183 protein-coding genes, 4 tRNA genes and 1 riboswitch are annotated in these 206,899 nt (G+C 74.9%); of the genes, 118 read left to right on the forward strand and 69 right to left on the reverse strand.

Features of this window, described 5'->3' with window-relative positions; genetic code table 11:
* Nucleotides 1-35: 35 nt before the first annotated feature.
* Nucleotides 36-1,547, reverse strand: a complete 1,512-nt coding sequence (gene arfA, locus AB2L27_RS07245) for an arabinosylfuranosidase ArfA (RefSeq protein WP_370440810.1) — start codon at nucleotides 1,545-1,547, stop codon at nucleotides 36-38.
* Nucleotides 1,548-1,678: 131 nt separating this feature from the next.
* On the opposite strand from arfA, the gene AB2L27_RS07250 reads away from it, so the two are divergent.
* A complete protein-coding gene (locus AB2L27_RS07250) occupies nucleotides 1,679-2,725 on the forward strand; it encodes a LacI family DNA-binding transcriptional regulator (protein WP_370440811.1) in 1,047 nt (348 codons plus the stop codon).
* Between the two features lie 28 nt (nucleotides 2,726-2,753).
* Nucleotides 2,754-3,716 (forward strand): quinone oxidoreductase family protein, encoded by a 963-nt coding sequence (locus AB2L27_RS07255; protein WP_370440812.1) that lies wholly within the window; start codon nucleotides 2,754-2,756, stop codon nucleotides 3,714-3,716.
* A 9-nt stretch (nucleotides 3,717-3,725) separates the two neighbouring features.
* On the opposite strand, the gene AB2L27_RS07260 is transcribed toward AB2L27_RS07255, so the two are convergent.
* Both AB2L27_RS07260 and AB2L27_RS07265 read right to left on the reverse strand, forming a co-directional pair.
* On the reverse strand, nucleotides 3,726-4,481 hold the full coding sequence (locus AB2L27_RS07260) for a VOC family protein (protein WP_370440813.1): 756 nt from the start codon (nucleotides 4,479-4,481) through the stop codon (nucleotides 3,726-3,728).
* A gap of 26 nt (nucleotides 4,482-4,507) precedes the next feature.
* Nucleotides 4,508-4,735, reverse strand: a complete 228-nt coding sequence (locus AB2L27_RS07265) for a DUF3072 domain-containing protein (RefSeq protein WP_370440814.1) — start codon at nucleotides 4,733-4,735, stop codon at nucleotides 4,508-4,510.
* Nucleotides 4,736-4,824: 89 nt separating this feature from the next.
* Here AB2L27_RS07265 and metG point away from each other — a divergent pair, with 89 nt between their 5' ends.
* The 5 genes from metG to AB2L27_RS07290 all read left to right on the forward strand — a co-directional run bounded on the left by metG (nucleotide 4,825) and on the right by AB2L27_RS07290 (nucleotide 10,723).
* Nucleotides 4,825-6,639 (forward strand): methionine--tRNA ligase, encoded by a 1,815-nt coding sequence (metG, locus tag AB2L27_RS07270; protein ID WP_370440815.1) that lies wholly within the window; start codon nucleotides 4,825-4,827, stop codon nucleotides 6,637-6,639.
* Nucleotides 6,636-7,466 (forward strand): TatD family hydrolase, encoded by an 831-nt coding sequence (locus AB2L27_RS07275; protein ID WP_370440816.1) that lies wholly within the window; start codon nucleotides 6,636-6,638, stop codon nucleotides 7,464-7,466. Before metG ends, AB2L27_RS07275 begins: the two co-directional genes overlap by 4 nt.
* 273 nt (nucleotides 7,467-7,739) lie before the next feature.
* A complete protein-coding gene (locus tag AB2L27_RS07280) occupies nucleotides 7,740-8,918 on the forward strand; it encodes a ubiquitin-like domain-containing protein (RefSeq protein ID WP_370440817.1) in 1,179 nt (392 codons plus the stop codon).
* Nucleotides 8,891-9,763 carry a 16S rRNA (adenine(1518)-N(6)/adenine(1519)-N(6))-dimethyltransferase RsmA gene (rsmA, locus tag AB2L27_RS07285; protein WP_370440818.1) on the forward strand — a complete coding sequence of 291 codons (873 nt, stop codon included), beginning with the start codon at nucleotides 8,891-8,893 and terminating at the stop codon, nucleotides 9,761-9,763. The genes AB2L27_RS07280 and rsmA overlap by 28 nt, the downstream gene beginning before the upstream one ends.
* A gap of 24 nt (nucleotides 9,764-9,787) precedes the next feature.
* Complete coding sequence (locus AB2L27_RS07290; RefSeq protein ID WP_370440819.1) at nucleotides 9,788-10,723, forward strand: 4-(cytidine 5'-diphospho)-2-C-methyl-D-erythritol kinase; 936 nt, start codon at nucleotides 9,788-9,790, stop codon at nucleotides 10,721-10,723.
* A gap of 297 nt (nucleotides 10,724-11,020) precedes the next feature.
* Here AB2L27_RS07290 and AB2L27_RS07295 read toward each other — a convergent pair whose 3' ends face one another.
* On the reverse strand, nucleotides 11,021-12,805 hold the full coding sequence (locus AB2L27_RS07295; RefSeq protein WP_370440820.1) for an ABC-F family ATP-binding cassette domain-containing protein: 1,785 nt from the start codon (nucleotides 12,803-12,805) through the stop codon (nucleotides 11,021-11,023).
* Nucleotides 12,806-13,142: 337 nt separating this feature from the next.
* Between AB2L27_RS07295 and AB2L27_RS07300 the strand changes: the two genes are divergently transcribed.
* Complete coding sequence (locus tag AB2L27_RS07300) at nucleotides 13,143-14,630, forward strand: sugar transferase (RefSeq protein ID WP_370440976.1); 1,488 nt, start codon at nucleotides 13,143-13,145, stop codon at nucleotides 14,628-14,630.
* A 28-nt stretch (nucleotides 14,631-14,658) separates the two neighbouring features.
* On the opposite strand, the gene AB2L27_RS07305 is transcribed toward AB2L27_RS07300, so the two are convergent.
* Together AB2L27_RS07305 and AB2L27_RS07310 are read right to left on the reverse strand one after the other, a co-directional pair.
* Nucleotides 14,659-15,183: a MarR family winged helix-turn-helix transcriptional regulator gene (locus AB2L27_RS07305; RefSeq protein ID WP_370440821.1), complete on the reverse strand. Its 525-nt coding sequence runs from the start codon at nucleotides 15,181-15,183 to the stop codon at nucleotides 14,659-14,661.
* Entirely contained in the window at nucleotides 15,180-15,818 is a 639-nt protein-coding gene (locus AB2L27_RS07310) for a TetR family transcriptional regulator (RefSeq protein WP_370440977.1), read from the reverse strand. The genes AB2L27_RS07305 and AB2L27_RS07310 overlap by 4 nt, the downstream gene beginning before the upstream one ends.
* A gap of 97 nt (nucleotides 15,819-15,915) precedes the next feature.
* On the opposite strand from AB2L27_RS07310, the gene AB2L27_RS07315 reads away from it, so the two are divergent.
* The 5 genes from AB2L27_RS07315 (at nucleotide 15,916) to pth (ending at nucleotide 20,050) form a co-directional block, all read left to right on the forward strand.
* A tRNA-Gln gene (locus tag AB2L27_RS07315) sits at nucleotides 15,916-15,987 on the forward strand.
* Between the two features lie 133 nt (nucleotides 15,988-16,120).
* Nucleotides 16,121-17,641, forward strand: coding sequence for a bifunctional UDP-N-acetylglucosamine diphosphorylase/glucosamine-1-phosphate N-acetyltransferase GlmU (glmU, locus tag AB2L27_RS07320; protein ID WP_370440822.1), 1,521 nt, complete (start codon nucleotides 16,121-16,123; stop codon nucleotides 17,639-17,641).
* Nucleotides 17,638-18,615, forward strand: a complete 978-nt coding sequence (locus AB2L27_RS07325; protein WP_370440823.1) for a ribose-phosphate diphosphokinase — start codon at nucleotides 17,638-17,640, stop codon at nucleotides 18,613-18,615. Before glmU ends, AB2L27_RS07325 begins: the two co-directional genes overlap by 4 nt.
* A gap of 165 nt (nucleotides 18,616-18,780) precedes the next feature.
* Nucleotides 18,781-19,425 (forward strand): 50S ribosomal protein L25/general stress protein Ctc, encoded by a 645-nt coding sequence (locus AB2L27_RS07330; RefSeq protein ID WP_370440824.1) that lies wholly within the window; start codon nucleotides 18,781-18,783, stop codon nucleotides 19,423-19,425.
* Between the two features lie 28 nt (nucleotides 19,426-19,453).
* Nucleotides 19,454-20,050, forward strand: a complete 597-nt coding sequence (gene pth, locus AB2L27_RS07335) for an aminoacyl-tRNA hydrolase (protein ID WP_370440825.1) — start codon at nucleotides 19,454-19,456, stop codon at nucleotides 20,048-20,050.
* Between the two features lie 89 nt (nucleotides 20,051-20,139).
* On the opposite strand, the gene AB2L27_RS07340 is transcribed toward pth, so the two are convergent.
* Both AB2L27_RS07340 and AB2L27_RS07345 read right to left on the reverse strand, forming a co-directional pair.
* Nucleotides 20,140-20,484 carry a hypothetical protein gene (locus AB2L27_RS07340; protein WP_370440826.1) on the reverse strand — a complete coding sequence of 115 codons (345 nt, stop codon included), beginning with the start codon at nucleotides 20,482-20,484 and terminating at the stop codon, nucleotides 20,140-20,142.
* Nucleotides 20,485-20,639: 155 nt separating this feature from the next.
* The gene (locus tag AB2L27_RS07345; RefSeq protein WP_370440827.1) at nucleotides 20,640-22,421 is read right to left on the reverse strand and encodes a DUF4012 domain-containing protein; all 1,782 of its coding nucleotides are present in this window, start codon (nucleotides 22,419-22,421) and stop codon (nucleotides 20,640-20,642) included.
* A 148-nt stretch (nucleotides 22,422-22,569) separates the two neighbouring features.
* Here AB2L27_RS07345 and mfd point away from each other — a divergent pair, with 148 nt between their 5' ends.
* A complete protein-coding gene (gene mfd / locus AB2L27_RS07350; protein ID WP_370440828.1) occupies nucleotides 22,570-26,157 on the forward strand; it encodes a transcription-repair coupling factor in 3,588 nt (1,195 codons plus the stop codon).
* Between the two features lie 3 nt (nucleotides 26,158-26,160).
* On the opposite strand, the gene AB2L27_RS07355 is transcribed toward mfd, so the two are convergent.
* The gene (locus AB2L27_RS07355; protein ID WP_370440829.1) at nucleotides 26,161-26,709 is read right to left on the reverse strand and encodes a Uma2 family endonuclease; all 549 of its coding nucleotides are present in this window, start codon (nucleotides 26,707-26,709) and stop codon (nucleotides 26,161-26,163) included.
* Between the two features lie 75 nt (nucleotides 26,710-26,784).
* Between AB2L27_RS07355 and AB2L27_RS07360 the strand changes: the two genes are divergently transcribed.
* The gene (locus AB2L27_RS07360; RefSeq protein ID WP_370440830.1) at nucleotides 26,785-27,432 is read left to right on the forward strand and encodes a nucleoside triphosphate pyrophosphohydrolase; all 648 of its coding nucleotides are present in this window, start codon (nucleotides 26,785-26,787) and stop codon (nucleotides 27,430-27,432) included.
* 11 nt (nucleotides 27,433-27,443) lie between these two features.
* Entirely contained in the window at nucleotides 27,444-28,391 is a 948-nt protein-coding gene (locus tag AB2L27_RS07365; RefSeq protein WP_370440831.1) for an ROK family protein, read from the forward strand.
* A gap of 29 nt (nucleotides 28,392-28,420) precedes the next feature.
* Here AB2L27_RS07365 and AB2L27_RS07370 read toward each other — a convergent pair whose 3' ends face one another.
* Nucleotides 28,421-28,690, reverse strand: coding sequence for a hypothetical protein (locus AB2L27_RS07370; RefSeq protein ID WP_370440832.1), 270 nt, complete (start codon nucleotides 28,688-28,690; stop codon nucleotides 28,421-28,423).
* 159 nt (nucleotides 28,691-28,849) lie between these two features.
* Here AB2L27_RS07370 and eno point away from each other — a divergent pair, with 159 nt between their 5' ends.
* From eno to AB2L27_RS07425, 11 genes are all read left to right on the forward strand, one after another.
* Entirely contained in the window at nucleotides 28,850-30,145 is a 1,296-nt protein-coding gene (eno, locus tag AB2L27_RS07375; protein ID WP_370440833.1) for a phosphopyruvate hydratase, read from the forward strand.
* Between the two features lie 207 nt (nucleotides 30,146-30,352).
* Nucleotides 30,353-30,808 (forward strand): FtsB family cell division protein, encoded by a 456-nt coding sequence (locus tag AB2L27_RS07380; protein WP_370440834.1) that lies wholly within the window; start codon nucleotides 30,353-30,355, stop codon nucleotides 30,806-30,808.
* Nucleotides 30,809-30,835: 27 nt separating this feature from the next.
* Nucleotides 30,836-31,354: a DUF501 domain-containing protein gene (locus tag AB2L27_RS07385; RefSeq protein WP_370440835.1), complete on the forward strand. Its 519-nt coding sequence runs from the start codon at nucleotides 30,836-30,838 to the stop codon at nucleotides 31,352-31,354.
* Nucleotides 31,351-32,289: a Ppx/GppA phosphatase family protein gene (locus tag AB2L27_RS07390; protein WP_370440836.1), complete on the forward strand. Its 939-nt coding sequence runs from the start codon at nucleotides 31,351-31,353 to the stop codon at nucleotides 32,287-32,289. Before AB2L27_RS07385 ends, AB2L27_RS07390 begins: the two co-directional genes overlap by 4 nt.
* 110 nt (nucleotides 32,290-32,399) lie before the next feature.
* Nucleotides 32,400-32,843 (forward strand): SRPBCC family protein, encoded by a 444-nt coding sequence (locus AB2L27_RS07395; RefSeq protein WP_370440837.1) that lies wholly within the window; start codon nucleotides 32,400-32,402, stop codon nucleotides 32,841-32,843.
* Nucleotides 32,844-32,856: 13 nt separating this feature from the next.
* Nucleotides 32,857-33,693 (forward strand): uracil-DNA glycosylase, encoded by an 837-nt coding sequence (locus AB2L27_RS07400; protein ID WP_370440978.1) that lies wholly within the window; start codon nucleotides 32,857-32,859, stop codon nucleotides 33,691-33,693.
* A gap of 47 nt (nucleotides 33,694-33,740) precedes the next feature.
* A tRNA-Leu gene (locus AB2L27_RS07405) sits at nucleotides 33,741-33,824 on the forward strand.
* A 92-nt stretch (nucleotides 33,825-33,916) separates the two neighbouring features.
* Nucleotides 33,917-34,753 carry a Bax inhibitor-1/YccA family protein gene (locus AB2L27_RS07410; protein ID WP_370440838.1) on the forward strand — a complete coding sequence of 279 codons (837 nt, stop codon included), beginning with the start codon at nucleotides 33,917-33,919 and terminating at the stop codon, nucleotides 34,751-34,753.
* Nucleotides 34,754-34,764: 11 nt separating this feature from the next.
* Nucleotides 34,765-35,112, forward strand: coding sequence for a hypothetical protein (locus AB2L27_RS07415; protein ID WP_370440839.1), 348 nt, complete (start codon nucleotides 34,765-34,767; stop codon nucleotides 35,110-35,112).
* A 48-nt stretch (nucleotides 35,113-35,160) separates the two neighbouring features.
* Nucleotides 35,161-35,595, forward strand: a complete 435-nt coding sequence (locus AB2L27_RS07420) for a Uma2 family endonuclease (protein ID WP_370440840.1) — start codon at nucleotides 35,161-35,163, stop codon at nucleotides 35,593-35,595.
* Between the two features lie 39 nt (nucleotides 35,596-35,634).
* Nucleotides 35,635-36,999, forward strand: a complete 1,365-nt coding sequence (locus AB2L27_RS07425) for a cystathionine beta-synthase (RefSeq protein WP_370440841.1) — start codon at nucleotides 35,635-35,637, stop codon at nucleotides 36,997-36,999.
* A 24-nt stretch (nucleotides 37,000-37,023) separates the two neighbouring features.
* Here AB2L27_RS07425 and AB2L27_RS07430 read toward each other — a convergent pair whose 3' ends face one another.
* The gene (locus AB2L27_RS07430; RefSeq protein ID WP_370440842.1) at nucleotides 37,024-38,055 is read right to left on the reverse strand and encodes a LacI family DNA-binding transcriptional regulator; all 1,032 of its coding nucleotides are present in this window, start codon (nucleotides 38,053-38,055) and stop codon (nucleotides 37,024-37,026) included.
* A 130-nt stretch (nucleotides 38,056-38,185) separates the two neighbouring features.
* On the opposite strand from AB2L27_RS07430, the gene AB2L27_RS07435 reads away from it, so the two are divergent.
* The 6 genes from AB2L27_RS07435 (at nucleotide 38,186) to manD (ending at nucleotide 45,082) form a co-directional block, all read left to right on the forward strand.
* Nucleotides 38,186-39,247 carry a Gfo/Idh/MocA family protein gene (locus tag AB2L27_RS07435; protein WP_370440843.1) on the forward strand — a complete coding sequence of 354 codons (1,062 nt, stop codon included), beginning with the start codon at nucleotides 38,186-38,188 and terminating at the stop codon, nucleotides 39,245-39,247.
* Nucleotides 39,244-40,425, forward strand: coding sequence for a Gfo/Idh/MocA family protein (locus AB2L27_RS07440; protein ID WP_370440844.1), 1,182 nt, complete (start codon nucleotides 39,244-39,246; stop codon nucleotides 40,423-40,425). Before AB2L27_RS07435 ends, AB2L27_RS07440 begins: the two co-directional genes overlap by 4 nt.
* Nucleotides 40,426-40,585: 160 nt before the next feature.
* Nucleotides 40,586-41,548: a carbohydrate ABC transporter permease gene (locus AB2L27_RS07445; RefSeq protein ID WP_370440845.1), complete on the forward strand. Its 963-nt coding sequence runs from the start codon at nucleotides 40,586-40,588 to the stop codon at nucleotides 41,546-41,548.
* Nucleotides 41,541-42,446 carry a carbohydrate ABC transporter permease gene (locus AB2L27_RS07450; protein ID WP_370440846.1) on the forward strand — a complete coding sequence of 302 codons (906 nt, stop codon included), beginning with the start codon at nucleotides 41,541-41,543 and terminating at the stop codon, nucleotides 42,444-42,446. The genes AB2L27_RS07445 and AB2L27_RS07450 overlap by 8 nt, the downstream gene beginning before the upstream one ends.
* Nucleotides 42,447-42,504: 58 nt before the next feature.
* Nucleotides 42,505-43,860: an ABC transporter substrate-binding protein gene (locus AB2L27_RS07455; protein WP_370440847.1), complete on the forward strand. Its 1,356-nt coding sequence runs from the start codon at nucleotides 42,505-42,507 to the stop codon at nucleotides 43,858-43,860.
* Nucleotides 43,861-43,867: 7 nt separating this feature from the next.
* Nucleotides 43,868-45,082, forward strand: a complete 1,215-nt coding sequence (manD, locus tag AB2L27_RS07460; RefSeq protein WP_370440848.1) for a D-mannonate dehydratase ManD — start codon at nucleotides 43,868-43,870, stop codon at nucleotides 45,080-45,082.
* Nucleotides 45,083-45,097: 15 nt separating this feature from the next.
* On the opposite strand, the gene AB2L27_RS07465 is transcribed toward manD, so the two are convergent.
* The 4 genes from AB2L27_RS07465 to AB2L27_RS07480 all read right to left on the reverse strand — a co-directional run bounded on the left by AB2L27_RS07465 (nucleotide 45,098) and on the right by AB2L27_RS07480 (nucleotide 49,059).
* Entirely contained in the window at nucleotides 45,098-46,342 is a 1,245-nt protein-coding gene (locus AB2L27_RS07465; protein WP_370440849.1) for an ABC transporter permease, read from the reverse strand.
* Entirely contained in the window at nucleotides 46,339-47,091 is a 753-nt protein-coding gene (locus tag AB2L27_RS07470) for an ABC transporter ATP-binding protein (protein WP_370440850.1), read from the reverse strand. Before AB2L27_RS07470 ends, AB2L27_RS07465 begins: the two co-directional genes overlap by 4 nt.
* Nucleotides 47,091-48,146: an efflux RND transporter periplasmic adaptor subunit gene (locus AB2L27_RS07475; RefSeq protein ID WP_370440851.1), complete on the reverse strand. Its 1,056-nt coding sequence runs from the start codon at nucleotides 48,144-48,146 to the stop codon at nucleotides 47,091-47,093. Before AB2L27_RS07475 ends, AB2L27_RS07470 begins: the two co-directional genes overlap by 1 nt.
* 124 nt (nucleotides 48,147-48,270) lie before the next feature.
* Nucleotides 48,271-49,059 (reverse strand): sugar phosphate isomerase/epimerase family protein, encoded by a 789-nt coding sequence (locus tag AB2L27_RS07480; protein ID WP_370440852.1) that lies wholly within the window; start codon nucleotides 49,057-49,059, stop codon nucleotides 48,271-48,273.
* Nucleotides 49,060-49,140: 81 nt separating this feature from the next.
* Between AB2L27_RS07480 and AB2L27_RS07485 the strand changes: the two genes are divergently transcribed.
* The gene (locus AB2L27_RS07485; protein WP_370440853.1) at nucleotides 49,141-50,289 is read left to right on the forward strand and encodes a Gfo/Idh/MocA family protein; all 1,149 of its coding nucleotides are present in this window, start codon (nucleotides 49,141-49,143) and stop codon (nucleotides 50,287-50,289) included.
* Between the two features lie 77 nt (nucleotides 50,290-50,366).
* Nucleotides 50,367-51,539, forward strand: a complete 1,173-nt coding sequence (locus tag AB2L27_RS07490; RefSeq protein ID WP_370440979.1) for a dihydrodipicolinate synthase family protein — start codon at nucleotides 50,367-50,369, stop codon at nucleotides 51,537-51,539.
* A 26-nt stretch (nucleotides 51,540-51,565) separates the two neighbouring features.
* Here the strand turns inward: AB2L27_RS07490 and AB2L27_RS07495 are convergent, their stop codons facing one another.
* The 4 genes from AB2L27_RS07495 to msrA all read right to left on the reverse strand — a co-directional run bounded on the left by AB2L27_RS07495 (nucleotide 51,566) and on the right by msrA (nucleotide 55,593).
* Complete coding sequence (locus tag AB2L27_RS07495) at nucleotides 51,566-52,693, reverse strand: hypothetical protein (RefSeq protein ID WP_370440854.1); 1,128 nt, start codon at nucleotides 52,691-52,693, stop codon at nucleotides 51,566-51,568.
* Nucleotides 52,690-53,913, reverse strand: coding sequence for an ATP-binding protein (locus AB2L27_RS07500; protein ID WP_370440855.1), 1,224 nt, complete (start codon nucleotides 53,911-53,913; stop codon nucleotides 52,690-52,692). The genes AB2L27_RS07495 and AB2L27_RS07500 overlap by 4 nt, the downstream gene beginning before the upstream one ends.
* A gap of 25 nt (nucleotides 53,914-53,938) precedes the next feature.
* Nucleotides 53,939-54,682, reverse strand: a complete 744-nt coding sequence (locus AB2L27_RS07505; RefSeq protein WP_370440856.1) for a response regulator — start codon at nucleotides 54,680-54,682, stop codon at nucleotides 53,939-53,941.
* A gap of 239 nt (nucleotides 54,683-54,921) precedes the next feature.
* Complete coding sequence (gene msrA / locus AB2L27_RS07510) at nucleotides 54,922-55,593, reverse strand: peptide-methionine (S)-S-oxide reductase MsrA (protein ID WP_370440857.1); 672 nt, start codon at nucleotides 55,591-55,593, stop codon at nucleotides 54,922-54,924.
* Nucleotides 55,594-55,654: 61 nt separating this feature from the next.
* On the opposite strand from msrA, the gene AB2L27_RS07515 reads away from it, so the two are divergent.
* The gene (locus AB2L27_RS07515; RefSeq protein ID WP_370440858.1) at nucleotides 55,655-56,833 is read left to right on the forward strand and encodes a cystathionine gamma-synthase; all 1,179 of its coding nucleotides are present in this window, start codon (nucleotides 55,655-55,657) and stop codon (nucleotides 56,831-56,833) included.
* 91 nt (nucleotides 56,834-56,924) lie between these two features.
* On the opposite strand, the gene AB2L27_RS07520 is transcribed toward AB2L27_RS07515, so the two are convergent.
* Nucleotides 56,925-58,940: a vWA domain-containing protein gene (locus AB2L27_RS07520; protein WP_370440859.1), complete on the reverse strand. Its 2,016-nt coding sequence runs from the start codon at nucleotides 58,938-58,940 to the stop codon at nucleotides 56,925-56,927.
* Between the two features lie 257 nt (nucleotides 58,941-59,197).
* On the opposite strand from AB2L27_RS07520, the gene AB2L27_RS07525 reads away from it, so the two are divergent.
* Both AB2L27_RS07525 and AB2L27_RS07530 read left to right on the forward strand, forming a co-directional pair.
* Nucleotides 59,198-60,703 carry a CoA-acylating methylmalonate-semialdehyde dehydrogenase gene (locus tag AB2L27_RS07525; protein ID WP_370440980.1) on the forward strand — a complete coding sequence of 502 codons (1,506 nt, stop codon included), beginning with the start codon at nucleotides 59,198-59,200 and terminating at the stop codon, nucleotides 60,701-60,703.
* 51 nt (nucleotides 60,704-60,754) lie between these two features.
* Nucleotides 60,755-61,411: a rhomboid-like protein gene (locus AB2L27_RS07530; RefSeq protein ID WP_370440860.1), complete on the forward strand. Its 657-nt coding sequence runs from the start codon at nucleotides 60,755-60,757 to the stop codon at nucleotides 61,409-61,411.
* On the opposite strand, the gene AB2L27_RS07535 is transcribed toward AB2L27_RS07530, so the two are convergent.
* Nucleotides 61,399-62,826, reverse strand: coding sequence for a magnesium chelatase (locus tag AB2L27_RS07535; protein ID WP_370440861.1), 1,428 nt, complete (start codon nucleotides 62,824-62,826; stop codon nucleotides 61,399-61,401). The two genes, AB2L27_RS07530 and AB2L27_RS07535, sit on opposite strands and share 13 nt — an antisense overlap.
* Nucleotides 62,827-62,903: 77 nt before the next feature.
* Between AB2L27_RS07535 and AB2L27_RS07540 the strand changes: the two genes are divergently transcribed.
* Nucleotides 62,904-64,097, forward strand: coding sequence for an AI-2E family transporter (locus tag AB2L27_RS07540; RefSeq protein WP_370440862.1), 1,194 nt, complete (start codon nucleotides 62,904-62,906; stop codon nucleotides 64,095-64,097).
* 73 nt (nucleotides 64,098-64,170) lie between these two features.
* On the opposite strand, the gene greA is transcribed toward AB2L27_RS07540, so the two are convergent.
* The gene (greA, locus tag AB2L27_RS07545) at nucleotides 64,171-64,668 is read right to left on the reverse strand and encodes a transcription elongation factor GreA (protein WP_370440863.1); all 498 of its coding nucleotides are present in this window, start codon (nucleotides 64,666-64,668) and stop codon (nucleotides 64,171-64,173) included.
* A 123-nt stretch (nucleotides 64,669-64,791) separates the two neighbouring features.
* Complete coding sequence (locus tag AB2L27_RS07550; protein ID WP_370440864.1) at nucleotides 64,792-65,220, reverse strand: DUF4307 domain-containing protein; 429 nt, start codon at nucleotides 65,218-65,220, stop codon at nucleotides 64,792-64,794.
* 121 nt (nucleotides 65,221-65,341) lie between these two features.
* On the opposite strand from AB2L27_RS07550, the gene mca reads away from it, so the two are divergent.
* Both mca and AB2L27_RS07560 read left to right on the forward strand, forming a co-directional pair.
* Nucleotides 65,342-66,226: a mycothiol conjugate amidase Mca gene (mca, locus tag AB2L27_RS07555; RefSeq protein WP_370440865.1), complete on the forward strand. Its 885-nt coding sequence runs from the start codon at nucleotides 65,342-65,344 to the stop codon at nucleotides 66,224-66,226.
* Complete coding sequence (locus AB2L27_RS07560; protein ID WP_370440866.1) at nucleotides 66,223-66,534, forward strand: hypothetical protein; 312 nt, start codon at nucleotides 66,223-66,225, stop codon at nucleotides 66,532-66,534. Before mca ends, AB2L27_RS07560 begins: the two co-directional genes overlap by 4 nt.
* On the opposite strand, the gene AB2L27_RS07565 is transcribed toward AB2L27_RS07560, so the two are convergent.
* The gene (locus AB2L27_RS07565) at nucleotides 66,525-67,493 is read right to left on the reverse strand and encodes a Gfo/Idh/MocA family protein (RefSeq protein ID WP_370440867.1); all 969 of its coding nucleotides are present in this window, start codon (nucleotides 67,491-67,493) and stop codon (nucleotides 66,525-66,527) included. The two genes, AB2L27_RS07560 and AB2L27_RS07565, sit on opposite strands and share 10 nt — an antisense overlap.
* Nucleotides 67,494-67,557: 64 nt before the next feature.
* Here AB2L27_RS07565 and AB2L27_RS07570 point away from each other — a divergent pair, with 64 nt between their 5' ends.
* On the forward strand, nucleotides 67,558-69,618 hold the full coding sequence (locus tag AB2L27_RS07570) for a thioredoxin domain-containing protein (RefSeq protein ID WP_370440868.1): 2,061 nt from the start codon (nucleotides 67,558-67,560) through the stop codon (nucleotides 69,616-69,618).
* Nucleotides 69,619-69,622: 4 nt separating this feature from the next.
* On the opposite strand, the gene trhA is transcribed toward AB2L27_RS07570, so the two are convergent.
* Entirely contained in the window at nucleotides 69,623-70,318 is a 696-nt protein-coding gene (gene trhA, locus AB2L27_RS07575; protein ID WP_370440869.1) for a PAQR family membrane homeostasis protein TrhA, read from the reverse strand.
* Between the two features lie 173 nt (nucleotides 70,319-70,491).
* Between trhA and AB2L27_RS07580 the strand changes: the two genes are divergently transcribed.
* The 3 genes from AB2L27_RS07580 (at nucleotide 70,492) to AB2L27_RS07590 (ending at nucleotide 74,198) form a co-directional block, all read left to right on the forward strand.
* Entirely contained in the window at nucleotides 70,492-71,253 is a 762-nt protein-coding gene (locus AB2L27_RS07580) for an isoprenyl transferase (protein WP_370440870.1), read from the forward strand.
* A gap of 426 nt (nucleotides 71,254-71,679) precedes the next feature.
* Nucleotides 71,680-73,032 (forward strand): PhoH family protein, encoded by a 1,353-nt coding sequence (locus AB2L27_RS07585; protein WP_370440981.1) that lies wholly within the window; start codon nucleotides 71,680-71,682, stop codon nucleotides 73,030-73,032.
* Between the two features lie 437 nt (nucleotides 73,033-73,469).
* Nucleotides 73,470-74,198, forward strand: coding sequence for an aggregation-promoting factor C-terminal-like domain-containing protein (locus tag AB2L27_RS07590; RefSeq protein ID WP_370440871.1), 729 nt, complete (start codon nucleotides 73,470-73,472; stop codon nucleotides 74,196-74,198).
* Between the two features lie 33 nt (nucleotides 74,199-74,231).
* Here the strand turns inward: AB2L27_RS07590 and AB2L27_RS07595 are convergent, their stop codons facing one another.
* Complete coding sequence (locus AB2L27_RS07595) at nucleotides 74,232-75,107, reverse strand: DUF2470 domain-containing protein (RefSeq protein ID WP_370440872.1); 876 nt, start codon at nucleotides 75,105-75,107, stop codon at nucleotides 74,232-74,234.
* A 196-nt stretch (nucleotides 75,108-75,303) separates the two neighbouring features.
* Between AB2L27_RS07595 and rpsD the strand changes: the two genes are divergently transcribed.
* Nucleotides 75,304-75,912, forward strand: a complete 609-nt coding sequence (rpsD, locus tag AB2L27_RS07600) for a 30S ribosomal protein S4 (protein WP_370440873.1) — start codon at nucleotides 75,304-75,306, stop codon at nucleotides 75,910-75,912.
* Nucleotides 75,913-75,988: 76 nt separating this feature from the next.
* Here the strand turns inward: rpsD and AB2L27_RS07605 are convergent, their stop codons facing one another.
* Nucleotides 75,989-77,587, reverse strand: a complete 1,599-nt coding sequence (locus tag AB2L27_RS07605) for a cation:proton antiporter (RefSeq protein WP_370440874.1) — start codon at nucleotides 77,585-77,587, stop codon at nucleotides 75,989-75,991.
* Nucleotides 77,588-77,635: 48 nt separating this feature from the next.
* On the reverse strand, nucleotides 77,636-79,060 hold the full coding sequence (locus AB2L27_RS07610) for a class II fumarate hydratase (protein WP_370440875.1): 1,425 nt from the start codon (nucleotides 79,058-79,060) through the stop codon (nucleotides 77,636-77,638).
* A gap of 120 nt (nucleotides 79,061-79,180) precedes the next feature.
* Between AB2L27_RS07610 and AB2L27_RS07615 the strand changes: the two genes are divergently transcribed.
* The 5 genes from AB2L27_RS07615 to AB2L27_RS07635 all read left to right on the forward strand — a co-directional run bounded on the left by AB2L27_RS07615 (nucleotide 79,181) and on the right by AB2L27_RS07635 (nucleotide 85,200).
* Entirely contained in the window at nucleotides 79,181-80,521 is a 1,341-nt protein-coding gene (locus AB2L27_RS07615; RefSeq protein ID WP_370440876.1) for an extracellular solute-binding protein, read from the forward strand.
* Between the two features lie 8 nt (nucleotides 80,522-80,529).
* On the forward strand, nucleotides 80,530-81,474 hold the full coding sequence (locus tag AB2L27_RS07620; RefSeq protein ID WP_370440982.1) for a carbohydrate ABC transporter permease: 945 nt from the start codon (nucleotides 80,530-80,532) through the stop codon (nucleotides 81,472-81,474).
* 8 nt (nucleotides 81,475-81,482) lie between these two features.
* A complete protein-coding gene (locus tag AB2L27_RS07625) occupies nucleotides 81,483-82,316 on the forward strand; it encodes a carbohydrate ABC transporter permease (protein ID WP_370440983.1) in 834 nt (277 codons plus the stop codon).
* A gap of 20 nt (nucleotides 82,317-82,336) precedes the next feature.
* Nucleotides 82,337-83,596 carry an ABC transporter ATP-binding protein gene (locus AB2L27_RS07630; protein ID WP_370440877.1) on the forward strand — a complete coding sequence of 420 codons (1,260 nt, stop codon included), beginning with the start codon at nucleotides 82,337-82,339 and terminating at the stop codon, nucleotides 83,594-83,596.
* A gap of 248 nt (nucleotides 83,597-83,844) precedes the next feature.
* A complete protein-coding gene (locus AB2L27_RS07635; protein WP_370440878.1) occupies nucleotides 83,845-85,200 on the forward strand; it encodes a GNAT family N-acetyltransferase in 1,356 nt (451 codons plus the stop codon).
* A gap of 10 nt (nucleotides 85,201-85,210) precedes the next feature.
* Here AB2L27_RS07635 and AB2L27_RS07640 read toward each other — a convergent pair whose 3' ends face one another.
* Nucleotides 85,211-86,164, reverse strand: a complete 954-nt coding sequence (locus AB2L27_RS07640; protein WP_370440879.1) for a carbohydrate kinase family protein — start codon at nucleotides 86,162-86,164, stop codon at nucleotides 85,211-85,213.
* Entirely contained in the window at nucleotides 86,164-87,198 is a 1,035-nt protein-coding gene (gene glpX, locus AB2L27_RS07645) for a class II fructose-bisphosphatase (protein ID WP_370440984.1), read from the reverse strand. The genes AB2L27_RS07640 and glpX overlap by 1 nt, the downstream gene beginning before the upstream one ends.
* A 129-nt stretch (nucleotides 87,199-87,327) precedes the next feature.
* On the opposite strand from glpX, the gene AB2L27_RS07650 reads away from it, so the two are divergent.
* The gene (locus AB2L27_RS07650; protein ID WP_370440880.1) at nucleotides 87,328-87,951 is read left to right on the forward strand and encodes a DUF4245 domain-containing protein; all 624 of its coding nucleotides are present in this window, start codon (nucleotides 87,328-87,330) and stop codon (nucleotides 87,949-87,951) included.
* 1 nt (nucleotide 87,952) lies between these two features.
* On the opposite strand, the gene AB2L27_RS07655 is transcribed toward AB2L27_RS07650, so the two are convergent.
* Together AB2L27_RS07655 and xseA are read right to left on the reverse strand one after the other, a co-directional pair.
* On the reverse strand, nucleotides 87,953-88,180 hold the full coding sequence (locus tag AB2L27_RS07655) for an exodeoxyribonuclease VII small subunit (protein WP_370440881.1): 228 nt from the start codon (nucleotides 88,178-88,180) through the stop codon (nucleotides 87,953-87,955).
* Between the two features lie 34 nt (nucleotides 88,181-88,214).
* Nucleotides 88,215-89,474 carry an exodeoxyribonuclease VII large subunit gene (gene xseA, locus AB2L27_RS07660; protein ID WP_370440882.1) on the reverse strand — a complete coding sequence of 420 codons (1,260 nt, stop codon included), beginning with the start codon at nucleotides 89,472-89,474 and terminating at the stop codon, nucleotides 88,215-88,217.
* 68 nt (nucleotides 89,475-89,542) lie between these two features.
* Here xseA and AB2L27_RS07665 point away from each other — a divergent pair, with 68 nt between their 5' ends.
* Nucleotides 89,543-90,652 (forward strand): 4-hydroxy-3-methylbut-2-enyl diphosphate reductase, encoded by a 1,110-nt coding sequence (locus tag AB2L27_RS07665; protein ID WP_370440883.1) that lies wholly within the window; start codon nucleotides 89,543-89,545, stop codon nucleotides 90,650-90,652.
* Here AB2L27_RS07665 and AB2L27_RS07670 read toward each other — a convergent pair.
* The gene (locus AB2L27_RS07670) at nucleotides 90,639-91,811 is read right to left on the reverse strand and encodes a DNA recombination protein RmuC (protein ID WP_370440884.1); all 1,173 of its coding nucleotides are present in this window, start codon (nucleotides 91,809-91,811) and stop codon (nucleotides 90,639-90,641) included. The genes AB2L27_RS07665 and AB2L27_RS07670 overlap by 14 nt on opposite strands.
* A 66-nt stretch (nucleotides 91,812-91,877) precedes the next feature.
* Between AB2L27_RS07670 and ychF the strand changes: the two genes are divergently transcribed.
* The 10 genes from ychF to AB2L27_RS07720 all read left to right on the forward strand — a co-directional run bounded on the left by ychF (nucleotide 91,878) and on the right by AB2L27_RS07720 (nucleotide 101,549).
* Complete coding sequence (gene ychF / locus AB2L27_RS07675) at nucleotides 91,878-92,963, forward strand: redox-regulated ATPase YchF (RefSeq protein ID WP_370440885.1); 1,086 nt, start codon at nucleotides 91,878-91,880, stop codon at nucleotides 92,961-92,963.
* 224 nt (nucleotides 92,964-93,187) lie between these two features.
* Nucleotides 93,188-93,418 carry a hypothetical protein gene (locus AB2L27_RS07680; protein ID WP_370440886.1) on the forward strand — a complete coding sequence of 77 codons (231 nt, stop codon included), beginning with the start codon at nucleotides 93,188-93,190 and terminating at the stop codon, nucleotides 93,416-93,418.
* Between the two features lie 651 nt (nucleotides 93,419-94,069).
* Nucleotides 94,070-95,671 carry a peptide ABC transporter substrate-binding protein gene (locus tag AB2L27_RS07685; RefSeq protein ID WP_370440985.1) on the forward strand — a complete coding sequence of 534 codons (1,602 nt, stop codon included), beginning with the start codon at nucleotides 94,070-94,072 and terminating at the stop codon, nucleotides 95,669-95,671.
* Nucleotides 95,672-95,811: 140 nt separating this feature from the next.
* A complete protein-coding gene (locus AB2L27_RS07690) occupies nucleotides 95,812-96,738 on the forward strand; it encodes an ABC transporter permease (protein WP_370440887.1) in 927 nt (308 codons plus the stop codon).
* Nucleotides 96,731-97,705 (forward strand): ABC transporter permease, encoded by a 975-nt coding sequence (locus AB2L27_RS07695; protein WP_370440888.1) that lies wholly within the window; start codon nucleotides 96,731-96,733, stop codon nucleotides 97,703-97,705. Before AB2L27_RS07690 ends, AB2L27_RS07695 begins: the two co-directional genes overlap by 8 nt.
* On the forward strand, nucleotides 97,702-99,420 hold the full coding sequence (locus tag AB2L27_RS07700; protein WP_370440889.1) for a dipeptide ABC transporter ATP-binding protein: 1,719 nt from the start codon (nucleotides 97,702-97,704) through the stop codon (nucleotides 99,418-99,420). The genes AB2L27_RS07695 and AB2L27_RS07700 overlap by 4 nt, the downstream gene beginning before the upstream one ends.
* 133 nt (nucleotides 99,421-99,553) lie before the next feature.
* Nucleotides 99,554-99,712 (forward strand): hypothetical protein, encoded by a 159-nt coding sequence (locus AB2L27_RS07705; RefSeq protein ID WP_370440890.1) that lies wholly within the window; start codon nucleotides 99,554-99,556, stop codon nucleotides 99,710-99,712.
* A gap of 102 nt (nucleotides 99,713-99,814) precedes the next feature.
* Complete coding sequence (locus AB2L27_RS07710; RefSeq protein ID WP_370440891.1) at nucleotides 99,815-100,480, forward strand: DUF3105 domain-containing protein; 666 nt, start codon at nucleotides 99,815-99,817, stop codon at nucleotides 100,478-100,480.
* Nucleotides 100,480-101,121: a DUF305 domain-containing protein gene (locus tag AB2L27_RS07715; protein ID WP_370440986.1), complete on the forward strand. Its 642-nt coding sequence runs from the start codon at nucleotides 100,480-100,482 to the stop codon at nucleotides 101,119-101,121. Before AB2L27_RS07710 ends, AB2L27_RS07715 begins: the two co-directional genes overlap by 1 nt.
* Complete coding sequence (locus AB2L27_RS07720; RefSeq protein WP_370440892.1) at nucleotides 101,118-101,549, forward strand: (deoxy)nucleoside triphosphate pyrophosphohydrolase; 432 nt, start codon at nucleotides 101,118-101,120, stop codon at nucleotides 101,547-101,549. The genes AB2L27_RS07715 and AB2L27_RS07720 overlap by 4 nt, the downstream gene beginning before the upstream one ends.
* Before the next feature lie 29 nt (nucleotides 101,550-101,578).
* Here AB2L27_RS07720 and AB2L27_RS07725 read toward each other — a convergent pair whose 3' ends face one another.
* On the reverse strand, nucleotides 101,579-103,186 hold the full coding sequence (locus AB2L27_RS07725; protein WP_370440893.1) for a BCCT family transporter: 1,608 nt from the start codon (nucleotides 103,184-103,186) through the stop codon (nucleotides 101,579-101,581).
* 251 nt (nucleotides 103,187-103,437) lie between these two features.
* On the opposite strand from AB2L27_RS07725, the gene typA reads away from it, so the two are divergent.
* From typA to AB2L27_RS07745, 4 genes are all read left to right on the forward strand, one after another.
* Nucleotides 103,438-105,330 carry a translational GTPase TypA gene (gene typA / locus AB2L27_RS07730; protein WP_370440894.1) on the forward strand — a complete coding sequence of 631 codons (1,893 nt, stop codon included), beginning with the start codon at nucleotides 103,438-103,440 and terminating at the stop codon, nucleotides 105,328-105,330.
* Between the two features lie 270 nt (nucleotides 105,331-105,600).
* The gene (gene mshB, locus AB2L27_RS07735; protein ID WP_370440895.1) at nucleotides 105,601-106,668 is read left to right on the forward strand and encodes an N-acetyl-1-D-myo-inositol-2-amino-2-deoxy-alpha-D-glucopyranoside deacetylase; all 1,068 of its coding nucleotides are present in this window, start codon (nucleotides 105,601-105,603) and stop codon (nucleotides 106,666-106,668) included.
* A 168-nt stretch (nucleotides 106,669-106,836) separates the two neighbouring features.
* Nucleotides 106,837-108,825: an AAA family ATPase gene (locus tag AB2L27_RS07740; protein ID WP_370440896.1), complete on the forward strand. Its 1,989-nt coding sequence runs from the start codon at nucleotides 106,837-106,839 to the stop codon at nucleotides 108,823-108,825.
* A gap of 220 nt (nucleotides 108,826-109,045) precedes the next feature.
* Nucleotides 109,046-109,157: riboswitch (SAM riboswitch) on the forward strand.
* A 62-nt stretch (nucleotides 109,158-109,219) separates the two neighbouring features.
* Nucleotides 109,220-110,503 (forward strand): acyl-CoA dehydrogenase family protein, encoded by a 1,284-nt coding sequence (locus tag AB2L27_RS07745; protein ID WP_370440897.1) that lies wholly within the window; start codon nucleotides 109,220-109,222, stop codon nucleotides 110,501-110,503.
* Nucleotides 110,504-110,508: 5 nt separating this feature from the next.
* On the opposite strand, the gene AB2L27_RS07750 is transcribed toward AB2L27_RS07745, so the two are convergent.
* Nucleotides 110,509-111,513 (reverse strand): GNAT family N-acetyltransferase, encoded by a 1,005-nt coding sequence (locus AB2L27_RS07750; protein ID WP_370440898.1) that lies wholly within the window; start codon nucleotides 111,511-111,513, stop codon nucleotides 110,509-110,511.
* Nucleotides 111,514-111,621: 108 nt separating this feature from the next.
* On the opposite strand from AB2L27_RS07750, the gene fdxA reads away from it, so the two are divergent.
* The 3 genes from fdxA to AB2L27_RS07765 are packed head-to-tail and all read left to right on the forward strand — an operon-like array spanning nucleotide 111,622 to nucleotide 114,478.
* On the forward strand, nucleotides 111,622-111,948 hold the full coding sequence (gene fdxA / locus AB2L27_RS07755; protein ID WP_370440899.1) for a ferredoxin: 327 nt from the start codon (nucleotides 111,622-111,624) through the stop codon (nucleotides 111,946-111,948).
* A 1-nt stretch (nucleotide 111,949) separates the two neighbouring features.
* Nucleotides 111,950-113,131, forward strand: coding sequence for a succinyldiaminopimelate transaminase (gene dapC / locus AB2L27_RS07760; RefSeq protein ID WP_370440900.1), 1,182 nt, complete (start codon nucleotides 111,950-111,952; stop codon nucleotides 113,129-113,131).
* A 60-nt stretch (nucleotides 113,132-113,191) separates the two neighbouring features.
* Entirely contained in the window at nucleotides 113,192-114,478 is a 1,287-nt protein-coding gene (locus tag AB2L27_RS07765) for a citrate synthase (protein ID WP_370440901.1), read from the forward strand.
* 34 nt (nucleotides 114,479-114,512) lie between these two features.
* Here the strand turns inward: AB2L27_RS07765 and AB2L27_RS07770 are convergent, their stop codons facing one another.
* On the reverse strand, nucleotides 114,513-115,457 hold the full coding sequence (locus AB2L27_RS07770) for a hypothetical protein (protein WP_370440902.1): 945 nt from the start codon (nucleotides 115,455-115,457) through the stop codon (nucleotides 114,513-114,515).
* A gap of 1 nt (nucleotide 115,458) precedes the next feature.
* Nucleotides 115,459-116,448 carry a 2,3,4,5-tetrahydropyridine-2,6-dicarboxylate N-succinyltransferase gene (gene dapD, locus AB2L27_RS07775; protein ID WP_370440903.1) on the reverse strand — a complete coding sequence of 330 codons (990 nt, stop codon included), beginning with the start codon at nucleotides 116,446-116,448 and terminating at the stop codon, nucleotides 115,459-115,461.
* Nucleotides 116,449-116,491: 43 nt separating this feature from the next.
* On the opposite strand from dapD, the gene dapE reads away from it, so the two are divergent.
* The 7 genes from dapE to AB2L27_RS07810 all read left to right on the forward strand — a co-directional run bounded on the left by dapE (nucleotide 116,492) and on the right by AB2L27_RS07810 (nucleotide 122,311).
* Nucleotides 116,492-117,652, forward strand: coding sequence for a succinyl-diaminopimelate desuccinylase (dapE, locus tag AB2L27_RS07780; protein ID WP_370440904.1), 1,161 nt, complete (start codon nucleotides 116,492-116,494; stop codon nucleotides 117,650-117,652).
* Nucleotides 117,649-118,302, forward strand: a complete 654-nt coding sequence (locus AB2L27_RS07785) for an LOG family protein (RefSeq protein ID WP_370440905.1) — start codon at nucleotides 117,649-117,651, stop codon at nucleotides 118,300-118,302. Before dapE ends, AB2L27_RS07785 begins: the two co-directional genes overlap by 4 nt.
* Entirely contained in the window at nucleotides 118,299-118,580 is a 282-nt protein-coding gene (locus tag AB2L27_RS07790) for a DivIVA domain-containing protein (RefSeq protein WP_370440906.1), read from the forward strand. The genes AB2L27_RS07785 and AB2L27_RS07790 overlap by 4 nt, the downstream gene beginning before the upstream one ends.
* A complete protein-coding gene (locus AB2L27_RS07795; RefSeq protein WP_370440907.1) occupies nucleotides 118,559-119,086 on the forward strand; it encodes a hypothetical protein in 528 nt (175 codons plus the stop codon). The genes AB2L27_RS07790 and AB2L27_RS07795 overlap by 22 nt, the downstream gene beginning before the upstream one ends.
* The gene (locus AB2L27_RS07800; RefSeq protein ID WP_370440908.1) at nucleotides 119,083-120,324 is read left to right on the forward strand and encodes a hypothetical protein; all 1,242 of its coding nucleotides are present in this window, start codon (nucleotides 119,083-119,085) and stop codon (nucleotides 120,322-120,324) included. The genes AB2L27_RS07795 and AB2L27_RS07800 overlap by 4 nt, the downstream gene beginning before the upstream one ends.
* A 134-nt stretch (nucleotides 120,325-120,458) precedes the next feature.
* Entirely contained in the window at nucleotides 120,459-120,626 is a 168-nt protein-coding gene (locus AB2L27_RS07805) for a DUF3117 domain-containing protein (RefSeq protein WP_106210338.1), read from the forward strand.
* A 98-nt stretch (nucleotides 120,627-120,724) separates the two neighbouring features.
* Nucleotides 120,725-122,311, forward strand: coding sequence for a leucyl aminopeptidase family protein (locus AB2L27_RS07810; RefSeq protein ID WP_370440909.1), 1,587 nt, complete (start codon nucleotides 120,725-120,727; stop codon nucleotides 122,309-122,311).
* A 6-nt stretch (nucleotides 122,312-122,317) separates the two neighbouring features.
* Here the strand turns inward: AB2L27_RS07810 and AB2L27_RS07815 are convergent, their stop codons facing one another.
* Nucleotides 122,318-122,974: an O-methyltransferase gene (locus AB2L27_RS07815; protein ID WP_370440910.1), complete on the reverse strand. Its 657-nt coding sequence runs from the start codon at nucleotides 122,972-122,974 to the stop codon at nucleotides 122,318-122,320.
* A 281-nt stretch (nucleotides 122,975-123,255) separates the two neighbouring features.
* Between AB2L27_RS07815 and sigE the strand changes: the two genes are divergently transcribed.
* Genes sigE through AB2L27_RS07835 form a run of 4 tightly spaced genes read left to right on the forward strand, consistent with a single transcriptional unit; the run spans nucleotide 123,256 to nucleotide 126,337 of the window.
* A complete protein-coding gene (gene sigE / locus AB2L27_RS07820) occupies nucleotides 123,256-123,915 on the forward strand; it encodes an RNA polymerase sigma factor SigE (protein ID WP_370440911.1) in 660 nt (219 codons plus the stop codon).
* Nucleotides 123,912-124,514, forward strand: a complete 603-nt coding sequence (locus AB2L27_RS07825) for a zf-HC2 domain-containing protein (protein ID WP_370440912.1) — start codon at nucleotides 123,912-123,914, stop codon at nucleotides 124,512-124,514. Before sigE ends, AB2L27_RS07825 begins: the two co-directional genes overlap by 4 nt.
* The gene (locus AB2L27_RS07830; protein WP_370440913.1) at nucleotides 124,511-125,941 is read left to right on the forward strand and encodes a S1C family serine protease; all 1,431 of its coding nucleotides are present in this window, start codon (nucleotides 124,511-124,513) and stop codon (nucleotides 125,939-125,941) included. Before AB2L27_RS07825 ends, AB2L27_RS07830 begins: the two co-directional genes overlap by 4 nt.
* Nucleotides 125,942-125,950: 9 nt before the next feature.
* Nucleotides 125,951-126,337 carry a Sec-independent protein translocase family protein gene (locus AB2L27_RS07835; protein WP_370440914.1) on the forward strand — a complete coding sequence of 129 codons (387 nt, stop codon included), beginning with the start codon at nucleotides 125,951-125,953 and terminating at the stop codon, nucleotides 126,335-126,337.
* An 18-nt stretch (nucleotides 126,338-126,355) separates the two neighbouring features.
* Here AB2L27_RS07835 and AB2L27_RS07840 read toward each other — a convergent pair whose 3' ends face one another.
* Nucleotides 126,356-127,510: a P-loop NTPase gene (locus tag AB2L27_RS07840; protein WP_370440915.1), complete on the reverse strand. Its 1,155-nt coding sequence runs from the start codon at nucleotides 127,508-127,510 to the stop codon at nucleotides 126,356-126,358.
* A 102-nt stretch (nucleotides 127,511-127,612) separates the two neighbouring features.
* Between AB2L27_RS07840 and AB2L27_RS07845 the strand changes: the two genes are divergently transcribed.
* Nucleotides 127,613-128,974 carry a Gfo/Idh/MocA family protein gene (locus AB2L27_RS07845; protein WP_370440916.1) on the forward strand — a complete coding sequence of 454 codons (1,362 nt, stop codon included), beginning with the start codon at nucleotides 127,613-127,615 and terminating at the stop codon, nucleotides 128,972-128,974.
* 4 nt (nucleotides 128,975-128,978) lie between these two features.
* Here the strand turns inward: AB2L27_RS07845 and AB2L27_RS07850 are convergent, their stop codons facing one another.
* The 4 genes from AB2L27_RS07850 to AB2L27_RS07865 all read right to left on the reverse strand — a co-directional run bounded on the left by AB2L27_RS07850 (nucleotide 128,979) and on the right by AB2L27_RS07865 (nucleotide 133,815).
* Nucleotides 128,979-130,025 carry an NAD(P)-dependent alcohol dehydrogenase gene (locus AB2L27_RS07850; RefSeq protein WP_370440917.1) on the reverse strand — a complete coding sequence of 349 codons (1,047 nt, stop codon included), beginning with the start codon at nucleotides 130,023-130,025 and terminating at the stop codon, nucleotides 128,979-128,981.
* 67 nt (nucleotides 130,026-130,092) lie between these two features.
* The gene (locus tag AB2L27_RS07855) at nucleotides 130,093-131,874 is read right to left on the reverse strand and encodes a GspE/PulE family protein (RefSeq protein ID WP_370440918.1); all 1,782 of its coding nucleotides are present in this window, start codon (nucleotides 131,872-131,874) and stop codon (nucleotides 130,093-130,095) included.
* Nucleotides 131,871-132,515 carry a DUF1003 domain-containing protein gene (locus tag AB2L27_RS07860; protein WP_370440919.1) on the reverse strand — a complete coding sequence of 215 codons (645 nt, stop codon included), beginning with the start codon at nucleotides 132,513-132,515 and terminating at the stop codon, nucleotides 131,871-131,873. The genes AB2L27_RS07855 and AB2L27_RS07860 overlap by 4 nt, the downstream gene beginning before the upstream one ends.
* Nucleotides 132,508-133,815: a magnesium transporter MgtE N-terminal domain-containing protein gene (locus AB2L27_RS07865; RefSeq protein WP_370440920.1), complete on the reverse strand. Its 1,308-nt coding sequence runs from the start codon at nucleotides 133,813-133,815 to the stop codon at nucleotides 132,508-132,510. Before AB2L27_RS07865 ends, AB2L27_RS07860 begins: the two co-directional genes overlap by 8 nt.
* A gap of 64 nt (nucleotides 133,816-133,879) precedes the next feature.
* On the opposite strand from AB2L27_RS07865, the gene AB2L27_RS07870 reads away from it, so the two are divergent.
* Nucleotides 133,880-134,482 (forward strand): Dps family protein, encoded by a 603-nt coding sequence (locus tag AB2L27_RS07870; protein ID WP_370440921.1) that lies wholly within the window; start codon nucleotides 133,880-133,882, stop codon nucleotides 134,480-134,482.
* Between the two features lie 149 nt (nucleotides 134,483-134,631).
* Complete coding sequence (locus AB2L27_RS07875; RefSeq protein ID WP_370440922.1) at nucleotides 134,632-135,420, forward strand: YflT domain-containing protein; 789 nt, start codon at nucleotides 134,632-134,634, stop codon at nucleotides 135,418-135,420.
* 72 nt (nucleotides 135,421-135,492) lie between these two features.
* Here the strand turns inward: AB2L27_RS07875 and AB2L27_RS07880 are convergent, their stop codons facing one another.
* Nucleotides 135,493-137,055 carry an aminopeptidase P family protein gene (locus AB2L27_RS07880; protein WP_370440923.1) on the reverse strand — a complete coding sequence of 521 codons (1,563 nt, stop codon included), beginning with the start codon at nucleotides 137,053-137,055 and terminating at the stop codon, nucleotides 135,493-135,495.
* Nucleotides 137,056-137,175: 120 nt separating this feature from the next.
* Between AB2L27_RS07880 and AB2L27_RS07885 the strand changes: the two genes are divergently transcribed.
* The 3 genes from AB2L27_RS07885 to AB2L27_RS07895 all read left to right on the forward strand — a co-directional run bounded on the left by AB2L27_RS07885 (nucleotide 137,176) and on the right by AB2L27_RS07895 (nucleotide 139,412).
* A complete protein-coding gene (locus tag AB2L27_RS07885) occupies nucleotides 137,176-137,862 on the forward strand; it encodes a DUF6758 family protein (protein WP_370440924.1) in 687 nt (228 codons plus the stop codon).
* A gap of 99 nt (nucleotides 137,863-137,961) precedes the next feature.
* Nucleotides 137,962-138,810, forward strand: a complete 849-nt coding sequence (locus AB2L27_RS07890; protein ID WP_370440925.1) for a PHP domain-containing protein — start codon at nucleotides 137,962-137,964, stop codon at nucleotides 138,808-138,810.
* Nucleotides 138,811-138,854: 44 nt separating this feature from the next.
* The gene (locus AB2L27_RS07895; protein WP_370440987.1) at nucleotides 138,855-139,412 is read left to right on the forward strand and encodes a MarC family protein; all 558 of its coding nucleotides are present in this window, start codon (nucleotides 138,855-138,857) and stop codon (nucleotides 139,410-139,412) included.
* Between the two features lie 78 nt (nucleotides 139,413-139,490).
* Here AB2L27_RS07895 and AB2L27_RS07900 read toward each other — a convergent pair whose 3' ends face one another.
* On the reverse strand, nucleotides 139,491-141,158 hold the full coding sequence (locus AB2L27_RS07900) for a DEAD/DEAH box helicase (protein WP_370440926.1): 1,668 nt from the start codon (nucleotides 141,156-141,158) through the stop codon (nucleotides 139,491-139,493).
* Between the two features lie 281 nt (nucleotides 141,159-141,439).
* Complete coding sequence (locus AB2L27_RS07905; protein ID WP_370440927.1) at nucleotides 141,440-141,664, reverse strand: DUF3107 domain-containing protein; 225 nt, start codon at nucleotides 141,662-141,664, stop codon at nucleotides 141,440-141,442.
* Between the two features lie 167 nt (nucleotides 141,665-141,831).
* Here AB2L27_RS07905 and AB2L27_RS07910 point away from each other — a divergent pair, with 167 nt between their 5' ends.
* The 5 genes from AB2L27_RS07910 to AB2L27_RS07930 all read left to right on the forward strand — a co-directional run bounded on the left by AB2L27_RS07910 (nucleotide 141,832) and on the right by AB2L27_RS07930 (nucleotide 150,867).
* Nucleotides 141,832-142,641: a DUF3152 domain-containing protein gene (locus AB2L27_RS07910; protein ID WP_370440928.1), complete on the forward strand. Its 810-nt coding sequence runs from the start codon at nucleotides 141,832-141,834 to the stop codon at nucleotides 142,639-142,641.
* Between the two features lie 67 nt (nucleotides 142,642-142,708).
* Entirely contained in the window at nucleotides 142,709-143,065 is a 357-nt protein-coding gene (locus AB2L27_RS07915) for an MGMT family protein (protein WP_370440929.1), read from the forward strand.
* Nucleotides 143,062-144,000 carry a methylenetetrahydrofolate reductase gene (locus tag AB2L27_RS07920; RefSeq protein WP_370440930.1) on the forward strand — a complete coding sequence of 313 codons (939 nt, stop codon included), beginning with the start codon at nucleotides 143,062-143,064 and terminating at the stop codon, nucleotides 143,998-144,000. The genes AB2L27_RS07915 and AB2L27_RS07920 overlap by 4 nt, the downstream gene beginning before the upstream one ends.
* 76 nt (nucleotides 144,001-144,076) lie before the next feature.
* On the forward strand, nucleotides 144,077-147,487 hold the full coding sequence (locus AB2L27_RS07925; RefSeq protein ID WP_370440931.1) for an ATP-dependent helicase: 3,411 nt from the start codon (nucleotides 144,077-144,079) through the stop codon (nucleotides 147,485-147,487).
* A complete protein-coding gene (locus AB2L27_RS07930) occupies nucleotides 147,487-150,867 on the forward strand; it encodes an ATP-dependent helicase (RefSeq protein WP_370440932.1) in 3,381 nt (1,126 codons plus the stop codon). Before AB2L27_RS07925 ends, AB2L27_RS07930 begins: the two co-directional genes overlap by 1 nt.
* Before the next feature lie 21 nt (nucleotides 150,868-150,888).
* Here the strand turns inward: AB2L27_RS07930 and AB2L27_RS07935 are convergent, their stop codons facing one another.
* Genes AB2L27_RS07935 through AB2L27_RS07945 form a run of 3 tightly spaced genes read right to left on the reverse strand, consistent with a single transcriptional unit; the run spans nucleotide 150,889 to nucleotide 153,420 of the window.
* Nucleotides 150,889-151,671, reverse strand: a complete 783-nt coding sequence (locus AB2L27_RS07935; RefSeq protein ID WP_370440933.1) for an NAD-dependent epimerase/dehydratase family protein — start codon at nucleotides 151,669-151,671, stop codon at nucleotides 150,889-150,891.
* Nucleotides 151,672-151,711: 40 nt separating this feature from the next.
* Nucleotides 151,712-152,491, reverse strand: coding sequence for an endonuclease/exonuclease/phosphatase family protein (locus tag AB2L27_RS07940; protein ID WP_370440934.1), 780 nt, complete (start codon nucleotides 152,489-152,491; stop codon nucleotides 151,712-151,714).
* 5 nt (nucleotides 152,492-152,496) lie between these two features.
* Complete coding sequence (locus AB2L27_RS07945; RefSeq protein ID WP_370440935.1) at nucleotides 152,497-153,420, reverse strand: phosphotransferase; 924 nt, start codon at nucleotides 153,418-153,420, stop codon at nucleotides 152,497-152,499.
* 41 nt (nucleotides 153,421-153,461) lie between these two features.
* Between AB2L27_RS07945 and nudC the strand changes: the two genes are divergently transcribed.
* Entirely contained in the window at nucleotides 153,462-154,433 is a 972-nt protein-coding gene (nudC, locus tag AB2L27_RS07950) for an NAD(+) diphosphatase (RefSeq protein WP_370440936.1), read from the forward strand.
* A gap of 22 nt (nucleotides 154,434-154,455) precedes the next feature.
* On the opposite strand, the gene AB2L27_RS07955 is transcribed toward nudC, so the two are convergent.
* On the reverse strand, nucleotides 154,456-155,007 hold the full coding sequence (locus AB2L27_RS07955; protein WP_370440937.1) for a nucleoside/nucleotide kinase family protein: 552 nt from the start codon (nucleotides 155,005-155,007) through the stop codon (nucleotides 154,456-154,458).
* An 86-nt stretch (nucleotides 155,008-155,093) separates the two neighbouring features.
* Nucleotides 155,094-155,354 carry a mycoredoxin gene (locus AB2L27_RS07960; protein ID WP_367639428.1) on the reverse strand — a complete coding sequence of 87 codons (261 nt, stop codon included), beginning with the start codon at nucleotides 155,352-155,354 and terminating at the stop codon, nucleotides 155,094-155,096.
* 215 nt (nucleotides 155,355-155,569) lie between these two features.
* Here AB2L27_RS07960 and AB2L27_RS07965 point away from each other — a divergent pair, with 215 nt between their 5' ends.
* The 3 genes from AB2L27_RS07965 (at nucleotide 155,570) to AB2L27_RS07975 (ending at nucleotide 158,811) form a co-directional block, all read left to right on the forward strand.
* Nucleotides 155,570-157,681, forward strand: coding sequence for an ATP-dependent helicase (locus AB2L27_RS07965; protein ID WP_370440938.1), 2,112 nt, complete (start codon nucleotides 155,570-155,572; stop codon nucleotides 157,679-157,681).
* A 615-nt stretch (nucleotides 157,682-158,296) separates the two neighbouring features.
* Complete coding sequence (locus AB2L27_RS07970) at nucleotides 158,297-158,563, forward strand: WhiB family transcriptional regulator (RefSeq protein ID WP_370440939.1); 267 nt, start codon at nucleotides 158,297-158,299, stop codon at nucleotides 158,561-158,563.
* 38 nt (nucleotides 158,564-158,601) lie between these two features.
* Entirely contained in the window at nucleotides 158,602-158,811 is a 210-nt protein-coding gene (locus tag AB2L27_RS07975) for a hypothetical protein (protein ID WP_370440940.1), read from the forward strand.
* Nucleotides 158,812-158,819: 8 nt separating this feature from the next.
* On the opposite strand, the gene AB2L27_RS07980 is transcribed toward AB2L27_RS07975, so the two are convergent.
* Both AB2L27_RS07980 and AB2L27_RS07985 read right to left on the reverse strand, forming a co-directional pair.
* Complete coding sequence (locus tag AB2L27_RS07980) at nucleotides 158,820-159,620, reverse strand: hypothetical protein (protein ID WP_370440941.1); 801 nt, start codon at nucleotides 159,618-159,620, stop codon at nucleotides 158,820-158,822.
* 104 nt (nucleotides 159,621-159,724) lie between these two features.
* Nucleotides 159,725-159,883, reverse strand: coding sequence for a DUF5679 domain-containing protein (locus tag AB2L27_RS07985; protein ID WP_370440942.1), 159 nt, complete (start codon nucleotides 159,881-159,883; stop codon nucleotides 159,725-159,727).
* 320 nt (nucleotides 159,884-160,203) lie between these two features.
* Between AB2L27_RS07985 and AB2L27_RS07990 the strand changes: the two genes are divergently transcribed.
* A complete protein-coding gene (locus AB2L27_RS07990; protein WP_370440988.1) occupies nucleotides 160,204-160,863 on the forward strand; it encodes a M48 metallopeptidase family protein in 660 nt (219 codons plus the stop codon).
* Between the two features lie 10 nt (nucleotides 160,864-160,873).
* On the opposite strand, the gene AB2L27_RS07995 is transcribed toward AB2L27_RS07990, so the two are convergent.
* Nucleotides 160,874-162,496, reverse strand: a complete 1,623-nt coding sequence (locus AB2L27_RS07995; RefSeq protein WP_370440943.1) for a zinc-dependent metalloprotease — start codon at nucleotides 162,494-162,496, stop codon at nucleotides 160,874-160,876.
* Nucleotides 162,497-162,671: 175 nt separating this feature from the next.
* Here AB2L27_RS07995 and AB2L27_RS08000 point away from each other — a divergent pair, with 175 nt between their 5' ends.
* The gene (locus AB2L27_RS08000) at nucleotides 162,672-163,823 is read left to right on the forward strand and encodes a YlbL family protein (RefSeq protein ID WP_370440944.1); all 1,152 of its coding nucleotides are present in this window, start codon (nucleotides 162,672-162,674) and stop codon (nucleotides 163,821-163,823) included.
* Between the two features lie 10 nt (nucleotides 163,824-163,833).
* On the opposite strand, the gene AB2L27_RS08005 is transcribed toward AB2L27_RS08000, so the two are convergent.
* Nucleotides 163,834-164,421: a PPA1309 family protein gene (locus tag AB2L27_RS08005; protein ID WP_370440945.1), complete on the reverse strand. Its 588-nt coding sequence runs from the start codon at nucleotides 164,419-164,421 to the stop codon at nucleotides 163,834-163,836.
* 126 nt (nucleotides 164,422-164,547) lie between these two features.
* On the opposite strand from AB2L27_RS08005, the gene AB2L27_RS08010 reads away from it, so the two are divergent.
* From AB2L27_RS08010 to AB2L27_RS08030, 5 genes are all read left to right on the forward strand, one after another.
* Nucleotides 164,548-167,625 (forward strand): UPF0182 family membrane protein, encoded by a 3,078-nt coding sequence (locus AB2L27_RS08010; RefSeq protein WP_370440946.1) that lies wholly within the window; start codon nucleotides 164,548-164,550, stop codon nucleotides 167,623-167,625.
* A gap of 65 nt (nucleotides 167,626-167,690) precedes the next feature.
* Nucleotides 167,691-167,764, forward strand: a tRNA-Met gene (locus tag AB2L27_RS08015).
* Nucleotides 167,765-167,909: 145 nt separating this feature from the next.
* Nucleotides 167,910-167,983, forward strand: a tRNA-Met gene (locus AB2L27_RS08020).
* Nucleotides 167,984-168,088: 105 nt separating this feature from the next.
* Nucleotides 168,089-169,513 carry a 3' terminal RNA ribose 2'-O-methyltransferase Hen1 gene (locus AB2L27_RS08025; RefSeq protein ID WP_370440947.1) on the forward strand — a complete coding sequence of 475 codons (1,425 nt, stop codon included), beginning with the start codon at nucleotides 168,089-168,091 and terminating at the stop codon, nucleotides 169,511-169,513.
* Entirely contained in the window at nucleotides 169,510-172,080 is a 2,571-nt protein-coding gene (locus AB2L27_RS08030; protein ID WP_370440948.1) for a polynucleotide kinase-phosphatase, read from the forward strand. Before AB2L27_RS08025 ends, AB2L27_RS08030 begins: the two co-directional genes overlap by 4 nt.
* A gap of 52 nt (nucleotides 172,081-172,132) precedes the next feature.
* On the opposite strand, the gene AB2L27_RS08035 is transcribed toward AB2L27_RS08030, so the two are convergent.
* Entirely contained in the window at nucleotides 172,133-174,115 is a 1,983-nt protein-coding gene (locus AB2L27_RS08035) for an anthranilate synthase family protein (protein WP_370440949.1), read from the reverse strand.
* A gap of 406 nt (nucleotides 174,116-174,521) precedes the next feature.
* On the opposite strand from AB2L27_RS08035, the gene AB2L27_RS08040 reads away from it, so the two are divergent.
* The 4 genes from AB2L27_RS08040 (at nucleotide 174,522) to AB2L27_RS08055 (ending at nucleotide 180,741) form a co-directional block, all read left to right on the forward strand.
* Nucleotides 174,522-177,188, forward strand: a complete 2,667-nt coding sequence (locus AB2L27_RS08040; RefSeq protein ID WP_370440950.1) for a beta-glucosidase — start codon at nucleotides 174,522-174,524, stop codon at nucleotides 177,186-177,188.
* 89 nt (nucleotides 177,189-177,277) lie between these two features.
* Complete coding sequence (locus tag AB2L27_RS08045; RefSeq protein ID WP_370440951.1) at nucleotides 177,278-178,714, forward strand: glycosyl hydrolase; 1,437 nt, start codon at nucleotides 177,278-177,280, stop codon at nucleotides 178,712-178,714.
* Between the two features lie 84 nt (nucleotides 178,715-178,798).
* Entirely contained in the window at nucleotides 178,799-180,244 is a 1,446-nt protein-coding gene (locus tag AB2L27_RS08050) for a glucose-6-phosphate dehydrogenase (RefSeq protein WP_370440952.1), read from the forward strand.
* A gap of 20 nt (nucleotides 180,245-180,264) precedes the next feature.
* Nucleotides 180,265-180,741 carry a GNAT family N-acetyltransferase gene (locus AB2L27_RS08055; RefSeq protein ID WP_370440953.1) on the forward strand — a complete coding sequence of 159 codons (477 nt, stop codon included), beginning with the start codon at nucleotides 180,265-180,267 and terminating at the stop codon, nucleotides 180,739-180,741.
* Here the strand turns inward: AB2L27_RS08055 and AB2L27_RS08060 are convergent.
* The 4 genes from AB2L27_RS08060 to hisN form a co-directional block, all read right to left on the reverse strand.
* The gene (locus AB2L27_RS08060; RefSeq protein ID WP_370440954.1) at nucleotides 180,725-181,411 is read right to left on the reverse strand and encodes a hypothetical protein; all 687 of its coding nucleotides are present in this window, start codon (nucleotides 181,409-181,411) and stop codon (nucleotides 180,725-180,727) included. The two genes, AB2L27_RS08055 and AB2L27_RS08060, sit on opposite strands and share 17 nt — an antisense overlap.
* Before the next feature lie 104 nt (nucleotides 181,412-181,515).
* Complete coding sequence (locus AB2L27_RS08065; protein WP_370440955.1) at nucleotides 181,516-182,601, reverse strand: mechanosensitive ion channel family protein; 1,086 nt, start codon at nucleotides 182,599-182,601, stop codon at nucleotides 181,516-181,518.
* 136 nt (nucleotides 182,602-182,737) lie between these two features.
* Nucleotides 182,738-183,538, reverse strand: coding sequence for a CPBP family intramembrane glutamic endopeptidase (locus AB2L27_RS08070; protein ID WP_370440956.1), 801 nt, complete (start codon nucleotides 183,536-183,538; stop codon nucleotides 182,738-182,740).
* 8 nt (nucleotides 183,539-183,546) lie between these two features.
* Complete coding sequence (gene hisN / locus AB2L27_RS08075) at nucleotides 183,547-184,359, reverse strand: histidinol-phosphatase (protein ID WP_370440957.1); 813 nt, start codon at nucleotides 184,357-184,359, stop codon at nucleotides 183,547-183,549.
* 145 nt (nucleotides 184,360-184,504) lie between these two features.
* On the opposite strand from hisN, the gene AB2L27_RS08080 reads away from it, so the two are divergent.
* The 3 genes from AB2L27_RS08080 to AB2L27_RS08090 all read left to right on the forward strand — a co-directional run bounded on the left by AB2L27_RS08080 (nucleotide 184,505) and on the right by AB2L27_RS08090 (nucleotide 185,929).
* Complete coding sequence (locus AB2L27_RS08080; RefSeq protein ID WP_370440958.1) at nucleotides 184,505-185,221, forward strand: vitamin K epoxide reductase family protein; 717 nt, start codon at nucleotides 184,505-184,507, stop codon at nucleotides 185,219-185,221.
* 59 nt (nucleotides 185,222-185,280) lie between these two features.
* Nucleotides 185,281-185,577 (forward strand): antibiotic biosynthesis monooxygenase family protein, encoded by a 297-nt coding sequence (locus tag AB2L27_RS08085; RefSeq protein ID WP_370440959.1) that lies wholly within the window; start codon nucleotides 185,281-185,283, stop codon nucleotides 185,575-185,577.
* Between the two features lie 79 nt (nucleotides 185,578-185,656).
* On the forward strand, nucleotides 185,657-185,929 hold the full coding sequence (locus AB2L27_RS08090) for a hypothetical protein (RefSeq protein WP_370440960.1): 273 nt from the start codon (nucleotides 185,657-185,659) through the stop codon (nucleotides 185,927-185,929).
* Nucleotides 185,930-186,280: 351 nt separating this feature from the next.
* Here AB2L27_RS08090 and AB2L27_RS08095 read toward each other — a convergent pair whose 3' ends face one another.
* The 5 genes from AB2L27_RS08095 to AB2L27_RS08115 all read right to left on the reverse strand — a co-directional run bounded on the left by AB2L27_RS08095 (nucleotide 186,281) and on the right by AB2L27_RS08115 (nucleotide 196,499).
* Entirely contained in the window at nucleotides 186,281-187,336 is a 1,056-nt protein-coding gene (locus AB2L27_RS08095; protein WP_370440961.1) for a mechanosensitive ion channel family protein, read from the reverse strand.
* A 263-nt stretch (nucleotides 187,337-187,599) separates the two neighbouring features.
* Nucleotides 187,600-193,233: a diguanylate cyclase gene (locus tag AB2L27_RS08100; RefSeq protein ID WP_370440962.1), complete on the reverse strand. Its 5,634-nt coding sequence runs from the start codon at nucleotides 193,231-193,233 to the stop codon at nucleotides 187,600-187,602.
* A 162-nt stretch (nucleotides 193,234-193,395) separates the two neighbouring features.
* A complete protein-coding gene (gene rsgA / locus AB2L27_RS08105) occupies nucleotides 193,396-194,430 on the reverse strand; it encodes a ribosome small subunit-dependent GTPase A (protein ID WP_370440963.1) in 1,035 nt (344 codons plus the stop codon).
* Nucleotides 194,431-194,450: 20 nt separating this feature from the next.
* Nucleotides 194,451-195,854: a 3-phosphoshikimate 1-carboxyvinyltransferase gene (gene aroA / locus AB2L27_RS08110; protein ID WP_370440964.1), complete on the reverse strand. Its 1,404-nt coding sequence runs from the start codon at nucleotides 195,852-195,854 to the stop codon at nucleotides 194,451-194,453.
* Nucleotides 195,855-195,968: 114 nt separating this feature from the next.
* The gene (locus AB2L27_RS08115) at nucleotides 195,969-196,499 is read right to left on the reverse strand and encodes a DoxX family membrane protein (RefSeq protein WP_370440965.1); all 531 of its coding nucleotides are present in this window, start codon (nucleotides 196,497-196,499) and stop codon (nucleotides 195,969-195,971) included.
* Nucleotides 196,500-196,622: 123 nt separating this feature from the next.
* Here AB2L27_RS08115 and AB2L27_RS08120 point away from each other — a divergent pair, with 123 nt between their 5' ends.
* From AB2L27_RS08120 to rsrA, 3 genes are read left to right on the forward strand one after another with little or no spacing between them, the layout of a single operon-like run.
* A complete protein-coding gene (locus AB2L27_RS08120) occupies nucleotides 196,623-197,438 on the forward strand; it encodes an SOS response-associated peptidase (RefSeq protein WP_370440966.1) in 816 nt (271 codons plus the stop codon).
* A 56-nt stretch (nucleotides 197,439-197,494) separates the two neighbouring features.
* Complete coding sequence (locus tag AB2L27_RS08125; RefSeq protein ID WP_370440967.1) at nucleotides 197,495-198,301, forward strand: sigma-70 family RNA polymerase sigma factor; 807 nt, start codon at nucleotides 197,495-197,497, stop codon at nucleotides 198,299-198,301.
* Nucleotides 198,298-198,621 carry a mycothiol system anti-sigma-R factor gene (rsrA, locus tag AB2L27_RS08130; RefSeq protein WP_370440968.1) on the forward strand — a complete coding sequence of 108 codons (324 nt, stop codon included), beginning with the start codon at nucleotides 198,298-198,300 and terminating at the stop codon, nucleotides 198,619-198,621. Before AB2L27_RS08125 ends, rsrA begins: the two co-directional genes overlap by 4 nt.
* Before the next feature lie 84 nt (nucleotides 198,622-198,705).
* Here the strand turns inward: rsrA and AB2L27_RS08135 are convergent, their stop codons facing one another.
* On the reverse strand, nucleotides 198,706-198,780 hold the full coding sequence (locus tag AB2L27_RS08135; RefSeq protein ID WP_099052597.1) for a 50S ribosomal protein bL37: 75 nt from the start codon (nucleotides 198,778-198,780) through the stop codon (nucleotides 198,706-198,708).
* Nucleotides 198,781-198,980: 200 nt separating this feature from the next.
* On the opposite strand from AB2L27_RS08135, the gene AB2L27_RS08140 reads away from it, so the two are divergent.
* The 5 genes from AB2L27_RS08140 (at nucleotide 198,981) to AB2L27_RS08160 (ending at nucleotide 203,868) form a co-directional block, all read left to right on the forward strand.
* Nucleotides 198,981-200,075 carry a type IV pilus twitching motility protein PilT gene (locus AB2L27_RS08140; protein WP_370440989.1) on the forward strand — a complete coding sequence of 365 codons (1,095 nt, stop codon included), beginning with the start codon at nucleotides 198,981-198,983 and terminating at the stop codon, nucleotides 200,073-200,075.
* Nucleotides 200,076-200,182: 107 nt separating this feature from the next.
* Entirely contained in the window at nucleotides 200,183-201,031 is an 849-nt protein-coding gene (locus AB2L27_RS08145; protein WP_370440969.1) for a YhjD/YihY/BrkB family envelope integrity protein, read from the forward strand.
* A 259-nt stretch (nucleotides 201,032-201,290) separates the two neighbouring features.
* Nucleotides 201,291-202,076 (forward strand): MOSC domain-containing protein, encoded by a 786-nt coding sequence (locus tag AB2L27_RS08150; RefSeq protein ID WP_370440970.1) that lies wholly within the window; start codon nucleotides 201,291-201,293, stop codon nucleotides 202,074-202,076.
* Nucleotides 202,069-203,016 carry a PDR/VanB family oxidoreductase gene (locus tag AB2L27_RS08155; RefSeq protein WP_370440971.1) on the forward strand — a complete coding sequence of 316 codons (948 nt, stop codon included), beginning with the start codon at nucleotides 202,069-202,071 and terminating at the stop codon, nucleotides 203,014-203,016. Before AB2L27_RS08150 ends, AB2L27_RS08155 begins: the two co-directional genes overlap by 8 nt.
* 33 nt (nucleotides 203,017-203,049) lie before the next feature.
* The gene (locus tag AB2L27_RS08160) at nucleotides 203,050-203,868 is read left to right on the forward strand and encodes an alpha/beta fold hydrolase (protein WP_370440972.1); all 819 of its coding nucleotides are present in this window, start codon (nucleotides 203,050-203,052) and stop codon (nucleotides 203,866-203,868) included.
* On the opposite strand, the gene AB2L27_RS08165 is transcribed toward AB2L27_RS08160, so the two are convergent.
* From AB2L27_RS08165 to AB2L27_RS08175, 3 genes are read right to left on the reverse strand one after another with little or no spacing between them, the layout of a single operon-like run.
* Nucleotides 203,865-204,680 carry an amino acid ABC transporter ATP-binding protein gene (locus tag AB2L27_RS08165; RefSeq protein WP_370440973.1) on the reverse strand — a complete coding sequence of 272 codons (816 nt, stop codon included), beginning with the start codon at nucleotides 204,678-204,680 and terminating at the stop codon, nucleotides 203,865-203,867. The two genes, AB2L27_RS08160 and AB2L27_RS08165, sit on opposite strands and share 4 nt — an antisense overlap.
* Nucleotides 204,677-205,666 carry an amino acid ABC transporter permease gene (locus AB2L27_RS08170; protein WP_370440974.1) on the reverse strand — a complete coding sequence of 330 codons (990 nt, stop codon included), beginning with the start codon at nucleotides 205,664-205,666 and terminating at the stop codon, nucleotides 204,677-204,679. The genes AB2L27_RS08165 and AB2L27_RS08170 overlap by 4 nt, the downstream gene beginning before the upstream one ends.
* Nucleotides 205,663-206,595: an ABC transporter substrate-binding protein gene (locus AB2L27_RS08175; protein ID WP_370440975.1), complete on the reverse strand. Its 933-nt coding sequence runs from the start codon at nucleotides 206,593-206,595 to the stop codon at nucleotides 205,663-205,665. The genes AB2L27_RS08170 and AB2L27_RS08175 overlap by 4 nt, the downstream gene beginning before the upstream one ends.
* Nucleotides 206,596-206,899: the final 304 nt, after the last annotated feature.

Consider the following 206,899-nt stretch of genomic DNA (forward strand, 5'->3'; position numbering starts at 1 on the left):
GGACCCCGCGGGACCGCGCCCGCCGTCGGAGGGGATCAGCCCTTGCGGAACTGCACGACCGCCCAGGACAGCGGCGGCAGGACGACCGTGGCGAGCCCGTCGGTCACGGTGACGTCCTCCAGCGCGCGCAGGCCGACGGCCGAGTGGTCGCCCTCGAGGTTCGTCGTGTGCCGGTCCTGGCCCTCGGTGGCGGCCAGGACCTTCGCGGTGGCGACGCGGTCGACGTCGAACGCCCGCAGCGGAACCTCGACCGAGGCCGGCTGCTCCTGGTCGCGGTTGGCGAGGAACACCGTGAGGAACTCCTCGTCGTAGGTCGCCGAGGCGTCGACCACGTCGACGGCGTCGAACTTCGCCGTCTCGTACTTGTCCGACGTGGTGACGACCTGCAGGACGTCGCCCGTCGCGAGGCGGCGGACCTGCTCGAACGGGTGGGCGATGGTCTGCTTCCACGCCTCGCCGCCCGGTTCGCTGCGCAGCAGGCCGATGACGTTGACGAGCTGGGCCTGGGCGCCGATGTGGACGCGGTCGGCGTGGCGCAGCAGCGAGTTCAGCAGGGTGCCCACCACGACGGCGTCGGTGATGGAGTACTCGTCCTCGATGACGCGCGGGGCGACGTCCCACGGCTGCACGCCCGGGGCGTGGTGCGGCCGGGACTGGTACCAGACGTTCCACTCGTCGAAGCTGAGGTTGATCTTCTTGGTGTGCTTGCCCTTGGCGCGCACGGCGTCCGCGGTGGCCACGACCTGGTCGATGAACAGGTCCATGTCGACGGCGGAGGCCAGGAAGCTCGCCGCGTCCCCGTCGTGCTCCTGGTAGTAGGCGTGCAGGGAGACGTAGTCGACCGCGTGGTAGGACAGTTCCAGGACGGTCTGCTCCCAGTCGCCGAACGTCGGCATCGACCGGCTGGAGGATCCGACGGCGACGAGTTCGATGTCGGGGTCGATCGAGCGCATGGCCATGCCGGTCTCGGCGGCCAGGCGGCCGTACTCGGCGGCGGTCTTGTGCCCGGTCTGCCAGGGGCCGTCGAGCTCGTTGCCCAGGCACCAGAGCTTGATGTCGAACGGGTCCTTGGAGCCGTGGGCCTTGCGCAGGTCGGCGAACTTCGTCCCGGAGTCGAGGTTGCTGTACTCCAGCAGGTCGCAGGCCTCCTGCAGGCCGCGGGTGCCGAGGTTGACGGCCATCATGGTCTCGGTGCCGACCTTGCGGGCCCAGGAGTCGAACTCGGCCAGACCGAACTGGTTGGTCTCCACCGAGCGCCAGGCGCGGTCGATCCGGCGGGGGCGGTTCTCGCGCGGGCCGACGGAGTCCTCCCACTCGAACCCGGAGACGAAGTTGCCGCCGGGGTAGCGCACGACGGTCGGGCCGATCTCCTTGGTGAGTTCGAGGACGTCGGTGCGCAGACCGTCCTCGTCGGCGCTGGGGTGGTCCGGTTCGAAGATGCCGGTGTAGACGCAGCGGCCCATGTGCTCGACGAACGAGCCGAACAGCCGGCGAGGGACCGGACCCACGGTGAAGGCGGGGTCGAGAGCGAGACGGGCGGTGCGCACGGGGGGATCTCCTGGGGTCGCGTCACGTCGGTGTGCGGGGCGGGTCCTGCGGCGTCGCGTTCTTGCAACGTTGGAAGGCAGTCAACGCGAAAGCGGCACCGACGTCAAGGCGCCGGTGGCACAATGCGTCGATGCCCTCCTCACCCGTGCCGTCCCGCGCGACGCCGCGTCCCACGACGTTGCGGGACGTGGCCGAGGCCGCGGGGGTGTCGATCAAGACGGTCTCCAACGTCGTCAACGACCACCCGCACGTGCGGCCGGAGATGCGCGAGAAGGTCAAGGCCTTCATCGCCGAGCTCGACTACCGGCCCAACGGGATCGGCCGCCAGCTGCGGCAGGGCCGCACGGGCCTGGTGGCCCTGGCCCTGCCGGACCTGACCAGCCCGTACTACGGCGAGCTCGCCTCCACCCTGGTCGACGTGGCCCGCGAGCGGGGGCTGACGCTGCTGGTCGAGCAGACCGACGGCGACCTCGACCGCGAGCGCGAGGTCGCCACGGGCTTCCCGGTCCGGCTCGTCGACGGCCTGATCTTCGCCCCGCAGAGCCTGCCGGTGGACGAGTTCAAGCAGCGCCGGGACACCACGCCGGCCGTGCTCGTCGGGGAGTACGGCGAGGGGTCCGGCTTCGACCGGGTCACCATCGACTCCGTCGACCTCGGCGACCGCGCGGTGCGGCACCTGCTGGAGCGCGGGCGCCGGACGATCGCCTTCGTCGGGGACAAGCACCGGGACGCCGTCCGCCCGCCGGTCGTCGCCCAGCGGATCGAGGGGTACCGCCGGGCGCTGCGCCGGGCCCGGGTGCCGTTCGACCCCGAGCTCGTGCGGCCCCTGGCGGAGTGGACCCGCCGGGACGGGGCCGAGGGGGCCACCGCGCTGCTGCGGGACCGGCCCGACGTCGACGCGGTCTTCGCCGCCAACGACCTCATCGCCTTCGGCGTCGTGCACGCCCTGCGCGGCCTCGGCCTGCGCGTCCCGCAGGACGTCGCGGTCCTGGGCGTCGACGACGTCGAGCAGGCCCAGTACTCCGCGCCGACCCTGACCTCCGTCGCCCTGGACCGCTCGGAGATGGCCGAGATGGCGCTGCGGCTGCTCTCGGACCGCCTCGCCGGGTACGACGGCCCCGAACGGCTGCTGACGGTGACCGGGCGTCTCGTGGTCCGGGAGAGCACCGCGGGCTGACCGCGGGCGCCGGTGGCAGGCTGCCCCCGTGCGCGCAGTCCAGGTGGAACGGACCGGAGGGCCCGAGGTCCTCACCGTCGTCGACGTCCCCCCGCCCGTCCCCGGGCCCGGTGAGGTGCTCGTCGACGTGGTGGCCGCCGGGGTGAACTACATCGACACCTACCGGCGCAGCGGGGTGTACCCCCTGGACCTGCCGGCCGTCCTGGGCAGCGAGGGCGCCGGGCGCGTGGCCGCCCTGGGCCCCGGGGTCGAGGGGATCGCCCCCGGGCAGACCGTCGCGTGGAAGGAGGCGCCCGGCAGCTACGCCGAGCGGGTCCTCGTCCCGGCCGCCGAGGTCGTGCCCGTCCCCGACGGGGTGGACGCGCGCACCGCGGCGGCCGTCCTGCTGCAGGGGCTCACGGCGCACTACCTGGCCACCGACACCTACCCGGCGGGCCCGGGGACGTGGGCGCTCGTGCACGCCGGCGCCGGCGGGGTCGGCCTGCTGCTCACCCGGATCCTGAAGCTCAAGGGCGCCCACGTCCTGACCACCGTGTCCACCCCGGCCAAGGCCGAGCTGTCCCGGGCCGCCGGCGCCGAGGAGGTGGTCGGTTACGCCGAGGCGGCCGGGCGCGCCCGGGAGCTCACCGGCGGTCGCGGGGTCGACGTCGTCTACGACGGCGTCGGCGCGGACACCTTCGAGGCCGGTCTGACCGCCCTGCGCCCGCGCGGGCTCATGGCCCTGTTCGGCGGGTCCAGCGGCCAGGTCCCGCCCTTCGACGTCCAGCGCCTCAACGCGCTCGGGTCGTTGTTCCTGACCCGCCCGAGCCTGGGGGCCTACACGCGGACCCGGGCCGAGCTCCTGTCGCGGGCCGGGGAGCTGTTCGGGTGGATCGCGGCGGGCGAGCTCGACGTCCGGGTCGGCGGCACGTACCCGCTGGCGCAGGCGCGCCGGGCCCACGAGGACCTGCAGGGGCGCCGGACGACGGGCAAGCTCCTGCTGCTGCCCTGAACCCCCGGGTCAGTCGACGAGGCCGGACAGGACGCAGAACTCGTTGCCCTCGGGGTCGGCGAGCACCGTCCACGACACGTCCGGTCCCTGGCCGACGTCGGCGGGCCGGGCCCCGGCCCGCAGCGCGTTCGACAGCACCCGCTCGCGCCCCCGGCCGGACCGCGTCGCGCGCACGTCCAGGTGCCAGCGGTTCTTCCTCGCGTGCGGGGTGGGGGAGGCGACGAACTCCAGGAACGGGCCGCTCGCCCCCCGCAGCTGCGCCACTCGGGAGTCGCCGCGCTGCAACGTCATCCCCGCCAGCGGGGCCCAGAAACCCGCCAGGGCCCCGGGATCGGCTGCGAGGTGGACGACGGCGGCGACCCGCCCGGTCCCGTCGTACTCCGGCCGCGGGTCCAGGACGCAGAACTCGTTGCCCTCGGGGTCGGCCAGCACCACCCACGGCACCTCGCCCTGACCGACGTCGGCGTGCCGGGCACCGGCGTCCAGGAGGAACTCCACCGTCTCGCGCTGGTCGGCGGGGGAGGCGGAGTCCAGGTCCAGGTGCACCCGCTGGGGGTCGCGCCCGGGCTCCTTGCGCCGGCCCCCGGGGACGAACACCAGCTCGATGCCGGGTTCGCCCTCCGGGGGGACGACGTCGGTCTCGTGGGCGTCGGTGTAGCCCATCCGCCAGTCCAGCGCGCGCCGCCACCAGTGCGCCAGCGCCGTCGGGTCGGCGGCGTCGACCACGACGTTCACGAGGCGGCTGTCCACCGGTCGGCTGTCCACGGCCGGAGGCTACCGGGACGGGCGCGTCAGGAGTCCCCGCGACCGGTCTCGCGCTGCAGCTCGTCGATCAGCTCCGAGGCCCGGGCCTTGTCGAGGTCCTCGGGCAGCTCCCGGCCGGCCTCGCGCGCCAGCGTCTGCAGGTAGCTGCGCTGCGGACCGGTCATGGGCTCGTCCCCGGTGACCCAGGTCTCGGGGTCCTTCTCGGCGTTCTGGGTGGGGTCCTGCCGGTCCTGGTCGGGCGCCTGTTCGCTCATCCGGCGACCGTACGGCCCGTTCGAACGGAGCGCGCGTCGGCGCGACCGGCCCCGGCTCCCGGGGTGGGCGGCCCCCTAGACTCGCCCGCATGACCCACGTCCTGTCCGCGGTGGCCTGGCCCTACGCCAACGGCCCCCGCCACATCGGCCACGTCGCCGGCTTCGGCGTCCCCTCCGACGTGTTCAGCCGGTACATGCGGATGGCGGGTCACGACGTCCTCATGGTCTCGGGCACCGACGAGCACGGGACGCCGATCCTCGTGCAGGCCGAGCAGGAGGGGGTGAGCCCGCAGGCGCTGGCCGACCGGTACAACCGCGTCATCACCGAGGACCTGCAGGGCCTGGGGCTGTCCTACGACCTGTTCACCCGGACCACCACGGCGAACCACTACGCGGTGGTCCAGGAGATGTTCCGCACGGTCCACCGGAACGGGTACATGGTCGCGCGCAAGGGGATGGGCGCGATCTCCCCGTCCACCGGCCGCACCCTGCCCGACCGCTACGTCGAGGGCACCTGCCCGATCTGCGGGTACGACGGCGCCCGCGGGGACCAGTGCGACAACTGCGGCAACCAGCTCGACGCCATCGAGCTGAAGAACCCCCGCAGCCGCGTCAACGGCGAGACCCCGGCGTTCGTGGAGACCGAGCACTTCTACCTCGACCTGCCCGCCGTGGCCGACGCGCTCGGCTCCTGGTTGCAGGCGCGGGGGGAGACCGGCCGCTGGCGGCCGAACGTCCTGAACTTCTCCAAGAACCTCCTGGAGGACATGAAGCCGCGGGCCATGACGCGCGACATCGACTGGGGCATCCCCGTCCCGCTCGCGGGCTGGGAGGAGAACCCGGCCAAGCGGCTGTACGTGTGGTTCGACGCCGTCATCGGGTACCTGTCGGCCTCGGTGGAGTGGGCGCGGCGTTCCGGCGACGACGAGGCCTGGCGCGCGTGGTGGACCGACCCGTCCGCGGAGTCGTACTACTTCATGGGCAAGGACAACATCACGTTCCACTCCCAGATCTGGCCCGCCGAACTGCTCGCCCACGACGGCCTGGGCTCCCGCGGCGGGTCGCCGGGCGGGTTCGGGAACCTCAACCTGCCCACCGAGGTCGTGGCCAGCGAGTTCCTCACGATGGAGGGCAGGCAGTTCTCCTCCAGCCGCGGGGTCGTCATCTACGTGCGCGACGTCCTGGCGCGCTACCAGCCGGACGCGCTGCGGTACTTCATCTCCGCGGCCGGCCCGGAGAACAACGACTCCGACTTCACCTGGCAGGAGTTCGCCACCCGCACCACGAGCGAACTGGTCGCCGGCTGGGGCAACCTCGTCAACCGGACGGCCTCGCTCATCGCCAAGAACGTCGGCGAGATCCCGGCCGCCGGGGAGCTGACCGACGCCGACCGGGCGCTGCTGGGCACGACCCGGGCCGGGTTCGGTGCCGTGGGCGACCTCATCGAGCACCACCGTCAGCGCGCCGGGCTCGGGGAGGCCATGCGGGTCGTCGGGGAGGTCAACAAGTACCTCACCGGCCAGGAACCCTGGAAGATCAAGAACTCCGACCCCGAGCGGATGCGGACCGTCCTGCACGTGACGGCCCAGGCGGTCTCGGACTGCCGGACGCTGCTGTCGCCGTACCTGCCGCACTCGGCGCAGAAGGTCCACGAGGCCTTCGGCGGCACGGGCACCGTCTCGCCGCTGCCGGAGCTGCGGGAGGTCACCGACCTCGACGACGGCCGGCCGTACCCGATCCTCACGGGCGAGTACCGGCGCGGGTCGGGCGACGGCGCGACCCTGCCGGCCTGGGGATCGAGCCCGATCGTGCCGGGGACCCCCGTCGCCGCGCCGACGCCGATCTTCACCAAGCTCGACGTCGCCGCGGTCGTCGAGGAGGAACTCGCGCGGCTGCAGCAGTGACGGGGCGCGGCGGCGAGCGCCCGCCCGCACCCGAACCGCTGGCCGTCCCGGTCGCCGACAACCACACCCACCTCGACTCCGAGACCGAGGCGGACGTCGAGGCGCTGCTGGCGGCCGCGACGGCGGCGGGCGTGCCGCGCAGCGTGCAGATCGGCTGCGACCTGCCCGCCGCGCGGTGGACGGTCGCGGCCCTGGACCGGTACCCGCAACTGCTCGGCGGCGTCGCGCTGCACCCCAACGAGGTGCCCGACCTGGTGGCGGCGGGGGAGTACGAGGCCGCCCTGGCCGAGATCGCCGACCTCGCCCGGCACCCGCGGGTGCGGGTGGTGGGCGAGACCGGCCTGGACCACTTCCGCACCCCGCCGGAGCAGTGGCACCTGCAGGAGGAGTCCTTCCGCGCGCACATCGCGCTGGCCAAGGAGCTCGACCTCGCGCTGCAGATCCACGACCGGGACGCCCACGAGGACGTCCTGCGCGTGCTGGCGCAGGAGGGCGCCCCGGAGCGGACGGTCTTCCACTGCTTCTCCGGGGACGCGGCCATGGCCCGCGTGTGCGCCGACGCCGGCTACTTCCTGTCCTTCGCCGGCACGGTGACGTTCAAGAACGCCGCCGGCTTGCGCGAGGCGCTGCGCCTCACCCCGCGGGACCGGGTCATGGTCGAGACCGACGCGCCCTACCTGACCCCCGTGCCGCACCGGGGCCGGCCGAACGCCGGGTACCTCGTGCCCCTGACCGTCCGCGCGATGGCGGACGTGCTGGGGGCGGACCTGGACGAGCTGTGCGCGACGATCGCGGCGACGACGGAGCGCGTCTACGGCCCGTGGTGATGCCCGGGTGACCTTCGTCACGGCCCGGGCGGGCCGGTCCGCACCCGATCGGCGCAGCGGGTGCAGATCCGCCCGGGTGGTGCCTCGCCGGGCGTGGTCGCGGCGGTTCAGGGATCACAGCGGTTTGTCGAAGGGGTCTCGGAGCGGTTACGGTCCGCTCCAGTCGGCCGGATCGAGGTGGCCGGACCACACGCCGCGCCCGGGGACGGGGGTCCCTCCGAGGTGCGCTCGCGTCCAGACCTCGTGCCCGGGCCCATCGTCGAAGGACCTCTCGTGCCGTTCCCCCTGGTCTCCGCCGTCCGCTCCACCTCCCGCACGGTCCGGCTCGTCGCGGGCGGCACCTGCCTCGCGGCCGTGGTCGGCGGGACGGTCGCGTTCACCGCGCTGGACAAGGACGTCGTCATCGACGCCGACGGGCAGCGCACCCAGGCCAGCGCCTTCGGCGGCACCGTCGGCGACGTCCTCGCCGGAGAGGGCATCACCGTCGGCGAGCACGACATCGTGGCCCCCGCCCCGAGCACGGACCTGCAGGACGGGCAGACCATCGTCGTCCGCTACGGCCGCCAGCTCACCCTCACCGTCGACGGGGAGACCACGACCTACTGGACGACCGCGCAGACCGTCGACGCGGCCCTGGCCGACCTCGACGTGCGCGCCGACGGCGCCAAGCTGTCCGCCTCCCGCTCCGAACCCCTGGGCCGGCAGGGCCTGGCCCTGGACGTCACCACGCCCAAGGACGTGACCCTCGTCGCCGACGGCCAGACGCGCCAGCTCACCAGCACCGCCGCCGACGTGGACGGCCTGCTCGCCGAGGCCGGCGTCACGATGCGCCCGGGCGACGAGATGTCCACCGCCGGCGCCGACCGCCTCGCCCCGGGCCTGAGCGTCACCGTCGTGCGCGTCGACCGCTCCACCAGCACCGAGACCGTGGCGATCCCGCACGGCAGCCGCACCGAGAAGACCGACCAGCTCTTCACCGGGGAGCGGAAGGTCCTCACCGCCGGGGTCGACGGGTCCAAGACGGTCACGTACGCCGACCTGTTCCGCGACGGCGTGCGCGCCGAGCACACCGCGACCGGCGAGGTCGTCGACACCGCGCCCGTCGAGGAGGTCGTCCAGGTCGGGACCAAGGCCAAGCCCGCCCCCGCACCCGCCCCGGCACCCGCCCCCCGCAGCGGTGGCAGTGGTGGTGGCGGCGGGTCCGTCGGCGGTGGCGTGGACTCCCTGAACTGGGCGGCCCTGGCCCGCTGCGAGTCCGGCGGCAACCCCTCGATCGTCTCGGCCAGCGGCAAGTACCACGGCCTGTACCAGTTCTCCGTGCAGACCTGGCGCGCGGTCGGCGGCTCCGGCCTGCCGAGCCAGGCCTCGGCTTCCGAGCAGACCTACCGCGCCAAGCTGCTGTACCAGCGCGCCGGTGCCGGACAATGGCCCGTGTGCGGCAAGAACCTCTGACCAGTTCCCTCCTGTCGGCCCGCGACGTCCGGGAGCTGGCCGACAGGCTCGGCGTCCGCCCGACGAAGCAGCTCGGGCAGAACTTCGTCGTCGACGCCAACACGGTGCGCCGCATCGTCCGGGTCGCCGACCTCACCGCCACCGACGTGGTGGTCGAGGTCGGCCCCGGGCTCGGCTCGCTGACCCTGGCCCTGCTGGAGGTGGCCGACCGCGTCGTCGCCGTCGAGATCGACCCGGTGCTCGCCGCGGAGCTGCCCACCACCGTCCGCGAGCGGGCCCGGCCCGGCACCTCGTTCGACGTGGTGATCGCCGACGCGGTGCAGGTCGAGGAGCTGCCCGGCCCGGCGCCGACGGCGCTCGTGGCCAACCTGCCCTACAACGTCGCCGTCCCCGTCCTGCTGAGCATGTTCCAGCGGTTCGACTCGCTGCGGCACGGCGTCGTCATGGTGCAGTCGGAGGTCGCCGACCGGCTCGTGGCCGGGCCGGGCAGCCGCACCTACGGCGTCCCCAGCGTCAAGACCGCCTGGTACGCGCAGGCCCGCCGGGCCGGGGCCGTCCCCCCGCCGGTCTTCTGGCCGGTGCCGCGCGTGGACTCCGGTCTCGTCGCCTTCACCCGCCGCCCGGCACCGCCCACGACCGCGACGCGCGAGCAGGTCTTCGCCGTCGTCGACGCCGCCTTCGCCCAGCGCCGCAAGACGTTGCGGGCGGCCCTGGCGACGTGGGCGGGCTCCCCGGCCCGGGCCGAGGAGGTCCTGCGCGCCGCCGGCGTCGACCCGCAGGCGCGCGGGGAGCAGCTCACCGTGGCCGACTTCGCCCGGATCGCCGAGGCCGCTGCGGCCTCCTGAGGCGACCGCCTAGGGTCGGTCCCCGTGTCCGAGAACCGCCCCGCCGTCACCGCGCGCGCCCCCGCCAAGGTCAACCTGCTGCTGCAGGTCGGTCCCGTCCGCGACGACGGCTTCCACGACCTCGTGACGGTGTTCCAGGCCGTGTCCCTGCACGAGGACGTCACGGTCACCCCGGCGGCGGACTGGGGCGTCTCGGTGGAGGGCGCGGGCGGCACCGACGTCTCCGGCGTGCCCCTGGACGGCTCGAACCTGGCCCTGCGCGCCGCGCGCCTGCTCGCCGGGCGGGCCGGGGTGGACGAGCCCGTCCACCTGCACGTGCGCAAGGAGGTCCCCGTGGCGGGGGGCATGGCCGGGGGGTCGGCCGACGCCGCCGCCGCTCTCGTGGCCTGCGACGCGCTGTGGGGGCTGCACACCGGCCTGGACGGGCTGGCGGCCCTGGGCGCCGAACTCGGGTCCGACGTCCCCTTCGGCCTGCACGGGCGCACCGCCGTGGGCACCGGCCGCGGCGAGCAGCTCGTGCCCGTCCTGACCCGCGGGTCCTTCCACTGGGTCTTCGTCCTGGACCCCGCCGGGCTCTCCACGCCCCGCGTCTTCGCCGAGTGCGACCGCCGCCGCGGACCGGGCTGGACCGATCCGGGGGCCGACGGGCGGCTGGAGGCCGTCGAGGCGGCGCTGCGCGGGGGCAGCGCCGAGGCCCTCGCCGCGGCGCTGTCCAACGACCTCGCCGAGGCGGCCTGCGCCCTCGCTCCACACCTGACCCGCACGCTGGCCGCCGGCCGGGACGCGGGTGCCCTCGGCGCCGTGGTCTCGGGGTCCGGGCCGACCGTGGCGCTCCTCACCGACTCGGCCGCCGCCGCGCGCGACGTCGTCGCCGCGCTGACCCCGGAGGTGGGGGAGGGGCGGCTCCGGACGGCGTCGGGCCCCGTCGTCGGCGCGCGCGTCCTGGAGGCCGTCGCCTAGGTGTACCTGGCCATCACGTCGGTGACAGGCGGCTGATCGGGGGCAGGTCACCGAGTGCGGCGCCGGCCGCGGTGTCGCACCCACCGGTGTCACCACGTGGGGGGAGGCGTGGGTGTCCCGTCGCGGTCGCCCCGGCGACGTCCTGGGGACACCCACGGCTCGCTCCACGACCTCGCGGTGCTCGCGGACGACGTGGTGCCGGCCCCACCGCTGTTCCGGTCCCACCGCCACCCCGTTCCCGGCGCGCGGTCGACACCGTCCACACCCCGCAGGACTCGCCGCGGTGCGCGCGGTCCGTCAGGCGACGAGCTCGGACAGCTCCAGCCAGCGCTCCTCCAGGGTGGCGACCTCGGCCTCCAGCTCCTTCAGCCTCCCGTCGAGCTCCATCGTCCCGGCGTAGTCGGCCGGGTCGGCGGCGGCCATCCGCTCGTGCAGCGTCGCGATCTGGCCGCTCAGCTTCTCCAGGCGCCGCTCGGCGGAGGTCATCTCCTTCTGTGCCGCGCGCAGCTCGGCGCCGCTGAGGCCGGTCTCGGGCTCGGGGGCCGGCGCCGGGCGCGAGCCGGTCGTCGACGCACCCACCCCGTCCTGGCGCAGCCGCAGGTACTCCTCGAACCCGCCCGGCAGGTGCCGCAGCCGGCCCCCGAGCACGGCGTACTGCTGGTCGGTGACGCGGTCGACGAAGTACCGGTCGTGGGAGACCACGATCAGCGTCCCGGGCCAGGTGTCCAGGACGTCCTCCATCGCGGCGAGCATGTCGACGTCGAGGTCGTTGGTCGGCTCGTCGAGGATGAGGACGTTCGGCTCCGACAGCAGCACCAGCAGCAGGTGCAGGCGGCGGGCCTGGCCGCCGGACAGGTCCCCGACGCGGGCGGACAGGTGCTCGCGGGCGAAGCCGAGCCGTTCCAGGAGCTGGGCCGGGGTCATCTCCTTGCCGTCGACGGAGAACGTCGTCTGCGTGCGGGCCAGCACCTCCCGGACGCGGTCGCCGGCGATCTCGGCGAGCTCGCGGAACTGCTGGTCCAGGATGCCGATGCGCACGGTCGAGCCGGTCTTGACCCGCCCCGACGTCGGCTGGCGCAGCCCCGCGACCAGGGACAGCAGCGTGGACTTGCCCGAGCCGTTGGCCCCGAGGATCCCCGTGCGCTCGCCCGGGGCGATGCGCCACTCGACGTCGCGCAGGACGTCCTTCTCCCCGAAGGAGACCGACACGTCCAACAGGTCCACGACGTCCTTGCCCAGGCGCGCCGTGGCCAGCCGGGACAGCTGCACGCGGTCCCGGGGCGGGGGGACGTCGGCGATGAGGGCGTTGGCCGCCTCGATGCGGAACTTCGGCTTCGACGTGCGGGCCGGGGCGCCGCGGCGCAGCCAGGCCAGCTCCTTCGTCATGAGGTTCTGCCGCTTGGCCTCGGCCGAGGCGGCCTGCCGGTCGCGTTCGACGCGCTGCAGGACGTAGGCCGCGTACCCGCCCTCGAAGGGTTCGACGATCCGGTCGTGCACCTCCCACGTCGTCGTGCAGACCTCGTCGAGGAACCAGCGGTCGTGGGTGACGACGAGCAGCGCACCGTCGTTCGCCGCCCAGCGGGTCTTCAGGTGCCCGGCCAGCCAGGCGATGCCCTCGACGTCGAGGTGGTTGGTGGGCTCGTCCAGCAGCAGCACGTCCCAGTCCCCGACGAGGACGCCCGCCAGCGCCACCCGGCGGCGCTGCCCGCCGGACAGGTCGCCCACGCGCGCGTCCCAGGCGATGTCGGCGACCAAGCCGGCGATGACGTCGCGGACCTTGGGGTCGCCGGCCCAGACGTGCTCGTCGGTCTCCCCGACGACGCTGTGGCCCACGGTGGCCTGCGGGTCCAGGCCGTCGGCCTGGTCCAGCACCCCGACGCGGACCCCGCCGCGGCGCGTCACCCGTCCGGCGTCGGGGGTCTGGCGGCCCGACAGGAGACCGAGGAGGCTGGACTTGCCGTCGCCGTTGCGGCCAACGACGCCGATGCGGTCCCCCTCGTCGACGCCGAGGGTGAGGGAGTCGAAGACGACGCGGGTGGGGTGTTCGAGACGGAGCGCTTCGCCGCCGAGCAGGTGTGCCACGCCTCCAGGGTAGGCGTCTGAACGGTCCGATCACTCATCGTGATCTTGTATGAGCATTGCGTCGAACGGGTGACGCCATCCGGTGCATTCCTGCAGGGCGACCGTCACGGACGCTGCCACCCCTTGCGTCATTCGGGTGGCCTTCCCCTACTGTGTGCCACGCACCGCAGGTCCCGTGGGGGCGGGTACCGCGGTGTCGCCGCCGGTGACCGGTGGGCGACGCACGAGTCCAGGGGGGACTTTGAGCATCAGTGACGTGCCCGGGGCCAGAACGGCTCCCGGGGAGATCGACGACCAGTTGCTCGGCACCTCGCCAGCGGACGAGACCGCCGACGCCGTGCGCCGCGAACGTCTGCTCGTCCCCCGCCAGCGCGGCAGCCTCGGCCTGGCCGAGCGCACCCCGGCGTGGCAGCGCACCTACGTCCAGAAGATCGTCGCGACGGACGCCGTGTCCGCCGCCCTGGCCGCCTTCGTGGGCTTCTTCGCCCGCTTCAACGAGGCGCCCGCCGACCTGACCCTCACCTCCGGCCGCGCCGTCGTGGCCTGCGCCGTGCTGCTGCCCGTGCTGTGGGTCGTGGCGATGGGGGCGCTGCGGACCTACGAGCCGCGGTTCCTGGGGGTCGGCTCGGAGGAGTTCCACCGCGTCCTGACCGCCGGCCTGGCCGTGGTGGCCCTCGTGGGGACCAGTTCGTGGGCCTTCGGCCTGGAGATCGCCCGCGGCTACGTCGTGGTCGCCTTCCCGATCGCCATCCTGCTGACCCTCATCGGCCGGTACGCGCTGCGCCAGCAGCTGCACGCCCGCCGCACCCGGGGCGAGGCCGGGCAGACCGTCGTGGCCGTCGGGCACCGCGCGGCGGTCGCCGGCATGGCCCGCCAGCTGCACCGCGCCAGCTACCACGGCATGCGGATCGTCGGGGCCTGCGTCCCGGGCGGTCGCGGCAGCGAGGACGACGACGCCGAGCTGCGCGAGCTGGGCATCCCGGTCATCGGTAGCCTGGACGACGTCCGGCACGCCGTGACCAGCGTCGACGCCGACGTCGTGGCCGTCACCTCCTGCCCCGAGCTGGACGGGCCCGGCCTGCGCCGGCTCGGCTGGGAGCTGGAGGCCACCCGCGCCGACCTCGTCGTCGCCCCGGCCCTGACCGAGGTCATCGGCCCGCGCGTGGCCATCCGCCCGGTGTGCGGGCTGCCGCTGCTGCACGTGGAGCGCCCCGAGCTCGAAGGCGTCCGCCGCCTGGCCAAGACAACGGTCGACCGCGTCAGCGCCGGCCTGGCCCTGGTCCTGCTCAGCCCCCTGTTCCTCGCCCTGGCCGTGGCCATCAAGCTCGACAGCAAGGGCCCGGTGTTCTTCCAGCAGCAGCGCGTCGGCAAGGACGGCAAGACCTTCCCGATGATGAAGTTCCGCTCGATGGTCACCGACGCGGAGAAGCTGCTCATCGACCTGCGCCACTCCACCGACGGCAACGGCGTGCTGTTCAAGATGAAGGTCGACCCGCGCATCACGCGCATCGGCCGCGTCCTGCGCCGCTACTCCATCGACGAGCTGCCGCAGCTCATCAACGTCGTGCGCGGGGAGATGTCCCTCGTCGGCCCGCGGCCGCCGCTGCAGAAGGAGGTCGACGAGTACGGCTTCGACATGCGCCGGCGCCTGCTCGTCAAGCCCGGCCTGACCGGCCTGTGGCAGATCAACGGCCGCAGCGACCTCGACTGGGACGAGTCGGTCCGCCTCGACGTCCGCTACGTCGAGAACTGGTCCTTCACCTTCGACTTCATGATCCTGTGGAAGACCGCCGGGGCCGTGCTCCGCGGCCGCGGGGCCTACTGACCCCCCGCTGACCCCCGCACCCGCGGGGTCACCCCTCGAAGGGCGCCGACACCCGACGCAGCAGCGTCGCCAGTGCTCGGCGCTCTTCGCGTCCCAGGACGGCCAGCATCGCGTGCTCGGCCCGCACCAGGTCGGCCAGCGCCGCGTCGACGACGCCGGACCCGGCCGGGGTCAGGCGCACGCGCACGCTGCGCCGGTCCCCGCCGGGGTCGGGGCGGCGCTCGACGAACCCGCGCCCGACGAGCCGGTCGACCCGGTTCGTCATCGTCCCGCTCGTCACCAGCGTCTCCACCAGCAGCTGACCGGGGGACAGCTCGTGCGGCGCCCCGGCCCGCCGCAGCGCCGCCAGCACGTCGAACTCCCACGTCTCCAGGCCGTGCCCGCTGAAGGCGCCGCGGCGCAGCCGGTCCAGGTGCCGGGCCAGCCGGGCCACGCGGGACAGGACCTCCAGGGGCTCGACGTCGAGCTGCGGGGCCTCCCGGCGCCACGCCGCGACGATGAGGTCGACCTCGTCGGTGGGTGCGTCCGGCGCGGGCCCCTCGGGGGTGCTCACGCCGCCGGGCCCGCGGGGGGCGGCAGGTGCACGCGGGTGGACAGGCGCGGCTCCGGCTCCAGCCCGGTGAGCCCGTTCCAGGCCAGGTTCACCAGGTGCGCGGCGACCTCCTCCTTGGCCGGCTCGCGCGTGTCCAGCCACCACTGCCCGGTCATCGCGACCATGCCCACGAGCATCTGGGCGTACATGCCCGAGCGTTCGGGGGCGTACCCGCGGGCGGCGAAGGCGTCGACGAGCAGGTGCTCGACCTGCCGGGCGATGTCGGAGATGAGGCTGGCGAACGTGCCCGTCGTGGGGGCCACCGGGGCCACGGGGGAGTCGCGCACGAGGATGCGGAAACCCTCGGTGGAGGACTCGATGTAGTCCAGCAGGGCGGTCGTGGCCCGCTCCAGCAGCGTGCGCGGGGACCCGCGGCCGGACAGGGCACGGGTGATGGCCCCGAGCAGCGCGGCGATCTCGCGGTCGACGACGACCGCGTACAACCCCTCCTTGCCGCCGAAGTGCTGGTACACGACCGGCTTGGACACCCCCGCCGCGGCGGCGATCTCCTCGACCGTCGTGCCCTCCACGCCCTTGGACGCGAACAGCGACCGCCCCACGCCGATGAGCTGCTCGCGGCGTTCGCCGCCCGTCATGCGGGAGCGGGGGCGGGCGGGGGTCACGGGGCCATCCTGCCGGACGGGCGTCGGCCCCCTGCCCGGGGAGCTGGCAGGATGGTCCGGCACGACGTCGTCCCGGGTGGTGTAACGGCAGCACGGCGGGTTTTGGTCCCGTCCAGTAGGGGTTCGAATCCTCTCCCGGGAGCGGTGGTCCCGGCCGGGGTGCGCGGGCGGATATCCTCGCCCCTGTCCGTCCACGCCACCGGCCGGCGCAGGTCCGGGTTCCCACCAGGGAGCCGGACGAGCCGACCGGACGAGCCGCGAGGAGCGCGCCCCGCGTGACCACCGCACCGTCAACCACCCCCGTCCGAACCCCCGGGCCCGCCGCCGTCGTCGTGCTCGCGGCCGGTGAGGGCACCCGGATGAAGTCCGCGACGCCGAAGGTGCTGCACCCCCTGGGCGGCCGGCCCCTGCTCGCGCACGCGCTGCGCGCGGCCCGCGAGGTCGGCCCCGAGCACCTCGTCGTGGTCCTGCGCCACCGGGCCGAGGTCGTCGGCGCGGCCGTCCGCGAGAACGAGCCCACCGCCGAGCCCACCGCCGGGCCCGCCGTGACCGTGGCCCTGCAGGACGACGTCCCCGGCACGGGCCGCGCCGTCCAGTGCGGGCTGCAGGCCCTGCCGGCGGACCTGACCGGCACCGTCGTGGTGACCTACGGCGACGTCCCCCTGCTGTCCGGGGCCACGCTGGCCCGGCTCGTGCAGGCCCACACCGACGGCGCCAACGCCATGACCGTCCTGACCGCCGAGCTCGACGACCCCACCGGGTACGGCCGCGTCCTGCGCGACGCCGACGGGGTCTGCGCGATCGTGGAGCAGAAGGACGCCACCGAGGACCAGCGCGCGGTCCGGGAGGTGAACTCCGGCATCTACGCCTTCGAGGCCGCCGCCCTGCGCGGTGCGCTCGCCCGGGTGGGGCGCGACAACGCCGCCGGGGAGGTCTACCTCACCGACGTGCTGGCCCTGCTGCGCGCCGACGGCGGTCGCGTGCAGGCCCTCGCCCTGGACGACGAGTGGGAGATCCGCGGCGTCAACGACCGCGCCCAGCTCGCCGAGCTCGCCGCCGAGGCCAACCGCCGCACCCTGCGCCGCTGGATGCTCGCCGGCGTCACCGTGGTCGACCCGGCCACGACGTGGGTCGACGCCGACGTCGAGCTGGAACCCGACGTGACGCTGCGCCCCGGGGTGCAGCTGCACGGCACCACCCGCGTGGCGACCGGGGCCGTCGTCGGGCCCGACACCACCCTCACCGACGTCGAGGTCGGGCCCGGCGCGGTCGTCGAGCGCACCCACGGCAGCTCCGCCGTCCTCGGCGCCGGCGCCCACGTCGGCCCCTTCGCCTTCCTGCGGCCGGGCACCCGGCTGGGGGAGGAGGGCAAGATCGGCACCTTCGTGGAGACGAAGAACGCCCGCATCGGGCGCGGCTCGAAGGTGCCGCACCTGTCCTACGTCGGGGACGCGACGATCGGGGAGCACTCCAACATCGGGGCCGCCTCCGTGTTCGTGAACTACGACGGCGTGAACAAGTCGCACACCACCATCGGCGACCACGTCCGGATGGGCTCGGACAACATGTACGTCGCGCCGGTCACCGTCGGCGACGGCGCCTACTCGGGGGCCGGCACGGTGATCCGCAAGGACGTGCCCCCCGGGGCGCTCGCGATCAACGTAGCGCCCCAGCGCAACCTCGAGGGCTGGACCCTGGACAAGCGCGCAGGAACTCCCGCGGCCGAGGCGGCGCAGCGGGCCGTGAGCGAAGCCCCCACCCAGGGCGAGGCCGAAGGGCAGGAGACCGACCGATGACCGGCATCACCACCACGGGCGAGAAGCGGATGGTCCTCATCTCCGGGCGCGCGCACCCGGAGCTGGCCGAGGAGGTCTCCGGCGCGCTGGGGGCCGAGCTCGTCCCCACCAGCGCCTACGACTTCGCCAACTCCGAGATCTACGTGCGGTTCGAGGAGAGCGTGCGCGGCTCGGACGCGTTCGTCATCCAGAGCCACACGGCGAACGTCAACCAGTGGATCATGGAGCACCTGATCATGGTCGACGCCCTCAAGCGGGCCTCGGCCAAGCGCATCACGGTCGTCGCCCCGTTCTACGGCTACGCCCGCCAGGACAAGAAGGGCCGCGGCCGCGAGCCCATCTCCGCGCGCCTCATCGCGGACATGTTCAAGACCGCCGGCGCCGACCGCCTCATGTCGGTCGACCTGCACACCGCCCAGATCCAGGGCTTCTTCGACGGCCCCGTCGACCACCTGTGGGCGCTGCCGATCCTGGCCGACCACGTCGGCAAGCGCGTCGACCGCTCCAACATCACCATCGTCTCCCCGGACGCCGGGCGCGTGCGGGTGGCCGACCTGTGGTCCGACCGCCTCGGCGCCCCGCTGGCGATCATCCACAAGCGCCGCGACCCCAACGTGCCCAACCAGGTGAAGGTGCACGAGGTCGTCGGTGACGTCGAGGGCCGCACCTGCGTCCTCGTCGACGACCTCATCGACACCGCCGGCACCATCGTGCAGGCCGCCGAGGCGCTGAAGGCCAACGGCGCCGCCGACGTCATCGCCACCGCCACGCACGCCGTGCTGTCCGGCCCGGCCGTGGACCGGCTGAAGAACTCCCCGATCTCCGAGCTCGTCGTGACGAACACCCTGCCCATCGCGGAGTCGCAGCAGTTCCCGCAGCTGACGGTCCTCTCGATCGCCCCGCTGCTGGCCCGGGCCATCCGCGAGGTCTTCGACGACGGGTCGGTCACCTCGCTGTTCGACGGTCACAGCTGACGGTCCGGCTGACCGGACGGGGCGGCCGGCGGAGCGGGTAGACTCTCCGCCGGTTGCCTCGGCGAGGGTGGTGCGTGAGCACCACCGTGATCGACGCGGTGGATGAGTCGCTGTTCTCTCCCGGGGCCTTCGCACGTCCGTCCCGAGATCGAGGAGACCGCCACCATGGCCGAGACCAAGCTCACCGCCGAGAAGCGCACCAGCTTCGGCAAGGGCGCCGCCCGCACCATCCGCCGCGCCGACAAGATCCCCGCGGTCGTCTACGGCCACGGCGAGGCGCCCCTGCACGTCACCCTGCCCGGCCACGAGACGCTGCTGGCGCTGCGCGCCTCCAACGCGCTGCTCGACATCACCGTCGACGGCGAGTCGCACCTGACGATCCCCAAGGACGTCCAGCGCGACCCGATCAAGGGCTTCATCGAGCACGTCGACCTGCTCGTCGTGCGCCGCGGCGAGAAGGTCGTCGTCGACGTCCCCGTGCACGTCGAGGGCGAGGCCGGCCCGGAGACCATCGTGCAGCAGGAGCTGACCACGCTGTCCCTGGAGGCCGAGGCCACGCACATCCCCGCGTCGGTCACCGTGTCCGTCGAGGGCCTGGAGGCCGGCTCGCACGTCGCCGCCTCCGAGGTCCAGCTGCCCTCCGGTGTCTCCCTGGCCGGTGACGCCGAGCAGCTCGTCGTCGTCGTCAGCGCCGCCGCCACCGCCGCGCAGGCCGAGGCCGAGCTCGAGGCCGCCGAGGCCGAGGCCGGCATCGTGCGCGAGGAGTCCGAGGACGAGGCGGCCGCCCCGGCCGCGTCCGACGAGTCCTGAGCCACCCCCACCCGGAGGACAGCACCCCGTGAGCGAGGCCTGGCTCGTCGTCGGCCTGGGCAACCCCGGCGCCGAGTACGAACGCACCCGGCACAACGTCGGGCAGATGGTGCTCGACGAGCTGGCCTCGCGCACGGGCGGGTCCTTCAAGCGGCACCGCTCCGGGGCCAGGGTCGCCGAGGTCCGCCTCGGCGTCCTGCCCGGCGGTGCCCCCGGGCCGCGCGCCGTGCTCGCGGCCCCCACGTCGTACATGAACGTCTCCGGCGGCCCCGTCGCCGGCCTGGCGAACTACTTCGACGTCCCCCTGGAGCGGATCGTCGTCCTGCACGACGAGCTCGACATCGACTTCGGCGCCGTCCGCCTCAAACGCGGCGGCGGCGAGGGCGGCCACAACGGGCTGCGTTCCATCTCGAAGTCGCTGGGAGACAAGGACTACCACCGCGTCCGCCTCGGCATCGGCCGCCCGCCGGGCCGGCAGGACCCGGCCGACTTCGTGCTCAAGGAGTTCTCCGGCACGGAGAAGAAGGACCTGCCCTTCCTGCTCATGGACGGCGCCGACGCCGTCGAGAAGCTCGTGCTCGAAGGGCTCGAGGCGGCGCAGCAGAAGTTCCACGCGCCGGCCTGAGGCCCGGGACGCACACCCGCACGACGAAGGGCCGCCGGTCTCCCGGCGGCCCTTCGTCGTGCGGGACCTCAGTCCCGTGGACGATCAGCTCAGTGCGAGCGACCCGGCTTGCGCCGCCCGGCGACGACCATCGCGGCACCACCGAGGACGAGCACGGTGCCGGCGGCGGCCCAGGGCAGGACGTCGGCGCCGGTGTAGGCCAGCTCGTCGTTCGACCCGCCGACGGCGGCGGGGGTGGTGGTGCGGGAGACGGACACGTCGGGGGTGGACCCGCCGGTCGTCGGGCTGGCCGACGGGGTGACGACGTCGGAGACGGTCGGCGTCGGGGTCGACGGGACGTAGGCGGTGCTCGCGAGGGCCGCACCGGAGGTGGCGCCGAGAGCGGCGACGGTCAGAGCCCCGGCAGCAGCCAGACGGGCGGTGGTCTTGCGCACGGTGGTTTCCCCCCACTTCGAGTGCCCCGCGAACCCTGTGATCGCGTGGCGGTCCCCAGGATGACGGAACGTCACCCCCGCGTCCAGCCGATCGGCCCCCTCGGTGCGGCGTGGCGTCACGCAGCGGGACCGTTCCGCCCCGTCCGGGTGAACCCCTACGGAGTGCAGCCGCCGGTCGTCACCGTGGGTGCCGTGGCCGTCGTGGGGCCCTCGACGGAGCGGGGGAGGGCGCCGGCGGCCCCGCTGAACCGCCACTCGACCGTGACCGACGTGCCCGGCGGGACGGGCACGGTGACCCGCACCAGCCGCCAGCCCTCCTCGCCGTCCACGGCGGCCGCCGCCGGCTGCCCGTCGACGCTCACCCCCTCCAGCCCGACCCAGGGAGCCACCCACAGCGACACCGTCTGCACGGCGGTGCGCCGGTCGGCGGCGCGCGGCGCGGCGGCGTTGGACACGTAGGCGGGGACCTCGGCCGGCACCGAGTTCGCCAGCGTGAGCGACAGGGACCCCGTGCCCGTCCCGGCCCGCGCGCACGGCGGGGAGAGCGTGAACGTCGGGGCCACCCAGTAGTCCAGCTTCGAGGGCACCACCCCGGTCAGCCCGACGTGGGCGACCCCGTCACGGGGTTCCCCGAGCGCACCGGCGACCCCCGCGGCCACCAGCGCGGACTGCTCCTGCGGGCGGCTGGACCACCCGGCCAGGTGACCGCTGTCGACGGCCTCGCGCGCCCCGTCGAGCGCGGCCGTGGAGAGGCCGTCGGACAGGACGGCCTCGAACGCCGCGGCCGACGTCGCGGCCAGGAACGCCTTCCGGGCGTCCTGGTCGGTGCCGAAGCGCACGTACGCGTCGTACATGAGGATCCGGGCCAGGTCCGCCGTCGCGACGTCGCCGAAGGGCCCCAGCTCCAGCGGCGGGTGCTCGGGGCCGAGCAGCTGACCGAGGCCGACGGGGTCGACGAAGACCACGACGTCGGGTGTGGGCAGCCCGGCGTCGGTGACGAGGGAGGACGTCAGCACGCCCGCCTCCTCGGCGCTGCCGCCGAGGGTGACGTTCTGCACCCGCGCGGCGTCCTGCCCGTACAGGTCGGCGAACTCCCGTCCCACGAGGGAGACGTCGGCGCGGGCGGCGTACAGGTCGTTGTCCGTGCCCGTCCGCGTGAGCGTGATCCTCCCGCCCTCGACCGACAGGTAGGCGTAGGCCCCGACGATGCCCTGCACGGGCCGGACCTCGGCGGGGTTGGTGAAGGCGACGAGGTAGGTCCGGGGGCCGTCGGCGCCCAGCAGCGCCGGCAGCTGCGGCAGCACCTGCGTCGCCGTCCGCAACGGCTCGGAGACCTCGTCCAGCTGGGCGGTCACGGGGTCCAGCCGGGAGCTGATGACCGACAGCACCTGCGGGCACTCCCCGTCGTGCAGCGCGGTCCGCGCCTGCTCGATGCGGGACCGGTAGTCCACGACGATCGGCGTCAGCTCCTGCAGGCCGGTGACGTCGACGGTGCGGTCGGCCGAGACCAGGCCCCGGGACAGGACCTGGTCGACGGCCCCCAGCGCGCCCGGCAACGGCTCGGTGAGCAGGGCCGCCGCCTGAGCCCCGCCGGCCACGGCCCGCAGCTGGTCCCCGACCCACGGCACGGCGGTGGCCAGCCGGTAGGGCAGCTGCGACGTCGCCCGGTCGGCCGCGGCGGCGTCCTCGGCGACGCCCACCGCCCGCTCCCGGGCCCCCGTCCAGTCCTCGGCCCGCACCTGCTCCTCCAGCCGGGGCACCTGATCGGCCACGCGCTGCAGGGCCCGGCCCGCCTGGACCCCGGCCACGGCCACGGCCGCGGCCCAGGCCAGCAGGACCAGCAGCACCAGGCCCAGCACGATCCGCAGGACCGGCGGTCGCCGGCGGCGGGGGGCGGGCGCGGGCTCGGGGAGGTGCTGCTCTGCGGTGCCGGACACGCCGCGACAGTAGCGAGCGCGCTCGCCGTCCCCGGTGGCCTCGCCGCGACCGGGCCCGTGTCGCAGGGCGGTCGTAGGCTGGAGGCACCGCCCGGACCCCACCACCCGTGCGCCCGTTGCACCCGTTCGACCTCACCCCGGAGTGTTCGTGAGCCTCACCGGCCTGCTCGACGTCCTGCGCACCGAACCCGCCGTCCGCGCGGCCGTCCAGACCGCCCGCGAGGGCGGCAGCAGCGCCCTCGACGTCGTCGCCCCGCTGGGGGTGCGGCCCGCGCTCGTGGCCGCCTTCGCCGCCGAGCGCCCCCTCCTCGTCGTCACCGCGACCGGGCGCGAGTCCGAGGACATGGCCACCTGGCTGCGCTGCTACCTGCCGCACGACCAGGTCGCGGAGTTCCCGGCGTGGGAGACGCTCCCGCACGAACGCCTCTCCCCGCGCAGCGACACCGTCGCCCAGCGCCTGTCGGTGCTGCGGCGCCTGGCCCACCCCTCGCCCGATGACCCGGCGGCGGGGGAGGTGCGCGTCGTCGTCGCCCCCGTGCGGGCCGTCCTGCAGCCGCTGGTCAAGGGGCTGGCGGACCTGGAACCGGTGCGCCTGCGACGGGGTGACGAGGTGGGCCTGGACGCCACCGTCGCCGCGCTGGCGGCCGCGGCGTACACGCGCGTGGACATGGTCGAACGCCGCGGGGAGTTCGCCGTGCGCGGCGGCATCCTCGACGTCTTCCCGCCCACCCGCCCGCACCCGCTGCGCGTGGAGTTCTTCGGCGACGAGGTCGAGGAGGTCCGCTCCTTCTCCGTGGCCGACCAGCGCACGCTGGAGGAGGAGTCCGACGGCGTGTGGGCCCCGCCGTGCCGGGAGCTGCTGCTCACCGACGCCGTCCGCGAGCGCGCCCGGGCGCTGACCGACACGCTGCCCGGCGCGGCCGACGTCCTGGCCAAGCTCGCCGAGGGCATCGCCGTGGAGGGCATGGAGTCCCTGGCGCCCGCCCTCGTCGACGGCATGGAACCGCTGCTGGACGTCCTGCCCGCCGGCACCCACGTCGTGCTGGCCGACCCGGAGAAGGTCCGCGCCCGCGCCCACGACCTCGTGGCCACGGGGGCGGAGTTCCTCGACGCGGCGTGGATGAACGCCGCCGCCGGCGGGGCGACGCCCGTGGACCTGGGGGCCTCCTCCTTCGCCTCGCTGGCCGAGGTGCGCGCGCACGCCGAGGCGACGGGCCGGCCGTGGTGGTCCATCACCTCCCTGGTCGAGGACGAGGAGCTGCGCGACCTGGAGGACGTGCGGATCCTGCGCGTCGGCGCGCGCGACCTCGCCGGGTACCGGGGGGAGACGGAGAAGGCGCTGCACGAGCTGCGCGACCTGGCCTCGGCGGGCTGGCGCATCGTCGTGACCACCGAGGGGCACGGGCCGGCCAAGCGGCTGGTGGAGATGCTGTCGGGCGAGGACGTCCCGGCCCGCCTCGTCGACGACCTCGTGGAGGAACCCGCGCCCGCGGTCGTCACCGTGACGACGGCCAGCGTCGAGCACGGCTTCGTCGCCGAGTCCCTCAAGGCCGCGCTCGTCACCGAGGCCGACATCACCGGCGTCGGCGGTCAGTCGACGAAGGACATGCGGCGCATGGCTCCGCGCCGTCGCCGCAACGCCGTCGACCCGTTGTCGCTGCGCCCGGGCGACTTCGTCGTCCACGAGCAGCACGGCATCGGCCGGTTCGTGGAGATGGTCCAGCGCACGATCCAGGGCGCCACCCGCGAGTACCTCGTCCTGGAGTACGCCTCCAGCAAGCGAGGCCAGCCGGGGGACCGGCTGTTCGTGCCGACCGACACCCTGGACCAGGTCACCCGCTACACCGGCGGCGAGGCGCCGACGTTGTCGAAGATGGGCGGCTCGGACTGGGCCAAGACCAAGAGCAAGGCGCGCAAGGCGGTCAAGGAGATCGCCGGTGACCTCATCCGGCTGTACTCGGCGCGGATGGCGACCAAGGGGTACCAGTTCGGCCCGGACACGCCGTGGCAGCGCGAGCTGGAGGACGCGTTCGCCTACGTCGAGACGCCCGACCAGCTCGTCAGCATCGACGAGGTCAAGGCCGACATGATGAAGTCGACCCCGATGGACCGGCTCATCTGCGGGGACGTCGGGTACGGCAAGACGGAGATCGCCCTGCGCGCGGCGTTCAAGGCCGTCCAGGACGGCAAGCAGGTCGCCGTGCTCGTGCCGACGACGCTGCTCGTGCAGCAGCACTACAAGACGTTCGCCGAGCGGTACGCCCAGTTCCCCGTGTCGGTCAAACCCCTGTCGCGGTTCACCCCCGGCGCCGAGGCCAAGGAGACGATCGCGGGCCTGGCCGACGGGTCCGTCGACGTCGTCATCGGCACCCATCGCCTGCTGTCGGGGGAGGTCAAGTTCAAGGACCTCGGCCTCGTCGTCGTCGACGAGGAGCAGCGGTTCGGCGTCGAGCACAAGGAGGCGCTGAAGACGTTGCGCACCAACGTCGACGTCCTCGCCATGAGCGCCACCCCCATCCCGCGCACCCTGGAGATGGCGGTCACCGGCATCCGCGAGATGTCGACGCTGGCGACCCCGCCGGAGGAGCGCCACCCCGTCCTGACCTACGTCGGCGGGCAGGAGGAGAAGCAGGTCACCGCCGCGATCCGGCGCGAGCTGCTGCGCGAGGGGCAGGTGTTCTACGTCCACAACCGCGTCTCCTCCATCGAGCGGACCGCGGCCCGGCTGAAGGAACTCGTCCCCGAGGCGCGCATCGCCACCGCGCACGGGCAGATGGGCGAGCACCGCCTGGAGCAGGTGGTCGTGGACTTCTGGGAGAAGCGCTTCGACGTCCTCGTCTGCACGACGATCGTCGAGACGGGCCTGGACATCTCCAACGCCAACACCCTCATCGTCGAGCGCGCCGACACCATGGGCCTGTCGCAGCTGCACCAGCTGCGCGGTCGCGTGGGCCGCGGCCGGGAGCGGGCGTACGCCTACTTCCTGTTCCCGCCGGAGAAACCCCTCACCGAGACCGCGCACGACCGGCTCGCCACCATCGCCCAGCACACCGACCTCGGCTCGGGCATGGCCGTGGCGATGAAGGACCTGGAGATCCGCGGGGCCGGGAACATGCTGGGTGGTGAGCAGTCCGGCCACATCGCCGGCGTGGGTTTCGACCTGTACATGCGGATGGTGGCCGACGCGGTGGCCGACGTGCGCAACAAGGTGCCCGGCGCGGCGAACGAGGACGCCGAACCCGAACCCACCGAGGTCAAGATCGAGCTGCCCGTCGACGCGCACCTGCCGCACGACTACGTCCCCTCCGAACGGCTCCGCCTGGAGGCCTACCGGCGCCTGGCCGCAGCCGACTCGGCGCAGGACCTCGTGGACCTGCACGCCGAGCTCGTCGACCGGTACGGCACCCCGCCGCAGCCGGTGCTCAACCTGCTGGAGGTGGCGAAGTTCCGCATCGCCGCCCGCCAGGGCGGCCTGCGCGAGGTCGCCCTCATGGGCAAGCAGGTGCGGTTCGCTCCGGTGAACCTGCCGGAGTCGCGGGAGCTGCGCCTCAAGCGGCTGTACCCGGGGACGATCCTCAAACCCGCCCTCGACGTCGCCCTCGTGCCCGCGCCCATGACCGCGCGCATCGGCGGCAAGCCGTTGCGGGATGCGGAGATCCTGGCGTGGGCGACGGAGTTCGTGAACGCGGTGCTGCTGGAGCAGCCCGCGTCCGTCGCGGCGGCGGGCGCGCGGTAGGCGCTACGGCAGCAGCGAACCGAGGTCCACGACGAGGCTCGCCGGGCCGAACGTCAGCGGGACGGCGGGCTCGCCGTCCCGCAGGACCCGGTCGGCGCGGAACACGCCGCTGTCGTCGAGGACGTGGACGGAGAGCGTGCGCTCGCGGGGGTCGACGATCCAGTAGTTCGGCAGCCCCGCCGCGGCGTACTTCGCCATCTTCAGCAGCAGGTCGTCGCGGCGGTTGGTGGACAGGACCTCCACCACCAGCGCAGGGGTACCGGTGAACCGCTTCTTCCCGGTCTCATCGGTGCGAGCCCACACCATGATGTCCGGGATGAACTCGTCCTTCCCCGCCTTCCACGCCCACGCGAAGGTCGCCCTGTGCGTGGGAGGGAGCACGTCGCGCAACCGGCTCAGGAGCTCGAACGAGATGTCCTGGTGGTCCAGGTCGGGGCTGGGGGTCACGACGACGACTCCGTCGATGTACTCACGGTGGGGGTCCTCCGGCAGGGCCTCGTACTCGTCCCAGGTCATGGGCTCGCCAGCGGGCACCGGCGTGGTCACCGTCATCGCCCTCGCCTCCTCCTGCGTCCTGCGCCGATGGTAGATCGCCGGCCCACCGCGGGGCACTCGTACCGTGGCGCCATGACCCCCGCCGTCCCCGGTAGCGCCCTGCTCGACCTCGTCGCCGTCATGGACCGGCTCCGCTCACCCGGCGGCTGCCCGTGGGACGCGCAGCAGACCCACACCTCCCTGCTGCCGTACCTCGTGGAGGAGAGCTACGAGGTCGTCGACGCCGTCGAGAACGGCACCCGCCAGGACCTGCGCGAGGAGCTCGGGGACGTGCTCCTGCAGGTCGTCTTCCACGCCCGCGTCGCGCAGGAGGACCCGCAGCAGCCGTTCGACATCGACGACGTCGCCGCGACCCTCGTCGCGAAGCTGGAACGGCGCCACCCGCACGTCTTCGCCGGGCAGGCCGCCGCGGAGGACCTGCAGGCCGGCTGGGACGCCATCAAGGCGACCGAGAAGCGCCGGGCCAGCGTCCTGGACGGCATCCCGCTGCAGCTGCCGGCCCTCGCCCGCGCCGAGAAGGTCCTGGGGCGGTTGCAGCGGGGCGGCCTGGACGACCCCGACGAGCCGGGGGAGGAGCTCACCGAGGAGCAGGTGGGGGCGGAGCTGCTGAGGCTCGTCCGCCGGGCCCGCGCCGCCGGGGTCGACCCCGAGGCGGCCCTGCGCACCGCGACACGGGCGCTGGAGGTTCAGGCCCGCCGGGCCGAGGGCGCCGCTCGGTAGGGTCCCGGCTCGTGACCCACGTGCTGGCCATCGACATCGGTGGCACCAAGATCGCCGCGGGGCTCGTCGCCGCCGACGGCACCGTGCGCCACGACCGCGAGGTCCCCACCGACGCCCACGACGCCGCCGCCGTGGGGGCCGCGCTGTCCACCCTGGTCACCGACGTCCTCACCGACGCCCGCGCCGGGGACCTGGAGGTGGCCGACGTCGTCGGCATCGGCTCGGCCGGCCCGGTCGACACCGGCACCGGGACCGTGCACCCGGTCAACATCGCCTCCCTGCGCGGGTTCCCCCTCGTGGAGCACGTCACCGCGACCGCCACGCGGGTGCTCGGCCGGCCGGTCACCGGCGCCCTGGCCCAGGACGGGCAGTGCTTCGCCGCCGCCGAGCAGTGGATCGGCGCGGCGGCCGGGTCCCCGGCGATGATGGGCGTCGTCGTGTCCACCGGGATCGGCGGCGGCATCGTCCTCGACGGCCGCGTCCTCGGCGGCAAGACCGGCAACGCCGGGTTCATCAGCCACGTCGGTGTCGTCCTCGACGGTGAGCTGCTGCCCGGCTCGGGCGCCGCCGGGGTCGTGGAGGCCTACGCCAGCGGCCCCGCCATGGTCCGCGCCGCCCACGCGCAGGGCTGGCGCGTGGGGGAGGACGCCGACGCCAAGGCGCTCACCGCGGACGCGCGCGACGGCGACGTCATCGCCACCGCCGTCATCGCCGCCGGCACCCGCGCCCTGGCCTCGGCGTTCCTGTCGGCCGCCGCCCTCCTGGACCTCACCGACGTCGTCGTGGGCGGCGGGGTCGCCGCGGCCGGGGACGTCCTGCTGGACCCGCTGCGCCGCGCCTACGCCGAGCTGGCGGTCTACCCGCACCTGGCCGACGTGCGCATCACGGCCTCGGCGCTGCCGCGCGGGTCGGGCCTCCTCGGCGCCGGGCGGCTGGGCTGGACGGCGCTCGCGGGCTGAGCCGCGAGCGCCCGGCCGGGGGGCCGCGCTCAGCGCCGCAGCGGCTCCACGTGCCGCCCGTCCAGGCGCAGCGCGGACCGGGTCGAGAAGCCCCCGTAGGCGTGGTCGACCTCGACCTGGACCTCGTGGGCGCCGAGCGGGAAGCGGATCTGCTTGTCGGAGAACCAGATCCGGTCCTCCTCCAGCACCTCGCCGTTCAGCCGCACGACGATCTTGCCGGTCATCGTGCTGACGTCGACGTCCACGTCGTGCTGCGCGCCGTCCACCTCGATGCGCCACGCGTTGTCGGCCTCGCTCATGAGCTGCACCCTCCGTCTCGTCGTCCGGCCCGTCCGGGTCGCTGCCGGGGGGACGTCCGGGCTCGGGCGGTGGTTCCCCGCCGGGGCGGGGCGACTAGGCTCGGGCCGCACCACCGCAGGAACACCCTGAGACGACATCGAGAAGCACGAGGAGTGCGCGTGGCCACCATCGAGGCCGTCGGAGCTCGCGAGATCCTTGACTCGCGCGGCAACCCCACCGTCGAGGTCGAGGTCCTGCTCGACGACGGGACCTTCTCGCGGGCGGCGGTGCCCTCGGGCGCCTCCACCGGCGCCTACGAGGCCAACGAGCGCCGCGACGGCGACAAGGGCCGCTACCTGGGCAAGGGCGTGGAGCAGGCCGTCGAGGCCGTCATCGAGGAGGTCGGGCCGGCCCTCGTCGGCCACGACGCCCACGAGCAGCGCCTCATCGACCAGGTCATGCTCGACCTGGACGGCACCCCGAACAAGAACCGCCTCGGCGCCAACGCGATCCTCGGCGTCTCCCTGGCCGTGGCCAAGGCCGCCGCCTCGGCCGCGGACCTGCCGCTGTTCCGCTACCTCGGTGGCCCGAACGCCCACGTCCTGCCCGTGCCGATGATGAACATCGTCAACGGCGGCGCGCACGCCGACACCGGTGTGGCCATCCAGGAGTTCATGATCGCCCCCGTCGGCGCGGCCTCCTTCCGCGAGGCCCTGCGCTGGGGCGCGGAGACGTACCACGCGCTGAAGTCGGTCCTGAAGTCCCGCGGCCTGGCCACCGGCCTGGGCGACGAGGGCGGGTTCGCCCCCGACCTGCCGAGCAACAAGGACGCCCTGGACCTCATCCTCGAGGCGATCGGCAAGGCCGGGTTCACCCCGGGCCGCGACATCGCGCTGGCGCTCGACGTCGCCGCGACGGAGTTCTTCGGCGAGGGCGGCTACGACTTCGAGGGCTCCAAGCGCTCGGCGGAGTGGATGACGACCTACTACGAGGGTCTGGTCTCGGAGTACCCGCTGGTCTCCATCGAGGACCCGCTGTCCGAGGACGACTGGGACGGCTGGGTGCACATCACCACCGCGCTCGGCGGCAAGCTGCAGCTCGTCGGTGACGACCTGTACGTCACCAACCCCGAGCGCCTGCAGAAGGGCATCGACCTGCGCGCGGGCAACTCGATGCTGGTGAAGGTCAACCAGATCGGCTCGCTCACCGAGACCCTCGACGCCGTCGACCTGGCCCACCGCAGCGGGTTCACCACGATGATGAGCCACCGCTCGGGCGAGACCGAGGACACCACCATCGCCGACCTGGCCGTCGCGGTGGGTTCGGGCCAGATCAAGACCGGTGCCCCGGCCCGCTCCGAGCGCGTCGCGAAGTACAACCAGCTCCTGCGCATCGAGGAGGAGCTGGACGACGCGGCCCGCTACGCCGGGGCCAAGGCGTTCCCCCGCTCGGCCGGTTTCACCGGGCGCGCCTGACCGCTCGATCGACGCCTCCGGGAGAAGCTGGACCCCATGGCGACGCGACGTCCGACTGCGCCCCGCAGCCCCTCCCGCTCGGCGGGGGCCGCGGGGCGCGGTGGCGCACCCCGGCAGAACGCGCGCCCCGGCGCCGGGCGCGGTCCCGGCGGCACCCGCAGCGGGTCGCGTCCGGCACCGGCCGCCCGCGGCCGCAGCGCCGCGACCATGAGCGCGGCCGACCGCCGCCGCACCCACGGGCCCCGGGTCCTCGTCCTGTCCGCGGTCGTGCTGCTGCTGGCGATCTTCCTGGTCCCCAGCCTGCAGAAGTGGCTGGAGCAGCGCTCGGAGATCGGGCGGCTGAACGCCCAGATCTCCCAGCAGCAGCAGGACCTGGCCGCGGCGCGGGCCGAGCAGGCCCGCTGGGGCGACGACGCCTACGTCCGCACCCAGGCGCGCGACCGGCTCCGCTACGTCATGCCCGGTGAGGTGCCCTACGTCGTCGACGGCCACAGCGACGCCGACCGGGTCTCCCCGCAGGAGACCGCGACGACCGTGCCCAAGCCGTCCGCGGCCTGGTACGAGAACGTCTGGGAGTCCCTGCGGCTGGCCGGCAACCCCGACGAGGCGCCCCCGCCGAGCACCCCGGGGCTGGGGTCGTCCGGCTCCGGTTCCACCCCCTAGACCCGCACCCGTTCGAGAAGGCAGGCCGTGAGCCCGACCCCCGCCACCCAGGCCGACCTGGACAGCATCGCCGGCCGGCTGGGCCGGGTCCCGCGCGGTGTCGTCGGCATCGCCCACCGCTGCGCGTGCGGGCGGCCCGACGTCGTCGAGACCGCCCCCCGCCTGCCCGACGGCACCCCGTTCCCCACGACCTACTACCTCGTCGACCCGATCGCCGCGGGGGCCATCAGCACCCTGGAGGCCTCGGGTCTCATGCGCGAGATGACCGAGCGGATCGAGACCGACGCCGAGCTGGCCGCCGCGTACCGGCGCGCCCACGAGGACCTGCTGCGCCGGCGCGCCGCGCTGGGCGACGCCGACGTCCCCGAGATCGCGGGCATCTCCTGCGGCGGGATGCCGACCCGCGTGAAGTGCCTGCACGCCCTCGTCGGGCACGCCCTGGCCGCCGGGCCGGGCGTGAACCCCATCGGCGACGAGACGCTGGGACGGCTCGCCGCCGACGGCGGCTGGCCCGCCACCTGCCCGCACACCCCGGCCGACGCGTGAGCACCCGCCGGGTCGCCGCGCTCGACTGCGGGACGAACTCGCTGCGCCTGCTCGTGGCCGACGTCGACCCCGTCACGGGGACGGCGCGCGAGCTGGAACGGACGATGGAGATCGTCCGCCTCGGCCAGGGCGTGGACCGGACGGGGGCCTTCGCGCCCGAGGCGCTGCAGCGGACGTTCGCCGCGCTCGACCGCGCCGCCGAGCTCGTCGCCCGGCACGCCCCCGAGGCCGTCCGGTTCGTCGCGACGTCCGCCTCCCGCGACGTGTCCAACCGGGAGGAGTTCGCCGCCGGGGTCCGCGCCCGGCTCGGGGTCGACCCCGACGTCGTCACCGGCGAGGAGGAGGCCGCGCTGAGCTTCGCCGGCGCCACGGCCGACCTCGCGCCCGAGGAGTCCCCGTACCTCGTCGTCGACCTCGGCGGGGGCTCCACCGAGCTGGTCCTCGGCGGCGACGTCGTGCGTGCGGCCCGGTCCTTGGACGTGGGCTCGGTCCGGATGACCGAGCGGCACCTGCACAGCGACCCCCCGACGGCCGACGAGGTCGCCGCGGCCCGGGCCGACGTGCGGGCCGTGCTGGCGGGCGGCGACGTCCCGGTCGAGCGGGCGCGCACGCTGGTCGGTGTCGCCGGGTCCGTCACGACGCTCACCGCCGCCGCGGTCGACCTCACCGAGTACGTCCCCGGCTGCCTGCACGGCGTCCGGCTGCCGATCGGGCAGGTGCTCGCCGCCTGCGACCGGCTGCTGCGGGCCACGCGCGCCGAGCGCGCCGCGATGCCCTTCGTCCACCCCGGCCGCGTCGACGTCATCGGCGCCGGCGCGCTCGTGTGGGCCAGCGTGCTGGAGCACGTCGCCGAGCGGGCCGGCCTCACCGAGGTCGTCACGAGCGAGCACGACATCCTCGACGGCATCGCCGTCGCCCTCGCCCGCACCCTCTGAGGCGTCCTGCGCCGGGGGATCGTCGACGCGCAGGGCCGGGAGCGGGGCGCGCCGCGTGCCGCCCGTCACGGTGCCCGGCAGCCGGGCGCGGGTCTGGCAGGGTGGGACGCATGAGCACCGTGACCGCCACGACCACTCGACGCATCGACGCGCCCGCCGAGCGCGTCCTCGCCGCACTGGCCGACTACCGCGGGACGCGGCCGCACCTGCTGCCCCAGCAGTTCACCGACTACGAGGTGATCGAGGGCGGTCAGGGGGCGGGCACGGAGGTCCGGTGGAAGCTGCACGCCACGAAGAAGCGGGTGCGCGACGTGCTCGCCGTCGTCACCGCGACCGACCGGCACGCCCTCGTGGAGAGCGACGCGAACTCCAGCCTGGTGACGACGTGGCGGGTGGAGGACGACGGCCCGGACGCCTCCGAGGTCGTCGTGACGAGCGAGTGGACCGGCGCCTCGGGCATCGGCGGGTTCTTCGAGCGCACCTTCGCCCCCCGCGGCCTGGACCGCATCTACGGCGAGCTGCTGGACAACCTCGCCGACGCCGTGGCCCGGTGACCACCCGGTGAGCCTGCCGGCCGAGCACCCCGGGACGGGGGAGCCGTTCACCTCCCCGGTCCCGCCGGGCACCGGGTGGCCGGGGGACCCCTCGGGGCCGGCGACGCCGGTGGCGCGCTCGGCCGCGCAGGTCCGCGAGCTGGCGCGCACCGACCTGGCCGAGCTGTCCGCGCGCAGCTGCGTGTGCCGGGCCTGCCCGCGGCTGGTGGCCTGGCGCGAGGACGTCGCCCGCGACAAGCGGCGCGCCTACCGCGGGGAGCCGTACTGGGGGCGTCCCGTGCCGAGCCTGGGGGTCCCGGACCCGCACGTCCTGCTCTGGGGGCTGGCCCCGGCGGCGCACGGGGGCAACCGCACGGGCCGGGTCTTCACCGGCGACCGGTCCGGGGACTGGATCGTGCGCGCCCTGCACCGCGCGGGCCTGGCGAACCGGCCCACGTCGGTGCACGCCGCCGACGGCCTGGAGCTGCACCGTACCCGGATCGTGGCCCCCGTGCGGTGCGCGCCGCCGGACAACCGGCCGACGACCACCGAGCGGGACACCTGCGCGGGCTGGCTGGACGCCGAGCTGGCGCTGGTGGCGACCGACCTGCGGGTGGTGCTGGCCCTGGGGGGTTTCGCCTGGGCCAGCGCCCTGCGCGCCGTGCGCCGCGCCGGCTGGGACGTCCCGCGCCCGCAGCCCCGCTTCGGTCACGGGGCCGAGGCGGAGCTGGGCGGGCCGCACGGGCCCGTCCTGCTGCTCGGCAGCTACCACGTCAGCCAGCAGAACACCTCCACCGGCCGGCTCACCGAGGCCATGCTCGACGCCGTCGTCGCGCGGGCCGCCGGGGTGGGGTGCACCGCCCGGTCCTGAGGGGCCGGCGCGGCTGCCAGAATGACCGCACGCGGTGGTGGGCGAGAGCCCGGGTGGCGTAACTGGTAGGCGCACGGGGCTTAAACCCCCGGGCCGTTCGCGGCGTGCGGGTTCGATCCCCGTCCCGGGTACCCCATCGTGATGATCCTGTGACCCCTGTCCGGAACCGTTCCCGGGTCCGGGGCGTTGGCACCCTCGACAGCACCCGCTCCGGAGGGGAGCCATGGAGAGCAAGAACCCGGTCTTCGCACGCAGCAACGAGTGGAAGCGCAACGGCTACGCGACGTTCGACGCGCCCAGCTCGGCGCAGCGGCGTCCCACCGACGCCCCCGACGCCTCGGCGCGCACGCTGGAGGACTGGTACCAGAAGCCGTCCGCCACCGCGGCGCAGTCGGGCCGCATGACCCTCGACGACGTCGTCCTGCGCACGGCGGCCCTGTTCGCCGTCCTGCTCGTGGGGGCCGGCGCCGGGTACCTCGGCGTCACGCGCACCACCCTGGGCTTCGGGCTCGTCATCGTCCCGGCCCTGATCGCCATGGTCCTCGGCATCTGGGCGCAGGTGTCCAAGAAGGTCCGCCCGGGCGTCATGTTCGCCTACGCGGCCCTCGAGGGCGTCTTCGTCGGCGCCATCTCGACGTTCTACGCCTCGCTCCACGACGGGATCGTCGGGCAGGCCGTCCTCGGCACCCTCGCCGCGTTCGCCGGGATGCTCCTGGCCTACAAGACGGGGATCATCCGCAACAGCCCCCGGTTCACCAAGATCCTGCTCATCGCGGGCGTGGGGTACCTCGTCTTCGGGCTGGTCAACCTCGGCCTGTGGGCCTTCACCGGTGCCAGCATCTACTCCGGCGGCGGGCCGCTGGCGATCCTCGTCAGCGCCTTCGGGGTCGTGCTGGCCTCGCTGTTCCTCGTCCTGGACTTCGACTACATCGAGCAGGGCATCAAGAACGGGCTGCCGGTCAGGGAGTCCTGGCGCGCCGGCTTCGGCCTCATGGTGACGCTGGTCTGGCTGTACCTGGAGATCCTGCGTCTCATCGCCATCCTGCGGGGCAACGACTGACCCCCAGCAGCGTGAGCATCACCGACGAGCTCGGTGCGCCGGAGTCCCGGCGCACCGAGCTCTCGCGCGTCCTGGCCCTGCAGACCGACCGCATCCGGGGTCTGCCCCTGGCCCGCCTGGACCGCGCCCGGCCCGGGGAGGAGCTCAGCGCCGCCGACGTCGTCCGCGCGGCCGCGCAGGACCTGGCCGACCTCGCCGCCGACGCCGAGGGGCAGCCGCGGCGGCCCGTGCCGCGGCTGGCCACCCACGGCCTCGGCGACCAGCTCGCCGTCCTGGGGGCCGACGTCCTGCGGCACGGTGACGCCGCGGCGCTCGCCGCCGCCCACGAGGTGCTGACGACGGTGCGCCGGGCGCTGTGACGTCCGCCGTCCGCATGGCTCCCCCTGTCCCGGCGGCGGGCCTGCACGGTGACGCCGCGGGGCACCTTCGAGCACCAGGACGCCGCCGACAACCTCCGGGCCGTCCTCGAGGGGGCGGGCTTCGTCGCCGTGACGGAGTGGGCCTGGCGCCCGCTGGGCACGCAGCGTGAGCACCAGCCGGACGTGATGGTCCTCGACCAGGCGCCGGCCGACCGGCGGGTCAACTGGACCGAGACGACCCCCGCTCTCGTCGTGGAAGTCACCTCACCCGGTGACGCGTCGAAGGACTGGGTGCGCACCCTGCGCGACGACGCCCGGTTCGGCGCTGCGCACCACTGGATCCTGGACCACCGCGACCACCGCCTCTACGCCTTCGCCCTCCGGGGCGGTCAGTACGACGAGGTCGTCCAGGGGGAGGCGCCCCTGCGCGTGCCCGGCTGGGACCGGCTCGGTGAGATCGACGTGCCCGCCCTCTGGCGGTAGCCCGTCGGCGACGCCCGGCCGGTGCGCGATGATGGGCCCATGCGCTACGCCGAGACCGTCGTGGACCTCGTGGGCGGAACCCCGCTGGTCAAGCTCAACAAGGTGACCGAGGGCCTGGCCTGCACGGTCCTGGCGAAGGTCGAGTACCTCAACCCCGGCGGCTCCGTGAAGGACCGCATCGCCACCCGCATGATCGAGGCCGCCGAGGCCGAGGGGTCCCTCAAGCCCGGGGGCACGATCGTCGAGCCGACGAGCGGCAACACCGGCGTCGGCCTCGCCCTCGTCGCCCAGCAGCGCGGGTACAGGTGCGTGTTCGTCTGCCCCGACAAGGTCAGCGTCGACAAGCGCAACGTCCTCAAGGCCTACGGCGCCGAGGTCGTCGTGTGCCCGACGGCGGTGCCGCCGGAGGACCCGCAGTCCTACTACTCGGTCTCCGACCGCCTCGTGCGCGAGATCGAGGGCGCCTGGAAGCCCGACCAGTACTCCAACGTCCACGGCCCCCGCAGCCACTACGAGACCACCGGGCCGGAGATCTGGGCCGACACCGAGGGGAAGATCACCCACTTCGTCACCGGTGTGGGCACCGGCGGGACGATCACGGGCACCGGGCGCTACCTCAAGGAGCAGGGCCCCGTGCGGGTGATCGGGGCCGACCCGGAGGGGTCGGTGTACTCCGGCGGCACGGGCCGGCCCTACCTCGTCGAAGGGGTGGGGGAGGACTTCTGGCCCACGGCGTACGACCCCTCGGTCCCGGACGAGATCATCGCCGTCTCCGACGCCGAGTCCTTCCTCATGACCCGCCGGATGGCCCGCGAGGAGGGCCTGCTCGTCGGCGGCTCCTGCGGCATGGCCGTCGTCGCGGCGCTGCGGGCGGCGAAGGACCTCGGCCCCGACGACGTCGTCGTCGTGCTGCTGCCGGACTCCGGCCGCGGTTACCTGGGCAAGATCTTCAACGACGACTGGATGGCCTCCTACGGCTTCCTCGACGCCGAGGAGGGCGGCACGGTCGGTGACGTGCTGCGGCAGAAGACGACCGGCCTGCCCGCTCTCGTGCACACGCACCCGACCGAGACCGTCCACGACGTCATCGAGATCATGCGCGAGTACGGCGTCTCCCAGTTGCCCGTCGTGGGGGCCGAACCGCCCGTCATGGCCGGCGAGATCGCCGGGGCGGTCACCGAGCGCACGGTGCTGGACGCGCTGTTCACCGGCAAGGCCGCGATGTCCGACGCCGTCAGCGCGCACATGGGCCCGCCGCTGCCCCTGGTCGGGGCGGGGCAGTCGGTGAGCGATGCGCGCGAGGTGTTCACCGCGGCCGACGCGGCCGTCGTGGTCGAGGACGGCAAGCCGGTGGGGGTCATCACCCGGCACGACCTGCTGGCCTACCTGGCCCACTCGCACTGACGGAGGGCTGCGTCCCGCGCGGGGTCACTCGTGCGCGGGACGCAGCCGGGCCCGCCGGAGTGGGGCGGGCCCGACCGACTCGCGCGGCAGGAACGTGTGCAGCGAGCGCGGGTCCGGGGCCGGGGGTTCCTCCCCGCGGATGAGGGCGAGCAGGCGCTGCACCCCCTCCCGGCCCTGGCGCTCGACGTCGTTGGCCACCGTCGACAGGCTCGGGGTGCTGTACCGGCCGCAGTCGTGGTCGTCCCAGCCGAAGACGCTGAGGTCGCGGGGGATGCGCCAGCCGCGTTCCACGGCGGCGCGCATGGCCCCCAGCGCCGAGTGGTCGTTGCCGGCGACGACGGCCGTGACCGGGGTGTCGCGCGGCAGGGCCATGACCGCGTCGTGCCCGGAGCGGCCCTTCCAGCTGCCCGCCACGACGGTGCCGGACAACCCCAGCTCGGCGGTGGTGTCCAGGAACGTCTGCTGCCGGTTGCGGGCCGAGGCGTAGTCGGCCGGCCCGCTGACGTGCAGGAGGTGCCGGTGGCCGAGGTCGGCCAGGTGCCGCACGATCTGACCGCACGCCGCGCCGTCGGCCAGCGCCCCGCGGCTGTGCAGCTCCTCGTCGTAGTTGGCCACGGCCACGACGGCCGTGGTGCCGGTGGCCCGGGGGGTGTGCGGGCCGGACCCGAGGGCCAGGACCCCCTCGAACTCCCCGGAGTCGGCGACCTCCTGCCAGTGGTCGTTCCCCCCGGCGGCGTTCTCGCGGCCGATGAGGTCCACCGCCCAGCCGGCCTCGTGGGCCACCGACATGGCGGCGGAGATGAGCCGCAGCGGCAGCCCCGTCGTGGAGGGCACGAGCAGGGCGATGCGCCCGGTGCGGCGGGTGCGCATGGACCGGGCGATGAGGTTGGGGCGGTAGTTCAGCTGCCCGATCGCGGCCTCGACCCGCTCGGCGGTGTCCGGGCGCAGGCCACCGTTGCCCCGCAGGTAGCGCGACACCGTCTGGTGCGACACCCCGGCCAGGGCGGCGACCTCGTAGATGGTCGCCTTCTTCGTCCGCACGCCGTCCTGACCCACGGTCCACCTCTCTGGAAACCGTTTCCCGAACTCGTTGACACCCCGAGTGATCGATAACTAGAGTAACCGCAGTCAACGAAGATTATCGATCACTCTGTGGTCGACTCCGCCTCTGGAGAGGGAAACCCCGGTGAGCACACCAGACCCCGGACGACCCGTGCGGTTCGCCGCCGTCGGCCTCGACCATGCTCACGCCTTCGGGCAGATCGCCGGCCTGCTGGCCCAGGGGTGCGACCTCGTGGGTTTCGCCTCCGACGACCCGTCGGCCTCGGTGGCCCGGGCCGTGGCCCAGCGCTGGCCCGACGTCCCCTGGTTCGAGGACGCCGACCGGTTGCTGACCGACCCCGACATCGACCTCATCGTCACCGCGGCCGTCCCCGACCGCCGGGGCCCGATCGCCGTCACCGCGCTGCGCAGCGGCAAGGACGTCGTGGCCGACAAACCCGGCTGCATCAGCCTGGACCAGCTCGAGGAGGTCGAGAAGGCGGTCGCCGAATCGGGCCGCTTCTGGTCGGTCACGTTCTCCGAACGGTTCGAGGTCCGCGCCGCGGTCAAGGCCGGGGAACTCGTGCAGGCCGGGCGCATCGGCCGCGTCGTGCAGACGATCGGCCTCGGCCCGCACCGCGAGGGCGACCGCGCCCACCTCGCCGGCGGCGAGGGCCGCCCGGAGTGGTTCTACGACCGGAACCGCACCGGCGGGATCCTCACCGACATCGCCAGCCACCAGGTCGACCAGTTCCTCTTCTACACCGGGTCGAGCACGGGGGAGGTGGTGAGCAGCACCGTCGCCAACTACACCCACCCCGACTCCCCGGGGATGCAGGACTTCGGGGAGGTCACCCTGGCCTCCGAGCACGCCCACGGGTACGTGCGGGTCGACTGGTACACCCCGCAGGGCCTGCCCACGTGGGGCGACGGGCGCATGACGATCCTGGGCACCGAGGGTTTCATCGAACTGCGCAAGTACGTCGACCTGGCCGGTCGCGAGGGCGGGGACCACCTGTTCCTCGTCGACGGCGAGACCACCCAGCGCATCGACTGCTCCGACGTCGACCTGCCGTACTACCCCGCCCTCGTGCACGACGTGCGGAACCGGACCGAGACGGCCTGCCCCCAGGCGCACACGTTCGAGGTGATGCGCCTGGCCCTGGTGGCCCAGCGCGACGCGCGGGTGCGGGGGGCGGCGCAGTGAGCGGGGCCGAGGGGACGCTGCGCGTGGGGATCGTCGGCTGCGGCGGCATCGCCCGCTCCCACGCCCGCGCCTACGCCGCCGACCCGCGGGTGGAGATCGTGGCCGTCCACGACGTGCGCCCGGAGGCGGCGCAGGAGTTCGCGGCCGAACTCGGCGCCCTCGCCTGCGACTCCCTGGCCGAGATGGCCGCCCGGGACGTCCAGCTCGTCTCGGTCTGCACCCCGCCCGGCACGCACACCGACACCACCGTGGCCCTGCTGGAGCAGGGGACCTCGGTGCTGCTGGAGAAACCGCCGACGGTGAACCTGGCCGACATGGACCGCATCGCCCGGGCCGAGGCGGGCAGCCCCGGTGCGGTGTTCGTCGTCTTCCAGCACCGCCACGGGTCCGGGGCCAAGCGCGCCCACCGCCTCCTGGCCGACGGCTCGCTCGGGGTGGCGCAGGTCGCGGTCTGCGAGACGCTCTGGTACCGCCCGGACAGCTACTTCGACCCGCAGTGGCGGGGGAACTGGGCCGGGGAGGGCGGGGGCCCCACCCTGGGGCACGGCATCCACCAGATCGACCTGCTCCTGCACCTGCTGGGGGAGTGGACCACCCTGGAGGCCCGGGCCTGCCGGGTCGCCCGGCCGGTGGAGTTCGAGGACGTCGCCACGGCCTCGGTCACGTTCGCCGGCGGGGCCGTCGCCTCGATCACGACGAGCCTGCTGTCCCCGCGCGAGGTCAGCCGCATCCGGATCGACACTACGGCCGGAACCCTGGAGGTCGACCACCTCTACGGGTACACCGACACCGACTGGACGTGGTTCCCGGTGCCCGACGCCGGGACCGCGGCGGCCAACGGGACGGACCCGGGCACCGCCCGGGCGGGCGGGGCCGCGGCCACCGACGCCCTGGAGACCCCCGACGTCTGGACGGCCTCGGCGGGGGAGGACGTGCCGTCCAACCACGCCGCCCAGATCCACGACCTCGTGGGCGACCTGCTCGCCGGTCGGCCGCACCCGACCACGCTGGCGAGCACCCGGCCCACGATGGAACTCGTCACGGCCCTGTACGCCTCCGCGCTGGAGGGCAGGCCGGTCGCGCGCACCGACCTCACCCCGGACAGCCCGTTCTACCGCAGCCTCGACGGCGGGCTGCCCGCGCAACGGGTCACGGACCGGATGTCCACCACCTCCTGACCCACCCGGCCGGGCCCGACCGGCCGGTCCGGCCCGACCGCCCAGCACCACCCCTCGACTCGACGACGACCGCAGAGGTGTGTCCCATGTCCCAGCGACGGCCCGCACGACCGCCGGCCCACCCGCGCCCCGTCCTCGCGCACCGGGGGAGGGTCCCGCGGTGAGCGCCATCTCCGAACTGTCCTCCCTGCGCTCGGGTTCGCGCCGGTCGCGCACCCCGGAGGAGAAGGCGGCCCTGCGCCGGGAGAACACCCGGGACAACAAGGCCGCGTACCTGTTCCTCATCCCGTGGTTCATCGGCCTCGTCGTCATCACGATGGGCCCGCTGATCGCCAGCCTGTACCTGTCGTTCACGCGGTACAGCCTGCTGCAGCCGCCGGAGTGGATCGGCGTCCAGAACTACGTCGACATGCTCGGCGACACCCGGTTGCACAACTCGCTGAAGACCACGTTCGTCTACGTGGCCGTCGGCGTGCCGCTGCAGCTGGCGTTCGCCCTGCTGGTGGCGGTCGTGCTGGACCGCGGCATGCGCGGCCTCCCCCTGTACCGCTCCGTCTTCTACCTGCCCTCGATGCTGGGCGGGTCGGTCGCCATCGCCCTGCTGTGGCGCCAGATGTTCGGCACCGAGGGCCTGGTCAACCAGGTCCTGGGGCTGGTGGGCATCGAGTCCACGACGGGCTGGGTCTCCGACCCGAGCTACGCGCTGTGGACGATCATCCTGCTGCACGTGTGGACCTTCGGGTCCCCGATGGTCATCTTCCTGGCCGGGCTGCGCCAGATCCCGGCGATGTACTACGAGGCCGCGGCCGTGGACGGGGCGACGCGGTGGACGCGGTTCCGCCGGATCACGCTGCCGCTGCTGTCGCCGATCATCTTCTTCAACCTCGTGCTGCAGCTCATCAACGCCTTCCAGTCCTTCACCCAGGCATTCGTCGTCTCGGCCGGGACCGGTGGGCCGGCGGACTCCACGCTGTTCTACTCGCTGTACCTGTACCAGAAGGGTTTCGCTCAGTTCCAGATGGGGTACGCGGCCGCGATGGCGTGGTTGCTGGTCCTCATCGTCGGTGTGCTGACCGCCGTCAACTTCCTCCTCTCGAAGTACTGGGTGTTCTACGATGACTGAGCTGCAGGAGAGTGCCGCCCCCAGGACCACGACGCCCGGGGCGAAGCAGGCGGCAGGGCCGGGGCGCGCGTCCCGCACCGCCCGGTCCTGGGTCAAGCACCTGGTGCTGATCGCCGTCAGCATCCTCATGATCTACCCGCTGCTGTGGCTGGTGGTCTCCTCGTTCCGCCCGACCGAGGTGATCTTCCGGACCCCGGGGCTGTGGATCAACGAGCTGTTCACCGACAACTACACGGACGGGTGGACGGCCCTGGCCCGGCCGTTCGGGCACTACATCATCAACTCCGGCATCGTCGTCGTCGGGGCCGTGGTGGGCAACCTGTTCGCCTGCTCGCTGGCCGCCTACGCCTTCGCCCGCTGCCGGTTCCGCTTCAAGACGCTGTGGTTCTCGATCATGCTCGTCACGGTCATGGTCCCGATCCACGTGGTCCTGGTCCCGCAGTACATCCTGTTCAACAACCTCGGCTGGGTGAACACGTTCGTCCCGCTGATCCTGCCCAAGTTCCTGGCCACGGACTCGTTCTTCATCTTCCTCATGGTGCAGTTCATCCGCGGCATCCCCCGGGAACTGGACGAGGCGGCGCGCATCGACGGCTGCGGCCACGGCCGGATCTTCCTGCGGGTCATGCTGCCCCTCATGGGGCCGGCGCTGGCCACCACGGCGATCTTCACGTTCATCTGGACGTGGTCGGACTTCTTCACCCCGCTCATCTACCTGACCGACCCGAACGCCTACACCGTCCCGGTGGCGCTGAGGAGCTTCCTCGACGCGACCAGCGGCAGCAACTGGGGCGCGATGTTCGCGATGTCCGTCGTGACGCTCGTGCCGCTGTTCCTGGTGTTCCTCTTCGGTCAGCGGTTCCTGGTCAAGGGGATCGCCACCACCGGCGGCAAGTGACCGTCCCCCGCCCGCACGCACCACTCCGCGCACCTTCGACGAGAACGGCCTCGCTGACATGATCAACGCTGACGTGAACCCCGCGACCCCGAACCCCACCACCACCCGCCGGGGCCTGACCCGGCGCCAGGCGGTCACGACCCTGGCCGCCACCGGGTCCGTCGCGGCCCTGGCCGCCTGCGCCCCCGGCAGCTCCGGCGGGTCCTCCGGAGGCGACGGTGGGGGCGGCACCCTGCGCGTGTCGACCTGGGGCAACGACTCCCGCCTCAAGCTCACCCAGGAGGCCGCGGCCGCGTTCGAGAAGGCCAACCCGGACATCAAGGTCACGATCGAGAACACCGAGTGGACCGCCTACTGGGACAAGCTCGCGACGGGGACGGCCGCCAACGACTCGCCCGACGTCATCCAGATGGACGAGCTCTACATCGCCGCCTACGGCACCCGCGGTGCGCTGCTGGACCTCGAGACCGTCTCGGACCAGCTGGACCTGTCCGACATGAACGAGAACATGCGCGAGACCGGGGTGGTGGACGACACCTTCGTCGGGGCGCCCATCGGCACCGGCAACTTCTCGGTGGGGGTGAACCCCGTGCTGCTGGAGCAGGCCGGCGTCCCCATGCCCGACGACACCACCTGGACCTGGGACGACTTCGCCGACATCGCCGCCCAGGTGAGCACCGCCCTGGGTGCCCAGGGGATCTTCGGGTTCGACATGTTCGGGGCGGGCACGGCGGAACTCGGCTCCTGGGTGCGCCAGTTCGGGCAGGAGGTCTTCCCCCGCGAGGGGGAGACCCCCGTCGAGGTGGACACCGTGACCCGCTTCTTCGAGTACGCCAACCGCCTCATCGAGATCGGGGCCACACCCCCGGCGTCGATCCAGAGCGAGAACACCTCCGCCGCGCTGGACGCGACCCTCTTCGCGACCAACCGCTCGGCCTTCCACCTGCAGTTCCACACCCAGATCTCCGCCTACGCGGCCGCGAGCGGGAACACGTTGCAGCTGCTGCGGCTGCCCGCCCAGAGCGCCGGCGAGTCGCCCCGGATGGTGAACAAGGCCTCGATGTACTGGTCGATCGCCTCCCGCACCTCCCAGAGCGAGAACGCGGCGAAGTTCATCGACTTCATGCTCACCGACCCCGCGGCCACGACGATCCTGACCACCGAGCGCGGCATCCCCGCGATCCCGGCGGTGCAGGAGGACATCCTGCCCGCGCTGAGCCCGCAGGGCACCATCGCCCTGGAGTTCACCCAGGAGATCACGTCCGAGGTGGTCGACCCGCCGCAGGTCACGCCCGCCACCGCCTCCGCGTGGAACACCGACTTCCCCACGATCGGCACCGAGGTGATCTTCGGCAGGACCACCCCGGCCGAAGGCGCCCAGCGCACGGTCTCCACCGCCGAGAGCCTGCTCTGAGCCGGCGATGACGAGGATCACCGACGCCCGCGTGGTCGTCAGCTCACCCGGGCGCAACTACGTCACCCTCGTCGTCGAGACGAGCGACGGGGTCGTGGGGGTGGGGGACGCGACGCTCAACGGCCGGGAGCTGGCCGTCGCGTCCTACCTGCGCGACCACGTCTGCCCGTTGCTCGTCGGACGCGACCCCGCCCGCATCGAGGACACCTGGCAGTACCTCTACAAGGGCGCCTACTGGCGGCGGGGGCCGGTCACCATGACGGCCGTCGCGGCCGTCGACGTCGCCCTGTGGGACGTCAAGGGCAAGGTGGCGGGCCTGCCGGTCTACCAGTTGCTCGGCGGCGCCTCCCGCGACGGGGTCCTCGTCTACGGCCACGCCGACGGCCGCGACGTCCCCGAGCTGCTGGAGGCCGTCGCGGCGCACCTGGAGCAGGGGTACGAGGCGGTGCGCATCCAGGCCGCGGTGCCCGGGGTGGTCGGCACCTACGGCGTCTCCCAGCACGACGGGCTGATCTACGAACCGGCCAGCGGGGCGCGGCCGGAGGAGACGACGTGGGAGACCACGTCCTACCTCGACTTCGCCCCGCGGGTGTTCGAGGCCGTCCGCGACCGGTTCGGGTTCGGGGTGCACCTGCTGCACGACGTGCACCACCGGCTGACGCCCATCGAGGCCGCGAGACTGGGCAGGTCCCTGGAGCCCTACCGGCCGTTCTGGATCGAGGACGCCACCCCGGCCGAGGACCAGAGCGCGTTCCGCACGGTCCGGGCGCACACGACGACCCCGCTGGCCGTGGGGGAGGTGCTGAACTCCATCTGGGACGTGCAGACCCTCATCACCGAACGGCTCGTCGACTACGTCCGCACGTCCGTCTCGCACACCGGGGGGATCTCGCACCTGCGCAAGCTCTACGCCCTCGCCGAGCTGTACGGGGTGCGTTCGGGGGCCCACGGCGCCGGGGACCTGTCCCCGGTCGCGCACGCGGCGGCCCTGCACCTGGACCTGGCGATCCCGAACTTCGGGATCCAGGAGCACATGGGCCACCGCGACCCGGCGGGGGAGGTGTTCACCTCGTCGTACACCTTCAGCGGCGGGTACATGCACCCCGGCCAGGCCCCCGGCCTCGGGGTGGAGTTCGACGAGCGGGCCGCGGCCCGGTTCCCCTACGAACCGCGGTACCTGCCCGTGGCCCGCCGCCGGGACGGCACCCTGCACGACTGGTGAGCCGCCCCGGCGGGGTCAGTAGCGGATCGCGTCGATGACCTTGGCCCGCACGGCCATCGTCGCCGGGACCAGCCCCGCCAGGGCCCCGACGGCGGTGGCCGCCAGCAGCCCCTCGACCGCGGCCGAGACCGGGAACGGCGGGACGTCCTGCAGGGTGACCCCGGCGGGCAGGACGGCCTCCAGCGGGACGTTCGACACCAGGACGACCGACAGCACCACGGCGGCGAACCCCGCGACGAACGTGGCCGCCACCGACTCCAGCAGGACGGCGAAGAACACCCGGGCCCCGGTCGCGCCGAAGCTGCGGCGCACCCCGATCTCGCGGATCCGCTGCCGCACCGTGACGAGCCCGACGTTGAGGACGCCGATGCCGCCGAGCAGCAGCGCGAACACGCCGACGCCGCGGACGCCGTAGGCCAGCACGGTGTCGATGATGCCGAGCTCGTCGCCGGCGTCCTGGCGCCAGACCGAGACCGAGTACCCCGGCAGGCTGGCCTGGACCTCGGTCTGCAGGGCCGCGACCAGCGCCTCGGCGTCGGCGTCGGGCACCCACAGCTCCAGGGTGGGCGGGGAGGTGTTCGCCGGGTCCCCGGTGAGGTTCCAGCGGGTGACGTCGGCGTTCAGGACGTAGGCGCCCGGCACCTGCGGGTCGTAGCTCGCCCCGGCCGAGATCCCGACGACGGTCGCCGTCACCGGGGTGTCCCCGCCCAGTACGACCGTCGGCGGCCGGGCCGGGTCGAACCCGCCGAGCTGGTCGGCGAAGGCCTGGTTCACCACGAGCCGGGGGGAGAACGCCTGCGTGTCCGCGCCGGTGAACCAGCGGCCCCGGTCGGTGATGACGCGGTGCATCGTGCCGAAGCTGGGGTCGACGCTGGTGGCCTGCACGAGCTGGGTCCCGGCCGGGAACCGGGCGGTGAGCTGACCCCCGCCCTGGGAGGTCAGCCCCCACCACGCCGTCTCGTGCCGCGTGGCGGCCTCGCGCAGCGCCGCCTGGGCGGTGCGCGTCGTCTCCGCCGACAGCGGCCCGTTCGGGTAGGCGTTGACGTTCAGCGTCGCCGGGCGCCCGGCGGCGCGTTCGTTGCCCTCCCCGACCATCTGCCGCGCCATGTTCCCGGCCGCGGTGATGGTCGTCATCGCGAACACCGCCAGGAACACCCCGACCAGGGACAGCACGACGCGCACGCGGTGCACGCGGATCTCGCTCCACGCCTCGGTGACGGCCGCGACCAGGCCGGTGAGGAACCCCGCCGCGCCCGTCACACCGTCTCCCGGTGCGCGGTGGCGCTCGCGGCCGCGTCGGCCGTGATCTCGGACAGGACGCCGTGGTCGAGGCGGAACCGCCGGTCGGCGCGGGCGGCGACGGACAGGTCGTGCGTGATGGTGACCAGGGTCGTGCCGTCCTCGCGCACGAGCTCCTCCAGCACGTCCATGACCGCCGAGCCGGTGTCGACGTCCAGGGCGCCGGTCGGTTCGTCGGCCAGCAGGACCCGGGGCCGGCGGACGAGGCTGCGGGCCAGGGCCACGCGCTGCTGCTCACCACCGGACAGCTTCTCGGGCATGGTGTCCAGCCGGTGCCCGAGCCCGACGCGTTCGAGCATCTCCCGGGCGGTGCGCCGGCGGTGCCAGAACTCCCGGCCGCTGCCGTAGAGCAGGGGGTTGGCCACGTTCTCCGTCGCCGTGCGCCCGGGCAGCAGGTTGAACTGCTGGAACACGAACCCGAACGTCTGCCCGCGCAACCTCGCGGTCCGGCGGGCCGAACGGCCCGCGGTGGGCCGGCCGTCGAGCAGGTACTCACCGCTGGTGGGGGTGTCGAGCAGGCCGATGATGTTCAGCAGCGTGGACTTGCCCGACCCCGAGCGGCCGACGACGGCGACGTGCTCGCCGCGGGCGACGTGCAGGTCGACGCCGGTGAGGATGCGCAGGTCGGTGCCGTCGGGGAGGCGGACGCTGCGGGAGACCCCGGTGAGGGACAGGGCCGGTGCGCCCGGCCGGGGGTCGCCGGGGCCCATCAGTACCCCATCCCGTACATGCCGCCCGGGTCGGTCGGGGTGTCGGTGCCGGGGACGAACTGCAGCACCTGCCGGCCCTCGTCGAGGCCCCCGGTGATCTCGACGTTCTCCCCGTCGGTCAGCCCCAGCGTCACGGGGGTCTCGGTGGTGCTGCCGTCCTCGGCGACCGTCCACACCGTGCCGGTGCCGACGGTGCCCCGGACGGCGGTCACGGGGGCCAGCAGCACCCCGCTCGCCTGCCCGGCGGTGACCTCTACCGCGGCGGACAGACCGGCGAAGACCTGGACCCCGTCCGGGACGGCGCAGGTGACGTTCGCGCCCGTCATGGCGCTGGAGGGGTCGGCGGGCATCCCGGTGTAGGGGTCGGTCCCGCCGCCCCCGCCCCCGGACCCGCTCTCACCGCCGGCCGGTGGGGTGCCGGTGCGCAGCCCGGTGCACTCGAAGGTCCCCGGGCCGCCGGGCACGGTGACCTGCGCGCTCGTGGGGGGCGTCAGGAGGCGGTACTGCTGGGCCTGGGTGAGCGGGGCCGAGACCGTCAGGGTGCCGGGGCTGACGGTGGCCACAGCCTGCCCGACGGTCACGTCCTGGCCGGCGAGGACGTCGAGGGTGGCCAGCGTGCCCGCGACGGTCGACGTCACGGTGACGGTCTTCGTCGTGGCCGCGGGCGCGCCGCCGGTCGCCGCCGGGTCCCCGGCCGTGCCCGTGGCCGTGCTCGTGGCGGGGGGTTCCACGGTGACGACGACCGTGAACAACGGGGTGCCCTTCTCCACCGCCTGGCCGACCTCGGCGCGCACCCTGCCGACCTGCCCGGCGGCCGTCGCCTTGACGGTCGTGGCGGGGTCGGCCGCGATGGTGCCCTGCAGGTCCACCGTGTTCACCACGTCCCCGCGCACGATCGCCGTGGCCGGGGGGTCGACGACGGCGGACGGGCTCGCCGCCGCGCCGGCGTCGCGCTCGCCCGTGCGCACGAACGCGATCCACAGCAGGGCGATCGCGATGAGCGCCCAGACGACGAGCCTGAGCGCGGGGAAGACCACGGTCCTGACGACACCCACGACGACACCTCTCTCGTGCGGCCGGGGGTCGCTGGTGCCGGGTGCCTCCGCCGTTCCCCCGAGCGGCTGCGCGGAACGTAGCAGCGGCACCGCGGGGGGTGGGGGAGGAACCGGGTCCTGGAAATCAGCGCGTCGCCGGTGCGGCGTTCAACCACTCCCGCAACGCCATCGCCTCCCGCGCCAGCACGTCCGGGTCGTCCTCGGGGACGAACTCCAGCAGGACGTCGTGCCCGTCCCCCGACTCCCGCAGCGCGGCGGCGACCCGCGTCCACAGCGCCTCCCGCGTCCGCAGCGGGTTGCGCTGCGTGCCCGGTCCCCAGGAGAAGGCGTGCACGGTGCTGACCCGGTCGCCGAACGCGGCCAGCTCGGCCAGGGCCTCCTCGTCGGTGGCGTCGACCGTCGGCTGCCAGTAGGTCGTCAGGGCCGGCCGGCCCACGAGGTCGTCGACCTCCCGCAGCAGCCGCAGCGTGGAGTCCGTCGTGTCGGTGAGCGTCCCGCCGTGGGACTCGGTGCCGATCTGCAGGCCGAGGTCGTCGGCGCGGCGGACGGCGTCGGCGAGCGCACGCACGACCGGGCCGCGGTCGCCGGTGCCGGCCGAGCCGGTGTCCCCGGCCCACACCCGCACGCGCGGGGCGCCGAGCGCCGCGGCGGTCCCCAGCACGTCGGCGACGTCGGGTCCGCCCTCGGCCCCGCCGGCGACCCCGGCCCGCAGGTAGGAGCCGTAGGAGGCCACGGTCAGCCCGGCGTCGGCCGTGCGGGCCGCGACCTCCCGGGCCCGGGCCCGGTCCCCGACGGGGACGTGGACGTCGGCGCCCCACTCGACCGTGGCCAGGCCGGCGCGCGCGGCCAGGTCGAGGAGGGCCGGCGGGTCGAGCTGCCGGAAGGTCACCGAGCACAGTCCTGGGATGAGCACGCGATCGATCCTTGCACGGCGGCGCTCGCTGGCCTAGCCTTTGGGAAAGCGCATTCCCAACGAGTCAGGAGGAGGCCCGCGATGACGCAACGCCTCGGTGTGGTCATGAACGGCGTGACGGGTCGGATGGGGTACCGGCAGCACCTGCTGCGCTCGGTCCTGGCGATCCGCGAACAGGGCGGTGTGGAACTGCCCGACGGTTCCCGGGTGCAGCTCGAACCGCTGCTGGTCGGGCGGTCGGAGGACAAGCTGCGCGACATCGCCCGGCGCCACGGCCTGGAGAAGTTCACCACCGACGTCGACGGCGCCCTGGCCGACGACGACTACCCGCTCTACTTCGACGCCCAGCTGACCTCGGCCCGCCAGCAGTCGATCCACAAGGCCATCGCCGCCGGCCGGCACGTCTACACCGAGAAGCCGACGGCCGAGACCCTCGAGGGCGCGATCGACCTGGCCCGCGCCGCGACCAGCGCCGGGGTCAAGAACGGCGTCGTGCACGACAAGCTCTTCCTGCCCGGCCTGGTCAAGCTGCGGCGCCTGGTGGAGTCGGGGTTCTTCGGCCAGATCCTCTCCGTCCGCGGGGAGTTCGGGTACTGGGTCTTCGAGGGGGACTGGCAGCCCGCGCAGCGGCCGAGCTGGAACTACCGCGCCGAGGACGGCGGCGGCATCGTCGCCGACATGTTCTGCCACTGGAACTACGTCCTGGAGCAGACGGTCGCCCCCGTCGAGGCCGTGACCGCGCGCGCCGTGACGCACGTGCCGGTCCGCCACGACGAGAAGGGCGAGGCCTACAAGGCGACCGCCGACGACGCGGCCTACGCGATCTTCGAGCTCGAGGGCGGGATCGTCGCCCAGCTGAACTCCTCCTGGGCCGTCCGCGTCGACCGCGACGAACTCGTCGAGTTCCAGGTCGACGGCACCCACGGCAGCGCCGTCGCCGGGTTGTTCGGCTGCAAGGTGCAGCCGCGCTCGGCGACGCCCAAGGCCGTGTGGAACCCCGACCTGCCCGAGGCGCACCGCTACCGCGACGACTGGCTGCCCGTCCCGGACAACACCACGTTCGACAACGGGTTCAAGACGCAGTGGGAGCAGTTCGTCCGGCACGTCGTGGCCGACACCCCGCACCCCTACGACTTCCTCTCCGGCGCCCGGGGCGTGCGGCTGGCCGAGGCCGGGCTGGCCTCCTCTGCGCAGGGCCGGCGCATCGAGCTCGAGGAGATCGTGCTGTGACGGTGACGAACGCCGGGACGGTGACGAACGCCGGGACGGTGACGAACGCCGGGACGGCCACCGGCGAGCGCGCCCTCGTGGGCGAGGTCGTGCGGGTACCGCAACGTTCGGCCTCCGGGGCGGTCGAACTCGTCGACCACGCCGTGTCCGAACCCGTCGCGTGGGAGGTCCCGACCGGGCCGGCGACCTCGCGCGCGGTGTTCGCGGCGGCCCACGTCGTGCCGCGCGTGGACGCCGAGAACGTGCCGGGCGCCCCGGCCGTCCTGGACTGGGACTCCACCCTCGCCTTCCGGCACCGGCTGTGGTCCCTGGGCCTGGGCGTTGCCGAGGCGATGGACACCGCGCAGCGGGGGATGGGCCTGGACTTCGCCGCCACCGCCGACCTGGTGCGCCGCAGCGCGGCCGAGGCCGCCTCGGTCGGCGGGGCCATCGCCGCCGGGGTCGGCACCGACCAGCTCGACCCCGGCCTGCACCCCCTGGCCGCGGTGCGCGCCGCCTACGAGGAGCAGCTCGCCCTGGTCGAGGACGCCGGCGCCCAGCCGATCCTCATGGCCTCGCGCCACCTGGCCGCCGCGGCGGTCGGTCCCGAGGACTACCTGGAGCTGTACTCCGGGCTGCTCGCCCAGGTGCGCCGCCCCGCCGTCCTGCACTGGCTGGGGGAGGTGTTCGACCCGGCCCTGGCCGGGTACTGGGGTTCGCGCGACGTGGCCGCGGCCACCGACGCGTTCTGCGACCTGGTGCAGGCCAACGCCTCCCGCGTCGACGGGGTCAAGGTCTCGTTGCTCGACGCCGACCACGAGCGGGCGCTGCGGCGGCGGCTGCCCGCCGGTGTCCGGCTCTACACCGGCGACGACTTCAACTACCCCGACCTCATCGCCGGCGACGGGCAGTCCCACAGCGACGCCCTGCTGGGGATCTTCGCGGGCATCCCGCAGATCGCCGCGGCCGGGCTCGTCCGGCTCGACGCCGGGGACGTCGCCGGGTTTCGGGCCGCCCTGGACCCGACGGTGGAGCTGGCCCGGCACGTGTTCGGCGCCCCGACGCCGTACTACAAGGCCGGCATCGCGTTCCTGAACTGGCTCGACGGCCGCCAGCCCGGGTACGCCATGGTCGGCGGGCTGCACGCGGCCCGCAGCGCCGTGCACCAGGCCCGCACGTTCGTGCTCGCCGACCGGGCCGGCGTCCTGACCGACCCGGCCGGTGCGGCCGGGCGGATGCGGCAGTACCTGGCGGTGCACGGGCTGGTGTGAGGGCCGGGCCGGGCGAGCGCCCCGCGTCAGGGCACCGGGCGGGCCCCGGGCGCGGGGCGCAGCTCGGCCCACAGGGACCCGGCCCCGCCCACGGCCCGCACGTCGGTCTCCACGACGAGCCCGGCCCCGGGCGGGTGCCCCGCGCCCAGGACGGCGGCCACGGCGCCGGCCTCCTGGGCGGACCCGTCGACCGACAGCGTCGCCCACCGGCCCTGCGGGGGCAGGCGCAACGTCACCCGCGCGGTGCCGCAGGCGTCCAGGGCCGGGGCCAGCAGCGCGCGCAGCGCAGCCGTGAACCCGGGACCGGCCGCGTCGTCCCCGCCCCCGGGCCCGTGGCGGCGGTCGTCCACGACGTCGACCTCGCAGCCGCGCCCGCGCGCCCGGCGCAGCGCGACGCGGACGTCCTCGTCCAGCAGGTCGCGGGCGCGCAGGTCGTCGCGCAGGCGGCGTTCGACCGCCAGGGCGGCCCGGGCCAGCCCGGGCCAGGAGGGCTCGCCGGGGTCGGTCAGCGCGACCCGCCGCAGCAGCGGGACCACGTCGTGCTCCAGGTCCTCGCGCCGCCGCTGTGCGCTGCGGCTGCGGGCCTCGGCGGCCGCGCGCCCGGCCACCGAGGCGCTCTCCTCGGCCGTGTACCGGGCTACGTCCCGGGCCGTGCGGTCGAACAGCAGGCGCACCCCCACCGCGGCCGTGAACCACACGAGGGCGGGCTGGTTCAGCGCCGCGAACGCCACCGCCCGGTGCGGCAGGCCCGAGGACAGCACGCACGCGGCGAGCACGCCCGCCGAGGCCAGCTCGGCGCCCAGGGCGGCCAGGGGCCGGCGCCGCAGCACCAGGGCGGCCACGACGATCTGCGTCAGCCCGGGCCACCAGTTGGCGTACGTGCGCCACAGCCCCTCGTCCAGGAACGGGGTGACGGCCAGTCCGCTGAGCGGCACGACGGTCGCCATCGCCAGGGCCGCCGGCCGCGACAGCGCGATCGGCCCCCCCAGCAGCGGTCGCACCGCCGCGGCGCTGACCGCCAGGACGGCCAGCAGCGCCGTCACCGACAGCCCCGGCCACCGGTGCTGGTGCAGGGACAGCAGCGCCACGAGCGGGCCGTGGGAGAACAGCCAGATGACGGCGCCGAGCAGGCAGGCGCGCTGCACCCGCGTCACGCCCGGGCCCCCGGGAGGCCGGCCGGGTCGAGCACCGGGACGCTGAGCAGGACGACCGTCCCCACCCCCGGGGCCGAGCGCACCAGGGCCCGGCCGCCGACGACCGCCGCGCGCCGGCGCACCGACACGTCCAGCCCGAGCCGGGGACTCGCCCGGCGGGGGTCGAACCCGGCCCCGTCGTCGCGCACCTCCACGCTCAGCCGCCCCGGCCCGTCCGGCCCGGGGGAGCGCACCCGCACCCGCACCCGCACCCCGGGGGCCACGCCTTCGCGCGCGCCGTGCCGGCGGGCGTTGCGGCACGCCTCGACCGTCGCGGCCCGCAGCGCCTCCAGGGCCTCGGCGGGCACCAGGGCCCGCGAGCGGTCCGGGTCCGGGCGCAGGTCGGCCGCGGGCAGCTCGGCCGCGACGGCCTCCCCGAGCCGGTGGACCGCGTCGGCGACCGGCACCGGCCGGCCCGGGCCCGTCCCACCGTCGGGTTCGTGCACGACGCTGGTCAGGGCCCGGCCCGCGGCCTGCCGCGCGTGGAGCCGGTCGGTGTCGTCGCGGGCGTGCGCGGCCAGGGACAGGGAGGCCAGCACGTCGTCGTGGACGATCCCGTCCCAGCGGGAGTTCTCCTGCTCGACCGCCTCGGCCGCCGCCGCGCCCGCCGCGGCCCGCGCCGCCGCGGCCCGGGCCGCGTCCAGCTGCCGGGCCGATCCGCGGACGGCCAGCACCGCGACCGCGGCGGCGACGGCGATGACGACCAGGCCGGTGGCCTCCAGCGCGCCCACGTCGGGCGGCACCGTCCAGACCCCGGACAGCTGCAGGGCCGCCCGCAGCGCCAGGTGCACCGCGGCCAGGGCCAGGGCGCCGGTCACCGACGACACCGCGACGGCCCCGGCCCCGACGGTGACCGGGGACAGCGACAGCACCCACGGGACGTCGTCCTCCGGGCCGTGCACGACGAGCGGGTACGTGGCCAGCGCGACGTCGCCGAGGACCACCAGCACCCAGGCCGAGACGGTCGGGCCGTCGGCTCCGGGGGCCGGGCCGTGGCGCTGCACGGCCTGGCGCGCGAGCAGGGCCAGCGTCGCGCCGTAGCCGGCCAGCACCGGCACGGTCCAGACCGCCGGGGCGTTCCCGCGACCGCCGGCGACGGTGGTCGCCACGGTCGGGGCGACCGACAGGACGGCCAGGGCGAGCACGAGGGCCAGCAGCCGCCGGACCCCGCGCGCGCTCACCGCCGGCCCGCCGTGCGGGGTGCCGTCACGGGGCCGGACGCCCGGGGACGGGCCCAGGGGTCCCGGGGGCGGGCAGCGGGGCCAGGACGCCGTCCTCCACCGCCCGCCGGTACAGCTCCATGCGCGTGTAGGCCGGCCGGTCCAGCGCCGCGTACTTGGCCCGGATGCGCTTGAGGTAGCTCTTGGCCGTCTCCTGCGTCACGCCGAGCCGCAGCGCCACCGACCGCGCCGGCATCCCGCCGGCGTACAGCTCCAGGACGCGGCGCTCCTGCGGGGACAGGTGGGAGGTGAGGACGTCGTCGACCTGCAGCGCCGCCGCCGTCTCGGCCGAGGAGACCGTCTCCCCCTCGACCACCGCGCGCAGCGCCTCGGCCACCGTGGTCACCGGGCGGTCCTTCAGCAGGACCCCCTGCGCTCCGGCCTGCAGCGCCGCCAGCGCCTCGGCGTGCTGGCGGCCCTCGGTGTAGACCAGCACGCGCGAGCCCCGCGCGAGCAGGGCGGCGACGTTGCCGGCCGGGTCCGAGCCGTCGCCCAGGCGCAGGTCCAGCAGCACCACGTCCGGGGCGGGCGTGCCCGCGAGCCGGGCCAGCAGGTCCGGGACGGTCGGGGCCGTGGCCACGAAGACGAAGGAGTCCTCGAGCCGGGCCAGCTCGACCTCCAGCCCGGCCAGCAGGGCGGGGTGGTCGTCCACGGCGGCGACGTGCAGCCGCGGGCGCCGCACGGCGTCCGCCCCGTCCGGGCCGACACCTCGACCCCCAGTCAGTCCCACGGGACCTCCCTCCTGGGGGCGAGGGTAGCGAGGTCCCGGGCTCCCGGCGGCCCGCGCCGCCGGTCGCGTACCCCCCAAAGGGGGCCACCGCGACGGTGTTCCGGCGCCGGTGCGTCTGTCAGGATTCCTGTGGGCTCCCCGCCGGGGGGACGGGTGGCCCGGCATGCGTCGGGGGGCGTACGCAGGACAGAGGGGACGGTGCCCGCGGGCACCGTCCCCTCTCCGCGTCCGGCCGGCGATCAGTCGTCGGTCGTGACGAGCCCGATCTGGCAGGTCAGGCCGTTCGGGCCGTGGTTGCAGTACCCGTTGGGGACCTTGTCTAGGTACTGCTGGTGGTAGTCCTCGGCGTACCAGAACCGCCCGGCCTCGCTCACGGGACGGATCTCCGTGGTGATGCGGCCGTGGCCGTGCTCGGTGAGCTCGCGCTGGAAGGTCTCCTTCGTGCGCTGCGCCGCCTCGAACTGCTCGTCCGTCGTCGTGTAGACGGCGGAGCGGTACTCCGTGCCGCGGTCGTTGCCCTGGCGGTAGCCCTGCGTCGGGTCGTGGTTCTCCCAGAAGACCTTCAGCAACTGCTCCGGGCTCGTCACCGTCGGGTCGTAGGCCACGAGGACGGTCTCGGCGTGCCCGGTGCGGCCCGTCGTGGACTCCTCGTACGTCGGGTTCGGCGTGAACCCGCCCTGGAAGCCGACCGCCGTGGTCACCACGCCCGGCTGCTGCCAGAAGATGCGCTCGGCACCCCAGTAGCAGCCCATCGCGAAGGACACCACCTCGGTGCCCTCGGGCCAGGGCCCTTCCAGCGGCGTCCCGAGGACGGTGTGGGTCTTCGGGACCTCGAAGCGGCGCGTCTCCGAGCCGCGCAGGGCCTCCTCGGCGGGGACCATCGCCGTCTTGAACGGGTTGCCGAACAGCATCCCAACTCCCTCCATCGGTGTCGGTCTGGTCAACCACGGCCGGGCCCGTAGCCTTCCCGGTGTGACTTCCGACCAGCCCCACGGCTTCTCCACCCGCGCCCTGCACGCCGGCCAGGAGGCCGACCCCGCCACCGGTGCCGTCGTGACCCCCATCTACCAGGTGTCCACGTACAAGCAGGACGGCGTGGGTGCGCTGCGGACCGGGCTCGGCACCGGCTACGAGTACTCCCGCTCGGGCAACCCGACGCGCACGTCGCTGGAGACCCAGCTCGCCTCGCTGGAGCAGGGCGCGGCCGGGTTCGCCTTCGCCTCCGGCCTGGCCGCCGAGGACGCGATCCTGCGCGCGCTGCTGCAGCCCGGCGACCACGTCGTCATCCCCAACGACGCCTACGGCGGGACGTACCGCCTCGTCAAGCGCGTCGCCGAGCCGTGGGGCGTGGAGCACACCCCCGCCGACCTGGCCTCCGTCGACGCCGTCCGCGCCGCCCTGCGGCCGAACACCCGGATGGTGTGGGTCGAGACGCCGACCAACCCGCTGCTCACCGTCGCCGACATCGCGGCGCTCGCCGAGCTCGCCCACTCCGTCGGGGCGCTGCTCGTCGTGGACAACACGTTCGCCACCCCGTACCTGCAGACGCCGCTGACCCTGGGCGCCGACCTCGTCGTGCACTCCACGACGAAGTACGCCGGCGGGCACTCCGACGTCGTCGGGGGAGCGGTCGTCGTGCGCGACGTCGAGGACGGCCGTGGGGGCTCCGTGGTCGAGCGGATCGGCTTCCACCAGAACTCGATGGGCGCCGTCCCGGGCCCGTTCGACTCCTGGCTCGTCCAGCGCGGCCTGAAGACGCTCGCGGTGCGGATGGAACGGCACTGCGACAACGCCGAGCGCGTCGTGGAGTTCCTGCAGTCGCACCCGCGCGTGACGAAGATCCTCTACCCGGGCCTGCCCGAGCACCGTAACCACGACGTCGCCGCGCGGCAGATGAAGCGCTTCGGCGGGATGATCTCCTTCCGCACCGCGTCGGTGGACGACGCGCTCGCCGTCTGCGGGGCCACGGAGCTGTTCACCCTCGGGGAGTCCCTCGGCGGGGTGGAGTCCCTCGTGGAGCACCCGGGGAAGATGACGCACGCCTCGGTCGCCGGGTCGCTGCTGGAGGTCCCGGACGACCTCGTGCGCCTGTCCGTCGGCATCGAGGACGCCGACGACCTCGTCGCCGACCTCGCGCAGGCGCTCGGCTGACGCCCCCGGGTTTCGCCCCGTTGCCTCCGCGAGGCCGATGATCGGCCTCGCGGAGGCAACGGGGCCTTCCCCGCGCGGCCGTCGGGGTGGGTCAGGACGCGCGGCGGGTGGACCGCCCGGCGCGCGAGCGCAGGTAGTCGTCGACGACGTACTGCCCGAGGCGGTCGGGGCTGGGGGACAGGACGCGGCCGCCGTTGCGGCGGGCGACGGCCTCCACGAACCGGCGCAGGCCCGGGTCCTCGCCGAGCATGAACAGGTTGATCGTGGCCCCGAAACGGGTGAGCAGGTCGACCTCGCGGACGGTCGCGCGGATCGTCTCGGCCGTGGGGGGCCACTGGAAGAACGACTCGGTGGCGTCGCGGCCCTCGACGAGGTGGGCGGTGGGTTCGCCGTCGGTGATGACGAGGACCACGGGTTCGAGGTCGGGGTGCCGGCGCAGGTGGCGGCGGGCGATGCTCAGGGCGTGCTGGAGGTTCGTGCCCTGCACGAAGTCCGGTTCGACCTCGGCGAGCTCACCGACGCTCATGGGCAGGGCGTGCAGGCCGAACCCGACGATCTGCAGCTCGTCGTGGGCGAACTTCGTGGAGATGAGGTGCGACAGCGCCAGGGCCGTCTCCTTCATCGGGCCCCACCGGCCCTCGGCGGCCATCGAGAACGACAGGTCCACGCACAGGGCGACGGCCGCGCCGGCGCGGCGTTCGGTCTCGGTGACCTCGAAGTCCTCCCAGGACAGCCGGACCGCACCGGTCGATCCGGTCGCGGCGCCGCGCTGCAGGGCGTTGGAGACGGTGCGCACGACGTCGAGGGGTTGCTCGTCGCCGAACCGCCAGCGGCGCGTGGCCCCGGTGGGTTCCCCGCCGGCGCCGGCGTCGGTGTTCTCGTGGTCGCCGCGCCCGCCGGTGTCCAGCCGGCCCAGCACCTCCCGCAGGGCGGTCTGCCCGAGGCGGCGCAACGCTTTGGGGGACAGGGTGAGCCCGTCGGCGGAGCGGGACAGCCAGCCCTGCCGCTGCAGTTCGCGTTCCAGGTCGCGCAGGCGCTGCAGCTCGTCGGCGGCGCCCCGACCGAGCTGGCGCTCCAGGGCCTCGACGTCGACGTCGTCGAGGGTGGCGCCGGGGTGCTCCTGACCGAGCTGATCGAGGAGGTCGTCGAGCTCGGAGATGTCCTGCAGCGCGTCGGCGGCCTCGCCGTAGCCGAGGGGTTCGCCCTGGCCGCGGACGCGTTCGCCGCGGGTGGAGTCCAGGTCCGGGCGCAGGGCGCGCAGGTTGTCCCCGAGCTGGGCCATCTGGGCCTGCAGGTCCACGTCGTTCCCCAGGGCCTGCTGCATCAGGGAGGACAGTTCCTCGCGCTGCTGCGGGGACAGGGACCGCATGAGCCGGGAGGCGGCCGCGGCGCGGCGGGCGAGGGCGTCGACGAGGTCGTCGAGGTTCTCGATCCCCTCCTCGCCGAGGGTGTCGCCGTGCTCGGCCATGAACTGCTCGAAGTCCTCGGGGGTGTCCTGGCCGCGGGCCTTCTTGGCGAGGAGGTCGTTGAGGTCGCTCATCATCTCCTTGAGCGCCTGCATCGTCTCGGGGCTGCCGTTCTGCAGCGCGTCCTTCATCCCCTTGAACTGCTGGCCGACGACGTCGTCGCGCAGCCGGTCGAGGATCTGCCGGTACTGCTGCCGGGCCTGCTCGCTGGCCCAGGGGTAGTCCTCCAGGTCGCGCACGGCCTGGGCGGTGGAGCGGGGCAGGGCGTCCAGGCGCGTCTCGGCGAAGCGGGCGTCGTCGTCGTCGCGGCCGGCGAGGGCGTCGCGCTCGGCGGCCAGGGCCTGGTCGAGCTGGGCGCGGGCCTGGGTCAGGGCGCCGTCGAGGTTCCCCCGGCGGGCGGCCTCGCGCCGCAGCCGGGCGGCGCGGGCGCGCAGGTCGTCCAGGCCGGAGCGGCCGTCGGGGCCCTGGCGCAGCACGTTCCGCAGGGCCTCGCGCAGGGACCCGCCGGACAGGACCTCCCGCCCGAGGCGGTCCAGGGCCGAGCGCACGTCGTAGGGCGGGGCCAGCGGGTCCGGGCCGCCGGCCCACTCCCCGTACCGGTACCGCCCACCCCGTCGCCTGCTCCACGCGTCTCGAGCCACGTCGGCACGCTACGTCGCGGGTCCGGCGCCCGCCACGGGTCGGGGCGCGCGGGGTGCCGGAGTGTCGGCCAGCGCACCGGAACAATGACAGTTTGTCTGGACAAAGGGGGTCTCGTGGGTGGCATGATGTCCCCGCACCCCGGTGGGCAGCGGCCCACCGGCCAGCTCGTGCCGCCGACGTCCGAGGAGGGCATCCCGTGACCACCACCACCGCCAGCACCACCGCCGCCGCTGGTGACACCGGCTCGACCGGGGACCTGCCCCACGTCGGGCACTGGATCGCCGGTGCTCCCGCGGCGGGGACCGGGGACCGGTCGGCGGACGTCTACGACCCGGCCACGGGCAAGCGCACCAAGACCCTGGCCCTGGCCTCGCAGGACGACGTCGACGCCGCCGTCGCCGCGGCCAAGGCGGCCTTCCCGGCCTGGCGCGACACCTCCCTGGCCCGTCGCACGACGATCCTGTTCAAGTTCCGCGAGCTGCTGAACCAGCGCAAGCCCGAACTGGCCGAGATCATCACCGCCGAGCACGGCAAGGTCCTGTCCGACGCCCTCGGGGAGGTCTCGCGCGGGCAGGAGATCGTCGAGCTGGCCTGCGGCATCAACCACCTGCTCAAGGGCGCCTTCACCGAGAACGCCTCCACCAAGGTCGACGTGTTCTCCGTGCGCCAGCCCCTCGGCGTCGTCTCGATCATCTCCCCGTTCAACTTCCCCGCGATGGTCCCGATGTGGTTCTTCCCCCTGGCCATCGCCGCGGGGAACGCCGTCGTCCTCAAGCCCAGCGAGAAGGACCCCTCGGCCGCGAACTTCATCGCGCAGCTGTGGAAGGACGCCGGCCTGCCCGACGGCGTGTTCAACGTCCTGCAAGGGGACAAGGTCGCCGTCGACGGGCTGCTGGAGCACCCGGACGTGGCGTCGGTCTCCTTCGTGGGGTCCACGCCCATCGCCCAGTACGTGTACGAGACGGGCACCCGGCACGGCAAGCGCGTGCAGGCCCTGGGCGGGGCGAAGAACCACATGCTCGTCCTGCCCGACGCCGACCTGGACCTGGCCGCCGACGCCGCCGTCAACGGCGGGTTCGGTTCGGCCGGGGAGCGGTGCATGGCGATCTCGGCCCTGGTGGCCGTCGACTCCGTCGCCGACGAGCTGATCGGCAAGATCAAGGAGCGCGTGGCGACGCTGCGCACCGGCGACGGCCGCCGCGGCTGCGACATGGGCCCGCTGGTCACCGGCCCGCACCGGGACAAGGTCACCGGCTACGTCGACGCGGGCGTGGCCGAGGGCGCCGAACTCGTCATCGACGGCCGCGAGGTCGTCCCGGACGCCCAGGACGACGAGGCGGTCGCTGAGGGGTTCTGGCTGGGCCCGACCCTGTTCGACAAGGTCGGCACCGACATGTCGATCTACACCGACGAGATCTTCGGGCCCGTCCTGTCCGTCGTGCGCGTCGGCAGCTACGACGAGGGCCTGGACCTCATCAACCGCAACCGCTACGGCAACGGCGTGGCGATCTTCACCAACGACGGCGGCGCGGCGCGCAAGTTCCGCAACGAGGTGCAGGTCGGGATGATCGGCATCAACGTGCCCGTCCCGGTGCCGGTGGGGTACTTCTCCTTCGGTGGCTGGAAGCAGTCGCTGTTCGGCGACACCCACGCCCACGGCGTCGAGGGCGTGCACTTCTTCACCCGCGGCAAGGTCGTCACCGAGCGGTGGCTGGACCCCTCCCACGGCGGTCTGAACCTGGGGTTCCCCCAGAACGACTGACGCCCGGCCGCTGGACGGGTGCGCCCGGGGCAGCAGGTCGACACTGTCCCGGTGCGCACCCTCCAGCGGTGGCGCGGTCAGGTCCACGGGCTGCCCCGCGGCCTCGACCTCGCCGTCCTCCACACCCTCGCGGTGCTCGGCGTCTTCCTCGTCCTGCACACCCAGTCCCCGGCCGAGGGGGCCCGGTTCGTGCAGGAGTCCAGCACCAACCTGGCGAACCTGCGGCGCTCACCGGCGCGCGTCCTCGTGCTGTCCGCGGTGGTCGTCCCGCACCCGGCCGGGCTGCTCGTCCTCCTCCCGCTCGTGGCGGGCCTGGTCGCGGTGCAGCGCTGGCTGGGCCGGGTGGCGACCGTCGTCGCCTTCGGCTTCGGGCACGTCGGGGCCAGCCTCGTCGTCGCCACGGTCCTGGCCGCCGGCCTGACCCACGGCCGACTGGACCCCTCGGTGGCGCGCGCCCCGGACGTGGGGGTCAGCTACGGCCTGGCGTGCCTGCTGGGGCTGCTCGGCGCCCGGGTCCCGCGGTGGGCCCGCGTGCCGTGGGTGGTCCTGCCGTCGGCTGGGCTCGCGCTCGTCCTGGTGCTCGCCCCCGACTTCACGGCCCTGGGCCACCTCGTGGCCCTGCTCATCGGGTTCGGCCTCGCGGTGCTGGTGCACCGCGGGGCCGGACCCCCCGCCCGGCCGCCGGCCGCGGCGGCTCAGCTGCCGTAGACCGTCCGCCCGTCGTCCAGGACGAGCTTGTCCAGGCGGCGGGTCAGGTGCAGGGACTCCAGCACGAACTCCACCCCCGCCGCGGCCCGGCCCGGGGTGGCCTCGGCCAGCCCCAGCCGGTCCAGCACCTGGGCGAGCCCGGCGACCGTCCCGACCTGCTCCAGCAGCCGCTCGGCCGGCACCAGGTCGCCCGTCTCGATGGTGCGGCCCTCGGTCACCAGCTCGGAGAAGCCCGACAGCTCCGCCCCGCCCAGCAGGGCGCGGTACGTCTCGGCGATCGCGGTGCGCAGCAGGTGCTCCAGGACCTCCACCTCCCGGCCCTCCTCGCCCTGCTCGAACTCGACCTTGCCGCCGAGCACGCTGACGACGGTGTGCAGGTCCCCGACGCGGGCGACCGGGTCGGTGCCCTCCCCGGACAGCGCGTGCCGGCGCAGCGCCGCGGCCGAGACGGTCTCGGCCGCGGCGATGGAGAACCGGGCCGAGACGCCGGAGGCGGGGTCGACCGAGGGGGACTCACGGACCCCGCGGGTGAAGCGGGCGATGACCTCCAGCAGGTGCTCGGGCACCTCGGCCACCGTCGCGGCCTCCTGGCGGACCAGGTCCACCTCCAGGGACAGCTCCAGGGGGTAGTGCGTGCGGACCTCGGCCCCGAAGCGGTCCTTCAGCGGGGAGATGATCCGCCCGCGGTTGGTGTAGTCCTCGGGGTTGGCGCTGGCGACCAGCAGCAGGTCCAGCGGCAGCCGCAGCTGGTAGCCGCGGACCTGGATGTCGCGCTCCTCCAGCACGTTCAGCAGCGCCACCTGGATGCGCTCGGCCAGGTCGGGCAGCTCGTTGACGGCGAAGACCCCGCGGTTGGTCCGCGGGACGAGGCCGAAGTGGATCGTCTCGGGATCGCCCAGGGTGCGGCCCTCGGCGACCTTGACGGGGTCGACGTCACCGATGAGGTCGCCCACGGACGTGTCGGGCGTCGCGAGCTTCTCGCCGTAGCGCAGCGAGCGGTGCAGCCAGGCCACGGGCAGCTCCTCGCCCTCGGCCACCACCCGGCGCCGGGAGGCCGGCGTCAGGGGCGCGTACGGGTGCTCGTTGAGCTCCGAGCCCTCGATGACGGGGGTCCACTCGTCGAGCAGGCCGACGATGGAGCGCAGCAGGCGCGTCTTGCCCTGACCGCGCTCGCCGAGCAGGACGACGTCGTGCCCGGCCAGCAGGGCCCGTTCCAGCTCGGGGGCGACGGTGTCCTCGTAGCCGACGACACCGGGGAAGCGGTCCTGCCCGGTGCGCAGGCGTTCGACGAGGTTGGCGCGCAGCTCGTCCTTGACGGAGCGGTGCTCGTGGCCGGAGGCGCGCAGGGCGCCCAGGGTGCGGGGCAGGTCGGCGGGGGGCTGCAGGGGGAGCGTGGGAGTCTCGCTGGTGCTCACACCGGCGAACCTACGTCCGTGCGCGCCAGAGGGCCACGGGGGCGCGGCGATTCCCCGCCGGGGGCAGGATGACCCCCGTGCACCCCTCGCGCCCGGACCACCGCCCCTACGTCAGCCCCGCGCTGCGGCTGGCCGCGGACTGGTCCTGGCGGTTCCTCGTCGTCGTCGCCGGTGTCGTGCTGCTGGCCTACGGCCTGAGCTTCCTCTCCGAGATCGTCATCCCGGTGCTCGTCGCGCTGCTCATCACCGCGCTGCTGCTGCCGCTGGTGAACCTGCTGCACCACCGCGTCGGGGTGCGGCGGGGGCTGGCGGCGCTGGGGACGATGCTCGTCGCGGCGGGGGTCGTGGCCGGGCTGGTCACCATCGTCGGCTCCCAGGCCGCCGAGCAGTTCCCGCAGCTGCAGCAGCAGGCCACCCAGGGTGTCGCGGAGGTGGAGCGGTGGCTGTCCGAGGGGCCGCTGCAGCTGACCTCGACCGCCATCTCCGACTACGTGCAGCAGGCCGAGGACGCCCTGGCGGCCAACCGCGAGACGCTCATCGCCGGGGCGACCGGCGTCGTGGTCACGGCCGGGCACGTGGTCGCGGGGTTCTTCATCTGCCTGTTCGCCGCGTTCTTCTTCCTGCTGGAGGGCCGGCGCATCTGGTCCTGGCTGCTGCACCTGCTGCCGCTGCCCGCGCGCGACCCGCTGGACGACGCGTCCCGGCAGTCGTGGGTGACGCTGACGCACTACATGCGGGCGACCATCGTCGTCGCCCTCGCCGACGGGATCGGGGTCGCGATCGGGGCGGCGATCCTGCAGGTGCCGCTGGCCACGTCGCTGGGTCTGCTCGTCTTCCTCGGCGCGTTCATCCCCATCGTCGGGGCGCTGCTGTCGGGCACGGTCGCCGTCCTCGTCGCGCTGGTGGCCCACGACTTCGTGACCGCGCTCATCATGCTGGGCGTCGTGATCCTCGTGCAGCAGATCGAGAGCCACCTGCTGCAGCCGTTCCTCATGGGCCGCGCCGTCGCCGTCCACCCGCTCGCGGTCCTCCTCGCGGTGGCCGGTGGGGCGACGGTCTTCGGGATCGTCGGGGCGCTGTTCGCGGTGCCGCTGGTGGCGGTGCTGAAGTCCGGGATCGGGGCGCTGGCCCGCGGTGGCCGGCCCGACCCGCAGGTGGAGGAGATCACCGACTCGGACGCGCCGTTGGCGCCGGAGGAACCCGACCCCACCGACGGGACCGAGCACGAGGAGGTCGAGGGGGGCACGCAGGGGCGGGCGGTGGAACGCTGAGGCGGCCCGGACGCGGGGGACGTCGTCCGGGCGGTGGTGCGCCCGGACGACGTCCGGACGCGGGGTCCGTCGGTCAGCCGGTGTACGGCTTGGTGTCCACGACCTTGACCGGGAACTCCTTGCCGTTGGGGGCGGTGTAGGCGACCTCGTCGCCCGCCTTCCTGCCGAGGATGGCCGAGCCCAGCGGGGACTTCTCGGAGTAGACGTCCAGACCGGCGGCGTCGCCCATCTCGCGGCTGCCCAGCAGGAACGTCATCTCGTCCCCGGCCAGCTCCACCGTCACGACGTGGCCCAGGCCGACCTCGCCGGCGGCCGAGGCGGGGGCCTCGCCGACCTGGGCGGTCTCCAGCAGGTGGCGCAGCTGGCGGATGCGCAGCTCCTGCTTGCCCTGCTCCTCCTTGGCCGCGTGGTACCCCGCGTTCTCCTTCAGGTCGCCTTCCTCGCGCGCCTGCTCGATGCGCTTGGCGAGCTCGGTGCGGCCCTCACCGGAGAGGTGCTCGTACTCGCCCTTGAGCCGGTCGTAGGCGTCCTGGGTCAGCCACGTGGTGCTCTCGGTGGTCGTCTCGCTCACGGTCTGCTCCCTGTCACGTACCTGTCGGGGTGCCTCCTGCACCCCGGCGCAAAACACCGAGTCGCCCGGCCCCGCGACCGCGGGAGCGAGCGACTCGAAACGCCCAGCCTAGCCGGGGAACGCTCAGGGCTCCACCGCTGAACAGGACTCCACGCCGACGGTGACGGCCCGCGACGTCGTCCTGACCTGCACCGACTCCTGCACGGAGGTCTCCTCCGAGGCCGGCACGTCGACCTGGACGAGCCCCACCTCCGAGGAGGAGGAGTCCAGGGCGTGCACCTGGCAGCGGACCTGCGTGCCGGCGGGCCGGGTGACGCTGAAGCGGATCTGGGCGGTGCGGTCGTCGATGACGCGGTGGCTGATCTCGGTGTAGGAGGGCCCCTGGGACTGCGCGACCGCCAGCCACCCGCCGTAGGCGAGCACGAGCGCGCCGCCCACGGCCGCCGCCGCCAGCGGGCCCGGGCGCCGGTACCAGGGCCGCCCGACGCGCGGGCGCCGCCCGTACCGCTGGGCCAGCACGTCGGCCGGGACGTCGGGCCGGGACGGACTCACAGGCTGGCTCCCGGGGTGGAGGGCGGTGCCTGCACGGCACCGCGGATCGGCGAGGATGGACCCCGATGGTCGCACCCCGCCCCGGAGGGTCGCGACGGCGGACAGTGTGAGAGGAGCCACGGTGGCGGAGACGTTGCGGCTCATGGCCGTGCACGCCCACCCGGACGACGAGTCCAGCAAGGGTGCGGCGTCCATGGCCAGGTACGTGGCCGAGGGCGTCGAGGTGCTCGTCGTGTCGTGCACGGGCGGGGAGCGCGGGGACGTGCTCAACCCGCGGCTGAAGGACAACGCGCAGCTGCTGCGCGACATGGGGGAGTACCGGCGCCACGAGATGGCCGAGGCGGCGCGCATCCTGGGGGTGCGGCACCGCTGGCTCGGGTACGTCGACTCGGGCCTGCCCGAGGGCGACCCGCTGCCCCCGCTGCCGGCGGGGTGCTTCGCGCTGACCCCCGAGCAGTTCACGGTGGACGCGCTCGTGCACGTGGTGCGCGAATTCCGCCCCCACGTCATGACGACGTACGACGAGTCCGGCGGGTACCCCCACCCGGACCACATCATGACCCACACGGTGTCCTTCGCGGCCTTCCACGCCGCCGCCGACGCCGAGCAGTTCCCGCAGGCCGGACCGGCCTGGCGGACCTCCAAGCTGTACTACCACGCGAGCTTCTCCCGCGAGCGGATGCGCACCTTCCACGAGGCGCTCCTGGCCCAGGGCGAGGAGTCCCCGTTCGCGGAGTGGATGAAGCGCATCGCCGAGGAGGGACCGGGCAGGCGCAAGGAGCTGGAGATCACCACCCGCGTGCGGTGCGGGGAGTTCTTCGAGACCCGCGACCGGGCGCTGCTGGCCCACGCCACCCAGATCGACCCCGACGGCTGGTTCTTCGGGGTCCCGCTGGACCTGCAGCGGGAGCTGTGGCCGACCGAGGACTACCACCTCGCGATCAGCCACGTCCCCACGACGGTGCCCGAGGACGACCTGTTCGCCGGGTTGCGGGAGGACCGGTGATCACCGCGCTGCTGCTGACGGCGACGCCCACCCTCACCTCGACGGGGACCTCGACGGGGACCTCGACGGGGACCTCGGAGGTGGACGCCGACCTCGTCAGCCCCGGGCTGTGGGGTTTCGTCGCCCTGTTCGTCCTGGCCGTCGCCGTCTACTTCCTCGGCCGCAGCATGGCCCGGCGCATCCAGCGGGTGAACCACCGCGCCCGCCTGGAGCGCCAGGAGCAGGAGCAGCAGGAGCAGCAGGAACGCGCCGGCACCGGCCGGCCGGCCGGCCCGCCGCGGGGGGAGGACGGCCCCGCTCAGGACTGAGCGGGCGCGACGGGGGTCGTGCCGTCGGGACGCCGCAGGTGCGTCTCGACGGCGGCCAGCACGGCCACCGCGTCGCGGCCGTGGCGCACGTCGAGGGCGTCGGGGACGCCCGTGGCCGCCGCCGCGCGGAGCCGGTCGAGCGCGCGAGCGAACCCCTCCTGCGCGGTGCCGGTGAACCGGGGCAGGTCGTGCCGCCCGCCCGGGCCCCACACCGTCGCGAACGACCCGCCCGTGCCCTCGGGGGCGGTCAGCGTCAGCGACAGCGCCGTGCCCGCCCCGTCGCGGTGCTCCAGCGCGACGTTCACGGCGTCGCGCGGTCCGCGGCCGGCGGCCACGGCGACGACGTCACCGACCAGGGGGCGGGCGATCGACAGCGCGTGCGGTCCGGTGTCCCACAGCCCGCCGCGTTCGCGCCGCCACCGCGAGTGCGCGTAGGGGTTGCCGGGTGCGTCGAGGGTGCCGGCCCAGCGGAACACCCCGCCCTCCCACGGACCGTGCTCGGCGGCCAGCGCGGCCATCCGCTCCAGCCAGTCGGTGATCTCCGGCATGAACAGGTACGTCAGGAACTCCACGGACGCGATCCCGTTGCGCCGCACCGCGTCGACGAGGCGGTCGGCGGCGGCCAGGTCGGTGGCGACGGGTTTGTCCAGCAGCACGTGGACCCCGGCGTCGGCGGCCCGGACCGCGAGGTCGGCCTGCACGTCCGGGGGCAGGGCGATCGTCACGGCCTCGACCCGCCGGAGGAGGTCGGCCAGGCCCTCGTCCCCGCTCCAGGAACCGGCCCCGAACTCCGCCGCGGCCGCGGCCGTGCGGTCGGCGTCCCGGCCCCAGAACCCGGCGAACTCCACGTCGGGGTGGTCGGCCAGGGCGCGGGCGTGGGTCGTGCGGGCCCAGTGGCCGGTGCCGAGCACGGCGAACCGGGTGGGGGTCTTCCGGGCGGGGCTCTGGTCCGAGGGCACGCCCGGACGCTACCGGGCGCCGGGCCGGGCAGCCCCCGTCGGAGGTCCGTGGCACCGTGGCGACGTGCCGAACCGACTCGCCCGGTCCACCAGCCCGTACCTGCTGCAGCACGCCGACAACCCCGTCGACTGGTTCGAGTGGGGGCCGGAGGCGTTCGCGGAGGCGCGCCGGCGGGACGTGCCCGTCCTCGTCTCGACGGGGTACGCCGCCTGCCACTGGTGCCACGTCATGGCCCACGAGTCGTTCGAGGACCCGCAGACGGCCGCGGAGATGAACGCGGCGTTCGTGTGCGTCAAGGTCGACCGCGAGGAACGTCCGGACGTCGACGCCGTGCACATGGCCGCCACGACGGCCATGACCGGGCAGGGCGGCTGGCCCATGACGACGTTCTGCACCCCCGAGGGGGCGGTGTTCTTCGCCGGCACCTACTTCCCGAACCGCCCGCACCCGCAACTGCCCTCCTTCCGGCAGGTGCTGGCCGCCGTCGGGGAGGCCTGGCGCGAGCGGCGCGAGGAGGTGCTGGCCTCCTCCAGCCGCATCGCCGCGGCGCTGGGAGCGATGGCCCCGCCCGCCGGTGACGTCCCCGACGCGGCCGCGCTGGAGGCGGCCGTCGCGGTGCTCGCGGAGCAGGAGGACGTCGTGAACGGCGGGTTCGGCGGGGCGCCGAAGTTCCCGCCGTCGATGGTGTGCGAGTTCCTGCTGCGCCACGCCGCGCGCACGGGCTCGGACCGGGCCGCGGGCCTGGCGGAGCGGACCCTGACCGCGATGGCCCGCAGCGGCACCGCCGACCAGGTCGGCGGCGGGTTCGCCCGCTACGCCGTCGACGCCGGCTGGGTCGTGCCGCACTTCGAGAAGATGCTCTACGACAACGCGCTGCTGGCCCGGGTGTACCTGCACTCCTCCCGCGCCACGGGGAACGCCGAGCACCGCCGCGTCGCCGAGCTCACGTGCGAGTTCCTGCTGCGGGACCTGCGGACCCCCCAGGGCGCCTTCGCCGCCTCCCTGGACGCCGACACGCCCGTCCCCGACGCCGACGGCACCCCCCGCGCGGTCGAGGGCGCGACCTACGTCTGGACCCCCGGGGACCTCGTGGAGGTGCTCGGCCTGGACGACGGCCCCTGGGCGGTGGAGCTGCTGGGCGTCACCGAGGCGGGCACGTTCGAGCACGGCACCTCCACCGCGCGCCTGACCCGCGACCCCGGCCCGGAGCGCGAGCGGTGGGAACGCGTGCGCGAGCGCCTGGCCGCCGCCCGCGCCGACCGGCCGCAACCGGCGCGCGACGACAAGGTCGTCCTGGCCTGGAACGGGCTGGCCGTGGCCGCCCTGGCCGAGGCCGGCGCGCTGCTGGCCCGCCCGGACCTGCTGCTCGCCGCGCGCGAGGCGGCGACGTTCCTGCTCGGCGTCCACCGGGTCCCCGGCGAGGGCGGGGCGCGGTGGCGGCGCGTCTCGCGCGACGGCGTCGTGGGCGCTCCGGCCGCGGTCCTGGAGGACCTCGCCGACCTCGCCGAGGGGCTGCTCGCGCTGCACGCGGCCACCGGGGAGGCGCACTGGTTCACCGTCGCCGCCGAGGTGGGCGCCGAGGTCCGCGACCGGTTCACCACCGCCGACGGGCTCGTCGACGTCGCCGACGTCGACCCGGCGCTGTCCGTGGCCCGGGCCGGGGCCGGGTCGCCCTCGGACCCCTCCGACGGGGCGACCCCGTCGGGCACGTCCGCCGCCGCCGGGGTGCTGCTCTCCCTCGCCGCGCTGACCGGGGACGAGGGGTTCCGCGAGGCGGCCGAGCGGGCGCTGTCGGTGTGCGGGGCCGTCGCCGCGAGCGCCCCCCGGTTCGCGGGGTGGGGGCTGGCCGTGGCCGAGGCGCTGGCCGACGGGCCGCGGGAGGTGGCCGTCGTGGGGGCGGCCGGGGACGTGGGCACCGCCGAGCTGCACCGCGCGGCGCTCGCGGGCACCGCGCCCGGGCTCGTCGTGACCCGCGGCACCCCGGGGACGGGGGAACCGGCGCTGCTGGCCCACCGCGGGCTCGTCGAGGGCCGGGCCGCGGCCTACGTGTGCCGGGGGCAGGTCTGCCAGGCGCCGACGACGGACCCGGCCGAGCTGGCCCGGCAGGTCGGGGTGCGGGCCTGACGTCTCAGCGCAGGTGGACGGTGGCGACGAGGATGGCCGCCACGTGCGCGCCGAAGCCCAGCACGGTGCAGGCGTGGAAGACCTCGTGGAACCCGAACCAGTGCGGGCTCGGGTTCGGGCGCTTCGTGCCGTAGGCGATCGCGCCGAGGGAGTAGGCGAGCCCGCCGGCCGCGACGAGGACCGCGACGGCCGTCCCCCCGCCGGCGGCGAAGTCGGGCAGGTAGCCGACCGCGACCCAGCCCAGGGCGACGTAGACGGGGGTGTAGAGCCAGCGGGGGGCGCCGATCCAGAACACGCGGAACGCCACCCCCGCCAGGGCCCCGGCCCACACGAGGGTCAGCAGGAACCGTGCCCGGTCCCCGGGCAGCGTCGTCACCGCCAGCGGGGTGTACGTCCCGGCGATGATGAGGAAGATGTTGCTGTGGTCCAGGCGCCGCAGGAGCGCCGCCTGCTGCGGGGTCCACGTCCCGCGGTGGTAGAGCGCGCTCGTCCCGAACAGGGCGGCCGCCGTCACCGCGAAGACGACCGCCGCCGTGCGCGAGGCCGCCGTGGGGGCCAGGGCCACGAGCACCGCGCCCGCCGCCAGCGCCGCGGGGAACGTCCCGGCGTGCAGCCACCCCCGCAGCCGCGGCTTGACCTGGTCCACCGAGGAGGCCACGGACCGGGCCAGGGGGACGTCGCGGGGCAGGTCGGCGGACATGCCCCGACGGTAACCGGCCGGGCCCGGCCCCCGGGACCACCGACGGCACCGTCGGTCCCCACGACCGCAGGTTCGCACCGGTACCCGGTCGAGGATGTGGGCTTCGTGAGGGTGTCGGCACCCGCCGGGCGTCCGCGGGGAGGGGCCGCGGGGCGGGTATACCGTGAGCGCCGATGGGCCTCCGCGATCTCCTCTACGGCGCGTACGGGCGGCGGCTGGAACGGTCGCTGGACCCGGACGTGCTGCCCCGCCACGTGGGGATCATCCTCGACGGCAACCGCCGGTGGGCCAAGGCGTTCGGCGCCTCCAGCTCGCACGGGCACCGCGCCGGCGCGGACAAGGTCCTGGAGGTCATGGGCTGGTGCGCCGACGAGGGCATCGAGGTGGTGACGCTGTACCTGCTGTCCACCGACAACCTCAGCCGTCCCGCCGACGAGCTCGAACCCCTCATCGCGATCGTCCAGGACGCCGTGGCCCGGGTGGCGGCCACGGGCCGCTGGAAGGTCCACCCCGTCGGGGCCCTGGACCTGCTGCCCGAGCCCACGGCCGGGCGGCTGCGGGAGCTGGCCGGGCAGACCGCGGACATCACCACCGGCGTCGTCAACGTCGCCATCGGCTACGGCGGCCGCCAGGAGATCGCCGCGGCCGTGCGTTCGCTGCTGCTGGAGCACGCCGTGCGGGGCACCTCCCTGGCCGAGCTCGCCGAGGTGCTCGACGTCGAGCACATCGCCGCGCACCTCTACACCAAGGGCCAGCCCGACCCCGACCTCGTCATCCGGACGTCGGGGGAGCAGCGGCTGTCGGGGTTCCTGCTGTGGCAGAGCGCCCACTCGGAGTTCTTCTTCACCGAGGTGCTGTGGCCGGACTTCCGCAAGGTCGACTTCCTGCGCGCGCTGCGCTCCTACGCCGCCCGCGAGCGCCGCTACGGGGTGTGACCTCCGCCCCCGGCCCCGGGGGAGTCGTTGTCACGACGCGCCGAACCTACCGGCGGGATGCGTCAACGACCCGACCCCGGACTCCATGACGGGCACGGAGGGTGAGCGCAGGGTAGGGGCGGGGGAGATGGTCACCTGGACGTCACCCGTTCGTCGCACGCGAGCGCGTGTTCCTCCCGTGGTCCGGCGGTGCGGCCGATAGCGTCGGACTCAGACGGGGAGCGTCCGCCCCCCGCTCGGGAGGTCGCCGTGCGAGCTGTCCAGGGCAGCGGGGAGGCCCGGTCCCGGGTCGCCCGTGCACCGCGACCCGAGGTCCCGGTCCACCGCTGAGGGGGGTCCGGGCGCGGACGCGTCCCGGGCTCCCGAGAACGGGAGACGTTCGTGGTCGACAACACCAGCTCCGAGACCCGCCGCGCCCCCGGCGCAGTGCCGAACACCCCGCCCCCCGCCCGCGCGGGGGCCCTGCCGCCCGATCCCGACCGCCAGACCTTCGTCCTGGACACCTCCGTCCTGCTGTCCGACCCCGGTGCCCTGGTCCGCTTCGCCGAGCACGACGTGGTCCTGCCGCTGGTCGTCGTCAGTGAGCTGGAGGGCAAGCGCCACCACCCCGAACTGGGCTACTTCGCCCGCGAGGCCCTGCGCCGGCTCGACGACCTGCGCGTCGAGCACGGCCGCCTGGACGCCCCCATGCCCATCGGGGAAGCCGGCGGCACGCTGCGGGTGGAGCTGAACCACTCCGACACCACGGCGCTGCCGTCCTCGTTGCGCTCGGGTCCGCTGGCCACCGCGGGCGACACGCGGATCCTGGCCGTCGCGGCGAACCTGGCCGCCGAGGGGCACCGCGTCACGGTCGTGTCCAAGGACGTCCCGCTGCGGGTGAAGGCCTCGGCCATCGGGCTGACGGCCGACGAGTACCGCGCCGAGCTGGCCCCGGACTCCGGCTGGACCGGGGTCGTGGAGCGCACCGCGACGGCCGAGGAGGTCGCGGCGCTGTACGACACCGGGACGCTGGACAGCGCCGAGCTGCGCGACCTGCCGGTGAACACCGGGGTCGTGCTGTCCTCCCCGCGCGGGCACGCGCTCGGGCGCACCGGCCCGGACAAGACGCTGCGCGTCATCAAGGGCGACCGCGAGGCGTTCGGCGTCCGCGGCCGGTCCGCCGAGCAGCGGATCGCCCTGGACGCCCTGCTCGACTCCACGGTCAGCATCGTCTCCCTGGGCGGCCGGGCCGGGACGGGGAAGTCGGCGCTCGCCCTGGCCGCGGGGCTGGAGGCCGTCATGGAGCGGCGCGAGCACCGCAAGATCGTCGTGTTCCGGCCGCTGTACGCCGTCGGCGGCCAGGACCTGGGGTACCTGCCGGGCACCGAGGCCGAGAAGATGGGGCCCTGGGGCCAGGCGGTCTTCGACACCCTGGAGGCCGTGGTGGACCCGAAGGTCGTGGAGGAGGTCTTCGCGCGCGGCATGCTGGAGGTGCTGCCGCTGACGCACATCCGCGGCCGGTCGCTGCACGACTCCTACGTCGTCGTCGACGAGGCGCAGTCGCTGGAACGCAACGTCCTGCTGACCGTGCTGTCCCGCATCGGCCAGGGGTCCAAGGTCGTCCTGACCCACGACGTCGCCCAACGCGACAACCTGCGCGTGGGGCGGCACGACGGGGTCGCGGCCGTCGTGGAGGCGCTCAAGGGGCACCCGCTGTTCGCGCACGTGACGCTCACCCGGTCCGAGCGCTCGCCCGTGGCGGCGCTGGTGACCGAGCTGCTGGCGGACTTCGGGGCCTGACCCCGGGTCTCCTCCCGGCGCCCACGCACGGGTGGGACGGGTGGGGCAGGAGGGTTCCGGGCCCGGGTCGGGGCAGGTCGCGACCCGGTGCCCGGAACCGGGCGGGGGATCATCGCGTCCAAACCCCGCCACGGGTGTCGCGACGTGTGAGATGTTCCACAAAAGTCGACAGAACGTCGCTCTCCTGTGACCTCATCGTGACGAACGGGCCACTGCGCGTTTGCCTGGACGCCGCCCCTCGGGGCAGCGTGCTGCTCCGACAGCACCTCGAGGCCGCTGCCGGGAGCCACCGCTCCGGTGGCGTCGACCGACCGGCCGCACGACGGCCGACGGGTCGTCCGGGTCCCACGGCGACGCTCCGGCGGAGCGTCGCGGCCCTGCCGGCAGGTGGTCGAGCTCGACCGGGCGTGGGCCGGGAGAACGTCGGAAGGCCCGGCTTGCCGCCCCACCGCACCACCGCGCTCACGGACGAGCAGACCAGCACCCCGCAGACTCCCCGGCAGCGCCCCCGGCGCCCGCGCGGGCGCTTCGCCGCCCGCCTGGCCGCACCGGCCGTCGTCGCCGCCTCCGTCCTGGCCGGCGCCGCCCTGACCTCCGGGCCCGCGCCCGAGGCCGAGGCCGCCGTCCCGGACCGTCTGCTCCAGGCCGCCCAGGCCGAGCGCCAGCTCACGACGTCGGCCGCCTGGTTCGACCAGGTCGGTGTCCGCGCCGCCGCCGACGAGCGGGTCGCCGCCGAGGAGGCCGCGGCGAAGGCGGCGCGGGAGGCCGCCGCGCGGGCGGCGGAGGAGGCCGCCGCGGCCGAGGCGGCCCGGCTGGCCGAGGAGGCCCGGCAGCAGGCCGCGGCCGAGGCCACCCGCAACGCCCAGCGCGACCCGAAGGGCATCGCGCGGATCATGGTCGCCGACCGCGGCTGGAACGAGGGGCAGTTCTCCTGCCTGGACTCGCTGTGGACCAAGGAGAGCGGCTGGGACTACTCCGCCGCCAACCCCACCTCCAGCGCCTACGGCATCCCGCAGGCCCTGCCCGGCCGCAAGATGAGCTCGGCCGGGGCGGACTGGGAGACCAACCCCGTCACCCAGATCTCCTGGGGCCTGACCTACATCGAGAGCCGCTACGGCAGCCCGTGCAGCGCCTGGTCGCACTCGAAGTCCCACAACTGGTACTGAGCACGGCCTGAGAGCGCGTGGTCCCGCCCGGGGTCACGCGCTCTCGTGCGTGCGCCGCCCGTCCTCGCGGCAGGGGCACCCGAACAGCCCGCACAGCGCACCGGCGACGTCGCCGGCCCCGCGCACGGGGGTGGTGAAGGAGGCGCGCAGCACGGTCGTGCCCGCGCCCACGGTCACGAGCACGTCCAGCCCGTACCGGTCGGCGCCGACGACCGCCACCTCGCGCGTCCGCTGCGCCTCGTGCGGGGGCAGGGTGTCCAGCACCCAGCCCACCAGGGCGTCGCGGTGGGCGGCCTCCAGGTGGGTGACCAGGCCGTCCTCGTCCTCGTAGAGGGGGTCGGGGGTGGCGGTGGTGAACTCCTCCTCGGGCACCAGGTGCACGCCCTCGGCCGTCGTCACGCGCACGTCGGCGACCTCCAGGCGCCACACCGACCGGGTGGTGCCCACGTCCAGCAGGGCCCCCAGCGGGCGCACGGCCGCGGCGGTCTGGGCCACCCGGCGCTGGTCGGCGGGCAGGATCGCCTCGGCCCAGCCGGTGACGCTGAGCCGGGCGCGCGGCAGGACCGCCTGCCCCGGGGGCACGTCGAGCACGTCGAGGACCACGGGCACGCCGGGCCGGTGGTCCTCGGTGCGCAGCGCGCTCAGGCGGGCGTGCAGCGGGGAGTCGTCGTCGACGAGCAGCAGCAACCCGCCCCAGGCGTCGGTGAGGTGCTGCACGGGGAAGGGCTGCGTGCGCGGGGCGGTGCCGCGGCGGGGGAGGCCGGCCGGGGCGAGGGGGGCCTCGGCGTGCGGGCAGGTCCGCTGCGGGCGGGGCAGGTGCACCGTGCCGGTGACCGTGCCGGCGGCCAGCGTCCGGCCCCACTGCGCCGGGGTCGGGCGGGCGGGGCCCGGGGTGGTGGTCCGGGGCACCCCCGGGGAGGCCGTAGGCTTGGACTCGGTGCGCTCCGGAGCCCCCGAACCGCGGGGGTCGGGTGCCGTGGGCCGGTCGATCCCCTGGATCCGGTGGTTCACAGTGCCTCCTCGGTGCGCGATCGTCCTGGCCGTCCGAGCAGCGGGTCACGCTGTTCGACTTTGGCCAGGCTCACCTTACGATCAGGAGAGTGGAATGAACAACGCCCGACCCAAGGTGCGCATCAGCCGCGCGCTCGGGGTGGCCCTCACGCCGAAGGCCGCCCGCTTCATGGACCGTCGCCCGTACCCCCCGGGCATGCACGGCCGCAAGCAGAAGAAGGCGTCGGACTACGCGACGCAGCTGCGGGAGAAGCAGCGCCTGCGCTACCAGTACGACGTCAGCGAGACCCAGCTGCGTCGTGCCTACGACCTCGCCAAGCGCAAGCCGGGCAAGACGGGTCAGAACCTGGTGCAGCTGCTGGAGACGCGTCTGGACGCCGTTGTGTGGCGTGCGGGCTTCGCCCGGACCATCTACCAGGCCCGCCAGATGGTCGTGCACCGCCACATCGTCGTCGACGGCCGTCGCGTCGACCGCCCCTCCTTCCGCGTCGTCCCGGGCCAGACCGTCGAGGTCGCCCCGCGGTCGAAGTCGAAGACGCCGTTCATCGTGGCGGCCGAGGGCGGCTGGAGCGACAACGAGATCCCGGGCTGGCTGTCCGTGGAGCGCCAGGACCTCACCGCCACGGTGAACGCCCTGCCGGTCCGCGAGCAGATCCCCGTGACCTGCGACGAGCAGCTCGTCGTCGAGTACTACTCGCGCTGAGCCTGCCGCACCACCGCACGCGCCGCAGGGCGCCGGTCCCCCCGGGGGTCGGCGCCCTGCGGCGTTCCCGGGCCGGTCAGAGCCGGGGGGACCCCCGGTGCGCGAGCGCGGCCTCGTCGAGGTCGAGCTGGTCCAGCGCCTCGCGGACGGCGTCCTCCCCGACGTCGCCGGCCGCCCCGGCCGCCAGCAGCGCCCGGCGCTGGGCGAGCAGGACCTCCCGGCGCAGCGCGACCGCGCGCCGGGCCCGGCGCGTGCCGTCACCGGCCTCGGCCGACTCGGCGGCGCGGTCCCGGGCGGCGCGCTCGGCCCGGGCCAGGACGGTGTCCACCCACCGCCGTTCCGCCTCGTCCGCCGTCTGCTCCCGGGCGGCGCTCAGGACCACGACCATGCTCTCCCGGGTCACGTCCCGGGCCTTGTCCCGCTCCTGCTCGCGCCAGCGCCGCTCCGCGGAAGTGTCCAGGTCCAGCCGGCGGATGAGCGCGGGCAGCGTGGCGCCCTGCAGCAGCAGCGTGCCCACCGCGACCACGAACGCGAGCACCTGCAGGTCCGCGCGGTGCGGGAAGTCGGCCGGCAGCCCGGCCGCGGCCGCCAGCGTCACCACCCCGCGCATCCCGGTCCAGGCCAGCACGGCGTCCTCGGCGGGGGTGAAGTGCCGGCCGCCGGGGGAGAACCTGCCGCGCAGCAGGTTCCGCATGACGAACCCGCCGCCGACGACCCACCCCAGCCGCACCAGGACGACGGCCGCCAGCACGACGGCCCCGGCGACCAGCAGGTCCAGCGCGCGAGCGCCGTCGGTGACCGCGTCGGTGAGCAGGGAGTGGAACTGCAGCCCGAGGTAGGCGAAGACGAACGCCTCCAGCAGCACGTCGAGGACGTTCCAGAACTCCCGCTCGGACATCCGCGTCGCGTAGAGGGCGGCCAGGGAGTGCCGCGACAGCACGAACCCCGCCATCACCACGGCCAGGACGCCGGACCCCTCGACGGCCTCGGCCACGCCGTAGGCGGCGAACGGCAGCAGGACCGCGAAGGCCGTCATGAGCGAGGCCTCGCTCAGCCGGGCCCGCACGAGCGCGGCCAGGTGGCCCAGCACGAAGCCCACGGCGACCCCGATGGCCGACGTCGCCAGGAAGAACAGCACCGGGTTGCCCGGCAGGTGGCTGTCCCCGGTCGAGCGCGTCGCCGCCGCCACCGTCACCGAGAACAGCGTCAGCGCGGCCGCGTCGTTGACCAGGCTCTCGCCCTTGAGGGTGTTCAGGACGCGCGCGGGCAGGCCGAGCCGGCCCCCGACGGCCACGGCCGTCACCGCGTCCGGCGGGGACACGACGGCCGCCAGGACGAGCGCCGCCGACAGGGTGATCCACGGGATCGCCAGAGCGGCCACGACCCCCACGACGGCCGTCGTCACGACGACGAGCACGACACCGAGGTTGGTGATGGACCGCCAGCGGCGCGTGAACCCGCTGAAGGAGAAGTCCTGCGTCGTGGAGAACAGCAGCGGGGGCAGGACCACCGAGAGGATGACCTCCGGGGACAGCTCCAGGCGGGGCACCCCCGGGACGAAGGACACCGCCGCCCCGGCGACGGCCAGCAGCAGCGGGGGCTGCCAGCCGCGCCGGGAGGCGAGGATCGTCAGGGCGAGGGCGGCGAGGACGACGACGAGCTGCTGGGCGACCACCCGGCACAGTGTCGACGGCGACCCGCCCGGGCGCGGGTCAGGGGTGGGTCAGGGGTGGGTCATGGACATCACGTCCAGGGCGGCGTCGAGCTGCTCCTCGCTCACCTCGCCGCGCTCGACGAAGCCGAGGTCGACGACGGCCTCGCGCACCGTGGAGCCGGTGGCGACGGCGTGCTTGGCCACTTTGGCCGCCGCCTCGTAGCCGATGACGCGGTTCAGCGGGGTGACGATCGAGGGGGAGGACTCGGCGAAGCGGCGGCAGGCCTCGACGTCGGCCTCCAGGCCGTCGATCGTGCGGTCGGCCAGGAGCGTGGAGGCGTTGCCCAGCAGCCGGGCCGATTCCAGCACGTTGCGGGCCATGACCGGGATCTGGACGTTGAGCTCGAAGGAGCCGCTGGCCCCGGCCCACGTGACGGTGGCGTCGTTGCCGACGACCTGCGCGCACACCATGAGGGCGGCCTCGGGCACGACCGGGTTGACCTTGCCCGGCATGATCGAGGACCCCGGCTGCAGGTCCGGCAGCCGCAGCTCGCCCAGCCCGGTGCGCGGGCCGGAGCCCATCCAGCGCAGGTCGTTGCAGACCTTGGTCAGGCTGACCGCGACGACCTTCAGCGCACCGGACAGCTCCACCAGGGCGTCGCGCGCGCCCTGGGCCTCGAAGTGGTCGGCGGCCTCGGTCAGCGGCAGGCCCGTGTCGGCGGCCAGCAGCTCGATGACGCGCTGGGGGAACCCGGCCGGGGTGTTGATGCCCGTGCCCACGGCCGTGCCGCCCAGCGGCACCTCGGCCACGCGCACGACGGTGGCCTCCACGCGCTCGATGCCGCGGGTGAGCTGGGCGGCGTAGCCGGCGAACTCCTGGCCCAGCGTCACCGGGGTCGCGTCCATGAGGTGCGTGCGCCCGGACTTCACGACGTCGGACCACTCGGTGGCCTTGCGCTGCAGGGAGTCCCGCAGGTGGGTCAGCGCCGGGACGAGGTCGTTGACGACGGCCGAGGTCGCCGCCACGTGCACCGACGTCGGGAAGACGTCGTTGGAGGACTGCGAGGCGTTGACGTGGTCGTTGGGGTGCACGGCCGAGCCGAGGCGCTCGGTGGCCAGGGTGGCGATGACCTCGTTGGCGTTCATGTTCGAGCTCGTGCCCGAGCCGGTCTGGAAGATGTCGACGGGGAACTCCCCGTCCCAGCGGCCGGTGGCGACCTCCTCGGCGGCGTCGGCGACCGCCTGGGCCAGGTCGCGGTCCAGCACGCCGAGCTCGGCGTTGGCCAGGGCCGCGGCCTTCTTGATGCGGGCGAGGGCCTCGATGTGGGCGCGTTCCAGCGGGGTGCCCGAGATCGGGAAGTTCTCCACCGCCCGCTGCGTCTGCGCGCGGTACTTCGCCGCGGCCGGGACCCTGACCTCCCCCATCGTGTCGTGCTCGACGCGGAACTGCGCCTCGTCGGGGGCGTCGGTCTGGGAGGGGGCTTCACTGGCCATGGCGCCATCCTGCCAAGGGGGGTGCGCGGACGGGGCACCCGGTGGTGCGGATCACGGTCGGCCAACGATCCGGCGCCCGGACCCGCCTCGGGGTGCGTCGTGTGGAGGACCGGTGTAGCCATGGTCCACAGCAACGGACGATGGAGTCGAGGAGGGGCTGTGGCTGGCCGATGGCGGACCCGGCTGGGGATCCTGAGCGCCGCGACGGTGCTCGCCGGTGGTCTCACGGCGTGCGGCGGATCGAGCACTGCGTCGGGGACCCCGACGCTGAACTGGTACATCAACCCGGACAACGGCGGTCAGCAACGGATCGCCGCCGACTGCAGCGCCGCCTCGGGCGGCGCCTACGCGATCGACGTGTCCATCCTGCCCAGCGACGCGGCCCAGCAGCGTGAGCAGCTCATGCGCCGGCTGGCGGGCAACGACACCTCGATCGACCTCATGAGCCTGGACCCGGTGTTCGTGCCCGAGACCTCCGAGGCGGGGTTCCTGGCACCGGTGCCGGCCGACCTGCAGCAGCAGTGGTCCGAGGGGGTCGTCGACGGCGCCGTGCAGGGGGCCACCTGGAAGGACGAGCTGGTCGCGGCCCCGTTCTGGGCCAACACGCAGCTGTTGTGGTACCGCAAGTCCGTCGCCCAGGCCGCCGGTCTGGACACGACCCGGCCGGTGACGTGGGACCAGCTCGTCACCGCCGCCCAGGAGCAGGGCACCGCCATCGGCGTCCAGGGCCAGCGCGCGGAGTCCATGACGGTCTGGGTCAACGCCATGATCGCCTCCGCGGGCGGGACGGTCATCGAGAACCCCGACGCCAAGGGCGAGGACCTGCGCCTGGGCATCGACTCCGAGGCCGGCCGCGCCGCCGCGCAGGTGATGCAGGACATCACCGCGGCCGGGGTCGGCGGGCCCGGCATCGACAACCGCGACGAGGCGGCCACGGCCAACCTGTTCCAGCAGGGCGGGGCGGCGTTCATGGTGAACTGGCCGTTCGTCTACGCCCAGGGCAAGGCGGCCGCCGAGGAGGGCACGATGGACCAGGCCGTCTTCGACGACTACGGCTGGACCACCTACCCGGCGATGAGCGCCGACCAGCCGGCCGCGCCGCCCCTGGGGGGCATCGACATCGGCGTCAGCGCCTTCAGCGAGCACCAGGACGCCGCCTTCCAGGCCGTGTCCTGCATCGTCTCCGAGCAGAACCAGGCGGCGTACATGGTCTCCGACGGGAACCCGGCGGCGCTGGAGTCGGTCTACGACGACCCGACGGTCCAGGAGGCGTACCCGATGTACGACACGATCCGGGAATCCCTCAAGGCCGCCGTCCCGCGTCCGCAGACGGCCTACTACAACGAGGTCAGCCAGGGCATCGCCGACCAGTGGCAGCCGGTGTCCTCGGTGACCGAGCGCACACCGGCCACCTCGCAGGAGTACATCCTCGAGGTCCTGCGAGGGGAGAAGCTGCTGTGAGTTCACAGATGCAGACGCGCTCGGCCGGGGACGTGTCCGTCTCCCGGGCGACGGGGAAGAAGTCGCGGGGGTCGGACAAGGCCCGCGCCGAGGCCCGCCTCGGCTGGTACCTGGCCGGGCCGGCCTTCGTCATCCTCGTGGCCGTCACGGGCTACCCGATCCTGCAGGCGCTGTACGAGTCGCTGTTCAGCTTCCGGCTCACCGCCCCGGACGACCGCCAGTTCGTCGGCCTGAAGAACTACGGCGTGATCCTCTCCGACGGCCTGTGGTGGGGGGCGCTGGGCAACACCGCGCTCATCACCGTCGTCACCGTCGCGGTCGAGCTCGTCCTCGGGTTCGCCCTGGCCATGGTGATGCACAAGGTCCTGGGGTGGCTGCGGCCCATCGTCCGCACCGCGATCCTCGTCCCGTACGCGATCATCACCGTCGTCTCGGCCTACGCCTGGCAGTACGCCTTCGCGCTGACCACCGGGTTCATGAACAACCTGCTCGGCCTCGGCGACTTCGACTGGTTCGCCAACAAGTGGTCGGCGCTGTTCGTCATCTGCCTGTCGGAGATCTGGAAGACGACCCCGTTCATCTCCCTGCTCCTGCTGGCCGGTCTGGCCCAGGTCCCGGCGGACATGACCGAGGCCGCCAAGGTGGACGGCGCCACGGCGTGGGAACGGTTGTGGCGGGTCACGCTGCCGAACATGAAGGCCTCGATCATGGTGGCGCTGCTGTTCCGCGCCCTGGACGCCTTCCGCATCTTCGACAACGTCTACATCATGACCAACGGGGCGGCGGGCACCGAGACCGTCTCCTCGCTGGCCTACAACCAGACGATCAGCCGGCTGGAGATCGGGCTGGGATCGGCCGTGTCGGTCCTGCTCTTCGTCTGCGTCCTGCTGATCTGCTTCATCGCCATCAAGGTGTTCAAGGTGGACCTGGCCCGAGCGAGGGGTGAAGGCTGATGGGTGCCATGTCGGTCAAGGAGAAGCTGGGCTGGTACGTGGGGGCCCTGCTCATCGTGCTCTACGCGGTGGTCCCGGTCGCCTACATCGTCTCGATGAGCTTCAAGTCCGAGGCGGCGCTGGCGGACCGGCAGTTCTTCCCCTCGCAGTGGACGTGGGCGAACTACGAGGGCATCTTCCAGGGCAACGGGTCGGACCTGTTCCTGCCGGCCCTGCGCAACTCGATCATCACGTGCCTGGCCGCGACGCTCATCGCCGTGGTGCTCTCGATGTTCGCGGCCTACGCCATCGCCCGGCTGAACTTCCCGGGCAAGCGCGTCGTCCTGACGAGCGCGCTGGCCGTGGCGGTCTTCCCCGTCATCACGATGGTCACGCCGCTGTTCAACCTGTGGCGCCAGATCGGCCTGTACGACACGATCCCGGGCCTCATCATCCCCTACCTGGCCCTGACGCTGCCGATCTCCATCTGGACGATGTCGGCGTTCTTCCGCGGCATCCCCTGGGACATGGAGCAGGCCGCGCAGGTCGACGGGGCCACGAGCTGGCAGGCGTTCCGCAAGGTGATCGTCCCCCTGGCCGCCCCGGGGGTGTTCACCACGGCGATCATCGCGTTCTTCATCGCCTGGAACGACTTCGTCTTCGGCATCTCGCTGACCTCGACGTCGGACGCGCAGCCGGTCCCGGCGGCGCTGTCGAGCTTCACCGGGTCCAGCTACTTCGTCCAGCCGACGGGGGCCATCTCGGCCGCCGCCGTCATCGTCACCATCCCCGTCGTGGTCCTGGCGCTGGTGTTCCAGCGCCGCATCGTCGCGGGTCTCACCAACGGCGCGGTCAAGGGCTGACGCAGAAAGGGTTCTCGGACATGGCTCGCATCGAACTGAAGAACATCGTCAAGAAGTACGGGGACGGCTTCCCGGCCGTCAACGACGTCAGCCTGGACATCGCCGACGGCGAGTTCGTCATCCTCGTGGGCCCCTCGGGCTGCGGGAAGTCGACGCTGCTGCGGATGATCGTCGGGCTGGAGGACATCACCGACGGGGACCTGCTCATCGACGGCGAGCGGGTCAACGACCTCGCCCCCCGCGACCGGGACCTGGCGATGGTGTTCCAGAACTACGCCCTCTACCCGCACCTGAGCGTGGGGGAGAACATCGCCTTCCCGCTGCGGCTGAACCACTCCAAGGTGCCCGAGAGCGAAATCCGCGAACGCGTCCAGCGCGCCGCGGACATGCTGGAGCTGCACGAGCACCTCGACCGCAAGCCGGCCAACCTCTCCGGCGGGCAGCGCCAGCGCGTCGCGATGGGGCGGGCCATCGTCCGCGACGCCAAGGCGTTCCTGTTCGACGAGCCGCTGTCCAACCTCGACGCCAAGCTGCGCGGGCAGATGCGCACCGAGATCGCCCGGATGCAGCGGTCCCTGGCCACCACGACGGTCTACGTCACCCACGACCAGACCGAGGCCATGACCCTCGGCGACCGCGTCGCGGTGCTGCGCAAGGGCGTCCTGCAGCAGGTCGCCAGCCCGCGCGAGCTGTACGAACAGCCCGTCAACCTCTTCGTCGCCGGCTTCATCGGCGCCCCGCCGATGAACTTCCTGCCCGCCCGGGTCGCCGGGACGACGCTGCAGCTGCCGTTCGGCGAGGTGCCACGCCCGGAGCGGGTCGACGGGTCCTACGAGGGCAAGCTGCTCATCGTGGGGGTGCGCCCGGAGCACTTCGACGACGCCGACGTCACCGACCCGCCCGAGGGGGCCGCGACGTTCCGCGCCGACGTCGACGTCACGGAGTGGCTGGGCAACGAGCTGTACGCCTACATCCCCTTCGAGGCCGCCGACGAGACCAAGGAGCAGCTCGCCGAGCTTGACCGCGAGCTGGACGGGGAGAGCCTGCGCTCCCAGCTCGTCGTCACCCTCGACGCCATGAGCGGGGTGCGCGACGGCGACACCGCGACGCTGTGGTTCGACCCGCAGCGGATGCACGTCTTCGACCCGACGACGGGGGTCAACCTGACGCGGGACGAGGCGAAGGCGCAGAAGATCGGGGAGCAGTCCGAGGCGCTGCGCAAGCGGTCCCTGGAGCGCGCCCAGGGCAGCGGGGACCGCGCTCCCGCCCACGCCTCCTGAGGCGCCGCGGAGTGGGGGGACCGTCGACGCACCGGGTCGCCAGGTCGGGCCCGGTGCATCGACGATCCCGACCCCCGTCCCCGCGTCGAACCTCTGCGTAGAAGCGTTGTGACGCTGCGTCGATGACGCGGCGGCGACCGGGGGAGGACGTGCGGTGGTGTCGCACGGCCCGGTTAACGTACGCGCACGGGTCCTCCACACGGTCGGCCCGACGGCGGGTGTGATCGGGCAGCGGAGGGTGGTCGACGGTGGCGGACCTGGCGGTGTCCGCGTCCGGTGCCTCCGGGGCTCCCGGCACCGCCACCGCCACCTCCACCGGCACCTCCACCGCCGCATCCGACCCCGGTCTGCACCTCGTCCACGACCCGGCCCACGGGCTGTCGGTCACGGTGCGCCGGCACCTGGACCACGCACCCGTGCCGGAGTGGCGCGCCCTGGCCCACCGCGCGGGCCAGCCGCCGTTCACCGGCCCGGACTGGCTGCGCGCCGTGCACTCCCACCTCGGCCGGGGCGAACCGCTGCTCGTCAGCGTCCGCCGCGACGGGCGGCTGCTGGCCTTCGGCGCCTTCGCCCTGCTCGGTGGTCCCCGGCCGCTGCTGACCTTCCTCGGCGCCGGGGGCAGCGACTACGCCGGCGTCCTCACCGACCCCGACGCCGACGTGCCCGCGGTGCGGCTGGTCGCGGCCGTGCTCGACGGGGCGCTGCGCGAGGCACCGGGCGCGCTGTGGGACCTGGAGCAGGTGCCCGACGGCGAGCAGGCCGAGGTCCTCGTCGCCTGGGCCCGGTTCCGCGGGTACGGCGTGCGCACCCTGCCGCAGGCGGTCGTGCACACGGTCGCGCTGGCGGCCACCGTCGACGAGCACGACGCCGGGCTGGGCCGGCACGCCCGGCACGAGGAGCGCCGGCAGTGGCGGCGGCTGGCGGAGCTGGGCGAGCTCACGGTCGCCGACGACCTCCTGGAGGCGGTCACCGCCGCGCGCGGGCACGACCCCGAGGCCGCCGCGGACCGGCTGGAGGAACTGGTCACCGAGCTCGCCGAGGTCGACGACGCCCACCCGCACGCCGACCGCCGGCGCCGGCCGTGGCGGGGGGCCTCCGGTCGCACCCTGACCGAGGTCCTGTGGACCTCCCCGCCCGGGACGGTGCAGCTGTCCGGGGTCCGCGTCGACGGTGAGCTCGTGGCCTACGCCTTCTGCCTGGCCGGGCCGCGCGCGCTGCACGGGTACGTCCAGAGCTACCGCGCCCGCTACGCGCCCACCGGCCCCGGGACGCTCCTGCTGCTGCGCCTGTGCCGGCGCGCGGTCCTCAGCGGGTACCGCGAACTGGACCTGCTGCGCGGGGACGAGGTCTACAAGCGGCGCCTGCGGCCCACGCCGCGCCGCACCGTGCGGCTCGTCCTCACCCCGCCCGGGCGCGACGTCGTGCCCGCCCTGGCCGACCGGCTGGCCCTGCTGCGCCGCACCTACCGCGACGAGGTCCGCCGCTCGGAGCGGCTGGACCGGTCGTGGACCGCGCTGGTCGGTGCGGTGGGCCGGGTCCGGGAGGAGGCCGCACGCCGCCGCGGCGCGCTGCCGGCCCCGCCGCGGATCCGGCGCCGCCGCTGACCGGGCCCGCTCAGGCCCAGGCCGCCAGTTCCTCGCGGGTGGGCGGGTTCGCCCCGGCCCGCGAGCACGTGATGGAGGCCGAGGCGATCGCCGTGGCGACCAGGGACTGCAATGTGCCCAGCCCGAGGTGGCGCAGCCGCGGCAGCGCCCGGCCCCCCAGCAGGTCGTGCTCGGCCAGGGCGTGCAGCAGCCCCGACATGAACGCGTCACCGGCCCCGACCGTGTCGACGACGTCCACGCGCGGAGCCGGCACGTGCAGGGTGCCGGCCCCCGAGACGACGACCGCACCGGCCCCGCCCCGGGTCACCACGACCAGCGCCGGGCCGCGCCCCTGCCAGCGGTGGGCCACGTCCTCCACGTCACGACCCGGCAGCAGCCAGTCGAGGTCCTCGTCGGAGGCCTTGACCACGTCGGCGGCCGCCACGAACTCCTCCACGCGCTCCAGCGCCGCGGCGGGGGAGTCGAAGAACGCCGGCCGCACGTTCGGGTCGTAGCTCGTCGTGGCCCGCCCGCGCACCGCGCGCATCAGCTCCAGCACCGTGCCCGCCCCGGGGTCCACCGCCGCCCCGATCGACCCGGTGTGCAGCAGGGCCAGGTCCTCGGGCAGCGGGGTGTCCGGCACCCGCCACACGAGGTCGAAGTCGTAGGAGGCCTTCCCCTCGGCGTCCACCTCGGCCCGGGCGACCGACGTGCGGTCCCCGTCCACGGCGCCGGGCAGCAACCGCACCCCGGCCCCGGCCAGGTGCCCGGTGAGCAGCCGGCCGTGGTCGTCGTCACCGAGCCGGGTCAGCAGGGCGACGTCGTGCCCCAGCCGGCCCAGGCCGTGCGCGACGTTCATCGGCGACCCGCCCGGGTGCTCGACGGTGCCGTCCTGCCCGGCGCGGTGGACCACGTCGACGAGGGCCTCGCCGACGACGACGGCGCGCGGACCGGCGCCGGGAGCCGGCGCCGAGGGGTCGGTCATCAGCGCGGGCCGGTGAAGTCGACCGCGGAGTAGGCCTGCAGCTTGGACAGCCGGTGCTCGCTCTCGACCTTGCGGATGGTGCCGGACTTGCTGCGCATGACGATGCTCGACGTGGAGATCGTGTCCCCGCGGTAGCGGACCCCGTCGACGAGCTCGCCGTCGGTGATGCCGGTGACGACGAAGTACACGTTGTCGCTGGCCACGAGGGTGGAGGTGTCCAGGACGGCGTCCAGGTCGTGCCCGGCGTCGATCGCCTTCTGCTTCTCGTCGTCGTCGCGCGGCCACAGCCGCCCCTGGATGGCCCCGCCCAGGCAGTGCATGGCGCAGGCCGTGATGATGCCCTCCGGTGTCCCGCCGACGCCCAGGAGCAGGTCCACCCCGGTGCCCTCGCGGGCGGCCATCACGGCCCCGGCCACGTCGCCGTCGGAGATGAACTTGATCCGGGCCCCGGCGTCGCGGACCTCCTGGGCGAGCTGGGCGTGCCGGGGGCGGTCGAGGATGCAGACGGTCACGTCCTCCACCCAGCGCTTCTTCGCGCGGGCCAGCCGGCGGATGTTCTCGCGCACCGGCAGCCGGATGTCGACCACGTCCGCGGCCTCGGGGCCCACGGCGAGCTTGTCCATGTAGAACACCGCGCTCGGGTCGTACATGGTGCCGCGCTCGGCCACGGCCAGGACGGCCACCGCGTTCGGCATCCCGCGCGCGGTCAGGGTCGTCCCGTCGATCGGGTCCACCGCGACGTCGCACTCGGCGCCGTGGCCGTCGCCGACCCGCTCGCCGTTGTAGAGCATGGGCGCGTTGTCCTTCTCGCCCTCGCCGATGACGACGGTGCCGTTCATCGTGACGGTGCCGATGAGGGTGCGCATGGCGTTGACGGCGGCGCCGTCGGCCTTGTTCTTGTCGCCCCGCCCGACCCAGCGGCCACCGGCCATGGCGGCGGCCTCGGTGACCCGGACCAGTTCCATGGCCAGGTTGCGGTCGGGGGACTCCTCCGAGACCGCGAGGGAGGGGGGCAGCGACGTGTGGGACGTGATCTGGGCCATGGCGTGGGACCTCCTGGTCGACGTGGTTCTCCGGGTCGGCGCTGCGGGATCCGGTGCCCCCGGGCGGGCGGCCGGCGACGCTCGTCGTCGGTCGCCGACTCTATCCGTCACCATGGGGGTGTGAGCACGACCGGTCGACCCTCCGACACCCCGTCCGTCGCGTCGGGGGAGGACCCCCGCGGCGTGCCGCGCCGGCGGCACTCCGGCGGCAACGTCCGGTCGATGGTCATCTCGATGGCCGTGATCCTGGGGATGGTCTTCGTCGTCGTCTGGCTCCTCCCGCGGCCCAACGCGATCGAGCAGCCGGCCGTCGACGTCGCCAACGCCGCGCGGGGCGCCGACGCGCGCCTGCCCTTCGCCCCCGTCGTCCCCGACGGCCCGCAGGGCTGGACGGCCACGTCGGCGAACGTCAACCGGTCCACCGACGGCGTCGTGACGTGGCACATCGGCTACCGCACCGACGAGGGCGACTACCTGGCGCTGGAGGCCGCGCGGGACACCACGCCCGCGTGGTTGCGGGCCCAGACCCAGAGCGGGGACGCCCGGGGCGAGCAGACGATCGACGGAGAGGTCTGGCAGCGGTACCTGCAGCCGGACCGCGAGCGCTACAGCCTGGTGCGCACCCAGGACGGGCAGACGCTGCTGGCGACCGGTGAGGGCGGGTACGACGTGCTGGCCGAGCTGGTCCGGGCCGCCGAGGCCGGGTGGGCGCAGGCCGGCACCCCCTGGGGCGTGCGGCCCTAGGTCACTCCTGCCCGGTCGCCCGGGCCGCGTCGAGGCGCTCGCGGGCGCCGTCGAGCCACACCTGGCAGCGGTCGGCCAGGGCTTCCCCGCGCTCCCACAGCGCCAGCGCCTCCTCCAGGCCGGTGCCGCCCGTCTCCAGGCGGCGCACGACGTCGACGAGCTCGTCGCGGGCCTGCTCGTAGCTCAGCTCGCCGGGGTCGGGCAGGGTCTGGGTGGTCTCCTCGGGCACCCCGGGAGGCTACCCAGCCACCGCCCCCGGACGCTCACCCCGCGGTGGCGCCGACCTCCCCGTCGGCCAGCCGCAGCCGCAGCGCCGTGCCGGCCGGGGCGTCCGCCGGCTCCCGCACCAGCGCGCCGTCCGCCCGCTGCACCACCGCGTAGCCCCGCAGCAGCGTCGAGCGCGGCGACAGGGCCCGCACGCTCGTGCGCAGGTGCTCGACGTCGACGCCCGCCCGCTCCAGCCGTGCCCCCAGCGCCCGGCGGGCCCGCTCGCGCAGCCCGTCGACCTCGGTGGCGCGGGTGTCGAGCAGGACGTGCGGGGCGGCCAGCACCGGACGGCTGCGCAGCGCGGCCAGGGCGTGCTCCTCGCGCTCGAGGCGGCCGGTGACCGCGCGCCGCGCCCGCGCGCGCGACTGCCCCACCCCGGCCAGCTCCTCGGCCACGTCGGGGACGACGAGGCGGGCCGCGTCCGTGGGGGTGGAGGCGCGCACGTCGGCCACGAGGTCGACCAGCGGGGAGTCGACCTCGTGCCCGATGGCCGACACGACGGGGGTCCGCGCGGCGGCCACCGCGCGCACGAGGGCCTCGTTGCTGAACGGCAGCAGGTCCTCCACGCTGCCGCCGCCGCGGGCCAGGACGACGACGTCGACGTCCGGGGCGGCGTCCAGCTCGGCCAGGGCCGCGACGACCTCGGGAACGGCGTGGGGGCCCTGCACGGCGACCTCGCGCACCTCGAAGCGGACCGCGGGCCAGCGGGCGCGGGCGTTGTCCACCACGTCCCGCTCGGCGGCCGAGGCGCGCCCGCAGACGAGGCCGACGGTGCGGGGCAGGAACGGCAGCGGCCGCTTGCGGGCGGCGTCGAACAGGCCCTCGCTGCGCAGCACCCGCTTGAAGTGCTCCAGGCGGGCCAGCAGCTCTCCGACCCCGACGGGCCGGACGTCGTCGGCGGCCAGGGCGAGAGAGCCGCGCTTGGCGAAGAACTCCGGCCGGGCGTGGACGACGACGCGGGTGCCGTGGCCCAGGCCGTCCGGGAGGGCGTCGCGCAGGCGGCCCAGCACGCGGCGGGTGATCGTCACCGGCAGCGACATGTCGGTGTCGGCGTCGCGCAGGGTCACGAACACCACGGAGGAGCCGGGCCGGTCGGAGACCTGCACGACCTGGCCCTCGACCCACGTCCACGGCATCTTCGCGATGTAGGCGTCCATCTTGGCGGCCAGCAGCCGCACGGGCCACGGGTTCTCCGCCGTCGTCTCCCCGGCGGTGGTGGGACGGCGCGGCGGTGGGTCGGCGGGCGCGGCGGGCACGGGGGCATCCTCTCCCGGCCCCGCCGGACCCGGTCGCCGTGGGGCCCGGGTCGGTACCCCGACCTACCATGGGCGGCGTGAGCCAGACCGCCGAGACCGCAGCCGCCACCACCGCAGTCCTCGACGGGGCCGACGACTGCAACGACACCTCGCTGCTGGACCGGCCCGCCGACCGGGCCGCCTGGGACGGCGGCAAGCGCGTCCTGCTGGCCGCCCCGCGCGGGTACTGCGCCGGCGTCGACCGCGCCGTCGTGGCCGTGGAGAAGGCCCTGGACCTGTACGGCGCCCCCGTCTACGTGCGCAAGGAGATCGTGCACAACAAGCACGTCGTGCGGACGCTGACCGAGCGCGGCGCGGTCTTCGTCGAGGAGACCGACGCGGTGCCCGAGGGGGCCCACCTCGTCTTCTCCGCCCACGGCGTCAGCCCCGCGGTGCGCCAGGCCGCCTCGGCGCGCTCGCTGCAGACCATCGACGCGACCTGCCCCCTGGTGACGAAGGTCCACAAGGAGGCCGTCCGCTTCGCCGCCCAGGACGCCCGCATCCTGCTCATCGGCCACACCGGCCACGAGGAGGTCGAGGGCACCGCGGGGGAGGCCCCCGAGCACATCACCGTCGTGGACAGCCCCGAGGTCGCCGACACCATCGAGGTCGAGGACACCGGCAACCTCGTGTGGCTCTCCCAGACCACGCTCAGCGTGGACGAGACGATGGAGACCGTGCGCCGCCTGCGCGCCCGGTTCCCGCACCTGCAGGACCCGCCCAGCGACGACATCTGCTACGCCACCTCCAACCGGCAGGTGGCGGTGAAGAAGATCGCCCCCGAGGCCGACCTCGTCATCGTCGTGGGCAGCGCGAACTCCTCGAACTCGGTGCGCCTGGCCGAGGTCGCCCTCGACGCCGGGGCCCGCGCGGCGCACCGCGTCGACAACGCCGGCGAGGTCGAGGACGCCTGGTTCGAGGGCGTCACGACGGTGGGGCTGACCTCCGGCGCCTCGGTGCCGGAGGTGCTCGTGCAGGAGGTGCTGGCCCTGCTGGCCGAGCGCGGCTACGGCGCGGTCGAGGAGGTCACCACCGCGATGGAGGACCTGCAGTTCGCGCTGCCGACGGACCTGCGCCGGGACCTGAAGGCGGCCACGAACACCGCCGGCCGCCGGTCGCTGCCCGTCACCCCCCTCTGACCTCCGGGCCGACCCGCCGGGGGTCCGCCGGGTCCTCCAGCAGCTCGGGGGCGGTCAGCGGCCGGACCGCGTCCTGGAGCGGCTCGGGCTGCGCCAGCTCCTCGTCGGCCAGGTCCAGGTCCCGGATGCGCCGGGCCGAGACGAGCACCCGCCGCTCCAGCGTGCCCACGAACCGGTTGTAGTCCTCCACCGCCCGGTGCAGCGTCCGCCCCAGCGACGCCGTGTGACCGCCGAGGGTCCCCAGCCGCTCGTACAGCTCCCGGCCCACCTCGAACAGCTCCCGGGCGTTGCCGGCCACCGCGTCCTGCTGCCAGGTGAGGGCCACCGTGCGCAGCAGCGCCAGCAGCGTCGTCGGCGTGGCCAGCACCACCCGGCGCGACATCGCGTGCTCCAGCAGCGCCGGGTCCGCCTGGCACGCCGCGGCCAGGAACGCCTCACCGGGCACGAAGCAGACGACGACGTCGGGGGAGTCCTCCACCGCGCTGGGGTACTCCTTGGCGGCCAGGGCGTCCACGTGCCCGCGCACGGCCCGGGCGTGGGCGAGCAGCTCGCGGCGGCGCTCGCCGTCGTCGGCGCTCTCGCCCGCGCGCAGGAACGCCGCGAGCGGGGCCTTGGCGTCGACGACGACGTGCTTGCCGCCGGGGAGGTTGACCACGAGGTCCGGGCGCACCCCGCGGCCGTCGCGGGTGCTCAGCGTGGCCTGCTCGACGAAGTCGACGCGGTCGAGCATCCCGGCGTGCTCGACCACCCGGCGCAGCTGGACCTCCCCCCACGAGCCCCGCGAGCTGGAGGCGCGCAGCGCCCCGGCCAGGGAGGCGGTCTGGTCGCGCAGCGCGTCGGTCCCCTCGGCCACCGAGCGCAACTGCTCGCTCAGGCGCGCGTACTGCTGCACGCGGTCCCGTTCCAGGGCGGCGACCTGGGCCTCGACCCGGTCCAGCGTCGCCGCCACGGGGGTGACGGTCGCGGTCAGCTCGTGTCCGGCCCGCACGCGGTCCTCCAGCTCCCCGACCCGCGCCCGCAGCAGGTCCCGCTCGGTGCGCAGCGCGGTCTGCTCGGGCGCGGCCCGGCCGCGCAGCACCCACCGCAGCAGCAGGGCCCCGGCGACGACGCCCACCAGCAGACCGAGGAGCAGACCGAGCAGGAGAGCGGGGACGTCCATGCCGCGAGCGTGCCAGCCGCCTCGGACAGCGCCGGGCGGGGGCCGGGCGGGTAGGCTCTCGTGCCCGTGGCTCTCACCATCGGCATCGTCGGACTGCCCAACGTCGGCAAGTCCACGCTCTTCAACGCACTGACCGAGAACGACGCGCTCGCCGCGAACTACCCCTTCGCCACGATCGAGCCCAACGTCGGGGTCGTGGCGCTGCCCGACCCGCGGCTGGACCGGCTGGCCCAGGTCTTCGGCAGCGAGAAGACGGTCCCGGCCACGGTGTCCTTCGTCGACATCGCCGGCATCGTCAAGGGCGCCAGCGAGGGGGAGGGCCTGGGCAACAAGTTCCTGGCCAACATCCGCGAGGCCGACGCGATCTGCCAGGTGACGCGCGCCTTCGCCGACCCCGACGTCGTCCACGTCGCCGGGGCCGTCGACCCCTCCGACGACATCGAGACGGTGCACACCGAGCTGGTGCTGGCCGACCTGCAGACCCTCGAGCGCGCGGTGCCGCGCCTGGAGAAGGAGGTCAAGGGCAAGAAGGCCGACCCGGCGGTGCTCAAGGCCGCCGTCGCCGCGCAGGCCGTCCTGGACTCCGGCCGGCCGCTGTCGGCCGCCACGACCGCCGACGACGTCGACGTGGCGCTGCTGCGCGAGCTGGGGCTGCTGACGACCAAGCCCTTCCTGTACGTGTTCAACGTCGACGAGACCGTCCTGGGCGACGAGACCCGCAAGCAGGAGCTGCGCGCGCTCGTCGCCCCGGCCGAGGCCGTCTTCCTCGACGCCAAGCTGGAGTCCGAGCTCGCCGAGCTGTCGCCCGAGGAGGCCGCCGAGCTGCTGGAGTCGGTGGGCCAGACCGAGTCCGGCCTGGACCAGCTCGCCCGGGTCGGCTTCGACACGCTGGGCCTGCAGACGTACCTGACGGCCGGCCCGAAGGAGTCGCGGGCCTGGACGATCCACCGCGGCTGGACCGCGCCGCAGGCCGCCGGGGTCATCCACACCGACTTCCAGCGCGGGTTCATCAAGGCCGAGGTCGTCTCCTTCGAGGACCTGCTCGCCGCCGGGTCGATGGCCGAGGCCAAGGCCGCGGGCAAGGTCCGCATCGAGGGCAAGGAGTACGTCATGGCCGACGGCGACGTCGTGGAGTTCCGCTTCAACGTCTGACCGGCGGTGCCGTTCAGACGCCGTCGACGCCGTCCGCGCGACGCCGTCCGCTGTGTGCCGATCGTGTGACACGGCCGATGTTCTCCCTGCGCCTGACGCCGCAGGAGGCTGCCACCGCCGACCGCGATGCGGAGTACCCGGGGCTGAACGGCGTGCGCGCGCAGGCCCGCTGCAGCACTCCGCAGGGGTGAGTGCCCTCCGTGGTGAGGTGCGGGACGCCGCGCTTGCCCGTCGGTGACCACCCGGTGGTCGTCACCGGCACGACGGGCCCGTCGGTCACGCACGTGCCGGTCGGGCCCGAGGCCGGGCTGACGGGGTACCCGCAGTCCTGCGTCGACGTCACCGACGTGCACTCGGTGGCCCACCACGACCTGCTGACCCTGCGGGGCCGGCTGTCGGTCGACGGGCTGCAGCACGTGGAGCGGTGCCGGCGACGCTTCCTCGGCCTGCTCTGAGCCGGCCCCGCTGAATGCTTCCGGAACGGCCCGGTCGTGCCCGATCGCGCCCGGTGTGAAACGTCCCGGAAACATTCCCGACCCGCGCAGGAAACGATTGCGTCTCGATCCGGTCGTCAGGTCCCCGAACGGTCCTGAAGAGCGCGTGAAGTGCGTCATGCTCACGGGGCGGTGAGGTCGACGGGGATCTCACCGCCCTCACCGTCCTGGCCGGCCGTCGTCGCCGCAGCGGCGGCCAGACCGACACCACATCGTTACCTCGGGGTCCGACACGGGGCGGTACGCCCCTGACCTGCGACGACGTGTCATCCTGGAGGCACGGTAGGTCATCCGGGGGGGGTGTGTGGCGCCGCTCCGGGGGAGGACACTGGGAGTCGGTGCGCGACATCGTCGCCCGTCGGCGTTCACGGAGGTCCGGAAATGCGTTGACCGGGTGTTAACGTGCTGCCCGACCTGTAGAGGTGGACATCCTGCGCGTCGGGAGTCGCCGAAGATGGGCAACCTGCCCACCCAGTTCCGCTTGCGAGGAGGAGTTCCACCTTGAGCAGCTTCGAGAAGGACGAGCGCCGGGCCGTCGAGCGCATCGGTGTCGTCACGGGAGGCCTCGGGTCCCCGTTCAGCCGGCGCAACGGCCTCAAGGGTGCCCTGGGCGTGGCCGCCCTGACGACGCTGGCGGCCTGCGGTGGCAGCGACGACGAGGGCGGCTCGGGCGAGGGCGGCTCCGGCGGCAGCGGCGGCGACGTCGTGGTCAACGGCACCGAACCGCAGAACCCGCTCGTCCCGACGAACACCAACGAGGTCGGCGGCGGTCGCCTGCTGGACTCGCTGTGGGCCGGTCTGCGCTACTACAAGGCCGACGGGACCCCCGAGAACGACGTCGCCGAGTCGATCGAGTCGACCGACGGGCAGAACTACACCATCACCATCAAGTCGGGGCAGACGTTCTCCGACGGCACCCCGGTGACCGCGAAGTCCTTCGTCGACGCGTGGAACTACGGCGCCCTGGGCACCAACGCCCAGCTCTCCAGCTACTTCTTCGAGCCCATCGAGGGCTTCGAGGCCGTCCAGGCCGAGCCGCCGACCGCCCAGGAGCTCTCGGGCCTGGCCGTCGTCGACGACACCACCTTCACCGTCAAGCTCCTGCAGCCGGAGTCGGACTTCCCGCTGCGCCTGGGCTACTCGGCCTTCTACCCGCTGCCGGAGTCGGCCTACGCCGACATGCGCGCCTACGGTGAGAACCCCGTCGGCAACGGCCCCTACAAGCTCGCCGAGCAGGGCGCCTGGCAGCACAACGTCCGCATCGACTTCGTGCCGAACGAGACCTACTCCGGCCCGCGCGCGGCCCAGAACGACTCCCTCGCGTTCGTCTTCTACGAGACGTACGACGCGGCCTACGCGGCCCTGCAGGGCGGGGACCTGGACGTCCTGGACAACATCCCCAGCTCGGCGCTGCTGACCTACACCGACGACCTCGGTGACCGCGCGGTCAACCAGCCCGCCGCCATCTTCCAGTCGTTCTGCATCCCCGAGAGCCTGCCCGGCTTCGGTGGCGAGGAGGGCAAGCTGCGCCGCCAGGCGTTCAGCTACGCCTTCGACCGCGCCGCCATCTGCAAGGCGGTCTTCAACGACACCCGCACCCCGGCCAAGGACTTCACGTCCCCGGTCATCTCGGGCTACTCCGAGACCGTCCCGGGCAACGAGGTCCTGAGCTTCGACGAGGCCAAGGCCAAGCAGCTGTGGGACCAGGCCAACGCCATCGCCCCGTGGAACGGCAGCACCTTCACCATCGCCTACAACAGCGACGGTGACCACCAGGCGTGGGTGGACGCGGTGACCGCGAGCCTGCGCCAGGTGCTCGGCATCCAGGCCGAGGGCCGTCCCTACCCGACGTTCGCGCAGATCCGCACCGAGATCACCAACCGGACGATCGACGGCGCCTTCCGCACCGGCTGGCAGGGCGACTACCCGGGTCTGTACAACTTCCTCGCCCCGCTGTACGCCACGGGCGCCGGCTCGAACGACGGCGACTACTCCAACCCGGCGTTCGACGCCCTGCTGGAGCGGGCGGCCGGCACGACCGACGAGGACGAGGCCAACAGCATCCTGCAGCAGGCGCAGACGATCCTGTTCGCCGACCTGCCCGTGCTCCCGCTGTGGTACTCCAACGCCAGCGGCGGCTACGGCGAGCAGGCGAACAACGTCGAGTTCGGGTGGAACAGCGTCCCGCTCTACTACGAGATCACCAAGTCCTGACGTGAGGTCCGGGGGTGGGTCGTGCTCAGCGCGACCCACCCCCGTTCGCGCGTCGGGACACCGGCGCGACACCGTGTTCCGCGTGTCCGTGCGTGTTAGCCGGGACGACCAGGGAAGGTCGTCCCCCGAGGAGGCTCGTGATGGGTTGGTACATCGGGCGCCGTCTGCTGCAGATGGTTCCCGTCTTCTTCGGAGCGACGCTCCTCATCTACGCCCTGGTGTTCCTGCTCCCGGGGGACCCCATCCTGGCGCTGTTCGGTGACAAGCCCGTCAGCGAGTCGGCGCGGGCGGCGCTGACGGCGCAGTACAACCTCGACCGGCCGTTCATCGTCCAGTACCTGCTGTTCCTCAAGGGCATCTTCACGCTCGACTTCGGGCAGTCGTTCTCCGGTCAGCCCGTCCTGGACCAGATCCTGCGGGCGTTCCCGGTGACCATCAAGCTCGCGGTGGTGGCCCTGGTCGTCGAGGCCGTGTTCGGCATCGCGTTCGGCTTCATCGCCGGGCTGCGCCGGGGCGGGATCTTCGACTCCACCGTCCTGTTCCTGTCCCTGGTCGTCATCGGCATCCCGGTCTTCGTCCTCGGTTTCGTGGGGCAGTACTTCGTCGGGGTGAAGTGGGGCATCGTCCGCTCCACCGTCGGCGGCGACCCCGCGCTGGTGGACCTGCTCCTGCCCGGGATCGTGCTCGGCGCGCTGTCGTTCGCCTACGTGCTGCGGCTGACCCGCAACTCCGTCGCGGAGGGGTTGTCGGCCGACCACGTGCGCACGGCGACGGCCAAGGGCCTGTCCCGCCCGCGGGTCATGACGGTGCACGTGCTGCGCAACTCCCTCATCCCCGTCGTCACGTTCCTGGGCGCCGACCTCGGCGCGCTCATGGGCGGGGCCGTGGTCACCGAGGGCATCTTCAACGTGCCCGGCGTGGGGAACCTGCTGTACCAGTCCGTCATCCGCCAGGAGGGGCCGACCGTCGTGTCGGTCGTGACGATCCTCGTGATCATCTACCTCGTCGCCAACCTCGTCGTCGACCTCCTGTACGCCGTCCTGGACCCGAGGATCCGCTATGTCTGAGCCCACCACCGGACGTCCCGCGCCGGGGGCCGCCGTCCGGCCCGGCCAGGAGCGCTTCGTCGCGCCCCTGGAGGAGACCCCGCTCGCCGCCGTCGACGCCGTCGACGACTCCGCCCCCACCGGCGGGGTGTTCTCCGAGGCGTGGAAGCAGCTGCGCAAGCGCCCGATCTTCATCGTGGCCAGCCTCATCATCCTGCTGCTCGTCGTCGTCTCGCTGTTCCCCTCGCTGTTCACCTCCACGAACCCCCGCTTCGTCGACCTGTCCACGGCGCTGGACGGTCCCTCGGCCGAGCACCCCCTCGGGGTCACCCGGGGCGGCACCGACGTCTACGCCCGCCTCATCTACGGCGCCCGGGCCTCGGTGAGCGTCGGCATCCTCACCACGGTCATGGTCGTCGTCGTCGGCGGGGTCGTGGGCGCGCTGGCCGGGTTCTACGGCGGCTGGCTCGACGCCGTCCTGTCCCGCGTGGCCGACGTCTTCTTCGCGCTGCCGCTCATCCTCGGCGCCATCGTCCTGCTGCAGACGGTCCGCACCCGCAACGTGTGGACGGTCGCGCTGACGCTGGCGCTGTTCGGGTGGCCGCAGGTGGCGCGCATCATGCGCGGGGCGGTCCTGCAGGTGCGGACCAACGAGTACGTGACGGCGGCGAAGTCGCTGGGCCTGTCGCGGATGGCGACCCTCGTCCGGCACGTCGTGCCCAACGCGCTGGGGCCCGTCATCGTCGTGGCGACCATCTCGCTGGGGACGTTCATCGCCGCCGAGGCGACGCTGTCGTTCCTGAGCCTGGGGCTGCCGCCGAACATCGTGTCGTGGGGTGGGGACATCTCCAACGCCCGCGCCACCCTGCGCACCAACCCGATGGTCTTGCTGTGGCCCTCGATCGGCCTGTCGGTCACGGTCCTGTCGTTCCTCATGTTGGGTGACGCCCTGCGCGACGCCCTCGACCCGAAGGGCCGCACCCGATGAGCCCGCAGAACGCCACCGCCACCCCGGTGGACCGCAGCAAGCCCCTCCTGCAGGTGCGCGACCTGGAGGTCGACTTCACCTCCGGCGGCCGGGCCGTGCACGCGGTGCGCGGGGCGAACTTCACCGTCTACCCCGGCCAGACCGTCGCCATCGTCGGGGAGTCCGGGTCGGGCAAGTCGACGTCGGCCATGGCCGTCATCGGCCTGCTGCCCGGCTCGGGCAAGGTCGTCGGCGGGCAGATCCTGTTCGACGGCAAGGACATCGCCCACGCCTCGCGCCGGGAGCAGGTCGCGCTGCGCGGGACGCAGATCGGTCTGGTCCCGCAGGACCCGATGTCGAACCTGAACCCGGTGTGGAACATCGGGTTCCAGGTCAAGGAGGCCATCGAGGCCAACGGCCTCGCCCGGGGCGCGGCGGCCAAGCGGCGCGCGATCGAGGTGCTCGGCGAGGCCGGCCTCAGCGACGCGGGCCGGCGCTACCGGCAGTACCCGCACGAGTTCTCCGGCGGCATGCGCCAGCGCGCGCTCATCGGCATCGGCCTGGCCTCCCGGCCGCGCCTGCTCATCGCCGACGAACCCACCTCGGCGCTGGACGTGACCGTGCAGCGGGGCATCCTGGACCACCTCGACAGCCTCACCGCCGACCTGGGCACCGCCGTGCTGCTCATCACGCACGACCTGGGCCTGGCCGCCGAGCGCGCCGAGCACCTCGTCGTCATGTACAAGGGCCAGGTCGTCGAGTCCGGCCCGGCCCTGGAGATCCTGCAGGACCCCCGGCACCCGTACACCCAGCGGCTGGTGGCCGCGGCCCCCTCGCTGGCCTCGCGGCGCATGGAGTCCAGCCACCGGGCGCAGATCACCGAGCAGGCGCAGGCCCACGCCCACGCCGAGACCGAGGCCGGGACCGCGACCGCGCGGCCCGAGGACGTCATCGAGGTGCGGGGGCTGACGAAGGAGTTCGTCATCCGCGGCGCCGGGGTGCGCGGGGAGACGCTGCGCGCCGTGGACGACGTGTCGTTCACCGTCCGGCGCGGCACCACGCTCGCCGTGGTGGGGGAGTCGGGCTCGGGCAAGTCCACCGTGGCCCAGATGGTCCTCAACCTGCTGCCCGCCACGTCCGGCACGGTGCTGTTCGACGGGGTCGACATCACGACGCTGAACAGCAAGGACCAGTTCGCGTTCCGCCGCCGCGTGCAGCCGATCTTCCAGAACCCCTACGGGTCGCTGGACCCGAGCTGGAGCATCTTCCGCTCGGTGGAGGAGCCCCTGCGCGTGCACGGCGTCGGGGACGCCAGGAGCCGCGAGGCCCGGGTGCGCGACCTGCTGGACAAGGTGGCGCTGCCGCAGAGCTCGCTGCGCCGCTTCCCCAACGAGCTGTCCGGCGGGCAGCGCCAGCGCGTGGCCATCGCCCGCGCGCTCGCGCTGCAGCCGGAGGTCGTCGTGTGCGACGAGGCCGTCTCCGCGCTCGACGTGCTGGTGCAGGGGCAGATCCTGACCCTGCTCAACGACCTGCAGGCCGAGCTGGGGCTGACGTACCTGTTCATCACGCACGACCTCGCCGTCGTGCGCGAGATCGCCGACGACGTCGTCGTCATGCAGAAGGGCCGGCTCGTGGAGTACGCCGGGGTCGAGGAGGTCTTCGCCTCCCCGCAGCAGGAGTACACCCGGGCCCTGCTCGACGCGATCCCCGGCGGCAGCCTGCAGCTCGGCGCCTGAGAACGCTCCGGACGGCTCCCGGCAGCCCCGCGGGGCCGTCCGGGGGCCGTCTCGGAGCCGTCTCGGAGCCCCGTCCGGGGCCGGCCCCGGACGGGCTGGGACGCAGCGGGTCCGCGGGTCTAGGGTGGGACCCATGCACTACGTCGCCGTGGTCGTCCTGGCCGTCGCCGTCGGGATCGCCGTCGTGTACTGGCGCACCAGCCCGCGCCACCGGGTCGCGGCCGTCTCCCGCGCCGACCACGGGGAGCGCGCCCGCCGCGCCCGCGAGGCCGCCCGCCGCCACGACGTGTGACGGTCCTCACCCCCCGGTGACCTCCCCGGGGTGAACCAACCTCCCTCCCGCGTCGTTGGACCCCAGGACGCCACCCGGTGCCACGACGGGAAGGACAGCACGTTGAGCGAGTCGCCGAAGTCCCCGGTGCCCGAGGGTTCCCCGGACACCGACGTGCGCCCGGGCGGGTCGCGGGCCGACCGCTCGGCCCGCGTGGCGGCCATGCAGCGGGCCGAGCGGGCCCACGCCCGCCGTCGCCGCGCCCTCGTCGTCGCGGTGCCCACCGTGGTGGTCCTGGCCGTCGCCGGCGCGGTCACGGCCGTCTTCCTCACCCGCCCCGCCCCGCCCTCCCTGGCGGCCGTGCAGGTGTTCGACTACCAGGGCGGCCAGCACGTCCAGGGCGCGGTGCAGTACGCCGAGAACCCCCCGGTCGGGGGTGAGCACCAGAACGCCTGGCTGAACTGCGGGGTGTACGACGCCCCGGTCCCGAACGAGAACGCCGTGCACAGCCTGGAGCACGGCGCGGTGTGGATCACCTACCGGCCCGACCTGCCCGCCGACCAGGTCGAGGAGCTGAGGTCCACCGTGGCCGGGGACCCGTACACGCTGCTGTCGCCCTACGAGGGCCTGCCCGCGCCCGTCGTGCTGTCGGCGTGGAACCACCAGCTGCCGGTGCAGTCCGCGGACGACCCGCGCATCGGCGCGTTCCTGGCGAAGTACGTCCAGGGCGCGCAGACGCCCGAGCCCGGGGCGTTGTGCTCCAACGGGGTCGGGACGCCGACCGGGTGATGCGCCACCTCACCGCGCGCCAGGTCCTGCTCGCCGTGGCCGGCCTGCTCGCGGCCCTCCTGCTCGGCGTCCTGCTCGGCCGGGCCCTGCCCACCGCGCCCGGGGCGAACTCGGTGGACGTGGGGTTCTCGCGGGACATGAGCACCCACCACGCCCAGGCCGTCTCGATGGCCTACACGGCGCTGCAGCGGGCCCCCTCCGAGCAGGTGCGCCAGCTCGCCGTCGACATCGCCTCCACGCAGGGCAACCAGATGGGGCGGATGCAGCAGCTCCTCCTCACCTGGGACCAGCCCCTGGCCTCGGCCGGGCGCCCGGTCATGGCGTGGATGGCCGGCACCGACCTGCACGCCCGCCACGAGGCCGAGCTGGAGGAGGGCCGCACCATGCCGGGGATGGCCACGGCCGCCGAGATGGCCCGGCTGGGCCAGGAGAGCGGGCAGGCGTTCGAGGTGGACTTCCTGCAGCTCATGCTGCGCCACCACGCCGGCGGCCTGGACATGGCCCGCTACGGCGCCGAGCACGCCACCACCGACGACGTCCGCGACCTGGCCGCCGCCATCGCGAGCAGCCAGCAGGCCGAGGGGCGGCTGCTGACGTCCTACCTGTCCGAGCGCGGGGCCGCCCCGCTGCCCGCGCCGTGAGGCTCGTCGTGGCCGGCGCCCTCGTCGACGACCTGGCGGCACCGCGGCACCTGCTCGCCGCGCGGCGCAGCGCCCCACCGGCGCTGGCGGGCCGGTGGGAGCTGGCGGGCGGGAAGGTCGAGGAGGGCGAGGGGCCCGTCCAGGCCCTGCACCGCGAGCTGGCCGAGGAGCTGGGCGTGCGGGTGCGGCTGGGGGCCGAGGTCGAGCACCCCGACGGCGCCTGGCCCCTGACCCCGGCCCTGCGGATGCGGGTGTGGTGGGCCGTCGTCGTCGCCGGGACGCCCGCACCGCTGCAGGACCACGACGAGCTGCGCTGGCTGGAGCGCGGGACGTGGGCCGGCCTCGACTGGCTGCCCGGTGACGTCCCCCTCGTCGCGCGGCTGGAGCACCTGGCCGCCGGGACGACGTCGGCCCCCCGCCCGGAGTGAGCGAGGGGCCGACGGGGCACGGCGTCGGGTCAGTTCTGCTGCGCCTGCTCCGCCGGGGCCGGCGTGCGGCGCCGCGCCGACCGGGACGCGGGGTCGGACCGCAGGTCCTTCACGAGGGCCACGCACAGCGCGATCATGACGAACATGAACGGGAAGGCGACAATGATCGCCACGTTCTTCAGCGCCGCGATGCCCCCGCCGGTGGCGCCACCGACCCAGAGCAGGATTGCGGCGGTCGCACCGGTCAGCAGCGCCCACGCCACCGTCACGCCGCGGTTGGGCTCGTCGGCCCCGCGGGAGCTGAGCGAAGCCATGACGATCGAGGCCGAGTCGGCGCTGGTGACGAAGTAGATGACGATGGCGACCATCACGAGCACCGAGCTGATCGAGGACAGCGGCAGCGTGTCCAGCAGCGTGAAGAACTGGCTCTCCTGGGCCAGCGTGCTCAGGTCGGTGCCGTTGCGCTCGGCGGTCAGCGCGGTCCCGCCCAGGACGGAGAACCACACCAGGGCCACGACGCTGGGGGCGGCCACCACGCCGAGGACGAACTCGCGCACGGTGCGGCCGCGGGAGATGCGGGCCAGGAACGTCCCGACGAAGGGTGCCCAGGACATCCACCAGGCCCAGTAGAAGATCGTCCAGCCCGACAGCCACTCCTGGCCGCCGTAGGCGCCGGTGCGGAAGGAGATGCGCGGCAGCGCGGACAGGTAGTTGCCGGCCGTGGCCGGGGCCAGGTCGAGGATGAAGACCGTCGGGCCCACGACGAACAGGAAGAACATCAGGGCCACGGTCAGCACCAGGTTGGTGTTCGACAGCCACTTGATGCCCTTCTCGATGCCCGAGAAGGCCGAGATGACGAAGCAGACCGTGAGGACGAGGACGATCGTCACCTGGGCGCCGCGCCCGATGGCCACGCCGAAGACCTGGTCCAGCCCGCCGTTGATCTGTGCGGCGCCCAGGCCCAGGGAGGTGGCCGTGCCGAACAGGGTGGCGAAGATCGCCAGGACGTCGATGACCTTGGCCGGGCCCTGCCGGCCCTTGAGCAGGGGCGCGAAGGGGGCCGAGAAGCCGCCGGTGCGGCCCTTGCGGTACCAGGCGTAGGCCAGGGCCAGTCCCACCACGGCGTAGATGGCCCACGGGTGCAGCGCCCAGTGGAACATCGAGTACGTCATCGCGGCGCGCTCGGCGTCGTCCGTGCCGGCGGCGATGCCCGCCTCGGGCGGGGTGAGGAAGTGGGTGATGGGCTCGCTGACGCCGTAGAACAGCAGGCCGATGCCCATGCCGGCGGAGAACATCATCGCGAACCACGAGACCGTGGAGAACTCGGGCGTCTCGTCGTCACGGCCCAGGCGGATCTTGCCGTGCTTGGACAACATGAGCCAGAAGGAGAAGCCGACGAACGCCGTGGCGGCCAGGACGAAGGCCCAGCCGAAGTTGCCGGTCAGCCAGCTCAGCACGTTGCCGGAGACGTCCGAGAAGCCGACGGGGAAGGCCAGGGCCAGGGCGAGGAAGACGATGACCGCGGCGGCGCTGACCCCGAAGACGACCTTGTCGACGGGGAAGCGGGTGGGGCCGTCCGAGAGTCCCTCGGGGACTGTCGCTGACGTGTCGTTCCGGTGGTCAGGAGGTGCGGACATGAGGGCGAGGGTCGCACGAACCCCCTGGCCTCGGCCAGCCGCGGGCGCCCGGACGACCCCGGATCGGCGGTGTTCGTGCAGGTCAGCGGGTTGTTCGACGGTCAAGGACCCCGGGCCCGTCCGGAGGGTCGCGGGGCGCGGATAGACTGGGGTGTCAACCCTCCCGGCCCGGCCGCGCGCTCCCCGCGCAGCGGGGTGGAGCACGTCGCGGAAGCCGACGACCCGACCACGAGAAGCGGATCGAGAACCTGATGCCCCTGAGCACCCGCGAGGACCTGCGCAACGTCGCGATCGTCGCCCACGTCGACCACGGCAAGACCACCCTCGTCGACGCGATGCTCTGGCAGTCCGGCGCCTTCCGCGCCAACGCCGACGTCGCCGACCGCGTCATGGACTCCGGTGACCTCGAGCGCGAGAAGGGCATCACCATCCTCGCCAAGAACACCTCGGTCCGGTACGCCGGCCCCGGTGCTCCCGAGGGCGGCATGACCATCAACATCATCGACACCCCCGGCCACGCCGACTTCGGCGGTGAGGTCGAGCGCGGCCTGTCCATGGTCGACGGCGTCGTCCTGCTCGTCGACGCCTCCGAGGGGCCGCTGCCGCAGACCCGGTTCGTGCTGCGCAAGGCCCTGGCCGCGCACATGCCCGTCGTCATCGTCGTCAACAAGGTCGACCGTCCCGACGCGCGCATCGGCGCCGTCGTGGAGGAGACGTACGACCTGCTGCTGGACCTGGCCGCCGACGCCGAGGGCATCGACGCCGACGCGCTGCTGGAGGTCCCCGTCGTCTACGCCTCGGCCAAGAACGGCCGGGCCTCCACGAACCAGCCCGAGGACGGCGGCCTGCCGGACTCCGAGGACCTCGTCCCGCTGTTCCAGACCATCCTGAACACCGTCCCGGCGCCGACGTACGACCCCGAGACCCCTCTGCAGGCGCACGTCACCAACCTCGACGCCTCCCCGTTCCTGGGTCGCCTGGCCCTGCTGCGCGTCTTCTCCGGCGAGCTCGTCAAGGGCCAGACCGTCGCGTGGTGCAAGCACGACGGCACCGTCCAGCGCGTGCGCATCACCGAGCTGCTCGTCACCGAGGCCGTCACCCGCGTGCCCGGGGAGAAGGCCGGCCCGGGCGACATCGTCGCGGTCGCCGGCATCGAGGACATCACCATCGGCGAGACGCTGGCCGACCCCGAGGACCCGCGTCCGCTGCCGCTCATCACCGTCGACGAGCCCGCCATCTCCATGGTCATCGGAACCAACACCTCCCCGATGGCCGGCCGGGTCAAGGGCGCCAAGGTCACCGCGCGCCTGGTCAAGGACCGCCTGGAGTCCGAGCTCGTCGGCAACGTGTCCATCCGCGTCGTCCCCACCGCCCGCCCCGACGCCTGGGAGGTGCAGGGCCGCGGTGAGCTGGCGCTGGCCATCCTCGTCGAGCAGATGCGCCGCGAGGGCTACGAGCTGACCGTCGGCAAGCCGCAGGTCGTCACCCGCAAGGACGAGAACGGCAAGCTCATGGAGCCGTTCGAGAACCTCACCATCGACTCCCCCGAGGAGTACCTGGGCGCGATCACCCAGCTCCTGGCCGCCCGCAAGGGCCGCATGGAGACGATGACCAACCACGGCACCGGCTGGGTGCGCATGGAGTTCTACGTCCCCTCCCGCGGGCTCATCGGCTTCCGCACCGAGTTCCTCACCGAGACCCGCGGCACCGGCATCGCCCACGCCCTGTTCGCCCAGTACGACCACTGGGCCGGGGAGATCCGCACCCGCGCCTCCGGCTCCCTGGTCGCCGACCGCTCCGGGGCGGCCACCGGCTTCGCCATCGCCAACATCCAGGAGCGCGGTTCGCTGTTCATCGAGCCGACCACCGAGGTGTACGAGGGCATGATCGTCGGGGAGAACTCCCGCGCCGACGACATGGACGTCAACATCACCAAGGAGAAGAAGCTCACCAACATGCGCTCCTCCACCGGTGACGAGCTCGAGCGGCTCGTCCCGGCGCGCAAGCTGTCCCTGGAGCAGGCCCTGGAGTTCTGCCGCGAGGACGAGTGCGTCGAGGTGACCCCGGAGGCCGTGCGCATCCGCAAGGTCGAGCTGGACCAGACGTCGCGGGCGCGCGCGGCGTCGAAGGCGAAGAAGGGCTGACGCGCTGACGCTCCCGCAGAGCCCCGCGAGCCTCGTGCTCGCGGGGCTCTGCGCGTTCCGGGGTGCGGGGCGGGTGGCGGTGCGGTCGGGCGACACCCATCGGGACACCGACGTGGAACGAGGCGTGGGTGTCCCGTGCGGGTCGCCGGGGCGACCTCGTGGGGACACCCACGGGTGTTCCCACGTGGGTGCAGGCGTGGGACCGGGCGGAGCGCGCGCCGGGCGGAGGGTGTGATCGCGGGCGCGCGCGGTCGAGGGAAGGATGGGCCCATGACGACGAACCCTCCCGAACGGCCCGACGAGTCCGGCGCGGCGCTGGCGGGGCGGGACCCGCTGGAGATCGCGGCCGACGTGGTGGAGGACGCGCTGGGGGAGCTCGACCCCGAGGCGCTGGCGGCGATGGACCACCTGGACCAGCCCCGGCGCATCCTGTTCGTCCACGCCCACCCCGACGACGAGACGATCGGCACCGGCGCCACGATGGCCCGCTACGCCGAGGCGGGGGCCACCGTGACCCTGCTCACCGCCACCCGCGGGGAGCTGGGGGAGGTCATCCCCGCCGACCTCGCGGACCTGGACCCCGACGCGCTCGGTGAGCACCGCACGCAGGAGCTCGCGACGGCCATGGAGGCGCTCGGGGTCACCGACCACCGCTTCCTGGCGCGCCCCGACGGCTCGGGGTACCGGGACTCCGGCATGGTCTGGCTCGCGCCGGGACAGGCGGCCTCCACCACGACCGACGGCGGGGAGGTGGACCCGCGGGCGCTGACGGCGGCCGACCCCGAGGAGGTCGCCGCGCAGGTCGCGGCCGTCGTGCGCGAGGTCCGCCCGCAGGTCGTCGTGACCTACGAGCCCGGCGGCGGGTACGGCCACCCCGACCACGTCCGGGTCTGGGAGGCCACCGTCCGGGCCCTGGTGCTGGCCGCCGGTGACCAGCGGGACGGGACGGTCCCGTGGCAGGTCGCCAAGGTCTACGAGATCGTCCAGCCCGAGTCGGCCGTCCGGGTGGCGCTGCGCTCCCTCGCCGGGACCGGCGCCGCGGGCGCGGAGGACCCCGAGGGGACGCTGCCGAGCGTCGTCGTGCCCGACGGGGAGGTCACCACGGCGGTCGACGGGACCGGGCAGCTGCCCGCCAAGCTCGCCGCGCTGCGCGCCCACGCCACCCAGGTTGAGCTCGACCTCGACGCCGAGGTGCCCGTCATGCGGCTGTCCAACGGTGTGCCGCAACCGGTCTGGCCGACCGAGCACTTCCGGCTGCGGCACGGGGTGGTCTCGGGCCCGTTCGACGCCGACGGCCGGGAGACCGACCTGTTCGCCGGCGTCGCACCCGCCGAGTAGCACGTCCGCCCCCGCGGCGTCGGGTGATCGGTTCGACACGCTCCGTTGCTCCAGGCGGGTGAACGCGATCGTCCGAACGCGTCACGATGGGTGGCCGTGCGTGAGGGGCCGGGGTTGGCTGGACCCACGTCCGGAACCCGCCGGGCGGGATCCGAGGAGGAGCGGCCCGTGGCCCACGTCCTGCGCGCCCCCGACGCCCGGCGCACGCCCGCGCCCGGGCCGTCCGACCGTCCCGGCGCCCCCCGCACCGGCCGCGACAGCGCCGACGTCGGCCGGCTGCGCGAGCGCAACCGCCGCCGCCGCACGCAGACGCTGCTGCTCGTCGTGCTCGCGGTGCTGCTCGTCGTCGACGTCCGCCTGGCCACCGGCGGGTCCCTCGTCCCGCCGCTGCCGACGGTCGACCCGATCTACGTCATGGTCGGCCTCTTCTTCGCCGTGATGATCGCGCTGCTGCTCGGGCAGACCCTCGTCTCCGGCCGCTCCCCGCACGTCGTCTACCGGCCCGAGCAGATCGACGTCTCCCTCGACGACGTCGTGGGCCTGGACCCGGTCAAGGAGGACGTCGAGCGCAGCCTCGACCTGTTCCTGGGCTCGCGGACCTTCCGCAGCCGCATGGGCGGCCGGCCACGCCGCGGGCTGCTGTTCGAGGGCTCGCCGGGCACCGGCAAGACGCACATGGCCAAGGCCATGGCCCGCGAGGCCGGTGTCCCGTTCCTGTTCGTCTCCGCGACCAGCTTCCAGTCCATGTGGTACGGCGCGACGGCCCGCAAGCTGCGCTCCTACTTCAAGGCCCTGCGCAAGGCCGCCCGCCGCGAGGGCGGGGCCATCGGGTTCATCGAGGAGATCGACGCCATCGCCGGCGCCCGCGGCGGCATGAGCTCGATGACCGCGGCGATGACCTCGGCGATGACCGCGCACCCCGGGATCGTCGGCTGCGGCGGGCTGACGAACCTGCCCATGGCCGTGTCCCCGACCGGATCGCCTGCGCTGCAGACCGAACGGCTCGCCTCCAGCGAGGGCGCCAGCGGCGTCGTCAACGAGCTGCTCGTGCAGATGCAGTCCTTCGACGAGCCCACGACGACCGAGCGGCTGCAGGGCTGGTTCGTCGACACGGCCAACCGGTTCCTGCCGGCCCACCGCCGGCTGCGGCGCCCCGTCAGCGAACCGGTCGAGGTCCTGCTCATCGCCGCGACCAACCGCGCCGACGCCCTGGACCCGGCGCTGCTGCGCCCGGGCCGCTTCGACCGCCGCATGAGCTTCGGCCTGCCCGACAAGACCGGCCGCCGCCAGCTCGTCGACCACTTCCTGGCCCGCAAGGCCCACGAGGCCGCCCTGGACGACGCCGAGCGGCGCGACGCGCTGGCCGGCATCACCAACGGCTACTCGCCGGTGATGATCGAGAACCTGCTCGACGAGGCCCTCGTCAACGCGGTCCGCCGCGGCGGTGACGGCATGGACTGGGCCGACCTCGAGCACGCCCGCCTCGTCACCGAGGTCGGGCTCGGCCAGCCCGTCGCCTACACCGACCACGAGGCGCGGCTCATCGCCACCCACGAGGCCGGGCACGCCGCCGTCGCCTGGCTGGTGGCCCCGCAGCGGCGCCTGGAGATCCTCACCATCGTCAAGCGCGCCAGCGCCCTGGGCCTGCTCGCCCACGGCGACGCCGAGGACGTCTACACCCGCTCGCGCACCGAGCTCGCCGGCATGATCAAGATCGCGTTCGGCGGGCAGGTGGCCGAGGAGCTGTTCTTCGGCGACGTCTCCACCGGCCCCGCCGGGGACCTGCAGTCGGCGACGTCGGTCGCGGCGCAGATGGTCGGCTCGGCCGGGATGGCGGGCACGCTGGTCTCCTTCGCGGCCGTCCAGCAGGGCGCCTTCGCCGACGGCAACCTCGTCGCCCGCGTCCTGGGCGACGCCGAGGGCCGCCGCCTGGTGGAGAACCTGCTGAGCGAGCAGAAGGAGGCCGTCCGCGAGCTGCTCGGCCGCCACCGCCACCTCGTCGAGGCGCTGCGCGACGCGCTGCTGGAGCGCCACGAGCTCATCGGTCACGAGATCACCGACGTGCTCGAGGCCGCCCAGGCCGAGCACGCGTCGGCCGTGCCGCAGGTGGCACCGCGAGTGATCGACCTGCGCGACCCCGCCGACCGGCGGGTCTGAGACCCGTCGCGACCGGGACGGCAGGAGGGGAGTCCCGGTCGCGACGCAGGACCTCGCGACGGCACCGGGCCGGCAGGCCGGCTCCGGGGGCGGCCGTCGCGAGCGGGCACGGGAGCGGTGCACCCGGGGGGCTGGGGGCACCGCTCCCGTTCGGCGTCCCGGGGCCGGTCGTGCGCGCCACCCTTGATCGGCACCGGCTGCGTCTGGTTTCCTGCTCCCAGGTCATGAGCGCCAGCGCGAAGCCCCGGCTCGCTGGCCGGCAACCCTCCTCGTCGTGGGGTGCCCCGGGTGACGACCTGACCCTGGTGCTCCGGCACGGGTAAGGACGAACGGTCCCCGCACCGGCCGGCCCCCCGCCCGGGCGCCGCCGCGTCCGCGACCGAGGAGAGACCCTGTGACCACCAGCGAGCTGGCCCCCGACACGCTGCCCACGACCCGCCCCGCCGAGCGGTTCGCCCCGCTGTTCGCCCGGATCGCCGAGGGCGTCGTCGCCCGCGAGCAGGACCACGAGCTGCCCCGCGCGCAGGTGCGCGAGCTGCTCGCCGCCGGGTTCGGGCGGTTGCGCCTGCCCGTCGCCGAGGGCGGGGAGGGGCTCGACCTCGTCGAGTTCACCGACCTCCTCGTCGACCTCGCCACCGCCGACTCCGCGCTGCCGCAGGTGTTCCGCGGGCACATCGCCTGGGTGGAGCAGGTGCTGAGCCTGCCGCCGGGGGAGCACCGCGCGCGCTGGGTGGAGCGCATCGCCCGCGGTGAGCTCGTCGGCAACGCCTGGAGCGAGGTCGGAGACGGCGTCACCGGCGAGCAGCAGACGGTCGTCACCACGCGGGACGGGCGGACCAGCGTCAGCGGCCGCAAGTACTACACGACCGGCACGATCTTCGCGGACTGGACCGACGCCACCGCCCGCCGCGCCACGGGTGCCGACGGGCTCGACGGCGGGTTCGAGGTCGTCACCGCCCTCGTGCCGGTCCACGCCGAGGGCGTGAGCGTCTCGGACGACTGGGACGGCTTCGGGCAGCAGCTCACCGGCACCGGCACGCTCGTCCTGGACGACGTCGAGGTCGACCCCGCCGACGTCGCCCCCTTCACCGAGCGCTTCCGCTACCAGACCGCGCTCTACCAGCTCGTCCTGCTCGCCGTGCAGGCCGGCATCGCCGCCGCCGTCGAGCGCGACACCGGGGCCCAGGTGCGGGCCCGCACGCGCAGCTACACCCACGGCCTGGCGCCGCTGGTGCGGAACGACGCGCAGGTGCTGTCGGTCGTCGGGGAGATCTCCGCCACGGCCTTCACCGCGCGCGCCCTCGTGCGCGCCGCCGCCCAGGCCGTCCAGGCCGCCGCCGACACGGCCCACCTCCCCGGCACGGCCGCCGACCGCGAGGCGAACGTGCTCGCGGAGATCCGCACGGCGCAGGCGCAGGTCGTGCTCTCGGAGTCCGTGCCGCGCGCGGCGACCCTGCTGTTCAACACCCTGGGCGCCTCGGGGACCTCGCGGGCCCGGGACCTGGACCGGCACTGGCGCAACGCGCGCACCGTCGCCTCGCACAACCCGGTGATCTACAAGCAGCGGATCGTGGGGGACTTCTCGGTCAACGGGACCGAGCCGCCCTTCGTCTGGGACATCGGCACCCACGCCTCGGTCGACCCGGCCGCGGTGCGGGCGCAGGAGTCCCGGCGGTAGCCCGCTCAGCGCTGCGGGGCCACCCGGTAGTGGTAGGCGTGGTGGACGGTGAACCCGGCCCCCGCGTACAGCGCCCGCGCGGCCGCGTTGTCGCCCTGCACCTGCAGGTACGTCGAGGCGGCCCCGCGGGCGCGGGCCCAGTCGGCGACCTCGGCCAGCACCCGCCGGCCCAGGCCGCGGCGACGGTGCGAGGGCAGCGTCTCCACCGCCGTCACCCCCGCCCACCCCGGTGACAGCGACCCCCGGGCGATGGCCACGGTGGTGCCCCCGTCCAGGACCTTCACGAACACCTGCTCGTCGGCCGAGACGAGGATCCGTCGGCCGGCCCCGGGCACCGTGGGCAGCCCCTGGTCGTGGTACCGGGCCAGCCACGCGGCGTCGGGCTCGGGCGCCGTCTCGACGCGCATCCCCGCCGGCAGCGGGACCTCGGCCGCCCCGGGCAGGTCGTCGGTCGCGGCCGTGAGCACCGCCGTCGGCGTGCGGACGGTCCACCCACCGGCGGCCAGCAGGTCGACGAGCTCGGTGCCTTCGCCCAGCCCGCCGTCGGGGTGGGCCACCGCGATGAGCGGGGTCAGCCCGCGCGCGGCGTGGAACTCCACGACGCGCCCCACGGCCTCGGCCAGCGGGACGCCCGGGTCGCCGAGCGCCAGGGCGGAGTTGGCCCGCCCCGTGAAGCCCTCGCTCGCCCGCAGCCGCCAGCCGCCGAGGTCGACGCGCTCCAGCGGCCGCCAGTGCTCGGCCATGACGCGCTCGAGGTCGTCGGTGCCGATCGCGGTGTGCGGCGGACCCTTGCGCGCCGGGGGCGGCGGGACGGGCTTGGCGGCCAGCACGTCCGCGCGCGCCACGACGACCTCCCCGGCCCGCGTCGCGATGCGCAGCGTCGTGGCGTCGGCGGCCAGCAGGTCCCCGAGGGCGTCGGTGGCCGACCCGTCGGGCAGCCGGTGGCGCACGACGACGCGCCCGCCGACCGCGAGCGGGCGCACGAGCTGGGGGGTCGAGGGGTCGGTCACTGCTCTCCCGGGGTGGTGCGTGTGCGGTGTCCCGCAGGCGTCGGCGATACTCGGGGATCGTACGGAGGGCGTCCCGGCCGCCCGCCCGCCGGAGGAGGAGGACATCCCGTGACCTACGTCATCGCGCAGCCCTGCGTCGACGTCAAGGACAAGGCCTGCATCGAAGAGTGCCCCGTGGACTGCATCTACGAGGGCAAGCGCTCGCTCTACATCCACCCGGACGAGTGCGTCGACTGCGGTGCCTGCGAGCCCGTCTGCCCCGTCGAGGCCATCTACTACGAGGACGACGTCCCCGAGCAGTGGTCGGCCTTCACGGCGGCCAACGTCGAGTTCTTCGACACCGTCGGTTCGCCCGGCGGTGCTGCCAAGATGGGCGTCATCGACGCCGACCACGCCGTGGTCACCGCGCTGCCCCCGCAGGCCGAGGGCCACTGACGTGAGCGCGCCGACCCGCCACGAGCCGTCGACCGGGGCCCACGGCCGGGTCGGCGCCTCGCTCCCCGACTTCCCCTGGGACTCCCTCGCGGCCGCGAAGGCCCGCGCCCGGTCCCACCCCGGCGGGATCGTCGACCTGTCCGTCGGCACGCCCGTCGACCCGACCCCGGCCGTCGTCGCCGACGCCCTGCGCTCGGCCGCCGACGCCCCCGGCTACCCCCAGACCCACGGCACCGCTCCGCTCCGCGAGGCCGTCGCCGCGTGGTTCGCCCGCCGTCGCGGCGTCCCCGGTCTCGACCCGGACGGGGTCCTGCCGACCGTCGGCTCCAAGGAGCTGGTGGCCTGGCTGCCGTTCCTGCTCGGCCTGGGCGGGGGCGACGTCGTCGCCCACCCCGCGGTGGCCTACCCCACCTACGACGTCGGGGCCCGGCTCGCGCGGGCCACCCCGCTCGGTGCCGACACCGTCGAGGAGCTGCAGGCCGCCTGGGACGGTGGTGCGCGGATCCGGCTGCTGTGGCTGAACTCCCCGTCCAACCCGACCGGCGCCGTCCGCACCGCGGCCGAGCTCGCCGACCTCGTGGCGTGGGCGCGGGCGCACGACGTCGTCGTCGCCTCCGACGAGTGCTACGCCGAGCTGGGCTGGTCCCCGGCGCACGACACGACGGTCGGTGGCCTCGTGGCCTCCGTCCTGGACCCGCGCGTGTGTGGGAACGATCACACCGGCCTGCTCGTGGCGTACTCGACGTCCAAGCAGTCCAACCTCGCCGGGTACCGGGCCGCGTTCCTCGCCGGTGATCCCGCCCTCGTGGCCGAGCTGCTGGAGGTGCGCAAGCACGCCGGGATGATCGTCCCCTGGCCCGTGCAGGTGGCGCTGCAGGCCGCCCTGAGCGACGACGCGCACGTCGCCGCCCAGCGCGAGGTCTACCGCTCCCGGCGCGAGGTGCTGCGGAAGGCGTTGCGAGGCGCGGGGTTCGGCATCGACGCGAGCGAGGCGGGGCTGTACCTGTGGAGCACCCGGGACGAGCCGGCGCGCACCACCGTCGACCTGCTGGCCGACCGGGGGGTCCTCGTCGCCCCCGGGGACTTCTACGGCCCGCCGGGAGCGCGGCACGTCCGCGTCGCCCTCACGGCGACCGACGAGCGCGTGGCGCAGGTGGGGGAGCGGCTGGCCGACCTGGCCTGATCGTCCACACGTGCAGGACCGGTGTCGCGAGTGCTCGATCGGGGCGGGTACGGTCGCGACATGGCTGACTCCGTGACGCTGAAGCACGCCGGTGGGGAACTGGACCTCCCCGTGTCCCCTGCCACCGAGGGCGCCGCCGGCTTCGGCATCGGCAGCCTGCTCAAGGAGACCGGCCTGGTCACCCTGGACGCGGGGTTCACCAACACCGCCTCCTGCGAGAGCGCGATCACCTACATCGACGGCGACGAGGGCGTCCTGCGCTACCGCGGGTACCCCATCGAGCAGCTCGCCGAGGGCTCCACGTTCGTCGAGACGAGCTTCCTGCTCATCCACGGCCACCTGCCCTCGGAGTCGGAGCTGACGGACTTCACCGAGCGCATCCAGCGCCACACGCTGCTGCACGAGGACCTCAAGCGGTTCTTCGACGGCTTCCCCCGCGACGCGCACCCGATGCCCGTCCTGTCCAGCGCCGTCAGCGCGCTGTCGACGTTCTACCCGAACTCGCTCAACCCCTTCGACGCCGAGCAGGTGGAGCTGTCCACCGTCCGGCTGCTGGCCAAGCTGCCGACCATCGCGGCCTACGCGCACCGCAAGTCCCTCGGCCAGCCCCTGCTGTACCCGGACAACCGGCTCGGCCTGGTGGAGAACTTCACCCGCCTCGCCTTCGGGAACCCGGCCGAGGACTACGAGCTCGACCCCGTCCTGGTCAAGGCCCTGGACCAGCTGCTCATCCTGCACGCCGACCACGAGCAGAACTGCTCCACCTCCACGGTGCGGCTCGTCGGCTCGGGGCAGGCGAACCTCTTCGCCTCGGTCTCGGCGGGCATCCACGCCCTGTCCGGTCCGCTGCACGGCGGGGCGAACTCGGCCGTCCTCGACATGCTCGAGACCATCAAGAACTCCGACGACGACGTCGACACGTTCATGACCAAGGTCAAGAACAAGGAGAAGGGCGTGCGCCTGATGGGCTTCGGCCACCGGGTGTACAAGAACTACGACCCGCGCGCGGCCATCGTGAAGAAGACGGCCGACGAGGTCCTGTCCCAGCTCGGCAAGCGCGACGAGCTCCTCGACATCGCGATGCGGCTCGAGGAGATCGCCCTCAACGACGACTACTTCATCGAGCGCAAGCTGTACCCGAACGTCGACTTCTACACGGGCATCATCTACAAGGCGATGGGTTTCCCGACGAAGATGTTCACCGTCCTGTTCGCCCTCGGCCGCCTGCCCGGCTGGATCGCCCAGTGGCGCGAGATGATCGCCGACCCGGCCACCAAGATCGGCCGCCCCCGCCAGGTGTACGTCGGCGAGGGCGCGCGCGACTACGTCCCGCTCCAGTCCCGCTGACCTCCCGCTCATCTCCCGCTGACGTCGCGGCGGGTCAGACCCCCAGCCGGACCTGGACCCCGCCCCGGGGCAACCCGGTGGCGGTCGCCGTCCAGCCGCGCCCGGACTCCTCCCGGCTCCAGCGCGAGCCCTGCACGCTGACCTCGGTCACGTCGTAGACCGACGCGCTGGCCACCGACCAGCCGGCCACGGCCCACGCGAGGCGCTCGGCCTCCGGCCCCTCCAGGGTGAACTCCAGCGCCCGGCCCCGCGTGCCGGCCACGACCCGCGGGGTCGCGGTCGTCACCTGCGTGCCCGCCGCGTCGGCGAAGCGCTGGGCGACGGGGGACAGGTCGACGTCGTCCCCGGAGCGCTGGGAGACCGGCGCCGGGCGCAGGTGGCAGGTGAACCCACCGGGCGTGTAGCCGGTCAGGGTCGAGGCCACCAGGCGCGCCTCGGGTTCGTGGTCGCCGTAGGCCAGCGGGAACCCGCTGCGCTGCACGCGCTGCGCGGCGTCGGTGACCGGCAGGTCGCGGTAGCCGTCGACCTCGACCAGCGCGTCGTAGAACGCGTTCGTCGCGTAGACGGGGTCCTGCACCTGCTCGGGGGTGCCCCAGCCCTGGGAGGGCCGCTGCTGGAACAGGCCCAGGGAGTCGCGGTCGCCGTGGTCGAGGTTGCGCATCCCCGACTCCTGCACGATCGTCGCGATCCCGATGGTCGCGGCCCGCGCGGGCAGGCCCCGGCGCACGGCGAGGCCGACGACCGTCGCGGCGTTGGCCGCCTGCTCGGGGGACATCGACGTGGACTCCCCGTCGACGCCGGCCCGGCAGCGTTCGACGACGACGGGGGCCTGCGGGTCCCGCGCGAGCCAGACGACGCCGCCGGCCACGACGAGGCCGGTGACCGCCAGGACGGTCACCAGGCGCAGGCGGCGGGTGCGCCGGACCCCCGGCGGGGTGCGGCGCGGACGGGGACGGGGACGCGGTCGGGTCGGGGTCACCTCAGTTCGCGTGCAGGGCGGGGTTCAGCTCGACGCGCACGCCCTTGCGCGGCAGCGCCTCGACCTGGCCCGTCTGGGAGTTGCGGCGGAACAGCAACCCGTCCGAGCCGGACAGCGTGCGCGCCGAGACGGTCTGCTGCACCGTGCCGTCCTCGCCCAGCAGGGCGACCTTCGTGCCGGCCGTGACGTACGTGCCGGCCTCCACGACGCAGTCGTCGCCCAGGCTGATGCCGGTGCCGGAGTTCGCCCCGAGCAGCGTCCGCTCACCGATGCTCACGACCTGCTTGCCGCCGCCGGACAGCGTCCCCATGATCGAGGCGCCGCCGCCGACGTCGGAGCCGTCGCCGACGACGACCCCCGCCGAGATCCGGCCCTCGACCATCGAGGTGCCCAGGGTGCCGGCGTTGAAGTTCACGAACCCCTCGTGCATGACGGTCGTCCCGGCCGCCAGGTGCGCCCCCAGCCGCACGCGGTCGGCGTCGGCGACGCGGACCCCGGCGGGGGTCACGTAGTCGGTCATGCGCGGGAACTTGTCGATGCCGAAGACGGTGACCGGCCCGACGTTGGCCCGCAGGGCCAGCCGGACCCGCTCGAAGTCGGGCACGGCGCACGGGCCGTGGTTGGTCCAGACCACGTTGGCCAGCACGCCGAAGATCCCGTCGAGGTTCGCCCCGTGCGGGGCGATGAGCCGGTGCGAGAGCAGGTGCAGGCGCAGGTAGGCGTCGGCGGTGTCCGCCGGCGGGGCGTCCAGGTCGACGTCGACCGTCAGGACGCGCTGCTTCGTGCGGCGGTGGATGTCGTCGGACTCCAGCGAGGCCAGCTCGGCCGGGACCCCGTAGGAACTGGTCGTCGGGGCCGGGCCCAGGGCGGGGAAGGGGAACCACACGTCGAGCACGGTGCCGTCCTCGGCGTAGGTGGCCAGGCCGTGGCCCCAGGCGCGACGGGTCTGCTCGGGGCCGGTCTGGACGGACGGGGCGCTCTGCTCGCTCACGCGCCCGACCCTACAAGCGGGGCCCCTGGCTAGGGTGAGGTGCGTGAGCGTCCCCACGACCACCCCCGGCAGCACCCCCGGCGGCACCCCCGCCCCTGTCACCGACCTGGCCGACCCGGGCGCCGACGTCGTGGAGCTGGTGCGCCGGGTCTGCGACATCCCCTCGGTCAGCGGGGACGAGCGCGCCCTGGCCGACGCCGTCGAGGCGGCCCTGAGCGCGCTGGCGGGCCTGGAGCTCACGCGCGACGGCGACGCCGTGGTGGCCCGCACGACGCTCGGCCGCCCCGAGCGGGTCCTGCTGGCCGGTCACCTGGACACCGTGCCGCTGACCGACCCGCCGAACCTGCCCGTGCGCCGCGAGCAGCACCCCGTCGACGGCGACGTCCTCGTGGGCCGCGGCACCTGCGACATGAAGGGCGGGGTCGGCGTCCAGCTCGCCCTGGCCCGCCGCGTCGCCGCCGCCGGGACCGACCTCACCCGCGACGTGACGTTCGTCTTCTACGACCACGAGGAGGTCGAGGCCGCCCGCAACGGCCTGGGCCGCCTGGCCCGGAACCACCCCGACCTGCTCACCGCGGACTTCGCCGTCCTGCTCGAACCGTCCTCGGCGGTCGTCGAGGGCGGCTGCAACGGCACCCTGCGCGCCGAGGTCACCACCACGGGCCGGGCCGCGCACTCGGCCCGGCCCTGGCGCGGGCACAACGCCATCCACGACGCCGCGCCCGTCCTGGCGCGCCTGGCCGCCTACGAGCCGCGGGAGGTCGACGTGGAGGGCCTGGTGTTCCGCGAGGCGCTCAACGCCGTCCTCGTCAGCGGGGGCGTCGCGGGCAACGTCATCCCCGACCGCTGCACCGTGACCGTGAACTACCGCTTCGCCCCGTCGCTGGACGCCGCGGGCGCGCAGGCGCACGTGCGGGAGGTCTTCGACGGGTTCGCCGTCGAGGTGACCGACGTGGCCGAGGGGGCCCGGCCCGGGCTGCACCTGCCCGCGGCCGCCGACTTCGTCGCCCGCACCGGCACCACGCCCCTGCCCAAGTACGGCTGGACCGACGTGGCCCGCTTCTCCGCCCTCGGCGTGCCGGCCGTCAACTACGGCCCCGGGGACAACGCGACCGCCCACGCCGACGACGAACGCTGCCGCACCGCCGAGGTCGAGCAGTGCCTGCAGGTCCTGACGGGCTGGCTGCTGGACGGCGCCCGGTGAGCACGATCTGCCTGTACGGCAGCGCCTCCGGCGGGATCGACCCCGCCCACGTGGAGCTGGCCGCCACCGTCGGGCGCCGCATCGGCGAACGCGGTCACGACCTCGTCTACGGCGGGGGCGGGACGTCGGTGATGGGCGCGGCCGAGGCCGCCGCCCGGGCCGCCGGGGCCCGCACCACCGGGGTCATGCCGCAGGCGCTGCTGGACCTGGAACTGCCCCCCGAGGGCCTGGGTGAACTCGTCGTCACGGGCGACATGCGCGAGCGCAAGGCGCAGATGGACGAGCGCGCCGACGCGTTCATCGTCCTGCCCGGCGGCCTGGGCACCCTGGAGGAGCTGTTCGAGATCTGGGTGGCGCGCACCATCGGCCTGCACACCAAACCCCTGGCCGTCCTCGACTGCGCGGGCCACTACGCCGGCCTGAGGCAGTGGCTCGACTCCCTCGTCGCCTCCGGCTTCGCCCGGCCGGTCGTCCTGGACTGCATCCGCTGGACCGAGGACCCCGAGGAGGCGCTGGACCACCTCGAACGCGCTCCGCGCGAACGGGTCTCGCTGCCGAGCTCGGAGATCGTCGGGTCCTTCGTCGACTTCCCCACCGACGGGCTCACCGACGCGCCCACCGACGGGCCGGGCGGGGGAGCGGCACGGTGACCCTGCTCCTGCTCGTCCTGGTGCTGGTGACGATCGGGGCCGTCGTCGCCGTCGTGACGGGGCGCGTCGGCGGTGCGATGGGCCCGGCCACCTCCACCCGCCCCCACCGGGGCCTGCCCGAGGGGCCCGTGTCCGCCGGGGACGTCGACGCGGTCCGCTTCTCCCTGGGCCTGCGCGGGTACCGGATGGACGAGGTGGACGCGGTCCTGGACCGGCTGCGCGAGGAGATCCGCGAACGGGACGAGGAGCTGACGGCGTGGCGGACGGCCGAGGAGTGAGCGCGCGGGTGGGCCGGGGGCGGCTGGTGGAGTTCACGGCCTCCGCCGTCGTCACCGGCCGCGTCAAGCACGTGTTCGACGTCCTCACCGACTGGCCCCGGCAGACGGCCTGGGTGCCCGCGACCGTCGTCGCCCGCGCGCAGGACGGCCCCGTCGCGGCCGTGGGGGAACGCTTCGTGGGGACGACGACGCTGGGCCCGTTCGTGCTCGTCGACGCCATGGAGGTCGTCGAGCGCGTCCCGCCGGACGGCACCGAGGGGCCGGGAGCGATCGGCCGCGTGCGGATCGTGAAGACCGGTGACGTCCTCGGCGGGGACGTCGACATCGTCGTGGCCCCCGCCGGCAACGGCCGGGTCCGGGTGGACTGGACCGAGCGCGTCCTCCTCCGCCCCCGCTGGCTGGCCCGGCTCGCCGCCCTCGGCGGTCCGGTGCCCGGACTGCTGGGCCAGGTCGCGTTCGGGGCGGTGCTGCGGGCCGCGACCGACGACCTGCGCGGTCCTTCGTGACGGCGGTCCAGACCACCGGGGCGGCGCGGCTGCCCGTCCGCAGCCGCCTGCTGCTGCGCTGGCTGCGGCTGCCCGTGGCCGTGCGCGTGCTCGCCGTGTACGTGGCCGCGCGGCTGTTCTCGGCCGCCGTCCTGGCCGAGGTGGCCCGCTTCCAGCCGGCCAGCACGTGGACGCCGGCGAACCCCGGTTACGGCGACCTGCTGCGGATGTGGGACGCGACCTGGTACGAGCAGATCGCCACCGGGGGGTACCCCGACGCGGTCCCGCTGGGCTCGGCGGGGGACCCGCAGCAGTCGCCGCTGGCCTTCTACCCCGTCGCGCCCCTGCTGGCCCGGGTGCTCATGGGCACGGGCCTGTCCTTCGGCGCCGCCGGGGCCCTGGTCTCCCTGCTCACCGGGGCCGCCGCCGCCGTGGGGATCGAGGTGCTGCTGCGCCGGGCGCTGCGCGAGCGCGTCGGCGCCACCGCGGCCCGCCGCGGGGCGTGGAGCGCGGCCGTCCTGTTCTGCCTGGCCCCGCCCTCCCTCGTCTACCAGGTGCCGTACACCGAGGGCCCGGCGGTGGCCCTGCTCGTGGGCTTCCTGCTGTGCCTGCAGCGGCGCCGCTACCTGCCCGCCGCGCTGCTGGCCCTGCTGCTGGGCCTGACCCGGCCGGTGGCCGTGCCGCTGTCCGTCGTCGTGGTCGTGCACCTGGGGCTGCGGGCGTGGGCCGGCCACCGGGACGGGACGGTGCTCGGCGGCAGGGAGGCGCTGCGCGGCCTGGGCCTGCTCGCCGCCTCGGGCACGGCCGGTCTGCTGTGGCCGTTCACCGCCTGGCAGCTCACCGGACGCCCCGACGCCTACACCGCGACGATGGGGGCCTGGCGCTCCGGGGGCGAGGTCGTCCCCCTCGCCCCGTGGTGGGGGGTCTCGCAGTACGTCCTGGGGCCCGTCGGTCCCGTGGTGCTGGTCCTGGCCCTGGCCGCGTACGTGGCCTGGCTGTGCTCGGCCCGGGCCCGCGCGCTCGGCCCGGAGCTGCGGGCCTGGTGCCTGGCCTACGTCGGGTACCTGCTGCTCGTCCTGGACCCGTTCACGAGCCTGTTCCGCTACCTCGTCCTGCTGTTCCCCCTCGGTGCGCTCGCCGGGCTGCGGCCCGGGCGCCGCGTCCCGCTGACGGGCTGGGTGGTCTGCTGCCTGGCGCTGCAGGTGGTCTGGACCGCCTGGCTGTGGCGGTTCTCGCCGCCGGCGGACTGGCCGCCGTGATCGTCCGGCGGGCCCCTGCGCCCGCCGCGGGGGCCCGGTGGGGGATGATGGAGGACAACACGCTGTCTTACACGCTGTCCGCGGCACCCGGCCGCGGGTGGCGCGCGCACGCGACGACGAGAGGGAGCACGCCGATGGCGGCCATGAAGCCGAGGACCGGGGACGGTCCGCTGGAGGTCACCAAGGAAGGACGTGGCATCGTCCTGCGGATGCCGCTGGAGGGTGGTGGCCGGCTCGTGGTGGAGATGACGCCCGACGAGGCCAAGGCCCTCGGGGAGGCCATCACCTCGGTCGTGGGCTGAGGGTCGGGACGGGGCGGGTACCTGACGGGTACCCGCCCCGACACGTCTGCCCACCACCCCCGCCGCCCGCGCCCACCAGCGAGAGTCAGGACCGCCCCGTGAACACCACCGCAGACCCCCGGACCGTGACCGCCGCCGCCCCCGAGCTGCGCCGCTGGACCCCGCCCGCCGTCGAGGTGCGCCGCGGCGGTGTCGTGGGGGCCGAGCTGGCGGGGTTCGACGTCCTGGCCGTCCCGGTCGCCGCGGGTGAGGGCGCCGACGCCCCGCTGCAGCCGCGTCCCGGCGCCGCCGACGCCGCCGTCCGCTACGGGATCGACCTGGCCGCCGCCTGCGCCGCCGAGGGCTCCACCGGCCGCACCGCCCAGGTGACGCGCCTGCCGGTGACCGCCCCCGCGGGGAGCCCGCGCCGGCTCCTCGTCGTCGGCGTCGGGGACTCCTCCCCGACCGCGCTGCGCCGCAGCGGGGCCGCCCTGGCCCGCGCCGTCGCGAGCGCCCCGGGCGACGTCGCCACCACCCTGGCCGACGGGGTCGGCGCTGCGGGCACCCGCGCGTTCGTCGAGGGGTTCCTCCTGGCCTCCTACGCCCCGCCGGTCAGCGGCCGTCGCGCCGCGAGCGCGCCGGAACCGCGCCGCCTGCTGCTGCTCGGCGCCGTCGAGGCGGCCGACGTCCGGCACGCCGAGGTCAGCGCCGGGGCGACGGTCCTGACGCGCGACCTCGCCGCCACGCCGTCCAACCTCAAGGACCCGCAGTGGATGACGGCCCAGGTCCGGGAGGTCGCGGCCGGGCTGCGGCTGAAGGTCGAGGTGCGCGAGGAGGACCGGTTGCGCCGCGAGGGCTTCGGCGGGCTGCTGGCCGTCGGCGCCGGGTCGGCGTCCTCGCCCGCGCTCGTGCAGGTCGGCTGGACCCCCCGCGCCCGCCCCGACGCCCCGCACGTCGTCCTCGTCGGCAAGGGCATCACGTACGACACCGGCGGGCTGGGCATCAAGCCGCGCGAGGGCATGGTCGCCATGAAGACCGACATGGCCGGCTCGGCGGCCGTGCTGGCCGTCGTCGCAGCGGCCGCCCGGCTCAAGCTGCCCGTCAAGGTGACGGGGCTGCTCGCGCTGGCCGAGAACGCCTTCGGCGCCGACTCCTACCGCCCCGGGGACGTCGTCACCCACTACGGCGGGCGCACGACGGAGGTCAACAACACCGACGCCGAGGGCCGCGTCGTGCTCGGTGACGCCCTCGCCTACGCCGACGCCGTGCTGCGCCCCGACGTCCTGGTCGACGTCGCGACCCTCACGGGGGCGGCGACGCTGGGGCTCGGCAAGCGGCACGCGGCCCTGTACTCGGCCGACGCCGACCTCGTCGCCCAGCTCGAGGCGGCGGCGGACGCCTCGGGCGAGCGGGTCTGGCACATGCCCCTGGTGGAGGACTACGCCGCCTCGCTCGACTCCGACGTCGCCGACGCGCGCCAGGTCACCACGACGCCGGGGCACGGCGGCGGGTCCATCGTGGCCGCGCTGTTCCTGCGGCCCTTCACCGGCGGCCGGCGCTGGGCGCACCTGGACATCGCCGGCACCGGGCGGGCCGACGGTCCCGAGCACGAGGTGGTCAAGGGCGCCACGGGCTACGGGGCGCGCCTGCTGCTGGAGTGGCTGGAGACGTCGGTGGCGCCGGGGACGGCGCCGGGGGCGCGCTGAGGCGGGTCAGGCGCTCTTGACGGCCAGCAGCAGGCCGTCGCCGGAGGGCACGAGCGTGGGGAACCAGTTGCCGTCCTCCAGCACGACGCGGGCCACCTCGCGCTGGGCCACGGTGGAGGCGTCGCGCGCCGCGGGGTCGGTGACGCGGCCCCGCCACAGGGCGTCGTCGACGACGAGCAGGCCGCCGACGCGCAGCAGCCGGTGGGCCTGCTCCAGGTAGGCGCTGTTCTCCCGCTCGTCGCCGTCGAGCAGGACGAGGTCGTAGGCGCCGTCGGTCAGGCGGGGCAGGACCTCCAGGGCCCGGCCGTTGATGAAGCGGGCGCGGTTGCTGCGGATGCCGTCGTCGGCGACGGCTTCGCGCGCGGCGCGCTGGGCCTCCCCGTCGGGGTCGATCGTCGTCACGACGCCGTCCGCGCCGGCGCCGCGCAGCAGGCTCAGCAGCGAGACGCCCGCCCCCGTGCCGACCTCGACGACCGTGCGGGCGCGTGCGGCGGCGGCCAGGACGGTGAGGGTGGCGGCGACGCCGGGGGAGACGGGCTCGACGCCCAGGTCGGCCGAGCGGGCCCTGGCCCGGGCGAGCACGTCGTCCTCGGGGACGAACTGCTCGGCGTAGGCCCAGCTGGCGGGCTGCTTGCTGGACGGGCGAGACGGGGGCGTCGGCACGTGCGCACTGTAGAGCACCGGCGTTCGTGACCCCAGGTGCTCGACCGGTGGCGGGCCGTGACGCCTTGGGTGCGGTGGAGCGGGGTGGGGTGCGGGCCGCCCGGTCGGCGGCCCGGCGAGGGACCTGGGAACCGCGCAGGTCAGACCTCCGTTGGACCCCACGACGCCGACCGGCTGGACCTGCCGGCGGGGATTGGCCGAGACGACGGGAGTGGGAGACCATGGGAGCACTGGCGGTGCCGTTCGCGGTGCCCGTCCCCGCCCGGTCCAGGAGGAACCCCGTGAGCGACGACACCGGCGAGAACGCCGGTCGCGCGGTGCCGGCCACGCCGGCCGCGCCGCACGTCGAGAACCCCGCGTCGCTGTCCCCGGCGGCCGCGGCCTCGACCTGGGTGCCCCCGACGTGGGAGGAGGTCGTGCGCGACCACTCCGGCCGGGTCTACCGCCTGGCCTACCGCCTCACCGGCAACCGGCCCGACGCCGAGGACCTGACCCAGGAGGTCTTCGTCCGCGTCTTCCGCTCCCTGTCGAGCTACCAGCCCGGCACGTTCGAGGGCTGGTTGCACCGGATCACGACCAACCTCTTCCTCGACCAGGTCCGCCGCAAGCAGCGCATCCGGTTCGACGCCCTGGCCGAGGACGCCGGCGAGAAGCTGGCCAGCACCGACGTGGGCCCCGAACGCGCCTACGAGCACCGCAACCTCGACGACGACGTGCAGCGCGCGCTCGACGCCCTGCCGCCGGACTTCCGCGCGGTCGTCGTCCTGTGCGACATCGAGGGCCTGTCCTACGAGGAGATCGCGGCCACCCTGGGGGTGAAGCTGGGCACGGTGCGCTCGCGCATCCACCGCGGTCGCGCGCAGCTGCGCGCGGCCCTGGCCCACCGCGCCCCCCGCCCGGGGGCCACGACCCGGCTCGCCCACGTCGAGGAGCGACCGTGAGCGGACCGCACCTCGGCGTGCGGGTGAGCGCCCTCGTCGACGGGCGGCTCGCGGCCGACGCGCGCGCCCGCGCCGACGAGCACGTGCGCACGTGCCCGGACTGCTCCGAGGCCCTGGAGGCCGAGCGCCTCGTGCGCGCGCGGGTGCGGGCGCTGGGGGAGCCGGAGCCGTCGCAGGACCTCCTGGTCCGGTTGCTGCAGATCGGCGGTCCCTGCGGCCCCCTGCCCCCGCGCGACGCCCCGATGGCCAACCCGGCCCGGCCCGCCGTGGGGACGGCCCCGCCCTCGCGGACCGATCCCGGGCGCTCCCGGGCCTCCCGCGGCCCCGCCGGTCGCGGCCGGCGCCGCCGGCCCGTGGCGGTGGCCCTGGCGGGGACGTTCTCGCTGCTGGGTGCGGGCATCGCCGGGGTGCTGGTCCTGGGAGGTCTCCCCGGTGGGGGGCAGGCCCCGGTCGCCGAGCTGCGCACCACGCCCTCCAGCGCGCCCGTGCTCACCACGCCGGTGTCCTCCCCGGGTCCGTCGTCCACGGCCACCGCCGACCGGACGCGGCCGGGCGGCCCGGCGGCGCCGACCACCGGCCCCGCCCCGACCGCTCCGTGAGCGAGCCCTACGGCCCGGCCCCCGACGGGCCGCGCCGCGGTGAGGGCCGGGGCGGCGACGGCCAGGGCCGGCCGGACCCGTGGGCCGCGCCCGGCCACGAGACCTGGCCCGCCGACGATCGCTGGCCCGCCGACGATCGCTGGCCCGCCGACGATCGCTGGCCCGCCGACGGACGCCGGCTCGCCGAGGACCCCGGCCCGCACGCCGGTCACGACGCCTTCCCCCCGCCCTACGACCCCTACCGCGCGGACCCGGACGCCGGCCCCCCCGGGGCCTTCGGGCCGCCGCCGACCGGGGACGACCCCTACGGGCCGGTGTCCCCGGCCCGCTCCCGGCGCTCGCCCGCGCGGTGGATCGCCGCGGGGTCCCTCGTCCTGGTGCTGGGCGTGGCCGGCGGGTTCGCCGGTGGTCTGCTGCAGGACGAGCTGTCCGACGCCGACGGCACCTACCCCGGGGTGTCGCTGCCGGTCCCCTCGGCCGGCTCGACCGAGCGGCCCGCCGGCTCCGTCGCCGGCATCGCCGCCACCGCCCTGCCCAGCGTCGTGGCGCTGCAGGTCCAGGGTGAGCAGGGCGCCGGGACCGGCTCGGGCTTCGTCCTGGACGCCCCCGCCGACGGCGGCAGCTTCGTGCTGACCAACAACCACGTCGTGGCCGGTGCCGCCGCCGACGGCGTCGTCGTCGTCTTCCAGGACGGCGAGCAGGCCCCCGGCCGCGTCGTGGGGGCCGACGCCTCCTACGACCTGGCCGTGGTCCTCGTCGAGCGCTCGGGGCTGCGGCCGCTGCCCTTCGGCGACTCCGCCAGCGTCGTCGTCGGTGACCCGGTGGTGGCGGTCGGTGCCCCGCTGGGCCTGCAGGGGACGGTGACCGAGGGCATCGTCTCGGCGCTGAACCGGCCCGTGACCGCCGGGCGCTCGCAGGACGACACCTCCTACATCCAGGCGATCCAGACGGACGCGGCCATCAACCCGGGCAACTCCGGTGGGCCGCTGCTCAACGCGGCCGGGGAGGTCATCGGCGTCAACTCCGCCATCGCGGCCCTGCCGGGCGCCGGTGGCCAGGCCCCGACGGGCAGCATCGGCCTGGGGTTCTCCATCCCCTCCGAGCAGGCCCGGCGCACGGCCGAGCAGCTCATCCAGACCGGCAGCGCGGTGCACCCCGTGATCCAGGTGTCCCTGGACGGCACCTACCGCGGTCAGGGCGTGCGCATCCTCGACGCGCCCGGCGCCGTCGTGGCCGGCGGCCCCGGCGACCGGGCGGGCCTGCAGCCCGGGGACGTGGTGCTGGCCATCGACGGCCGTCCCGTCACCGCCCCGGCCGAGCTCATCGTCGACATCCGGGCCCGCGAACCGGGCGAGACGGTGACCCTGTCGGTGCGCAGAGGTGGACAGACGGTGGAGGTGCCGGTGACGCTCGAGGCCGACGGTTAGGATCGCTGCGTGTTCGGCATCAACGGGGGCGAGTTCCTCGTCCTCCTCGTCGTGGCGCTGGTGGTCCTCGGTCCCGAGCGGCTGCCGCACTACGCCGAGCAACTGGCAGGCCTGGTCAAGTCCGCCCGTCGCTTCGCCAAGGGGGCCCAGGCCCAGATGCGCGAGGAACTCGGCCCCGAGTTCGACGACATCGACTGGCAGAAGCTCGACCCGCGGCAGTACGACCCCCGGCGCATCGTCCGCGAGGCCCTGACCGAGGCCTGGGACGACGACGACGACCCGCCGGCGAAGAAGTCCACGCCCGCGACGGGCGGGGGCGCCGGGGTCGACCTGGGCAAGAAGTCCGCCGAGCCGGCCAAGGCCGCGCCGGTGCCCTACGACGAGGACGCCACCTGACGTCCCCGCCGCAGCCCCTCAGGCGACGCTGACGCCCAGGCGGCGCCCCGCCAGACCGCGCGGGCGCCGGGCCAGCGTCCGGGCGAGGTCGCGCAGGACCTGCGCGGCGGGGGAGTCCGGGTGCGAGAGCACGACCGGTGTCCCGGCGTCCCCGCCCTCGCGCAGCACGACGTCCATCGGCACCTGCGCCAGCAGGGGCACCGACGTGCCGAGGCGCTCGGTCAGCGAGGTCGCCACGGTCTGCCCGCCCCCGGAGCCGAAGACCTCCATGCGCTGCCCGTCCGGCAGCTCCAGCCAGCTCATGTTCTCCACGACGCCCACGACGCGCTGCTCGGTCTGCGAGGCCACCGACCCGGCGCGCTCGGCGACCTCGGCGGCGGCGACCTGCGGGGTCGTCACGACGAGGACCTCGGCCCGGGGCAGGAGCTGGCCCACGCTGATCGCGATGTCGCCGGTGCCGGGCGGCAGGTCCAGCAGCAGGACGTCCAGGTCGCCCCAGAAGACCTCCGAGGCGAACTGCTGCAGCGCGCGGTGCAGCATCGGCCCGCGCCAGGCGACGGGCTGGTTGCCGGGGACGAACATGCCGATGGAGATGACCTTCACCCCGTGCGCGACGGGCGGGATGATCATGTCCTCGACCTTGGTCGGCGTGCCCTGCACGTCCAGCAGCCGCGGGATCGAGAAGCCGTGCACGTCGGCGTCGATGAGGCCCACGCGCAGCCCGTCGGCGGCCATCGCCGCGGCCAGGTTCGCCGTCACGCTCGACTTGCCGACCCCGCCCTTGCCCGAGGCCACCGCGTAGACGCGGGTGAGGGTGCCCGGGTCGTTGAACGGGATGGTCGGGGCGGCGCCGGTGGTGCCGCGCACCTTGGCGGTCAGCGCGCGGCGCTGCTCGGAGTTCATCTCCCCGAGGTGCACGCGGACGCCGTGCGTCCCCTCCACCGTCCGGACCGCGGCGGTGACCTCGCGGGTGAGCGTGTCGCGCATGGGGCAGCCGGCCGTGGTCAGCAGGATCCGGACGTCGACGAGCCCGGCGGCGTCGACGTCGACGCCGTCGACCATGCCGAGGTCGGTGATGGGGCGGTGCAGCTCGGGGTCGTCGACGGAGCGCAGGGCCCGCAGGACCTCCGCGCGCACGCTCTCGGGACCGGGCGCGGGCGACGTGGCGGACATGGGTCCCAGGGTACGGGGGAGCCTTGACCGTCGGCCCCGGCGGTGGGAGGGTGCGGTGGAAAGCGTTTGCCAGCTCCACCCGCCGCGTCGAGGAGGACGCCCGTGCCCAGTCCCCGCCGCTACGCCCTCGTGGGGGCCGGCTCCCGCGCGCGGATGTACGTCGACGCCCTCGCCGGCCCGCACGCCGCCGACGGCGAGCTCGTCGCCCTGGCCGACACCAACCCCGGCCGGGCCGCGCTGCACGCCCGCCGCTACGAGGCCGCCGGGCACCGCGCGCCGGAGACGGTGGACCCGGCGGACCTGGCCGGGGCCTGCCGGCGCCTGGGCGTCGAGCGGGTCGTCGTCACGACCCCCGACCACACCCACGCCGACCTCGTCGTGACCGCGCTGGAGGCCGGGGCCGACGCCGTGGTCGAGAAACCGCTCACCACGACGCCGGAGGGTGTTCGCCGCATCGCCGAGGCCGTCGAGCGCACCGGCCGCGACGTGCTGGTGACCTTCAACTACCGCTACGCCCCGCGCAACAGCGCGCTGCGGCAGGTGATCGCCGACGGCGACGTCGGGACCGTGACGTCGGTGCACTTCGAGTGGGTGCTGGACACCGCCCACGGCGCCGACTACTTCCGCCGCTGGCACCGGCACAAGGAGAACTCCGGCGGCCTGCTCGTGCACAAGAGCTCCCACCACTTCGACCTGGTGAACTGGTGGACGCAGGGCGTGCCCGAGCGCGTCTACGCCAGCGGCGGCCTGCGGTTCTACGGCGCGGCCAACGCCGCCGCGCGCGGCCTGGGCCCCCGCCCGCCGCGCGGGACGTCGGAGGCCGGGCGTACCGACGCCTTCTCCCTGGACCTCGCCGCCGACCCGGCGCTGCGCGAGCTGTACCTGGACAACGAGCGGCACGACGGCTACCTGCGCGACCGCGACGTCTTCGACGAGGGCATCACCATCGAGGACAACCTCGCCCTCGTCGTCGACTCCGCCGTGCCGGGCGGGACGGCCACGCTGTCCTACGCCCTCAACGCGCACTCGCCGTGGGAGGGGTACGTCGTGGCGGTCAACGGCACCCGCGGCCGCGCCGAGCTGACCGTCGTGGAGCGCGGGGAGGTGCCGCTGACGGAGGGGCGCCGGCAGGTCGACCCGAGCATGCACCCCGAGGACGTCGCGGCCGGCGCGGGCCTGCGGCCGGTGTCCGAACGGCTCCTCGTGCAGCGGCACTTCGAGCCGGCCCGGGAGGTGCCGATCCCGGCCGGGGAGGGTGGCCACGGCGGCGGGGACGCCCTGCTGCTGCGGGACGTCTTCACCGGCGCCGGCCCGGACCCGTTGCGGCGCACGGCGTCCTGGCGCGACGGGGTGCGCTCGGTGGTCGTCGGGATCGCCGCCAACTGCTCGCTGGAGACGGGGCGGGCGGTCCGCGTCGACGACCTCGACCTCGGTCCCGCCGCCGCGGCGCTCGCCCGCCCCTGAGACCTCAGCGCGAGGGGACGACCACGGCGCGGCCGGTGAGGGTGCCGGCGTGCAGCCGCTCGTAGGCGGTCGGCGCCTCCGCCAGCGAGAACGTCTCGGTGTGCACGTCCAGGACCCCGCGGTGGGCGAGCTCGACGAGCTCGATGAGTTCACCGCGCGAACCCCAGTAGGGCACCGAGACCGACGCCTCGTAGGCCTGCCGGAAGAACCCGACCTGCGCCGCGGCGGGCTGGGAGGAGATGCCGACGATCGTCACGTCGGACTCCACGTCCGCGACCGCCATCGCGGTGTCGATGGTGGGCTGGGCCCCGACGAAGTCCAGGACGAGCTGCGCGCCGCGACCGCCCAGCAGGGAGCGGACGTTCTCCGCGGCGTGCTCGTCGGACAGCACGACGTCGTGGGCGCCCACGGAGGTCGCGAAGTCGAGCTTGTCCTCGCTGACGTCGAGGGCGACGACGCGCGCGGGGGACAGCGCGCGCAGGAGCTGGATGGCGACGTGCCCCAGGCCCCCGGTCCCGATGACGACGGCCGTGGAGCCGGCGCGCAGCTTCGGCAGCGACCGCTTGATCGCGTGGTACGGCGTGAGGCCGGCGTCGGTGAGCGGGACGGTGGCGACGGGGTCGAGGTCACCGATCGGCACGAGGTGGCGCGGGGAGTCGACGACCATGTACTCGGCCAGCGCCCCCGGCGCGCCCAGGCCGGGCGGGGCGATGCCGAGCTCGGCCGCGCGCGGGCAGTAGTTCTCCTTGCCCTGGGCGCACTGGTGGCACGTCCCGCAGCCCCAGGGGCCGTAGACGATCACGTTCGTGCCGACCTCGACGCCCTCGGCGCCGGGGCCGAGCTCGACGACGCGCCCGGCGCCCTCGTGCCCCAGCGTCAGCGGGAGGCCGTAGGTGTACTCCTCCTCGGGCAGGCCCATGACGAAGTCGTCGGAGTGGCAGATCCCGGCGGCGGTGACCTCCAGCAGGACCTGGCCCGGTCCCGGCGTCGGCCGCTCCACCTCGACGACCTCCGGGGCGGCCCCGATCCGGCGGTACTGGACTGCGCGCACGGCGGCGCTCCTCTCCTCGGTGGTGTGGAACCTCCGAGGCTACGCCCCGCAGAACAACAGGTGTCGGTCAGCCCGCCGTGACGCGGATGACCTCCTCGAACGTCGTCTCCCCGCGCATGGCCTTGGCCAGCGCGGACTGGCGCAGCGTCTTCATCCCGATCCGCTCGGCCTCGGCCAGCAGCGCCGACTCCGTCGCGTCGTGCATGAGCACCTTGCGCACGCTCGGCGTCACGTCGAGGACCTCGTAGACCGCGGTCCGCCCCCGGTAGCCGGTGCCGCCGCACTCCGGGCAGCCCGTTCCCCTCAGCGGGGTCGCGTCGAGGATGTCCTCGATCGTCAGGTCGAGCAGGGCCAGGGTGTTCTCGTCGGGGATGTACCCGTCGGCGCAGGAGTCGCACGGCCTGCGGACCAGTCGCTGGGCGATCGCGGCCGTCAGCGAGCTGGCCACGAGGAACGGCGCGGCCCCCATGTCGACCAGTCGCGTCAGCGCGCCGACGGCCGAGTTCGTGTGCAGCGTCGTCAGCACGAGGTGACCGGTCATGGCCGCCTTCAGCGCCAGCTCGGCCGTCTCGGAGTCGCGGACCTCACCGATGAGGACGATGTCGGGGTCCTGGCGCAGGACCGAGCGCAGCCCGGCCGAGAACGTCATGCCCACCTTGGCGTGCACCTGGACCTGGGTGATCCCGGGCAGCTGGACCTCGACCGGGTCCTCCAGGGTGATGATGTTCTTCTCCGGCGACATCGTCGCGTGGATGGCCGCGTACAGGGTGTTCGTCTTGCCCGACCCGGTCGGGCCGGTGATGAGGACCAGCCCCTGCGGGACGCTGAGCGCCTTCTCGAAGACGTCGAGCTGCTCGGGCTCGAAGCCCAGGGACGGCAGCGAGGGCACGTCGTCGCCGCGGGTGAGCAGACGGATGACGATCTTCTCCCCGTGCAGCGCGGGCAGCGTCGAGACGCGGCAGTCGATCGCCGACCCGTCGACCACGACCCGCGTGCGCCCGTCCTGGGGGATGCGGCGCTCGGAGATGTCCAGCCCGGAGATGATCTTGATGCGGCTGATGACGCTGGGCGCGACCCGCTTCGGGGCGCTCATCACGTCGCGCAGCAGGCCGTCGACGCGGAAGCGCACCCGGAGCTGGTCGCGCTGGGACTCCAGGTGGATGTCCGAGCAGCGCAGGCGCACCGCGTCGGACAGGATCCGGTTGACCAGCTTGACGATGGGCGCGTCGTCGTCGACCGAGCCGTTGAGGGCGGCGAGCGGGTCCTCGTCCTCGTCGTCGGTGGCGTCCTCGACCATCCGGGAGACCTGCGAGGTGTCCTCGGTGAGGGACCACGCGCGCGCCAGGTGGTCGCGGATCTGGGAGTCCATCGCCACGACGACGTGCAGCTCGGGGGTGCGCGTGTAGAGCTTGACGTCGTCCAGGGCCAGGACGTTCGTGGGGTCGGCCGCCGCGACCAGCAGGTAGTCCGGGGTCCGGTCCAGCACCAGGACGCGGCAGCGCTCGGCCACGGCGCGCGGCAGCAGCCGCACCACGTCCGGGGCCAGGGTGATGCGCGAGAGGTCGACGTGCTCCAGGTTCAGCAGCTCGGCCAGGCACTGGGCGAGCTCGGCCTCGGAGACCATCCCCAGCTCGACGAGGATCTGCCCCAGGCGCCGGCGCGGGCCCTCGACGGTGCGCTGCTCGGCCAGGGCCACCTCGAGGTCCTCCGGGACCAGCAGACCCTTCTCGACGAGGACGTCACCCAGGCGCTTGCGGGCCTGGTTGCCGCCCTGGTGGCCGCCCTGGTGGGCGGTCTGGTGGCCGGTCTGGGCGGGGCCCGCACCGAGGCCGTCGTCGAGAGTCGTCACCCCTCCGGTGTCGGCACCTCCGGGCCCGGACCTGAGCCCGCCGCCGGGCCCGGCGTCCCGGCCCCGGGCTCACCCGCCCGCTTGCGCTTCTTGCCGCCCTTGCGCTTGGCGTCGCGCGAGGCCGTGGCCGTCCCCTCCTCGGCGAGCTCCTCCAGGATCGAGCGCAGCTCCGAGCGGACGAAGTCGCGCGTGGCGACGTCGCGCAGCGCGATGCGCAGGGCCGCGACCTCCCGGGTCAGGTACTCGGTGTCGGCCAGGCCGCGCTCGTCGCGGGCGCGGTCCTGCTCGTTGAGGACGCGGTCGCGGTCGTCCTGGCGGTTCTGCGCCAGCAGGATGAGCGGGGCGGCGTAGGAGGCCTGCAGCGACAGGATGAGCGTCAGCAGCGTGTAGTTCAGCGACCGGGGGTCGAACTGGGCGGACTCGGGGGCGAACGTGTTCCAGGCCAGCCAGATCGCCACGAACCCCGTCATGTAGACGAGGAAGCGGCCCGTCCCCATGAAGCGGGCGAAGGCCTCCGAGGCCCGCCCGAACGCGTCGGGGTCGACCTGCGGGCGGGACAGCAGCGTGCGCCGGCTCTCCCGGGGGGTGTCCAGCGACACGGCCTCCCGGCGCTGGGTGCGGCTCTGACGGGGTTCAGCCACGGGTCCTCTCCTGTCCGGTCGGCCCCTCGAAGACCTCCTCCTCGGCGTCGCGCCAGTCCTCGGGCAGGAGGTGGTCCAGCACGTCGTCGGCCGTGACCGCCCCCAGCAGGTGCCCGTCCTCGTCGACGACGGGCAGCGAGACGAGGTTGTACGCCGCGAGCTGGCGCGTGACGGCCTGCAGCGACTCCTCCGGGGCCAGGGGGTCGATGTCGTTGTCCATCAGCTGCCCCAGCGGGGTCTGCGGGGGTTCGCGCAGCAGCCGCTGCAGGTGGGCGGTGCCCAGGAAGCGCCCGGTGGGTGTCTCCAGCGGGGGGCGGCAGACGTAGACGGCCGTGGCCAGCGGGACGTTCAGCTCGATCCGGCGCACGTGCGCCAGGGCCTGCGCGACGGTGTCGTCGGGGGCCAGGACCACCGGGTCGGTCGTCATCAGGCCACCGGCGGTGTAGTCGTCGTAGGCCAGCAGCCGGCGGACCGGTTCGGCGTCCTCGGGGTCCATGAGGGCCATGAGCCGCTCGGCCTGCTCCGCGGGCAGCTCCGAGAGCAGGTCCGCGGCGTCGTCGGGCTGCATCTCCTCCAGGACGTGCGCGGCGCGGTCGCCCTCCAGGCCCGACAGGATCTCGACCTGGTCGTCCTCGGGCAGCTCCTCCAGGACGTCGGCGAGGCGTTCGTCGTCCAGGGCCGCGGCCACCTCCCGGCGGCGCTTGGGCGTCAGCTCGTGGATGACCTCGGCCAGGTCGGTGGGCTTGAGCTCCTCGAAGGCCGCGAGCAGATTCGTCGCGCCCTGGTCCAGGTCGGGGGAGGCGAGCCCGAGGACCCCGCCCACGACCCCGTCCACGGGGACCGTCATCGTCTCCCCGCGCCGGCGCAGCCGGCCCGACAGCCCCCGCGGCGTCGTCCCGCGCCGCACGAACAGCCGCGTCAGGTGCCAGTCGCGGGCGCGGACGGCGTCCAGGCCCAGGTCCTCGATGGTGGCCTCCCCGCTGCCGTCGGCGAGCTCGACGGTGCGGTCCAGCAGCTCGGCCAGCAGCAGGGTCTCGGTGCCGCGCTGCTCGAAGCGGCGCATGTTCACCAGGCCCGTGGTGATGACCTGGCCGGCGTCGATGGACGTCACCCGCGTCATGGGCACGAAGACGCGGCGCCGGCCCGGGACCTCGACGACGAGACCGATGACGCGGACCGGCCCGCGCGGGCGCAACGTGCCCACGACGTCGCGCACCCGGCCGACCTGGTCGCCCTGCGGGTCGAAGACCGACGTGCCCGCCAGGCGGGCGGCGAAGACACGTGTGGTGGATCCGGTCACACGTTCCAATCTAAGGGCTGACTTCCAGCTCGCGGCGCGCGACCTGCGCTCCTACCGTGACGGCATGGCCAAGGAGAGCAAGAAGATGAAGTCCGAGGGCACCCCCCTCTACACCATCCCCGGGCTGACGACCGAGCAGGGTGGCGAGATCGCCACGCTCCTGCAGGACCGCCTCAACGCCCTGACCGACCTGCACCTGACGCTGAAGCACATCCACTGGAACGTCGTGGGGCCGCACTTCGTGGCCGTCCACGAGATGCTCGACCCGCAGGTCGACGCCGTCCGCGAGATGTCCGACACGACCGCCGAGCGCATCGCGACCCTGGGCCTGTCGCCCGTGGGCACCCCCGGCGCCCTCGTCGCCGACCGCGGCTGGGACGACTACTCCCTGGGCCGGGCCGGTGCCATCGAGCACCTCGGCGCCCTGGACCTCGTCTACAGCGGCGTCATCGAGGACCACCGCAAGGCCATCGAGGCCACCGACGACCTCGACCTCGTGACCCAGGACATGCTCATCGCCCAGGCCGGTCAGCTCGAGCAGTTCCACTGGTTCGTGCGCGCCCACCTGGAGACCACCGGCGGCCAGCTCGCCACCGCGGGCGCCTCCAGCGAGGTCGAGGCCAAGGAGCAGGCCGGCCGCGCCGGCGCCAAGCGCAAGAGCGCCTGAACGCCTGAGCTCGACGGTGGGGGCCGCCCCCACCGGGCACGATGCGACGCCCCGCGGCGTTGGGCAGGACGACGGGGGTCCGCCGGCGGACCCCCGTCGCCGATCCTGCGCCGACGTCGCGGGACGGGTCGAGAAGGTGAGGAAGCCAGATGTCCAACCTCGGGCCCATGGGTGGGGCGCGGAGGATCACCACTCCCACACCCCCCTCGGGGGAGACGATCGGCCGCTACGGCACGTACTCCGAGGCGCAGCGCGCGGTGGACTTCCTGTCCGACGAGCACTTCCCGGTCCAGAACGTGACCATCGTCGGCACCGGCCTGCAGATGGTCGAGCGCGTCACCGGCCGCCTCACCTACGGGCGGGCCGCCGGGGCGGGCGCCGCCTCCGGGGCCTGGTTCGGTCTGCTCATCGGGTTGATGCTGTCGGTGTTCGGCCCGGGCGGCAGCGGCGCCCTGCTGACGGGCATCCTCGTCGGCGCCGGGTTCGGGATGCTGTTCGGCGTCATCTCCTACGCCCTCACCGGCGGCCGGCGCGACTTCACCTCCTCCTCGCAGATCGTGGCGTCGGAGTACACCGTCCTGTGCCTGCCGCAGCTGTCCTCCCAGGCGCGGGAGGTGCTCTCGCGCCTGCCCAACGGCCTCGGCCGCGACGGTGGGGCACTGGCCCCCGGCCAGGCGCCGTGGGGCGCCCCGGACCCGACCCGGCGTCCCTGGGGCCCGCCCTCCGGCGGCTCCACGCCGCACATGCCGCCGCCGCGCCCGGGGTCCGGCCCGGCCGAGCAGCCGCCGCCCCCGCCGTCGCTGGAGAAGGAACCCGAGGCCGAGCCGGTCCACGACCTGTCCGGCCCGACCTACGCCGAGAAGATGGAGGAGGCGCGCCGCCAGCGCCGCGCCGAGGAGGCCCGGGCCCGGGAGGAGAAGGAGCGCTCCGAGCACTGACGCCCGGTAGCCCCTCCGCCCCCTGCGGGTGGTCGTCGTCCGCCGGGCGACGACCACCCCGGGGAGGGGGCCTCAGCGCAGCGACGCCATCCACGCCTCGACCTCGTCGGGCGTGCGGGGCAGGGCGGCGGACAGGTTCTCCACCCCGTCGGCCGTCACCAGCACGTCGTCCTCGATGCGCACCCCGATCCCGCGCAGCTCCGCGGGAGCCAGCTCGTCCTCGGACTTGATGTAGATGCCGGGCTCGATGGTGAAGACCATGCCCTCGCGCAGCTCGGCGTCCAGGTACATCTCCTTGCGCGCCTGCGCGCAGTCGTGCACGTCCAGGCCCAGGTGGTGGCTGGTGCCGTGCGGCATCCACCGCCGGTGGAACTGCCCGTCCTCGGCGAGCGAGGTGGCCGCGTCGACGGGCAGCATCCCCCACGCCGACAGCCGGTCGGCCACGACCTTCATGGCCGCCACGTGCACCTCGCGGAACCTCACCCCCGGCCTGGCGACCGCGAACGCGGCCTCGGCGGCGTCGAGCACGGCCTGGTAGACGCGGCGCTGGGCGGGGGTGAACCGGCCGTCGACGGGCAGGGTGCGCGTGACGTCGGCGGTGTAGAGGGAGTCCACCTCCACCCCGGCGTCGACCAGCAGCAGCTGCCCCGGGGCGATGGCCCCGTCGTTGCGGATCCAGTGCAGCGTGCAGGCGTGGTCACCGGCGGCCGAGATCGTCTCGTACCCCACGCCGTTGCCCTCCACGCGCGCGGTGCCGTCGAAGGCGGCCTCCACGACCCGCTCGCCGCGGGCGTGCCCCACGGCGCGGGGCAGGACCCGCACGACTTCCTCGAACCCGCGGGCGCTGGCGTCGACGGCCTGCCGCAGCTGGGCGACCTCCCACTCGTCCTTGACCAGGCGCAGCTCCGACAGGGCCGTGACGAACTCCTCGTCGGCGCTCTCGGGCACCTGCCCGCGCAGCGGCGTCACCAGGGCGGTGACCGCCGGGTCGGCGTCGGGGACGAGCCGCAGCCCGCGGGCCTCGCGCAGCCCGGCGGTGACCTCCTCGGTGAGGGCGGTCACGTCGTGGCAGTCGATCCCCGTCTGGGCGCTCAGCGCGGGCAGGCTCGGGCGGGGGCCGACCCACAGCTCCCCGTAGCGGGCGTCGGCGAAGAACTCCTCGGCGTCGCGGCCGGCCTGCGGGCGCACGTACAGCACGGCGTCGTGGCCCTCGGACGTCGGCAGCAGCACCAGGACGGCGTCGGCCTCGCGGTCGGTGCCCAGGCCCGTGAGGTGGGCGAAGGCCGAGTGCGGCCGGAACCGGTAGTCGCAGTCGTTGGAGCGGCGCACGAGCGGGCCGGCGGGCACGACGAGCACCTCGCCGGGGAAGAGGGAGGACAGCACCGCGCGGCGGCGGGCGGCGAAGGGCGCCGACCCGGCGGCGTCGAGGTCCTCGACCGGGCGCGGGCCCCAGCCCTGGGCGATGAACCGCCGGAACGCGGCCGAGCGCGGCGTGGTGCGGTGAGACTTCTCCCCGCTCTCCTCACCGGTCTCCCCGGTGCCGTCCACCGCGGGCCCCTCGCCCTCGGGGGTCTGCAGGTCGAGCAGGTCGCCGACGCCCTGGTCGGTCTGGTCGGTCGTCGTCTGGGAGCTCACGGGTCCATCATCGCCCCGGGCGGGCCGGCTGTCGCTCCGCCCCGGGACCCGCGCGGTACCGGTGACGACGCTGCGTGAGCAGAGGTTGACGGTCGACGGTCGGGGGGGCCACCGTGGAGCATGGGCGGGACGACGCGGTGCCCCCGCTGCGACGGCGCGGTGCGGGCACCCAGCATCTGGCACTCCGGCTACACCTGCGCGGCGCACGGGGAGGTGGTCCCCCTCCAGCCGCCGCACCCGGCCGACGCCGAGCACCTGGCGTGGATCGCACGGCACTCCGACGTGCCCGTGTGGCTGCCCTGGCCCCTGCCGGACGGCTGGCTCGTCACCGGGACGCGCTGCGTGCGGGACGACAAGCACGAGGCGCAGGGCGTCGTCGTCGCCGTCTCCGGCCCGCACCACGGACCGCCCGGCTGCTCCCCGGTCGCCGACCTCCTCCTCGTCGCCGAGCAGCCCGGCACCGGCCTGGGCGCGCACCTGGCCGGGCGGGGGGACCTGGACCCCGGTGACGGCCTGGTGACCGGGCGGCCGGCGGCCCGGCTGCACGCCGCGGGCGCCGCGGCACCGCTGTGGCCGGTCCCGGCCGCCGACGACGCGGCCCGGGCCGACGACCGCACGGTCCTGGTCGGTGAGGCCGGCGGGGTCTGGCTGTGGGCGCTGCTGTGGCCCGGCGCCGCCGGGGTCGACCTGCTCGACGACCTCGAACTGGTGGACCTGCGCGACCCCGCCCACGAGCTCGACGTCCCGTGCGGGGCGCTGTCGCCCCGGTTGCGCTGGGCCGACCGGGAGGTCCCCGCCGGGACCTGACCCCCCGTCCGGCCCCGTCCGGCCCCGTCCGGCCCCGTCCGGACCCGTCCGGACCCGCGCCGGGACGGGGCAGGGCCCCGCCCGGAGTAGGCTCGTGCGGTGCGCATCGACCTGCACACGCACTCCACGGCGTCCGACGGGACACAATCCCCGGCCGACGTGATCGCCTCCGCCGCGCAGGCCGGACTCGACGTCGTCGCCCTCACCGACCACGACACGAGCTCGGGCTGGGCGGAGGCCACGGCCGCGGCCGACCGACGGGGACTGAGGTTCGTCCCGGGCGTCGAGATCAGCTGTCTGCTCCGTGGGGTGTCCGTGCACCTGCTGTCCTACTTCCACGACCCCGAGGACCCCGCCCTGGTGCGGATGCTCGCCGAGTCCCGCACCTCCCGCGAGGGCCGGGCCCGGCGCATGGTCGACCGGCTCACCCCCGACACGGGGCTGCGCTGGGAGGACGTGCAGGAGCACGTCCACGGGCCCGCCACCATCGGGCGCCCGCACATCGCCGACGCCCTCGTGGCCCGCGGTGTCGTCGCCGACCGCGACGAGGCCTTCGCGACCCTGCTGTCGGGGCGGGGCAAGTACTTCGTGCCGCAGACCGCCCCCGACCCCGTCGAGGCCGTGCGCGCGGTGCGCGCCGCCGGCGGGGTCCCGGTGATCGCGCACCCGGCGGCCTCCAAGCGGGGCAGCTGCATCGACGACGAGGACGTGGCGGCCATGGCCGAGGCCGGGATGGCCGGTCTGGAGGTCGAGCACCGCGACCACTCCGACGCCGAGCGCGCGCACCTGCGCGACCTGGCCACCGACCTGGACCTGTTCGTCACCGGCTCCAGCGACTACCACGGCGCGGGCAAGCGGAACCTGCTGGGGGAGAACACGACCCACCCCGACACCCTCGCGCGCATCGACGAGCTCGCCTCCGCGTCCCGCCTGGCTCGCCCGGCGTGAACTGGCAGCTGTTCGGGGAGAGCTTCGTCACGCTCTTCGTCATCATGGACCCGCTGGGGACCGTGCCGATCTTCCTGGGGCTGACCGCCAGCTTCAGCACCGCCGAGCGCTCGCGCGCCGCCCGGCAGGCCGTCGTCGTGGCCTTCGGCGTCATCGTCGCCTTCGCCGTCTTCGGCCAGCGCATCCTGGACTACCTGCACATCAGCCTGCCCGCGCTGCAGGCCGCCGGGGGTCTGCTGCTGCTGCTCATCGCCCTGGAGCTGCTGACCGGCAAGGGGGACGAGCCGACGAGCACCGTCGGGGTCAACGTCGCGATGGTGCCGCTGGGCACCCCGCTGCTGGCCGGGCCCGGGGCCATCGTGGCGACGATGGTGTTCGTCCAGCAGGCCCAGGACTGGGGGGACCGGGCGGGCATCGCCCTCGGGGTCGTGGCCGTCCACGTGACGCTGTGGCTGGCCATGCGGTTCGCCGGGCTGGTGCACCGCGTGCTGGGCGACTCCGGCGTCCTGCTCGTGACCCGGGTCGCCGGTCTGCTGCTGTCGGCCATCGCCGTGCAGCTGGTCGCCGACGCCGTCCGCACCTTCGTCGTCGGCGGCGCCTGAGCGTCGCCCGGGCCCACCGGACGCACGACGGGCCCCCACCCCGGCCGGGGTGGGGGCCCGTCGCGCGTGCGGGGACCGTCAGTCGGCGACCGGTTCCGGTGCCGTCTCGGTGCTCGTCCGGGTGCGTCGACGCCGGCGCGGGGCCTTCTCGGGGGCGGCCTCGGCGTCGGTGGCGGGAGCCGCGTCCGCGCTCGCGTCCGAGGAGGTGCCGGTGCCCGGCTCCACCTCGACGCCCGAGCGCGTGCGCCGGCGCGTCCGGGTGCGGCGGGGACGCTCGACGCGTTCCTCGACGACGCCCTCCTCCGGCTGCTCCTCCGCTCCGGACGAGCGACCGCCGCGGCGGGAGGCACCCGACCCGCCCGACCCGCCGGAGCGGGCGCGCCGGCCCTTGGCGGCGCCGACCTCACCGAGGTCCTCGACCTGCTCGGCCTCCAGCCCGGCGCGCGTGCGCTGGGTCCGCGGCAGCCGGCCGGTCGTGCCTGCGGGGATGGACAGGTCCTCGTACAGGTGCGGGGAGGTGGAGTACGTCTCGACGGGTTCGCCGAAGCCGAGGCCCAGGGCCTTGTCGATGAGGCTCCAGCGCGGCAGCTCGTCCCAGTCCACGAACGTGACCGCGACGCCCGTGTTGCCCGCCCGGCCGGTGCGGCCGATGCGGTGCAGGTAGGCCTTCTCGTCCTCGGGGCACTGGTAGTTCACGACGTGCGTGACGTCCTCGACGTCGATGCCGCGCGCGGCGACGTCGGTGGCGACGAGGACGTCGACCTTCCCGGTGCGGAACGCCCGCAGCGCCTGCTCACGGGCCCCCTGGCCGAGGTCGCCGTGGATGGCGGCCGCGGCGAAGCCGCGCTCGACGAGCTGCTCGGCCACGGAGGCGGCGGTGCGCTTGGTGCGGCTGAAGATGATCGTCAGCCCGCGACCGGTCGACTGCAGCATCCGGGCCAGCACCTCGACCTTGTCGAGGGCGTGGGTGCGGTAGGCGAACTGGGTGATGGCGGCGACGGTCGCGCCGTCGTCCGTCGGGTCGACCGCGCGGATGTGGGTCGGCTGGCGCATGTACGAGCGCGCCATCGCCACGACCGGGCCGGGCATCGTCGCGGAGAAGAGCATCGTCTGGCGGGCCGGGTTCGTCTGGGCCAGCAGGCGTTCGACGTCGGGCAGGAAGCCCAGGTCGAGCATCTCGTCGGCCTCGTCGAGCACGACGCACATCACGTGGGACAGGTCCAGGTGGCGCTGCTGGGCCAGGTCCAGCAGACGCCCCGGCGTACCGACGACGACGTCGACCCCCTTGGTGAGGGCCTCGATCTGCGGTTCGTAGGCGCGACCGCCGTAGACGGTGAGGATGCGCGCGGGGTAGGAGCGGCTGGCGGTGGTGAGGTCGCCGGCGACCTGCGTCGCGAGCTCGCGGGTCGGGACGATGACCAGGGCCTGCGGCTTGCCCGGCGCGCTCAGCGCGTCGTACCCGGCGTCACCGGGGACGGCGGTGCGCTGCAGCAGCGGCACGCCGAAGCCGAGGGTCTTGCCCGTGCCGGTCTTGGCCTGGCCGATGATGTCGTGCCCGGTCAGCGCCACCGGCAGCGTCATGGCCTGGATGGGGAAGGGCGTCGTGATGCCGGCGCCGGCCAGCGAGGCGGCGATGCGCGGCTCGACGCCGTGCTCGGCGAAGGTGCCGATCGTGGGCGGGGCCGGGGGCTCGTCGAGGAGGACGGGCGTGGGGTTCTCGTCGCTGGTGGTGCTCGTGTCGGTCATGCGTCTCCCGTGCGAGGGGCGAGCGCGGCCGCGTCCGCGTCCGCGGAGGACCCGTCCCAGGGGCTCAGCGAGAAGTCGGAGCCACCGGCGGGGAGCGTCGTCAGGCGGGGCGTGCAGCCGCGTCGCGGCAGTCGGCAGCCGATCGTGACTGGCGACCGGGCAACCCTGAACCCGACCATCGTAACCGGCTGCGTCGCCGGGGTGAGGAGCAGCCGGTCCCGCGGCGCGGCGCGGGACCGGCTGAGGGTCAGCTCGAGGTCGAGCTCGAGGTCAGCCCGGGGTCAGCTCAGGCCGAAGCCGACCCGGCTCTTCTCCTGGGCGCCGATGTCGACGTACCCGATCGAGGCGGCCGGCACCACGACCTGCCGGCCCTTCTCGTCGGCCAGCGACAGCACCGTTCCCGCCGACAGCGCCTGCGAGACGGCGCTCGTGATCTCCTCGCTGGTCTGGGCCGACTCGAACACCAGCTCGCGTGCGACGTTCTGCACGCCGATCCGAACCTCCACCGCAGTCCCCTCCCGGGTCGCCGATCTGGACTTGCCGCCGTCTCGCCCGAGACGGCTCCGGCTCCACGCTAGTCGCCGCCCGCGCCGGGCGGTCGCCCGGTTCGCTGCCGGCGGACGGTCGGCGCGCGCCGCGACCTCCCGCCGGGCGCGGCTGGCATGCTGCGCGGGTGCCTCCCGCCGTCCCCGCTCCCGCCCGCCGCGCCCTGCTCCTCGGCGGTGCGGGGCTGTTCCTGGCCGGCTGCACGACCGGGACCCCGACGGCCGCGCGGTCCTCGACGGCTCCGGCCGGGACCCCCGCCGAGACCTCCACGGCCCCCGCCGCACCGTCGGCCCCCGCGACCGCCACGCCGTCCACGCCGTCCACGCCGTCCACGCCGTCCACGCCCGCCCTGCCCCCGGGGCTCACCGCGGAGGACGTGCGCGCCGGGGTGCTGGGCGCCCGGGTGCCGCAGTCCGGTGGCGGTGTCCTCACCGTCGTCCCCGGCTCCTCCGAGGCCCCGCCGTCGGCGCGGGTGCGCACCGTGCGCGTGGAGGTCGAGCAGGACCTCCTCGACGCCGGCCTGCTGGACCCGGTCGCCTTCGCCGGTTTCGCCCTCGGGGTCCTCAACGACCCGCGCGGCTGGGGCGCCGGCGGGACGATGAGCTTCGCGCGCACCGACGGCGACGCGCAGATGCGCCTGGTCCTGGCCACGCCCGACACCTCCGCCGCGCTGTGCCGTCCGCTGCGCACGACAGGCACCCTGTCGTGCCGGTCCGGGGACGCCGCCGTCCTCACCTGGTACCGCTGGGTCACCGCGATCCCGGACTACGGCCCGGACCGCACCGGCTACCGGCAGTACGTCGTCAACCACGAGATCGGGCACGTCCTCGGCCACGGGCACGACCCCGCGCCGGGCCCGGGGCGCCTCGCGCCGGTGATGATGCAGCAGACGAAGGGCCTGAAGGGTGCGCTGCCCAACCCCTGGCCCCACCCCTGACCCCGTCCCCGACCCCGTCCTCGACGTCCGCCGCGTCACCACCGGCCCCTTCTGAGAGGCTGCCCGGGTGCACAGCGCGCTGCCCGCCCGGGCCGAGGAGGTCCTGGAGGTGGTCCACGCCGTCCCGACCGGCCGGGTCCTGACCTACGGCGACGTCGCCGCGCGGGTGGGGGACCGGGGGCCGCGGTTCGTGGGGAACGTGCTGCGCCGCTTCGGGTCCGACGCGCCGTGGTGGCGGGTGCTGCGCGCCGACGGCAGCGCGCCGCCGCCCCTGGCCCCGCGCGCCCTGGACCACTGGCGCGCCGAGGGCACCCCGCTGCGCCGGCTGGCCCACGACCCCGCCGACGTCCGGGTCGACCTGGACCGCGCCCGCTGGGACGCGGCGGCCTGGACGGCTCCGTGGGAGGAGGTGGGTGCCCCGTGACCGCCCCCGGACCGGGCGACCTGGTCGCCGACCTGCGCGCCGCCCGCCGCCGGTTCTCCGTGGAGTTCTCCCCCGCGCACGACGAGGCCACCGCCGAGCGGCAGTGGCGCGCCGTCGAGCGGCTCCAGGCCCTGCGGCCGGTCTTCGCCTCGGTGACCTACGGCGCCGGCGGCGGCGACCGCGCGGGCAGCGTGGAGCTGGCGACCCGGCTGGTGCGCGAGACCGACGTGCGCCCGCTGGCCCACCTCACCGCCGTCGGCCAGTCCACCGCCGAGCTCGCCGACGTCCTCGACGAGCTGGTCGCCGGCGGCGTCCGCGACGTCCTGGCCCTGCGGGGGGACCCCGACGGCGACCCCCGCGCCCCCTGGGAACCGCACCCCGAGGGCCTGCAGCACGCCGACCAGCTCGTCCGGCTGGCCCTGCAGCGCGGGGCCGGGACCGTCGGGGTGGCGGCGTTCCCGCTGGGGCACCCGGAGTCCCCCGACCTGGACACCGACCTGCGCCACCTGCTCGGCAAGGTGGCCGCCGGGGCGCGGTTCGCCATCGCCCAGCTCACGTTCGACGTGGAGGACTTCCTGCGGCTGCGCGACCGCCTCGCGGCGGCCGGGTCCGACCTGCCCGTCCTGCCGGGGCTGCTGCCCGTCACCAGCCCGCGCGTGCTGGAGGTGACCCGCCGCCTGACCGACGGCCACGAGCCGTCCTGGCTGCACCGCCGGCTCGACCCCTTCCTCGACGACCGCGGCGCCTTCCGGGAGGAGGGGATGCAGGTGGCGGTCGAGGACGGCCGGCGCCTGCTCGCCGAGGGCGTGGAGGTGCTGCACCTGTACTCCCTCAATGCCGCCTCCAACGTCGAGGCGCTCGTCACCGAGCTCGGTCTGGCCGGTCCCGAGGGGGCTCCTGACGGGGCTCCCGACGGGGCCGGTGGGGCCGGCTGACCGGTGCCGGGCCGGCTCCGCGGGCGCCGTCCAGGCCCGTGTCGGACCCCTGTGGTCCGATGACGGGGTGCTGAGGGTGGACGCGAGGGACGCAGGTGCAGCGGGGGACCCGCCGGGCGGGGGCGAGGGCCCGCGCCGGCCGCCGGTGCCCCGGCTGCGCCGCGCCGCACCGGTCGTCACCGACGGCCCCGCGGCCGACGAGCGCCAGGACGCCGTCCTCGCCACCGGCCCCGGCAGCGGCCCCCTGATCGTCCTGGGCGCCCCCGGCACCGGCCGCACGCGCACGCTGCGCGCCCTGGTCGCCGCCCGCGTCGAGCGCGACGGCGTCGACCCCGACCGCGTCCTCGTCCTGGCCCCCACGCGCCGGGCCGCTGACCTGCTGCGCGACGACCTGTCCGACGCCCTGCGCCGCACGACGGGCCAGCCCGCGGCCCGCACCCCCCAGAGCTACGCCTTCGGCGTGCTGCGGCGCGTGCACGTCCACGAGGGGGCCGCGCCGCCGCGGCTGATCTCCGGGGCCGAGCAGGACGCGATCCTGGCCGACCTCCTGCGCGGTCACCTGGCCGTCACCGCCGAGCGGGTCCCCGGCGAGCTGCCCGACGCCGACGCCGACGTCGACGGTGCCCCGGACCTCACCGGCGCGCTCACCGCCCCCGACTGGCCCGGCGACGTCCCGCGCGCCTCCTGGGGCCTGCGCAGCTTCCGCAACGAGCTGCGGGACCTGCTGATGCGCGCCGTCGAGCGGGGGCTGCGCGAGCAGGACCTCGCGGCCCTCGGCCGCCGCCACGGCCGGCCCGAGTGGGTCGCCGGGGCCGCGGTGCTGGAGGAGTACCTGGAGGTCAACGCCCTCGGGCGCGCCGAGGCGTACGACCCCGCGGCCGTCGTCGACGAGGCCGTGGCCGCCCTGCGGGCCGACCCGGGCCTGCTCGCCGCCGAGCGCGAGCGCTGGGACCTCGTGGCCGTCGACGACGCCCACGACCTGTCCGAGGCCGGGCTGCGGCTGCTCGAGGCCGTCGCCGGCGGCCGCGACCTCGTCCTGACCGCCGACCCCGACAGCGTCACGCAGGGCTTCCGCGGGGCCGACGCCCGCGCGGCCTCCGCCCTCGCCGACCGCTTCGCCGTCCGGGGCACGCCCGCGCGCACGGTCGTCCTGGGCACCGACCACCGCCAGCGGCCACGGCTGCGCGCCGTCACCCGCGCGGTGGCCGAACGGGTCGGCGCCCTGGGCGGTGCCCCGCAGCGGGCGGCCGCCCCGGCCCGCACCGGGCAGGGCCGCGTCGAGGTCGCCGTCCTGGGGTCGCCCACCCAGGAGGCCGCCTGGGTCGCCCAGCGCCTGCGCCGCCGCCACCTGCTCGACGGCGTCCCGTGGTCGCAGATGGCGGTCGTGGTGCGCTCGGCCGGGCACACCGCCGCCCTGCGGCGCGGGCTCACCCACGCCGGGGTGCCGCTGGCCGTCCCGCTGGCCGAGGTCCCCGTGCGCGACGAACCGGCCGTCCGGCCCCTGCTGGCGGCCCTGGCCGTGGTGCTCGACCCCACCGAGCTCACCGAGGCCGTGGTCCACGAGCTCGTCACCTCCCCGGTCGGCGGCGCCGACGTCGTGGCCCTGCGCCGGCTGCGGCAGTCGTTGCGGCGCAGCGAACGGGCCGACGGCGGCGGGCGCAGCAGCGACGTCGTGCTCACCGCCGCGCTGGCCGAGGTGCTCGCCGCCCCGCACGCCGATCCCGTCGAGCCCTCCGGGGACGGGCCCGCCGGGGACGGGCCCGCCGGGGATCTGGCGCGCGTGCGGGCGCAGGACCCCGCGCTGGTCCCCGCCCAGCGCGTCGCCGCCGTCCTGCGCGCCGGCCGCCGCGCCGCCCTGGCCGCCGACGCCTCGGCCGAGACGGTGCTGTGGGCGCTGTGGGACGCCTCCGGCCTGGCCGAGCGCTGGCAGCGGTCGGCGCTCGCGGGCAGCACCCTGGAGGGCGCCGACGCCGGCCGCGCCGACCGCGACCTCGACGCCGTCCTGGCCCTGTTCGAGGCCGCCGGCCGCTTCGTGGACCGCTTCCCGGGCGCCGGCAGCGCGCAGCGGTTCCTGGAGCAGCTGCGCACCGCCGAGGTCCCCTCGGACACCCTGGCCGACCGCGCCCCGGACGCCGGGGCGGTGACGCTGACGACACCGCAGGGCGCCGTGGGCCGGGAGTGGGACCTCGTCGTCGTCGCCGGCCTGCAGGAGGGGGTCTGGCCCGACCTGCGCCTGCGAGGGTCCCTCCTGGGCGCCCAGGCGCTCGTCGACGTCCTGGAGGGCCGCGACAGCGAGGGGCCCGGTGCCCGCCGGGCCGTGCTGGAGGACGAGCTGCGGCTGTTCCACGTCGCCGTCTCCCGCGCCCGCGAGGAGCTCGTCGTGACCGCCGTGCGCGCCGAGGACGAACGGCCCTCCGCCTTCGTCGACCTCGTCGCCGACCGCGCGACCGTCGCCGCCCCGGCGGGGGAGGACGGCGAGGACGAACGCCCCCTGACCCCGGTCCCGCGCGCCGTCTCGCTGCCCGCGCTCGTGGCGCGCCTGCGGCAGGTGGTCTGCGCGCCCGCGGCCCTGGAGACCCCGGCGCGGCGGGCGGCCGCCGCCGCGCGGCTGGCCGAGCTGGCCCGCGCCGGGGTGCCCGGCGCCGACCCCGGCGACTGGTACGGCCTGCAGGAGCTGACCGACGACGGCCCGCTGCACGCCCCGCAGGACCCGGTCGCGGTCTCGCCCTCGCGGGTGGAGAGCTTCGAGCGGTGCGGGCTGCGCTGGCTGCTGGAGAGCTCCGGGGCGCGGCCGGCGGACTCCGCGGGCCAGTCGATCGGCACCCTCGTGCACCGCATCGCCGCCGAGGCGCCCGAGGCGGACGCGTTCGAGCTGCGCCGGCGCCTGGACGTGCTGTGGCCCACCCTGGGGCTGCCCGACGGCTGGGTCGCCGACACCGCCCGCGCCCGCGCCGAGGGGATGGTCGACAAGCTGGCCGAGTACTACCGCGAGGCCCGCCGCGCGGGGCGCACGCTCGTCGGCGTCGAGCTCGACGTCGACGTCACCGTGGGGCGGGCCCGCATCCGCGGCCGGGTGGACCGGCTCGAGCGCGACGCCGCGGGGCGCCCGGTCGTGGTGGACCTCAAGACGGGCAGGGCGCAACCGTCGGCGGCCGACGTGGCCCGGCTCCCGCAGCTCGGCGTGTACCAGCTCGCGGCGCAGGAGGGGGCCTTCCCCTCGACCGGCGGCGCCGCCCCGGTCCCGGGCGGGGCCGCCCTCGTCCAGCTCGGGGGGACGCAGAAGAAGGCGCCGCAGCAGCACCAGGTCGCCCTCGACGACGACGAGGACCCCGGCTGGGCCCGCGAGCTCGTCGAGCACGCGGCCGCGGGGATGGCCGCCGCCACCTTCGAGGCCGTCCTGGGCCCGCACTGCGCCTCCTGCCCGGTGGTCAGCTCCTGCCCGGCCCAGGACGCCGGCCGCAGCGTCGTGCAGGAGGGGGACCGCTGATGCCCACCGCCCTGGAGATCGCCGCCCGGCTGGGCCGGCCCGCCCCGACCCCGGAGCAGGTCGCCGTCATCGAGGCCCCCGTCGAGCCGCTGCTCGTCGTCGCCGGTGCCGGCTCGGGCAAGACCGAGACCATGTCCTCGCGGGTCGTGTGGCTCGTGGCCAACGGCCTCGTCGCCCCCGAGGACGTCCTCGGGCTCACCTTCACGCGCAAGGCCGCCGGCGAGCTCGCCGAACGCGTGCGCCGCCGGCTGCGGGCCCTGCGGGCCCACGGCCTGGCGCCGGGGTCCGGCACCGGTGACGGGCTGGGCGAGGGCGAACCGGTCGTCTCGACGTACCACGCCTACGCCGCCTCCCTGGTGGGCGACCACGGCCTGCGCCTGGGCGTCGAACCGCAGTCGACGGTGCTGTCCGACGCCGGGGCGTGGCAGCTCGCCTCGGAGGTGGTGGAGACGTGGCGGGGGGACCTGCCCGCCGTCGACGCCGCCCCCGCGACGCTGACCGCGGCCCTCCTGCAGCTCGCGGGGGAGTGCGCCGAGCACCTCGTCGAGGCCGAGGACGTCGTCGGCTTCGTCGCCGAGGTCGAGGCGTTCGTGCGGACGCTGCCCAAGGACGACAAGTCCCTCGCCCGGTACGGCGCCGGTGTCCCCGGTGCCCCCTACGCCAAGGTCGCGGCCCTGCTCGGGGTCCAGCAGGCCCGCGCCCAGGTCGTCCCGCTGCTGCGGGAGTACCAGCGCCGCAAGCGCGAGGCCGACCAGCTCGACTTCGGCGACCAGGTGCTCGTGGCGGCCCGGCTGGCCCGGGAGGTGCCCGCCGTGGCCGCCACCGAACGGGCGCGGCACCGCGTCGTCCTGCTCGACGAGTACCAGGACACCAGCTACGCCCAGCTCGCGCTGCTGCGCGCGCTGTTCGGCGACGGGCACCCCGTCACGGCCGTGGGCGACCCCCACCAGTCGATCTACGGCTGGCGCGGGGCCAGCGCGGGCAACCTCGTGAGCTTCCCCGCGCACTTCCGGCGCGCCGACGACACCCCCGCCGCCCGGCTCCCGCTCGCCACGAGCTGGCGCAACGACGTCGGGGTCCTGGCCGCGGCCAACGTCGTGGCCGGGCCGCTGAACGAGGCCCTGGAGGCGGGCACCGTCGCCGTCCTGCGCCCGCGCCCGGGGGCGGGCACGGGCCGGGTCCGCACGGCGTTCGCGACGACCGTGGAGGAGGAGGCGGCCGAGGTCGCGGCGAGGATCGCCGAGGTGTGGCGGGCCGACTCCGAGCGGCTGGCCGCCGCGCGCCGGGTGCCCGGTGCCGAGGTGCGCCCGCGCCGGACCGCCGCGGTGCTGTGCCGCAAGCGCTCGCAGTTCGTCGTCCTGCAGCGCGCGTTGCGCGAGGCCGGTCTGCCGGTCCAGGTCGTCGGTCTGGGCGGTCTGCTGTCGACCCCGGAGGTCGCCGACGTCGTCGCCACGCTGCACGTCCTGCACGACCCCGGCCGCGGGGACCACCTCGCGCGCCTGCTGACGGGGGCGCGCTGGCGGCTCGGCCCCCGGGACGTGGCCGCGCTCGGCGCGTGGGCGCGCCAGCTGCAGCGCCGCCGCACCCACGCCGTGGACCCGGACGCCCCGGACCCGGACGGCGCGGGCGAGGAGCTGGACCCGGTCGACGTCGTCGTGCTGCCCGACGAGGTCGAGGCGGTGAGCCTGGTGGAGGCCCTGGACGAGCTGCCGCCGACGGGGTGGACCGGCCCGGACGGGCGGGGGCTGTCACCGCGCGCGCTGCGCCGCCTGGCGCGCCTGGCCGGGACGCTGCGGCGGTTGCGCACGCGCACCCACCTGCCGGTGGCCGACCTGGTGGGGGAGGTCGAGCGCTCGCTGCTGCTGGACGTCGAGGTCGCGGCCCGCCCGGGCGGTCCACCCTCCACCGCGCGCGGCAACCTCGACGCCCTCGCCGACGCCGCCGCGTCCTTCTCGGCCGGTGCGCCCCGGCCGGGCCTGGGCGGTTTCCTGGCCTGGCTCGACGCCGCCGAGATCCGCGAGCGGGGCCTGGAACCGGGCGCCGCCGACGTCGCCACCGACGCCGTGCAGCTGCTCACGGTCCACGCGAGCAAGGGCCTGGAGTGGGACGTGGTCGCCGTGCCGGGGCTGGTGGAGAAGAGCTTCCCGGCCACGGGCGAGACCGCCCCCGGCTGGCTGGGGGGCGCCAGCTCGCTCGGGGTGCTGCCGTACCCGCTGCGCGGGGACCGCGCGAGCCTGCCGGAGTTCGCCATCACCTCGGCCTCCACGCAGCAGGAGCTCAACGCCGCGCGCGAGGAGTTCCTCGCCGCCTGCGGGGAGCACCAGCTCGCCGAGGAGCGGCGCCTGGCCTACGTCGCGTTCACCCGCGCCAAGGAGGAGCTGCTGCTGTCGGGGGCCTACTGGGACCAGGCCACCAGGCCCCGGGACCCTTCGCGGTTCCTCCTGGAGGTCCTCCAGGCGCCACCGGGCACCGTGCCCGGGCTGGTGTCGCTGCCCCCGGCCGCGCGACCCGAGCCGGACGCGGTGAACCCGCGCACGGCGAACCCGCAGCGCGTCGTGTGGCCGCTGGACCCGCTGGCCTCGCGGCGGGTGGAGGTGGACGCCGGTGCCGCGCTCGTGCGCGCCGCCCTGGCCGGGGACGGGCCGGCGGCCGCCGAGGGGGAGGGCGAGGGGGAGGGCGACGAGGAGGTGCGGGCCTGGCGGGAGCAGACCGCCCTGCTGCTGGCCGAGCGCGCCGCGGCCCACCAGGCGCCGGGGGTCCTGCTGCCCGCCCACCTGTCGGCCTCCCGGCTCGTCGCGCTGGCGCAGGACCCGGACGCGCTGGCGCTGCAGCTGCGCCGGCCCGTGCCGCTGGAACCGCGGCCGGCGACCCGGCGGGGCACGGCGTTCCACGCCTGGCTGGAGCATCGGTTCACGGCCAGCTCGCTGCTGGACCTGGTGGACCTGCCCGGCTCGGCCGACGAGGACGCCGGCGACGACCGCGACCTGGAGGCGATGCAGCGCACCTACCTGGCCTCGGAGTGGGCCGGGCGGGACCCGGTGGCCGTCGAGGTGTCCGTCGAGACGCCCGTGGCCGACCTCGTGGTGCGCGGGCGCATCGACGCCGTCTTCGCCACGACGGGTCAGGACGGGCGCACCCGGTGGGACGTCGTGGACTGGAAGACGGGCCGTCCCCCGCAGGGGGCCGCGGCCCGGGCCCGCGACGTCCAGCTCGCCGTCTACCGGCTGGCCTGGTCGCGCTGGCACGGCGTCCCGCTGGAGGACGTCAGCGCGGCGTTCTTCTACGCCTCCACCGGGGACACCGTGCGACCGGTGGACCTGCTGGACGCCGGTGACCTCGAACGGCTGGTCCGGTCGGTGCCCGCGGCGACGGAGGGGTGAGCGGGCCGGTCAGCGGCACGGTCAGCGGGACGGGGCGTGGCCGGGCGACGGGCACGTCGCCACGTCCGTCCCGTCGTCCTCGACGGCCCCGGCGTGCTCGCGCGAGTCCAGGCGCGGCCGGTAGCCGAGGTCGGCCGTCGCGGTCCGCAGGTCCCAGTGCGGGTGCTCGGCGCCCGAGACCGCGGGGTAGACGCCGGTGACGACGGGCGTCCTCAGCGCCCGCGTCACCAGCTCGCGCAGGTCCGCCGGCCCGAGCCAGCCCCCGAGCTGGCTGCGCTTCGTCGGCACCGGGACGGTGGCCCCCAGCCGCAGGCCGATCGTGCTGAGCCCCCACCGGTGGGCGAACACCCCCGCGACGGCCTCGTCGAACGCCTTCGTCGCCCCGTACGCGCAGCACGGGGCCGGGGCCCGGGCCGGGTCGACCGGTACGTGCCCGGCCACCTCGTAGCGGCCCATCGCGTGCACCGAGCTCGCGTAGACGACCCGGCGGACCCCGCCCTCGGCCGCGGCCCCCAGCAGGGCGGCGAACCCGTCGACGTTCGGGCCGCGCAGCTCCTCCCACGTGGCGGTGGGGCTGGGGTCGCCGGCCAGGTGCACGACGGCGTCGACCCCCTCGACGGCCCGGGCGAGCAGGTCGCGGTCGCCCAGGTCCCCGGTGAGCACCTCGGCCCCGTCCGGCTCGACCCCGTCCGGTTCGGCCGGGGCCGTCCGGTCCAGCAGCCGCAGCGGCCGGTCCCGCAGCGCCGGCAGCAGCAGCCGCGCGACGTTCCCGGACGCGCCGGTCAGGAGCAGGGGGGCGGTCACGTCCCGACCCTGGCACGCCGGGCCGGGGCCGGCGAGAGGGTCACAGGTGCAGGTCGACCACGACGGCCCGGTGGTCGCTGCCGCCGACCTGCTCGATGCGCGCCTCGACGCGGACCCGTTCGTCGAGGCCGTCGGCCAGGGCGTGGTCGAGCTGGACCTTCGGGGAGGGCGCCGGGAACGTCGGGCCGGTCACGAGCGGGCGCCAGGGCAGCACGCGCCGCACGATCCCCGGGGGCAGGTTGAGGTCGCCCAGCAGCACGAGCGGCCGCGGCAGGGTGCGGGCGAAGTCGCGCACCGCGCGCAGCTGCCGCCCGGCCTGCCAGGGCGTGAAGGACAGGTGGGTGCCCAGGACGCTCAGCGGGCCGGCCGGGGTGGGCAGGACCGCCGCGACGACGGCGCGCGGCTCGTCGGGCACCAGGCGCGGACCGGAGGCGGGGTCCAGGACGGGCAGCCGCCCGCGACCGGCCGGCATCCGCAGCTCCCGGAACCCCAGCGCGGTGTCGTACCCGCCGCGCACCAGCAGGGCGATGCCGTAGGACGGTTCGCCCGGGACCGTCCGGTGGGCGTCGCGGACCCCTCGCGGCGCACCGGGGGTGCCGTGGACGGTGGCGGCGAACCAGCCGTGGGCGCCCAGCCCGGCCGCGAGCTCGGCGGTCTGGTCGGCCCCGCCGCTGCGGGGCAGCAGGTGGTCGACCTCCTGCACGGCGACGACGTCGGCGTCCAGCCGCGCCACGGCCCGCACCAGGGCGCCGGTGTCGACCCGGCCGCTGCGCAGGTCCCGTCCCGAGGCCGCGTTGACCGAGGCCAGCCGCAGACGCACCCCGCTCAGCCCAGGGGGGTGGCGTCGGCGTGGCTGGCGAGCTCGTCGAGCATCCGCCGGGCGTCCTCGACGATCTCGGCGTCCTCGGTGCGCAGCCCGAGCAGCAGCCAGCGGGCCAGGGCCAGCTCCCCGGCGAGCCGGGCCCGCAGGAGCAGGTCGGGGTCGGGGGGCTCGGGCAGGGCGTGCGCGTAGGCCTCCAGGACCGACTCCAGCGCGTCGGGGTCGGCACCCACGGCCAGCCAGGCGAAGTCGTCGGCCGGGTCGGCGATCTTGGCGTCGACCCACCCGGTGACGCCGGTGAGCCGCTCGCCGTCGGTGCGGACGTGCTCGCCCACGAGGTCGCCGTGGACGGGGGTGGCGGCGAACCGCCAGTGCGTCACGTCCTCCATGAGCGCCTCCCACCGGGTCAGCAGCCGCGGCGGCACGTGCCCGGTCCCGGCGGCGCGGTCCAGCTCCGAGAGCCGGCGGCGGCGGTACTCCTCGGCGTCGTAGACGGGCACGCCCGCCTCGCTGAAGACCGCCCCGTCGATCTGGTGCAGGGCGGCCAGCCCGGTCCCCAGGGAGGCGGCCAGGCCCGGACCCGGGCGCAGCGCGCCGGGGTCGAGCGGGTGACCGGGCAGTTCGGGGTGCACGACGCAGCGGCCGCCGTCGGGCAGCGCGAGCGTCCCGGCGACCTCGGGCACGGCGAAGGACAGCGGTTCGTGCAGCCGGTGCAGCCCGGCGAGCAGCTCGACCTCGGCGTCGAGGGCGGCCGCGGCCGCGGCCCGGCGCGGGGCGCGCACGACGTACCGGGTGCCGTCGGCGCCCACCGCGAGCGCCACGTCGAAGTCCGCGCCGTCCTCCTCGGCCGGGCCGGCCGCGACCACGTCCAGGGTGCGGACGGCGGCGGTGGCGAGGGCGGCGAGGACGCGGGGGGAGCGGGCGGGCACGCCCCCACGGTATTGCGCGGCGGCCTGCTTAGGGTGCAGGTGTGACCCCCGTGCCGCTCCCGAGCCCTCCGCTGCCCGACCTCGCCCTGTCCCGGCAGCACCTGGACCGCAACGGGGTGGACCGCGCGCCGGCCTCGCGGCTGGCCGACCTGTGGGCCTCCCCGGACACCCGCGTCCTGCGCGTGCACGCCGGCCGGGCCCCCGTCGTGACCACCCCCGAGGGGTTGCGGCTCGTGCTGCGCGCCCCCGCCGAGGTCCCGGACCCGGGGGCGGAGGACCTGCAGCTGTACCTGGGGGTCGACGACGGCGTGCACCACGTCGCGGTCATCTCCACCGAGGCCGAGCCGGAGAGCACCGACGGCGCGGCCGGCGGGGAGGAGTGGCGCGGGTTGCGCGAGGTGGGCGAGCACCTGACCGCCCGCGACGCGGGCCTGTTCACCGAGGCGCTGTCGATGGGCAACTGGCACGCGGTGACCCGGTTCTCCCCGCGCACGGGGCAGCCGCTGACGGCGACGACGTCGGGCTGGGTGAAGACCGAGCCGGACGGGCGGGAGCACTTCCCGCGCACCGACGCCGCGGTGATCATGGCGATCATCTCCCCGGACGACCGCCTGCTGCTGGGGCACCAGCCGGTGTGGCCGGCGAACCGCTACTCGGTGCTGGCCGGTTTCGTGGAACCGGGGGAGTGCTTCGAGGACACCGTGCGCCGGGAGGCGTTCGAGGAGGCCGGCATCGTCATCGGCACCGGCCTCGAGGACGTGCGCTACCTCGGCAGCCAGCCGTGGCCGTTCCCGGCCAGCCTCATGGTGGGGTTCGCGGCCCGCGCGGTGACGACGGACATCAAGGTCGACGGCGACGAGATCGCCCTGGCCCGCTGGTTCTCCCGGGAGGAACTGGCCGAGGAGCTGCGCACCGGTGGGGTCCTGCCGCCCCCGGGGGTCTCGATCGCGCGCCGGCTCATCGAGGCCTGGTACGGCGGGCCGCTGCCGGTGGAGGACCGGCCCTGGGTCTGAGGGGCCGGTCGGAGGACCTTCGCTACTCCCGCAGCAGTTCCGCGGGGTGGCGGGGGTCCTCGCACCGCAGGACGGCGCTCGCCGCCTCGGCCGGGTCCTCGTCCGCCAGGTAGCGCTGCCAGCCGCCCACGACCCGGTCGGCGTCCTGCGCGGGCACGCGGCGGCGGATCGCCGCCGGCGACGTCGTGAGGTGCACGACGGCGTCGAAACCCCACCGCAGGGTGTTCGTCAGCAGGAACGACCCGGCGAGCACCAGCACGGCGTCGTCGGGCACGTCCTCGCGCCGCGCGCGGGAGGCGCGGTCGGTGCCCGGGTCGTACAGCGAGGGCACCCACCACCGCCCGGTCGGCGCACCGAGCGGTTCGAGGACCTCCCGGTACAGGCCGGGCACGTCGAGCCAGCCCTCGAGGTAGGCGTCGGGGTCCTCGCGGCCGAACTCGAACCTCAGCGAGCGCGGTCGCCAGAACCCCTGCCACGTCGTGAGCAGGACCGGCCGCGCCGCCTCGCGCAGCGCCTGCGCCAGGTGCCCGGCGTACCAGGCGGTGTCGGCGTCGACGGCCCCGTCCACGCCCACCCGGGCCCCCGGCGGCAACGACGCGGCCCACCGGTCGGCGAACTCGCGCGGACCGGTGGGCCGGAAGGTGCTCGTCGTGGAGCCCGTCAGGAGAGCTTGGCCTTCACCTCGGCCAGGGAGGGGTTGGTGGCCGCGGAGCCGTCGGGGAACAGCAGGGTCGGGACGGTCTGGTTGCCGCCGTTGACCTGCATGACGTACTCGGCCGCGTCGGGGACCTCCTCGATGTTGACCTCGGAGTAGCTGATGCCCTCGCGGTCCATCTGCGACTTCAGGCGGCGGCAGTACCCGCACCACGTCGTCGTGAACATGGTGACGCTGCCGGCCGCCGGGGCCTCGATCGTGGACACGTCGTCCCGCTCCTTCGTTCGTCCTCACCACGGGCTGTGGATCGCTGACGCCCCGTGCAACCGCGGCGCCCGCCCGCATCTTCCCCGGTCCTGCGCCGCCCGGCCCGCCGGGTCACCCACGCCCGTCCCCACAGGCCGCGAGGAACCCCGTCGTCCACACCGCGCCGCCCCGGGTGCGGCGCAGCACCCGCGGCGTGGGGGAAGATGCCGGGGCGATGACCGACGTGACGACGAACCCGACGACCCGCGCGACCCGCCAGGACGCCGACGGCGTGCTCGACGGGCTGGACCCCGAGCAGCGCCAGGTGGCGACGACGCTCGACGGCCCGGTCTGCGTGCTGGCCGGGGCCGGCACGGGCAAGACGCGGGCCATCACCCACCGCATCGCCTACGGCGTGCACTCCGGCGCCTACGTCCCCAACCGCGTCCTCGCCGTGACGTTCACCGCCCGCGCCGCGGGGGAGATGCGCACCCGGCTGCGCGACCTGGGGGTCGCGGGCGTGCAGGCCCGTACCTTCCACGCCGCCGCGCTGCGCCAGCTGCAGTTCTTCTGGCCCCAGTCCATCGGCGGGACGCTGCCGAACCTGGTCGAGCACAAGGCCTCCCTGGTCGCTGACGCCTGCCACCGGCTGCGCATCCAGGCCGACCGGACGCGGGTGCGCGACCTGTCGGCCGAGGTCGAGTGGACCAAGGTCATGCTCGTCGACCCCGACGACTACGTGCGGGTCGCCGCCGCGGCCGGGCGCGGGGAGCCCGGGGGGCTGGACCTGGCGACCGTGGCCCGGGTCGTGCGGACCTACGAGGACGTCAAGACCGACCGCGCGGTCATCGACTTCGAGGACGTCCTGCTGCTGACGGCGGGCATCCTCGACGAGCGGCCCGAGGTCGCCGCGACCGTCCGCGAGCAGTACCGGCACTTCGTCGTCGACGAGTACCAGGACGTCTCCCCGCTGCAGCAGCGGCTGCTGGACCTGTGGCTGGGGGGCCGGCAGGACCTGTGCGTCGTCGGCGACGCCAGCCAGACCATCTACTCCTTCGCCGGGGCCACCCCCGAGCACCTGCTGGACTTCCCCCGCCGTCACCCCGGTGCCACCGTCGTGCGGCTCGTGCGCGACTACCGCTCCACCCCCGAGGTCGTGCAGCTGGCGAACTCCGTGCTCTCCCAGGCCACCGGTCTGCACGCCCGCGCCCGCCTGGAGCTCATCGCCCAGCGCCCCTCGGGGCCGCCGCCGTCGTTCACCGCCTACGACGACGACGTGGCCGAGGCGTCCGGCGTCGCCGCGCGCATCGCCGCCGAGATCCGCGCCGGACGCTCGGCCAAGGACGTCGCGGTCCTGTTCCGCACCAACGGGCAGTCCCAGGCCCTGGAGTCGGCGCTCGCCGACGCCGGGGTCGGCTACGTGGTGCGCGGCGGGGAACGCTTCTTCTCCCGCAAGGAGGTGCGCGACGCCGTCGTGCTCCTGCGCGGGGCGGCGCGGTCGGCGCTGCCCGGGCACGACCTGGGCGAGGAGACCCGCGCGGTGCTGGGGTCGGCCGGGTGGTCCCCGACGGCGCCCACGGCGGCGGGCGCGACGCGGGAGAAGTGGGAGTCGCTGCAGGCCCTGGTGGTCCTGGCCGACGAGCTGGCCCAGAAGCGGCCCGGCGCCACGGTGGCCGACCTCGTGGAGGAGCTCCTCGAACGCAGCCAGGCCCAGCACGCCCCGACCGTCGACGGGGTGACGCTGGCCTCCTTCCACGCCGCCAAGGGCCTGGAGTGGGACGTCGTGCACCTCGTGGGGGTCAGCGAGGGGCTGCTGCCGATCTCCTTCGCCGAGACGCCGGAGGAGGTGGAGGAGGAGCGCCGGCTGCTGTACGTGGGCGTCACCCGGGCCCGGGAGGGCATCCACCTGTCCTGGGCGAACTCGCGGACCCCCGGGGGCCGGGCCACCCGCAAACCCTCCCGGTTCCTCGACGCCGTCCGCCCCCAGGCCACCCCCGCGGGTCGTCGCCCGGCCGCCGGCGGGTCGGCGAAGCAGCGCAGCTCCGGTCCCATGACGTGCCGCGTGTGCGGCGGCGCGCTGAGCGTGGCGGTGGACCGCAAGCTGCGCCGGCACGCCGACTGCCCCGCCAGCTACGACGAGGCGGTGTTCGAGAAGCTGCGCGAGTGGCGCAGCGCCACCGCGAAGGCGGCGGAGGTCCCGGCGTACGTCGTGTTCACCGACGCGACCCTCATGGCCATCGCCGAGGCCGTGCCGGGCAGCACGGCCGAGTTGTCGCGCATCGGGGGCGTCGGCCCGTCCAAGCTGGAGAAGTACGGCGACGACGTCCTGGAAGTTCTCGCCGGTTGACCCCCTGATCCGTTGCGCCGCAACGGTTCAAGAGGTGGTTGAAACCGGTCGGGAAACCCGGTCGGACGACGCGCGGAAAAAGGCGTTGTCGTCCGCGCGCGGGTGCCCCTAGAGTCAGGATCACCACGGCGCGGCCACTCCGGTCCGCGCGGACGCGCACGAGAGGGGGGCGGAACGGTGGACACCACCACGAACACCACGCAGATCGCGACGACGCAGATCTCGCCGATCGCCGTCGCCACCGTCCGCGTCTCCGTCCCGGCCCTCGCCTGCCCCGCGTGGGAACCCAGCCACGCGTCCACCCCGGTCACGACCAAGGGTGGAGTGCGCCTGCTCCCGGCGATGGTCGGGCGTCTGCGCATCGATGACGCGGGTGCCTACGGCGCCCCCTCCTTCCCGTCTGCGGGACCCTCAGCCTCGAGTCCACCGGTCTAGCTCCAGACCGGCAGCCTCCTGGCCGCGGATCCCGACACCTCGGGTCCGCGGCCATTCTGCGTTCGTGGGCTCTTCGACGCCGAACCACCACCGCCGGAGAAACAGTTGACCACCCAGCCCACGACCCGCCGGACCCGACCGAGCACCCGCACCACCGGAACCACCGGACGAGAGAAGGAGGTGAGCGGCGTGACCCGCCGCCCCACGCCGGACCCGCTGCCCTGCCGCCGCTTCGACTCCGAGCTGTGGTTCGCCGAGAAGCCCGAGGACGTCGAGCTCGCCAAGTCGCTGTGCCAGGAGTGCCCGCTCGCGAACGCCTGCCTCGCAGGTGCTCTCGAGCGCGCCGAGCCCTGGGGCGTCTGGGGCGGGCAGCTCGTGCTCGCCGGGGTCGTCGTCCCCCGCAAGCGTCCGCGCGGACGCCCCCGCCAGCACCCCGTCGCCGCCTGAGCGGACGGGGACACCACGTGAGAGCACCAGGAGTCGCCATGTCGTACGTCGAGGAACACCTGCTCCGGGAACGGTTGGCCACCGCCCACCGCGACGCCGCCCGCATCCGCGCCGCCCGCGCGCTGCGGGCCCGCCGGCGGGCCGAGGTCGCCGCCCGGCGCGCGCTCGTGCTCGCGGTCCGCGCCGACCGCGCGGCCGAGCTCACCGGGGACGTCACCGTGCCCGAGCGCGCTCTCCTCCTCACCTGAGGAGCGCCTCACGGGACCGGCAGGTCCACGCACCCGCACGCCGGGTGCGGCCGCCACCAGCGGTACCGCACCCGGCCCTCGGGCAGCAGCAGCTCCAGCGTCGCGCCGACGGCGGTGGCCCGGCCCCCGTCGAGGTGGGCCAGGACCTGCAGCGCGACCAGACCGGCCAGCACCCCGGCGGTGGCCGCGTCGGTCGGGCGGCGCGGCCCGTCCACCAGGGCCGTGCGCACGTCGGGCCACAGGGGGTCGGCGTCGGTGCGCCACCGGTCCAGGCACCGCAGGCACGCCGAGCGCCCGGGGAGCACGAGCGGGCCCACCAGCGCGTCGGTGTCGCGCAGCACCACCGACAGGTGCGGCACGCCGTCGGCCTGCACCCCGTCCAGGACCACCGGGTCGGCCGCGTGCTCGGCGACGAGCACGAGCAGGTCGGCGGGGCGCTGGGAGGGGGTCGTGCCCGGCAGCGGCCGGTCGCACACGAGCCGGCCCACCCCGGCCGCGGCCAGCAGCGGGACGAGGGCGTCGACGACGGCGCTCGACCCGGCCACGGCCACGGCCGCCCGTTCTCGGCCGCGTGCGCGGACCGCCGGGGCGGGGCCGGCCGGGTCGTAGACCGCCCAGGCCAGGACCTCGTCGGTCAGCCCGTCCGCCCCGGTCCCGCCCGGTGGGCCGATCCCGTCCTCACCGGTGTGCAGCACCGCCGTCCGGGGCGAGGCCCCCACCTGCACGAGCCCGTCGGGACGCCGCACGACGGGCACCCCGGCGGGGACGGGTGGGCTGCGGCGGGTGGGGGCGGGGGCACGCTCGGGCACGCGGCCACTGTGCCGCAGCCGTCCCGCCGGCCCCGGCGCTCGTCCACAGGGGCGCTCGTCCACAGGGGCGCCCGTCCACAGGGGCGCCCGGACCGGGGAGGGGCTCAGCCGGCCTTGCCGAGGATGCGGTTGAGGTTGGTCCCGCACACCGGGCACGTGCCCTTCGCCATCCGCCGGCCGTTGGTCTCCACGACCTGACCCTCCGCCTCGCGCTTGTCCTTGCACTTGACGCAGTAGAACTCCCCGCTCCAGGTGTCGCTCACGGGCCCTCCTCGGTGTCGGCTGGTCGTCGGCTGGTCGTCGGCCCAGCACCCGGGTGGGCCGGGCCGTTGTCGGCATGGTGCCCCGTGCGGGGGCGCGGGGCGCGTCGGGGCGGGTGCGCCCGTGCGGCCCGGGTCGTCGGTCACGGCCGGTGTCGTGTTGATCACGACGGGGCCCGCGGCGGGGTGCGCAGGGTAACCTGCCGGAGGTGAGGGCTCACCAGGACGGTGCAGCGGTCCTCGGCGCGGCCTCCGCCGGTGTGGACGGCTCCGTGGCCGAGGTCCCGCACCCTGCTCTCGACCCCACCCTCGGGGACGCGGCGGTGCTGGACCTGCGCGACGTCGACGTCCGCCGCAGCCGGCGCCGCACCCGCACGGTCTCGGCCTACCGCGACGGCGACCGCACGGTCGTGCTCATCCCGGCCCGGTTCAGCTCCGTGGAGGAGCGCGAGTGGGTCGAGCGGATGGTCAGCCGGCTCGAGGCCGCCGACCGGCGCCGCAACCCCCTGGACGGGGACCTGCTGGAGCGGGCGCGGGACCTGTCCCGCCGCCACCTCGACGGTCTGGCCCGGCCCCGGTCGGTGACGTGGGTCGACAACCAGCACCACCGGTGGGGCTCGTGCACACCGGCCGACGCGAGCATCCGGCTGTCCAGCCGGTTGCAGGGGATGCCCAGCTGGGTCCTGGACTACGTCCTCCTGCACGAGCTGGCCCACCTGCTCGTCCCGACGCACTCACCCCAGTTCTGGGGGCTGCTGGAGTCCTACCCCCGGACCGAGCGCGCCCGCGGGTTCCTCGCCGGCATCGACCACGCGACCGGGCACGAGGGCCCCGGCCACCACGACCGGGACGACGAGGGCGACGGGACCGCGGAACCGGCCGACGTCGAGGACCTCGGGGACGTCGAGGACGTGACGGGCCCGGCCGGCGGCGCGGTGGGGGCGGACCGGGTCGCCCCCGACGTCCTGCCCACCACCGGCTGAGCCGGGGGGCTCAGTCCCCCCGCTGCCCGTCGTCGCTGCCGTCGCCACCGCCGTCGCCACCGCCGTCGCCGCCGTCGAGCAGCTCGCGCAGCGCGGCGTCCATGTCGTCCTCGCCCTGCTCCCCGTCGCGGGGGGCCGCCCCCTCCAGGCGCCGGTCCACGAAGCGGGTCGCGGCGGCGGCGTCGTCGAGGTCGTCGGCCACGGGCAGCAGGTCCGGGTGGTCCCAGACCGCGTCCCGCGCGCTGCGGCCGCCACGGGCCAGCAGCTGCTCCCACAGGGCGCCGGCCTCGCGGGCGCGGCGCGGGCGCAGTTCCAGCCCGACGAGGACGGCGAACGCGTGCTCGGCCGGCCCGCCGGTGGCGCGCCGGCGGCGCAGGGTCTCGCGCAGCGCGTCGGCGTGCGGCAGGACGTTCCGGGCCGCCTCGTCGGTGACGTGGTCGACCCAGCCCTCCACGAGCGCCAGCGCGGTCTCGAGCCGGGCCAGGGCGGCCTTCTGCTCCGGGCTGCTCTCCGGCTCGAAGATGCCCGACTGCATGGCCTCCTGCAGCGACTCCGGGTTGGAGGGGTCCACCTGCCGGGCGGCCTCGGCGATCCGGTCGGTGTCCACGGAGATGCCGCGGGCGAAGGACTCCACCGAGCCCAGCAGGTGCGAGCGCAGCCACGGCACGTGGGCGAACAGGCGCTGGTGGGCGGTCTCGCGCAGGGCGAGGTAGCGGCGGACCTCGTCGATCGGGACCTCGAGGCCGTCGGCGAAGGCGCGCACGTTCTCCGGCAGCAGCGCGGCCCGGCCGGTGGGGGACAGCGGCAGCCCGACGTCCGTGGTCGAGAGCACCTCACCGGCGAGCTGGCCGACGGCCTGCCCGACCTGCATCCCGAAGACCCCGCCGCCGACCTGGCGGAGCATGGCCCCGGCCGAGCCGAGCATCGCGGCCATCTCCGGCGGGGCCTGGGAGGCCATCGCCTCGCCCATGGCCGAGGCCACGTTCGTGGCGATCGGCTCCACGAGCTGGCGCCACACCGGCATCGTCTTCTCGACCCACTCCGCGCGGCTCCACGCCTCCAGCGACGTCGCCGCCTGGGCGAGGTCGGTGACCCCGTCGAGCCACAGGTCGGCCACCCGCAGGGCGTCGTCGACCTCGCGGCGGTCCACCGCGTGCGGAGTGGGGTCGCCCTTGGCGGCCGCGGCCTGGCGCGCCAGGTCGTGCGCGACGTCCCAGTTCACCGGGGCGTCGGAGGGGGTGGACAGGAACTTCTGCAGCTGGGACAGGATCTGGCCCATCATCGCGGGGTCGAACCCGGCCTCGCCGAAGCCCGGGATGCCCTGCGGCAGCCCACCGGGGAAGCCACCCGGGAAGCCACCGGGGAGACCACCGCCGGCACCGCCCGGACCACCGGGGAACTGGCCGCCGAAGAGGGGACCGAGGAGCTCCTCCAGGGGGTTGGCCGGCCCGCCGGAGTCGCCGCTGCGCGGTTCCGGCTCCCTGCCGGGCGTGCCGGAGGGGCGGAACCCGGGCTGACCGCCGCGTTCCTCCTGCCCGCCGGACTGCCCGCCGGAGCCCTCCTGGCCGTCCTCGGGACGCTCGCGCCCGTCGTCCGGTTCCTCGCCCGGCGTCACGTCGTCTCGCTGGCCCACCGTGTCCTCCGCTCCTCGACCTGCGGGTCCATCATGGCCTCCCGCCCCTGACCCGACGAGCGGCGGGGGCCACCCGTTCCGCCGGCGGGGCCGGTTCGGCCGTGGGCGAACGAGCCCCACCGGCCACCGCCCCGCCTCCCACCGCACGTCCAGGCGCCGACCGTAGAGTGCCCCGGTGGCGAGCGACCCGGTCCCGGACCCCGCGGGGGCCACCCCCGAGCACCCGCCCACCCCCCGGGACGGTCCCGGTGGCCCCGAGCGGGCGGTCGCGATGGGCGCGAGCAGCACCCTGCTGTCGGTGTCGGCCTTCGCCGCCGTCGCGCTCGCGGCGGTCTTCGGGATCGTGCACGCCCCGTACGTGGCCCTGAGCCCGGGGCCGGTGACCGACGTCGTGGGCAGCCCGTCGGGGGGTGCGGGGCTGGTGGAGATCTCCGGTGCGCCCACCTACCCCACCGAGGGCCGGCTGGACCTGACGACGGTCTCGCTGCGCGGGGGGCCCGGGCTGGAGATGGGGCTGGGGGAGACGCTGCTGGACTGGCTCGACCCGACGGTCACCGTGGTCCCGCGCGACCTGTACTTCCCGCCGGAGCAGTCCCGGCAGGAAGCCGACGCCCGGTCGGCCGCGGAGATGACCGGCTCGCAGACCAACGCCAAGGTCGCGGCCCTGACCGAGCTGGGCATCGACGTGCCGAGCACGACCACGACCCGGGTCGAGGAGGTCGACGGCTCGGTCCCGGCCGCGCGGGTGCTGCGGCCGGGGGACGTGATCACGAGCGTCGACGGCCGCGACGTCCCGGACTTCCCGGCGCTGCAGGCCGCGGTCCGCGCGCTGCCGGCCGGCGCGCAGGTCCGCCTCGGCCTCACCCGCGGCGGTGAGCCCCGCACGGTGACGACGCGGACGGTCTCGGCGAACGGGACGACCCTGCTGGGGATCTCCCCGCACGTCGACTACGACTTCCCCTTCGCCATCGACATCGCGATCGACGACGTGGGCGGGCCGAGCGCGGGCACGATGTTCGCCCTGGCCATCGTCGACGAGCTGACCCCGGGGGCGATGACGGGCGGTCAGCACGTCGCTGGCACCGGCGCCATCGCCGCCGACGGCACGGTGCTGCAGATCGGCGGCCTGCGGCAGAAGGTCATCGGCGCCCACGAGGCCGGGGCGCGCTGGTTCCTGGCCCCGCGCGCGGAGTGCGCGCAGGTCGCGGGGGTCACGCCCCCGGGGATCACGGTCGTGCCGGTCTCGACGCTGCACGAGGCGCGCTCGGCCGTCGAGGCGATCGGGGCGGGCCGGGGGGCCACGCTGCCGACGTGCGAGGCCCCCTGACCGGAGCGCCTCAGTCGCGCAGGGTGGCCGCCAGCGCCCCCACGAGGCCGGGGACGAGGTCGGCGCCCGTGGCGACCTCCCCGTCGGAGTCCTTCGAGCGCGACCGCACGGCGCACTCGTGCCGGCCGTCGCGCAGGACGCCGACGGCGATCCGCACGTCCTCGGCCAGCGGGTGCGCGGCCAGCGCACGGGCCCGGCCCTCCTCGTCGTCGCTGGAGGTGGCGGCGCGGACCTCGGCCTCGGCGTCCGGCGGCACGAGGATCTTCTCCACGACCAGCGCGGCCCCGTCCACGCCCGCGGGCCAGGCCAGCTGCCCGAGCAGCTCGTCGAGGTCCTCCAGGGCCGGCACCCCCTCCTGCTCCACCGAGGTCAGGTGGTCGGGGTCGGCGCGGGCCTCCTCCAGGACGTTCGGCGGCAGCCGCCGGGCCAGGCCCGGGTCGCGCTCGAGGGCGTCGGCCGTGCGCACCAGGGCGAACAGGCGCAGCGGCGCCCCCCAGCCGTCCGCCGCCACGTGGCGCTCGATCTCGGCGACCGTCCGCCACAGCCCGGAGGGCCGGGGGGACACGGGGGTGGAGGGAGGGCTGACGTCGGGACTCACGGCCCCGATCGTCCCACGGCCGCCCCGGTGGGCACCGACCGCGAGCGTCAGGTGACGATCAGGTCACGATCGGGCGCGCGCGCTCGACGTGGGGCACCCGGACGGGTGCTTGTAAGTTGCCTGCTCGTGAGCTTTCCCCCACGCCGTCCGTCCCGGCCGGTGCTCCGGCGCCGTCGCCGGGGTGCCGCCCTGCCCACCGTGCTCATCCTCCTCGCGCTGGTCGTGGCGGTGGTGGTGGGCACCCGCGTCACGGCCGACGTGTGGTGGTTCGACCAACTCGGCTTCCTGTCCACCTTCACGACCAAGCTGTGGCTGCAGCTCGCCCTGTTCGTCGTCGGGGGCCTCCTGCTCGCCGCGGCGGTCGGGGTCTCGCTGACGGTCGGGTACCGCAGCCGCCCGGTCTACGCCCCGCTGTCCACCGAGCAGGCCGGCCTCGACCGCTACCGCGAGTCCCTGGAACCGCTGCGCCGCGTCGTGGTCGTCGGGCTGTCGGCGGCGGCGGGGCTGTTCGGCGGGTCGGTGGCGATGAGCAACTGGGAAACCCTGCTGCTGTGGGTGAACCGGACGAGCTTCGGCGCGACCGACGAGCAGTTCGGCATCGACCAGGGCTTCTACGTCTTCACCCTGCCGTGGCTGGGTTTCCTCGTGAGCTTCCTCACCGCCGCGGTGGTGCTGGGGGGCATCGCCGCGCTGGCGGCGCACTACCTCTACGGCGGGTTGCGCCTGTCCGGCAGCGGGCAGCGCACGACGCGCGCCGCGCGCATCCACCTGGCCTCCCTGGCCGCCGCGTTCCTGCTGCTGCGGGCCGTGGGGTACTGGCTGGACCGCTACGAGACGCTCGTGAGCCCCTCGGGCCACGTCACCGGCGTCGTGGGTCCGACGTACACCGTCGCCCACGCCGTCCTGCCCGCCAAGGCGATCCTGGCGATCATCGCCGTCGTCGTGGCGCTGCTGTTCGTCGCCGCGGCCGCGGGGGTGTCCTGGCGGCTGCCGGCGATCGGCACCGGGCTGCTCGTCGTGAGCGCCGTGGCCATCGGCGGGATCTACCCGTGGGCGGTGCAGCGCTTCCAGGTCACCCCGAACCGGCAGGCGTTGGAGGCCGAGTACGTCGGCAAGAACATCGATGCGACGCGCGACGCCTACGACCTCGCCGACGTGGACGTGCAGTCCTACGAGGCCGACACCACGGCCGAGTCCGGCCAGCTCAGCCAGGACGCCCAGACGATCCCCAGCGTCCGGCTGCTCGACCCCTCGGTCGTGGCGCCGGCGTTCCAGCAGACCCAGGGCCAGCGCGGGTACTACCGGTTCCCCGACATCCTCGACGTGGACCGGTACCCCACGGGCCCGGACGGCGCCTCGCAGGACGCCGTCGTGGCCGCCCGTGAGCTGAACCTCGCGGGTCTGGCCCCCAACCAGCGGACGTGGGTCAACGAGCACACGCTCTACACCCACGGCTACGGCGTCGTCGTCGCCCGCGGCAACGACCGCGCGCCCGACGGCAGCCCCAGCTACCTGGAGTCCAACGTCCCCACGTCGGGCGTCATCGACCTCGAGCAGCCCCGCATCTACTTCGGCGAGGGCACCACCGACTACTCCATCGTCGGCGGCCGGGACAACGAGATCGACTACCCGGACGGGTCCCCGGGCGGGTTCGCCACGACCCAGTACGACGGCTCCGGCGGGGTCGACGTCGGGAACATCGGCAAGAAGCTCGTCTACGCGCTGAAGTTCGGCGACCAGAACATCCTGCTGTCGAGCTCGGTGAACCCCGAGTCGAAGATCCTCTACGACCGCACGCCGCGCGAGCGCGTCGAGAAGGTCGCCCCGTGGCTGACGATGGACGGGGACGCCTACCCCTCGGTCGTCGACGGCCGGGTCGTGTGGATCCTCGACGGGTACACCACCTCGGCGTCCTACCCGTACGCGGCGCAGACCGAGCTCGGTGAGGCCACGGCCGACCGCCTCACCCAGACCCAGGGCAGCAGCGTCCAGGCGCTGCAGGACCGCACCGTGAACTACGTCCGCAACTCGGTGAAGGCCACGGTCGACGCCTACTCCGGCGAGGTGACCCTCTACGAGTGGGACCAGTCCGACCCCGTGCTCAAGGCGTGGATGAAGGCGTTCCCGGGGGCCGTGCAGCCGCTGGCCGACATCGACGCCTCGCTCATGGCGCACCTGCGCTACCCCCAGGACATGTTCAAGGTCCAGCGCGAGGTGCTCTCCAGCTACCACGTCACCGACCCGGCCTCCTTCCTCACCGGCCAGGACTTCTGGAACGTGCCGGCCGACCCCACCGTGGCCGAGACGCCGAACCAGGCGCGCGCCGCGCAGCCGCCGTACTACCTGACCCTGCGGATGCCCGGCCAGGACACGGCCCAGTTCAGCCTCACCACGACGTACGTGCCGGCCTCGAACCAGAACAACTCCGGCACCCAGGTGCTGCGCGGGTTCGCGGCCGTGGACTCCGACGCCGGGTCGACGGCGGGGGAGAAGCGCGAGGACTACGGCACGATCCGGCTGCTGGAACTGCCGCAGTCCACGACCGTCAACGGCCCGGTGCAGATCCAGAACAACATCCGCTCCGACACGGCCGTCGCCGACCAGGTCCGGCTGCTGAGCGTCGGCGGGGGGTCCGAGGTCATCTACGGGAACCTGCTGTCGCTGCCCGTCGGCGGCGGGATGCTGTACGTCGAACCCATCTACGCCCGCAGCACGGGGGACAACTCCTTCCCGCGCCTGAGCCGGGTCGTGGCGGTGTTCGGGGACAACATCGCGATCGCCAACACCCTCGACGAGGCCCTGGACGAGGTCTTCGGCGGGGACGCCGGGGCCGTGGCCGGGGACGCCGGCAGCGGCGGGCCCGACGGCTCGGGCGGTACGCCCACGCAGACGCCCACGCAGACGCCCACGCAGACGCCCACCGACGGGGCGGCGCCCCCGGCGGCCGGGTCGGCGCAGCAGCAGCTGCAGCAGGCCCTGAACGACGCGCGGCAGGCCATCGACGACTCGGCGTCGGCGCTGTCCGACGGGGACTTCGCCGCCTACGGCGAGGCCCAGGACCGCCTGCGCACGGCCGTCGACGCCGCGACCAGCGCCGAGGCCCGGCTGGAGGACGCCCAGGTGCCCGAGCCGACCTCGGACCCGGCGGCCGGCAGCGCCCCGCCCACCGGCGGGGACGCCCCGACGGGGACGCCGACGCCCTGACGACCGGGGGACGGGAGGCTGCGATTTGGTCTCCCGTCCACCGGGGCGTAAAGTGGTGCTCACGACGCGGGGTGGAGCAGTTCGGTAGCTCGCTGGGCTCATAACCCAGAGGTCGCAGGTTCAAATCCTGTCCCCGCTACGCAGAAGGCGAAGGCCCGGACCACACGGTCCGGGCCTTCGTCGTTCCCGGGGTCGGGGGGGGCTCGTCCGGCAGCGCGTGCGAGGCGCTGCAGTGCAGCCGATTTGCCTCGACCGGCACCGGCGCGTAGTGTTCATCTCACCGACGCGGGGTGGAGCAGCTCGGTAGCTCGCTGGGCTCATAACCCAGAGGTCGCAGGTTCAAATCCTGTCCCCGCTACGCAGAAGGCGAAGGCCCGGACCACACGGTCCGGGCCTTCGTCGTTCCCGGGAGTTCCCGCGGGGCGCGTGCCCGGGGAAACCGCCTGCGCGAGCACCGGGTGCCGTGGTCAGCTGGAGCGTGATCCTCACCCTGACGGCCCGGCGGCCAGCGTCCGGGGTCCCCGCGGGGGACCTCGGGTTCCTGCTGCACAAGCACCCCGACCGCGTCCACGTCGCCGAGCACGGCGCCGTGACCACGCACGTCCTGGCGCCGGTCAGCACCCCGCAGGAGCACCAGGTCGCGGTCGTGCTCGACGTCGACCCGGTCGCCCTGGTGCGGGCGGGGACGGGCGCCCTGGCGGGGGACCACGTGAACGACCGGCCCTACGCCGCCTCCAGCCTGCTGTCCGTCGCCCTCGGGCGGGTGTTCGCCACGGCCCTCGCGGGCCGCTGCACCGCCCGGCCCGAGCTCGTCGACGTGCGCTGGCCGCTGCAGGTCCACCTGCCCGCCGTGCCGTGCGCGGGCGAGCGCGGGGCCGGCGGGGCCGAGCTCGTGCGCCGGCTCTTCGGCCCGCTCGGCTGGACGGTCGAGGCCACCGCGGTGCCGCTCGACGAGACGGTCCCCTCGTGGGGCGACTCGCCGTACCTGGACCTGGAGCTGAGCGGGGAGCTGCGCCTGGCCGACGCCCTGGCCCAGCTCTACGTCCTGCTGCCCGTCCTCGACGACGCCAAGCACTACTGGGTCGGGCAGGCCGAGGTCGAGAAGCTGCTGCGCCGCGGCGGGTCCTGGCTCGCCGCCCACCCCGAGCGGGACCTCATCACGCGGCGCTACCTGCGCTACTCCCGGCCCCTGGTCGCCGACGCCCTGGACCGGCTGCGCGAGGCCGAGGGGGCCGACCCGGAGGCGGCGCAGGAGGCGGAGACGACCACGGCGTCGACGCCGCTCGCCGTCCAGCGCCGCGAGGCCGTGCTGGCCGTCCTGCGCGAGGTGGGCGCGGCCCGCGTCGCCGACCTGGGCTGCGGGCAGGGGCAGCTCCTGGCCGCCCTGCTCACCGACGCCCGGTTCACCGCCCTCACCGGCACGGACGTGTCGGTGCGGGCGCTGCAGCAGACCGCCCGCCGCCTGCACCTGGACGAACGCCACGACGAGCGGGTCACGCTGTTCCAGAGCTCGCTGACCTACCGCGACGAGCGGCTGCGCGGGTACGACGCCGCCGTGCTGACCGAGGTCGTCGAGCACGTCGACCCGCCTCGGCTGCCCGCCCTGGAACGCGTGGTGTTCGGGGAGGCGGCCCCCACCCACGTCCTCGTCACCACCCCGAACGCGGAGTACAACGTGCACTACCCCTCGCTGGGCGAGAACGGCTTCCGCCACCCCGACCACCGGTTCGAGTGGACCCGCGCGCAGTTCGCCGACTGGGCCGGGCGCGTCGGGCAGCGGTACGGCTACGCGGTCCGGTTCCTCGGGGTCGGCGAGACCGATCCCGTGACCGGGGCCCCGACCCAGCTCGCGGTCTTCTCCCGCACCGACGCCGAGGTGGCGGCATGAGCGAGGTCACCGTCCCCGAGCTGAGCCTCGTCGTCCTCGTCGGGACCAGCGGATCGGGCAAGTCGACGTTCGCGCGCGCGCACTTCGCCCCGACGGAGGTCCTGTCCAGCGACGTCTGCCGCGGCCTGGTCGCCGACGACGAGAACGACCAGTCCGCCACCGCCGACGCGTTCGACGTGCTCGGGTACATCGCCGGCAAGCGGCTGGCCGCCGGCCGGCTCACGGTCGTGGACGCGACCAACGTGCAGCCGTCTGCGCGCCGCTCCCTGGTGGAGCTGGCCCGGGCCCACGACGTCCTGCCGGTCGCGGTCGTCCTCGACGTGCCGCTGGACGTCTGCGCGGCCCGCAACGCCGAGCGCACCGACCGCACGTTCGGCGCGCACGTCCTGCGCCGCCAGCGCGCGGACCTGCAGCGCGGGCTGAAGAACCTGCAGCGCGAGGGGTTCCGCGTCGTCCACGTGCTGCGCGGGCTCGAGGAGGTGCAGGCCGCGAGGATCGTCCGGACGCGGCTGTTCACCGACCTGCGCTCCGAGACGGGGCCGTTCGACGTGATCGGCGACGTCCACGGCTGCCGGGAGGAACTCACCGACCTGCTCACCGGGCTCGGCTACCGGCTCGTGCACGACGAGCAGGGCCGGGCCGTGGACGCCGTGCCGCCGGCCGGGCGCACGGCCGTGTTCGTCGGCGACCTCGTCGACCGCGGCCCGGACACCCCCGGTGTCCTGCGCCTGGTCATGGGCATGCAGGCCGCCGGCCACGCCCTCGTCGTGCCGGGCAACCACGAGGACAAGCTGCTGCGCGCGTTGCGGGGCCGGCAGGTGCAGGTCAGCCACGGCCTCGCGGAGTCGCTGGAGCAGTTGGCCGCCGAACCGGAGGGGTTCCGCGCCGAGGTCGAACGGTTCCTCGACGGCCTCGTCTCGCACTACGTCCTGGACGGGGGCCGGCTCGTCGTCGCCCACGCCGGGCTGCTCGAGCGCTACCAGGGCCGCGCCTCGCGCCGGGTGCGGGCGTTCTGCCTGTACGGGCAGACGACGGGGGAGACCGACGAGTTCGGGCTGCCCGTGCGGTACCCGTGGGCGCAGGACTACCGCGGCGCGGCGACCGTCGTCTACGGGCACACGCCCGTCCCGGTCCCGGAGTGGGTCAACGGGACGATCTGCGTCGACACCGGGTGCGTCTTCGGCGGGCACCTCACGGCGCTGCGCTGGCCCGAGCGCGAGCTCGTCGCCGTCCCCGCCCGCGCGGTGCACCACGAACCGGCGCGTCCCTTCCCGCCCTCGGAGACTCCTTCGGAGACTGCGGGGAACCCCGCGCGGGCGGTCGTGCGCGACCCCGACGTCCTCGACGTCACCGACGTGCTCGGCAAGCGCGTCGTGGAGACCGCCGACCACGGCCGCGTCACCGTCCGGGAGGAGAACGCCGCCGCGGCCCTGGAGGTCGTCTCGCGCTTCGCCGTCGACCCCCGCTGGCTGCTGCACCTGCCGCCGACGACCGCGCCCGTCGCGACCTCGCGCCGGCAGGGTTTCCTGGAGCACCCCGACGAGGCGTTCGCCGCCTACGCCGCCGACGGGGTGGGCGAGGTGCTGTGCGAGGAGAAGCACATGGGGTCCCGGGCCCTGGCGCTCGTCTGCCGGGACGAGCGGACGGCCCGGGAGCGCTTCGGCGCCCCCGGGGACGCACTGGGGGCGGTGTGGACCCGCACCGGCCGCAGCTTCTTCGACCCGGCCACGACGGACGTGCTCGTGGCGGAGGTCCGCGCGGCCCTGGAACGCGCCGGGGTGTTCGACGAGCTCGGCGACTGGGTCCTGCTCGACGGGGAACTGCTGCCGTGGGACGCCAAGGCCCGGGAGCTGTTGCGCGGCCGCTTCGCCGCCGTGGGCGCGGCCGGGCGGGCGGCCCTGCCGGTGGCCGTCGACGTCCTTGAGCGCGCCGCCGGTCGCGGGCTCGACGTCGCGGACCTGCTGTCGCGCACCCGGTCCCGGGCCGGGAACGTCGAACGGTTCACCGAGGCCTACCGGCGCTACTGCTGGCCCACCGACGGCCTCGACGGGGTCCGGTTCGCCCCCTTCGCGGTGCCCGCCGCGAGCAGCGCGACGTTCGCCGACCGCCCGCACGACTGGCACCTGGCGCTCGCCGACCGCCTCGTCGCCGCCTCCGGCCGGTTCACCGCCACGCGCCGCCTGCGGGTGGACGTCACCGACCCGGCCTCCTGCGCGGCCGGGGTGGCGTGGTGGGAGGAACTCACCGCGGCCGGTGGGGAGGGGATGGTCGTCAAACCCCGGGCGAACCGGGTGCGGACCGCGAAGGGCCTGGTCCAGCCCGCGCTGAAGGTCCGCGGCCCGGAGTACCTGCGCCTGGTCTACGGCCCGGACTACGCGACCCCGCAGCACCTGGAGCGGTTGCGGCAGCGGAACCTGGGCCGCAAGCGGTCCCTGGCGCTGCGCGAGCACGCCCTCGGCCTGGAGGGCCTGGACCGCGCGGTGCGGGGCGAACCGCTGTGGCGGGTGCACGAGTGCGTCGTCGGGGTCCTGGCGCTGGAGTCCGAACCCGTCGACCCCCGGCTCTGAGCCGGGGTCCCGGGGTCCGCACGGACCCCGGGACCCCGCACCGGGAACCCGCTCAGCCCCGGGGCGCGGTGAGCAGGGGTTCGACGAGCCCGCGCAGCACGGCCGGGCCACCGAGGGTCAGCACCGACTCGGGGTGGAACTGGATGCCGGCGAAACCCCGTCCGCGGACGGCGACGACCTCCTCGCCCGGGCCCGTGGCGACCTCGACGCCCTCGCCCGCGAGCCGGGCGGCGGCCGCCCCGTCGAGCCGGGCGGTGAAGGAGTTGTAGAACCCGACGGTCACCGGGGTGCCGAACAGGTCCACCTCCAGCTGCGTGCCCTGGTGCGGGGCGTCCTTGCGGCGCAACGGCAGACCCAGCGTCCCGGACAGGAGCTGGTGGCCCAGGCAGACCCCCAGCAGGGGGTTTCCCCCGGAGCGCGCGGCGGCCGACAGGTCCCGGGCCAGGCCCTGCAACCGGGCGATGCGCGGGTCCGAGGCGTCCTCGGGGTCACCGGGGCCGGGGCCGAGCAGGACGAGCCCGTCGTGGGCGGCCAGCGCGCCGTCCAGGCCCGGGTCGTCGTAGCGCAGGACGCGCGAGCGCAACCCGGCCGCGGCCAGCAGGTGCACGAGCATCGCGGTGAACGTGTCCTCGGCGTCGACGACGAGGGCCTCACCCAGGACCGGCCCGGCGGGGGCGGCCTGCGGTTCCAGCCAGAACGTCGCCAGCCGGTCGCGCCGGGAGGCCAGCAGCGTCGCGATCCGCGGGTCCGAGGCCAGCGGGACCCGCCGCACCGGGGCGCCGTCGGTGCCCGTGCGCGGCGGCAGCGGCGGCAGCGCGCCCAGGGCCCGCAGGACCCCGGCGGCCTTGGCGTGCGTCTCGGCCACCTCGCCCTCGGGGGTCGAACCCCGCACGAGGGTCGCGCCGACCGAGACGCGGACGCTCGCGGACGGTCCCTGGGCGCGGACGTCGGCCGAGCGGATGAGGATGGGCGAGTCCAGGGTCTGCGCGCCCTCCCCGTCGTGGCCGAGCAGGGCCAGGGCCCCGGCGTAGTAGGCGCGGCCCGAGGGTTCGAAACGACGGATGACGCGGCACGCGCTCTGCACCGGGCTGCCCGTCACCGTGGCGGCGAACATGGTCTGCCGCAGCACCTCCCGCGCGTCCAGCGTCGACTGCCCACGCAGTTCGAACTCGGTGTGGGCGAGGTTGGCCATCTCGCGCAGGTACGGCCCGTGCACGACACCGCCCAGGTCCCCGACCGAGCACATCATCTTCAGCTCCTCGTCGACGACCATGAACAGCTCCTCCACCTCCTTGGGGTCGGTGAGGAACTCCACGAGGCCGTCGGGGTCCGGGCCGGCGGCGGGGTAGCGGTACGTGCCGGAGATCGGGTTCATGACGACCTCGCCGCGGGCCATCCGCACGTGCACCTCCGGGGAGGCGCCGACGAGGGTGCGCGAGGACCCCTCGGCGGCGTCGGGGTCGGAGGGGACGTGGACGACGAACGTCCAGTACGCGCCCTGCTCGGCGACGAGCAACCGGCGGAACAGGCTGAGCGCGGTCCGCGCGGAGAACCCGTCGATGACCCCGTCGACGTCGCGGCGGATGACGAAGTTCGCCCCGTTGCCCTCGGCGATCTCGGTGTCGATGATGCGGCGCACCACGTCGGCGTAGTCCTCGTCGGACAGGTCGGGCGCGACGTCGCGCAGGGCCACCTCGTCGTCGGGCAGGACGCGCAGCGCGTCCTCCAGGGCGAGGTCGGCGGCCGACTCGACGCGCAGCACCTGCAGCGGGGTGCCGTCGTCGTGGACCTCGAAACCTCGTTCGCGCAGCTGCCGGAACGGCACGAGCGCGAGGGCGTCGCGCCCGACGTGCTCGGCCGCCGGGCGCAGCGGGACGTCGGCGAGGGTCTCCACGACCTCGACCGGGCCGCGCAGCACCTCCACCGGGCCGGGCAGCCCGGTGCGCGGGTCCAGGCGGCGCAGCAGGGCGAACGGCCCGGCGCCGGGGGAGGTCAGCTCCGCGACGAGCGCGTCGGGTGTCTGGGCGGGTGTCATGGGTTCTCCTCGAGGGGCTGGGGGAGCCGTCCGTCGAGGGGCGTCCGCTGTCCGGCCTCTCGACGAGGGCGGCCACCGGGACGGGGGAGCGTCAGGCGACCGCCGACACCCACCACCACGCACCGCTGCGCAGGGCGCGGGCGGTTCCCCGGCGGGGAGCGGTGGTGGTCACGGGGCACACCCTAGCGGTACGGCTCCGGCGTGGACCGGTGCGGATTGGCGCGGACCCGGGGAGCCGGCGCGACGGGCCGCCCAGACCAGCACCTGGGGTGAGCGAGGAGCTACGGGCAGTTCCCCAACCGGCCATCGGGGTGAGCTCTTCCCGCAGACGGGTGAAGGGATCTCACGTTCCGTCGTCCACGCCGTCGGTCCCGTCCATCCTCATGGAGCCCTCAACCACTGACCGATGGAGACAACTTCCGTGCTGAACCGCAAGGCGCGCCGTGCCACGCGGGCCGGGCTGGCCGTCGCCGCCCTCGCCACCACCTTGATCGTCACCCCGATGCAGGCCGCCTCCGCAGCGCCGGCCCAGTCGTCGCGGCCGTGGATGAACACCCGCCTGAGCGCGGACGAGCGCGCCGCGCTCGTCCTGGCGCGGATGACGCTGGACCAGAAGACGAACCTGCTGATCCAGACCGGCGGGCCCGGTGTGCCCGAGCTCGGCATCCCCGCCATCCGCGGGCGGGACGCCTCCAACGGCCTGACCACCGCCGGGGTGCCGACCACGGCGCTGCCCGACGGGATGGCGCTGGCGTCCTCCTTCGACGACGAGCTGGCGCGCCGGTACGGTGCGGTCGCCGGCGCCGAGACGCGCGCCACCGGCTACAACTCCGCCGCGGCTCCCACCATCGACCTGGCCCGCTCCCCGTGGAACGGGCGGCAGTGGGAGGGGACCGGGGAGGACCCGCTGCTCAGCGGCCGCCTGGGCAGCGCGCAGGTGCAGGGCATCCAGTCCCAGCAGGTGCAGGCCGAGGTCAAGCACTACACCGTCTACAACCAGGAGACCCGTCGCGGTCACGTGGACTCCCAGGTGGACGAGCGGACCCTGCAGGAGGTCTACACCCGCCCCTGGGAGAAGGTCGTCACCGAGTCCGACCCCGCGTCGGTGATGTGCTCGTTCAACAAGGTCGAGACCGAGCACGCCTGCGGCAACGCCACGCTGCTCAACGACGTCCTCAAGGGCCAGTTGGGCTTCAAGGGCTACGTCTCCTCCGACTTCAACGCCGCGCACTCCTTCGACGACTACGCCGCGGGGCTGGACACCTCCGGGGAGGACCTCGTCTTCTCCGGCGACAACCTCGAACGAGCCGTCCTGGCCGGGCGCGTCAGCGTCCAGCGCGTCGACGAGTCCGCCCGGCGGGTCCTGCGGGCCATGTTCGCCACCGGTGTCATCGACAACCCCCCGGCCGGTTCCCTCACCACCCCGCAGCCGGCGTCGAAGCCCGTCCCCGCGGCGATGCTCTCCCAGAACGACCAGGTCGCCACCACCAGCGGCAACGAGGGCATCGTCCTGCTGAAGAACGACCGCGCCCAGCTGCCGCTGAGCACCTCCTCGGCCCGGTCCATCGCGGTGATCGGCTCCGACGCCGACCACTACATCACCGGCGGCGGCAGCGCCGCGGTGCGCGACCCCGCGCGGCTGACCACCATCCTCGACGGCATCACCGCCCGCGCCGGCTCCGGCGCCACGGTGCAGTACGCCCCGGGCACCGACCCGGTCTCCACCGCCGACACCCTGCCCGGCCCGGCCCCGGTGCCCTCCAGCGTCCTGAGCGACGTCACCGCCCAGTACCGCCTGGGCGCGGGGAACTTCTCCTCCCCGGCGTTCATCTCCCGTCCCGAGGCGCAGATCAACCTGCGCACCGGTCTGGCCAACGACGTCATCAACACCTCCCAGGTCCCCGGCCTCGGCTTCCCGCTGGTCACCTCCCCCATGACCGGGCGCTGGACGGCCACCCTGACCGCGCCGGCCACGGGCACCTACGGGCTGTCGGTCTCGCACCTGGGCAGCGCGAAGCTGTACCTGGATGACCGGCTGGTCGTCGACGACGCCGGTGCCACCTACGGCACCCAGACCCAGGACGTCACCCTCACCGCCGGGCAGGAGGTCCAGGTCCGCATCGACTACAGCACCGACGCCCCCCACCAGTTCGACGGTTCCCTCAACGACCAGCCCGGCGCCATGCTGCGCTTCGGCTGGACCCCGCCGGCCGGGACCCTCTCCCCGGCCATCCAGCAGGCGGTCGACCTGGCGAAGAAGTCCGACGTGGCCGTGGTCGTCGCCCGCGACTACACCGGTGAGGCCGCCGACCGCGGCACCCTGACCCTGCCGCAGGACCAGGACGCCCTCATCAGCGCGGTGGCCGCGGCCAACCCGCGCACCGTGGTCGTCCTCGCCACCTCCGGCGCGGTCACCATGCCGTGGCTGAACTCCGTCCCGGCCGTCGTCGAGGCCTGGTACGGCGGGCAGCAGCAGGGGAAGACCGTGGCCTCGGTCCTCTTCGGTGACGTGAACCCCTCCGGCAAGCTGCCGGTCACGTTCCCGGCCGACGAGCAGCAGCCCGTCGCGATCGGCGTGCGCAACACGTTCAGCGACGTCGCCACCGTGAACCCGACCACCCGGTACGACGACGGCATCGACGTCGGCTACCGCGGGTACGCCGAGAAGGGCCTCACCCCCCTGTTCCCGTTCGGGCACGGGCTGTCCTACACCACCTTCGGCTACGACAAGCTGCAGACCAAGCAGCTGAACACCCGGTCGGCCAAGGACACCGCGCAGGTCAAGTTCCAGCTGACCAACACCGGCCGGCGTGCCGGCACGGAGGTCGTCCAGGTCTACGTCGGCACGCTGCCCACCGCCGTGGACACCCCGGCCAGGGCGTTGGCCGGTTACGCCCGCGTCACGCTCGAGCCGGGCCGGAAGTCGATGGTGAGCGTCGACCTCGACCTGCGCTCCCTGCAGTACTGGGACACCACCAGCCACTCCTGGGTCACCCCCACCGGCCGGGTCCCGGTCTACGTCGGGACCTCCGCGACCAGCGCCCAGCTGAGCGGCACCCTGACCGTCCGGTGAGCTGAGTCCCCCCGGACGGGGCGGGGTGGGGGCGGTGCTCAGCCGCCGTCCCCACCCCGCCCCGTCCCCGTCCCGTGTGAAGATGAGGAGTGCAGGAGAACGTGCGGCGCCGTCTGAACGTCCTGGTCGCGATCGTCCTGGTCGTGGTCCCGGTCACCGTCCTCGGACCGCGGTCCGCACCGGCCCCCGGCACCGTCCCGGCGTCGTCCGCCGGATCCCCCGGATCCGCCGAACCGCCTGCGGTGCAACCGGTCACGACGCCGAAGAAGGGTGTGGCGGCCACCGGGGACGCCGCCGTCCCCGACCGCCTCGCCGCGCTCGGGGTCAGCTGGTACTACGACTGGTCCGACGGTGGCGGCGGGCCGGACGGGGCGCAGTACGTCCCCATGGTGTGGGGTTCGGCCGAGGCCGCCGACCCCGCACGCATCGCCGCCCTGACCACCGGCGCGCAGCAGGGGCGCTACGACTCCCTGCTCGGCTTCAACGAGCCCGACAAGACCGACCAGTCCAACGTCACCCCCGAGCAGGCGCTGCAGCTGTGGCCGGCGCTGGAGTCCACCGGTCTGCGCCTGGGCAGCCCCGCCCCCGCCGACTACCGGGACGGCTGGCTGGACACCTTCATGCGCGGTGCCGCCGACCGGGGTCTGCGGGTGGACTTCATCGCGCTGCACTACTACCCCGACTTCACCGACCCGCACGCCGTCGACGGGCTGGTCACCATGGTCGAGGACGTCTGGCGCACGTGGCACCGCCCGGTCTGGATCACCGAGATCGGCGCGATCGACGTCTCGGCGTGGGGGCTGGGCCCGCTGCACACCGCGCCCAGCGACGCGCTGGCCGACTCCTTCATGCAGCGCGCCGCGCAGGCGCTGGAGAGCTCGGCCGCCGTGGAGCGCTACGCCTGGTTCGTCGCCGACTCCCAGGACCCGAGCTGCCGGTGGACCACCCTGTACGGCGCCGACGGCAACCTCAGCGTCCACGGGGCCACCTACGCCCGCCTCGCCCCCGCCGGTGGTGAGGGCGCAGGCCGCGGGCCGGCCAGGTCCAGGAGGGTGCTGAACCCCCTGGTGGGCACGTTCCGCATCGTCGACGGGGACACCCACCTCGCGCTGCACGCCGCCGCCGAGCCCTACGACGGGACCGGGGCGGCGACCCGCGTGGTGACCTCCCCGGAGTCGTGGGGAGGCGCGGAGCAGCAGTGGTCCTTCTTCCCCGCCGGGGACGGCCACTACTGGATCACCAGCCTGGGCCGGGGTGACGCCGTGCTCCAGGCCACCGCCTCGACGCGCCCGGACGCGCCGCAGGTGCACGACGTGGTCCTGACCCCCCGCTCCTGGGACACCGACGAGCAGCGGTGGTCGATCACCCCGACGGGCGGGGGCGGTCACCTCATCACGAACGTGGCCCACGGCGTGGTGCTGAGCGTGGGCACCGACCGCTACGGGGCCTCCGGCGCCTCCACCGCCGTGGCCGTGCCCGGCGCCGGGGGTGAGCAGCCCCGGGGGTGGCACCTGGAGCCCGTCTGACCCCCGGTGCGGGGACGCGACGGTGCACCGCGGTGGCCCCGGCCCGGTGCGCGCCGGCCCGCGGCGGTCACTACGGTGCCGGGTGTGAGCCAGAGCGCAGACCAGCCCGGACGACAGCCCGACGCGACCGACCGCCCGACGATCTTCGTGGTCTACGGGGCCACCGGTGACCTGTCCCGCCGGCTGGTCTCGCCCGCGTTCTTCGAACTGGCCCGCCTCGGCCGGCTGCCGCGGCGGTGGCGCCTGATCGGCAGCGGCCGCGGGGAGAAGTCGCACGAGGAGTTCCGCGGGTTCCTGCACGAGGCGCTGGAGGAGTTCGGCCCCCAGCCCTCCGACGGCCCGTGGGAGGAGTTCGCGCAGAACCTGCTCTTCGCCGGCGGCGGGTTCACCGCCGAGGACCCGGGGGAGCTGCTCGACGTCGTCGGCCGGGCCCGGGCCGACCTGGACGACGGGACGGGGGACGACGCGCAGGTCGTGCACTACCTGGCGATCCCGCCGGGGGCGTTCCTGGAGACGACGAAGGCGATCCAGGCCCACGGCCTCGTCGAGGGGTCCCGCGTCGTCTACGAGAAGCCGTACGGCACGTCGCTGGAGACGTTCGAGGAACTCGACGCGCAGGTGCAGCGCGTCTTCGACGAGGAACAGGTGTTCCGGATCGACCACTTCCTCGCGTTCGAGGCGCAGCAGGACGTCATCCACGCCCGGTTCGCGAACCCGTGGCTGGCCTCGATCTGGAACGCCGAGCACGTCGCGCAGGTCCAGGTCGACATCGCCGAGACCCTCGACGTGGCCCAGCGCGCGAGCTTCTACGACGCCACCGGCGCGTTCCTCGACATGATCGTCACCCACCTGTTCCAGATGGCCGCGACCGTCGCGATGGAACCGCCCGCCGACCTCGGCCCGGGGGCGTTGCAGGCCGCCAGGGACGCTGCGCTGCAGGACTTCCGCGAACTCGACCCGTCCGAGGTCGTCCTGGGGCAGTTCGAGGGGTACACGGACATCGAGGGGGTCCCGGAGGACTCCACGACGGACACCCTGGCCGCCGCGCGGGTCTGGGTGGACAACGACCGCTGGCGCGGGGTGCCGTTCCTGCTGCGCTCGGGCAAGAAGATGGCCGCCGACGCCCAGCGCGTCACCCTCGTCCTGCGCGAACCCGCCGACGGTCCCTACGCGGGTCAGGACGTGGAACCCTCGACGATCAGCTTCTCGCTGCTGGAGGGCGGGGCGTTCGACGTGGCCGTGACGGTCCGCCGCCCCGGCGTGGCCGGGGGGCTGGCGCAGGGCACCGCGACCCTGCCGCTGGACTCCTTCGAGGGCAGCGGCCCGGCGCTGCCGTACGTCCACCTCATCGAGCACGTCCTCACCGGCGACCGGTCGCTGTTCACCGGCGTGGAGGGGCTGCGGGCCGCGTGGACGTGCATCGAGCGGTTCTCGCAGGACCGCCCGGCGGTGCAGCCCTACGCCCCCGGCACGTGGGGGCCGGAGGCGGTCGACGAGCTCGCCGCGCCGGGGCAGTGGTTCCTGCGCTGAGCCCGGTGGGGGATGTGCGGGTGCGGCCCGCGGTGGACGCCGACGCGGGAGAACTGCTCACCCTCCAGCGGGCCGCGTTCGTCACCGAGGCCCAGCGCTACGGCGACCCGTTCCTGCCGCCGCTGCGCGAGGACCTGGACCACGTGCGGGCGGTGCTGGCCGACGGCGCCGTGCTCGTCCTCGTCGCGGTCACCCCGGCCGGGCGGCTGGTGGGCGGGGTCCGCGTCCGGCTCGACGGCGAGGTCGGGCACGTGGGCCGGCTCGCCGTCGCGCCGGACCGGCAGCGCGAGGGGATCGGCGCGGCTCTGCTGGCCGCCGCCGAGGACGCCGTCCCGGCCACCGTGCACCGGCTGGCCCTGTTCACCGGGGCGCGCTCGACGGCGACGGTCGCCCGCTACGAACGTGCCGGGTACGTCCGCGACGCGGCGCAGGGTTCCACCGACGAGTGCGGGATCCCCGTCGTGCACCTGAGCAAGGAGCTCAGGCCGCCAGCGTGAGGGTGGCCCGGCGGGCCAGCACGAACGGGCGCACCAGGAGCTGACCGGGCACCCCGAAGCGGCCGGCGTGCAGCGCCCGGGCCACCACCAGCGGCGGGCAGCGGCGCGAGAGCACGAACCCGGCCAGGGCGAAGGAGACCACCGAGCAGACGACGACCGAGCCCTGACCGGTGGCCAGGCCGTAGGCCGTCCACAGCGTCGCCGACACCTGGGTCAGGGCGAACGTGGAGGGGGCCAGCCCGTGCAGCGGGGCGCGCCGCAGCACGGTGAGGACCTGGGGGAGCATCCGCACCAGCGAGACCGCGGTGGCCAGGACTCCGACGACGAGGACGCCGCCCAGGGCGAACGTCACGGCCACGACCGGGACCCACGCCGCGACGGCGAGGACGGCGTGCCGCAGCGGGACGCCCAGCCGGCGACCGGCGAGGACCACGGTCACCACCGTGCACCCCAGGCCGGGGACGTTGGCGAGGATCTGGGCCGGGTCGAGCAGGGCCAGGCCGTAGCTCAGCCAGGTGCCCGAGGCGAGGACCGCCAGCACCGCCGAGGGGTGGGACAACCCGGTCGCGTCGGGGCTGCGCAGCAGGCGCAGGACCTGGGGGACACCGGTGAGGACGCCGAGACCGGCGGCGAGCAGCCCGAGCATCGGGACGAGGGTGGTGAGAGGCACGTGCCTCTGTCTCGACCGGTACCCGGTCCCGGCTTGAGGGGAGCCCCGGGCGGTGGGGTGAGAGCTGGCTCACACCCCACCGGCGCGGTGGTCGGGGCCGGTGGTCAGGACCGGTCGGCGAACCGCCGGTGACCCTGCGCCGGGACCTGGGCCACGTCCGCCCCGGCGGGACCCGCCGCGGTGCCCTCGGTGGCCTGCGGCGGGGACACGAGGCGCACGCGCGGCAGCGCGTCGGGGTGCTCGCGCTGCAGGAACCCGACGAGTTCCTCCCGGACGGCGCAGCGCAGGTCGAACAGCTGCCCGCCGGAGTCGGCGCTGACGAGCACCCGCACCGTCACGGCCCGCTCGGACGTCTCGGTCACGGCCACGGAGAACGTCTGGCCGTTGAACAGCTCGTGCGCGCGTACGAAACGTTCGGCGCGGAAACGGAACTCCTCGACCGGGACGGTCCAGTCGAGCTGCAGCTCGACGGCGCCGATGATGTCGGCGGAGTTGCGCGTCCAGTTCGCGAACGGCGTCGTCGTGAAGTACGTCGAGGGCAGGATGAGCCGGCGCTGGTCCCACAGCCGCACGACGACGTAGGTCAGCGTGATGTCCTCGATGTTCCCCCACTCGTCCTCGACGACGACGACGTCGTCGACGCGGACGGCGTCGGTGAAGGCGATCTGCAGGCCCGCGAACACGTTGGCCAGCGACGTCTGGGCGGCCAGACCGGCCACGACCGACAGCAGCCCGGCCGAGGCCAGGATGCTGGCCCCCATGCCCCGCGCCCCGGGGATCGTCAGCAGCATCGCCGCCGCGGTCACCACGACGATGAGGGCCACGACGACCCGCTTGACGAGGTACACCTGCGTGCGCCGCTGCCGCTGGCGCCGGTTGTCGGCGACGTCGACCCGGTAGCGCAGCAGCAGCACGTCCTGGACGACGTTGGCGGCCACGATGGCCAGCCCGGCCCCGAAGGCGACGGCGAGCAGGCCCAGGACCGTCAGCGTCGGCTGCCGCCAGTCCGCGGGCTCGGTGTAGATCCGCAGCGAGGACATCGCCGCGAGCGTGCCGAGGATCCCGGCCAGCGGGCGTCGGCCCCGCTGGGCCAGGCTGGCGAGGATCTCGTGCTTGCGGCCCAGCCGCCGCACGCCGAGGGCGACGAGCTCGCCCACGGTCGCGGCCAGGGCGGCGGCCACGAGGGCCACGCCGAGCGTGAGCCAGACGGAGGTGCTGATCGAGAACGAGATCGCGGACGGGAGCGAGAACGGGATGACGAGCTCCTGCGGGTCGGTCGAGGGTGGACATCGACGTCCTGCGGACCCGCACCACCGTAGGCGAGGGTCAGCCGGGCAGCCAGCTCACCCGTCCCACGAGGGCCGCGTACCCCACGAACGCCACGACGTCGATGGCCGTGTGCGCGACGACGAGCGGCATCGTGCGGCCCCACCGCTGGTACACCCACCCGAAGACCAGACCCATGGCGACGTTGCCGACGAACCCGCCGACGCCCTGGTACAGGTGGTAGGACCCGCGCAGCAGGGCGCTGACCAGCAGCGCGGGGAACCAGCGCACGCCCAGCTGGGACAGCCGGTGCAGCAGGTACCCGGCGACGAGCACCTCCTCCAGGATTCCGTTCTCGGCCGCCGCGAGCACCGAGACCGGCACCGCCCACCACGTGTCCGGCAGCGTCGAGGCCGCCACGTTCGTGTTCAGCCCCGCCGAGCGCGCCCCCAGGTACAGCACCAGGCCGCAGCCGCCGATGACGGCGGCCAGGCCCAGGCCGGCAAGCACGTTGCGCCCGAGCCGGCGGCTGTCGAAGCCCAGCGTGCGCAGCGAGCGCCCGTCACGGGCCAGCAGGTAGGCGACGAGGAGGACCGGGGCCAGGCCCGAGGCGATCGAGACCAGTTGCAGCGCGAGGTCCAGCCAGGGCCGGTCCGGGGCGTAGCTGCCCAGGACCGTGGAGGTCTGCGCGTTGATCGCGACCGGCGCGGTGAGGATGCCGACGAACCGCACGAGCGCCCGCACCCCGCTCATCCCGAGGGAGACCGCGAAGACGGCGACGACCTCCCAGACCAGCAACCGCCGCGCGCGCGGGTCGGTGACGACCGCCGCGCGCGGCCACGCCGCCGGGGCGATCGTCACGGCCCGCTTCACGACGACCCCAGGTGCTCCAGGACCGCGGCGTGCAGCAGCCCGTTGGTGACGACGGCGTTCCCGCCGTGCGGGCCGTCGACCCCGGCGCGGGAGGTGAAGCGGCCCCCCGCCTCGGTGACGATCGGCACGAGCGCGGCCATGTCGTGCAGCGCCAGCTCCGGTTCGGCGGCGACGTCCACCGCGCCCTCGGCCAGCAGCATGTAGGACCAGAAGTCGCCGTAGCCGCGGGTGCGCCAGACGGCGCGGGTCAGGCCCAGGAAGCGGTCCAGCGCGCCCTCGTCCTCCCACCCCGACAGCGAGGAGTAGGCCAGGGAGGCGTCGGCCAGGGAGGACACCGAGCTCACCGACAGGCGCGTGGCCGAGGACAGGCTGCGTCCCGTCCAGGCCCCCGAACCCGTCGCCGCCCACCAGCGCCGCCCCAGGGCCGGGGCCGAGACGACGCCCACGACGGGGACGCCGTCGTCGAGCAGCGCGATGAGCGTAGCCCACACCGGCACCCCGCGGACGAAGTTCTTCGTGCCGTCGATGGGGTCCACGACCCACTGCCGGGCCCCGTGGCCCACCAGGCCGAACTCCTCGCCCAGCACCGCGTCGCGCGGGCGGGTGCGCTTGAGCTGGGAGCGGATCAGCTCCTCAGCGGTGCGGTCGGCATCGCTGACGGGGGTCAGGTCCGGCTTCGTCTCCACCTGCAGGTCCAGGGCCTTGAACCGGTCGGTCGTCACCCCGTCCACCTGGTCGGCGATGACGTGCGCCAGGCGCAGGTCGTCGTCGTAGCGTGGGGCGGCGGGGGAGGCGGGGGGCAGCGGCACGCCGCGAACCTACCGCCCGGCGCGCCGGGACCACGGACCCGTGCGCGTGCACCCGTTCAGGTGATGCCCAGGACGGTCGAGGATCCTGGGAGCGGGGTGGGTCCACCCCGGTGGACACATCCCGTCGAGACCAGGAGGACGGCGCATGGCCGGCACGACGAACCGGGTCGAGGAGCTGCCCGAGGACGGCTTCGAGGACGGTCCCGGGGAGGGCCGGGAGGGCCGGGAGGACCGTGGTGGGACCGGTCACGCCCCCGGTCACCTGTCGGCGCTGCCCGTCTCCCCGCGCGGCCGGGGGCTGCTGCTGCTGCTCGGCGGGGTCCTCGGCTTCGTCGCGGCCTTCACCCTCACCGTCGAGCGCATCATGCTCGCCGAGGACCCGAGCTACGTGCCGAGCTGCAGCCTGAACCCGGTCATCTCCTGCGGCAGCGTCATGGTGACGCCCCAGGCGGCCCTGTTCGGCTTCCCCAACCCCCTCATCGGCATCGCCGCCTTCGCGGTCTCCACGTTCCTCGGCGTCCTGGTGCTCTCCCGGGTGGCCCTGCCGCGCTGGGTCGAGCGCGCCTACCTGGGCGGCATCACGCTCGGGGCGGTCTTCATCGGCTGGCTCATCAGCCAGAGCCTGTACTCCATCCACGCCCTGTGCCCGTACTGCATGGTCGTGTGGGCCGTGGTCATCCCCACGTTCTGGGTCCACCTGGCCGACGCCCTGGACCGCGGGCTGCTGCCCGTCCCGGGGGGGGCGCGCGCCGCGGCCCGCGCGGTGGTCGACTACCGGGTCCTGCTCATCGTCCTGAGCTACGCCGCGGTGCTGGCCATGGTGGCCGTGAAGTTCTGGAGCTACTGGAGCACGCTGCTCTGAGCCGCCCGGGGGCGTCCACCTGGACGACGCCCGCGCGGTGACCGGGCAGGACGGGCACCGTGATCCTGGAACACGCCGTCCTGGACGTCCGGCCCGGCCAGGCCGGCGCCTTCGAGGCCGCCTTCGCGCAGGCGAAGACGATCACCTCCGCGACGCCCGGCTTCCAGCGACTCACGGTGTCGCGTTGCCTGGAGCGTCCCGACGCCTACCTCCTGCTGGTGCAGTGGGACACCCTCGAAGATCACACCGAGGGCTTCCGGGGATCGGTGCAGTACCAGGAGTGGAAGCGGCTGCTGCACCACTTCTACGACCCGTTCCCGACCGTGGAGCACTACCGCGAGGTCGCCACCGCCTGAGTCGGCTCCGCTCGACGCCGGTCAGCGGGATGGTCGGACGACCGTCGTCACCACCCCCGCAGTCTGCGAGCATCCGAGGATGAGCACCGAGCGGGCCCAGCAGGCCTCCACCGCCGAGCAGGAGCGCGTCGGCTTCAAGACCTGCGTCGGCGTCGTGATCATGTTCCTCACGGTCGTGCTGTTCGTGACGGCGAGCACCACGCGTGACGTGGTGACGGGCTGCATCCTCTTCCTGGTCGGGGCGCAGTTGGTGCTGCCCGGGGGGAAGCAGGGTCGTGCGCTGCGGGTGGCGAGCGCGGTGCTCGCCGTGGCGGCGGTGGCCCTGGTGGTCGTGGACATCGCTGTGCTGTGACCCCGTGGTGGGCCGGATGCGGTGAGGAACGACGTCACACGAAGGCGGGGGCACCGTGGGATGACCGAGTGTTCTCCACGGGTGGAGTTGAGAACGCACCGCGCGCTGTTGTGTTGCGTTCCAACACCCTCTACGCCCCAGCAGGTGTCAGAACGTCACACATCGCCCGACCGTGGACGGCGCGGCCATCGGTAAGACCGCGACGTCCTCGCCGGTCCCACAGCTGTTCCGACGTGGGATCGGTCGTGGGACCGGCCTCGCGCCCGTCGGCGGGAGCGTGATGTCGGGAGCGGTGGTGCCGCCGCGGCCGTGCGTTCCCCGCACCGGCGCGCCACCGCGGGCACCGGTCCGCTAGGAGGGTTCCCGCGGGGAGTCGCCACCCTCCCCGGCCTCCGGGGTCCCGGTGCGCACGTCGACCGACGGCAGGCCCACGACCGTGCAGGTGGTCGAGGCGATGGCGATGCCCGCCTCGTCCAACCCGGTCAGCACCTGGCGGGAGATGGCGTCCTTGACCCCTCGAACCCCCCGGTGGTGGACCAGGAACCGCAGGGACAGCTCCAACCAGTTGTCGGTGATGCGCCAGTAGACCGCCGGGGCCAGGTCGGCGTCGGCCATGGCGTAGCGGGTCCTCATGCGCGCCAGGGCCCGCTCGGCGTCGGGGTCGTCGACCACGGCGTGCGCCCGCGCGGCGTCCAGGAGCACCGCTTCGGCGCGGGTGCGGTCGGCGGTGTAGGGGACCGGCACCGCGATCTCCTCCCACAGGTAGGGGAAGTCGCGGGTGTAGTTGTAGACCGGCTCCTCGAAGATCACCCCGTTCGTGACGGTGACGATCCGGCCGGTGTACTGCCGCGAGTGCACCCAGACCGCCGGGTCGGCCCCGTCCACGGCGGGAGGCTGGCCCATCTCCATGATCGTGGTCTTGAGGAACCCCAGGCGGACGACGTCGCCGCGCACCCCGCCCAGGACGATCCGGTCCCCGACGCCGAAGGTGTCCCCGCGCAGGATCACCGCGTACGCGGCCAGGGACAGGACCACCTGCTGCAGGGCGAAGGCCAGACCCGCGCTGAGGAGGCCGACCCCGGTGGACACGTCGGTCTCCGGGGTGATCCAGATCGAGACCAGGCCCAGGACCAGGACGAGCGCGGTGACGACCTGCAGGCCCTGACGGGCCCAGAACCGGCGGGGGTCGGCGACCTGCCCTCCCAGCACGCGCCGCAGCACGGACCGCGCGGCGGCGTGCAGGGCCACGACCACGGCGAGCAGGGCCAGGGTGAACAGCACCTTGACCCCCGTGGTGGTGCTGACCCCGACCAGCGTGACCCCCAGGACCTGCACGGCACCGGAGGGGTCCACGCCCGTCCCGGTGACCCCGGTGCCGACCGTCGAGGCCAGGGCCCCGCCCCTCACGTCGCCACCCCGTCCGCGCCCGGTACGACTCCCGTCACCGACGTCACCCCGCCTCCACCGCTCCGCCCGGGTCCACCGCCGTTCCCGGGACCGGCAGGGACCTCGGTGCACAGTGGCACCGTCCGCTGAGCCCCGCCCGTCGAGACCCCGTTCATCGAGGCACCGTTCGGCGGGCCGCCCGGGAACCGCGGCGGGGGAGCGGTGGGCGGGGTGCGCCACCGCCGCCACGGCACCTCGCGGCACCTCGCGGCACCGCGCGGTGGTCAGGGTGCGACGACCACCACGTCGCGCCCGGACGCCTTGGCCCGGTAGAGCGCGGTGTCGGCCCGGGCGAGCACCTCGGACAGCTGCTCGCCCTCGCGCAGCACGGCGACGCCCACGCTGACGGTGACCTGCAACCGCTCGCCGTGGACCTCCACGGGGGTGCGGCGCACCCCCAGGCGCAGCCGTTCGGCCACCTCGCGGGCGTCCAGCTCGCCGCGCCCCTCCTGCGCCGGGGCGCTGACGACGAGCGCGAACTCCTCCCCGCCGTAGCGGCCCAGGACGTCGCTGTCGCGCGTCTCGTGCTGCAGCCGGCGGGCCACGGTGGTGAGGACCTCGTCGCCGGCGGCGTGGCCGTAGGTGTCGTTGACCGACTTGAAGTGGTCCACGTCGACCATGACCACCGCGACCGGCCGGCCCGGCGCGGCGTGGCGCACCCGCTGCTCACCCAGCCGCAGCAGGTGGCCGCGGGTGGCCACCCCGGTGAGGGAGTCGGTGCGGGCCAGGTGCTCGACCTGGGCGAACAGCCGCGCGTTCTCCAGGGCGATGGCCGCCGGGGCCGCGAGCGCCTCGGCGACGTGCGAACGGGCGGCCGGGCCGTCGGGTCCGCCGGTCAGGACGAGGGCCTCGGCGACCAGCCCGGTCCGGTCCCGCAACGGCACGACCAGCCACGACACCGGCTCCGGCACCTGCTCCGGCACCTGCTCCGACACCGGTTCCTCGGCCAGGTCCAGCAGCCCGGCCAGCCGGGTCGGCAGCGTCCCGGTCCCGGACTCCCCGCCGGTCCCGTCCCCGGTGACGGCGTGCCCGCTCTCCAGCAGCCGGGCGCAGTCCGCCTCGCCCTGCCAGTCCCGGTTCCAGGGGACCTCGCGGACCGCGGGGCCCGCGGCGGTGGTGACCAGCGCGGGCGGGTCGGGGTCGGGGGCCGAGCGCACCCCCACCGGGACCAGCGCGGCCCGCCGGCCGCCGAGCTCGGCCAGCGCCGCGCGCACGAGCCGGTGCCGCACCGTGGGCAGGTCCAGGCTGCCGGAGACCTCCTCGGTGACCCGGCGCACGGCCTCGGCGAGGTCGCGCTCGCGCTGCGCGCCGTGGACCTCGATCTCCAGGCGGGCCGCGCGCGCGGTCTCCAGCGACGCCGCGACCTGGCCGGCGATGAGCTGCAGCAGCTCGACGTCGCCGCGCCCGAACGCGCCCTGGGCCACGGTGCTGACCGCCGACAGGACCCCCGTGCGGCGGCCCCGGACCAGCAGGGGGACCGCCACGACGCTGCGCGCCACCTCGTCGCCGCCGTGCGCGCCGCGGGCCGCGCCGGTGGTGGGGCCGGTGGTGGGGCCGGCGGGGGCGGTGGCGTTCTCCAGCGCCCCCCGCACCACGGGGCGGCCGGTGCGGGCCGCGCGGGCCGACGCCGGGTCCACCGCGACCTGCGGGGGCAGGTCGGTGCCGGCGCGGGTGCGGCCGGCGACCACGACCAGCTCGTCGTCGGGGTCCAGCACCGCCAGCACGGCCCGGTCGGCCCCCAGCACCTCGCACGCCTGGTCCAGGGCCAGGCGCACCACGTCCTGCGGGTCCAGCACCTGCGCCGCGTGACCCACGTCGCGCATGGCCGACAGCAACCGGCGCCGTCGCCCCGGGGCGGGGGTCCACGCGCCGCGACCGGCGGCACCGGGGCCGGAGGGCTGCGTGGGGGAGCGGTCGGCGCGGTCGCGCTGGACGAGGGCCACCCACCCGTGCTTCTCGGCCAGGGCGGTCGCCATCCAGCGCAACCGCTCGGCGTCGGGGTGGGCCCCGGTCTCCTCCAGCACCTCGGCCCGCAGCAGCAGGGTGCGGTGGTCGACCAGCGGGGCGTCCAGGCGGGCGGCCCGCACCTCCGCGCGCCGCAGCAGCCGCCGCGCTCGCACCGGCGCCCCCAGGCGGTGCAGGGCCTCGGCCCGCACGACGTCGAGGTGCGCGGCCTGCACCGCGCTCGTCCCGCGACCGGTGCGCCGCAGCAGCCCGCCGCGGCCCGTCGTGCGTGTCAGCGCCCGCAGCGCCACGCGCAGCTCCCGCTCCCGTTCCCGCACCCGGGTGCCGTCCCCGGCGTCGGTGGCGGCCCGCAGCTGCGCCAGCCGCCCCCGCACGACGAGCAGCAGCGCCCAGCGCACCTCACCGATCCCGCGCAGGGGGGTGCGCCGCGCCGCGCGCAGGACCTCGCGGGCCACGGCGTCGAAGCGGTCGGTGAGGTCGACCTGCTGGACGAGCCAGTCGGTCCGGGCCAGCAGCAGGTACCAGGAGTGCAGCGGAGCCACCTCGCCCGCGTCGCCCGCGTCGCCCGCACCGTCCGCGTCGTCCGCGTCACCCGTCTCGTCCGCGTCCCCCGCCCGCGGACCGGCCGCGGGGGCGCTGCGGCCCACCGCGTCCAGCACGTCGCCGGCCTCGCCGGGGCGGCCCTTGGCGCCCAGCACGGCCGCGCGCAGCAGTTCCAGCTCGACCGGCACGTCCGCGTCCTCGCGCACCCGCCGCACGGTCCGCTCGTGCCAGGCGCTCGCCGCCCCGAGGTGCCCGGCGGCCAGCCGTTCCGCCGCGACGGCCAGGGTCCCGGCGACGTGGGCGGGCAGGTCCAGCCACTGCCCGTCCTCCTCCAGGACGTCGGCCACCGCCCGCCACGTCCCGTGCCGGCGCAACCGCCGCAGCCCGTGGGCCAGCCGCAGGGAGGCCAGGACCACCGGGTCGGTCTCGACGCGCCCGGGGGGTGCGGCCGGGGTCAGGGGCCGGCCCAGGAGGTTGTGGGTGCCCGGCAGCCGCACCGGCAGCAACGTCGAACGCCCGGTCCCGGCCTGCAGCAGCGCCGCCCGCAGCGTCCAGCGGGCGTCGCGGGCCAGGTCGGCGCGACGGGCCCGCAGCGCGCGGGCCCAGGACGCGACGGCCGTCGCGACGGCCGTGCCCGCCCGTCCGTGCTGCAGGTCCGCGGCGGCGGCCTCGCGCAGCAGCACCGCGTGGGCCCCCTGGAGCGTGGCCCGCTCCACCTCGCGGGCCGAGTCCAGCCGGTGCCGGCTGTCGTGCCGGGCGGCGCGGCGCGCGGCGGTGGCCAGCAGGACCGCCAGCGACGTCACGGCGAACACCAGCCAGCCCCCGGGCCGCGACGGGCGCGGGGCCCCCAGCGCGGCCAGGCCCCCGGCGGCGGCCCGGGCCGCCCGCCCGGGGCCGGTGGCGGCCCGTTCGTGCCGGTGGACGGTGGCGAGCTCGCCGAGGACGACGGCCCGGTCCACGGCGCCGGCCGTGGCGTCGTGCAGCTCCTGCAGGTGCGCGCGGGCCTCGGCGTGGCGGCCCTGGCGGGCCAGGCAGGACGCCAGCACCCGGCGCCAGCGGGGATCGAGGTCGAGGCCGGCGTCGGTGGCGGTGCGCACGGCCCGGGTCAGCAGCGCCACCGCCGTCTCCGGGGTGGCGCGGCGGGCGGCCTCGACCCCGGCGGCGGCGCAGGCGGCCACGACGTCGCCGGGGGCCACCGCCTCCCCGGCGCGCAGGTGCTGGTGGGCGCAGGCGAACAGGGCGTCGCGGTCGGGGACGGCGGCCCCGGCGCGGGCCCCGGCCCGGGTGTCCTCGCGCAGGACCCCGGCCAGCCGGGCGTGCAGCCCCCGCCGCTCGTCCTCGCGCACCCCCTCCAGGACCGCGTCCACGACCTGCTGGTGCCAGAACTCGTGCCGCCCGTGCGGCAGCGGGCGCAGCAGCCGGGCCGCGACCCCGGCGGCCAGGCCGGCGTGCACCGCGTCGGCGTCCAGCTGCGGCGACGCGGCCCGCCGCACGAGGTCGTCGGGGACCGAGCGCCCGCAGGCCGCGGCCAGCCGCAGGACGTCGCGGTGCGCCGCCGGCAGCTCGTCGACGCGGTGCAGCAGCGCGTTGAGCAGGCGCGGGGCGACCGGGACCGCCTCCAGGGCGGCGTGCTCCAGGCGCCAGTGCCCCCAGTCCGGCAGCAGGCCGCCCTCGTCCAGCAGCGTCGTCAGCAGCGCCAGCAGGGCGCCGGGGTTGCCCGCGGCGCGCGAGACGAGGGCGGTGGCCACCGAGTCGGTGACGACCGCCCCGGGCAGCCGCCGGCGCACGACCGCGCGGGCCGCGGCGTCCGAGAGCGGGGGCACCTCCAGCACCAGGGCGCGGTCGGTGTCGAAGCCGGGGACGGCCCCCGGGTCGTCCTCGCCCGAGCGCACCCGGTCGACGAGGACGACCAGCAGCGGCAGGTCCGAGCACTCCCCGGCGACCCAGCGCAGCACCCCCAGCGTGGAGACGTCGGCGTGCTCGGTGTCGTCGAGCACGACGAGCAGCGGCCCCGTGCGCGCGGCGTGGTGCAGCAGCTCCTCGGCCAGGGCCTGCGGACGGGGCTCGTCCTCGGCCCCGGCCTGCGGACCCCCGTCCGCGCTCGACAGGCCCGCGCTCGACAGGCCCGCGACCGCCATCGCCCGGCGCAACGCGCTGAGCGGGGAGCTCGGGGACGTGGTGGTGTCGAGCACGACGGCCGACCCGCCGTGGGCCGAGACCTTGCGCCGCAACCGGTCGACGAGCACCGAGCGACCGGAGCCGGCCGCCCCGCGCACGAGGACGAGCCCACCGGAACCGGCCCGGGCCGCGTCCCAGGCCGACTCCAGCAGTGCCGTCTGCCGGCCGCGTTCGAGCAGCGGCCCGTCGGCCGGGCTGGTCCAGCTGCGCCGCCCCAGGACGACGTCGGGTGCGGTGGCGGCCGCGATCCGGGCGAGCTCGTCGGCGACCGCCCCGGCGTCACCGGGGCGGTCCTGCGGGTCGCGGGCCAGCAGCCGGCGCAGCAGCACCGCCAGCGCCCGCGGCACGTCCGGGCCCAGGACGTCGGTGTCCAGGGGTTCCAGCCGCGCCAGGCGGCGCCGCACCTGGGCCGGGTCCGAGCCCTCCACGGGGGTGCGCCCGGTGAGGCACTCCAGGAGCACCGCCCCCACGGAGTACAGGTCCGAGCGGTGGTCGACCGGGCTGCGCACGACCCCGGCCTGCTCCGGTGAGCGGTACAGCAGGGCGCCCGCCTCGGCGTCGGAGGCGTCGACCGTGGCGCCGCCGCCGGGGACGGAGCCGCCGCCGGTCGACAGGTGGGCCACGCCCAGGTCGACCAGCACGCCCCGGCCGGTGCGCGTGAGCAGGACGTTGGCCGGTTTGACGTCGCGGTGGACCAGCCCGGTCACGTGCAGGGCGTGCAGGGCGTCGCACACGTCCACGAGCAGGCGCAGCGTCGTGGGCACCGGCAGCAGCCCCGAGGGCAGGCCGCCCGGGTCCCCACCGGTGCCGGCGGCCGCCAGCGGCGGGGAGTGCAGCAGGTCCGCCAGCGAGGTGCCGTCGTGGGCGTCCATGACCAGGGCGAGACGGCCCTCGACCTCGGTCACGGCGTGCACCCGGGTCAGCCCGGGGTGGTGGACGCTGGCCAGCAGGGCCGCCTCCCGGCGCAGGGTGCGGTCGGCGTCGGTGCCCTCCCCGGCCCCACCGTCCCCGCCGGTGCCCGGTCGCTGCCGCTTCAGGGCGTACTCGCGCTCGCCGCGCACCGCCAGGTGCACGACCGACCCCGCGCCCCGGCCCAGTTCGCGCAGCACGGTCCACGGGGGGTGCGGGGCCTGCAGGGCGTCCGGGGTGGGGGCGGGCGCCGGTGCGGGCACGGCCGGCGGGCCGGGCGTGGCGGGGCCGCGGGGGGAGGGAGCCGTCGCCCCGCGATCGCGGGGCCGGGTGGAGCCCGCTTCGCCCATGAAGAGCCGCTCCCTCGTCGTCGACCGGTCGACGGTCACACTAGGGCATCACCCGTGGACGGCGAGTGCAGCCGATCATGGCGCCGCGGCCTCGTCCCGGGGACTGCGCCGGGCCGCGAGCAGCCGCCGGAAGGACTGCAGCCGAGCCGGTCCGGCCGCCCCGGCCCGCCCCTGCCCGACCCAGTCGTCCAGGGCGCAGTCCGGTTCGTCGTGGGTGCAGCCGCGGGGGCACCCGGCCTCCCCGGGCAGCAGGTCCGGGAAGGCGCGCAGCACCGACTCCGGCGCCACGTGCGCCAGCCCGAACGAGCGCACGCCCGGGGTGTCGATCACCCAGCCCCCGCCGGGCAGCTCCAGCGCCGCCATCGACGTCGACGTGTGCCGGCCCCGGCCGGTGACCGCGTTGACGTGACCGGTGGCCCGGGCCGCGTCCGGCACCAGCGCGTTGACGAGGGTCGACTTGCCGACCCCGGAGTGCCCCACCAGCACGCTGATCCGGCCCGCCAGGCGCTCGCGGACGGCGTCCAGCCCCTCCAGCCCCCCCTGCCCGTCGGCTCCGCGGGAGGTGACGACGGCGTCCAGGCCCAGGGGTGCCCACGTGTCCAGCACCTCCGAGGCCGGCCGCAGGTCGCCCTTGGTCAGGCACAGCAGCGGGGTCATCCCGGCGTCGTAGGCCGCCACCAGGCAGCGGTCCACCAGCCGCGAGCGCGGTTCGGGGTCGGCCACGGCCGCCACGACGACGAGCTGGTCGGCGTTCGCCACCACCACGCGCTCGATCGGGTCGGTGTCGTCGGCCGAGCGCCGCAGCGACGTGCGGCGCTCCTCGATGCGCACGATGCGGGCCAGGGTGTCCACGGCGCCGGAGACGTCCCCGACCAGGCCGACGCGGTCACCGACCACGACGCCCTGGCGGCCCAGCTCCCGGGCGCGCATGGCCGTCACGGCGCGAGCCTCGGCGGTGCCCTCCCCGACCAGGACGGTGGACCGGCCCCGGTCCACGGCCACGACGAACCCCGCGACCGCGTCGGCGTGCGCGGGCCGGTCCTTGGTGCGCGGGCGCGAGCCCCGGCGGTTGGGCCGGACCCGCACGTCGTCCTCGTCGAACCGGCCCACCGGTCCGCGCTGGCGCGGGCTCAGGCTCCGACCCCCGCCAGCATGGCCGCCCACATCCCGGGGAAGTCCGGCAGCGTCTTGCCGGTCGTGGCGATGTCCTCGACCAGGACCCCCTCCACGGCCAGGCCCAGCACGGCCCCGGCCGTGGCCATCCGGTGGTCGGCGTAGCTGCGGAACACCCCGCCGTGCAGCGCCGCCGGGTGCACCAGCAGACCGTCGTCCGTCTCCTCGGCCCGCCCGCCCAGCGCGTTGACCTCGGTCACCAGGGCCGCGAGCCGGTCGGTCTCGTGCCCGCGCAGGTGCGCGATGCCGCGCAGCCGGGTGGGGGAGCTGGCCAGGGCCGCCAGCGCGGTGATCACCGGGGTCAGCTCCCCGGCCTCGTGCAGGTCCAGGTCCACCCCGTACAGCTCCCCGGTGCCCTCCACGAGCAGGCCGTCGCGGTCGAGGGTGACCTCGGCGCCCATCTGGTCCAGCACGTCGCGCAGCACGTCACCGGCCTGCGTCGTCGCCTGCGGCCAGCCCGGGACGCGGACCCGGCCCCCGACCGCGGCGGCGGCGGCCAGGAAGGGACCGGCGTTGGACAGGTCCGGCTCGACCTGGACGTCCAGGGCGCTGATCTGCCCGGCCTCCACGAACCAGCGGCCCGGGGTGGCGTCGTCCACGACGACCCCGGCGTCACGCAGCACCTCCACGGTCATCCGGATGTGCGGCAGGCTCGGGACGGGCGGGCCCTCGTGCACGACCTCCAGCCCCTCGCGCGTGCGGGCACCCACGAGCAGCAGCGCCGAGACGAACTGGCTGGAGGCCGAGGCGTCGATGCGGACCGTGCCGCCGCGCAGCCCGTCGGCCGGGCCGTGGACGGTGAAGGGCAGCATCCCGCGGCCACCGTCCTGGACCTGCGCGCCGAGCTGGCGGACGGCGTCCACGACGGCCCCCATCGGGCGCTCGCGGGCCCGCTCGTCGCCGTCGAACTCCACCGGGGAGGGGGCCAGGGCGGCCACGGGCGGCAGGAAGCGCATGACGGTGCCGGCCAGGCCGCACTCGACGCGGGTGCCACCGGTGACGGGTCCGGGGCGGACGACCCAGTCGTTCTCGTCCAGCCGCTCACCGCGGTGCCCGCCGGTGGACACGTCGGCCCCGAGCCGGCGCAGCGCCTCGGCCATGAGGGTCGTGTCCCGCGAGACGAGCGGGTCGCGCAGGATCGAGGGCCGGTCGGCCAGGGCGGCGACGACGAGGTAGCGGTTCGTCAGCGACTTCGAGCCGGGTACCGCCACCACGGCGTCCAGGGGACCGGCCGCGGTGGGCGCCGCCCACAGCGTGCCGTCCGCGGGGACCTGCGCGGGGACCTGCGCGGGGGCCTGCGCGGCGGCGCCGGCCCCCGCGGTCGGTCTCGAGGGTCTGCTGGACGGATCGCTCGATGTCACGGGGGCATCCTCGCAGCCGCGTCGGACACGCGGCGAGCCCCGCGCCGCGCACCCGGGGGGGGCGCGGCGCGGGGCTCGTCCACGGCTCGGGTCAGGTCCCGGGTCAGGGCCGGGTCAGGAGATGCGGGCCGCCGCGAGCTGGACGTCCTTCTTGCCGAGCTCGGCGGCGTGGACGGCCTCGCGGGCGGCCAGGCGGGCCATGCGCTGCGCGTCGCGGCCGGCGCGCTTGCCGCGCCACAGGGCCCCGGGCTTGCCGGCGGTGTCGGCCGCGGCCAGCAGCGCCGCCCCGAGGAGGCCGACGTCGACGAGGAAGTCGTGCAGGACCTCCTTGCGCACCGCCGCGTCCTTCTCCGACCAGAACGGGTGGTTCACCGCCGCGCTGGGGGCCGCGGTCGCCGCCAGCACGGTGGCCGACAGGCGCGGGGCCTTGCCCAGCGCGAACAGCACCCCCGCCCCGGCCATGGCGGCCCCGTTGACCCGGACCAGCAGGACCGGGTCGTCCGGCAGGCGCAGCGGACCGGCCGCGCGGTGCACCAGCGGCTCGGCCGAGGGGGCGAGGTCGCCGGCGTGCCGGAGCTGGTCGATGCCGTTCTTGATGAAGATCGCCGCCAGCATCGGTCGGGCCAGTCGTCGCACCACAGTCATGGGAGTTGCCTACCGCAAAGCCGTGATCACCGCGACCGCGGGTGCACGCCGGGGTGGTGCCGGGGGTGGTGCCGGGGGTGGTGTGGGGGGCGGGTGTCGGGGGCGGGTGCCACAGTGCTCCCCATGTGCGGTCGCTACGCCTTGAGGAGAGACCTCGACGACCTCGTCGAGGAGTTCGAGGTCGACGAGAACACGCTCACCGGACCCGACGCGGACGTGACGCTGTCCACCAACGTCGCCCCCACGACGACCCCGCCGGTCGTCCTGGAACGCTTCCGCAGGGACGACCCCGACGCCCCGCCGTCGCGCTCGCTGCGGGCGCTGCGCTGGGGGCTGGTCCCGAGCTGGTCCAAGGACGCCTCGGGCGCGGCGCGGATGGTCAACGCGCGCGCCGAGACGCTGCTGGACAAGCCGGCCTTCGCCAAGGCCGCGCTCGCCCGGCGCTGCCTGGTCCCGGTCGACGCCTGGTACGAGTGGCAGACGAGCGCGAGCGCGACCGAGGGCGGCAAGCCCCGCAAGCAGCCGTTCGCGGTCGCCGCCGCCGACTCCTCGGTGCTCTCACTGGCCGGGGTCTACGAGTTCTGGAAGGACCCGGCCGCGGCCGAGGACGACCCCGCGCGCTGGCTCGTCTCCTTCGCCGTGGTCACCACGGCCGCCGAGGAGGGGCTGGACCGCCTGCACGAGCGGATGCCGCTCGTGGTGCCGCGGGACCTGCGCGACGCCTGGCTGGACCCCTCCCTCGACGACGCCGAGGACGTGCGCTCGCTGCTGGACGCGGTGCCGCGTGACCTCTTCCTCGGCGGCACCCTGACCGCGCACCCCGTCTCCCGGCGCGTGGGCGACGTGCGCAACACCGGTGCGGACCTGCTGGACCCGGTGCCCCCGGCCGAGCTCGACGGCGTCGTGGACCTGCGCACGGGGGAGCTGCTGGGCGCCTGACCCCGGTCCCGGCCCGCACCCGGAATGGTGCCGCCGGTGGCGGCGTTGTCGGGGGCATGCCGTTCGCCCCACCTCTCGAACCAGCCCGCGAGTCCGCGCGCCGGGTCGAGCCGCGCACCTCCTCGCGGGGTCCGCTCGGCCCGCCCGGTCGGCGTCCGGACGGCCGGGGACCGCGCGGGGGCGGGGCCCGCCGCCAGGGCCTAGGCTCGACCGCGATGACCGAACAGACCGCGCGGGTCCCCGCCGAGGACCCGGCCCAGATCCTGGCGCAGGAGACGGCCGATGAGCGCGCCGCGCGCTTCGAGCGCGACGCCCTGCCGTTCCTGGACCAGCTCTACTCCGCCGCCCTGCGCATGACGCGCAACCCCGCCGACGCCGAGGACCTCGTCCAGGACGCGTTCGCGAAGGCGTACGGAGCGTTCCACCAGTTCACGCCGGGGACGAACCTCAAGGCGTGGCTGTACCGCATCCTGACGAACACGTACATCAACACGTACCGCAAGAAGCAGCGCGAACCGCAGCAGTCGCACTCGGACGAGATCGAGGACTGGCAGCTGGCGCGCGCGGAGTCGCACTCCTCCCGCGGGTTGCGCTCGGCCGAGACCGAGGCGCTGGACCACCTGCCGGACTCGGACGTGAAGCGGGCCCTGCAGCAGGTGCCCGAGGACTTCCGCCTCGCGGTGTACCTCGCCGACGTCGAGGGGTTCGCGTACAAGGAGATCGCCGAGATCATGGGCACGCCCATCGGGACGGTGATGTCCCGGTTGCACCGCGGCCGTCGGCAGCTGCGCGAACTGCTGCGCGACTACGCGGTGGACCGGGGTGTCTCGGGGGCCGCGCCCACGCAGGAGGGAGCGTCGTGAGCACCCCGGGAAGCACCCCCGACGGCACCGACCCCGTCGCCGCGTCCCACGCGGCCCAGTTGTCGCACTGCCAGGAGGTCCTGGACCGCGCCTTCGAGTACCTCGACGGCGAGATGGCCGACCTGGACTGCGAGAAGCTGCGCTCGCACCTGGAGGAGTGCGCGAGCTGCCTGGCGCAGCTGGCCGAGGACGAGCAGCTGAAGCAGGTCATCCGGGACGGCTGCCCGTGCGAGGAGGCCCCGCAGACGCTGCGGGCCCGCATCCTCGTCTCGATCACCGAGGTGAGCACCACGACGGTGAGCGGCACGCCGTTGCGCTGAGCGTCGCGCCGAGCCGCACCACCCGTGACGCACGAGGGCCCCGGATCCGCTGGATCCGGGGCCCTCGTCGTCTCGTGCGCGCGCTCAGGCGTTGGGGCGCTTGCCGTGGTTCGCGGCGTTGCCCTTGCGCGAGCGGCGCTTGCGGCCTCGCTTGCTCATGGCGGTCCTCCTCGTCGTGCGCTCTCGAACGGTCCGTGCAGGGGTGTCGCGGTCGTGCTGCGGTGGTGCTGCTGCGGCAGCCCTGCGCCGCCGACCATCGTCCCACGGGGTGAGGGGTGCTCAAGGTCGCCCCGGCCCGTCCCGATGCCGCAACGGTGACGATCACGCAGGGGACCGAGGAGTCGCGGGGCGCCGGGCACGTGGCCGCCCCCGCCGAACCGATCATCACGCCCTACCTGCGGGCGCTGGTGGACCTGCGCGGGTCAGACCTGCACTGCAAGGCGGGGTCCCCGCCGCGCATCCGGATCGACGGCCGGCTGCGCTCGCTGCAGGCCCCGCCGCTGACGCCGGAGGCCACCGAGCGGATGCTCGAGCAGATCCTGCGCGCCGACCTCGTGGAGGAGTTCGCCCGCACCAACGAGGCCGACTTCGCCTACAGCCTCCCGCACGGGGCGGGCCGCTTCCGCGTCAACGCCTTCCGCCAGCGCGGGTCGGTCGGCCTGGTGCTGCGCCGGGTGGCCGCCCAGGCCGTCCCGCTGGCCGGTCTGGGGGTCCCGCCGGTCATCGAGCAGCTCGCGCTGGAGCACCGCGGGCTGCTGCTGGTCACGGGCCCGACGGGGTCGGGCAAGACGACGACGCTGGCCGGGATGATCGACCACATCAACTCCGTGCGCGAGAGCCACATCGTCACGATCGAGGACCCCATCGAGGTCCTGCACACCGACAACCGCTCCATGATCAGCCAGCGCGAGGTGCGGCTGGACACCGCCGACTTCACCACGGCGCTGCGCGCGGCCATGCGCCAGGACCCCGACGTCATCCTCGTCGGGGAGATGCGCGACCAGGAGACGGTGAAGGCGGCGCTGTCGGCGGCCGAGACCGGTCACTTCGTCATGTCGACGCTGCACACGATCGACGCGGCCGAGACGATCTCGCGCATCATCGACTTCTTCCCCCCGCACGAGCAGAAGCAGGTCCGCCTCGCCCTGGCCGGTTCCCTGCGCGGCATCGTCTGCCAGCGCCTCGTCCCGCGCGCCGACGGCGCCGGGCGCTGCGTGGTCATGGAGATCTGCATCAACACCGGCCGCATCGCCGACGCGATCGCCGACCCGGACAAGACGAACCTCATCACCGACCTCATCAAGGAGGGCCAGTACTACGCGATGCAGACGTTCGACCAGCACCTCGTGGCGCTGGTCCGCGACGGGATCGTCACCCTGGAGGACGCCCAGGGCGCAGCCTCCAGCCCGCACGACCTGTCCGTGGAGCTGCGTCGCCTGGGGATCCTGGCCTGAGGTCCGGCCCGCCCGGCTCCGCGCGGGGGGCGCTGGCAGACTGCGGGCATGGCGACCCGCGGTGACCTGCACGACGTGGCGCCGGTGCGGTCGCTGCCGGCCGGCGCATGACGTTCCTGCGCCGCCTGTTCGCCGACGTCCACTCCCGCCTGCAGGGCCACGACCTGTTCCTCGTCTCGGCGGGGGTGACGTTCTACGCCGCGATCGCGCTGGTGCCCTCCCTCGTCGTGGTGGTGCGGTTGCTGGCCGCGGTGATCGGCCCCGAGCAGGTGCTGCGGCTGGCCGACGCCGTGGGCAGCGCGCTGCCGGGCGCGCAGGGCGCCGGTGACGTCGTGCGCGACCTGGCCGCGACCGCCGTGGACGTGGGGTGGCTCGCCGCCGTCGTCGCCCTCGTCCCGGCCACCGTGTACGGGGAGGGGTTGCGCCGGGGGTTCGCCCGCATCAGCGTGCGCCACCCCGACCCCGCGCCCGCCGCGGTGCAGGGCCGGACCGGGGCCTGGGCGGTGCGCGCGCGGGCGCTGCCCCTGCTGCTGCTGGCCCCCGCGGGGTTCCTCGCGGTGCTGGAGGTCGCCCCGTTCCTGGTGCGGCTGTTCGGCTCCGGCACCTTCGGCAGTTCGGCCCTGGCCGTCTACGTCGCCCTCAACGTCGACTGGCTCGTGGTCTCACCCGTGCTCGTCTACGTCTACAAGGTGCTGGGGCCGGTGCGGACCGGCTGGTGGGCGGCGTTGTGGGGCGCCTACGCCACGGGCGCGTTCGTGTCCGGTTTCCTCCAGGGGTTCGTGCTGTTCCTCGCGATCCCCGTCGACCTCGGCGCCCCCTTCGGCGGGTACACCCAGGTCGGTGGGGCCGTCGCGGTCTGCCTGTGGCTGTGGGTGTTCACGGCGCTGACGGTGTACGGGTACGCGGTGACGCTGGAACTCCAGCGCCACCGCGACCGCCGGCTCAGCCGGGTGTGAACGCCCCGCCCGGTCCCACGGCTGCACCCACGGCTGCACCCACGGGGACCGGCGGTGGGACCGGGCGTGGGTGCAGCCGTGGGTGCCCGTTCCACGTCGCCCGGGCGACGTCGCGGGGACACCCGCACCTCAGCCCACGTGGTGACACCCGTGGGTGCCCCCAGCACGTCGTGGTGGTGGCACCGGTGCCCCCGGGACGTGCCGTCCCCGGGGGTGCGCGGCCACCCGAGCCGCCCACCCCGGCCCGTAGGCTGCCCCCGTGACCGCGCACGTGCAGGGCCTGTTCGTCTTCCCCGTCAAGGGGATGAGCGCGCAGCCGCTGGAGCGGGTCACGCTCACCGCCGGTCGCGGCGTCCCGCACGACCGGACGCTCGCGCTGGCCCGGCCCGGCGGGGCGTACGAGCCGGGCATGCGGCACGGCATCTCCAAGCGGGAGTTCTTCGTCCTCGTCGCCGAGGAACGGCTCGCGGCCCTCACGACGCACCTGGACACCGCGACGGGGGAGTTCACCGTCGACGTCCGCGGGCACCGGGTCCTGACCGCCGACCTCGGCACCGACGACGGGCTCGCGCAGCTCCGCGCGTTCTACGCGCGCGTCCTGGACCTCCCGCCGGGCACCGAACCCGTGGTCGCCCGCGACGACGGGCGCCGGTTCACCGACACCGCCCACGCCTCCGACGAGGCGATGGAACTCGTCTCCGTCCTCAACCTCGCCTCGGTGCGCGACCTCGCGCGGCGCACGGGCAGCGAGCTCGCCCCGGGCCGGTTCCGGGCCAACGTCCACCTCGACGGCCTGCCGGCGTGGGCCGAGCGGGACCTGGTGGGGGAGGAGTTCTCCCTCGGCGGGGTGCGCGTGCGCGGGGTGCACCCCACCGTCCGGTGCGCCGCGACGGAGGTCGACCCGGCCACCGGACGGCGCGACCTGCCGGTGCCGCGACTGCTCTCGCGCACGTACGGCCACGACGTCATGGGGTTCTACGTCGAGGTCGTCGGCGGTGGCGAGCTCGCGGTGGGGGACCCCGTCCGGGAGGTCGTCGGTGCCTGAGACCCAGCCGGACCCGATGCGCCTGCTCGTCGCGGACAAGACCGACCTCACCGACGCCGTCGCGCGCTTCGTCCTGCGCGACCCCGACGGCGCCCCGCTGCCGGCCTACCGCGGCGGGGCCCACGTCACGATCACGACCCCCTCGGGGGAGCGGCGCAGCTACAGCCTGGTCGAACCCGGTGGCCGCCGGCCGGTCGAGTACGTCGTGTGCGTGCGCCGCGACCCCGGCGGGCGGGGCGGGTCGGTGAGCCTGCACGACGACGTCGGCCCGGGCGACACGCTGGAGGTCACCTGGCCGGCGAACGGGTTCTCCCTCAAGCGCGCCAGGCGCTACCTGTTCATCGCCGGCGGCATCGGCATCACCCCGGTCCGGGCGCTCGTCGCCGAGGCGCGGGCCCGCGGCGGTGCGGACGTCCAGCTCCTCTACCTGACCCGCGACCGCGCCGGCACCGTCTTCCGGGAGGAGTTCGAGCAGGACGGGACGCTGCTGCACCACAGCGCCGAGCGCGGCCGACTGGACCTGTGGCCGTTCCTGGAGCACCCCGACGACGACACCCGCGTGTACTGCTGCGGGCCCACCGCCCTCGTCGAGGAGGTGCTGGCGCTGACGGCGCACTGGCGGCCCAGCCGCGTGCACGTCGAGGACTTCGCCGGTGTGGACCCCCTGGGCGGGCGACGGACCCCGTTCACCGTCGTCTGGGCCCCCACGGGGGCACGGGTCGAGGTCCCGGCCGACCGGACGATGCTCGCCGCGCTGCGCGAGGCCGGGATCGCCGTGGACGCCTCGTGCCACTCCGGGACGTGCGGCACCTGCCGGCTGCGGCTGCTGGCCGGCGCGGCCGACCACCGCGACCTCGTCCTGACCGCCGAGCAGCGCGCCGGGCACGTCATGCCCTGCGTCTCGCGGGCCCTGGACGAGGAGCTGACGGTCGGGCCCTAGCCAGCGCCCCGGACCGGTGGGACGCTGCGGAGCGTGGACACGTTCACCACCGACCGCATCGGCGGGCTCGCCGTGCGGCGCAGCGGGACCGGCGAACCCGTGCTGGCCCTCCACGGCTCCGGCGGGGGTCTGCAGACCCTGGCGCCCCTCGCGGCCCACCTGGGTGGTTTCGAGGTGTGGCGCTTCGCCCGCCGCGGCTACCCGCCGAGCCCGAACGGTTTCGGCCGCAAGAGCTTCGCGGCCGAAGTGCGGGACGTGCGGGCGCTGCTGGAGACCGTGCGCGCCGTGACCGAGTCCGACGTGCACCTGCTCGGCGTCGGCTACGGCGCGACGCTGGCGCTGCACACCGCGCTGGCCGAACCGGCCGGGATCCGCTCCCTGGCCCTCGTCGAACCGCCGCTGCTGCTGGCCGGCCCGCGCGTGGAGGACGTCCTGGCCCGGTACCGCAGGCTCCTGGAGGGCGGTGAGCACCGCGCGGCGGCGGACCTGCTGGCCCGGGAGGTCTCGCGGGTGCCCGAAGCGCTGCTGGCCGCGCTGTCCACGCTCGCCGGTCCCGACCTGCACCCGGGCCCGCTGGAGGCGGCCCGGCTGGCCGAGGGCTGGACGCACGACCTGGAAGCCCTCGCCGGCGACGACCTCGACGTGACGCGCTGGTCGGGGTTGCGCCCGGAGCTGCCGGTGCTGCTGGCGCAGGGCGCCGACAGCGCCGACCCGCTGCCGGCGGGGATGGACGCCCTGGCGGCGGCCCTCCCGCACGCCCGGCGGGTCGTGTGGGAGGGCCAGTCGCACCTGGCGGCCAGCGCGGCCCCCGACGTCGTCGCGGCGAGCCTGCGGGAGTTCTGGCCGTCCTAGACCGAGTCCGGGGCCGAGTCCTGGGCCGACCCCTCGTGCAGCATCCGGGCCAGGAACGTCCGGGTGCGTTCCTCGCGCGGGTTCCCGATGACGTCGCCCGGGGCGCCGTACTCCACGACGACCCCGCCGTCCATGAAGACGACCTGGTCGGCCACGTCCCGCGCGAACGCCACCTCGTGCGTCACCACGACCATCGTCGTGCCGTCGGCGGCCAGTTCGCGCATGACGGTCAGCACCTCGCCCACGAGTTCGGGGTCCAGCGCCGAGGTGGGTTCGTCGAAGAGCATGAGCTTGGGCTGCATGGCCAGCGCCCGCGCGATCGCCACGCGCTGCTGCTGGCCGCCGGACAACTGGGCGGGGTAGTTCTGCGCCCGGTCGGCCAGCCCCACGCGCTCCAGCAGCTCGTGCGCGCGGGCGTGCGCCTGCGCCTTCGCCACGCCCCGGACCCGGATCGGGGCCTCGACGACGTTCTCCAGTGCGTTCAGGTGCGGGAACAGGTTGAACCGCTGGAACACCATGCCGATGTCCCGGCGCTGCCGGGCGATCTCGGTGTCGTTCAGCCGGTGCAGCCGCCCCTTCCGCTCGGCCAGCCCCACGAGGTCGCCGTCGACCCAGATCCGGCCGGCGTCGATGCGTTCCAGGGAGTTGATGCAGCGCAGGAACGTCGTCTTGCCCGACCCCGACGGCCCGAGCAGGCAGACGACCTGCCCGGCGTGGACGTCCAGGTCGATGCCCCGCAGGACCTCGACGTGGCCGAAGCTCTTGTGGACGTTCCGGGCCTTCACCAACGGCCGGTCCAGCGGCTGGCTCACTTGGCACCCCCCGGGCCCAGGGAGACCCCGGCGGCCGCGGGTCGCCGGGCGGGGGTCCCGCCGTACCCGCGGCTGAACCGCTTCTCCAGGAAGTGCTGCCCCACCATGAGGATCGAGGTCGCGATGAGGTAGTAGAGGACGGCGGCCATGTTCCCGGCCATCACCTGGTAGGTCGTGTTCTTGATCTGGCTGACCCGGAAGAACAGCTCGGTCGCCACGGGGATCGCCGCGAGCAGCGAGGTGTCCTTGAGCATGGCGATGACCTCGTTGCCCGTGGGCGGCACGATGACGCGCATCGCCTGCGGCAGCACGATGCGGCGCATGGCCAGGCGCTTGGACATCCCCAGGGCCTCGGCGGCCTCGTGCTGGCCCCTGTCGACGCTCAGCAACCCCGCGCGGGCGATCTCGGCCATGTACGCGGCCTCGGACACCCCCAGCCCGACGATGCCGCCGAACACGCCGCCGAACAGCGCGAACAGGCTCTGCTGCGAGATCGTCAGCAGCCGCAGGTCCGGCGTCCCGAACCACTGCTGCAGCAGGAAGTCGAACGGCACCCCGATCGACAGGCCCGTCGCGAACAACGCGCCCAGGCCGCCGGTGATGGACAGCAGCACGTAGCGCGGGATCGCGCGGAAGAACCACGTGAACGTCCACGCCGTCCCGGCCAGGACCCGGTTGTCCGACAGGCGCAGGACGGCCAGCAGCACCCCGCCGGTGATCCCGATGACCATGGCGCAGACCGTCGTGAACAGCGTCCCGACGAGCAGCCCGCGGATGACGATGGTCTGGTTCATCACCTCCAGGGTGAAGGGCCAGTCGAACGCCGGGTTCGTCACCAGCAGGTGCACCAGCATGAGCGCGAGCACCGCGATGACGGCCACGGTCACCCACCGCCACGGGTGGCGCACCTCGACGGCGTCGATGCGTCCGGGACGTTCCTCCTCGTCCCGGACGCCGGAGGTGCCCGGCGCCTCCGGGGTGCTCACGAGACGGCGGGGTTGACCGGGAACTCGGTGACGGCCCCGTTCTCCCCGCCCCACGGCGTCAGCGCGGCCTCGTAGGACCCGTCCTCCGCGATCTCCGCCAGGGCGGTCGAGATGGCCTGCGCGGCGTCGGTCTCGGCCTTCGGGACGACGATGCCGTAGGGGGCCGAGTCGTAGACGTCACCGGCGAGCTCGAGCTGGTCGCCGGTCTGCTCCACGGCGTACGCGGCGACGGGGGAGTCGGCGAGCATGGCCTTGGCGCGGCCCTGGACGACGGCGGCGGTGGCGTCCTCCTGGGAGTCGAAGGACAGCACCTGGATCTCCGGCTCGCCGGCGGACGTGCACGCCTCCTGGCGCGCGGGCAGGTCGTCGTCGGACTGGGTGGTGCCGGTCTGGACCGAGACGGTCTGCCCGCAGGCGTTGTCGGGGTCGATGCCCTCGGGGTTGCCCTTCGCCACGACCCACTGGGTGCCGGCGTTGTAGTACTGGACCATGTTCACCTGCTCCAGCCGTTCGGGCGTGATGGTGAACGAGGAGATCGCCGCGTCGTAGCGGTTGCCCGTGACGCCGGTGAGCAGGGAGTCGAAGCTGGCGTTGGAGTACTCCACCTCCACGCCGAGCTTGGCGGCCACGGCGTTCATGACGTCGATGTCCATGCCCTTGATCGTCGTCCCCTCGAGGAACTCGTTGGGGGCGTACTCGGCGTTCGTGCCCACGCGCAGGACACCGCTGTCCTGGACCGACTGCGGCAGCATCGCCGTCAGCGCGGGGTCGGCGCTGCCCGTGGGAGCCGGGGCGGAGGTGGTGGAGGAGCCGGAGCCGGAGCCCCCGGACAGGGAGTCGGAGCCGCAGCCGGCGGCGGTCAGGCCGACCGCGGCGAGGGCGCCGACGGTGACCAGCAGGGAACGGCGGGCGGTGGAACGAACGGGCACGGGTACCTCCGGTGACGGGTGTCGAGCGAGCACAGTGTGGACCAGGTGAACGCCCGCAGGTGCGATCCGCCGGACCCGGCCCCGGTTCGTAACGCACTCGTCACACGCGGACCGCCCGCGACCGGGGTCCGCGGGACCGCTCCTCCTCGAGCGGCGCCGCGAGAACCCCGGGGCCGGGCCTCAGAAGCTGTCCTCAAAGGGTTGAGGGGGCCGAGCGGGTCAACCGCCGCAGCATCACCCGGCTGTAAGCGATCTGCACCATCGCCACCGCCGAGGCCACCGTCCGCTCGTAATCCCGAGCCAG

This window comes from Kineococcus halophytocola (genome assembly GCF_041276425.1).
Taxonomy (GTDB): Bacteria; Actinomycetota; Actinomycetes; order Actinomycetales; family Kineococcaceae; genus Kineococcus; species Kineococcus halophytocola.

What these genes read in the sequence shown, in the direction of transcription:
- AB2L27_RS07250 (WP_370440811.1), top strand. Translation starts at nt 1,679, where the DNA reads ATGCCCTCCTCACCCGTGCCGTCCCGCGCGACGCCGCGTCCCACGACG.
- AB2L27_RS07265 (WP_370440814.1), bottom strand. Translation starts at nt 4,735, where the DNA reads ATGAGCGAACAGGCGCCCGACCAGGACCGGCAGGACCCCACCCAGAAC.
- metG (WP_370440815.1), top strand. Translation starts at nt 4,825, where the DNA reads ATGACCCACGTCCTGTCCGCGGTGGCCTGGCCCTACGCCAACGGCCCC.
- rsmA (WP_370440818.1), top strand. Translation starts at nt 8,891, where the DNA reads ATGGCCCGTGTGCGGCAAGAACCTCTGACCAGTTCCCTCCTGTCGGCC.
- AB2L27_RS07310 (WP_370440977.1), bottom strand. Translation starts at nt 15,818, where the DNA reads ATGACGGGCGGCGAACGCCGCGAGCAGCTCATCGGCGTGGGGCGGTCG.
- AB2L27_RS07325 (WP_370440823.1), top strand. Translation starts at nt 17,638, where the DNA reads ATGACCGGCATCACCACCACGGGCGAGAAGCGGATGGTCCTCATCTCC.
- AB2L27_RS07330 (WP_370440824.1), top strand. Translation starts at nt 18,781, where the DNA reads ATGGCCGAGACCAAGCTCACCGCCGAGAAGCGCACCAGCTTCGGCAAG.
- AB2L27_RS07355 (WP_370440829.1), bottom strand. Translation starts at nt 26,709, where the DNA reads ATGACGGTGACCACGCCGGTGCCCGCTGGCGAGCCCATGACCTGGGAC.
- AB2L27_RS07360 (WP_370440830.1), top strand. Translation starts at nt 26,785, where the DNA reads ATGACCCCCGCCGTCCCCGGTAGCGCCCTGCTCGACCTCGTCGCCGTC.
- AB2L27_RS07370 (WP_370440832.1), bottom strand. Translation starts at nt 28,690, where the DNA reads ATGAGCGAGGCCGACAACGCGTGGCGCATCGAGGTGGACGGCGCGCAG.
- AB2L27_RS07380 (WP_370440834.1), top strand. Translation starts at nt 30,353, where the DNA reads ATGAGCGCGGCCGACCGCCGCCGCACCCACGGGCCCCGGGTCCTCGTC.
- AB2L27_RS07395 (WP_370440837.1), top strand. Translation starts at nt 32,400, where the DNA reads ATGAGCACCGTGACCGCCACGACCACTCGACGCATCGACGCGCCCGCC.
- AB2L27_RS07410 (WP_370440838.1), top strand. Translation starts at nt 33,917, where the DNA reads ATGGAGAGCAAGAACCCGGTCTTCGCACGCAGCAACGAGTGGAAGCGC.
- AB2L27_RS07425 (WP_370440841.1), top strand. Translation starts at nt 35,635, where the DNA reads ATGCGCTACGCCGAGACCGTCGTGGACCTCGTGGGCGGAACCCCGCTG.
- AB2L27_RS07450 (WP_370440846.1), top strand. Translation starts at nt 41,541, where the DNA reads ATGACTGAGCTGCAGGAGAGTGCCGCCCCCAGGACCACGACGCCCGGG.
- AB2L27_RS07455 (WP_370440847.1), top strand. Translation starts at nt 42,505, where the DNA reads ATGATCAACGCTGACGTGAACCCCGCGACCCCGAACCCCACCACCACC.
- manD (WP_370440848.1), top strand. Translation starts at nt 43,868, where the DNA reads ATGACGAGGATCACCGACGCCCGCGTGGTCGTCAGCTCACCCGGGCGC.
- AB2L27_RS07470 (WP_370440850.1), bottom strand. Translation starts at nt 47,091, where the DNA reads ATGGGCCCCGGCGACCCCCGGCCGGGCGCACCGGCCCTGTCCCTCACC.
- AB2L27_RS07485 (WP_370440853.1), top strand. Translation starts at nt 49,141, where the DNA reads ATGACGCAACGCCTCGGTGTGGTCATGAACGGCGTGACGGGTCGGATG.
- msrA (WP_370440857.1), bottom strand. Translation starts at nt 55,593, where the DNA reads ATGCTGTTCGGCAACCCGTTCAAGACGGCGATGGTCCCCGCCGAGGAG.
- trhA (WP_370440869.1), bottom strand. Translation starts at nt 70,318, where the DNA reads ATGTCCGCCGACCTGCCCCGCGACGTCCCCCTGGCCCGGTCCGTGGCC.
- AB2L27_RS07580 (WP_370440870.1), top strand. Translation starts at nt 70,492, where the DNA reads ATGGGCCTCCGCGATCTCCTCTACGGCGCGTACGGGCGGCGGCTGGAA.
- rpsD (WP_370440873.1), top strand. Translation starts at nt 75,304, where the DNA reads ATGAACAACGCCCGACCCAAGGTGCGCATCAGCCGCGCGCTCGGGGTG.
- AB2L27_RS07610 (WP_370440875.1), bottom strand. Translation starts at nt 79,060, where the DNA reads ATGGCCAGTGAAGCCCCCTCCCAGACCGACGCCCCCGACGAGGCGCAG.
- AB2L27_RS07615 (WP_370440876.1), top strand. Translation starts at nt 79,181, where the DNA reads ATGGTCCACAGCAACGGACGATGGAGTCGAGGAGGGGCTGTGGCTGGC.
- AB2L27_RS07620 (WP_370440982.1), top strand. Translation starts at nt 80,530, where the DNA reads ATGCAGACGCGCTCGGCCGGGGACGTGTCCGTCTCCCGGGCGACGGGG.
- AB2L27_RS07625 (WP_370440983.1), top strand. Translation starts at nt 81,483, where the DNA reads ATGTCGGTCAAGGAGAAGCTGGGCTGGTACGTGGGGGCCCTGCTCATC.
- AB2L27_RS07630 (WP_370440877.1), top strand. Translation starts at nt 82,337, where the DNA reads ATGGCTCGCATCGAACTGAAGAACATCGTCAAGAAGTACGGGGACGGC.
- AB2L27_RS07640 (WP_370440879.1), bottom strand. Translation starts at nt 86,164, where the DNA reads ATGACCGACCCCTCGGCGCCGGCTCCCGGCGCCGGTCCGCGCGCCGTC.
- AB2L27_RS07665 (WP_370440883.1), top strand. Translation starts at nt 89,543, where the DNA reads ATGGGCGGCGTGAGCCAGACCGCCGAGACCGCAGCCGCCACCACCGCA.
- AB2L27_RS07670 (WP_370440884.1), bottom strand. Translation starts at nt 91,811, where the DNA reads ATGGACGTCCCCGCTCTCCTGCTCGGTCTGCTCCTCGGTCTGCTGGTG.
- AB2L27_RS07690 (WP_370440887.1), top strand. Translation starts at nt 95,812, where the DNA reads ATGGGTTGGTACATCGGGCGCCGTCTGCTGCAGATGGTTCCCGTCTTC.
- AB2L27_RS07695 (WP_370440888.1), top strand. Translation starts at nt 96,731, where the DNA reads ATGTCTGAGCCCACCACCGGACGTCCCGCGCCGGGGGCCGCCGTCCGG.
- AB2L27_RS07700 (WP_370440889.1), top strand. Translation starts at nt 97,702, where the DNA reads ATGAGCCCGCAGAACGCCACCGCCACCCCGGTGGACCGCAGCAAGCCC.
- AB2L27_RS07705 (WP_370440890.1), top strand. Translation starts at nt 99,554, where the DNA reads ATGCACTACGTCGCCGTGGTCGTCCTGGCCGTCGCCGTCGGGATCGCC.
- AB2L27_RS07715 (WP_370440986.1), top strand. Translation starts at nt 100,480, where the DNA reads ATGCGCCACCTCACCGCGCGCCAGGTCCTGCTCGCCGTGGCCGGCCTG.
- AB2L27_RS07725 (WP_370440893.1), bottom strand. Translation starts at nt 103,186, where the DNA reads ATGTCCGCACCTCCTGACCACCGGAACGACACGTCAGCGACAGTCCCC.
- typA (WP_370440894.1), top strand. Translation starts at nt 103,438, where the DNA reads ATGCCCCTGAGCACCCGCGAGGACCTGCGCAACGTCGCGATCGTCGCC.
- mshB (WP_370440895.1), top strand. Translation starts at nt 105,601, where the DNA reads ATGACGACGAACCCTCCCGAACGGCCCGACGAGTCCGGCGCGGCGCTG.
- AB2L27_RS07765 (WP_370440901.1), top strand. Translation starts at nt 113,192, where the DNA reads ATGGCTGACTCCGTGACGCTGAAGCACGCCGGTGGGGAACTGGACCTC.
- AB2L27_RS07805 (WP_106210338.1), top strand. Translation starts at nt 120,459, where the DNA reads ATGGCGGCCATGAAGCCGAGGACCGGGGACGGTCCGCTGGAGGTCACC.
- AB2L27_RS07840 (WP_370440915.1), bottom strand. Translation starts at nt 127,510, where the DNA reads ATGTCCGCCACGTCGCCCGCGCCCGGTCCCGAGAGCGTGCGCGCGGAG.
- AB2L27_RS07870 (WP_370440921.1), top strand. Translation starts at nt 133,880, where the DNA reads ATGGCCAAGGAGAGCAAGAAGATGAAGTCCGAGGGCACCCCCCTCTAC.
- AB2L27_RS07875 (WP_370440922.1), top strand. Translation starts at nt 134,632, where the DNA reads ATGTCCAACCTCGGGCCCATGGGTGGGGCGCGGAGGATCACCACTCCC.
- AB2L27_RS07885 (WP_370440924.1), top strand. Translation starts at nt 137,176, where the DNA reads ATGGGCGGGACGACGCGGTGCCCCCGCTGCGACGGCGCGGTGCGGGCA.
- AB2L27_RS07895 (WP_370440987.1), top strand. Translation starts at nt 138,855, where the DNA reads ATGGACCCGCTGGGGACCGTGCCGATCTTCCTGGGGCTGACCGCCAGC.
- AB2L27_RS07900 (WP_370440926.1), bottom strand. Translation starts at nt 141,158, where the DNA reads ATGACCGACACGAGCACCACCAGCGACGAGAACCCCACGCCCGTCCTC.
- AB2L27_RS07930 (WP_370440932.1), top strand. Translation starts at nt 147,487, where the DNA reads ATGCCCACCGCCCTGGAGATCGCCGCCCGGCTGGGCCGGCCCGCCCCG.
- AB2L27_RS07965 (WP_370440938.1), top strand. Translation starts at nt 155,570, where the DNA reads ATGACCGACGTGACGACGAACCCGACGACCCGCGCGACCCGCCAGGAC.
- AB2L27_RS07975 (WP_370440940.1), top strand. Translation starts at nt 158,602, where the DNA reads ATGTCGTACGTCGAGGAACACCTGCTCCGGGAACGGTTGGCCACCGCC.
- AB2L27_RS08030 (WP_370440948.1), top strand. Translation starts at nt 169,510, where the DNA reads ATGAGCGAGGTCACCGTCCCCGAGCTGAGCCTCGTCGTCCTCGTCGGG.
- AB2L27_RS08035 (WP_370440949.1), bottom strand. Translation starts at nt 174,115, where the DNA reads ATGACACCCGCCCAGACACCCGACGCGCTCGTCGCGGAGCTGACCTCC.
- AB2L27_RS08040 (WP_370440950.1), top strand. Translation starts at nt 174,522, where the DNA reads ATGGAGACAACTTCCGTGCTGAACCGCAAGGCGCGCCGTGCCACGCGG.
- AB2L27_RS08080 (WP_370440958.1), top strand. Translation starts at nt 184,505, where the DNA reads ATGGCCGGCACGACGAACCGGGTCGAGGAGCTGCCCGAGGACGGCTTC.
- AB2L27_RS08090 (WP_370440960.1), top strand. Translation starts at nt 185,657, where the DNA reads ATGAGCACCGAGCGGGCCCAGCAGGCCTCCACCGCCGAGCAGGAGCGC.
- AB2L27_RS08115 (WP_370440965.1), bottom strand. Translation starts at nt 196,499, where the DNA reads ATGACTGTGGTGCGACGACTGGCCCGACCGATGCTGGCGGCGATCTTC.
- AB2L27_RS08120 (WP_370440966.1), top strand. Translation starts at nt 196,623, where the DNA reads ATGTGCGGTCGCTACGCCTTGAGGAGAGACCTCGACGACCTCGTCGAG.
- AB2L27_RS08125 (WP_370440967.1), top strand. Translation starts at nt 197,495, where the DNA reads ATGCCGTTCGCCCCACCTCTCGAACCAGCCCGCGAGTCCGCGCGCCGG.
- AB2L27_RS08145 (WP_370440969.1), top strand. Translation starts at nt 200,183, where the DNA reads ATGACGTTCCTGCGCCGCCTGTTCGCCGACGTCCACTCCCGCCTGCAG.